This window comes from Salinimicrobium sp. WS361 (assembly GCF_050750585.1).
In the GTDB taxonomy this organism is placed as follows: Bacteria; Bacteroidota; Bacteroidia; order Flavobacteriales; family Flavobacteriaceae; genus Salinimicrobium.
Genome location: NZ_JBOJLM010000004.1, coordinates 57672 through 288357 on the forward strand (window position 1 = coordinate 57672; position 230686 = coordinate 288357).

Annotated in this window: 202 protein-coding genes, 4 tRNA genes and 2 pseudogenes (2 of these 208 only partly in view); 121 read left to right on the forward strand and 87 right to left on the reverse strand. The window is 41.6% G+C overall.

What is annotated here, in order from left to right; translation table 11 throughout:
• Both ACQ93I_RS05030 and ACQ93I_RS05035 read right to left on the reverse strand, forming a co-directional pair.
• Positions 1-2181, reverse strand: the 5' portion of a protein-coding gene (locus ACQ93I_RS05030; protein ID WP_431697461.1) for an ABC transporter permease/M1 family aminopeptidase. The gene continues 1425 nt to the left of window position 1, outside the view; 2181 of the gene's 3606 nt are visible here — the first part of the coding sequence; the start codon lies at positions 2179-2181; its stop codon lies beyond the left edge, outside the window.
• A gap of 2 nt (positions 2182-2183) precedes the next feature.
• Positions 2184-3059 carry an ABC transporter ATP-binding protein gene (locus ACQ93I_RS05035; RefSeq protein ID WP_431697462.1) on the reverse strand — a complete coding sequence of 292 codons (876 nt, stop codon included), beginning with the start codon at positions 3057-3059 and terminating at the stop codon, positions 2184-2186.
• Between the two features lie 384 nt (positions 3060-3443).
• On the opposite strand from ACQ93I_RS05035, the gene ACQ93I_RS05040 reads away from it, so the two are divergent.
• The 3 genes from ACQ93I_RS05040 (at position 3444) to ACQ93I_RS05050 (ending at position 9019) form a co-directional block, all read left to right on the forward strand.
• The gene (locus ACQ93I_RS05040) at positions 3444-4466 is read left to right on the forward strand and encodes a cytochrome-c peroxidase (RefSeq protein ID WP_431697463.1); all 1023 of its coding nucleotides are present in this window, start codon (positions 3444-3446) and stop codon (positions 4464-4466) included.
• Between the two features lie 844 nt (positions 4467-5310).
• Positions 5311-8352 (forward strand): histidine kinase dimerization/phosphoacceptor domain -containing protein, encoded by a 3042-nt coding sequence (locus ACQ93I_RS05045; RefSeq protein WP_431697464.1) that lies wholly within the window; start codon positions 5311-5313, stop codon positions 8350-8352.
• Positions 8345-9019: a LytR/AlgR family response regulator transcription factor gene (locus tag ACQ93I_RS05050; RefSeq protein WP_431697465.1), complete on the forward strand. Its 675-nt coding sequence runs from the start codon at positions 8345-8347 to the stop codon at positions 9017-9019. Before ACQ93I_RS05045 ends, ACQ93I_RS05050 begins: the two co-directional genes overlap by 8 nt.
• Before the next feature lie 165 nt (positions 9020-9184).
• Here the strand turns inward: ACQ93I_RS05050 and ACQ93I_RS05055 are convergent, their stop codons facing one another.
• Complete coding sequence (locus ACQ93I_RS05055; RefSeq protein ID WP_431697466.1) at positions 9185-9940, reverse strand: helix-turn-helix domain-containing protein; 756 nt, start codon at positions 9938-9940, stop codon at positions 9185-9187.
• Positions 9941-10254: 314 nt separating this feature from the next.
• On the opposite strand from ACQ93I_RS05055, the gene ACQ93I_RS05060 reads away from it, so the two are divergent.
• From ACQ93I_RS05060 to ACQ93I_RS05105, 10 genes are all read left to right on the forward strand, one after another.
• A complete protein-coding gene (locus ACQ93I_RS05060) occupies positions 10255-10650 on the forward strand; it encodes a molecular chaperone Tir (protein WP_431697467.1) in 396 nt (131 codons plus the stop codon).
• A gap of 12 nt (positions 10651-10662) precedes the next feature.
• Positions 10663-11379 (forward strand): PspA/IM30 family protein, encoded by a 717-nt coding sequence (locus ACQ93I_RS05065; protein ID WP_431697468.1) that lies wholly within the window; start codon positions 10663-10665, stop codon positions 11377-11379.
• 2 nt (positions 11380-11381) lie between these two features.
• Entirely contained in the window at positions 11382-12092 is a 711-nt protein-coding gene (locus tag ACQ93I_RS05070) for a hypothetical protein (protein ID WP_431697469.1), read from the forward strand.
• A gap of 12 nt (positions 12093-12104) precedes the next feature.
• Positions 12105-14183, forward strand: a complete 2079-nt coding sequence (locus ACQ93I_RS05075; RefSeq protein ID WP_431697470.1) for an SPFH domain-containing protein — start codon at positions 12105-12107, stop codon at positions 14181-14183.
• Positions 14184-14347: 164 nt separating this feature from the next.
• Positions 14348-19264 (forward strand): DNA repair ATPase, encoded by a 4917-nt coding sequence (locus ACQ93I_RS05080; RefSeq protein WP_431697471.1) that lies wholly within the window; start codon positions 14348-14350, stop codon positions 19262-19264.
• 596 nt (positions 19265-19860) lie between these two features.
• Entirely contained in the window at positions 19861-25656 is a 5796-nt protein-coding gene (locus ACQ93I_RS05085) for a DUF4011 domain-containing protein (RefSeq protein ID WP_431697472.1), read from the forward strand.
• A gap of 9 nt (positions 25657-25665) precedes the next feature.
• The gene (locus tag ACQ93I_RS05090; protein WP_431697473.1) at positions 25666-26502 is read left to right on the forward strand and encodes an ion transporter; all 837 of its coding nucleotides are present in this window, start codon (positions 25666-25668) and stop codon (positions 26500-26502) included.
• 464 nt (positions 26503-26966) lie between these two features.
• A complete protein-coding gene (locus ACQ93I_RS05095) occupies positions 26967-28259 on the forward strand; it encodes a phage integrase SAM-like domain-containing protein (RefSeq protein WP_431697474.1) in 1293 nt (430 codons plus the stop codon).
• A 168-nt stretch (positions 28260-28427) separates the two neighbouring features.
• Positions 28428-29132 (forward strand): 2'-5' RNA ligase family protein, encoded by a 705-nt coding sequence (locus ACQ93I_RS05100; protein WP_431697475.1) that lies wholly within the window; start codon positions 28428-28430, stop codon positions 29130-29132.
• A gap of 20 nt (positions 29133-29152) precedes the next feature.
• The gene (locus tag ACQ93I_RS05105; RefSeq protein WP_431697476.1) at positions 29153-29572 is read left to right on the forward strand and encodes a hypothetical protein; all 420 of its coding nucleotides are present in this window, start codon (positions 29153-29155) and stop codon (positions 29570-29572) included.
• A 146-nt stretch (positions 29573-29718) separates the two neighbouring features.
• Here the strand turns inward: ACQ93I_RS05105 and ACQ93I_RS05110 are convergent, their stop codons facing one another.
• Positions 29719-30630, reverse strand: a complete 912-nt coding sequence (locus ACQ93I_RS05110; RefSeq protein ID WP_431697477.1) for a helix-turn-helix domain-containing protein — start codon at positions 30628-30630, stop codon at positions 29719-29721.
• A 151-nt stretch (positions 30631-30781) separates the two neighbouring features.
• Here ACQ93I_RS05110 and ACQ93I_RS05115 point away from each other — a divergent pair, with 151 nt between their 5' ends.
• From ACQ93I_RS05115 to ACQ93I_RS05150, 8 genes are all read left to right on the forward strand, one after another.
• Positions 30782-31633 (forward strand): aldo/keto reductase, encoded by an 852-nt coding sequence (locus ACQ93I_RS05115; RefSeq protein WP_431697478.1) that lies wholly within the window; start codon positions 30782-30784, stop codon positions 31631-31633.
• A gap of 20 nt (positions 31634-31653) precedes the next feature.
• Complete coding sequence (locus ACQ93I_RS05120) at positions 31654-32838, forward strand: aldo/keto reductase (RefSeq protein ID WP_431697479.1); 1185 nt, start codon at positions 31654-31656, stop codon at positions 32836-32838.
• Positions 32839-32896: 58 nt separating this feature from the next.
• Positions 32897-34009 (forward strand): alpha/beta hydrolase, encoded by a 1113-nt coding sequence (locus ACQ93I_RS05125; RefSeq protein ID WP_431697480.1) that lies wholly within the window; start codon positions 32897-32899, stop codon positions 34007-34009.
• A gap of 95 nt (positions 34010-34104) precedes the next feature.
• Positions 34105-34566, forward strand: a complete 462-nt coding sequence (locus tag ACQ93I_RS05130; protein ID WP_431697481.1) for a nuclear transport factor 2 family protein — start codon at positions 34105-34107, stop codon at positions 34564-34566.
• A 20-nt stretch (positions 34567-34586) separates the two neighbouring features.
• Positions 34587-35222 carry a flavodoxin gene (locus ACQ93I_RS05135; protein WP_431697482.1) on the forward strand — a complete coding sequence of 212 codons (636 nt, stop codon included), beginning with the start codon at positions 34587-34589 and terminating at the stop codon, positions 35220-35222.
• A gap of 18 nt (positions 35223-35240) precedes the next feature.
• The gene (locus tag ACQ93I_RS05140) at positions 35241-35972 is read left to right on the forward strand and encodes a carboxymuconolactone decarboxylase family protein (protein WP_431697483.1); all 732 of its coding nucleotides are present in this window, start codon (positions 35241-35243) and stop codon (positions 35970-35972) included.
• Between the two features lie 23 nt (positions 35973-35995).
• On the forward strand, positions 35996-37081 hold the full coding sequence (locus ACQ93I_RS05145) for an alpha/beta hydrolase (protein WP_431697484.1): 1086 nt from the start codon (positions 35996-35998) through the stop codon (positions 37079-37081).
• Positions 37056-37532, forward strand: a complete 477-nt coding sequence (locus tag ACQ93I_RS05150) for a (R)-mandelonitrile lyase (protein ID WP_431697485.1) — start codon at positions 37056-37058, stop codon at positions 37530-37532. Before ACQ93I_RS05145 ends, ACQ93I_RS05150 begins: the two co-directional genes overlap by 26 nt.
• Before the next feature lie 194 nt (positions 37533-37726).
• On the opposite strand, the gene ACQ93I_RS05155 is transcribed toward ACQ93I_RS05150, so the two are convergent.
• Complete coding sequence (locus tag ACQ93I_RS05155) at positions 37727-38029, reverse strand: helix-turn-helix domain-containing protein (protein WP_131398078.1); 303 nt, start codon at positions 38027-38029, stop codon at positions 37727-37729.
• Between the two features lie 85 nt (positions 38030-38114).
• Between ACQ93I_RS05155 and ACQ93I_RS05160 the strand changes: the two genes are divergently transcribed.
• From ACQ93I_RS05160 to ACQ93I_RS05185, 6 genes are all read left to right on the forward strand, one after another.
• Complete coding sequence (locus tag ACQ93I_RS05160) at positions 38115-41336, forward strand: type ISP restriction/modification enzyme (protein WP_431697486.1); 3222 nt, start codon at positions 38115-38117, stop codon at positions 41334-41336.
• 378 nt (positions 41337-41714) lie between these two features.
• Positions 41715-42518 carry a hypothetical protein gene (locus tag ACQ93I_RS05165; RefSeq protein ID WP_431697487.1) on the forward strand — a complete coding sequence of 268 codons (804 nt, stop codon included), beginning with the start codon at positions 41715-41717 and terminating at the stop codon, positions 42516-42518.
• An 89-nt stretch (positions 42519-42607) separates the two neighbouring features.
• The gene (locus ACQ93I_RS05170) at positions 42608-42889 is read left to right on the forward strand and encodes a helix-turn-helix domain-containing protein (protein ID WP_431697489.1); all 282 of its coding nucleotides are present in this window, start codon (positions 42608-42610) and stop codon (positions 42887-42889) included.
• Between the two features lie 2 nt (positions 42890-42891).
• Positions 42892-44316 (forward strand): DUF5906 domain-containing protein, encoded by a 1425-nt coding sequence (locus ACQ93I_RS05175; protein ID WP_431697490.1) that lies wholly within the window; start codon positions 42892-42894, stop codon positions 44314-44316.
• A 335-nt stretch (positions 44317-44651) separates the two neighbouring features.
• Positions 44652-44804, forward strand: a complete 153-nt coding sequence (locus tag ACQ93I_RS05180) for a hypothetical protein (protein ID WP_431697491.1) — start codon at positions 44652-44654, stop codon at positions 44802-44804.
• A gap of 9 nt (positions 44805-44813) precedes the next feature.
• Positions 44814-45353, forward strand: a complete 540-nt coding sequence (locus ACQ93I_RS05185; RefSeq protein WP_431697492.1) for a GNAT family N-acetyltransferase — start codon at positions 44814-44816, stop codon at positions 45351-45353.
• 195 nt (positions 45354-45548) lie between these two features.
• On the opposite strand, the gene ACQ93I_RS05190 is transcribed toward ACQ93I_RS05185, so the two are convergent.
• A tRNA-Ile gene (locus ACQ93I_RS05190) sits at positions 45549-45622 on the reverse strand.
• An 81-nt stretch (positions 45623-45703) separates the two neighbouring features.
• Positions 45704-46153: a methylmalonyl-CoA epimerase gene (gene mce / locus ACQ93I_RS05195; RefSeq protein ID WP_431697493.1), complete on the reverse strand. Its 450-nt coding sequence runs from the start codon at positions 46151-46153 to the stop codon at positions 45704-45706.
• A 164-nt stretch (positions 46154-46317) separates the two neighbouring features.
• Between mce and rbfA the strand changes: the two genes are divergently transcribed.
• Both rbfA and ACQ93I_RS05205 read left to right on the forward strand, forming a co-directional pair.
• A complete protein-coding gene (gene rbfA / locus ACQ93I_RS05200) occupies positions 46318-46710 on the forward strand; it encodes a 30S ribosome-binding factor RbfA (protein WP_266069836.1) in 393 nt (130 codons plus the stop codon).
• A gap of 3 nt (positions 46711-46713) precedes the next feature.
• Positions 46714-47913 (forward strand): ABC transporter permease, encoded by a 1200-nt coding sequence (locus ACQ93I_RS05205; protein WP_431697494.1) that lies wholly within the window; start codon positions 46714-46716, stop codon positions 47911-47913.
• Between the two features lie 160 nt (positions 47914-48073).
• On the opposite strand, the pseudogene ACQ93I_RS05210 reads toward ACQ93I_RS05205, so the two are convergent.
• The 8 genes and pseudogenes from ACQ93I_RS05210 to ACQ93I_RS05245 form a co-directional block, all read right to left on the reverse strand.
• Positions 48074-48372: pseudogene (locus ACQ93I_RS05210) on the reverse strand (type II toxin-antitoxin system RelE/ParE family toxin).
• Entirely contained in the window at positions 48365-48616 is a 252-nt protein-coding gene (locus ACQ93I_RS05215; protein WP_431697496.1) for a type II toxin-antitoxin system ParD family antitoxin, read from the reverse strand. Before ACQ93I_RS05215 ends, ACQ93I_RS05210 begins: the two are co-directional and overlap by 8 nt.
• A gap of 138 nt (positions 48617-48754) precedes the next feature.
• On the reverse strand, positions 48755-49747 hold the full coding sequence (gene dusB, locus ACQ93I_RS05220; RefSeq protein ID WP_431697497.1) for a tRNA dihydrouridine synthase DusB: 993 nt from the start codon (positions 49745-49747) through the stop codon (positions 48755-48757).
• 350 nt (positions 49748-50097) lie between these two features.
• Entirely contained in the window at positions 50098-52512 is a 2415-nt protein-coding gene (locus ACQ93I_RS05225; protein ID WP_431697499.1) for an outer membrane beta-barrel protein, read from the reverse strand.
• A gap of 180 nt (positions 52513-52692) precedes the next feature.
• Complete coding sequence (locus tag ACQ93I_RS05230; RefSeq protein WP_431697500.1) at positions 52693-53382, reverse strand: LrgB family protein; 690 nt, start codon at positions 53380-53382, stop codon at positions 52693-52695.
• Entirely contained in the window at positions 53379-53756 is a 378-nt protein-coding gene (locus ACQ93I_RS05235; protein ID WP_431697501.1) for a CidA/LrgA family protein, read from the reverse strand. Before ACQ93I_RS05235 ends, ACQ93I_RS05230 begins: the two co-directional genes overlap by 4 nt.
• A 36-nt stretch (positions 53757-53792) precedes the next feature.
• Positions 53793-56726, reverse strand: a complete 2934-nt coding sequence (locus tag ACQ93I_RS05240) for a glycoside hydrolase family 3 N-terminal domain-containing protein (protein WP_431697502.1) — start codon at positions 56724-56726, stop codon at positions 53793-53795.
• A 37-nt stretch (positions 56727-56763) separates the two neighbouring features.
• The gene (locus ACQ93I_RS05245) at positions 56764-57936 is read right to left on the reverse strand and encodes an acyltransferase family protein (RefSeq protein WP_431697504.1); all 1173 of its coding nucleotides are present in this window, start codon (positions 57934-57936) and stop codon (positions 56764-56766) included.
• A gap of 199 nt (positions 57937-58135) precedes the next feature.
• Here ACQ93I_RS05245 and ACQ93I_RS05250 point away from each other — a divergent pair, with 199 nt between their 5' ends.
• The 6 genes from ACQ93I_RS05250 to ACQ93I_RS05275 are packed head-to-tail and all read left to right on the forward strand — an operon-like array spanning position 58136 to position 66718.
• Positions 58136-59389: an ROK family transcriptional regulator gene (locus tag ACQ93I_RS05250; protein WP_431697505.1), complete on the forward strand. Its 1254-nt coding sequence runs from the start codon at positions 58136-58138 to the stop codon at positions 59387-59389.
• 38 nt (positions 59390-59427) lie between these two features.
• On the forward strand, positions 59428-61347 hold the full coding sequence (gene nagB / locus ACQ93I_RS05255; protein WP_431697506.1) for a glucosamine-6-phosphate deaminase: 1920 nt from the start codon (positions 59428-59430) through the stop codon (positions 61345-61347).
• Position 61348: 1 nt separating this feature from the next.
• Positions 61349-62272, forward strand: a complete 924-nt coding sequence (locus tag ACQ93I_RS05260) for an N-acetylmuramoyl-L-alanine amidase (protein WP_431697507.1) — start codon at positions 61349-61351, stop codon at positions 62270-62272.
• Between the two features lie 3 nt (positions 62273-62275).
• The gene (locus ACQ93I_RS05265; protein WP_431697508.1) at positions 62276-64057 is read left to right on the forward strand and encodes an exo-beta-N-acetylmuramidase NamZ domain-containing protein; all 1782 of its coding nucleotides are present in this window, start codon (positions 62276-62278) and stop codon (positions 64055-64057) included.
• Between the two features lie 15 nt (positions 64058-64072).
• The gene (locus tag ACQ93I_RS05270) at positions 64073-65908 is read left to right on the forward strand and encodes a PQQ-binding-like beta-propeller repeat protein (RefSeq protein WP_431697509.1); all 1836 of its coding nucleotides are present in this window, start codon (positions 64073-64075) and stop codon (positions 65906-65908) included.
• Between the two features lie 3 nt (positions 65909-65911).
• The gene (locus ACQ93I_RS05275) at positions 65912-66718 is read left to right on the forward strand and encodes an endonuclease/exonuclease/phosphatase family protein (RefSeq protein ID WP_431697511.1); all 807 of its coding nucleotides are present in this window, start codon (positions 65912-65914) and stop codon (positions 66716-66718) included.
• A 121-nt stretch (positions 66719-66839) separates the two neighbouring features.
• Here ACQ93I_RS05275 and ACQ93I_RS05280 read toward each other — a convergent pair whose 3' ends face one another.
• The 14 genes from ACQ93I_RS05280 to ACQ93I_RS05345 all read right to left on the reverse strand — a co-directional run bounded on the left by ACQ93I_RS05280 (position 66840) and on the right by ACQ93I_RS05345 (position 86730).
• Positions 66840-67745 carry a serine hydrolase gene (locus tag ACQ93I_RS05280; protein WP_431697512.1) on the reverse strand — a complete coding sequence of 302 codons (906 nt, stop codon included), beginning with the start codon at positions 67743-67745 and terminating at the stop codon, positions 66840-66842.
• A gap of 97 nt (positions 67746-67842) precedes the next feature.
• Positions 67843-69069: a C40 family peptidase gene (locus ACQ93I_RS05285; protein ID WP_266069819.1), complete on the reverse strand. Its 1227-nt coding sequence runs from the start codon at positions 69067-69069 to the stop codon at positions 67843-67845.
• A gap of 59 nt (positions 69070-69128) precedes the next feature.
• Complete coding sequence (locus tag ACQ93I_RS05290) at positions 69129-70109, reverse strand: aldo/keto reductase (RefSeq protein ID WP_266069818.1); 981 nt, start codon at positions 70107-70109, stop codon at positions 69129-69131.
• Positions 70106-71137, reverse strand: a complete 1032-nt coding sequence (locus tag ACQ93I_RS05295; protein ID WP_266069817.1) for a dipeptide epimerase — start codon at positions 71135-71137, stop codon at positions 70106-70108. Before ACQ93I_RS05295 ends, ACQ93I_RS05290 begins: the two co-directional genes overlap by 4 nt.
• A gap of 4 nt (positions 71138-71141) precedes the next feature.
• The gene (locus tag ACQ93I_RS05300; RefSeq protein ID WP_266069816.1) at positions 71142-72950 is read right to left on the reverse strand and encodes a glycoside hydrolase family 9 protein; all 1809 of its coding nucleotides are present in this window, start codon (positions 72948-72950) and stop codon (positions 71142-71144) included.
• Positions 72951-72978: 28 nt separating this feature from the next.
• Entirely contained in the window at positions 72979-74418 is a 1440-nt protein-coding gene (locus ACQ93I_RS05305) for a sodium:solute symporter (protein ID WP_266069815.1), read from the reverse strand.
• A 23-nt stretch (positions 74419-74441) separates the two neighbouring features.
• Positions 74442-76100, reverse strand: coding sequence for a glycoside hydrolase family 10 protein (locus ACQ93I_RS05310; protein ID WP_266069814.1), 1659 nt, complete (start codon positions 76098-76100; stop codon positions 74442-74444).
• 110 nt (positions 76101-76210) lie between these two features.
• Complete coding sequence (locus ACQ93I_RS05315) at positions 76211-77959, reverse strand: RagB/SusD family nutrient uptake outer membrane protein (protein WP_266069812.1); 1749 nt, start codon at positions 77957-77959, stop codon at positions 76211-76213.
• 18 nt (positions 77960-77977) lie between these two features.
• Positions 77978-81199, reverse strand: a complete 3222-nt coding sequence (locus ACQ93I_RS05320) for a SusC/RagA family TonB-linked outer membrane protein (RefSeq protein ID WP_431697513.1) — start codon at positions 81197-81199, stop codon at positions 77978-77980.
• A 159-nt stretch (positions 81200-81358) separates the two neighbouring features.
• On the reverse strand, positions 81359-82177 hold the full coding sequence (gene murQ / locus ACQ93I_RS05325) for an N-acetylmuramic acid 6-phosphate etherase (protein WP_431697515.1): 819 nt from the start codon (positions 82175-82177) through the stop codon (positions 81359-81361).
• An 8-nt stretch (positions 82178-82185) separates the two neighbouring features.
• Positions 82186-83787, reverse strand: a complete 1602-nt coding sequence (locus ACQ93I_RS05330) for a beta-N-acetylhexosaminidase (protein ID WP_431697517.1) — start codon at positions 83785-83787, stop codon at positions 82186-82188.
• Between the two features lie 39 nt (positions 83788-83826).
• Entirely contained in the window at positions 83827-84591 is a 765-nt protein-coding gene (locus ACQ93I_RS05335; protein WP_431697518.1) for a creatininase family protein, read from the reverse strand.
• On the reverse strand, positions 84588-85853 hold the full coding sequence (locus ACQ93I_RS05340) for a sugar MFS transporter (protein ID WP_431697519.1): 1266 nt from the start codon (positions 85851-85853) through the stop codon (positions 84588-84590). Before ACQ93I_RS05340 ends, ACQ93I_RS05335 begins: the two co-directional genes overlap by 4 nt.
• A gap of 31 nt (positions 85854-85884) precedes the next feature.
• On the reverse strand, positions 85885-86730 hold the full coding sequence (locus ACQ93I_RS05345) for an ROK family protein (RefSeq protein WP_431697520.1): 846 nt from the start codon (positions 86728-86730) through the stop codon (positions 85885-85887).
• A 291-nt stretch (positions 86731-87021) separates the two neighbouring features.
• Here ACQ93I_RS05345 and lepA point away from each other — a divergent pair, with 291 nt between their 5' ends.
• The 3 genes from lepA to ACQ93I_RS05360 all read left to right on the forward strand — a co-directional run bounded on the left by lepA (position 87022) and on the right by ACQ93I_RS05360 (position 90226).
• The gene (lepA, locus tag ACQ93I_RS05350; protein WP_266069801.1) at positions 87022-88818 is read left to right on the forward strand and encodes a translation elongation factor 4; all 1797 of its coding nucleotides are present in this window, start codon (positions 87022-87024) and stop codon (positions 88816-88818) included.
• Positions 88819-89028: 210 nt separating this feature from the next.
• A complete protein-coding gene (locus ACQ93I_RS05355; protein WP_431697656.1) occupies positions 89029-89355 on the forward strand; it encodes a four helix bundle protein in 327 nt (108 codons plus the stop codon).
• 112 nt (positions 89356-89467) lie between these two features.
• A complete protein-coding gene (locus ACQ93I_RS05360; protein WP_431697521.1) occupies positions 89468-90226 on the forward strand; it encodes a YebC/PmpR family DNA-binding transcriptional regulator in 759 nt (252 codons plus the stop codon).
• Here the strand turns inward: ACQ93I_RS05360 and ACQ93I_RS05365 are convergent.
• The gene (locus tag ACQ93I_RS05365; RefSeq protein WP_431697522.1) at positions 90223-92103 is read right to left on the reverse strand and encodes a cation:proton antiporter; all 1881 of its coding nucleotides are present in this window, start codon (positions 92101-92103) and stop codon (positions 90223-90225) included. The two genes, ACQ93I_RS05360 and ACQ93I_RS05365, sit on opposite strands and share 4 nt — an antisense overlap.
• A gap of 101 nt (positions 92104-92204) precedes the next feature.
• Positions 92205-94232: a cation:proton antiporter gene (locus ACQ93I_RS05370; protein ID WP_431697523.1), complete on the reverse strand. Its 2028-nt coding sequence runs from the start codon at positions 94230-94232 to the stop codon at positions 92205-92207.
• A 160-nt stretch (positions 94233-94392) separates the two neighbouring features.
• Here ACQ93I_RS05370 and ACQ93I_RS05375 point away from each other — a divergent pair, with 160 nt between their 5' ends.
• From ACQ93I_RS05375 to ACQ93I_RS05400, 6 genes are all read left to right on the forward strand, one after another.
• Complete coding sequence (locus tag ACQ93I_RS05375; RefSeq protein WP_431697524.1) at positions 94393-96177, forward strand: cation:proton antiporter; 1785 nt, start codon at positions 94393-94395, stop codon at positions 96175-96177.
• Between the two features lie 35 nt (positions 96178-96212).
• Positions 96213-97073 (forward strand): MBL fold metallo-hydrolase, encoded by an 861-nt coding sequence (locus tag ACQ93I_RS05380; protein ID WP_431697525.1) that lies wholly within the window; start codon positions 96213-96215, stop codon positions 97071-97073.
• 6 nt (positions 97074-97079) lie between these two features.
• Entirely contained in the window at positions 97080-98759 is a 1680-nt protein-coding gene (locus tag ACQ93I_RS05385) for a S8 family serine peptidase (protein ID WP_431697526.1), read from the forward strand.
• A gap of 6 nt (positions 98760-98765) precedes the next feature.
• On the forward strand, positions 98766-100598 hold the full coding sequence (locus ACQ93I_RS05390; RefSeq protein ID WP_431697527.1) for a M1 family metallopeptidase: 1833 nt from the start codon (positions 98766-98768) through the stop codon (positions 100596-100598).
• Positions 100599-101045: 447 nt separating this feature from the next.
• Complete coding sequence (gene rnpA / locus ACQ93I_RS05395) at positions 101046-101444, forward strand: ribonuclease P protein component (protein WP_345599692.1); 399 nt, start codon at positions 101046-101048, stop codon at positions 101442-101444.
• On the forward strand, positions 101425-103059 hold the full coding sequence (locus ACQ93I_RS05400) for a S41 family peptidase (RefSeq protein ID WP_431697528.1): 1635 nt from the start codon (positions 101425-101427) through the stop codon (positions 103057-103059). Before rnpA ends, ACQ93I_RS05400 begins: the two co-directional genes overlap by 20 nt.
• On the opposite strand, the gene ACQ93I_RS05405 is transcribed toward ACQ93I_RS05400, so the two are convergent.
• From ACQ93I_RS05405 to ACQ93I_RS05415, 3 genes are all read right to left on the reverse strand, one after another.
• Positions 103056-103496 (reverse strand): GNAT family N-acetyltransferase, encoded by a 441-nt coding sequence (locus tag ACQ93I_RS05405; protein WP_431697529.1) that lies wholly within the window; start codon positions 103494-103496, stop codon positions 103056-103058. The genes ACQ93I_RS05400 and ACQ93I_RS05405 overlap by 4 nt on opposite strands.
• The gene (gene rpiB, locus ACQ93I_RS05410) at positions 103496-103927 is read right to left on the reverse strand and encodes a ribose 5-phosphate isomerase B (protein WP_266070167.1); all 432 of its coding nucleotides are present in this window, start codon (positions 103925-103927) and stop codon (positions 103496-103498) included. Before rpiB ends, ACQ93I_RS05405 begins: the two co-directional genes overlap by 1 nt.
• A 521-nt stretch (positions 103928-104448) precedes the next feature.
• Positions 104449-104691 carry a DUF2007 domain-containing protein gene (locus ACQ93I_RS05415; RefSeq protein ID WP_431697531.1) on the reverse strand — a complete coding sequence of 81 codons (243 nt, stop codon included), beginning with the start codon at positions 104689-104691 and terminating at the stop codon, positions 104449-104451.
• A gap of 369 nt (positions 104692-105060) precedes the next feature.
• Here ACQ93I_RS05415 and rnr point away from each other — a divergent pair, with 369 nt between their 5' ends.
• The 3 genes from rnr to ACQ93I_RS05430 are packed head-to-tail and all read left to right on the forward strand — an operon-like array spanning position 105061 to position 108689.
• The gene (gene rnr / locus ACQ93I_RS05420) at positions 105061-107268 is read left to right on the forward strand and encodes a ribonuclease R (RefSeq protein WP_431697532.1); all 2208 of its coding nucleotides are present in this window, start codon (positions 105061-105063) and stop codon (positions 107266-107268) included.
• A complete protein-coding gene (locus ACQ93I_RS05425) occupies positions 107246-107935 on the forward strand; it encodes a head GIN domain-containing protein (protein ID WP_431697534.1) in 690 nt (229 codons plus the stop codon). Before rnr ends, ACQ93I_RS05425 begins: the two co-directional genes overlap by 23 nt.
• Positions 107936-107975: 40 nt before the next feature.
• The gene (locus tag ACQ93I_RS05430) at positions 107976-108689 is read left to right on the forward strand and encodes a LysE family translocator (protein WP_431697535.1); all 714 of its coding nucleotides are present in this window, start codon (positions 107976-107978) and stop codon (positions 108687-108689) included.
• 717 nt (positions 108690-109406) lie between these two features.
• On the opposite strand, the gene ACQ93I_RS05435 is transcribed toward ACQ93I_RS05430, so the two are convergent.
• Positions 109407-109480, reverse strand: a tRNA-Cys gene (locus tag ACQ93I_RS05435).
• 82 nt (positions 109481-109562) lie between these two features.
• A complete protein-coding gene (folB, locus tag ACQ93I_RS05440; protein WP_423820292.1) occupies positions 109563-109919 on the reverse strand; it encodes a dihydroneopterin aldolase in 357 nt (118 codons plus the stop codon).
• 108 nt (positions 109920-110027) lie between these two features.
• Between folB and ACQ93I_RS05445 the strand changes: the two genes are divergently transcribed.
• The 4 genes from ACQ93I_RS05445 (at position 110028) to ACQ93I_RS05460 (ending at position 112914) form a co-directional block, all read left to right on the forward strand.
• Positions 110028-111710, forward strand: coding sequence for a glutamine--tRNA ligase/YqeY domain fusion protein (locus ACQ93I_RS05445; RefSeq protein ID WP_431697536.1), 1683 nt, complete (start codon positions 110028-110030; stop codon positions 111708-111710).
• Between the two features lie 127 nt (positions 111711-111837).
• On the forward strand, positions 111838-112251 hold the full coding sequence (locus ACQ93I_RS05450; protein ID WP_431697537.1) for a YtxH domain-containing protein: 414 nt from the start codon (positions 111838-111840) through the stop codon (positions 112249-112251).
• Between the two features lie 5 nt (positions 112252-112256).
• A complete protein-coding gene (locus tag ACQ93I_RS05455; protein ID WP_431697538.1) occupies positions 112257-112703 on the forward strand; it encodes a phage holin family protein in 447 nt (148 codons plus the stop codon).
• A complete protein-coding gene (locus tag ACQ93I_RS05460; RefSeq protein WP_266070175.1) occupies positions 112690-112914 on the forward strand; it encodes a DUF6327 family protein in 225 nt (74 codons plus the stop codon). Before ACQ93I_RS05455 ends, ACQ93I_RS05460 begins: the two co-directional genes overlap by 14 nt.
• On the opposite strand, the gene ACQ93I_RS05465 is transcribed toward ACQ93I_RS05460, so the two are convergent.
• Positions 112915-113934 carry an SPFH domain-containing protein gene (locus ACQ93I_RS05465; protein ID WP_431697539.1) on the reverse strand — a complete coding sequence of 340 codons (1020 nt, stop codon included), beginning with the start codon at positions 113932-113934 and terminating at the stop codon, positions 112915-112917.
• 74 nt (positions 113935-114008) lie between these two features.
• Here ACQ93I_RS05465 and ACQ93I_RS05470 point away from each other — a divergent pair, with 74 nt between their 5' ends.
• Complete coding sequence (locus ACQ93I_RS05470; RefSeq protein ID WP_431697540.1) at positions 114009-114689, forward strand: outer membrane beta-barrel protein; 681 nt, start codon at positions 114009-114011, stop codon at positions 114687-114689.
• 76 nt (positions 114690-114765) lie between these two features.
• On the opposite strand, the gene gltX is transcribed toward ACQ93I_RS05470, so the two are convergent.
• The gene (gene gltX, locus ACQ93I_RS05475) at positions 114766-116289 is read right to left on the reverse strand and encodes a glutamate--tRNA ligase (protein WP_431697541.1); all 1524 of its coding nucleotides are present in this window, start codon (positions 116287-116289) and stop codon (positions 114766-114768) included.
• Between the two features lie 126 nt (positions 116290-116415).
• Between gltX and ACQ93I_RS05480 the strand changes: the two genes are divergently transcribed.
• From ACQ93I_RS05480 to ACQ93I_RS05500, 5 genes are all read left to right on the forward strand, one after another.
• Positions 116416-119658, forward strand: a complete 3243-nt coding sequence (locus ACQ93I_RS05480) for a hypothetical protein (RefSeq protein ID WP_431697542.1) — start codon at positions 116416-116418, stop codon at positions 119656-119658.
• Entirely contained in the window at positions 119651-120070 is a 420-nt protein-coding gene (ybeY, locus tag ACQ93I_RS05485; RefSeq protein WP_431697657.1) for an rRNA maturation RNase YbeY, read from the forward strand. The genes ACQ93I_RS05480 and ybeY overlap by 8 nt, the downstream gene beginning before the upstream one ends.
• Before the next feature lie 10 nt (positions 120071-120080).
• On the forward strand, positions 120081-121952 hold the full coding sequence (mnmG, locus tag ACQ93I_RS05490; protein ID WP_431697543.1) for a tRNA uridine-5-carboxymethylaminomethyl(34) synthesis enzyme MnmG: 1872 nt from the start codon (positions 120081-120083) through the stop codon (positions 121950-121952).
• Between the two features lie 40 nt (positions 121953-121992).
• Positions 121993-122850, forward strand: coding sequence for a class I SAM-dependent methyltransferase (locus ACQ93I_RS05495; RefSeq protein WP_431697544.1), 858 nt, complete (start codon positions 121993-121995; stop codon positions 122848-122850).
• A 228-nt stretch (positions 122851-123078) separates the two neighbouring features.
• Positions 123079-123615, forward strand: coding sequence for an OmpH family outer membrane protein (locus tag ACQ93I_RS05500; protein ID WP_431697546.1), 537 nt, complete (start codon positions 123079-123081; stop codon positions 123613-123615).
• 47 nt (positions 123616-123662) lie between these two features.
• Here ACQ93I_RS05500 and ACQ93I_RS05505 read toward each other — a convergent pair whose 3' ends face one another.
• Complete coding sequence (locus ACQ93I_RS05505) at positions 123663-124061, reverse strand: DoxX family protein (RefSeq protein ID WP_431697547.1); 399 nt, start codon at positions 124059-124061, stop codon at positions 123663-123665.
• Positions 124062-124067: 6 nt separating this feature from the next.
• Positions 124068-125216, reverse strand: coding sequence for an ATP-binding protein (locus ACQ93I_RS05510; protein WP_431697548.1), 1149 nt, complete (start codon positions 125214-125216; stop codon positions 124068-124070).
• A gap of 70 nt (positions 125217-125286) precedes the next feature.
• Here ACQ93I_RS05510 and ACQ93I_RS05515 point away from each other — a divergent pair, with 70 nt between their 5' ends.
• The 3 genes from ACQ93I_RS05515 to ACQ93I_RS05525 are packed head-to-tail and all read left to right on the forward strand — an operon-like array spanning position 125287 to position 129095.
• Positions 125287-126471 carry a phosphoglycerate kinase gene (locus tag ACQ93I_RS05515; protein ID WP_431697549.1) on the forward strand — a complete coding sequence of 395 codons (1185 nt, stop codon included), beginning with the start codon at positions 125287-125289 and terminating at the stop codon, positions 126469-126471.
• Between the two features lie 55 nt (positions 126472-126526).
• Positions 126527-128098 (forward strand): LysM peptidoglycan-binding domain-containing protein, encoded by a 1572-nt coding sequence (locus tag ACQ93I_RS05520; RefSeq protein WP_431697550.1) that lies wholly within the window; start codon positions 126527-126529, stop codon positions 128096-128098.
• A gap of 22 nt (positions 128099-128120) precedes the next feature.
• Positions 128121-129095, forward strand: a complete 975-nt coding sequence (locus tag ACQ93I_RS05525) for a DUF4837 family protein (RefSeq protein WP_431697552.1) — start codon at positions 128121-128123, stop codon at positions 129093-129095.
• A gap of 63 nt (positions 129096-129158) precedes the next feature.
• On the opposite strand, the gene tatA is transcribed toward ACQ93I_RS05525, so the two are convergent.
• Complete coding sequence (tatA, locus tag ACQ93I_RS05530; RefSeq protein ID WP_431697553.1) at positions 129159-129356, reverse strand: twin-arginine translocase TatA/TatE family subunit; 198 nt, start codon at positions 129354-129356, stop codon at positions 129159-129161.
• A gap of 110 nt (positions 129357-129466) precedes the next feature.
• Here tatA and ACQ93I_RS05535 point away from each other — a divergent pair, with 110 nt between their 5' ends.
• From ACQ93I_RS05535 to rfbD, 7 genes are read left to right on the forward strand one after another with little or no spacing between them, the layout of a single operon-like run.
• A complete protein-coding gene (locus ACQ93I_RS05535) occupies positions 129467-130336 on the forward strand; it encodes a M23 family metallopeptidase (RefSeq protein WP_431697554.1) in 870 nt (289 codons plus the stop codon).
• 5 nt (positions 130337-130341) lie between these two features.
• Positions 130342-131844, forward strand: a complete 1503-nt coding sequence (locus tag ACQ93I_RS05540; RefSeq protein WP_431697555.1) for a GH3 auxin-responsive promoter family protein — start codon at positions 130342-130344, stop codon at positions 131842-131844.
• A gap of 3 nt (positions 131845-131847) precedes the next feature.
• Positions 131848-133584: a DUF6909 family protein gene (locus ACQ93I_RS05545; protein WP_431697556.1), complete on the forward strand. Its 1737-nt coding sequence runs from the start codon at positions 131848-131850 to the stop codon at positions 133582-133584.
• Positions 133585-134604, forward strand: coding sequence for a dTDP-glucose 4,6-dehydratase (gene rfbB, locus ACQ93I_RS05550; RefSeq protein WP_431697557.1), 1020 nt, complete (start codon positions 133585-133587; stop codon positions 134602-134604).
• Complete coding sequence (rfbA, locus tag ACQ93I_RS05555; protein ID WP_431697558.1) at positions 134601-135458, forward strand: glucose-1-phosphate thymidylyltransferase RfbA; 858 nt, start codon at positions 134601-134603, stop codon at positions 135456-135458. The genes rfbB and rfbA overlap by 4 nt, the downstream gene beginning before the upstream one ends.
• A gap of 1 nt (position 135459) precedes the next feature.
• The gene (rfbC, locus tag ACQ93I_RS05560) at positions 135460-136008 is read left to right on the forward strand and encodes a dTDP-4-dehydrorhamnose 3,5-epimerase (RefSeq protein WP_431697559.1); all 549 of its coding nucleotides are present in this window, start codon (positions 135460-135462) and stop codon (positions 136006-136008) included.
• The gene (rfbD, locus tag ACQ93I_RS05565; RefSeq protein WP_431697560.1) at positions 136005-136847 is read left to right on the forward strand and encodes a dTDP-4-dehydrorhamnose reductase; all 843 of its coding nucleotides are present in this window, start codon (positions 136005-136007) and stop codon (positions 136845-136847) included. The genes rfbC and rfbD overlap by 4 nt, the downstream gene beginning before the upstream one ends.
• Here the strand turns inward: rfbD and ACQ93I_RS05570 are convergent.
• Positions 136835-137494, reverse strand: coding sequence for an SRPBCC family protein (locus ACQ93I_RS05570; RefSeq protein WP_431697561.1), 660 nt, complete (start codon positions 137492-137494; stop codon positions 136835-136837). The genes rfbD and ACQ93I_RS05570 overlap by 13 nt on opposite strands.
• 175 nt (positions 137495-137669) lie before the next feature.
• On the opposite strand from ACQ93I_RS05570, the gene ACQ93I_RS05575 reads away from it, so the two are divergent.
• Entirely contained in the window at positions 137670-138659 is a 990-nt protein-coding gene (locus ACQ93I_RS05575; protein WP_431697562.1) for a UDP-glucuronic acid decarboxylase family protein, read from the forward strand.
• A 63-nt stretch (positions 138660-138722) separates the two neighbouring features.
• On the forward strand, positions 138723-139502 hold the full coding sequence (locus tag ACQ93I_RS05580; protein ID WP_431697563.1) for a glycosyltransferase family 2 protein: 780 nt from the start codon (positions 138723-138725) through the stop codon (positions 139500-139502).
• Here the strand turns inward: ACQ93I_RS05580 and ACQ93I_RS05585 are convergent.
• On the reverse strand, positions 139491-140798 hold the full coding sequence (locus tag ACQ93I_RS05585; protein WP_431697564.1) for a phenylacetate--CoA ligase family protein: 1308 nt from the start codon (positions 140796-140798) through the stop codon (positions 139491-139493). The genes ACQ93I_RS05580 and ACQ93I_RS05585 overlap by 12 nt on opposite strands.
• A gap of 90 nt (positions 140799-140888) precedes the next feature.
• Here ACQ93I_RS05585 and purD point away from each other — a divergent pair, with 90 nt between their 5' ends.
• Positions 140889-142160 carry a phosphoribosylamine--glycine ligase gene (purD, locus tag ACQ93I_RS05590; protein ID WP_431697565.1) on the forward strand — a complete coding sequence of 424 codons (1272 nt, stop codon included), beginning with the start codon at positions 140889-140891 and terminating at the stop codon, positions 142158-142160.
• On the opposite strand, the gene ACQ93I_RS05595 is transcribed toward purD, so the two are convergent.
• Positions 142157-142387, reverse strand: a complete 231-nt coding sequence (locus ACQ93I_RS05595) for a DUF6341 family protein (RefSeq protein ID WP_431697566.1) — start codon at positions 142385-142387, stop codon at positions 142157-142159. The two genes, purD and ACQ93I_RS05595, sit on opposite strands and share 4 nt — an antisense overlap.
• A gap of 40 nt (positions 142388-142427) precedes the next feature.
• Here ACQ93I_RS05595 and ACQ93I_RS05600 point away from each other — a divergent pair, with 40 nt between their 5' ends.
• The 3 genes from ACQ93I_RS05600 (at position 142428) to ACQ93I_RS05610 (ending at position 145119) form a co-directional block, all read left to right on the forward strand.
• Positions 142428-143348, forward strand: a complete 921-nt coding sequence (locus tag ACQ93I_RS05600) for a DUF6427 family protein (protein ID WP_431697567.1) — start codon at positions 142428-142430, stop codon at positions 143346-143348.
• Positions 143349-143460: 112 nt separating this feature from the next.
• Positions 143461-144072 (forward strand): DUF4254 domain-containing protein, encoded by a 612-nt coding sequence (locus ACQ93I_RS05605; RefSeq protein WP_431697568.1) that lies wholly within the window; start codon positions 143461-143463, stop codon positions 144070-144072.
• 9 nt (positions 144073-144081) lie between these two features.
• Complete coding sequence (locus ACQ93I_RS05610; protein ID WP_431697569.1) at positions 144082-145119, forward strand: glycosyltransferase family 9 protein; 1038 nt, start codon at positions 144082-144084, stop codon at positions 145117-145119.
• Between the two features lie 152 nt (positions 145120-145271).
• Here ACQ93I_RS05610 and ACQ93I_RS05615 read toward each other — a convergent pair whose 3' ends face one another.
• Positions 145272-146324 carry a 2Fe-2S iron-sulfur cluster-binding protein gene (locus tag ACQ93I_RS05615; protein ID WP_431697570.1) on the reverse strand — a complete coding sequence of 351 codons (1053 nt, stop codon included), beginning with the start codon at positions 146322-146324 and terminating at the stop codon, positions 145272-145274.
• Between the two features lie 93 nt (positions 146325-146417).
• Here ACQ93I_RS05615 and ACQ93I_RS05620 point away from each other — a divergent pair, with 93 nt between their 5' ends.
• The 21 genes from ACQ93I_RS05620 to ACQ93I_RS05720 all read left to right on the forward strand — a co-directional run bounded on the left by ACQ93I_RS05620 (position 146418) and on the right by ACQ93I_RS05720 (position 166128).
• Complete coding sequence (locus ACQ93I_RS05620; protein WP_431697571.1) at positions 146418-147902, forward strand: DUF5687 family protein; 1485 nt, start codon at positions 146418-146420, stop codon at positions 147900-147902.
• A 1-nt stretch (position 147903) separates the two neighbouring features.
• The gene (locus tag ACQ93I_RS05625) at positions 147904-148653 is read left to right on the forward strand and encodes an ABC transporter ATP-binding protein (RefSeq protein ID WP_431697659.1); all 750 of its coding nucleotides are present in this window, start codon (positions 147904-147906) and stop codon (positions 148651-148653) included.
• A 37-nt stretch (positions 148654-148690) separates the two neighbouring features.
• Entirely contained in the window at positions 148691-149572 is an 882-nt protein-coding gene (locus ACQ93I_RS05630) for a CPBP family intramembrane glutamic endopeptidase (RefSeq protein WP_431697572.1), read from the forward strand.
• 161 nt (positions 149573-149733) lie between these two features.
• Positions 149734-152265 (forward strand): tetratricopeptide repeat protein, encoded by a 2532-nt coding sequence (locus tag ACQ93I_RS05635; RefSeq protein ID WP_431697573.1) that lies wholly within the window; start codon positions 149734-149736, stop codon positions 152263-152265.
• A complete protein-coding gene (locus ACQ93I_RS05640) occupies positions 152265-152678 on the forward strand; it encodes a bactofilin family protein (RefSeq protein WP_431697574.1) in 414 nt (137 codons plus the stop codon). Before ACQ93I_RS05635 ends, ACQ93I_RS05640 begins: the two co-directional genes overlap by 1 nt.
• Complete coding sequence (locus ACQ93I_RS05645) at positions 152638-152868, forward strand: AtpZ/AtpI family protein (protein ID WP_431697575.1); 231 nt, start codon at positions 152638-152640, stop codon at positions 152866-152868. The genes ACQ93I_RS05640 and ACQ93I_RS05645 overlap by 41 nt, the downstream gene beginning before the upstream one ends.
• Positions 152865-153269 carry a hypothetical protein gene (locus tag ACQ93I_RS05650; protein WP_431697576.1) on the forward strand — a complete coding sequence of 135 codons (405 nt, stop codon included), beginning with the start codon at positions 152865-152867 and terminating at the stop codon, positions 153267-153269. The genes ACQ93I_RS05645 and ACQ93I_RS05650 overlap by 4 nt, the downstream gene beginning before the upstream one ends.
• 106 nt (positions 153270-153375) lie before the next feature.
• The gene (atpB, locus tag ACQ93I_RS05655; protein ID WP_431697577.1) at positions 153376-154488 is read left to right on the forward strand and encodes a F0F1 ATP synthase subunit A; all 1113 of its coding nucleotides are present in this window, start codon (positions 153376-153378) and stop codon (positions 154486-154488) included.
• 43 nt (positions 154489-154531) lie between these two features.
• Positions 154532-154729: an ATP synthase F0 subunit C gene (atpE, locus tag ACQ93I_RS05660; RefSeq protein ID WP_029036344.1), complete on the forward strand. Its 198-nt coding sequence runs from the start codon at positions 154532-154534 to the stop codon at positions 154727-154729.
• Positions 154730-154818: 89 nt separating this feature from the next.
• Positions 154819-155319 carry a F0F1 ATP synthase subunit B gene (locus tag ACQ93I_RS05665; protein ID WP_431697578.1) on the forward strand — a complete coding sequence of 167 codons (501 nt, stop codon included), beginning with the start codon at positions 154819-154821 and terminating at the stop codon, positions 155317-155319.
• Positions 155320-155323: 4 nt separating this feature from the next.
• Positions 155324-155878, forward strand: a complete 555-nt coding sequence (gene atpH, locus ACQ93I_RS05670; RefSeq protein ID WP_431697579.1) for an ATP synthase F1 subunit delta — start codon at positions 155324-155326, stop codon at positions 155876-155878.
• 44 nt (positions 155879-155922) lie between these two features.
• Entirely contained in the window at positions 155923-157503 is a 1581-nt protein-coding gene (gene atpA, locus ACQ93I_RS05675; protein ID WP_431697580.1) for a F0F1 ATP synthase subunit alpha, read from the forward strand.
• Between the two features lie 31 nt (positions 157504-157534).
• On the forward strand, positions 157535-157873 hold the full coding sequence (locus ACQ93I_RS05680; protein ID WP_431697581.1) for a four helix bundle protein: 339 nt from the start codon (positions 157535-157537) through the stop codon (positions 157871-157873).
• Between the two features lie 30 nt (positions 157874-157903).
• Positions 157904-158764, forward strand: a complete 861-nt coding sequence (gene atpG / locus ACQ93I_RS05685) for an ATP synthase F1 subunit gamma (RefSeq protein ID WP_431697582.1) — start codon at positions 157904-157906, stop codon at positions 158762-158764.
• Positions 158765-159097: 333 nt separating this feature from the next.
• Complete coding sequence (locus ACQ93I_RS05690; RefSeq protein ID WP_431697584.1) at positions 159098-159604, forward strand: hypothetical protein; 507 nt, start codon at positions 159098-159100, stop codon at positions 159602-159604.
• A gap of 35 nt (positions 159605-159639) precedes the next feature.
• Positions 159640-161094, forward strand: a complete 1455-nt coding sequence (locus ACQ93I_RS05695) for an oligosaccharide flippase family protein (RefSeq protein WP_431697585.1) — start codon at positions 159640-159642, stop codon at positions 161092-161094.
• A 32-nt stretch (positions 161095-161126) separates the two neighbouring features.
• On the forward strand, positions 161127-161558 hold the full coding sequence (gene dut / locus ACQ93I_RS05700; RefSeq protein ID WP_266070132.1) for a dUTP diphosphatase: 432 nt from the start codon (positions 161127-161129) through the stop codon (positions 161556-161558).
• 168 nt (positions 161559-161726) lie between these two features.
• On the forward strand, positions 161727-162737 hold the full coding sequence (locus ACQ93I_RS05705; protein WP_431697587.1) for a sugar phosphate nucleotidyltransferase: 1011 nt from the start codon (positions 161727-161729) through the stop codon (positions 162735-162737).
• Positions 162738-162760: 23 nt separating this feature from the next.
• Entirely contained in the window at positions 162761-164119 is a 1359-nt protein-coding gene (locus tag ACQ93I_RS05710) for a tetratricopeptide repeat protein (RefSeq protein ID WP_431697588.1), read from the forward strand.
• A gap of 6 nt (positions 164120-164125) precedes the next feature.
• Positions 164126-164908, forward strand: coding sequence for a DUF4292 domain-containing protein (locus ACQ93I_RS05715; protein ID WP_431697589.1), 783 nt, complete (start codon positions 164126-164128; stop codon positions 164906-164908).
• Positions 164905-166128 (forward strand): murein hydrolase activator EnvC family protein, encoded by a 1224-nt coding sequence (locus ACQ93I_RS05720; protein ID WP_431697590.1) that lies wholly within the window; start codon positions 164905-164907, stop codon positions 166126-166128. The genes ACQ93I_RS05715 and ACQ93I_RS05720 overlap by 4 nt, the downstream gene beginning before the upstream one ends.
• A 281-nt stretch (positions 166129-166409) precedes the next feature.
• On the opposite strand, the gene ACQ93I_RS05725 is transcribed toward ACQ93I_RS05720, so the two are convergent.
• A complete protein-coding gene (locus ACQ93I_RS05725) occupies positions 166410-166925 on the reverse strand; it encodes an acyl-CoA thioesterase (protein ID WP_431697591.1) in 516 nt (171 codons plus the stop codon).
• A 215-nt stretch (positions 166926-167140) separates the two neighbouring features.
• Positions 167141-168070 carry an SPOR domain-containing protein gene (locus ACQ93I_RS05730; RefSeq protein WP_431697592.1) on the reverse strand — a complete coding sequence of 310 codons (930 nt, stop codon included), beginning with the start codon at positions 168068-168070 and terminating at the stop codon, positions 167141-167143.
• Between the two features lie 95 nt (positions 168071-168165).
• Between ACQ93I_RS05730 and dprA the strand changes: the two genes are divergently transcribed.
• Positions 168166-169266, forward strand: a complete 1101-nt coding sequence (dprA, locus tag ACQ93I_RS05735) for a DNA-processing protein DprA (protein ID WP_431697593.1) — start codon at positions 168166-168168, stop codon at positions 169264-169266.
• Here the strand turns inward: dprA and trpS are convergent.
• On the reverse strand, positions 169263-170231 hold the full coding sequence (trpS, locus tag ACQ93I_RS05740; protein WP_431697594.1) for a tryptophan--tRNA ligase: 969 nt from the start codon (positions 170229-170231) through the stop codon (positions 169263-169265). The genes dprA and trpS overlap by 4 nt on opposite strands.
• A 75-nt stretch (positions 170232-170306) precedes the next feature.
• On the opposite strand from trpS, the gene ACQ93I_RS05745 reads away from it, so the two are divergent.
• Positions 170307-171050 carry a lysophospholipid acyltransferase family protein gene (locus tag ACQ93I_RS05745; RefSeq protein WP_431697595.1) on the forward strand — a complete coding sequence of 248 codons (744 nt, stop codon included), beginning with the start codon at positions 170307-170309 and terminating at the stop codon, positions 171048-171050.
• On the opposite strand, the gene ACQ93I_RS05750 is transcribed toward ACQ93I_RS05745, so the two are convergent.
• The 4 genes from ACQ93I_RS05750 to recA all read right to left on the reverse strand — a co-directional run bounded on the left by ACQ93I_RS05750 (position 171047) and on the right by recA (position 174320).
• The gene (locus ACQ93I_RS05750; protein WP_431697596.1) at positions 171047-172345 is read right to left on the reverse strand and encodes a hypothetical protein; all 1299 of its coding nucleotides are present in this window, start codon (positions 172343-172345) and stop codon (positions 171047-171049) included. The genes ACQ93I_RS05745 and ACQ93I_RS05750 overlap by 4 nt on opposite strands.
• Positions 172345-172887 (reverse strand): RNA polymerase sigma factor, encoded by a 543-nt coding sequence (locus ACQ93I_RS05755; protein WP_266070121.1) that lies wholly within the window; start codon positions 172885-172887, stop codon positions 172345-172347. The genes ACQ93I_RS05750 and ACQ93I_RS05755 overlap by 1 nt, the downstream gene beginning before the upstream one ends.
• Positions 172888-172897: 10 nt before the next feature.
• Complete coding sequence (locus tag ACQ93I_RS05760) at positions 172898-173200, reverse strand: hypothetical protein (RefSeq protein WP_431697597.1); 303 nt, start codon at positions 173198-173200, stop codon at positions 172898-172900.
• A 106-nt stretch (positions 173201-173306) separates the two neighbouring features.
• Positions 173307-174320: a recombinase RecA gene (gene recA, locus ACQ93I_RS05765; RefSeq protein ID WP_431697598.1), complete on the reverse strand. Its 1014-nt coding sequence runs from the start codon at positions 174318-174320 to the stop codon at positions 173307-173309.
• A 362-nt stretch (positions 174321-174682) separates the two neighbouring features.
• On the opposite strand from recA, the gene ACQ93I_RS05770 reads away from it, so the two are divergent.
• The 6 genes from ACQ93I_RS05770 to ACQ93I_RS05795 all read left to right on the forward strand — a co-directional run bounded on the left by ACQ93I_RS05770 (position 174683) and on the right by ACQ93I_RS05795 (position 181339).
• Positions 174683-175714, forward strand: coding sequence for a rhodanese-related sulfurtransferase (locus ACQ93I_RS05770; protein WP_431697599.1), 1032 nt, complete (start codon positions 174683-174685; stop codon positions 175712-175714).
• A gap of 119 nt (positions 175715-175833) precedes the next feature.
• A complete protein-coding gene (locus ACQ93I_RS05775) occupies positions 175834-176988 on the forward strand; it encodes a PSP1 domain-containing protein (protein WP_431697600.1) in 1155 nt (384 codons plus the stop codon).
• Positions 176981-177478: a gliding motility lipoprotein GldH gene (locus ACQ93I_RS05780; RefSeq protein ID WP_431697601.1), complete on the forward strand. Its 498-nt coding sequence runs from the start codon at positions 176981-176983 to the stop codon at positions 177476-177478. The genes ACQ93I_RS05775 and ACQ93I_RS05780 overlap by 8 nt, the downstream gene beginning before the upstream one ends.
• A 3-nt stretch (positions 177479-177481) precedes the next feature.
• A complete protein-coding gene (locus tag ACQ93I_RS05785) occupies positions 177482-179827 on the forward strand; it encodes a penicillin-binding protein 1A (RefSeq protein WP_431697602.1) in 2346 nt (781 codons plus the stop codon).
• Positions 179828-179923: 96 nt separating this feature from the next.
• Positions 179924-180631, forward strand: a complete 708-nt coding sequence (locus ACQ93I_RS05790; protein WP_431697603.1) for a CoA transferase subunit A — start codon at positions 179924-179926, stop codon at positions 180629-180631.
• Between the two features lie 54 nt (positions 180632-180685).
• Positions 180686-181339: a CoA transferase subunit B gene (locus tag ACQ93I_RS05795; RefSeq protein ID WP_266070112.1), complete on the forward strand. Its 654-nt coding sequence runs from the start codon at positions 180686-180688 to the stop codon at positions 181337-181339.
• Positions 181340-181448: 109 nt separating this feature from the next.
• On the opposite strand, the gene ACQ93I_RS05800 is transcribed toward ACQ93I_RS05795, so the two are convergent.
• The 6 genes from ACQ93I_RS05800 to ACQ93I_RS05825 all read right to left on the reverse strand — a co-directional run bounded on the left by ACQ93I_RS05800 (position 181449) and on the right by ACQ93I_RS05825 (position 186349).
• Complete coding sequence (locus ACQ93I_RS05800) at positions 181449-181811, reverse strand: DUF6616 family protein (RefSeq protein ID WP_431697604.1); 363 nt, start codon at positions 181809-181811, stop codon at positions 181449-181451.
• A gap of 113 nt (positions 181812-181924) precedes the next feature.
• Entirely contained in the window at positions 181925-182647 is a 723-nt protein-coding gene (locus tag ACQ93I_RS05805) for a 3'-5' exonuclease (protein ID WP_431697605.1), read from the reverse strand.
• Positions 182601-183785 carry a serine hydrolase domain-containing protein gene (locus ACQ93I_RS05810; RefSeq protein ID WP_431697606.1) on the reverse strand — a complete coding sequence of 395 codons (1185 nt, stop codon included), beginning with the start codon at positions 183783-183785 and terminating at the stop codon, positions 182601-182603. The genes ACQ93I_RS05805 and ACQ93I_RS05810 overlap by 47 nt, the downstream gene beginning before the upstream one ends.
• A complete protein-coding gene (locus ACQ93I_RS05815; RefSeq protein ID WP_431697607.1) occupies positions 183782-184258 on the reverse strand; it encodes a methylated-DNA--[protein]-cysteine S-methyltransferase in 477 nt (158 codons plus the stop codon). Before ACQ93I_RS05815 ends, ACQ93I_RS05810 begins: the two co-directional genes overlap by 4 nt.
• Positions 184251-185342 (reverse strand): CNNM domain-containing protein, encoded by a 1092-nt coding sequence (locus tag ACQ93I_RS05820; RefSeq protein WP_431697608.1) that lies wholly within the window; start codon positions 185340-185342, stop codon positions 184251-184253. The genes ACQ93I_RS05815 and ACQ93I_RS05820 overlap by 8 nt, the downstream gene beginning before the upstream one ends.
• 26 nt (positions 185343-185368) lie before the next feature.
• The gene (locus tag ACQ93I_RS05825; RefSeq protein ID WP_431697609.1) at positions 185369-186349 is read right to left on the reverse strand and encodes a lipoate--protein ligase; all 981 of its coding nucleotides are present in this window, start codon (positions 186347-186349) and stop codon (positions 185369-185371) included.
• Between the two features lie 150 nt (positions 186350-186499).
• On the opposite strand from ACQ93I_RS05825, the gene ACQ93I_RS05830 reads away from it, so the two are divergent.
• Entirely contained in the window at positions 186500-188671 is a 2172-nt protein-coding gene (locus ACQ93I_RS05830) for a DPP IV N-terminal domain-containing protein (protein WP_431697610.1), read from the forward strand.
• Positions 188672-188769: 98 nt separating this feature from the next.
• Here ACQ93I_RS05830 and ACQ93I_RS05835 read toward each other — a convergent pair whose 3' ends face one another.
• The 20 genes from ACQ93I_RS05835 to hemA form a co-directional block, all read right to left on the reverse strand.
• Positions 188770-189564, reverse strand: coding sequence for a TIGR04290 family methyltransferase (locus tag ACQ93I_RS05835; RefSeq protein WP_431697612.1), 795 nt, complete (start codon positions 189562-189564; stop codon positions 188770-188772).
• Positions 189565-189566: 2 nt separating this feature from the next.
• On the reverse strand, positions 189567-190643 hold the full coding sequence (locus tag ACQ93I_RS05840) for a CgeB family protein (RefSeq protein WP_431697613.1): 1077 nt from the start codon (positions 190641-190643) through the stop codon (positions 189567-189569).
• A 12-nt stretch (positions 190644-190655) separates the two neighbouring features.
• On the reverse strand, positions 190656-191759 hold the full coding sequence (locus ACQ93I_RS05845) for a CgeB family protein (RefSeq protein ID WP_431697615.1): 1104 nt from the start codon (positions 191757-191759) through the stop codon (positions 190656-190658).
• A complete protein-coding gene (locus ACQ93I_RS05850; RefSeq protein ID WP_431697616.1) occupies positions 191756-192892 on the reverse strand; it encodes a CgeB family protein in 1137 nt (378 codons plus the stop codon). The genes ACQ93I_RS05845 and ACQ93I_RS05850 overlap by 4 nt, the downstream gene beginning before the upstream one ends.
• Entirely contained in the window at positions 192889-193995 is a 1107-nt protein-coding gene (locus ACQ93I_RS05855) for a glycosyltransferase family 4 protein (RefSeq protein WP_431697618.1), read from the reverse strand. The genes ACQ93I_RS05850 and ACQ93I_RS05855 overlap by 4 nt, the downstream gene beginning before the upstream one ends.
• Positions 193985-194998, reverse strand: coding sequence for a Gfo/Idh/MocA family protein (locus ACQ93I_RS05860; RefSeq protein ID WP_431697619.1), 1014 nt, complete (start codon positions 194996-194998; stop codon positions 193985-193987). Before ACQ93I_RS05860 ends, ACQ93I_RS05855 begins: the two co-directional genes overlap by 11 nt.
• Before the next feature lie 2 nt (positions 194999-195000).
• A complete protein-coding gene (locus tag ACQ93I_RS05865) occupies positions 195001-196008 on the reverse strand; it encodes an MDR/zinc-dependent alcohol dehydrogenase-like family protein (RefSeq protein WP_431697620.1) in 1008 nt (335 codons plus the stop codon).
• Entirely contained in the window at positions 196005-198035 is a 2031-nt protein-coding gene (locus ACQ93I_RS05870) for a GDP-mannose 4,6-dehydratase (RefSeq protein ID WP_431697621.1), read from the reverse strand. The genes ACQ93I_RS05865 and ACQ93I_RS05870 overlap by 4 nt, the downstream gene beginning before the upstream one ends.
• Positions 198036-198045: 10 nt before the next feature.
• Positions 198046-199164, reverse strand: coding sequence for an NAD-dependent epimerase/dehydratase family protein (locus ACQ93I_RS05875; RefSeq protein ID WP_431697622.1), 1119 nt, complete (start codon positions 199162-199164; stop codon positions 198046-198048).
• Positions 199165-199182: 18 nt separating this feature from the next.
• Positions 199183-199890 (reverse strand): SDR family oxidoreductase, encoded by a 708-nt coding sequence (locus tag ACQ93I_RS05880; RefSeq protein WP_431697623.1) that lies wholly within the window; start codon positions 199888-199890, stop codon positions 199183-199185.
• A 350-nt stretch (positions 199891-200240) separates the two neighbouring features.
• Positions 200241-200720 (reverse strand): hypothetical protein, encoded by a 480-nt coding sequence (locus ACQ93I_RS05885; RefSeq protein WP_431697624.1) that lies wholly within the window; start codon positions 200718-200720, stop codon positions 200241-200243.
• Positions 200721-200785: 65 nt separating this feature from the next.
• Positions 200786-201133, reverse strand: a complete 348-nt coding sequence (locus ACQ93I_RS05890) for a hypothetical protein (protein WP_431697625.1) — start codon at positions 201131-201133, stop codon at positions 200786-200788.
• 28 nt (positions 201134-201161) lie between these two features.
• Positions 201162-202127 carry a porphobilinogen synthase gene (hemB, locus tag ACQ93I_RS05895; protein ID WP_431697626.1) on the reverse strand — a complete coding sequence of 322 codons (966 nt, stop codon included), beginning with the start codon at positions 202125-202127 and terminating at the stop codon, positions 201162-201164.
• A gap of 37 nt (positions 202128-202164) precedes the next feature.
• Positions 202165-202626: an IS200/IS605 family transposase gene (tnpA, locus tag ACQ93I_RS05900; RefSeq protein ID WP_431697627.1), complete on the reverse strand. Its 462-nt coding sequence runs from the start codon at positions 202624-202626 to the stop codon at positions 202165-202167.
• Between the two features lie 325 nt (positions 202627-202951).
• Positions 202952-203854: an oxygen-dependent coproporphyrinogen oxidase gene (hemF, locus tag ACQ93I_RS05905; RefSeq protein WP_431697629.1), complete on the reverse strand. Its 903-nt coding sequence runs from the start codon at positions 203852-203854 to the stop codon at positions 202952-202954.
• Positions 203855-203862: 8 nt separating this feature from the next.
• Positions 203863-204351 carry a DUF6973 domain-containing protein gene (locus ACQ93I_RS05910; protein WP_431697630.1) on the reverse strand — a complete coding sequence of 163 codons (489 nt, stop codon included), beginning with the start codon at positions 204349-204351 and terminating at the stop codon, positions 203863-203865.
• Positions 204352-204353: 2 nt separating this feature from the next.
• Complete coding sequence (hemE, locus tag ACQ93I_RS05915) at positions 204354-205382, reverse strand: uroporphyrinogen decarboxylase (RefSeq protein ID WP_431697631.1); 1029 nt, start codon at positions 205380-205382, stop codon at positions 204354-204356.
• Between the two features lie 19 nt (positions 205383-205401).
• Positions 205402-206115, reverse strand: a complete 714-nt coding sequence (locus ACQ93I_RS05920) for a uroporphyrinogen-III synthase (protein ID WP_431697632.1) — start codon at positions 206113-206115, stop codon at positions 205402-205404.
• A gap of 27 nt (positions 206116-206142) precedes the next feature.
• A complete protein-coding gene (gene hemC / locus ACQ93I_RS05925) occupies positions 206143-207069 on the reverse strand; it encodes a hydroxymethylbilane synthase (protein WP_431697633.1) in 927 nt (308 codons plus the stop codon).
• Complete coding sequence (gene hemA / locus ACQ93I_RS05930; RefSeq protein WP_431697660.1) at positions 207066-208325, reverse strand: glutamyl-tRNA reductase; 1260 nt, start codon at positions 208323-208325, stop codon at positions 207066-207068. Before hemA ends, hemC begins: the two co-directional genes overlap by 4 nt.
• Before the next feature lie 210 nt (positions 208326-208535).
• On the opposite strand from hemA, the gene ACQ93I_RS05935 reads away from it, so the two are divergent.
• The 8 genes from ACQ93I_RS05935 to ACQ93I_RS05970 all read left to right on the forward strand — a co-directional run bounded on the left by ACQ93I_RS05935 (position 208536) and on the right by ACQ93I_RS05970 (position 215118).
• Positions 208536-209426, forward strand: a complete 891-nt coding sequence (locus ACQ93I_RS05935; protein ID WP_431697634.1) for a helix-turn-helix transcriptional regulator — start codon at positions 208536-208538, stop codon at positions 209424-209426.
• A 94-nt stretch (positions 209427-209520) separates the two neighbouring features.
• Positions 209521-210552, forward strand: a complete 1032-nt coding sequence (hemH, locus tag ACQ93I_RS05940) for a ferrochelatase (RefSeq protein WP_431697635.1) — start codon at positions 209521-209523, stop codon at positions 210550-210552.
• A gap of 55 nt (positions 210553-210607) precedes the next feature.
• Positions 210608-210886, forward strand: a complete 279-nt coding sequence (locus tag ACQ93I_RS05945; protein ID WP_431697636.1) for a hypothetical protein — start codon at positions 210608-210610, stop codon at positions 210884-210886.
• A complete protein-coding gene (locus ACQ93I_RS05950; protein WP_431697637.1) occupies positions 210876-211169 on the forward strand; it encodes a type II toxin-antitoxin system RelE/ParE family toxin in 294 nt (97 codons plus the stop codon). Before ACQ93I_RS05945 ends, ACQ93I_RS05950 begins: the two co-directional genes overlap by 11 nt.
• Before the next feature lies 1 nt (position 211170).
• Entirely contained in the window at positions 211171-211719 is a 549-nt protein-coding gene (locus tag ACQ93I_RS05955; RefSeq protein WP_431697638.1) for a CopD family protein, read from the forward strand.
• A gap of 84 nt (positions 211720-211803) precedes the next feature.
• Complete coding sequence (locus ACQ93I_RS05960; RefSeq protein WP_266070862.1) at positions 211804-213213, forward strand: sensor histidine kinase; 1410 nt, start codon at positions 211804-211806, stop codon at positions 213211-213213.
• Between the two features lie 6 nt (positions 213214-213219).
• Positions 213220-214002 carry an enoyl-CoA hydratase/isomerase family protein gene (locus ACQ93I_RS05965; protein ID WP_431697639.1) on the forward strand — a complete coding sequence of 261 codons (783 nt, stop codon included), beginning with the start codon at positions 213220-213222 and terminating at the stop codon, positions 214000-214002.
• A gap of 42 nt (positions 214003-214044) precedes the next feature.
• A complete protein-coding gene (locus ACQ93I_RS05970) occupies positions 214045-215118 on the forward strand; it encodes a PA0069 family radical SAM protein (protein ID WP_431697640.1) in 1074 nt (357 codons plus the stop codon).
• On the opposite strand, the gene ACQ93I_RS05975 is transcribed toward ACQ93I_RS05970, so the two are convergent.
• The 3 genes from ACQ93I_RS05975 to ACQ93I_RS05985 form a co-directional block, all read right to left on the reverse strand.
• Positions 215115-215783, reverse strand: a complete 669-nt coding sequence (locus ACQ93I_RS05975; protein ID WP_431697641.1) for an HD domain-containing protein — start codon at positions 215781-215783, stop codon at positions 215115-215117. The genes ACQ93I_RS05970 and ACQ93I_RS05975 overlap by 4 nt on opposite strands.
• 21 nt (positions 215784-215804) lie before the next feature.
• Positions 215805-216545, reverse strand: a complete 741-nt coding sequence (locus tag ACQ93I_RS05980) for a lysophospholipid acyltransferase family protein (RefSeq protein ID WP_431697642.1) — start codon at positions 216543-216545, stop codon at positions 215805-215807.
• 171 nt (positions 216546-216716) lie between these two features.
• On the reverse strand, positions 216717-217127 hold the full coding sequence (locus ACQ93I_RS05985) for a BrxA/BrxB family bacilliredoxin (protein ID WP_431697643.1): 411 nt from the start codon (positions 217125-217127) through the stop codon (positions 216717-216719).
• 147 nt (positions 217128-217274) lie between these two features.
• Here ACQ93I_RS05985 and ACQ93I_RS05990 point away from each other — a divergent pair, with 147 nt between their 5' ends.
• Positions 217275-218000, forward strand: a complete 726-nt coding sequence (locus ACQ93I_RS05990; RefSeq protein ID WP_431697644.1) for a TerB family tellurite resistance protein — start codon at positions 217275-217277, stop codon at positions 217998-218000.
• Positions 218001-218004: 4 nt separating this feature from the next.
• Here the strand turns inward: ACQ93I_RS05990 and ACQ93I_RS05995 are convergent, their stop codons facing one another.
• Complete coding sequence (locus ACQ93I_RS05995; protein ID WP_431697645.1) at positions 218005-220293, reverse strand: TonB-dependent receptor; 2289 nt, start codon at positions 220291-220293, stop codon at positions 218005-218007.
• A gap of 102 nt (positions 220294-220395) precedes the next feature.
• On the opposite strand from ACQ93I_RS05995, the gene ACQ93I_RS06000 reads away from it, so the two are divergent.
• Positions 220396-221055: a metal-dependent transcriptional regulator gene (locus ACQ93I_RS06000; RefSeq protein ID WP_431697661.1), complete on the forward strand. Its 660-nt coding sequence runs from the start codon at positions 220396-220398 to the stop codon at positions 221053-221055.
• The gene (locus ACQ93I_RS06005; RefSeq protein WP_431697647.1) at positions 221055-221876 is read left to right on the forward strand and encodes a ZIP family metal transporter; all 822 of its coding nucleotides are present in this window, start codon (positions 221055-221057) and stop codon (positions 221874-221876) included. Before ACQ93I_RS06000 ends, ACQ93I_RS06005 begins: the two co-directional genes overlap by 1 nt.
• Positions 221877-222135: 259 nt before the next feature.
• On the opposite strand, the gene ACQ93I_RS06010 is transcribed toward ACQ93I_RS06005, so the two are convergent.
• The 4 genes from ACQ93I_RS06010 to ACQ93I_RS06025 form a co-directional block, all read right to left on the reverse strand.
• Positions 222136-222288 carry a hypothetical protein gene (locus tag ACQ93I_RS06010; protein ID WP_266070834.1) on the reverse strand — a complete coding sequence of 51 codons (153 nt, stop codon included), beginning with the start codon at positions 222286-222288 and terminating at the stop codon, positions 222136-222138.
• A gap of 4 nt (positions 222289-222292) precedes the next feature.
• On the reverse strand, positions 222293-224392 hold the full coding sequence (gene feoB, locus ACQ93I_RS06015) for a ferrous iron transport protein B (RefSeq protein ID WP_431697648.1): 2100 nt from the start codon (positions 224390-224392) through the stop codon (positions 222293-222295).
• 2 nt (positions 224393-224394) lie between these two features.
• Positions 224395-224625 carry a FeoA family protein gene (locus ACQ93I_RS06020; protein ID WP_265165116.1) on the reverse strand — a complete coding sequence of 77 codons (231 nt, stop codon included), beginning with the start codon at positions 224623-224625 and terminating at the stop codon, positions 224395-224397.
• Positions 224626-224721: 96 nt separating this feature from the next.
• Positions 224722-225408 (reverse strand): SCO family protein, encoded by a 687-nt coding sequence (locus ACQ93I_RS06025; RefSeq protein ID WP_431697649.1) that lies wholly within the window; start codon positions 225406-225408, stop codon positions 224722-224724.
• Between the two features lie 153 nt (positions 225409-225561).
• On the opposite strand from ACQ93I_RS06025, the gene rseP reads away from it, so the two are divergent.
• The gene (rseP, locus tag ACQ93I_RS06030) at positions 225562-226929 is read left to right on the forward strand and encodes an RIP metalloprotease RseP (protein WP_431697650.1); all 1368 of its coding nucleotides are present in this window, start codon (positions 225562-225564) and stop codon (positions 226927-226929) included.
• A gap of 112 nt (positions 226930-227041) precedes the next feature.
• Complete coding sequence (locus ACQ93I_RS06035) at positions 227042-228502, forward strand: bifunctional metallophosphatase/5'-nucleotidase (RefSeq protein ID WP_431697651.1); 1461 nt, start codon at positions 227042-227044, stop codon at positions 228500-228502.
• 24 nt (positions 228503-228526) lie between these two features.
• Here ACQ93I_RS06035 and ACQ93I_RS06040 read toward each other — a convergent pair whose 3' ends face one another.
• Positions 228527-228895 (reverse strand): DMT family protein, encoded by a 369-nt coding sequence (locus ACQ93I_RS06040; protein ID WP_431697652.1) that lies wholly within the window; start codon positions 228893-228895, stop codon positions 228527-228529.
• Between the two features lie 161 nt (positions 228896-229056).
• Between ACQ93I_RS06040 and ACQ93I_RS06045 the strand changes: the two genes are divergently transcribed.
• The 5 genes and pseudogenes from ACQ93I_RS06045 to ACQ93I_RS06065 all read left to right on the forward strand — a co-directional run.
• Positions 229057-229130: transfer RNA gene (locus ACQ93I_RS06045), tRNA-Asn, on the forward strand.
• Between the two features lie 47 nt (positions 229131-229177).
• A tRNA-Asn gene (locus ACQ93I_RS06050) sits at positions 229178-229251 on the forward strand.
• A gap of 166 nt (positions 229252-229417) precedes the next feature.
• Positions 229418-229678 (forward strand): hypothetical protein, encoded by a 261-nt coding sequence (locus ACQ93I_RS06055; RefSeq protein WP_431697654.1) that lies wholly within the window; start codon positions 229418-229420, stop codon positions 229676-229678.
• Positions 229679-229712: 34 nt separating this feature from the next.
• Positions 229713-229949: a hypothetical protein gene (locus tag ACQ93I_RS06060; RefSeq protein WP_431697655.1), complete on the forward strand. Its 237-nt coding sequence runs from the start codon at positions 229713-229715 to the stop codon at positions 229947-229949.
• A gap of 384 nt (positions 229950-230333) precedes the next feature.
• A pseudogene (locus ACQ93I_RS06065) lies at positions 230334-230686 on the forward strand (hypothetical protein); its annotated part runs 1176 nt beyond the window's last position; the annotation flags it as partial.

Genomic DNA, 230686 nt, shown 5'->3' on the forward strand with positions numbered 1-230686 from the left:
GTTTAAAACTGCTGTTTCTGAACTTGCAGAGAATCCATGCGTACTGGCTCTTGTTTCGATGACTAATGATGCTGTGTCTCCTGGCTGCAGGCTTGTTGGCAGTTCGTAGATAAACATCCTGTATTCATCATCTTCTAAAAACGGTTTAAGTTCTGTGCCGTTATACACCACCTTCATAATCTTTGTATCTGCTATTGGGAATTTCACTTCCATCAAAAGCGTATCAATAGGTGTATCAAAGTTATTAATGACCTCAAATTCTCCTTTGGCCGCTATACTTCGGTCTTCAGGAAAAATATCAATAAAGGCCTTTAGATCAACAACCTGGACATGGGGTTGGTCGATATATTTCCCATATTTTTTCTCGGCTTCAGCATTAAGCTTTTCGCTGTAATTGCCATCTTCCAGTTGATTTAAGACTTTTAAATTGTAATAGCTATAAGCACCTACAGAAACGAATAGGAATACAAAGAACAGCATTAAGCTCAGGGTCTTTCCGTTTAACCGCTGCTTTGCCAGGTGCAATCTTTCTTTAGGGGAAGAAATGAAACCGCGATTCCAGAAAAGAATGCCAATAGTCGCAAAAATACAGGTGATCGAAATCCAATAGATATTCAGCCAGGATTGCCCATATAAATAATGTCCGAAGCCATTCAAATCACTGAGAAAAGAATAAGGAGTACCCCCAAAATTCAATAAGGGATTTGAGGATTTAAACACTAAACCTATTAGGATAGGTAAGCCAACGTAAATCATAATGACTAAAAAATGTCCTAAAAACTTGTTGTTGACCAGAACATGTATGAAAAATGCCAACAGCACAGTCATAAGATAGCTTGGAAAGATCGTCATAAAGTTATAGGTCAAATACATACCCAACTCAAAATTGAAATAACCATTAAAGCTTTGATACAAAAGGCCAACTACAACATTGAGTAGGGTTAGCACAAGGGCAACACCAATTAAAGAGATAATCTTAGAAAGGTATAAGGTGATATTGCTAACCGGTAGAGCATCGTAAAATTCAAAAGTTTTGTTCTTTCTGGTTCTATGCACAGCTTCGCCCGCATAAATAATTAAAATAATTACAGAGAATAAGGATATTCCACCTGAGATTTGTGCCACCATATATCGTGTTAACGGTAAGGATGGCGTTCCATAAATCTGGTTGGACTGGTAGGTTACAAAACCTGCGACAATGATCCCGATAACGATCAAGATCACAAAAACAGTTTCTTTTACAATAGATAAAAATTCAATCTTACTTAGGGATAACAGGTTTTCTCTTCGGGCTCTGGAATTGAACTGCTGTAAAACTTCAGGAATAAAAGTGGAAGGCACATAAGCTACTTTTGATTCTTTGGCCGATTTCTTTTTTGATGAAGTTAAAAAGCCTTTGTAAGAGAATTTAAATAAGGTGAAGAAGAAAATCAGTAAAGCGATACCCAGCCATAACAACCTGTTTAAGGCAAATTTGCCTGAAAGTGATAATTGGGTGTTATTCAATTCATCTACAGTCCAATACTTTGTAATGTAACCATGAGCGGTCTCCCCAAATGGATCAACGTAAACACTTAACCACTCGGTATCTAAACCGGAGAGTAATTGCCCTGAAGCAATGGTTAAGATAAAAATAACAATTCCTCCTAAATATAAAATTGACATGCGTTTGAAAAAGGTCATCAAACAAAAGAACAGGCTTCCTATAAAAAAAGAATTGATCGTTAAGAGATGTAGAAAAGGCAAGGCATAAGAGACTATATTAAAAGAAGTATAGGTTCCGTAATCTGGTCGGTTTAACAAGGCGCCAAGCCCAAACCCAATCATCGCCCCTATCACCGCTCCAATATTCATAAGGGTTACAATGGCATAACTTCCAAAAAAGCGTCCCAGGATGTAGTTCTTTTCTGAAACAGGAAAGGTAAAATAGGTCTGTGCGGTTTTATGCTCCTCATCGCGATACACGGGCACCCCCATTATAGCGGCATAAAAAAACAGACTCATAATACTCATTACGCCTAAGATTCCCACAATAGCGTTTGGACTATTGGTGTACTGAGCCGTGTTTGAATCTTCAAAAACGCTCAATAAAAGCGGAATAAGGAACATTATAAATATATAAATGTAGGTTGCCGGTCGTCTCAGCCTGTATTTGAGTTCAAATAAGAAAATCTCCTTCATAATTACACAGTTTGAGGTTGGTTGATGCTATAGAAGTAGAAATCTTCCAGATTATTATTTACTCTTTCAAAACCGTCACCGGGATGAACATCAGAAAATACATTTACGTTCATATTTCCACTTCGTAGATAGGATGAAAGCACGTGATATTCTGATTCATATTTTTCAATTTCATTCTTATCAATTCTTTTCCGGTATACCTTCTCGTTTAGAGAGTCAGATAGCTCCTGCGGGTGACCCTGTACCACTACCTCTCCCTGGTTAAAAACTGCCATATTGGTGCATAAATTCACCACATCATCTACAATATGAGTGGAGAGAATTACTACTGCATCTTCCCCTAATTCACTTAACAGATTATGAAAACGGTTACGCTCCAAAGGATCTAAACCAGCTGTAGGTTCATCCACAATAATTAATTTCGGGTTTCCTATTAAGGCCTGGGCGATCCCAAAACGTTGACGCATCCCGCCAGAGTAATCACCTAAATTCCTTTTTCTGAAGTTATACAGGTTCACCTTATTTAAAAGGTCGGCCACGTAGGCTTTCCGATCTTTGGCGCTGTGAATCCCTTTAATTTTGGCAATATGGTTGAGCATCATTTCTGCAGATACTTTTGGGTACACGCCGAAATCCTGAGGTAAATACCCTAATACTTTTCGCAATTCTTCAGGTTGGTCAAAAACATCAATCCCATCAAACTCAATGCTGCCACTATCGGCAATTTGTAAGGTTGCTATTGTACGCATCAAATTTGATTTACCCGCACCATTGGGGCCTAAAAGACCAAACATTCCTTTATGAATTTCAAGGTTTACGTTATTTAAAGCCTGGGTTCCGTTAGGGTAGGTTTTGTTCAGATTTTGGATAGAAAGCATAGTTTTTGTTTAAAGAATTTCAAATATGTATGTATTAGTGGCCTAAGAGGATAGATTGTTACATGGGAAGCTTTTTTTATATAGAATCTGCAATCTAAAAGTTTCACTTATCCACGATAGTAAACTGGTAGAAGCATGATATAAAACCAGATTTATCCCGACGTTTGAAAGAGGTGCCAAAAATGGCATTTTTGAGAGGTGATTTTAAAGCAGGTAGATCAGGACCTTCAATTTTAGCATGGAACCGGATTATTTAAAGTTCGAGGGAAAAGAAGTTTTTTTTTCAGAAGAAATCTACTCAAAAGCTTCAATAATTGATTTTTGTCATTGTTTTCTCTATTAAATCTTTCTTATTTTTAGTTCCTGACCGCTAATTCTATAAATATGAAACGTGTTCTACTCCTGTTGTCGCTATTTGTGATAATTTCCTGCAAAAATAAAAATGAGAATACCGAAACTGACTTTTCCGATGAAGGTTACGAGCTGCTGACTGATGCAAGCATCTATTTCCAACCCTTATCTTCGGTAGAAATGGAAGAACCCGACTCTAATGCAGTAAAACTCGGGAAACATTTATTTTATGACACCCGTTTGTCGGGAGAGGGAAATATCAGCTGTAATTCCTGTCACAACCTGAACACTTATGGAGTAGACAACCAGCAATTCTCTCCAGGGGATGTTGAAGGAACCTTCGGAAACCGAAATTCCCCCACGGTGCTTTACGCAGCTTTACACAAAATGCAATTTTGGGATGGCCGTGCACAAACTGTAGAAGAACAGGCAGCAGGCCCAATTTTAAACCCTATTGAACACAACATCAAAGAGGAAGAACAGCTGGTGAATAGGTTGAAAGAAGTCGAGCTATACCAGGATTTGTTTACCAAAGCTTATGGCGAGGAAGGAATTACTTTTGAAAATGCCCTTAAGGCCATTGGTGCTTTTGAACGTACCCTGATGCCAAAAAGCCGGTTTGACTCCTATCTCGAAGGAGATCATTCAGCCCTTACCGAAAGAGAAAAAAGCGGACTCAAAAGCTTTATCAATGCCGGTTGTATAACCTGCCACAGTGGAGTTGCCATGGGCGGACAAATGTTCCAGAAATTTGGTTTGTACGAAGACTACTGGAAATACACCGAATCTGAAACCGTTGATCTGGGGCTCTATGAAATAAGTCAGGATGAAATGGACAAGTATTTCTTCAAAGTTCCCGGTTTGCGCAATATTGAACATACCTATCCATATTTCCACGACGGCTCTGTAGAAGATCTTAATAAAGCAGTAGAGATCATGGTAGAACTGCAAACCGCCAACGATCTTTCTGAAACAGAGATTGAAGATATTGTGGCCTTCTTAAAGAGCCTGTCAGCCGATGTTCGGGACGAGGCAAAACAAAACCCCTTTGAGTAAACAAGAGTTAATCGGGAGAGGTTTATAAGCCTTTATACTTCCGTAGAAAATTGATTAACAGCGAGAAATAAAAGGAAATGTATTTAAATTGATCATTGTGGGAAAGCTCCTTTTTTAAGAGGTGCAAAAAATGCCATTTTTGAGAGGTGGTTTAGAAGATAGTAGCATCTAATAGAATCAGAACCAAAAAGTAGAATTGAGAACATCATGGAGCAAAAAAAACCTTTCAGCGAACTGAAAGGTTGTAAAACTAATCCGATAAAATGTTTTTTGATTAGACCTAAATATTTCTCCCCCCCAGAAAAAATAAATTAGATAATATCCATTATCGAATTAACTCCGTATAATAATCAAATGATCTCACCCCCATCATTTATTAACTATTCTATTAAACTCATGTTTTAGCGATTTTTCGTGCTTGGTATAATTTATTGAATTTATTTGCTCCTCTATAATAGCCCTCTCCTTCCATGAGAGAGAGGTTTTGTTTGGGTGATTTTGGCTCATCCTATACATATCCATTCATTGCCTGAGATTTTTTCTCTTCACACTCATCAAAATGTAGAGTCTTGCGCTTTCACGGTCTAAAGTATAAAAGAAGCTGGGGTGTCAAAAAAAAATGTCGTGAACTGCCACTTTTTTGTCGTGAACGGATACTTTTAATAAAATTAACATGATAAAACTCATGGTTCTATCGCACAGGATGAATTATCTTAAATAAAAGACCATTTATAAGCTGAATTTCATTTTGTTTACATTTAACAATTAGGTGTATGTTATTATTAACCTTTTGAGAGGTTAAACAGGAATATTACGGCCCGCTTTCTTATCCTAAATTCAACATTTGAAAAAATTACTTTTTATACTTTTCATAGGATACAGTATGTCGCTCTGGTCTCAGCAGGAAGATACTGTATTGACTTCCAAAAGCACGTTCTCCTCTTCAGATGGTTATTTGATTTCAAAGCCTTATCATTCTATCTACGATACGACCGGCTGGCTGTGGATCCTGGGAGAGAACAAACTTTCAAACGAATATATTTTTGGAGAGCGCGAAATAATTATTCAGCGGTTTGATGGAGCCAATTTTTTCACCCTGAAATTACCTGGCACCTTTAATAAGAAAATTGAAAAAGGGCACTTCTTTAAACATAAGTCTAACGGGCTGTACCTAAAATTATATTATAAGGCTGCGCGGGCAGAATTATTTTATATCAACACAGAATCCTTAGAAATCAAGGCCGTCAAAGAATATAATGACTTAAACAAAAAAAATTTATTTTCTGAAGCTTACACTACCGGAGATTTGACACGTCTTGTCCTTACATCAAAAGATAAATTTTATAGTGCCGCACTTGATAAATTAAGTTTAACTTTTATTGATTCCGTAGCCTTTGACAAACCAGTTGCTGAACCGATTTTAGCTGCTCCCATCACCACAAATGATTTTACACTGATTAAGTTATTATTAGAAAAAGAGGGGCATTTCCTGAATAAGGAAGGAAAATTCACACAGAAGATATCCGAAGATAATTTTGAAGCTGCTGATGGGACTCATTTTTTTCCGGAGGTCATACATCCCACTTTTAAAGTTAATAACGCCTTTTACGTAAACCTGGACAACTATAAGAATGCCTTTAAATTCAATAAAGCGCTCAATAAATTCATAGAAACACCAAATACCGGTAACCTATTTATCAAAAATGCAGCACTGGAATTTTCACCAGATTTCAAACACGCGTTTTCAACCGAGAGCTTCAGTGACTATACAGCAATTGAGATGTATCGTTTCACAAATTTTAAAAATGAGCTACTCTCGAGAATTGAAATAAAGAATTCTTCTGAAACCGCTTATAAGGAAATTGGAAAAGACCTGGTAGTTCTCAATGGAAATACCTTAGAATCCTATTCTTTTATCAATAGCAAAATCAGAACTTTTTTGAAAGATAAAAGCGTACGAACCATCAGTAAACTGAAGGAGAATAATTATATCGTAGCAACAGAGACCGGTGGTATTTACAGTGTCGATATTAAAAACAATACCGAAGAACGAATTAAAATCCTGGATGATACTACCGCGTTGGCAATAAATTACTCCCGGGGTTTTCTAGTTGAAGGAGATAACATTTTATTAATTGGAGACGCTAATAATCTTTACACTCTGGATTCAGATTATAAGGTGATTCAGAATAAAACGGTGAAATTTCCTGGTGAACAAATCATTAAAATAAAAGACACCCTGTTTACTGCAGATCATAGAGGTGTTATTTTTAAATACAGTATTAACGGCAATAGATTGACCGAAGTTGCAAATACAGGTGATATACAAATAAAAGAGTTTACTACAGATGGCACCACACTTTATGCAACTTCCTCTAAGGGGATTTTTGAATACGGAAATGGCATTTTTGAAACCTACGAATTTGAAAATGTGGAAACAGATCATTTGCTTTCAATAAACTACCTGGAAGACTACGGGATCCTGATTTCTACAAAATATGGGGGAATTTACAGGTTTGATACTACGACAAAAAAATTAAAACCCTTTTACGAAGGTTCGTTAAATACCTCAATTATGGGTATGGTTGCAGATGACACCGGAACTTTGTGGTTAAATACCTATTCAGGGATTATTTCTTTAGACCCATCATTAAAAAAGATCGTTAGATATACTGCAAAAGACGGCGTTTATGAAATTAAAGGTAATATGTTCAGCACCTACAAAGATGAGCAGGATGGTAGTATTTTAATGGGAAGTTATAAAGGTCTTAGCTATTTTAAGCCTGAGGAACTGGTTGAAAATAATATAAATGTACAACCACAATTTACTTCAATTTCATTTTTTAATTCAGAGAACAATCATTGGGAAGTTAATACCTCCCCCGGCTTTTTAAATAACACCAACGAAATTGTATTGCCTTCAGAATACAGAAGGTTTTCGGCAACACTATCTGTATTTGGACAGATGAACCCCCAGGATATTAAGTACCAGTATCGCTTATTGGGGAACGGAAATACCTCAGAATGGTTCACCAACTATTCCGGTAAAGAGATTCTATACGCAAACTTGTCAGCCGGAACTTATAATTTGCAGGTGGAAGCCTATAATGCTTCTAATCAAAAAATAGGAGGAAGAATTACTCTAAAAGTAATTTCGAAAGAAGTGTTTTATAAAACCTGGTGGTTTATTTTACTGCTCCTGTTATTGGTTTCTATTTCTGTTCTATACCTTTTTAATCAGTATAAAGAAAAACAGATCTTATTTTCAAAAAATAAAATTGCTGTAAATGAAGCCAAAATCAAAAATGTTATGATGTTGGAAATCCATCACAGGATTAAAAATAATCTTCAAATTGTTTCCGGATTGTTGGGCCTGCAAATTGTAAACAGCAAGAATGAGGAATTAAAAGAAAAATTACAGGATAGCCAAAGCAGGATAGAGTCTATCGCCGGTATTCACAATCTATTATATAATTCAAGCAAGCAGAATCTAATTCCTGTTAAAGAAAATATTGAAAATTGTATAGACTATTACAAAAGGCTTTTTCCTATAAATGCCACCTATCATTTAGACATAGACGCCTCTATTTTAGATATCGATCAAGCTACCCCCTTTTCACTTTTACTGAATGAATTGATCAATAATTCCTACAAACACGCTTTCACAAAAACAGAATATCCAGAGATTTACATACATTTTGAAAAGCAGGGTAAGAAGTATGTCTTTGAATATTTTGACAATGGTAGTTTTAAAAATGAAAAGAGTCCAAAACAGGCTATGGGTAGGAAAATCATAGAAATGATGAATAAGCAATTAAAAGGAGATTTAAAGATTGAGAATTCTACCAGTTTTAAATTAATTTTACTTTTCCCAACTCATGAGTAGTATAAAAATTTACATTTTAGAAGACGAAATAATCACCCAGGAGCTCCTAAAACAGACGCTGGAAGATCTGGATTTTACTATTTGTGGGATGGCAACAAATGCAGAAACTGCGCTCGCAGAGATCGCCTTATTAAAACCAGATATTGCCATTTTAGACATTAGGGTTGAAGGCTCCCATACCGGGGTTTGGCTGGGGAATCAATTAAATATACCGCTCATCTATTTGACTGCTTTTAATGATGTAGAGACTATCAAAAAAGCAATTGCTACAAAACCCACCAGCTATTTAGTAAAACCCTTTAATAACAAGGACCTTTTTATTGCTGTGGAACTGGCTGTGAGTAAAATACAAACAAAAGCGCAAATTATTGTAAAGGATAGAGATAAAAAGGTCATCCTGTCAGAAGAGCAAATCCTGTTTGCAAAAAAAGAAGATCAATATCTCATGCTTTATTTAGAAAATTCTGAAAAATTGATCCGTTCCAGTATTAAAGAGTTTTTAGCGCAGGTGAATTCTTCTTCCTTTTTACAAGTGCACCGTTCTTATATCATCAATAAAAATTGTGTTACTGCCTTTAATACCAAAGAGATCACCATTGGCAACAAAAGTATTCCCATCTCAAAAAGATACGCGAAAGAAGTTTTAGGAGAAATCTCTCCTTCTTGATGTCTTTACCCTGTTGAATTCCAGTAAAATTAGATCTATCACTTCTTACGTCATGAAGAATGAAGCAAAGTTTAAATGTTAGGTTTGGAAGTGGCTGAAAGGAACTTCGGAAGATATACACCAGGTAAAGAATACACCTTCAAGATTAGCAAATGAAATTCCACCTCATCTGGAATCCCTCATCTTTACAAACTCTCTTTCTAAAAAGAGCAATTTTTCTTCAATGCCATCACTAAATTCAGGCAGGCGGTGATAAAATGCATAGCGCACTTGCCAAAGTTCTTTCACTTCCTTTTTTAAAAAGCTCATCTCCTCTACATTTTTATGTTCTGCCCGAAGAATGAATTTATCCTTGGTGATATATAATTTCCGCAGGATAAGTTGATTTTCGGCAACCACGAGAACTAAACAACCGTTGTCAATTTGTGCGTAATCTTTTGGCGGCACAAATTCCCCTATAACAACATCTTTGGGAAAGAGCCCTTTATCATTACTGCTCATTTCCAGGTTATCTACCGTGTAACCGCGGTATTTTTTCTCTTTGCTTACCGGTAGTTGCAGGCAGGGCAGGCTTTTTATAAAATCCTCTTTATTATAATAGGAAACATAGTCATTACTACAAGTAGGTGTAATACATGGAACTGTAGCAAAACGTTCCCGCACTATTTCTTCCTGATCTGTAATAAGGTTGCCCTGAAACTTCAGTAATTTATTTACAGTAAGCTCTTTCATGAGCAGGTCGTCCAGGGGGATGCTAAAATGGTTAGCAATCTTAATAATTGTATCGATCTTAGGCTCACTCCGCTCTTCCTCGTAAGCCCCTAATGTTGCACGTTTTAAGTCGAACAGCTCAGCGAATGATTGTTGACTTAGAGACTTTACACTGCGTATCTTTCGAATGTTCTTACCAAAAAAGGACATAATTTTGCTAATTTTATTTGCAACTTCCAATTTTTATTGTACATTGCTCTAACAATATTAGCAAAAAGCTTTTATTCCTGCTAATATTATGAGGATTACTTTCTGATTTCTTCTATCGCCCGGGCACTAAAAAGCATAGGAAACAGGAAAAAATCTTCAACTAAAACCAATCATTAACCAATTAAAACCAGCAAATTATGGCCGCATTAATCATTTTTCTGTTAGTACACCTAATTAATCTTTTTTGTGCCCTCTTTTAGAGTTTTTTTGTAATATTAACTTTTAGAAAATTTTAACAATCTAACCATCAGTCAATGAAAAATCACTTTAGTATTACCAGGGATTTTTTACTGGAACTTAACTTTAACATTAGCCGTGAAGATCCAGAAAACAGCATCATGGTAGTTCAGAAAGAGAACCACGGAATCAGGAATCTTATTCTTGGAGTAGCTCCTCCTATTTTGATCATAGAACAATTTATTTTCAGGATCAATAACCAGTCGGAGAAGATCTTTAGGAACCTGCTTCAGAAGAACAGAGATATTATTCACGGAGCCTTTGTCCTGGATGAAAGTGGCGAAAAAGTCATCTTCAGAGATACCCTGCAAATTGAGAACATGGATATCAACGAGCTGGAAGGCAGTTTAAACTCTCTTAGCCTGTTAATGAGTGAATACTCAGACCACATTATTGAATTTTCAAAATACTAAAACCATAATATCATGAATATATTTAGACGTTTATTTAAAATAGGTCAGGCTGAAACAAACTCGGCTATTGACAACATGGAAGATCCCATTAAAATGACCGAGCAGGGCATCAGGGATATGAAAGAAGATCTTGACAAGAGCCTGGAGGCCCTGGCACAGGTAAAAGCTTTGGCCATTCGTGCTAAAAATGACCAGGAAGAATACCAGGATAAGGCCGAAGAATATCAAAAAAAGGCAATTATCATCCTTAAAAAAGGACACAGTAAAGAGATGGATACTTCCGAAGCAGATCGTCTTGCAAAAGAGGCACTTGTTCAAAAGGAAGCTGCAGAACAGCAGGTGGAGCGCGCCAAAGAGGAGTCGGCCAAATTCGACAATAACGTGGCACAGCTGCAAAAAACGATTCAAACTATTAAGAGCAACATCAGCAACTGGGAGAATGAGCTTAAAACGTTGAAAGCTCGTGTAAAAGTAAGCAAAGCCACCAGCAGCCTTAACAAACAAATGGCCGAACTCGACAGCACCGGAACCGTTTCTATGCTGGAACGAATGAAGGAAAAAGTGGCACAGGACGAAGCCCTTGCAGAAGCTTATGGAGACATTGCAAACGCTTCAAAATCTATAGACGACGAGATTGATAAAGCAGCCGATACTTCAAAAGCAAAGGCCGATGACGATCTTGAAAAACTTAAAGAGCAATTAGGTCTTAACGCCTCCAAAGAATCCTAATCTTGGCAAATCTTTTCAATATATTATTTTCTGAGGTCAACCTGGTACTTACCATTCTTCTTATTGTGTTACTCCTCTACTGGGTGTTCACAATGATAGGGGGACTCGACTATGATGTCGATTTTGATGTGGAGGTTGACCTTGATCCGGCTATTGATGCAGGGACTGGTATGGATGGCGGCAATATGGATTTTCAGGATCTTTCGAATGCCGAAGTAAACCAAGAGGACGTTGTAGGCAAGCGCAGGCGACCATTAAAATGGTGGCAGGTTTTTCTTATCTACTTCAATTTTGTAGGCCTTCCGTTCATGTTCACCTTCACCTGCTGGATCTTTATCTGGTGGTTTATGACAGTGCTCACTACTGCAGTAACCCACTCGTATGACAACTACTTCGGGTTTTCCATTATGCTCATCGCTCTTTTTCCGGCGCTTATCGTCAACAAGATTTTCACCACTCCTTTTAAAGGTTTCTTTAAGAACCTGAACAAAGATGGCGATGCACCTATAGATTACCTGGGCCGAAAAGGGCTTTTACTTTCCTCTATATCTGAAGATAAAATGGGCAATGCCGAAGTTAAAGTTGATGGAAGCACCATGTCCATCTACGTCAAATCACTCACAGGAGAGCCGCTGGTTTACGGAAGCAGCGTGCTCATCATTAAAAGGTCACCAGACCATAATTATTACCTCGTTCAAACCTATAACGACTAAAACATTAAATCAATGGAATCAATTTTACAAATTATCGGGCTGGGAATAGGAGTTCTTCTCTTCCTCGTCGTAGTCTATTTCGCGATAATCGCGATGTTTTATAAAAAAGTCCCACAGGGGCAGGCGCTCATCAGGACCGGTTTTGGCGGTACGCAGGTGGCAACCGACAAAGGATTATACGTAGTGCCTGTTTTCCATAAAGTGGAGATCATGGATGTCTCTGTAAAGAAAATCCAGATAGAACGTATCGCTCACGAAGGACTCATCTGTAAAGACAATATGCGTGCAGATATTAAAGTTGCTTTTTTCGTGCGTGTCAATAATGATGTGGAGTACATCAAGAAAGTAGCTCAAACAATTGGCGTTGCCAGAGCTTCCAGAATTGAGACCCTGGAAGACCTTTTTGAAGCGAAATTCTCTGAAGCTTTAAAAACAGTAGGTAAGAAATTCGAATTTATTGAATTGTATGAGGCCCGTCGGGAATTTAGAGATGAGATCGTAAACATCATCGGCACAGATCTAAATGGCTATACGCTGGAGGATTGTGCTATCGACTTCCTGGAACAGACCTCCATTAAAGAACTAAAACCAGATAATATCCTTGATGCAGAAGGGATTAAAAAAATTACCGAACTAACTGCAGCTCAAAGCATCAAGGCCAACCTTATTAAAAGAGATGAGGAAAAAACCATTCGCAAACAGGACGTGGAAGCACGTGAAGCAATCCTGGAACTGGATAAACAATTAGCTGAAAAAGAAGAGCAGCAAAAACGTGAGATTGCAAACATCAAGTCCAGGGAAGAGGCCGAAACCTTAAAAGTTGCTGAAGAAGAACGTCTTAAATCTGAAACTGCACGAATCGCTACCCAGGAAAAAGTCAAAGTGGCTGAAGAAAATATGGAGCGTCAAATTTTGGTTGCCCTTAAAAACAAGCAGCGTACAGATGCCGTAGAAACTGAACGTGTTGAAAAAGACCGATTACTGGAAGCTACAGAGCGAGAGCGAGTAGTAACCCTTGCACAAATAGAGAAAGAAAAAGTAGTTGAGGTTGAGAAGAAAAACATTCAGGACGTAATCCGCGACAGGGTGATGCTGGAAAAAGGTGTGGTCGAAGAGCAGGAAAATATGAAAGATATCCAGGCTTTCAAAACTGCCGATCGTGATAAGCAGGTGAAGATCACTATTGCTGAAGCTACTGCACAGGAAGATCTTATTAAGACTATTAAGTCTGCCGAGGCACAAAAAGAAGCTGCAAAACAAAGAGCCGAAGAGATCAACATCGAAGCACTTGCTCATAAAGAAGCCAGTGAGAAACAGGCGCAAGCAAGAAAAATCCTTGCTGAAGCCCAGGCGAAAGAAGAAGCCACAGTGGGAATGTCTGAAGCACAGGTAATGCACGCAAAAGCCGATGCCAACGAGCGGCAGGGACTTGTGGAAGCAAATATCATCGAGAAAAAAGCAAAAGCCGAAGCTGCAGGAATCGAAGCCAAAGCCGAAGCCAAACGCAAAGATGGACTTGCCGAAGCAGCAGTGATCAAGGAAAAAGCACTTTCAGATGCTGCCGGAATCGAGGAGAAAGCAAATGCAATGAAAAAACTGGACGGCGTTGGCAGAGACCACGAAGAGTTCAAACTTCGTTTGGATAAAGACCTTCAGGTGGATCTTGCCCACATCAACATCCACAAAGATATAGCAGATGCGCAAGCCAAGGTTCTTGGAGACGCTCTTAAAGCAGCAAAAATTGATATTGTTGGAGGAGAAACTATGTTCTTCGATCAAATTGTGGGACAAATTACAAGAGGTAAAGGTATTGACCGACTGGTAGAGAACAGTATCAACATTCAGGATGTGAAACAGGCAGTTCTGGGTGATGGCGATGACAAAGCCAACGGAAATCTGCTTGAAAAGATCAAGCTGTTTACCGATAAGTATGGTATCTCTTCCGAAGATATTAAGAACATCACAGTTGCCAACCTGTTACTGGATCTTAAGACCAAGGTCAAGGGATCTAACGAGCAATCTACCTTAAGTGATTTGCTTAAAATGGCTACAGATCTTGGTATTTCAGATAAGACTATAGATAAGATCTAAGATTAACAGCGCCCTGTATCACTGCAGGGCGTTGTATTTAAACCGGTGCAGAGAGGTGCTTCGGGAACTTCATTATCATATTCAAAAGCAAAATTTTCTTTGAAATCAGGATAAGAAAATGTTTGCTGGACATTTCGTGAGACAGAATAAGCAGATATCCAAAAATGGCAGTACAGGAACAAAATAAAAATACACAGACTCTGGATGGAGGAACCTATGAGGTAATTCAGAATAGGCTACAAAAACAGAAAAAGGACCTGCAGGAGCGTTTACAAAAACTAGATACAGATCGGAAAAAGGTATTTGGCTCCCTGGAGACAAAATTGATCTCCAACGACCGTATCAATACAGAGAACAACTGTGTTGCACGAGATATTGTGTCCCTGGGAAATACCTGTCTCCTCGGATATAATGTACATTTTGGTCTGCGTACAGAGATCACGTTATCTGATGTGTTCAGCATTTATGAATTTAAAAATAATAAGCTCGAGCCAAAGACACTGGAGATTTTGGAAGACGATCAGTTTATTTCAGATTTTGCTAACCTCTACAAGTATTACCGAAACACCATTTTCTCCAAGTTCGCAATTATTGGGAATTACCTGCATATGGTTTTTCAGCTAAGTGACAGCGCAACAGATATCAAGACTTTTAAGTGGCTCATTAAGGAAGAATCCATACAATATGTGGACAATCGCAGTGACCACGAATATAAGTTCCAGCCCCAGCATGAGTTCAAGTGGCAGGAAGTGACACGAGATATGCACCGCTATGGCGCCCATTCTCACGTCTCCATTCTTGACAGGGTGTTTGTAGAAACCATTGGTGGCGATTTAACCATTAAAATCGAAAATAACACCGAAGATGGAAAGGGTATTCTTACAGAGCCTGTGGAGCACAGGGACCAGACGCTTGATGATGGCCAGTATCGCTTTGCAGCAGTTGGAAATTTAATTGCGCTGGAGATAAAACCTTTCCAGGAGTCTCCGCGATATTTCGTGTACAACCATAAACTGCGGGAAGTAAAAAAGATTGATAGTATAAAAGAATCCTGTATTCTTCTTCCCGATGACCAGGGGATCATTTTCCCAAATGGATATTACCTCCAAACCGGAGAGTACAAGGTTTTTGCCAACAGCATTCCCGATGTGAAATTTGAACAGCGGATCCCTTCTCCCAACGGAGAGAACTTTATGTATGTTTTCTATTCTCCTGAAGAAGGTTTGCACAACCTGATGTCCTACAACATCATCACCCAGGAAATCCAGACTCCTATCATATGTAGCGGATTCACCCTGCTGAAAAACGGAGAGCTATGTTACTTCAGGAAAGAAGAAGAACAAACCCGGCACCACGTGATACAGATTTGGCAAACCCCATTTTTAAAAGGGGATTATATGCCTTCCCAGCACGAAGATACGCTGCTGTACAAGATTGGGAACAAAGATATTGTTCGGGCAATGGCCGAGGTTCACAGCCTTATCATTCTACTGAATAAGGAAGACAACTACGACGGATTGTATCTGGACATCGCAAACGCCTCCAAAGATGTTCTGGATTCCTACTACTGGTTACCCGAAAAAGAATCACAGCAGCTTAATATTCCACTTTCAGAAATAAACAAGGCCGCCAATGCTGCAATAGATGAATTTCAGAAGGTAGTGCAGCTCAAAAAGAACGCGACAGATCAAACGAAAAATATCTCTGAAAGAGCCGATGCACTCTTCGGAAAGATAAAAAGTTCTTCGTTCAAATCCATTAACGACTTTGTAGCTCTGTTAACCGACCTTCGGAAATTGCGCGGGGAAGTGATCAGCCTTAGGGAGATTCGTTACCTCGACGAAGACTTCATCCAAAACCTGGAAAACAAGATAGCCGAACATACTCAGAAACTTTCAGAACGTTGTGTTCAGTTCCTGCTGGATGAAAAAGCGCTCCAACCCTATCACAACAGCGTTGGCGAAAAAGAGGCTGCTCTGGAAGGAATAAACAAGGTAGTAGAGGTTAAGAAACTTGAAGAGGAAGTCAACCAGCTCGCAACCGATCTTGAGATGTTGATCGATATTGTTTCCAATCTTGAAATAGAAGACACGTCGCATTCTACCAGGATCATTCACAATATTTCCCTGATCTTCTCCACTATCAATAAACTGAAGGCTGCGCTTCGGAATAAAAAGAAAAATCTGGGAAGTGCAGAGGCTCATGCTGATTTTGCTGCGCAGTTAAAACTAATTGACCAAAGCATTATCAATTATCTCGATATTGCTAACACTCCAGAAAAGTGTGATGAATACCAGACAAAGCTCTCCATTCAGCTTGAAGAACTGGAGGGCAGGTTTACAGACTTTGAAGAGTTTATTGAGCTCGTTCTTGAAAAACGGGAAGAGGTAAATTCGGCCTTTGAAGCCAGGAAGAACGCCCTGCTTGAAAGGCGAAATAAAAAGGCACTTGCCCTGCAAAATGCTTCTGAAAGAATACTGAAAGGAGCCCGGTCTAAAGTGCAAACTTTTAGAACTGCAGCCGAGATACAGGGATATTTCGCTTCCGATCTTATGATCAACAAGGTGCGGGATATCATTAAGCAGCTGAAAGAGCTGGATGATGTTGGGAAAGCTGAAGAAATTGAGACCAGTTTGAAATCGGCGCGGGAAAATGCCCTTCGAAAACTGAAGGATAAGCTGGATCTTTACGAGGACGGTGATAACGTAATCAGGCTGGGGAAACATAAATTCGGAGTAAACAAACAGCCCCTCGATCTTACCATTGTATTGAAAAATGGCATTCCTTACTATCATTTGACCGGCACCGATTTTTATCAGGAATTGAAGGATGAAACGCTTTTAAACTCCAGAAAACAATGGGAGCAGGAATTTGTTTCCGAAAACCAGAAAGTCTACCGTTCTTCTTACCTGGCCTATAAGATGTTCAAAAAACTGCCTCTGGAACAACTTTTAAAGGCCGGAGACGATGAGCTTATAAAGATCGTGCAACAGGAAAGCAGCAGTGATTATTCCGAAGGCTATATAAAAGGCGTACATGATGTAGATGCCGCAAAGATCCTGAAGGTTTTAGTACATAAGCATCATGAACTGGGTTTATTACGCTTTCCCCCACAAATACGGGCCTTTGCACAGTACTTCTGGAACAGTCTGCCTGGAAATGTAAAACAAGAGCTGGATAAAACAATAAAAGCATCCGGTGAAGTTCTCAGCATATTCCCTGATGCCCGCGAGTATGATTTTGTAATTGAGAATCTGGCGCAGCACATTTCAAAATTTGCTGAGGAAAGTGGCATTTTTGACACTTCTTTCGTCGGGGAAATAGCCGCCTATATATTTGAAGAACTTCAGAATGATGATGAGTTTGAACGCAGCAGTGTAGCAAACAACCTGAAGGAAAATTTTCTAAAAGCCTTAAAAGATCAGCAGGCAGATCTGCGGTTCAAAAAGAGTTATGACTCTACAGAATGTTATGAGGATAAAATACGCCTAATCAGGCAATGGGTTTCAGCTTATATCAATAGCAATTCTAAACCTGAGAAACCCGGCACAATTGAGTTCACGAGCTATATTGATGAAGTGGTTTGCCGCATTTTGTTTGAAGACGAATCTATTCAGAAAACCAAATCGGTTTCTCCTGTAGTGACCATTGAAGACCTGGCAGGGGATCATCCATCCCTACAAAAAGGGGTTTTTCTATTCCATTATCACAGTTTTGTTTCCCGACTGGAGCAATTTATTACTGAGGATATTCCTGCTTTTAATGCCTTTAGAAATGCAAAACAGGAGCTGACAAAGCAACTGAAAGAAGATTTAAAACTGGAAGAGTTTAAGCCCAGGGTACTCACTTCTTTTGTCAGGAATAAGCTCATTGACCAGGTATACTTCCCCTTGTTTGGAGACAACCTTGCAAAGCAGCTGGGAACAGTGGGAGACAATACGCGAACAGACCGTAACGGAATGCTTTTGCTAATCTCACCTCCGGGATATGGTAAAACGACGCTAATGGAATACATTGCAGATCGCCTGGGACTGGTGTTTATGCGTATCAATGGACCTGCGATTGGTCATGATGTGACTTCGGTAGATCCCGCATCGGCTACAAATTCCGGAGCACGGGAGGAGTTAAAAAAGCTGAATTTGGCTTTTGAAATGGGCAATAACGTGATGCTTTACCTGGATGATATTCAGCATTGCAATCCCGAATTTCTTCAAAAATTCATTTCCCTTTCCGATGGTACCCGAAAAATTGAAGGGATCTTTAATGGAAAGTCCAAAACCTATGACCTTCGCGGAAAGAAATTCTGCGTGATCATGGCTGGTAATCCATATACCGAAACCGGCGATAAGTTCAGGATTCCCGATATGCTGGCGAACCGTGCTGACATTTATAACCTGGGAGACATTATTGGAGATACAGAACATTTGTTTAAGCTCAGTTTAATTGAGAATTCCCTTACTTCAAACCCTCTCCTGCAGCAGCTTAGCAGCACCAATTTTGATGATGTTTACACTTTGCTTGACCGTATCGAAAACAATAATCAGGAAGCACAGCTCCAGGGAAACCATAGCAGCCAGGAAGTACAGGAATATACTTCTGTCTTAGAAAAGGTCATTAGTATTCGTAACGCTGTGTTAAAGGTAAACGCCGCTTACATAAAAAGCGCAGCAATGGAAGATGAATACAGGATCGAACCTGTTTTTAAACTCCAGGGATCTTACCGGGATATGAACAAACTGGTAAGCAAAGTCGTCCCTATTATGAATGAGAAGGAACTGCAAAGACTGGTGCTTTCCCATTATGAAAGCGAGTCTCAAACCCTTACTTCTTCTGCAGAAGCAAACCTGCTAAAGTTCCAGGAACTGGTAGATGCTCTAAAACCTGAAGATAAACTGCGATGGAACAACATCAGGGAAACATTTGTAAAGAACAACAAACTCAAAGGCTTTGGGGACAAAAACAATATGGCGCAGGTACTTTCACAAATGATGCAATTCTCAGAAAACCTCGAGGGAATTAAAAAAGTGCTGGAGCGGGGAATTGAAAACGGACTGGAGCGACCGGAATTGCCGCAGATGTAACATACCACTTATTTAAAGAAAGTGGTAAACATATGAACGATCCGACCATCAGACTTTTAGTCAGCTGTACAAAAACCAAAAAGGTCTGCTCAATAGCAAGTATTTATGTAGTTCAAGCTAATTAACTTGTTAGAGCTTAAAACATATTAGACTTTGATTCTTCTGGTACAAGTAATCACCTGTAAGAGCTTGTTCTGTCATACCCTAAAAGTCTCTGAAGACAAAAGAAAAAATATCTTTTTAGCAAGCAAATTTGTGTGAGAGCGACCAGTACCTCCTTTACTAAAAACATGATAAGATATTTTTTTAATTCTCATCAAATTATTAATAATTTTTGAATATTTTTAAAGACTGCCGCTGCAGAGTCAATATTATCCCTACCCAAGAAAAACAGTTGCAGCTGTTAGAAAACCCATCATTATGAACAAAGGGCTAGGGCTTAAAGCACATTCACTATTGCTAGAACCGCATTTGGTAACCAAGCGGTTGAGAGCAGTCTCTTCATTTATTTCCCCTCCTTACCAATTATCCTTTGAATCGATTCCGCTTAACCTTTTAGGAGATGAATATTTAATTAATACCAACTGTAAAAAACTATGAACATTCAACTGGAACTCTTAGCTAGAGAGCGAATGAACCTCGCCCTCTTACAGAACCGCATCCCTCTCATTCAAAAGTTACAGATTGGTAACGATACTGAAGAACATTTAGAAAATCTGAAACTAAAGATAAAGTCAGATCCAGAAGGCGTTTTGAGTGGGGAAATTGTAATTTCCTCAATTCCTCCCGGTGAAATATTTATTGTGGAAAATCCAGTAATAAGTCACTCCTGGGACTACTTTAAAAACGTAAATGAAAAAATCCGGGGAAGATTTTTGGTTGATTTACAGGACACAGAGGGTACTATTATATCACAGACCTTTCAGGATTTAGAAATCGAGCCAGAGAGTGTTTGGTTAGGGCAACAGGCGCCACTTGAACTTCTGGTGAGTCACATAATGCCAAATAGCGACATCGTTCAGCGAATCAATCGAAAGGCTGCGGATTTTCTTAAGGAATTGACGGGAAATTCTGCTTTGAGTGGTTATCAAAGTAAAGATCGTGAACGGATATATCAAACAGCTCAGGCAATATATCAGGCTATTCGAGAAGAAAACATCACCTATTCAGAGGCTCCCGCCAGTTTTGAAGATACAGGTCAAAAAATTCGTACGCCAGAACAGATCCTTAAACACTCAATGGCTAATTGTTTGGATATTTCTCTTCTTTACGCTGCTTGTTTAGAACAGGCGGGGATTCATTCATTAATATTTATAATCCATGGGCACGCTTATGCGGGTTTTTGGTTGGAAGATAAATTTCTACCGCGACCTTTGGAGGAAGATGCTCAGTTTTTCAGGAAAAGGATTGAACTGGATGAAATGGCAGCTATAGAAATCACTAGCGCCACAGCTGATTCTCATATTGGTTTTTCTCAATTAGAGAGTTTGGGTAAAGACCACTTTAAAAATGGGGAGAACTTTATTTGTGGTATAGACGTGACTCATTGCCGGCGGCACGCCAGAATTCATCCCCTAAATGATTCAGTATCGTTAGCTAATAAGGCAACGGAGAAAAGAGAGCTAAGAAAGGAAGAAACGGAATTGGAGACCCGAAGCTTTAAAGAATTTGAATTACCTGAAAATATCGAGGCTCGCGAGAAAGAGCTCGATAAGTGGAAAGACAAACTTCTGGACCTTAGCTTCCGTAATCGCCTTTTGAACTTTCGCCCTAATAAAGGAACTGTGGAAATCCTTTGTCATAGCCCGAATGAAATTGAGGATATACTTGCTGATGGTGCAGCTTTCGAAATATTGCCTGAACCAAGACAAAGTTCTTTGAACCTCCAACGGACCGATCAAGAAGAGATTCTAACAGACCAGATAACCTTAAACTTTGAAAGAAAAAAGCTGTTAACTAAACTATCTGAGACCAAATTTCAGACAGTACTGAACAGTCTTTATCGTTCGGTTGTGAATGCAGAAGAAGAAACTGGGGCTAATACATTGTTCCTTGCTTTAGGTATCCTTTCCTGGAAGGAGACTGATCGAAGTCAGACAGAGAGAAGATCTCCACTCCTCTTGCTTCCCGTTAACCTCAAGAAAAAAACAGTTGGAGGTAAATTTTCCCTGTCACTCCGCGACGATGATACCGTGTTGAACCATACTCTTCTTCAAAAACTAAAAAGAGATTTTGATTTAGAGTTCCCTGGTTTGGATCCTCTTCCTGAAGACGAATCTGGAGTAAATGTTCAATTGATTTTTGACATTATTAGAAAAATAATTCGTGACAGACGTGGATGGGAAGTTAAAGAAGAAGTATGGCTCAGTGAATTTTCTTTTCAGAAGTACCTCATGTGGAAAGAACTGGATAATCACTATGAGGATATGCTCAAAAGCCCTGTGATTCGCACGATAATGACTTCAGAAGCCCCCGATGAAATACCAGAATTCGTTTCAGAAGATAAGGTGGAAGAGCTACTTCATCCTAAGGATCTGTATTGCCCTCTGTCAGCAGACTCATCCCAAATGGCTGCAGTGCTATCAGCGGCTGAAGGCAACAGTTTTGTACTCCAGGGGCCTCCCGGCACGGGAAAATCTCAGACCATAGCTAACATGATATCTCACTGCATTGGAATTGGAAAACGAGTACTCTTTGTTTCCGAAAAGAAAGTTGCATTAGAAGTGGTCTACAGGCGCTTACAAGAAATTGGTATTGGTCCTTTTTGTCTGGAACTTCATTCTAAAAAATCAGAAAAGAAGGAAGTTGTAAAAAGCTTCTACAATGCTCTGGAATTTAATTCCGAGTCCCTTAATGGCGAATGGGACCAGGTTTCAGAAGAATTAAAAACCTCTAGGGACGGATTAAATAACTACTTCCGGGAACTTCATGAAGTAAGTCCTTCAGGTATTTCAGCATATAAAGCTTTTGGTTTGGCTTCAAGAAATCCCGATATGCCGAAGGTAGATCTTAAATTCGAAAGTTTTCTGAAATTCCCTCTAGCTATGCTTAGAGAACTCGTTTCAAAATTAAAAAACTGGGAGGAATTTGCAGGAAGTCTAACAAATGAAGAATATTTAGCTTGGGCCACAGTTCAAAAAAAGGAATGGAATAGCAGAACCGAAGATGTAGTAATTCAATTGATGAACAAAATCAAATCCCTGATTGAGGAGCTTGAAAAAATCAGTGGGGACGCCAATAGTAAGCTCCCGCTCAATCCAAAATGGAAAATTGTCGACTGGTTAGCCTTGGGTGATTTTGTAAATAAGCTATTGGCTACACCTGAAATTACATCTGGGTTCCTCAACCAAAGAGATTTCTCACAATATCAGTCAGAATTCTATGAGAATTTAGAACACTTAAAAAATCAAGCGGAAATCAGGCAAAAGTTGGAGAAGGTGTTTCAGGCAAAAGTGTTTCAGGAGAATTTTTATGAGCTGAAGCAGCAACTACAGGAAACTCAGGATGGTTTTTTCCTTATCAAGTTTTTTAAGAAGCTAAAGTTTAAAGGAAGAGTCAAAATTCTATTGAAAGATAAATTAGAACCTCTGGACAATTATAATCAGTACTTTGAAGCTGGAATAAGATATCAGGAAGGATTAATAAAAGAGGAAAAGGCTTCCCGCTTCGTAAAAGAAGCAATAGGTGAGGATTACCAGCTGACAAAAGATGAGAAATTTCGAAAAGCCATGGCCTGGGCAGAAGATGTGAATAAAGATCTTTTAGCCCTCTACTCTTCAGATTTTGAAACAGCTGCTTCAGCTAAGACTTTCATTGTCAACTTGGTTGAAAATAGGTCCTTAGCCCTGGCGGAATCAAGCGAAATAAAAAAAGAATTTGATCAAAAGCACGAATTTTTAACTGACCTCAGATCAAATCTAAATTTGCTGAAGGACGAACTGGAGCTAAAATCTGGATTTGCTGAAGTAAAAGCGACTGAACTAGCACAAAAACTTAAAGCTATTCAAAACTCTTTTTCACTGTTCAGAGATATTACCACAATGAATGTTTTGAAGTCTGAACTTTCTGTAGCAGGTTTAGATCCGCTTTTTGAAGCTGTGGATAAAGCAGAGATCTCAAAATCAAAAATCTACGAGGTTTTCAATTATAACTTTCATCGTCAATGGCTACAAGAAAAAAATGACGATTCTGATACACTAAATAATACAACAGGTCTTCAACTCAATAAATTAGATTCTGATTTTAAAAATCTGGACATCAAATACAGAACTTACACTAAAAAGGCTCTCTCAGGTAAAATATCTGCTGACAAACCCAGAATGGGGAATCTGATTTTACCCGATTCGCCGGTGGGTCTTATTGTGAAGGAAAATAAGAAGAGTAGGCGGCATCTTCCTATTCGGAAGTTCCTGGATTCGATTGATTCAGTAGCTAAAAGCCTCAAGCCTTGCTACCTCATGAGTCCGATGTCCGTGAGTCAGTATCTACCCGTTTCCCCAGATTTTGACATAGTCATTTTTGATGAAGCCTCACAAATACCACCTTGGGATGCTATAGGGGCCTTATCTAGAGGAAAACAGGCAATAATAGTCGGAGACACAAAACAATTGCCACCAACGGCTTTCTTTAGCATGAAATCAGAAGATGATTCAGATGAAAAGATAGACTGTGAAAGCGTTCTTGAAATGTTTGGCAGTATATACCCAGAGATGCTTCTGAAGTGGCATTATCGAAGTCGCTCTGAGAGTCTTATCAGTTTTTCAAATCATCACATTTATGATAATAGGCTTCACACCTTTCCCGCTAGTGATACTGAAGATGACAAAGTTTCTTTAAAGGTAGTAAATGGTAAGAATGCTTTTTATGATAAAGGGAAATCCAAGACAAATGGCGGGGAAGCTAATGCTGTAGTTGATGAAATATTTAGCCGTTTAAAAGAAGAAGAGAGCACCGGCTCTATTGGAGTTGTTACTTTCAGCTCAGTTCAGGCGAACCTCATCAGCGATTTAATCGATGCGCGTCTGCAGAAGGAGCCACAATTTGAAAGTTTTTTCGACGCCAATAATCCTGAATATATCTTTGTTAAGAACCTCGAAAATGTGCAGGGAGATGAAAGAGATTTGATCTTATTCTCTGTAGGCTACGGTAAAGACAGTCTTGGAAAAATAAGTCGAAATTTTGGTCCATTAAATAATTCAGGAGGTGAACGTCGTTTAAATGTCGCAGTGACTCGAGCCAGAAATGAAGTAAAAATATTTTCAAACTTTCACCCACGGGAGCTTGATGTTAGCACAAGCAGCTCAGAAGGACTACGTCTCCTAAAGGAATATTTGCTATATGCACAGGAAGGCCATAAAGCTCTTCTTCGACAACAATCCTTCAACATTGAAGATGAGTTTGGTTCTCTTTTTGAAAAAGAGGTTACTGTTGCACTCAGAAACAAGGGCTGGAATGTGCGAACACAGATTGGAGTTGGTGGATATCGTGTAGATTTAGGAATAGTACATCCAGAGTATCATGGACGTTTCTTGGCAGGTATAGAATGTGATGGTGCACGTTACCACTCTGCCAAATCAGCCAGGGACAGAGATATTCTAAGGCAGATGGTGTTAGAAGGGCTGGGCTGGACAATTTTAAGGATTTGGTCAACTGATTGGTGGTACGATAGCGGCAAATGTATAGATAAGCTACATCAAGAATTAGAAGCTTTGTTAGTTGCTCCTAGAGAGGCCATTAAAGAAGTCTTTAAAGAAATAGACACTTCCGAATTTATTGCGGGAGATAAAGAATCTGAGCAACAGGAAGAGGAGATTAATGTACTTCAGGAAAATTTACCGCCAGTCAAAAACTCTTCATTATTTGACCCTACAGTGATAGATCTAACTCCTGTGGGTGAATTTTTTGAGAATCCTACCTTAGTAAGTGGCCAGGTGAAGGATTTTGTTCAATCCTTGGCACCTGTTTCCAGAGAAGAATGTTTTTCTACAATATCCCGCTCCTGGGGATTTACACGAAGAGGAAATAGAATAGACCTACTTTTAGAAACTTGCTCTAGAAATATCCATCGAACTAAATCCAATGGTCAGGTATTCTTCTGGAATTCTCCAGATGATGTTGGATCGGTTGAGGCTCTTCGATTGCCACCAGATGGTCAGCAGAGACACCCCTCCACTATTGCACCAGAAGAACTTCTACATGGGTTTTTGCCTTTACTTCAAAGCAATATTGAGATTCCAAAAGATGTGCTTTACAAGGAGGTGGCAAAAATGCTTGGCTTCAGCAGGATCACAAAAGAGAATACAAAACACATGGAGCCCGCCTTGGAATTGCTGAAAAAAAAACAGACAATAAGTATTGAGAACGATGTTGTTCTCTTTCAAAAACAAAATTAATCCTGAAAAGTGAAGAAAGTAGGGCAGATCTTGTACGGTCATGAAACTTTCCCAAAAGGATTGAAAAAGAGTGTGCATAAAATCATGAGCATTTCGAAACGTCAGGGCAATTTTAGTTGGTATTTTGATGTGTTTATAATAAGCTTAATACTTTTGAATATCCTTGCTTTAGTGTTGGAATCCCTCATACCAATAAAGCAACAGTATCATGAGCAATTCGTTCTTTTTGAAACTTTTTCTGTTCTCATTTTCACCCTGGAATATGTTTTACGAGTATGGTCTGCCAATGTAAATCCGAAGTACTCCCGATCTGTAATAGGTAATTTTAAATATGCCTGTACTCCACTTGCTGTAATCGATCTTTTAGCTATTCTGCCTTTTTATCTACCATTCCTAGGGATTGACCTAAGACTTCTAAGGATGTTTAGAATATTTAGAGTGTTCAGATTATTTAAAATTGCTCGCTACTTGACAGCCCTAGAACTAATGGAGCGAGTACTGATAAAGAAAAAAGAGGAACTTATGGTTTCCTTGATCTTTACGGTTTTTCTTCTTTTGTTGGCTTCAACACTTATGTACTACATAGAAAATGAAGCCCAACCAGAGCATTTTTCCAGTATTCCAGAAACGATGTGGTGGGGCATAGCTACTCTGACCACTGTAGGATATGGTGATATGTATCCCGTGACAGGTTTAGGACAGTTTTTAGGTGGCATAATTGCCATTATAGGGATTGGGTTATTTGCTCTACCCACAGGAATATTAGCAGCAGGATTTTCAGAGGAAGTATCTCAGAAAGCAAAAGAAGAAGGAGCTTGTCCCAACTGCGGAAGTTTTAATAGATAAACCTTTAAGTTCATAGCCGTATACAATTGAAGAGGAGACAGAATACTCTGAGCTAAAATATTTTAGCATACTTTTAAAATCCAAAACGGAATCGATTCTTTCTTTTATTCTTACTGATAACATGACAAACTTTGAATTCAAGAAAACTCTTATGCAAAATTAGAACCGAATTTTACAATTAAATTACCCCTCTCTCCGCCCCCTAGAATAAAAAAAGCCCCACAAACGTACTGTTTATAGGGATTTACAAGCATTATAAGTGGTCCCACCTGAACCACACAACCACAAAAATAAAAATTTAAAAAAATCCCCAAACACGGCTATAACATCAGTAAAAACGCGGTACAATCGCATTTTTGCCTAATATTATTTTCGATTTAGATTGAGGCCGTTTGCATTTATTTGCGCTTAACCGTACAACTATCGTACAAATAATTTACATTTGGCTTTACAAAATATCTGACATGGCAAGCGTAAATTTCCTCTACCGTTCTACTAAACCTAAAGCCTTTCTAAACCTGAGATTGCTCTTCAGAATTACTGATGAAAAATTTCCCAAAGGTTATAGAGATTTCTCACTTGGAGGAAAAACAAAGCTGGAGATATCGAGACAATATTGGGAAAAAGAACATCTGCAAATACGATTCAAAAGAACCAATGATATTGACGAACTAAACAGGATCCAGGAGCTCAAGGAAAAACAGAATTCTATTAACCAGGAGCTGAATAAAATTGAAGCTCATATTTTGCAATCCTTTAATTCTACCGATCCTGAAAAAATCTCTAAAGAATGGCTTCAAAAAACCATTAATGATTACTATAATCCTAAAAAAGTAAAGGAGAAGCCAGAAGACCTTATCTCTTACGTGAAAGTCTATATCGAGGAAAGAAAAGAGCATGTTAGTCCGGCAACTGTAAAGAAGTCAAACGTAATTAAGCAAATGCTGGTAAAATTCCAGAACAGCTTGGATCAGACTATCTTGTTGAAAGATATTGATCTGGATTTTAAGAGAGATTTTGAAGCTTATATGCTCGAAGAGGGATATGCCTATAATACAATCGCAAGAGCTATCAAATTCACTAAAACGGTGGCACGTCATGCCTATAGCCAAGGGTTAGAAACCAGTCGGCAATTAGACAGGATCAAAACAAAAACTAAGGAATCAGAAAAAATATATCTCACTTTTGAGGAGTTGGAAAAAATCAAGAAAAAGAGCTTTACGAAAGAGCACCAGGAGACTGCCAGGGACTGGTTAATAATTTCATGCTTTACCGGGCAGAGAATTTCCGACTTTATGCGGTTTACTAAGGATATGATTAGGAAAAAAGATGATAAATTTTTGCTCGAATTCACTCAGAAGAAAACAGGTAAAATTATGACCATCCCTTTGCTCAAACAGGTCCGGGAGATCCTGGATAAAAGGAATGGCGAGTTTCCAAGGCCTTTACCTGATCCAAAGTACAACGAGTACATTAAAGACGTATGTAAAAAAGCTGGTTTAAAAGAAGAGGTTTGGGGCAGCAAAAAAGTAGAAGTTGCCGAAAAACAATTCAGAAAAAAAACTGACTACTACGAAAAATGGAAGCTGGTTTCAAGTCATATCGGTAGAAGAAGCTTTGCAACTAACTATTATGGGGAAGTTCCTCTTTCTCACCTAAAAACTATTACTGGTCACCATACAGAGCGTAATTTCATGGCCTACTTAGGAAAAGGAGATGAAGAAAAGGCAATTGATGCTTTGAAGTATTTTGATTAGTTCATTGAAGGTCGTTTAGATTAAACCTGTTGTTATTCCACCGCAGGAAGTGATAAAAAGCTAAATTACTGACACATAATAGCGCATGAACCGCCAATGAAAAATAACGGCGTATATGCGCAGACGTTGTGCAGCATTGTTTTAAAAAATATTTGAAGAAGAAGAAAAATGAATCTGACTGAACATTACAAAGAACTTTATGAAAGTTCAATCAGAAAAATCGAAAATGGAGATTATGTAACCGACTCCCTAATTGATTCTCCAGTTGATAAAAGATTCGGAATAACTTTACTTATCAGACCGCCTAAAGAAGTTAAAGATGAAATTGAGTCATTCTTAGAAGAATTAAAACAAATAGATTCTTCCCAGTACTATTATCCAAATGCAGACATTCATATCACTGTGATGTCAATTATTTCGTGTTATGAAGGTTTTCGAATAGATCAAATTTCGGTTACTGACTATTCCAATTTGATACAGCAGAGTTTAAAAGGAATGGATAAATTTGAAATAAAATTCCAGGGAATTACAGCTTCTGATTCAGGAATAATGATTCAAGGATTTCCAGAAAATGAGATGTTGAACAATATGAGAAACAATTTGAGAGCAAAATTTAAAAATTCAAATCTGGAGCAATCTATTGACAGAAGATATACAATTCAGACTGCACACGCTACAACAGTTAGATTTAGAAAAGAACTTCAAAATATCAAAGCATTTTTAGCTGAAATCGAGAAATTTAAAAACTATGATTTTGGAAGTTTTGAGGTAAAAGAATTTGAATTGGTTTTCAACGATTGGTATCAAAGAGAACAAAACTCGCTACTGTTAGGGAAATTTGAACTACAGCAACATTCCACCACAACGAACTGAGTCAAAAAACCACTTTCAAAATGACATTATTTGTAGACAAAATAATAGAAAATGATCTTGGAGGTTACACAACGGACCTCAAAAAAGCTGAATACATTTTGGCTGTACATAGATTATCATTCGAAAAAATCTTAAGCCAGACTTCAAGAACCATTAAAATTCCGTCAGGAGGATTTATAAGTGGCAGGTATGTGGTAATGTTTAATTTTTCCTGGGATTTAAATCATGTGAATTTTGGGTTCATTAATTATCAAATAGATTTAGATAAGCATTTTAATGTTTTTGCCGACTGTATGTCTCCTAAATCAGTGGCGGGATTCCATCAATTCAAAGAAAGAATTAAACAAAAAGGACAGTCTGAATTAAACGAAACTCAATTGTCCGATAACGATTCAGATTTTGTTTTAGCTTACGGGGAGTATATCGAAAACCGGAGTTAGTCAATAATTGAACTATTGGTGATAGAATGATATATTAATTGTCCTTTTGAGGGAATTGGCCAGCTCGTCTTCTCTTATTAAGCCTTTACCATCCTCTAAAGCTTTTCTTTAAGACTGCGTTTGCTGCATTTACATTTCCTTAAAAGTTAAATCACCATTCTGTACTCCTTCGGGGTTTGTCCAACTCTTTGTTTGAAGAGTCGGGTGAAATGTTGCGGATATTTAAAACCGAGCTCATAAGCGATTTCGTTTACAGTCTTACTGTGGTCAAACATTCGGTTTTTTGAAATTTCGATGATCTTATTCTGCACATATTCCTGGGCAGATTTTCCCGTTTCCTTTTTTATTAGGTCACCAAAATAATTTGGGGATAAATGCAGTGCATCTGCAAAATAAGCAACCGAGGGTAAACCATTGCTCTGAGGCAATTCAGATTTAAAATACCCATTTAGCAGTTCTTCAAATTTCTCGATTGTACCCTGATTGGCATTATCCCTGGTCAAAAATTGTCGATCGTAAAAACGCTCACAGTGATTTAAAAATAATTCAATTGTAGAGGTGATTAATTTTTTGCTGTGCTTATCTACTCCTTGCTGTAGTTCATCTTTTATTCTGGTAAAGTAATCCAGAACTATTTTTCTTTCTTTTTCTGAGAGATGAAGAGCTTCGTTCAAGTTATAACTGAAAAATCCGTACTCCTGTATTTTCTTTGCAAGAGAGGTTCCGGCAAGCAGATCTGAATGAAAAACCAAACCATGGCCGATAGGTTGGTACATTTCTCCACTATTTTCAATTTCCATTACCTGGCCAGGAGATACGAAAACCAGAGTTCCCTCCTGGTAGTCATAATAATTACGGCCATATTTAAGGTCACCGCATTTCACTTCCTTTAGAAACACGCAATACAAGCCGTAATTTATCTTGATAGTCTTCGCACCGCCCCAAGAACGACGGTCTGCTTTTGAAAAATCAATGATGTTTACCAACGGGTGTAGCGTTTCATGATTGTTCAGCTTGTTGTATTCATCTACCGTGTCAAATTGAAAAAATCCTTCCATATCCTCTACTTGTATTTTGTACAAAATTACACAATTGTCTTTTGCTTTTTAAGTAACTCATAATCAATCAGTAATATTGGTAGAAAAAGCGGTAATCTGTATAAATCAGGTCGATTTAATTAATAGAACTTTGTACAACAAAAAATTAGCCATGAAAACAATAAGATTAAATAATGATGTCGAAATGCCCATCCTTGGATTCGGAGTATTTCAAATACCGGATCCAGAGGAGTGTGAAAAAGGTGTTTTTGAAGCCATAGAAGCTGGATACCGTCTTATCGATACAGCTGAAGCTTATCAAAACGAGAAGGCTGTTGGTAAAGCTATAAAGAGAAGCAATGTGCCACGGGAAGAGCTCTTCATTACTACAAAAGTTTGGGTACAAAACGCCGGTTATGAAAATACCAAAAAAGCATTTCAAAAATCCTTGGACCGGCTGCAGTTAGATTACCTGGATCTATACTTGATCCATCAGCCATACGGGGATGTTTACGGCTCATGGAGAGCTATGGAAGAATTGTACAAAGAAGGAAAGATTAAAGCTATTGGAGTGAGTAATTTCCAGCCTGACCGACTAATGGATCTTATAATTCACAACAAGGTAAAACCCGCCGTGAATCAGATAGAAACCCATCCGTTTACTCAACAAATTGAAACGCATGAGTTCCTTGAGGAGAACGATGTTCAACACCAGGCCTGGGGATCTTTCGCCGAAGGCAAGAATGACCTTTTTAAAAATGAATTACTGGTTTCCATTGGTAAGAAGTACAACAAATCTGTTGCCCAGGTTGTACTAAAATGGCTGGCTCAAAGAGGTATTGTTGCTCTTTCAAAATCAGTTCATAAAAATCGTATTCAAGAGAATTTCAATAGCCTCGATTTTGACCTAACTGCCGAGGATATGGAAGCCATTACAAGCCTGGATCAAAAGCAAAGCCTATTCTTTGACCATCGCGATCCTGCAATGGTAAAATGGTTAGGCACAACCAAAATAGAAGAATAACTCAATAAATACCGGTAATCATGGAGAATAACAAATCAAATAATTCGGGGAGTAGAAACAGTGTAAACAGACGTAAATTTTTAGGCAGCTCAGCCATTGCCGGACTCGGACTTGCCTTGAACCCTTTTTCTGTGTCAGCCAGTAGCATAAGTGGAGTTGTGGACAAGCGTGAAGGTGAAATCTTTCCCGGAGCGACCCATAACCGCCGGATGCTTGGAAAACTTGAAGTTTCCTCTCTTGGTTTGGGAGGATTACCTGTTGTCGGTTTTTATACCGGAGGAGTTCGGGAACAGAGTCAGGTCAATAAAATCTACCGGGAAGCCTATGATAATGGGGTAACTTTTTTTGATACTGCTGAAGTATACGGACCTCTTATTAATGAACGCCAAGTAGGAGAAGCGGTAGCCCCTTTTAGAAAAGATGTTGTCATAGCTACAAAATTTGGATTCAATGTAAACCCGGAATCGGGAGAAAGACGAGGCTTAGACAGTCGGCCCCAAAGCATTCGCAGAACTGTGGATGGTATGCTCCAAAGGTTACAAACGGATTACATAGACCTCTTGTATCAACATCGTGTAGATCCGGAGGTCCCTATAGAGGAAGTTGCAGGAGCCATTCAGGACTTGATGAAGGAAGGAAAGGTTTTACATTGGGGGCTTTCTGAGCCTGGCTTAAAAACAATTCGAAGAGCTCATGCAGTACAACCTTTGTCTGCAATTCAAAATGAGTATTCCCCCTGGAGCCGTGATCCTGAAGCCGAAGTTCTACCTCTCTGCGAAGAATTAAATATCGGTTTTGTTCCATGGTGTCCGCTGGGTTATGGTTTCTTTGCCGATGCGATCAACGAGAACACCCGGTTTTCTGAAGGTGATTTTCGCGCCATACTTCCCCGCACCACGCCTGAAAATATTCCTCAAAATTTGGAAATGCTTTATTATATTGAGGATTGGGGTCTTAGAAAAAATGCCACTGCCCCTCAGATAACCTTAGCGTGGCTACAAGCTCAAAAACCATGGATAGTGCCAATACCAGGAACGTCAAAATCTGTCCACTTAAGAGAAAACCTAAGGGCAAATGATATTTCCTTTACTGTAGAAGAGCTTGAGGAATTTAATCAGGGTCTTGCAGCCATTGAGATTGCGGGTGCACGAAATGCACCACCGGTCATGGCCGGAATGGGTGTAGAAGCCCCACCTAAACAATAAATTTCAGTGATCTTAATAATAAATCACATTCTGATCCTGAAAATCTGAATCTTATTCTATGAAAAAATTAATATCGAATACCTATTTCTGGTCTGTTATCATTGGCGTTTCTATTGTTGTAGGAGGTTGTACATCACCACCAGAAAATGAAGAGGTAAATGCATTGATGATCAGGGAGCAAGGCAGTTTTTTTGTCGGTGGTACAGTCAAAAGAAGTTCTGGTTCATTTGACCCTATTGAGGATGGCGCTTTTAATCCCGCAAATCAGGATACAACAGGACAAACTTTACATGGAGATCACGCTTTTGTTTTTTACCAGGTACCACTGGAACCGCGAGAACATCCGCTGGTTTTCTGGCATGGGTTTGGTCAATCGATGAAAACTTGGCAAACCACACCTGATGGTCGTGAGGGTTTTCAAAGCATTTTTTTACGCCACCACTATCCAGTTTATCTCATTGATCAACCCAGACGTGGAGCGGCTGGAAGAAGTACAGAACCCACTACAATTACAGCAGCTACAGATGATCAACTTTGGTTTGGGATCTTTAGGTTAGGCTTGGGAACAGAATTCTATGAAGGGGTACAATTCTCCAAAGACCCTGAAGCTCTGGATCAATTTTTCCGTCAAATGACGCCAGATACTGGTCCATTAGATATTCAGGTTAATATTGATGCAGTCTCGGCATTATTTAATAGGATTGGCCCCGGTGTCCTGGTAACACATTCCCATAGTGGTGGTCAAGGGTGGCTTACTGCATTAGAGAACGAGAACATTAAGGGTATTGCTTCATATGAACCTGGAAGTAATTTTGTTTTTCCGGAAGGTGAGGTGCCTGAGCCTATCCAATACATGGGTGGCCAGCTTAGCGCAAGGGCAGTATCAATGTCAGAGTTTAAACGTCTCACTGAAATACCCATCATCATCTATTTTGGTGATTTTATTCCTGAGGAATCAGTAAATAATCCTGGAAAGGAACAGTGGAGAGCAGCTCTTGCTATGGCCAGAAAATGGGCAGAAATAGTAAACAATTATGGAGGCGATGTTACTGTTGTTCCCTTTCCTGAAATAGGTCTGGAAGGAAACACTCATTTTCCAATGTCTGACTTAAATAATCAGAAAGTAGCAGATCACCTTTTAAATTGGTTAGAGGAAAAAGGCTTGAATTGAAAAATACTGTAGTTGAAATCTACGAGCACCGAATTAAAATTAGGACAGGGAAAAGTTCTGTTTCTATAGAACCTAAATAACTTAAAATATAAAACATGAATCTATACAGGTTTTTATCAGCCATAATTTTTATTCTCATTTCTTTCCAGGCAGCAATTCAAGAGGAGATTTTACAAAGGAATTCTGAAAATGAAATCATTAAACTTTCTCAGGACAAATGGGAGTGGATGGCGAACAGGGAGGTTGAGAAGCTGAAAGATCTGTTTCATGAAAAATCTCAGTTCGTACATATGGGCGGCAGCTGGGGCAAGGAGCGTGAGGTTGAAATCATTAGATCAGGCGGTATTCACTACAAAAATGCCGAGATTCATAATGTTTCTGTAGATGTTATGGGGAATATTGCAATTCTTCTAAACCGTATTACTCTGCTTGCGGTAGTTGGAGGAAATGAAGTTACTAATCCATTTGTGGTTACAGAAGTATATAAAAAGGAAAATGGTAACTGGAAGCTGGCCAACATGTCTTTTGTAAGGCAACTAACAAGACCTGAAGAATAATTTCAGCACTAAAACTTTTTATGATGAGAATTAAACTTTTATCTGCCTTTGTATTCTTTATGTGTCTCAACGTTTCCTGTAATGGCAAATCTACAGCTGTACCTCAAGAAGTAGCTCCACCTATCGAACAGGATTCCTCCAAAATTCTGATCGTTTATTTATCCCGGACGAATAACACTGAAGCAGTAGCTGAAATGATCCAGGATTTTGTGGGTGGTGACAAGGTGGAACTTCAATTAGAAGATCCGTATCCTGAAAATTACCGGGAAATTGTTGACCAGGTAGACAGAGAGAATGAAACGGGATATTTGCCTCCTCTTAAGACTGAAATTGAAAATATACAGGAGTACGATACAGTATTTCTCGGCTTTCCCACCTGGGATATGCAACTGCCTCCTCCCATGAAAAGTTTTTTAAACAAGTATGATTTAGGTGGCAAAACAGTGATTCCGTTTAATACCAATGGTGGGTATGGAATTGGAAGCAGCTTTAACACTGTAGAAACCTTATGTCAGGATTGTAACATCCTGGAAGGTTATTCTACCAAAGGCGGAGTGGAGAGAGACGAAATCTACTTTGTAATGGAAGGTGAGAAACGCAGAGATGTACAGGCAGAGATAGAGAAATGGTTGCAAAGAATCGGTGTGACCCAATAAACTAAAAATTGAAGGAAAATGACTTTTAAAAATATGATTACCGGAATACTTCTCAGCTTGCTATGCGTGAGTTATAGTGCAAATGCACAACCGGAAGAGGGAACTAAAAAAGAATTAACCCAGAAGCAACAAGGTCTTATTTCTATTGCAGCCTATACTGCCCAAGGTGATCTGATTAATTTAGAATCTGCCCTTAATCAAGGATTAGACGCAGGCTTAACGGTAAATGAAATCAAAGAAGCCCTTATCCATCTTTATGCTTATGCGGGATTTCCACGCAGTATCCGTGGTCTGCAAACATTCATGAGTGTCCTGGAAGAACGAAAGGCCAGGGGCATCAAGGATGAACAGGGACCCGAAGCCTCCCCAATTTCAGAGGAGCCAAGCAAATACGAACGTGGAAAAGCCGTGCTCGAAGAATTGATCCAGGCTCCGCTGGATGGGCCTCATACGGGCTATGCGGCCTTTGCCCCTACAATAGAAGTTTTCCTAAAAGAGCATTTGTTCGCCGATTTATTTGAACGCGATGTACTTACTTTTGCGCAACGGGAATTGGTTACCATCTCTGTCCTTAGCAGCATCGGAAAAGTGGAACCTATGCTCAATAGCCATTTCAATATTTGCCTTAATCTGGGTTTAACGCCGGGGCAATTGTTGCACTTCACAAAAATTATTGGTTCCACTATAGGTGAAAAAGAAGCAAATGCAGCTGAATCTGTTTTGAATGAAGTGTTAGAAGAGAGAAAATAATATGCCCAAAGAAAACTTAGAAAATGAAAAAAATAGTAGCAATATTCATGCTTGCAATGTCCATAGTTACAATAAATACTACCAATGCTCAATCTTCAAAAGCAAATAAAAACCCTTATACCCTGGTTTATGCGGGAGCAATTACAGAAAATGTAGAGGGGGAGGTAAACATCCATCCAGTAAATTATAAGATTAAGAATATCGAAATAGCTGCCAATGTTTACACACCTGCAAATTATGATCCTGCAAATAAATATCCGGCAATAGTTGTTGCGCATCCTAACGGAGGGGTAAAAGAACAGGTAGCAGGATTGTATGCACAACGATTAGCAGAGCAAGGTTATATTACTATTGCAGCAGATGCAGCTTATCAGGGTGCAAGTGGCGGAACTCCTCGAAATATTGATAAACCAGCACATCGTATTGAAGATATTCACGCAATGGCAGATTACATTACCCAATATGAAGGTGTCGACAAAGACAATGTAGGATTGTTGGGAATTTGTGGTGGTGGAGGTTATTCCTTAAAAGCTGCCCAGGCGGATAAAAGGTTTAAAGCAGTAGCCACTCTAAGTATGTTCAATTCTGGAGAGGTAAGACGGAACGGATTTATGAAATCCCAAGTTTCTACAATTCAGGAGAGATTAAAGGAAGCTTCAGATGCCCGCGCATTAGAAGCTGCCGGAGGTGAAGTACGCTACGCTGCTGATTTAGAGTGTTCCGATGAAATGGCAGACAAAATGCCGTTTGATTTATATCGTGAAGGCCACTATTACTACCACAGAACCCATGCGCACCCCAATTCTACATTCAGGTATACGATGAGCAGTTTGATAGATTTAATGACATTTGATGCCACTACTAATATGGACCTGATCAATCAGCCCTTACTAATGATCGCCGGAAGCAATGCCGATACGTATTATATGACAGATGATGCCTTTAATAAAGCCAGTAATGCAAAAAACAAAGAGTTATTTCTAATTGATGGAGCTACTCATATTGAGACTTACTGGAAACCAGAATACGTATCGGAAGCGGTAAATAAACTAACCGATTTCTTCGGTAATAACCTAAGAACAAATGACAGCAAAGAGAATAAAATTTAAAGTGAAATTGGCTTTGATAGCCCTTGTTATAATTTCCTGCAACCAGCCTGGAGATAATCGTATTACAGAAGATCCATTCCCGAAAGGTGACAAGATAAACAGCGAAAATTTCACCGGTACTGTTTATGTAAATATGCTTGCGCCAAACGATACTATTCATAATATTTCTATGGGCAATGTCACTTTTGAACCCGGAGCGAGATCAAACTGGCACTACCATCCCGGAGGCCAGGTATTAATTATTACTCACGGAAAAGGCCATTATCAGGAAGAGGGAAAGCAGGTCCAGATCATCAAGGCAGGCGAAGTAATAAAATGTCCACCCAATGTAAAACATTGGCATGGGGCATCACCAGGAGAATCAATGACTCATACAGCAATTAGTACCAATATTGATCAGGGGGGTGTGGTTTGGCTGAGTGCAGTATCTAATGAAGAATATAATCCCTGAGAATTGCCTATTTTCCCGTTGAACATATAGCCCACCAATATGAAGAATTTTTATTCTGCATGAACAGACTTTATCCCAATACAACATAGACGCATCAGCTAAGACCACGATAGTTCCTTAGAAATATCACCAATTAAATTTTTAATTTCCATACCTGCATTTCCTGCATTTCTTGCATTCGGAATCTTAAAAATCTATCTCCTATCCCGGGCAGATCTATTTGAGTTCAATAAGGTTTCTTCAATATCCGATTGCCTGTGCCGCACCCTGGTTCCTATCTTATAGGGTTTCAGAATGCCTAATTTTCCCCATTCATGGCACGTTGGCAAGGAAATCCCCAACAGATCTGATACATCTTTTCGGCTCAACCATACTTCAGGTTCTTTAGGAGTGAACTGTTTAGAAAATTCTGCAAGGAGCTTTTCCACCCCTTCAAGAATTTCTTTTTTAAATTCCTCCGGGTCTACTTCGTAAAATTGAATGGCTTGTTTTTTCATTTTTTAGCATCCAATTTACGGTTTCCCCTCCTTTCCTTTAACAGAATATTAATAGATTTACAGTTAGGACCAAACCAACCTCAGAATGACCATAGCCGAATACCTCTCTCACCTCAATAGACTTTATCTTACCGGCCACGCAAGAGAACACTCCTACCGCGGAGATCTTCAAACCTTATTATCAACTCTTTTACCAGATATCCTGGTGACCAATGAACCGGCCCGGGTAAGTTGTGGCGCTCCAGACTATATGCTCTCAAGGAAAGGCGTACCTGTAGGTTATGTGGAAGCAAAGGATATAGGGGTGGATTTAGATTCTAAAGGTCTAAAGGAACAATTCGAAAGGTATAAATCAGGTCTAACCAATCTTATAATTACCGACTATCTCAATTTCAGGTTTTACAGGGAAGGAGAATTTGTAACTGAAATATCCATTGGCAGTCTGGAAGATGGTGAAATCAAACCTTTACCAGGCAATTTCGAACATTTTACGCACCTCATTTCTGATTTTGCTTTAGTTGTCACTCAAAGCATTAAGTCCCCTACCCGACTGGCAAAAATGATGGCGGGGAAAGCAAGATTAATGGCCGATGTCATTGAAAAGTCTTTGGATAGTGATGATGAGCAGGAAAAAAGGTCAAATCTGAAGTCCCAGATGATCTCTTTTCAGCAAATGCTCATACACGATATTACAAACAGGTCCTTTGCCGATATTTATTCCCAGACTATTGCCTACGGGATGTTTGCAGCACGCTATCATGATCCTACGCTGCCAACTTTTTCCCGAATGGAAGCCGCTCAGCTTATCCCAAAGAGTAACCCGTTTCTGCGGAAGCTGTTCCAGGATATTGCCGGTTTTGACCTGGACGATAGACTTGTTTGGATCGTTGAGGAATTGGTGAGCATTTTCCTGGCCTCAGATGTTTCAAAGATCATGAAGAACTTCGGAAAAAGCACCAAGCAAGACGATCCTGTAGTTCACTTTTACGAAACCTTTTTAGGAGAATATAATCCTGCACTTCGAAAAGCCCGCGGAGTGTGGTACACGCCGCAACCGGTGGTTAATTTCATTGTTCGGGCCGTTGATGATATCCTGAAGGACGAATTTGGTCTCCCTCAAGGTTTGGCCGACACCAGCAAAACCAAAGTCACCGTAAAGGTTCCCACCCATGACAAACGTTATGCCGGCGGAATGCGGGATTATGAGCAGGAAGTGCATAAAGTGCAGATCCTTGATCCTGCCACCGGAACCGGAACTTTCCTGGCCGAAGTTGTGCGGCAGATCCACAAAAAATTTGAAGGCCAACAGGGAATTTGGACCCGGTATGCCACCGAACATTTGATCCCTCGTTTAAACGGCTTTGAATTGCTAATGGCGAGCTACGCTATGGCCCATCTCAAAATGGATATGTTGCTTACGGAAACAGGCTATAAGCCTACAGATGATCAGCGCTTCAGGATCTTTTTGACCAATTCCCTTGAAGAAGCTCACCCGGACACAGGAACTCTTTTTAGTTCTTGGCTCTCCGATGAAGCCGACCAAGCAAATGCTGTAAAACGAGATACTCCTGTGATGTGCGTGATAGGGAACCCACCTTATGCTATTAGCAGCTCAAACAAGGGAGAATGGGTTCAAAAACTACTGGAGGATTATAAGAAAAACTTGAATGAACGTAAGATAAATTTAGACGATGATTATATAAAGTTCATCCGATACGGTCAGTATTTTATTGATAAAAATGGAGAAGGAATACTCGCATATATTTCTAATAACAGTTTTATTGACGGCCTAACTCACCGTCAGATGAGGAAACACCTTTTGAAAAGCTTTAGCAAGATTTATGTTTTGGACTTGCATGGAAATTCGAATAGAAAAGAAACAGCGCCAGACGGCAGCAAAGACGAAAATGTTTTTGATATCATGCAGGGTGTTTCCATTAATCTGTTCATCAAGAAACGCGGAGTACCAAACCAGGAAGATGGGGTAGTTAAACATTTTGATTTATGGGGGAAAAGAGATTTTAAGTATAACTTTTTATCCGAGAATTCAATAAATACTATTTCTTGGAATTTATTGCAAGTAAAAGAACCTTATTTATTTTTTGTCCCTAAAGATTTTGAAGCAGAAATTCAGTATGAAAAAGGTTTTAGTGTCAAGGATCTAATGGAAGGAATTTCCGGTATTGAAACTAAAAGAGATCATTTCGCCATGGATTTCAACGAAAAGATATTAAAAAATAGAATAGATGATTTTGTTGTTAACGATTATACTGATTCTGAACGGAAAAGAAAATTTGACTTAAGGGATAATGAGTGGGTAGTCAAAGAAGCGGTCCAAACTTTACGTCAAGATCAAAAGTGGAGAGATAACTTTGTTAAGTGCTTGTATCGCCCTTTTGATCATCGCTGCATCATTTACAGCCCGGTAATTCTTTCAAGAGATAGGGGCACCTTAATGGCAGGAATGAATAGGGAGAATTATGGTTTAATCATTCCCCGCCAAACAAAGGAACATTTTGGAGCTTTGATAACAAACACTGTCAGCACACACAAAATAGTAACTGTTTACGACAGAAGTTTTCTTTTCCCTCTTTACCTATATCCAGAAAATTCCGAACAATATACGACTGAAAATGGACCACAATCCAGAATTGCAAACCTAAATCAGAAAATAATAGATAAAATAGGTGAAGGTATTAATCACGCTTTTCTCCCGGATGAAAACCTGGTCTGCGATTTAGAAGCCGGTTTGGATGGTACTTTTTCACCATTAGATATTCTTGACTACATATATGCAGTTCTACATTCTCCGGAATACCGGGAAAAATACAAGGAATTCCTAAAAATAGAATTTCCGAGGGTGCCTTATCCGCAGAATGCCGACCAATTTTGGAAGCTTGTCGAGCTGGGCGGGCAGATACGAAAACTGCATTTATTGGAAAGCCCGCTATTGGAGAAGCGAATTACTGGTTATCCTGAAGATGGTGACAACATAATCACCCGCAAGATCACCAAAACCAGCCCCGGCTATGAACCGGATTCAGAAACCCACGGTAAAGTTTGGATTAATGACCAGCAATATTTTGACAATGTTCCTTTAATTGCTTGGGAATTCTACATCGGCGGCTATCAACCTGCTCAAAAATGGCTAAAAGACCGCAAAGGCCGGGAATTAAGCTTTGAGGACATCCTGCATTACCAGAAAATGATCGTCGCGCTAACCGAGACTAATAGGCTGATGAAAGAGATTGATGAAGTGGGGGTTTTGGGCGACGAAACAAAGGTGGAGTTCAGCGAAAAATCTTAATGCTCCATTCCTGATCCTTCCAATTTTGTTCCATCATTGGTTTGGAACAGAATAGCAGCATAAACTTCCGGTTTTCAAGCGCTACGGTTGCAACGGCTACTGGAAAGAAACAACTGTTGATTTTCAACATATTACATAAAAAGCCGGCTGTATGATCAACCGTAGCAACCGTGAATCAACAGTAAAATCAACCGTGCAGTTGCAACCGGTGCAACCGTGAATTCAATGGGGGCGGTTGCAGCGGTTGCAACCGTGGCAAAGTTTTTTATCAGATGAGATTTCAACAGATTTTTTGGTCCTAAAAGAATAATAGAAATTAAAGACGTGCTTTGCTACAATTAATACGAAAATTAACTTTGTAGTCAAAAACCGGAGCTTATGAGATATTACCAACATAGAGATTATCTCGACATGATAATGATTGGATTTTTTTACCACTACGACTATTTGGTTCCATACCTACAACGAGAACAAATAAAGGCAGAAAAAGATCAGATTGAATTCAGCGAATTTATTGGAAGGACAATAACAGTACTTAAGGATTTTCGAGGGGAGCTTTATCGATTAAGAGATCAAAAAAAGGAAGAATTAGAGGCAAAGAAAAATGGAGAAAATGATAAGATTATAGAGGAACAGATTAATAATATTCAAATTACAGAAAATGTTTTCCTGCCTTTAGAAAATTATACAGATGGTAAATTTCCCGGTTATTTAGGTTTTTGGCATATCGATTGGTTTGGCCGTGCTATTGATCAAGCTTTTAATTTTTATTCGATTGAGAAGGAAGATGATGATCCTGCCAAACCGATCCAATATTTCCTATGTAGCGAAAGCGAAACTGAGGACGTCGACGAAAAAGAATCTAAAACAGCACCTAAGTTGAACCCTTATCCTGAAGTTTTCCGATCTTTAGAAAGTTACTTACTTTTCCAGAGGCTTTACACCAGTAACAAAAACAGCAGAACTCTCCTGGCCGACTTCAGTTTTATCTACAGGAGAATGTACCAAGATGGACTTTTACAGGATCATCAAACACCAGAAGTATTTCGACGATGGTTAGCTAATGAACCTTTTGAAATAGTTCTGGATAATTATCTTAAAACTCTCGACAACTGTAATACTAAGGATAAAGAAGACAGATATGATGACGCAAAAACTTTAGTGCGAAATCAAATCAACTAAATGACCGTATAGTAAACTCTACAAAAACGTGCCGTTAACTATACGGCGCTCTGATGACTTTTGGCCTATCAATCTAAATCAAAAGTCAAATGGAAAACATTTTTTTACAAGGCACCACCACAGGTAAGCTGGTGGACCTAATTTCACAGAACATTGATCGCAAGCTTGAAGCGTTCAGAAAAGATTTAACTAACGAGCAGGCCAATGATGAACTTCTTACCCGAGAAGAAGCATGCCAATTCCTAAAAATTAATTCTTCAACCTTGTGGGCGTGGACGAATAAAGGAAAAGTTACTGCTTACGGCATTGCCAATCGCCGCTATTACAAGAGGAGTGAGCTTTTAGACAGTTTAAAAGCTTTAAAAAAGTAGCGATGGAAGATCTGAATCATACCGCTAAGAGGGAAGGAAAAAAGTTTTGGTCGGAATTTTATAATCACCGTTATAGCCGGAACGAATACCAACTAAACGAGCCTGAATTACGCACTTTTTTACAGGATGAAGGCTTCCGAATATTCAAGAATAATGTCATAAGGCTTGCGGGAAACATTTCCGAAAAGATTTCACCAGAAGATATATTTCTCCATTGCCTGAAGTTTATTGAAAGCTTTGGTGATCCTGAACTGGAAGCGATATTCTTGAAAAGGGGGGAAACCTTACTTTTAAAAAGTAGAGCTATAATTTTGGGGCTATCCCAGTGTGAAATACCTCCCCTTAGAGATAGCGAAAATTTAAGCTATAAATGTTATAAAAATGGCATAGTAGTCGTAGAAAAGGATCAAGATTTTAAAATTATACCTTATGAGGACGCGCCAGGGTTTGTTTGGGAAAACTTAATAATTAAGCGCGATTTTAAATTAGTTTCTGAAGAACAACTTGGAAAAGGAGATTTTTCAAATTTTGTCGAAAATGTCACCAATAATGAAGAACATTTTGATTCTGTCTGCTCGGCATTAGGATATCTACTTCATGGGCATAAGGATCAGCGTAAACCTATTGCCATACTCATTAATGATGAAAATATTATTGATGAAGGAAAGCCTGAGGGAGGTTCCGGTAAAGGGCTATTGGTAAAAGGATTATCTAAAATAGTCGAAAAAGCATCTTATAATGGCAAGAATGCTGATTTTACTAAGGACAAGTTTGCATATCAAAATGTTCGAGATACAACTCAAATATTGTTTATAGATGATGTACCCAGAAATTTTAATTTTGAAGCTTTATTTAGTGCTTTAACAGACGATTTACCCGTAGAAAAAAAGCATCAGCAGACAATTGTACTTCCTTTTGAAGAAAGTCCCAAATTCGTTATTACAACGAATTATACCATCAACGGTAACAGTTCGAGTTACAAAAGAAGGAGATTTGATATTTTTCTAAATAACTTTTATAATGCAGAACACACGCCCACAGATGACTTCGGAAAGGAGTTTTTTCATGGCTGGTCAGAAAACGAGTGGCAGCTTTTCGACTACTTTATGATGACCTGCTTAAGGCTCTACTTAGCTCTTGGCCTTAGAAGATATGACGATAGAACCTGGGCCCTTAAAATGCTCAAAAATGAGACTTCTGCTGATTTTGTAGAGTTAATGGACGAACAGTTCAGTGAAAAAATGATTCAATATGATTACGCTTCGGTACGGCAAAATCTGATAATGAGATATGGGGAAAAATATTACTTCCTGAACAAGGATTACAAAACAATTGTTGATTGGGTTTCCAGGTACGCTTCCTTTAACGGTTTAATATTTAAAAAAGGACGCAAAACAAAAGGAATAAGCTTTACCTTCAAGTTATAAACTGGTAAGGAGAATGTAGAAGATGTAGGTAATTTCAAAATAATAAGTAGTAGAAAACAACTTGTATTTTAAAAGAACTTGTAAAGTTTTACATCTTATACACCTAAACTTTCCGAGTTAACTAACCACAGGCATGCAACATGCTGCAGTTTGGAAAAAAATGTAAAATTGTAACAATAGATTCTAAGACTTTTAAGCTCGATGCCGTGGATTAGATCCTACTAAAAATTCGAGGATAATTAAAATTTACTTAAGGTCATCAAAATAATCACTTGTTATTTATACATTTGCACTGTTATTGTATGTTACATAACATAGAATTAAAACCGTTAATTATGGCAAAACCTATTAAAGAAACTCCAGTACTATACGGTCGGGATGCTAAAAGGTTTGTTAATGAAAACAAAGAAGTTAAAAAAATCTCCCCCGAGGAAAAAAGCAAGATCCGTGAAAACTACAATATGTTGAGGAGTATTGCTTCTTTCTAAAAGTTAGCATTGGATTTAAAAGATTTCAAGTTAGACAGGCTTAAACCTGACACTATTATAAAGCCGTTTTGCTGTGGAGACACAGATTTAGACGGCTTTCTTTTTGATGATGCTCAAAATTACCTTAAAGAGCTAATGGCGGTAACCTATCTGCTTCATAATGATGATGTCACGTTAGCTTATTTTAATCTTCTCAATGACAAAATTGCTTACACCGATGTCGATAAAAATATTGACCTCTTCCAAAAAAGAATAGGTAGATTCCTTCCAATAGAAAAAGGTGGATTCCGAAGCTATCCAGCAGTCAAAATAGGTCGTCTGGCAGTTCATCAAGACTACCAGGGGAATAAAATTGGGCATCAAATCTTGGACTTTATAAAAAATAACTTTGTAGACAATAATAAAACTGGCTGTAAATTTATTACAGTTGATGCATACAAAAAGTCCACCCGCTTCTATGAACAGAATGGGTTTCAATTTCTTTCCAGTCGGGATGCAAGGTCCGATACACGCTTGATGTACTTTAATCTTGAGTCCATAAGCGACTAAATCTTTTTAAAAAGATATTTTCTAAATTCATTTAAGGATTATCGCTAAGGCTTTAAAGCTAAAAATCCCTATTTATAAGAAGTTTTGAGAATAATATTAAAGAAATGTATGGATCTACCATACATAAATCGTACAATTCAATAATAAAAAAAACCGTAACACCTTGATTTACATCTGTATTACGGTTTTTTTATGTGGTCCCACCTGGGCTCGAACCAGGGACCACCTGATTATGAGTCAGGTGCTCTAACCAGCTGAGCTATAGGACCGGCTCATTGGTGTTATGAGGGCGCAAATTTAGATATTTGTTCAATACTTAACAAGCATTTCAAAAAGATATTTTCAGGAATTTACAAATCCTCCCACACCTCGTCGCCAATGGGAATGTGCTCCTCTCCAACTTTGATCTCTTCGCACAACTCAACCAGCACACCATTAGCCGATTTTGGATGTAAAAAAGCCACCAGCTTATTGTCGGCACCTTTCTTTGGGCGTTTGGAGATGAGCTCAAAACCTTCTGCTTTGAGGCGTTTCATTTCAGCCTTGATATCGTCTACCTCAAAGGCGATGTGGTGAATACCTTCCCCTCGCTTTGCCAGGAATTTTGCCACAGCACTGTCTTCAGAAGTGGCGGCCAACAGTTCAATTTTACTCTCTCCAGTCTTGAAAAAAGAAGTTTCCACCCCTTCACTCTTCACTTTTTCAGATTTGTAACTTTCAGTCTGCAGCAGTTTCGCGTAAAGTTCATTAGCGGCTTGCAGGTCTTTTACTGCTATTCCTATGTGTTCAATCTTTTTCATTTTTCAGTTTCAATAGTTTTTAAAAGTAAATTTCCGAAGCTACATGAGTCGCTCCGGAAGTTTTGAGTTTTAAATATAAAAAGTCGGGAGCGTTTAGGAGCAAAAACCTAAAGCTATTAACGCAGATTTTAAGATTTGAGCACTAAATGTGCTATTTTTGTGCCATGGAAACGAACAGACAGAAAAAAATAGGAGGCGTATTACAGCAAGATCTTGCCGATGTGCTGCAGTCTCACTTGAGGGATGCGGGAAGAACAGGAATTTTAATCTCTGTTTCGAAGGTGAAGGTCACCACAGATCTTTCGCAGGCAAAGGCTTACCTGAGCATATTCCCGGCAAAGAACGCGCAGGATATCTTGAAGGAACTCAACCTGCTAAAGCCAAAACTTAAACACGAACTGGCACTGCGCACCAAGAATCAGCTGCGACGTATGCCCAACCTCGAATTTTTTATTGATGATTCCCTCGATTATATTGAGAACATCGAAAAATCGATAAAAGGCGAGAACAATCCTATTGAACAGCCTGATTTGCTTTCGAAGCGAAAAAAATCTTAGCGCTTGAAGTTCCCCTTTTACATAGCCCGCAGGTACTTGTTCTCAAAAAGCAGCAACAATGCCATCAACATCATTACCCTCATTGCGGCTATAGGGGTTTTTGCAGGGGCTTTTGCCCTCTTTATCGTACTTTCGGGCTTTACGGGCCTCAAAGACTTCAGCCTTTCTTTTTCTAACGAATACGATCCCGATCTCAAGGTGCTTGCGGCAACGGGAAAAACGTTTAATTTTTCTTCGGAAGAAAAACAGGAGCTGGAAAATATCGGCGGAATTTCCACTTTTTCAGAAGTAATTGAAGAAAGGGTATTCCTTGATTTTAAGTCGAAGAATAAAACAGCCTACATCAAAGGTGTAGATGAGAATTTCCTGAAGGTGAACAAACTGGACAGTGCCGTAGGTATGGGAGGCTGGTTTCATCCTGAAGAAGCCCAGGTGGTGATTGGTAACACCATTTCTCACGAGCTCAACCTTGGCACCTTTGATTATATGAGCCTGCTGGAGATCATGGTGCCACGCCCCGGCAAAGGGCAGGTGCTTGATCCTACCACCGCCTTTAATTCAAAACGAGCAGTAGTATCGGGTATTTACAGCATCAACGAAGAACTGGATGGCAAATATGTGTTTGCTTCTATTGGCCTGGCGAGAGAGCTGCTTGACCTGAAACCTGACGAGATCACCGGACTCGAACTTAAACTAACCCCCAATGCCAATCCCGAAACTGTAAAATCGGCTGTACAGGCAGTTCTTAATGACGATGTTGAAATTAAGAACAGGGCGCAACTCAACGATGCCCTCTACAAAATGCTGAATACCGAAAACCTGGCCGTATACCTCATTTTCACCCTGGTTTTGATCATTGCGCTTTTTAATGTGGTGGGTTCTATTATCATGGTGATTTTAGACAAAAGAGAGAATATAAAGACGTTACACAGCCTTGGGGCCACGCCGGGACAAATCAAGAATATTTTCTTTACCCAGGGCGTATTTATGACACTTTTGGGAGGTAGCCTAGGCCTGCTTTTCTCTATTGCCGTGGTCTTTTTACAACTACAGTATGACCTGGTGATGATCACGCCCACCCTGCCTTATCCTGTAGCCATCACGTGGCAAAATATAGTGGTAGTGATGCTCACCATTACTGCGCTGGGCACTATGGCTTCTTATATTGCGGCAAGCCGAAGCAAAAAAGCTCTGGGCGCATAGAGATGGAAACTAAATAATAAAAGGGTATCTCAGTTTTATCTTGATGATAAGCTCATATCATTCCTGCAAGAAATATCTTCTGAAAATGCCATTTTTGATACCTTAGCAGCAGCTGGCCTTAAACGAACTGGTAGCCGGAAAACCTCTTTTATATATCGGGTTACTCCTGAATCCTGGTTTTAAGATCCATTCGTCCATGTAATATTCTTAGAATTTCAATTTTTTCTTCCTCAAGGCAGCGATAAAAGATTATATGTTCCCTCCATTTCATTCCGCGAAGATTTGGTAAAATGAGGTCATATACCTTTCCTAAATCCGGTAATTAGCCACCTCATTAAAACCTTTAAGGAGCACGTGGTAATATTCATCTGCCTGTTTTTCTGACCAATTCTCACAAGTGTATCTCCAAATGCTATTAAGATCTTCAACAGCTTTTTTAGTGAGATAATACTTAGCCATTCACTTTTCGGAATGATTTTAAAGACTGCAAATTCTTTTGAGCATCAAAATCATGATCATAGCCACTGTCGATTCCCTCCTGAATAGCATTCTTTAGAAGAATTGCTTTAGTTTCTTCATTTTCCAGAAGTCTCAACCCTGCCCGTATAACCTCACTAACATTTTTATAGCGCCCGGCAGAAACCTGTTCCTGAACAAAGTCATCAAAATAATTTCCAAGTGAAATAGAAGTGTTCTTGCTCATATTTTTTAATCCAAATGTAAAGTATTAAAGTACCAAAAATTGGTAACAAACAAAAACAAATTCACATTTCCATAATAGGATAAGAGCAAAAATCAATGTTAAAAAATGCCATTTTTGACACCTTAGCAACAGCTGACTTTAAACGAACTGGTAGCCAGAAAATTCCTTTTCCACTTCATCGAAGGCAGCAAATACATCGGCGGCATCATCGCTGGTCACCATCTTTTGGCGGTAGTCCTTGAAGTGCGGAATTCCTTTAAAGTAATTGGTATAGTGTCTTCTGGTTTCAAAAACACCCAGCTTCTCCCCTTTCCAGTCAATTGCCATTTGCAGGTGGCGGCGGGCAGCATCAAGACGCTCTTCCATGGTAGGAGGCGCAAGGTGTTCTCCGGTTTTGAAGAAATGTTTTACTTCTTTAAAGAACCAGGGATAGCCAATGCTGGCCCGGCCAATCATCGCACCATCCAATCCATATTTGTCGCGCATCTCTACAGCTCTTTCGGGCGTGTCTACGTCGCCGTTACCAAAGATTGGAATATGCATACGCGGATTGTTCTTTACTTCGGAAATAGGCCTCCAATCGGCTTCTCCCTTGTACATCTGCACCCGGGTGCGGCCGTGAATTGATATTGCGCTGGCGCCTACATCCTGAAGTCTTTCAGCGACTTCCACAATCTTGATGGAATCGGCATCCCAGCCGAGTCGGGTTTTTACAGTTATGGGTAGGTTGGTATGTTTTACCATAGCCTCGGTAAGAGAGACCATCAATGGAATATCTTTTAGGATCCCTGCACCGGCACCTTTTGAAACTACCTTTTTGACAGGGCAGCCAAAGTTAATATCGATAATATCGGGACCAGACTTCTCCACAATCTCAACCGATTGCAGCATGGATTCCAGGTTGGCTCCAAAGATCTGAATGCCCACAGGTCTTTCTTTTTCGTAGATATCAAGCTTCATAACGCTCTTTGCGGCATCACGAATAAGCCCTTCCGAAGAAATGAATTCGGTATACACCACATCGGCGCCCTGTTCCTTGCACAATGCCCGAAACGGCGGATCGCTCACATCTTCCATTGGTGCTAACAACAATGGAAATTCTCCTACATCTATGTTTCCTATTTTCGCCAAAACAACTGTTTTTCAGGCTGCAAAAATAATGAAATTTATTTAGTGGATAGTCTTTAGTCGATAGACGGTAGAAGGCTCATTTTTAAACAAAACTCATTAAAGCTATGAACAGGGCCAGGAAGAAATTCACCCATTCGTCCTTTTTCTTTTTAAATATAAATCTGATTAGAATTTGGTACCTGAATTTATCTTTTTCAAAACACTTCTAACTTCGTCCTTCTAAAATCGTACTTCAATTGTTTCCCGCTGATATCGCAGATTTCCGCAGAAAAAGACTTTTCTGATATGGCTATAAAATTCATCCGGGTCACCAGCACATTATTCAATATACCTTATACAATATACATTTTTTAGATCCTGTCTCTTTCAGCTGCTTCTATAGCTCTTTGGTTATCGCTGAGCCTGAAGTTTCCGAAGTTATATTTGAATCCTACACGTATATAGCGGGTTTCTGGTCTTGGATAGTAGCCGTTGTCCTGGTTGAGATATCGTGATTTAAGCCAGGTATTGGTCTCATCAAGCAGGTCTTCTACATTCACGCTAACCTCAGCGCGATTGTTCCACAGGGTTTTGCGAAGCCCCAGGGAAAGCGTGGTCATTGGATCCATTTTATAGGAGCCGCTAAGCCAATCGGATATATAAGTAAGACTTAATTCTCCTGTGAGCGTACCGTCTTTAGAAATAATAATATTGTTGTAGAGGCTTCCGTAGAAACCATCTATCTTTAAAGTCACCGGCACATCACCGCTTTCAATAGCTACAAAAGTACGTTCCTCGTTAAAGAGGGAAACGTAAGCGTATGCATACCACCAATTAGCAACAGAACGCCCGTGAGTAATGTCAATTCCTACAGATTTACTCTCCAGTAAATTCATACTCACCCTGCGAATAAGCATTTGCTCATTGTCCTGAAAGCTGAGGGTTTGGGGAGTTTCCCCGCTATCCCTATAATAAAGATCGAAGAAATACTCATTTTTGAGGGCATAGCTCAGGGTAAAGTTATTGCTAATGGAAGCCTCCAGATTTGGATTACCCGAGTTATAATCAAATTCTGTAAGATAGTATCTAAACGGGTTCAGGCTTTCGTACCTGGGCCGCTGAATCCTTCGGCTGTAGTCAAAGGTAAGGCTGTGATTATCACTAAAGCTGTGCTGCAGGTAAAACGTGGGGAACAATTCAAAATACTCCCGGGTGTCGATCTGCTCCATTGATCTCGAATCTCCAGTACGATCTGTATATTCCCCTCTCAAACCACCTTTGACACTCCACTTCTCCCAGTCTTTTGCCAGAGAGAAATATGCAGCATAAATATTTTCATCGTAGAGAAAATTATCTGACTGATCTTCGTCAAATAAATAAGTCCCGGTCTCGGGAGCCATACGGAAGTAGTCTATCCCGCTTTCAGAAGTAATAACGGAAGCTTTTATTCCGCTTTCAAAGCTGGTACTGCCTATGGGCGTGATAAAATCCAGCTGACCTGTAAAAATTTCGATTCCCTGTTGCGCTTCAGTAGTAAAAGCGTAATTGGAAGTAGTAGCATCAAGATCTACAATACTTGTATTTATTCCCTGTTCCCTGTCCTGATCATAGCGGGTATAATGTGCTTTTGCAGAAACCTGCGCACCGGGTTTGTCTAATAAATGTTTAAATTCAAGATCAAGCGCCACATTAGAAACATCCTCCTCAAGTTCACTTTTGGTAATGAGGTTTTCTACTTCCTCATTCGTTTCATAGACCCTGGTAAAAACATTGTTATTAAATGTCTCATTGGGTGAATACGTAAGACTGGAAGAGAAATTAAGAATGTTGTTATCATCAAAATTATAGTCGAGCAGTATGTTCGCATTATGAGCATTTGACTGCGTAGTGCGATCAAAATTAGTTTCCCAGCGGTTTACGATATTGTCAGCTCCATCTCGAAAGTTGATGTAGCTATCGTCCTCTTTATATTCCTTGCGGGTAGAGTTGGTGTAATTTCCGAAGAGATTGAGTTTATCAGTTTTATAATAATGGCTGGTCCCGACCTGGAATTTAGGATAGATCGCCTGCGTCCATGCCCCGTTAATATTTCCTTTATAACCCGGTGCAATACTTTTGGTGGTGACAATGTTAAGAATAGCACCTCCTTCGGCATCATATCGAGATGGTGGCGTGGTGATTACCTCAATAGATTTGATATTTTCTGCTGAATAATTTTCGAGCAGGGTTTGTAATTCGGAAGCGGTTAGTTGCACCTTTCGGTCGTTGATATAAACCTGCACGCTCTGATTTCTCACCATGAGAGAATTGCCAGAGAGGATCACCCCGGGTGTCTTTTTTAAAATATCCCAGGAACTACCTGTTGAAAGTGTAGTATTCTCCACGCTAAAAACCAGGCGGTCAACTTCTCTTTTTACTGAAGGATTCTTATAATTTATGGAGACTTCGTTAAGTGTAGCGGTGTTCTCCTTCAGGGTAATGTCGCCTAATTGCTTATTACCCGTGACCTCAATATGTTGTAACAGGTCTTCAAATCCAACAAAACTTATTTTAAGCAGGTAATTATCTTCCGCTACAGATTTAAGAGAGAAGCGCCCATCTTCTGAAGAGACGGCTCCCCGATATACAGTTGTAGAATCTTGAGCATTAAATAATATTACATTAGCAAAAGCAACAGGTTCCCCCGAAGCATCGAGAGTGCGACCTTCAACAGAATGCTGGCTTAAAGCCGAAAAAGAACAGAAAAATAAGAACAGGCACAGTGGGAGGCTGTATAATTTGGTCATGCAATTTGATGGTTAGTGCTTGATAAAGTTAACAAAATCAAACAAATATAGCATATATGCGCTAAGAACAAAATATTTTTGCTGCTGCTGTTGCATGGGCTAACTTCTCTTTACTCAAGTTGTTGTGCCTCTGAAAAAATTATGTGCTATTGATAGAAGCTCTCAAGAATTTAAGGGGAACTAGAGTAGTAAGTGTAAGATAACAGGAGTGACTATTGCAGTCACTATACCATTGAGACACATGGCAATTCCGCTATAGACGCCGGGAATTTTTCCTTCCTCAATCGCCCGGGCAGTGCCTATTCCATGAGCTGCCGTGCCAAGCGCCGCACCTATTGCTCTTTGATTGGTAATACCCATTTTGTTTAAAAAGTACAGACCAAATACGTTTCCAAAAACCCCTACCGCTATTACGATGCCTGCAGTAATATCGGGGATTCCTCCTACGTTCTTGGTGATTTCTATGGCAATAGGTGTGGTAACAGATTTGGAGGCCAAAGACTGGATCAAAAACATCGGCATTTCAAGGAGAAGCAGGAAGACAACAATACTTACTACACCGCAAATTCCTCCAATGACCACAGCAATGGTAAGCAACCTGAGATCCTTCCGCAGCTCTTCATACTTCTCGTAAAAAAAAGCACCTAAAGCAACTACTGCCGGACCTAGAAAATAAGTCAGAATTTTTCCTCCCTTGTTATAAGCCTCAAAAGGAATATCGAAAATCTTAAGAAATACTATTATTCCCACAATAGCAAGAAGAACAGGATTAAGAAATGCTATTTTAAATCTCTTTATTCTTCCGGCTAAAGCATAAAAAACCAAGGTTATCCCGATGCCAAAAATAGCCCACAGAAAAGAGAAGTTCATTTTCCCGTTTTTTGAAGAATTATGGCTGTAACATATAAAGTTAGCAGGGTACTGGCAATTACAGCAATTGAAAGGGGCAGCCAGTATGATTTTATCATATCAAAATAAACCATCAAACCCACCCCGTAAGGAATAAAGAACACCACCAGAAACTCTATGAGTTTATCTGCTGCCGGTTTGATTGCGCTCAAGGGCGCCCATTTGTATTTAAGCGCCACAAAAAGCAGCACCATCCCTATTATATTTCCCCCAACAGGCAGAGCAAAAAGATAACTTATCAACTCTCCCATGAGCAGAAAAAGCAAAATAAAAAAGAATGCTTTAAGTCTCGCCCAGGAGAAAAGATCTTTAAGGTAGTTCAGTATTTTATACAATCTTACATATTAAGAAATCACAGGTCTCAAAAATAGCTATTTTTTGATGGCATCATAAAGCACCTGATGGATTTCTGTACGGGTATTTAGGCTGTATAATCTATGATTATCGCGGGTAGGATGCACACGGTTAGAAAGAAATATATACAGTAAATCTACTTCAGGATCCATCCACACCATAATACCTGTAAAACCGGTATGGCCAAAGCTGGCTGCCGATGCATCCTGCGCAGTGTTCCTGCTCTCTCCCTGCTCGTTGTAATGTGGCTTATCAAAACCCAGGGCCCTGTGATTATCTTTATTAGGAAAGGTGGTTTCTGTAAATTTCTGAAGCGTTTGCTCCTCTAAATATTGTTTACCCCCATAATTCCCGCCATTAAGATACATCTGTAACAGCTTTGCAAGGTCATTGGAATTGGCAAACAATCCGGCGTGGCCAGACACTCCCCCCAGCATTATAGCACCTTCATCGTGTACCGTGCCGTGAATGGGTTGCTGCCTGAATAAAAAGTCATTTTCTGTAGGCACAATCCTGTAAAGTGGCAACTGCGGATTAAAACCTACCGTAGTAGCTCCTAAAGGATTATAGAAGTTCTCCTGAAGAAAATCAGTAAAAGACAATTCGGTTCGACTTTCCACCACTCGTGGCGCAAGGATAAAGAAGAAATCTGAATACACATACTCCTTCTTTTCACGTAAAGGAGAATTGCGTATTGCTTTTACGATCTTGTTTGGGTAATTCTTGTGCAGGTACATTCCTTCCTTAATTTTTATGGGATAATCTTCAGAAGGTATTTTCTTAAAGGTCTTTCTCTTGTAACTGCCATTCTTTCTAAAAGTGTCTTTCCAGAAAGGGATCCAGGGTTGAAATCTCGCCTGGTGCGTTAAGATGTCATAAAACGGAATATCTGCCTTATTAGATCTTCGGAAAGATGGAAGATGATCGGCCAGTGTGCCATCCAATTTGAATTTCCCCTGCTCATACAATTCCATTAGCGCAGCCATTGAAGTTGAAATTTTTGTTACGGAAGCGAGATCATAAACATCATCCTTTTTTACGGTAACAGTATCAGAATAAGTATGGGTACCGTAAGCCTTGTGAAATATAACTTTTTGATCTTTCGCCACCAGAATCTGTGCTCCAGGAGTTGCTTTCATCTCCATGGCCAGGTTCATAAGCGAATCAATTCTTGTTTTTAAAATTTCTGAATCCATTCCTGCGGCTTCAGGAAGAGTATAACTAAACCGGATACCTCCTTCTACCTCCAGGCCGTCTCCGCCTTTAAATTTTTTCCCCACACTCACCGGAAGCTTTCCGTTAGCACCAAGTCCGCCAAAGATAAGCTGTGCTGCCACCTCCTGGGTTTCCTCACTATCCTGATAAGCAACTACCAGGCCTGCAGCATCTTCAATTCCGTCAATTTTATTGAGTACGTATGGGTTCTTAAAAAAGGCAAAAATCGAGTTATCTTTTGAAGCCAATTCTTTTATGAGTTGCAACACATCTTCATTAAGTCGCAGGTTATTCCTCGGAAATTTGCTGAAGTCGTGAATTCCTGAAATTACCACATCGTAATTCTGAAGCTGGTCCTTCAGGGTTTGCACCATTAATTCTGAAGCGTCTGCCGGCAGATTAAAATGCGTAATTCCGGCATAAAGGTCAAGGGTTTCCTGGAAAACCGTTCTTTCCATAGTACCAAAAGAAACAGAAGCTATTCTCAAAGATTCCAGCTCCTGTACCGGGATAACATTGTTAGTATTTTTAAGAACAGTTAGCGAAGCCTCTGCCAGTTTTCGCTTAAGGTAAACTGCCTTTGGCGTGTTTATCTCTTCTAATATATTTTTTACTTCTACAGGTTCATAGTTATTGAGCCCCACCCACTGCTTAACTGCCAAAATCTTTCTTGCACGCGAATCAATTTCCTTTTGGGAAATAAGTCCCTGATTAACGGCTTTCCGAATTTCTGAAATAGCTTTTGAAACTTCCACAGTAAATTCCAAAAGATCATTCCCTGCAAGGATAGCATCTTTGTCTACAATCCCAGGTTCATTGCCTTCGGTCACACCTTTCATGTTCATCGCATCGGTAACGATGAGGCCTTCAAAGCCCAGTTCCTCCTTTAAAAGGCCAGTAATGATAGGCTTAGATAAAGTAGAAGGAACCCCCGTAGAATCAAGCGCTGGGATGTTTAAATGCGCTACCATAACCCCGCCTATCCCCGCTTTCATAACCTCTTTAAATGGATACAGCTCTAAAGAATCAAGTCTTACCACCGGGTGGTTAATTTGCGGAAGCGAATAATGAGAATCTGTATCTGTATCTCCATGACCCGGAAAATGCTTCGCTGTGGGGAGCAGTTTTGCATCCTGCATCCCCTGCATATAGGCAGTAGCTTTTCGCGCCACATTGTATTTGTCTTCCCCAAAAGATCGATAATTAATTACCGGATTATTCGGATTGTTATTCACATCTACCACAGGTGCAAAATTGAGGTGCAGCCCTGTTCTTTTTATTTGCCTGCCCACTTCGGTGCCCAACTCGTAAATCAGGTCTTCCTCCTGAACCGCGCCCAAAGCCATTTGGAAAGGATAACTAATGGTACTATCAAGACGCATGCCCAGACCCCATTCGCCATCTATAGCTCCCAAAAGTGGCACTGTTGACACTTCCTGATATTCATTCATCAGCTTCACCTGACTCTCAGGATCTCCCTGGAAAAATATGAGTCCGCCAATCTTTTGTTCGTTGATAAGTTTAAGAATTTCCTGCTTATGGTCTTCGCCACGATTGGAATATGCCGCTACCATAATAAGTTGAGCAATGCGTTCATCTGGCGACAGCGTTGTCATCACAGAATCTACCCATTTGCTGTTTGTATATTTCAGAAATGGAGGTTTAGTGTTTTGAGCCTTTAGAGAAAGGTTGAACAAAAGGGCTACGACTAAGAGAAAGGGGGAAATTTTTGACATTTTTGAGGTTCTATCTTTAAAAATATGGTGCGTGAAATTACACCTTGATATAAATTCGTTTTTTATCCATCCAGTAGCCCATGAGCCACATGAGCAGCATATAACAAACGGCAAAAAGCAGCGATGCATTATATGCTCCCAGCCAGCTAAGGAAAAAGTTATTATAAATCCAGCCTTTCATGGAAGCGCCATTGATCCAGATGACGCTCATAAGCATCACAAAGACCCCTGACATTACAAAAATGAATAAAGGGTTTTTACCAAAGACTTCAAAGAAGTAGGTCCAGGATTTTAGCTTTACCACTTCAATAATCCAAATAAGGAATCCAATAAGTACAAGACCCCAGCCAATGGTAAGAACCACATAAGAGCTGGTCCAGATTGGCTTATTGATTGGAAACACCAGGTCCCATACCTCTCCCAAAATAACGAAAGCTATACCGGCTGCTACCAATTTCCATACTGTGGTAAAATTATTTCCAGATTTCTGAATAAAAATGCCGGCAACATATCCTGCAATAACATTAACTATAGCGGGCAAAGTGCTCAAAAGTCCTTCAGGATCGAATGGAAGACCAAAGCCACTATATAGATTTTCAGGAGAAAAGATCAATAAATCAAATTTAAACGCTGCATTACCTTCTTTGGAATAAGGGTTCCCGGCATCACCAAAATAATACATGATCCACCAATATAATAGGAGAATGCCAGCACTTATAATTATTGAACCTTTCAGTTTAAAATATTTTACGATTAGGGATCCAAAAAGGTAACAAAGAGCAATTCGCTGTAAGACTCCCATGATACGCATTTCGGAAAGATCCTTTAAAACCAGCTCTCCACCCGACCGGTAAACAAAGGGGAAGGCGCTTAGAAAAAGACCTATAACGAAGATTTTAATGGTCCTTCTAAATACCTTTTTTAGAAATACAGAATCAGGTTGCGCATCAAATTTGCGCATACTAAAGCTCATGGCATTACCCACCACGAACAAAAAGCTGGGAAAAACTAAATCTGTAATTGTGAATCCATGCCAGGCAGCATGTTTAAAAGGAGCGTAAATGGTGCTCCAGCTTCCGGGGGTATTTACCAGCACCATGAGTGCAACAGTTAGACCCCTTAATACATCTAGTGCCAAAAATCTTTGGCCGCGGTTGGGTTTAAAAATAGTTTTTTCTTCCCCAGACTTTGTTATATTAAGGCTTTCCATAAGTGGGTTTAACCATTATTTACACCTACTTCTTCAGAAGTTTTGTAAATAATGTGGATTTAATCTCAGCATAAAAATATAAATTTTTATTAAATAAAATAACTTTTATAAAAATTTTGATTAAGTTCTTTGGTTGTAACCTCTTTTTATTCTACTTTTAATTTTCAATCATCCTGCTTAAAGCAGCTTCTAAAATTCTATGAAAATCGACGAACTTTTTATTAAAAGCGAAGAGCTAACCAGTAACGTAGAGCGAAAAAAACACCTTCAGAAAATAAAGATCTTAAAGAATCTCTATTTTGAAGGCCCAAAAACCAACACCGAGATCTGTGAGCAATTCAATATTAGCTCACCAACATCTATAAGACTTCTCAATCAACTTATAGATGAAGGTTGGGTAAAGAAAAGCGGTAGAGGAAAATCTGCAGGTGGGCGTAAGCCCGATCTTTACAAACTTGAAGGCAATAGCTTTTATGTAATGGGAATTCAACTGGAAAGATCCAGGCTCAAAATTGCCATTTTTGACAACCACAATAAGAAAGTAGCCGATTTTAAAGATCTATTTGAGCTGGAGAGCGGGGAAGGATTAGTTGAACATATTTTTGAGGAAGCCAATAAACTTATAAAAACTGCGGGCATAGACATAGACAAGCTCCTGGGAATAGGAATAAGTATGCCGGGACTGGTATCTTCAAAAGAAGGAAGGAATTTCACTTATTTCATCAAAGAAGAGGAATCTGAATCTCTTGAAAACATCCTGGAGCGCAAATTCAACAAGCCTATCTTTATTCTGAATGATGCAAAAAGTGCCTGTGTGGCTGAATCCAATTTTGGAATGGCCACTAATCGCGAGAATGTCCTTGTGATTTCTATGGACTGGGGGATTGGCCTTGGAGTCATTATTGACGGGAAGGTCTATCAGGGTTCGTCGGGTTTTGCCGGTGAATTTGGACATATACCCTTGATCGATGACGGACAGTTGTGCCACTGTGGTAAAAGAGGTTGTTTGGAAACCGTAGCTTCGGGCCTGGCTTTAACGAGAATGGCACAGGAAGGAATAAGAGCCGGAGAAAGTACCAGTTTAAACCTGCTTTCTCAAGAAGACCTAAAGAATCTACAGCCCGAAAAGATCATTGAAGCTGCCAATATGGGAGATCAATTTTCAATAAATATACTTTCAAAAGTGGGGATCAACCTGGGAAAAGGCCTGGCTATTCTCATTCAGCTCTTCAACCCCGAACTCATCATTCTTGAAGGCAAATTTGCTAAGGCCAGCCAATTCATTACAATTCCTATTCAACAATCTATAAATACTTATTGTATGGCGCAATTGAGAGAAAAAACTCAAATCTCTCTTTCTAACCTGGGTGAAGATTCGGTTCTCCTGGGGTCGGTGGCCACAGTGATGGAAAATATTTTTGGCAACCAGATCAGCCTTATAAACAATCATTAAACTGAAATATCATATTACATTATACCTCTACAAATACTATGGCAAGATTAAATCTTCTTGAAGAAACACGTTTTGAAAAAGTTCCCGTTAGTGTCTATGACAATGCACATATTGCCTCCCTTAAAGTTGCCGATCGCATTACCAACCTGATAAAAAGAAAACAGGATCGGGGAGAAATGGCTGTATTAGGCCTGGCAACGGGAGCTACTCCGGTACAGGTTTATGAAGAACTGGTGCGCCGTCACAAGGAAGACGGCCTTAGTTTCCAAAATGTCATCACCTTTAACCTTGACGAGTACTACCCCATGAATCCTGAGTCACGGCAGAGTTACGTGACTTTTATGAAAGAAAATCTCTTTGATCATATTGATATCAAAAAGGAGAACATCCATATTCCTGATGGTACACTTGAAAAAGAAGAGATTGCAGATTTCTGTATTGCGTATGAGAACCAGATAGAAGCACTGGGAGGGTTAGACTTACAAATACTGGGGATAGGTAGAACCGGGCATATAGGTTTCAACGAACCAGGATCGGCCCCTAACTCCGGAACAAGACTTGTAACGCTTGACGATCTTACCAGACGGGATGCATCGCGGGATTTTGGAGGAAAAGAAAATGTTCCTACCAAAGCCATCACGATGGGAATTGGAACCATTTTTAAGGCCAAGGAGATCATCCTTATGGCCTGGAACAGGAAAAAAGCTTCTATCATTAAAAAGGCAGTAGAAGGAGAAATTTCAGGCGACGTTCCTGCCACTTACCTGCAGCTTTCAGAAAATACTGAGTTTGTCCTCGATCATGATGCCGCTGCCGAACTAACCCGTTTCAATACTCCGTGGCTGGTAAAAGACTGTAGCTGGGATGATGATCTTATTCGTAAAGCAGTCATCTGGCTTTCGGCTGAAGTCAATAAACCCATTCTGAAGTTGACCGATGAAGATTATAACACTCATGGAATGGCGCAGTTGGCTACAGAAAAAGGGCCGGCCTATAACATAAATATCAACGTTTTTAATCAGCTGCAGCACACTATTACGGGATGGCCGGGTGGAAAACCCAATGCCGACGATTCACAGCGTCCCGAAAGAGCTGAACCTGCTCAAAAACGCTCCCTTATTTTCTCCCCTCATCCAGATGATGATGTGATCTCTATGGGAGGAACTTTTATTAGACTGGTAGATCAGGGACATGATGTGCACGTGGCTTATCAAACCTCTGGCAATACTGCCGTTTGGGACACCGACGTTTTGCGTTATGTGGAATTTGCGATTGACTTCAACAAAAGTATTGGAGAAGACAGCAGCAAACTGGAAAAGATCTACGATGAAATGCGGAATTTCCTTAAGACCAAACAGCCAAACCAATTAGACCTTCCTGAAATAAGGGATGTAAAAGGATTTATAAGAAAGACAGAAGCTATCGCAGGAGCGCGTTATGCAGGATTGCAAGATGACAATATCCATTTTATGGCACTACCATTCTATGAAACCGGAAAAACGGTGAAAAACCCTCCCACAGATGAAGATGTGAGAATTACCATGGACTTGCTGAAGAAAGTAAAGCCACACCAGGTTTTTGCAGCAGGAGATTTTGCCGATCCACACGGCACCCACCTGGTATGTTTTAATATTGTGGTAGAAGCCTTAAAGCGACTAAAAGAAACTGAAGACTGGATCAAAGATACCTGGCTATGGTTGTACCGTGGTGCATGGCATGAATTTGAAACTCATGAAGTTCAAATGGCAGTTCCTTTATCACCTCAGGAAGTGCAAAGAAAACGCGATGCGATTTTCCAGCACCAGTCACAAAAAGACCGTCCTGTATTCCCGGGAGATGACGAAAGAGAATTCTGGCAAAGAGCAGAAGATAGAAATCGTGAAACAGCAAAGGCTTACCACAAGTTAGGCCTTGCAAATTACGAAGCCATGGAAGCCTTTGTCAAGTGGCAGTTTTAAGATGAGAAAAAATCATTTAATCTGGGTTGGTACCCTCCTGTTATCCCTACTAATAGGTTGCGGTACCAACCCTTATTCAAAAACCAACCGCGCACATAAAAAGCAGGCCCGGGAATATGCACGGAATTTAAAAACATTTCCGCAGCAACATTCAGATGACACACTGCTGGATTATGGCCCCTATCCTGTTGGCACTACGAATTTTAGTCTGCGAAAACCAAATTACGTGATCATTCATCACACCGCACAAAATTCTGTTGATCATACCTTAAAAACCTTTACCCTTCGCCGCACTTCTGTAAGTTCTCATTACGTTATTGGTCGTGACGGCAAAATTTACCAAATGCTCAACGATTTCTACCGCGGGTGGCATGCTGGCGCAGGGAAATGGGGTAATGATACAGATCTTAACTCCTCCTCTATTGGTATAGAACTAGATAATAATGGCTTTGAACCCTTTGCCGATGCTCAAATTGAAAGCCTTATAGAGTTATTGAGTGTTCTTAAAGAAAGACACAACATACCCACACCAAATTTTATTGGTCACGCAGATATTGCCCCCGGCAGAAAAGTAGATCCAAACCCTAATTTTCCTTGGGAGAAATTGGCTAAAAAAGGTTTTGGCTACTGGTATGATGATATTGAGGTGGAACCAAAAGTAATTGGAGATAGCCTTGTACCGGGAAATAAGATCAGGGAGATTGATCTTAATGGAAGTGAAATTGCGCAAGAAGGTAAAGAAACAGATTCCCTTCACCTAACAATAGATCCAAAACTCGCCCTGCGGGTAATTGGTTATGATGTTAGTGATTTAGATGCAGCTATTCAATCTTTTAAGATCCATTTTATTCAAAAGGACATCAATTCTGAATTAACAGACGAGGACCTTAAGATCCTTTATAATCTTTATCAAAAATACTTTTAAAAAATGCGATTTCAAGCTCTCTTTTTTGCCTTAGTGGTTCAACTCCTTATTAGTAACTCTGCCACGGCGCAAATAGAGGTAGAAGGTATAGACATTATAACCCGAAAGGAATGGCAGGCCAACCCTCCAAAAATGGAAGTTATCCGGCACATTCCCCGTATGATCACTATTCACCACACGGGCACATTTCAGAATAAAGATCGCAGTACTTCAGAAAAGCTACAGGCCCTTCAGAAGTTTTCCTACAGTGAAGGAGCTTTGGGGGACGGAACACCTAAAAAGCCGTGGCCCGATGTGCCATACCACTTTTACATTGGTGTTGATGGCAGTGTAGCTGAAGGAAGGGAGCTTGAGTATCAGGGAGATTCCAATACCAATTATAACCTCAACGGCCATGCATTGGTTGTAGTAGAGGGAAATTTCAACCAGGAAAAGATCAACGACAAACAAGTAGAGAACCTCGAAAAACTTGTACTGGCTATAGCTGAGAAATATAAAATCCCTGCAGAAGCTATTTCAGGACACAAAGATCAGGCAGAGACTACCTGCCCGGGCACAGACCTCTACCGGCTGTTGCCTGCGCTTAGAAAAAAGGTGGAGGACTTACACAATCCCCGGGTAAAAATTGGGGCCGAGCAACTTTTTTCTCCGGCCTTTGCTCACCTGGTAAAAGGAAAAAGAGTGGGGCTGGTTACAAATCATACCGGATTATTACCTGATGGCACTCACCTTATCGACTTGTTGAATGACCATCCAGATGTTGAATTAAATATACTCTTTGGCCCCGAGCATGGATTGAGAGGTGAAGAAGATACTCATGTTGCCAATGGTACAGACAACAAAACAGGACTCCCTATTATTTCTCTCTACGGAAAAACACGGAAACCCACTCCCGAAATGCTAGAGCAGGTAGATGTGGTTGTATTTGATATTCAGGATATAGGAGCCCGATATTATACCTATATTAAAACTATGCTCCTGGTACAGGAAGCAGCTGCCGAAAATGACAAATCTTTCATTGTTCTTGACCGTCCCAATGCTATTTCCGCCACTTATGTTTATGGGCCGGTGGGCAAAGCACTTGATGCGGAAAAAGGTATAGGTGTTATTCCTGTTACTCACGGAATGACGATAGGAGAACTCGCCATGATGTACAATGGTGAAAGGGAAGAAAAAGGTTTAAAAAAGGCAAATTTAACAGTGGTTCCCCTTCAGAATTATAAAAGGAATCAGTGGTATGACGAAACAGGATTACCGTGGGTAAAGCCTTCTCCCAATATGCTCATGCTGCAAACAGCAGTAGTCTATCCCGCTACCTGCCTCCTTGAAGGCACAGAATATTCTGAAGCGCGTGGTACTCTCTATCCATTTGAACGTATTGGGGCACCATGGGTAAAAGGCCGGGAATTAGCCGATCAATTGAACAGTTATAAATTAAAAGGTGTTGATTTTCGCCCCGTCATGTTTATGCCCGACAGTATTGTTGACGGAATTAAGATCTATCCTCCAAAGTTTCTGGGAGAGCAGGTAAATGGGGTGGAAATGCTCGTAACAGATCGTGACATTTTTAAATCGACCGAAGCCGGCGTCTATATTCTGCATGCTCTAAAAACCCTTTATCCTGAAAAAATGGCGTGGCGGCAACCTCGTCTCGACGGACTTTTAGGAACTTCTGAAGTGCGTGAGATGCTCGACGCAGGAAATTCACCTGAAGAAATTATTGCGAAATGGAAAAATGGCCTGGAAAGCTTCAGGCAAAAAAGAGCACAATACCTACTGTACTAACTTTAAACTACTGGAATGAAAAAGATCTTCTTCGGAATTCTATTCTTCTTCAACCTTTGCCTGCAAGCGCAGGAATTTAAATTCGCTTTTGTAACCGATACCCATATTGGCTCCCCAAATGGCGTGGCTGAAGAAGACCTGCAAAGAACAGTGGAAGACATCAACAGCCTTGAAGGCCTGGATTTCGTCCTGCTCACCGGTGATATTACCGAAATGGGAACCGATGATGAAATTGAACTTGCTAAAAGTATTATAGATAAGCTGGAAATTCCATGGTACATCCTGCCCGGAAATCATGACACCGGCTGGTCAGAATCGGGGGGCGTGAGCTTTATCCGCGAATTTGGATATGACAAATTTGTGTTTGAACATGAAGGTTACAAGATCATTGGCTGTGCCTCGGGGCCTTACGTGAGAATGTCTGACGGGCACATCCCCAGAGATGCAATTGTTTGGCTGGACAAAGTGCTTGAGGAGACTCCCAAAGATCAACCTATCATCTTCGTTAACCATTATCCTTTAGACAACAGCCTTGACAACTGGTATGAAGCAACAGACCGGTTGAAGAATTATAACACCCAATTCTCCATTTGCGGCCACGGTCATAGAAACATAGCGTTGGACTTTGAAAGTATTCCCGGTACCATGGGACGTTCAAACTTACGTGCAAAACAGGAAGTGGGCGGATATAACATTGTAGAAATAACTTTTGAAAATGCCATTTTTAGAGAGCGTACTCCCGGAGGCGAAACTGCTGATGCATGGCGGGAAATTCCCCTTGGAAATAGAGATTTTCAAAATGAGAACGTCTATGAAAGACCTTCTTATGCCGTGAATGATTCTTTCCCACAGGTTCAAAAGAAATGGGAGTACCATTCAGATGCTAATGTGATTTCCACTCCGGCATATATCGATGGAATGGTGATCTTCGGAAACAGCACCGGTAAAGTAGAAGCACTTTCTGAAGCAACAGGAAAAACCGTGTGGAGCTTTGAGACTGAGGGCGGAATATTCTCTTCTCCTGCCATATTTCGTAATACAGTGATCTTTGGATCTGGCGACGGAAATATTTATTCCCTCAAAGCGGCTTCAGGAAAACTTAATTGGAAAACAAAAACAGAACATTCAGTTTTAGGTTCGCCTATTGTTGAAGACGATGTTGTGTATATAGGTGGAAGTGATGGAAAATTCCGTGCGCTAAATGCTAAAACAGGTGCCGAAAAATGGGTTTTTGAAGGCCTGAATGGCCCTGTTGTTTCCACGCCTCTTATCTACGAAGACCAGGTGATCTTTGGTGCCTGGGACAAGAATCTTTACGCGCTTAATAAAGAAACCGGAACCCTCAATTGGAAATGGAACAATGATTCTCCAAACCGTATGTTTTCCCCTGCTATGGTTATTCCAGTAGCACAAGACGGAGTGGTGTATATTGTGGCTCCAGACAGGTATCTTTCTGCAATTGATGCAAATTCAGGAGAAACGCTTTGGAGAACCAATGAAGCTACAGTAAGAGAATCCCTGGGAATTTCTAAAGATGGAAAACGCCTTTTTGGAAAGACTATGAATGATGATGTGGTGATCTTTGCTACTGAAAAAGAGGAACCAAAAATGCTTAAAAGGATCAATGCCAAATTTGGCTATGATCACGTGCCTTCCATGCTTTTTGAACAGGATGGGCAGATCATATTTGGTACCAGAAATGGCGTGGTATACAGCCTCAATCCCTCAACCGAAGCAATAAACTGGAAGTATAAGATCGACCATTCCATGGTCAATACCATTAGGATTATAAACAAAAAATCCCTGATCGCTTCTACAATGGATGGAAAAGTGGTGCTTCTAAACTGGTAGTAAATGAGATTTCCGGCAGGTTATTTAATTCTATCACTCTTTCTACTCTTCCCCAGTCCCGGAAGAACTCAGGAAAATATTCAGGAGAGAACCATTATTAGAGTTCTCTCCTACAATATTTTACACGGAGCAACCACAAAAAGAAACAATGATCTCGATGTGGTTGCTAAAGTGATCAATGAACTACAGCCGGATATTATTGCCCTGCAGGAAGTAGATTTCAGGACCAACAGAGTCGAGAAGCGGGATATTAATACTGAACTGGCACTAAAAACAGGAATGTCTTCCATTTTTGCCAAAGCAGTGGATTTTGACGGCGGAGAATACGGACAGTCTCTGTTTTACCGCGGGACATTCCTCGAAACCGGGAAAATAGCGCTACCAGGTGCTCCTGATAAAGAACCAAGAATCGCTGTTGCCGCAAACATGGTGTTGGGAAGCAGAGACACCATCAGGATCATTGGAACTCATTTAGATCATGTAGAAAACAGCCCTGACCGGATAGCACAGGCAAAAAAGATCAACTCAATTCTCAAAAATGACAAATTTCCAATCCTTTTAGCCGGTGATCTAAATGATATTCCCGGGAGTGAGACCATCAACATCTTTGAAGAAAGGTGGACGTCAACTTATGACAAAGCAGCTCCAGAATTTACTTTCCCTTCCCACGCACCTGAAAGAAAGATCGATTATATCATGTTTTATCCTGTAAAGCGGTGGAAGGTACTTGAGAAAAAAGTAGTTTGTGATGAAATCGCGTCAGATCATTGTGCCTACCTGGTAGTGCTGGAGTTATTGCCGCAGAAATAGAGAGACCGAGGATTCGAAAATCATTTGAATAGCCCATGGCTTCAGCTATGGGTAAAGAAAACAACCATCCTCAGGGCTTTAGCCCAATATTCCCTAATACTGGATCATTGTTCCCTGATCATTACTTTACATAGGTACCATATTCACTGGCACTCCCAATCCTCCAATAATAGTTGAACAGAATCTTTGACACTTCTTCCATCACCTCTTCTGCTTCCCCTTTAACCTTATGACTTTCCATCATGGCAACGGCATAAGGCCGCTGTTCCAATAGAACAATCGCCCATTCTGTGGAAACTCCGTCAATAAATCCGGGTTTGAAAGCTATTGAAGTGCTTTCGGGGATTCCGGCAGCGAGCCGGCTGTCTTCCCTGCCGGTCGTTTTCAGGATTTCGATGATCTCCTTCGAAACTTCAGGATTAATAAATTTACCGTTGTATAACAGCTGAAGGATTTTTGCAGCCTCTTCAGGTGTTGCCAAGTTTTCCTCGCCTCTTGCAGAAGCCGCAGAATTCATCATTTTTCGCTGTAGAAGGGTGTTGTTTACTCCAAGGCTTTTCAGCGTGCTATTGACCTCTGAAATGCCTACCAGGTCTATTAATGCATTGGTGGCAGAGTTATCACTTAGGGCGATCATTAAAATTCCGAGGTTTTTAATGCTTAAAGGTGCAGGATCTTCAAGATGTTTCAGGATCCCGGTACCGCCTACAAGATTTTCTGACTTTACAGGCAAAGGATCGGAAAGGGAAAATTCACCTTCATTGGCCTGTTTAAAGACTTCCATAAGGATCGGAATTTTTATGGAGCTGGCTTGAGGAAACTGAACATCAGGATTCCAGCTGATCTTCTCTCCAGAAGTAAGATCAATGGCTACCATACCCGAAATAGCTGGAGAGCTGTTGAAGATCTCCTCGAGCTGCTTTTCTGTTTTCTGCTTCAGCATTTGCCGGGTATTCTCCTGGGCAAACATACATACAGAGGTGAAACCAAATAAAATTGCAAGGAGGTAAGAATTCAATTGCTTCATTTTTATCTAATTAATTTTATTACTTAAAAACTTTCCGTGGCAATTTTCCCCAACGGCTTACAATAAAAAAGCGGCCTGAAAAGCCGCTTTTTTAGAGTTATTTTTTGAAGTCTGTATTATCTTCTGTAAAAAGATCGCTCTGCGCGAGATAGATGATCTTTTCATCATTGGTGCCAAGAACTCTCTTGGTGCGCAGATATCGGTTGTAGTTGTATTCATCAAAATCGGTAGCGGTGGTATCAAAATTACTGATATGCACTTCGCCCATTGAATGGATGAATTTGTTATCTCCAATCCACATTCCTACGTGGATGATCCTTTCTGAAGTAGTATCTGTAGCTTTTCTTCCGAAGTAAAGCAGGTCTCCTGCCTTAAGATTCTCAAAGTTCTTCACCGAATCAATCTCCTGCCCTGCCACAATTTGCTGGGACGCATCGCGGGGTAAGACCATTCCGTTAAGAAAGAAAATGGTTTTGGTGTAGCCGCTGCAATCTACTCCTTTTGGAGAAGTTCCCCCCCACAGATAAGGCACACCCATCATATCTCTTGCTGTTGCGATTAGGTTTTCACCCGTAGGTTCTAAAGTGGTAAGCCATTGCTCATAAGCCTGGGCTTCCTCCTTTTTTACAAAAGCTGTTTTTTCATTTGGGTATTTCACCTCGTAAAATCCTCTATTTTCCCCTACAAGCTCCAGAACATTTCCTGCAACGAGATCTGAAATCACCTGTGAGTCTTCATTAGGCTTTTCATACGAAGATCCTGCAGTGTGCAGATAGATGAGCTTTTCGGTAGCTTTCCATTCGCTCAATTCTTGTGGGGTCATGGGAGTGATTCCGCCGTAATCTACCCAGGCAAGGTAGCCTTCAGGGGTTTGAATATAATACCAGCCACCATCTTTTTTGTAGACTTTTACCGGCATTCCCATAGTAGCCTGCGTAACTAATTCCGCAGAATGTGTAGGCTTTGAGCGGAGATTGGCTACAGAGATCTTCACCACCCCTTCTGTCTTTCCTTCTAAATCGGCTGAAGGCAACAGGGCTATACTGTCATTATAAGCTATTTTTTGAGCGTCCAATTTTTGCTTTAAGGTAGAAACTGCTTCAGGCATGTTGGATTCTCCTTTTAGTACATATACATCTCCCTCCTGCCTGGCTTCTATGTCGAAAAGCGCTACGCGGGAATCAGGTGCATATTCATCTTTAACCTCGGCTATATATTGATCTGCTTCATTTTCTTCGGAAGTTGAAGATTCCCTGTCTTTGCAGGAGTAAAGAGAGACCGAAAGCAGAAGTGCCAAAAAGGTGAAATTTCTAATTGATTTCATAAGTTTAAATTTTATTCATTTCCATTATAACTATTAAATGCTTCTTTCGCGATACACGGTTATCCCTGCTGAATGATCTTCTCCATCAATGAATCTAAATCAGCATTTTTGATCATTTGCAAATCCTCTTCCTGAAGTTGTGTAATGCCCCTGGTGTTCTTTTCTGCCTGCTCTGCTGTTCTTATTCCGGGAATTACTGTAGAGATTTCTGAATGGCTTAGTATAAAGCTCATGGCAAGTTCAGTCTTGGTGAGGCCGTACTTTTCACATAGGGGCAAAATATCTTTCATCCCTTTTTTATAAGCGTCGATCACTTCCAGAGTAAGCCTTTTATTCCTGTGATCATTTTTGGGGAATTCTGCGCCTGTATCAAACTTTCCGGTAAGCAGGCCAAACTGCAAAGGCATGCGTGCAATGATCCCATAGCCTGCTTCAGAAGCCTTTTTTGTTAGCGGCAGGGCTTTTTGGTTGATCATATTTAAAACCAATTGAAAACCGCTGCCCAGCTTATTCTCCATCAAATATTCTGCCTCAGGGTTTGGTTCATAAGTATTAAGGGACAATCCCCAATACCTGATCTTTCCTTGTTTTTGCAACATTTGCATGGCTTCAGTACATTCACCATCCTGTAAATTAGAAAGCCCGGCACTATGCAATTGATAATAATCTATAGTCTCCCGCCTAAGCCTTTTTAAACTGGCTTCACAAGCTTTTATAATGTGATCTTTAGAATAATCTGTTCCAAACTGGCCACTGCGGGCAACATTTCCGGCTTTTGAAGCAATAATTACTTCTTCCCGGTTACCCAGAGTTTTACCAATCAATTCTTCGGAATGGCCCAACCCATAGATGTCGGCCGTATCAAAGAAATTAATTCCTCTGTCAAGAGCCTTAAAAATGGCATTTTTGGAGGTCTGGTCATCTGCTTCTCCCCAACCTATGGCTGTATCTCCAACCATGGCGCCACCCCCTATTGCCCAGGCTCCAAAACCTACTTCACTAACATAAAGATCTGTATTTCCAAATTGACGCAGCTTCATAAGCTCAGTTTTAGATTCTCGTAGAGTTCTACCCCGGTGCCATTCCTGTCGGGAAAATGGGTTTTGCCATCATAAACTTTTACACCGTGGGCAATGTCATTTTTGATAAGCATTCCGCCATCCATATCCACATAATCCAGTAAAGGTAGTAAATGGCCAATTGCCGAAATTCCCACAGTAGATTCTGTCATGCAGCCCACCATGATCTTTAGTCCTAAAGCTCTCCCGCGGGCTATCATACGCCGGGCTGGCGTTAAGCCGCCACACTTGGTGAGTTTAATGTTGATCCCGTGAAAGTAACGGGCGCACTTATCTACATCGGCTTCAGTAATACAGCTTTCGTCGGCAATAACAGGTAAAACTGACTTTTCATAAACTTCAGCCATGCCTTTCTCATCTTTAGCCGGAAGTGGTTGTTCCAGGAACTCCACCCCAAGATCCTTCAGCAAAACTGAATTTTCAATGGCTTGTGCAGCAGTCCAGGCGGCATTGGCATCTACCCTAAAAATGGCATCCGTATGCTTCCGAAGCTCTTTTACAAGCTCCACATCATGGTCGGTCCCCAATTTGATCTTATAAAGCGGCCACGGAAATTCCTGAATCTTCTGCACCATTTTTTCCGCAGTATCGATCCCAATAGTATAATTGGAAAGCGGAATATTCTCAAGAGAGAGCCCCCACATCTTATAAAGCGGCAAATTATTCCTTTTTCCATGCAGGTCGTGCATTGCGATATCGAGCGCACATTGCGCAAAGGAATTGTCTTTAAGAAAAGGTGCTGTGATCTCCCACAGTGCTTCAGGCGATTTATGTAAGTTCTCTAAAATGACATTTTCGAGAGACAATATTTTCTTGGCCATGCCTTCGACAGTAACGCCGTAATAGGAGGTTGCCGCAGCCTCTCCATAGCCTGTGTATTTCCCGTCGCTTAGCTCCACGATGAGCGTTGGCTGAAAATCCCTCGAGGTATGACTTATCCTAAAGGTGTTCTTAAGCTCCAGATTATAAGCATGAGTCTTTAAATACATCTCGTTACTCCTTTTGTGGCTCCCCAAAATAAGCCATCATAAAAATAGCTCCTGCAGTTCCATCCATAGTGGGTTCATTGGTAGAATAATCTCCAAAATCATCATGGTAAACTACAAAATCATTTTGAAAATGGCTGAATTCGTCGGGTTCTGCAAGGTGGAGCCCGGTTAAACTATTATAAACCGAAGCATAGACAGGTCCATCTACCAATCCTCCCGGAACTTCTTTTTTGGTAAGAAACCAGACGCTGGTATGCACATCTTCGGGATATTCGCCGGTTTCAGGAATATTCATGAACATGGAGGTGCCCCAGGGATTTCTTCCTAAAAGCCAGTCGCGTTGTGCCAGCATAAAATCGTGGTACTGACTATCTCCAGTCATTTTCTCGTACAGGATAATTTGTGTGGTAAGTGCTACCGCCAGATTGTTGGAGCACCAGATAAAAGGCACACCTATCTGGAAGGCATTTTTGGCACCTCTTTCCAGCGCATGCTCAATTCCGGTACGGTAGTATCCTGCCAGTTCATTTTTTGTTTCTTGATCTACATGCTCATAAAGGGCAAAATGACCAACATTGATAAATGGATAATAACGATAATGTTCAGCATCCTCTTTGTCTGTCCAAGAAACCGTATTGGCTAAGCGTGCATAACGTTTGGCGTCTTCTAAAAATTCCTGATCTTCGGTGTTTTTGAAGAGTTCGGCCGCACCCCATTCCATATCATCTGCCCAGGTATCTTCATTGTACCGATAAGGGGAGCCATAAGAATTTCCCTGTTGGTACCCTTCCTGCTCTTTTCCCATCGCATATAGTTCCAAGGCTGCATTTTCACATTTTTGGGCGAACACAGGATCATTGAGTTCTTCTCTCCAAATTCTGGCAGCAATGGCCATGGCAGCAGCCGATCTACCGGCTAAATTTGCTATTCCTGTAGCTTTGCTTTTATGTTCTCTTAGACCTTGTGGTTTTCCATTTGCAAAGTAGGCCACACGATAACTGTTGGGGCCCCAGCCATAATCTGAAGAATCTTTATCGGGCCACTTCATCCCCAGGTGATCGCGATCGTCGGCGACCTGGTGAAAAAGCATATCGGGGCCGGCATGCATTTTATGGATCCAGTCCAGCCCCCATTTGGCTTCATCAAGCACATCGGGGATTCCGTTTGGCTGCTCCTGCCCCAGTTCATTTACTTTATCACCAAATTTATCGGGGGCCAGTTCATAAGCTTTCAGCATCCTGGCGGTAGCATTGCTGGACGTAATAAGGTATTTTAACTGATCGCCTGCATCATGCCAGCCGCCGCTAACATCTACAAAAGTAGAATCGGGCATGGGACCGTACATGGTCCTGCCATCACGCTGATGACAAACCATCTCAAGAAATGGATTGTAACCGCAGCGCTGCTGTCTCATAAACCCAATGAGATCTTCATGGTAATCTTTATAAGAATGCTCCCGCCCAATCCCAAAACTTTTGGAACGGTTATTATTAACTTTAATAAAATATTTCCCGGGAGTTTTTACTTCAGAAAAATCAAGGCTGTAGTAATGAGAAAATGTTCCCCAGGCTTTTACTTCTGAAGGAACTATTTTTCCGCGGAAAATTTTCTTGCCTGTTTCGGCATCATAAAGATTGAAGTTACCTTTCACTGAAGCTTCAGAAAAAGCAATAGCCACTTTTGTATCTGCTGTGAGATAACCCGCCTGGTTAACCCTAATAAATATACTGTCATCCTTTATTTTCGAAGCAAATGAAACTGAAGAAATGAATAACAGAAGGCTAACAATTGTCAATGATTTTATTGGTCTCATTTTTTCACATTTTAAGGATGTTATGAGTTTAAGTACGCTTCTTTAAAAGGAATAGTCCAAAACAGGTTATGGCCGCATTGACCAGCAAGATTTCAAAACCAAATTTATATCCATTAAACCAGGCCGTAGAATTTACATCGAGCAGGACCGAAAGTAACGGGGCAGCAATACAAACCAAAGGCACAAATTTATCCTTCACTTTTACTTTGGTGAGCAAACCGAAGGTAAATAACCCGAGGAGCGGACCATAAGTAAATCCTGCTACTTTAAATACTGAGTTTACAACACTACTGTCGTTCACCTCATTGAAAGCGACAATTACACAGAACATGAGGAGTGTAAAGCCAATATGCACCAATAGCCTTGTCTTTTTCTGATTTTCCTGCTTACGTTTGGGAATGTCTAAAATATCAACACAAAAGGAGGTGGTTAGCGCCGTTAATGCAGAATCGGCACTGGAAAAAGCTGCAGCCACAATACCAAGAAGGAAAACAATACCTGCAAGAACTCCAAAGTGATTAAGTGCTAACATTGGGTACAAATCATCTGTACTCTGTGGGATCTCAAGCCCCTGATCTAATGCAAATTTGTAAAGCAATACTCCGAGTGCGAGGAACAGTACTGTAGAAAAGAAGAAGGTAAGAGAGAACCAAAAGATGTTCTTTTGAGCATCGGAGGTTTTTTCAATAGTCAAATTCTTTTGCATCACATTTTGATCCAACCCATTCATGGCGATGGTGATAAATATCCCGGCGAGAAAGGTTTTAAAGAAATTACGATCAGACTTCCAGTTCCAGTCAAAAATGGTTGACATATCGCTGTTTGACACCACATCTATAACCCTTGCAGGCCCCAGGTTCATCTGGTCCATGATCATATAAATACTGATGAGAACTGCCAGAAGTAAAAAGGTGGTTTGCAGGGTATCTGTCCACACAATAGTCTTTATCCCTCCTCTAAAAGTGTAAAGCCATATAAGGGTGATCGTGACAAAGACCGTAACATAAAAAGGAATACCAAAGGCGTCAAAAAAGGCAATTTGGAGCACCAGTGCTGCCAGGAATAATCTAAATGAAGCGCCAATTGTTTGGGAGATCAAAAAGAAGCCAGAGCCTGTGAGATAGGAGTTTTGTCCAAACCTGTCCTGTAAATACTGATAAATGGAAACCAGCCGAAGCCTATAAAAAAGCGGAATTAAAACAAGAGCAATGATGGCATAGCCCACCATATTTCCCATTACAAATTGCAGGTATGTCCATCCAGAATTTCCAACTTCCCCGGGAACCGAAATAAAAGTAACCCCAGATAAAGATGCTCCTACCATTCCAAAAGCTACAAGGAACCATGGGGATTGCCTATTGGCGGTAAAGAAGGTAGAATTATCGGCTTTTTGAGAGGTGAAATGACTAATTGCCATCAACAGCAGGAAGTATCCCAAAATGATACCAAAGACCAGGAGGGGTGTCATAGGTTTGAATTAATGTTTATAAATTACAATTTCTTGTTTAGGAGAATTTCCTGAAAAGCACTTTCATTGCCTGTGCGATCAATAGTAGTTACGGCAACAGCCTCTAAAAAGACCTTTTCTCCATTCTTCCTTTCAACATACTGGCTAAATTTAGTTTCATTAGTATTGCGGTCAAAAATCTTGTAGCTCCAGGTATCTCCATACTTAAAATAAACAACATACTTAAAACCATCTTCAGCATTGACGGGAGGTACCCAGGTAATTTTAATTGACTGGCCTTCAGTAACTGGTACAACAACAGGACTTTCGGGTGCTGTATTGTCTAACCACGGGCTGGCAGGAACCAGTGCCGGCTTTTTATATGGCCCTTCAGAAATGCTTTTTAGAAGCTCCGGATGTTTTACAAGAGGACCAATGCTCCAGTGCACTACTCCCGGATTTTTGGGCATCATTCCCCGGGTGATCATGATCTGATTGATAGTTTCATCAATATTTTTCTCATCTCCTCCAAGACCTACATTAATGCCAGGCCACAGGTGACGTTCTTCAAAGTTTTGGCTACCCCACCATCCCAGGAGAACAGGAAAACTTTGGCCTTCGGTATTTATCTTCCAGTACAACTGAGGCGTGTAGTAATCTACCCAGCCTTTATTAAGCCATAGTTTTGCGTCGGCATAAAGCTCATCGTATTGATCATAGCCTGTTACAGATTTTGGGTATCCGGGTCTCCAGATGCCGAAGGGGCTCAATCCGAATTTTACGGCCGGTTTTTCAGCTTTTATTTTTTTATAAAGGTTTTCTATAAAATCGTTTACGTGATATCTTCTCCAGTCTCCTCTTGTCAATTTTCCACCTGTATTTTGATAGGCTGTCCAACTCTTGTCATCGGGAAAATCTTCTCCGTTATTATATGAATCATACGGATAGAAATAATCATCAAAATGGATTCCGTCGAGATCATATCTCTTGATAAGATCCATTACAACGGCTGTTGAACGTTGTTTGGTTCCTTCTTGTGCAGGATCCATCCACCACATTCCGTTCTTAAGCTTTACCACAAGCTCAGGATTAGTTTTTACTACTGACTCTTCACTGATCTCTTTGGAAGAATGATGTGCACGATAAGGGTTAAGCCATGCGTGTAATTCCAGCCCGCGATCATGAGCGGCCTCTATCCAAAAATGAAGCGGATCATAAAAAGGTTCAGGTGCCTGTCCCTGCTTTCCTGTAAGGTAATAAGACCAGGGTTCTAATTCACTCTCGTAAAGAGCATCTGCCTGCGGGCGAACCTGAAAGATCACCGCGTTAAAATTGTTCTTTTTAAGCATGTCAAGCAAGGCAATAGCTTCCCTTTGCTGCTCTGTAACACTCAACCCAGGTTTGCTGGGCCAGTTAATATTGGCCACAGTGGCCACCCAGGCAGCACGGAATTCCCTATCGGCCTGTGGATGATTGACAGGTTCTTCAATAATCTCTTCAACAACTGCAACGGTGTCTTTTACCGGAAGTGGTGTAGGAATTTCTTGTGGTTCAGCAGGTGCTTCGGGCCTTTCAGGTTGGGGTACTTGTGCTACTTCCGAAGGTTCTTTGGGAGTAGGTGTTGTAGATTTTTGGGTTTTACAAGCCTGCAACAACAAAAGTATGCTGCAAAAAAGAATAAAAGAGGTTTTAATTCGTGTCATGATTGAGGTGTAAGGGATAAGATAGACTACGCAAAAAAATATAAAAAATTGCCCCCCAGGTTTTCACCAAAGGGGGCTAATTTATCTGAAATACCAGGATGGTTAATTAACTACCAGCCAGGGTTTTGTTCCAGTTCAACCCCTTGATCTGCATAAAGCTTAATTTGATCTAACGGTAAAGGTCTTAGGTACACTCTTGGATCATCAAAAGGTCTTTGAACCTCTGGTGAAGATGCAGGCACAATATAGCCTTTGGTTGCACTCGCAGGTAACCTGTTACCTTCAACATCGGCTAAATGAATTGCAGAAAGATCTGCATCAGGATTCTGGGCCTGAAGCACCTCTTTATCAATCCATGCACCCATGTTGATAGGGTAATTCTCTATAGTATCTACATAGTTGTATTTACCCCAACGTCTAAGGTCATCATTTCTAAAGCCTTCCATCATGAGCTCTACTCTTCGCTCTCTACGAATTTCCCATATAATAGCAGGGACACTTGGATCCCTATCGGGATCGTCGTAGGTTTGACCATTCACTGCGGGCATATCACCAGCGAGTTGTAAAGCAGGTAGATCAACTTCTGGCCTGGCACGTAGTACATTGATCGACTTATCAAGATCGGCCTGAGTAAGTGCAGGTCCTCCAAGAGTGGCTAATTCGGCTGCAGCTTCAGCATAATTGATCAAAACTTCTCCATAACGAATGATGGGAGCATCGGTTGGGTTAAGGTTGGAACTGCCTACAGGATCTTCGGCAATCTCTTCATTGAGAAATTTATGTACTGCCACACCAGATGTTGAATACCTGGAACTGGTTTGATTTACTCTTAGTTCATAAGGAACAAAAGTTTCAGACATTCTTCCGTCCCTGTTTGCGAATAACTCATCTACCCCATGATCTCCTTCATAAAGCGGAGAGAGTTCTACCGGAAGCCCATCTTCAGCTAAATAAGTATCGAGAGCATCCTTGGAAGGCCCGGTTTGAGGCTCTTTATTGTTATAACTATTAAGAGCATGAGTAAGTATTCCCTCTTCATATTCCCTGTATAGGATCACTTCTGGATTACCGGAAAGATCGAGAGAATTGAAAACAGATCTATAATCTCCCAGAGAGAATTTCCCGCTTTGAATAACTTCATTCGCAGCCCATTTTGCAGCTTCTAAATATTCTGCAGCTCTTTCGGTATCACCGTTATTGTATTTTTGCCACGTTCCTTCAAAAAGGAATATTCTGGACATAAAAGCTAAAACAACGTTTCGATTGACCATTTGGCCTTCATTCTTCACATCTTCTCTTACGTTTTCTGCAGCATATCTAAAATCTTCCAGAACTTTATCCATAACGAAACCACGAGAGTCACGAGGACGGTAAAGGTTTTCAACATCATTTTCGGCGATCTCTTCTTCGTACCATGGCACATCACCAAAACGACTAACAAGATCATGGTATTCAAGTGCTCTAAAGAAACGACCTATCCCTGTCCAGTGAGCGTTGGCTTCTTCATCCATATCGGCTAATTGAAGCCTGTCGATAAATATGTTTGCCTTACGCACCCATCCAAAATCCCATCCTCCACCTGAAGCAGGTGCAACTCTGGTAAATTGTGCGGGTGCCGCAGGGGCAAAATCATCGTTTAAAACTTCTCCTGAAAAGTAATCTCCCCAGGTGTAGCCAGAGCCATACCCTACAAAATACGCAGGGTAAAAGCCATAAGCAAAAGTCTCTACATTTTCTTCTGAAGTCCAGTAGCCGGGATCTTCAAACTGGTTTGTGGGCGGCACATCCAGAAAATCTTTTTCACAGCCTATAATTCCAAGGGCCAGAAAAAGCATTAAATATAATTTCGTAGTCTTCATACTTCTTTTAATTTTTTATTATATGGACGCTTGAATTCCAAAAGAAAGGTTTCTACGGAAGGGGTACACCCGTCCAAAAGTATTTGGATCATTAAGACCAGCACTTGTGTAATCTACTTCCGGATCTAATGGCATGTCTAAATTATCCCATTCAAAGAGGTTTTCTCCACTAAAATAAACCCTGAATTTATTCATGCCTAAACTCTCTGTAATATTGCCCGGAAGCGAATATCCTACAGTAAGGTTCTTCATTCTAAGATATGACATATCCTGAAGGTAACGACTTTGAGGCATAAAGTTCCTTATTGTATTTGACTGAGACTGGTCTGTTGGCTTTGGATAGAATGCATTGGTATTCTCAGGGGTCCAATAATCCAATTGGTGTGCATACCAACCTTCGTTGTAACGGTAACCAGGAATTACAACAGGCCCGTTTGCCCACATTTCTCTTTTTCCAACTCCCTGCATAAATACGCTAAGATCAAACCCTTTCCAATCTGCAGCAATTCTGAAACCATACTGCCAGCGAGGAGTAGAATTCCCAATAACTTTCATGTCTCCCGAATCACCCACAGTTTCAGTTCCATAGTTAATCACACCATCCCCATTAAGGTCACGGTATTTTACGTCACCTGGGCCATACTGGAACCAGCTATTCTCGTAAAGTTCCTGTGAAGGGATTCCTGCTACAGGAGTACCATCGGCATTAAAGTCGCTTTCCTGGTATAATCTATCAGTTTCATATCCCCATATTTCTCCAAGCATCTTTCCTTCATAATTGTTATAAATTCTCATGGTCGAATTGGCAAACTTAGTGATCTCTTCCTCGTAATCTGTCAAAGTTGCTGTCGCACTAATATTCAAGCCATTATCAAAGGAATGTTTAAAGTCGGCTGCAATTTCAAAACCGGTAGTTGTTAACTCTCCATAGTTCCTTTTTGGAGCTCCTGTTCCAAAAGAATTTGGAAGGGTAACACCAGCACTGTGCATATCGCTAACCACTCTTTCATACCAGTCAAAACTTAACCCTAGCCTGTTCTGGAAAAATCTTGCATCAACTCCAAGATCAAGGGTTGTCACAGTTTCCCAGGTTAAACTGGCAGGTTGCGCAGGAGGTGTCCCTACAGTAACACGATCGGCACCATCAATAACCCATCCTGAATTGGAAGGATTCATTATTCGGTAAATACTACCAAGTGATGCATTAGGATTCCCCAAAGATCCCCATGAACCTCTCAATTTCAGGAAAGACAGGTATGGCTTACTAAAGTCCATATAATCTTCTTCAGAAAGTACGTAACCTGCCGAGAAAGATGGAAAGAATGCCCACTTTTTATCTGCTGACAAAAGAGAAGCTCCATCATAACGTCCATTTACTTCCAGTAAGAATTTATCTTGAAATGAATAGTTTATTCTTCCGAAGAAACCAAGATTTTTCCATTTGTTCCTGGCACCATCAACAAATTGATCACCAGTCGCCAAATCTAATTCCCCTTTGTCTGGGTCAATAAGGTTTCTTCTTTCGGAAGAATGATACCAATACTCGTACTCTTCGTAATCTCCCCCCGCAATTATCTTAATGTCATGATCTTCTCCCAATAACTTATTGTATGTGGCAAAAGCTTTTGCTGTATTTCGGTTACTCCAGTCAGAAGCGTATTCCACTCTGTTGTAGGACGCACTACTATATGGTTCATACACAAGGTTTGAACCTGTAGACCAGAAATTATAAGCTGAAAGTACACCACCAACTCTATGTTCATGGCCTTCGTTACGGTCATGAGTATAATCAAAATCAATAGAAAGATCTTCAATAGGAGTCAATGTTCCTCCCAGTGTTATCCTTGTCATATTATCTGTATACTCATTCATATTTGCCTGCTCTACTTCAGAAATATGATTTCTGAACGGATGCCCTTCATAAGTACCGTAAGGATATACAGCCGGCCACCTGGTAACATAATACCATGGATCATATGTGGCACTTGAAAAGTAGAAAGGCTGTGTAGTTAAAGAACTGTTATATTGAATGTTTGCTCGTGTAGAGACCCAATCGGTAATAGAAGAGTTAACACTAAGATTAATGTTATACCTCTGGTATTCATCGGGATTTGTTTTTAAAACCCCTACCTGGTCAAGGTATCCAAGCCCCAGATAATAGTTTGTATTTTCACTACCACCTGATACAGAAAGATCATGTTTTTGTTGCGGAGACCATTCTTTCACAAACAGATCCATCGCATCCCAGGAACGATAGAAGAATAAACGACCATCCCTAATCTCGAAGTCACGGCCAAGCACCATTTCAGGTCCTAAATCCTGACCACCATACTGCTGTTCCCACTCTCTCATTTTTTGCACTCCAAGGTCGTCAAAGTACATACCAACAGTACCAAAAGAAGGAAGATCTGGGATTCTCCTTCTCACAGCTGCAAGAGCCATTTCGGCACCGTCAGCTGCCGGTGCGATCTCTGGTATGGTCGTAGGAGTTTGCCAGCTAAAGTTGTTCGAATATGAAATTGTTGGAGCTGTATTTCTTTGTCCTTTTTTAGTAGTGATAAGAATAACACCCCAGGTACCACGGGCACCATATATAGAGGTTGAAGCTGCATCCTTAAGTACAGAAATGTTTTCAATATCCTGTGGGTTGATCATTTGAAGGTTTGGCACCTCCACGTTATCCACAAGAATAAGAGGTTCAGCTCCTCCATCAGTTCCAAGGGTTCCCACATTACCACGAAGTTTGATCATTGGATTATCCCCAATTTGTCCACTTGGTGCACTAATTGTGAGACCAGGAGTCGTTCCCTGTAAACCACGGGCCACATCGGTAATAGGCCTTGCTTCAAGGACTTCGGTATCTACTGTAGATACGGCCCCTGTAAGGTTCGCTCTTTTCTGAACACCATATCCAACAACAACAACCTCTTGCAGGTCCTGCACATCACTGGTCATTGTTACCTGAACAATGTCTCTTCCGTTCACCGGAATCTCCTGGGTTTCGAATCCTACATAGGAAAAAACCAATACGGGATTAGCCCCGGTCACGTTAAGAGAGTATTCCCCGTCAAAATTGGTGGTTGTACCCACTGAGGTCCCTTTTTGATAAACCGACGCTCCTGGAATTGGCATTCCAGATTCATCGAGTACTTGTCCTGAAATCTCTATTTCCTGCGCAAACGATTTCGTCAAAACGCCTAAAATAAAAAAGACAAGAAGCAGATGTAATTTTCTTCTCATGATTAAATTTAGATTAAATGATCAATAGTTGGTCTTATAAAAAGTTGGAGCAAGATAAATCAAATTATATTACAATAAAAACTTTTGTTAAAATAAATAACTTATCTCGTCCATACTTTTATAAAATTTTTATTAAAGTTTAAGGAAAGTGAGAATATATCAATTTTTAGATTCAAAATTCCTTAAAACGTTTCGAACACTTTTATATTTTTCCAGAAGCTTTGCCGCTTCCTCTTCTTCAATTTTAAGCTCTTCCATAATCATCTTTATACCACGGTTAACAAGTTTTTTGTTGGACAACTGCATATCCACCATTTTGTTACCTTTCACTCTCCCCATTTTTATGAGGCTGCTGGTAGAGATCATATTGAGCACTAACTTTTGAGCAGTACCTGCTTTCATCCTGGTACTGCCGGTAACAAACTCGGGCCCTACCACTACTTCAACAGGAAATTCTACTGCTGCAGCTAAAGGGCTGCTATCGTTGCAGGTAATACATCCCGTCGCTATTCCTTCTTCCCTGGCTCTTTTAACCCCGCCTATGACGTAAGGCGTAGTTCCTGAAGCTGCTATGCCCACGAGCACATCCTTTTTGGTAATATGAAATTTTTCCAGATCCTTCCAGGCCTGCTCCAGGTCATCTTCTGCATTTTCAACAGCATGTCTTAGGGCATGGTCACCCCCTGCTATTAATCCTATCACCCAATCTTCAGAAACTCCAAAGGTTGGTGGGCATTCAGAAGCATCCAGTACACCCAATCTTCCGCTGGTTCCTGCTCCTATATAGAAGAGCCTTCCACCTTCCTGCATCCGGGCAACGATAACATCCACCAATTCTTCAATAGCCGGTAATTGCTCTTCAATTGCCTGAGGTACAGTTTTATCTTCCTTATTGATATTGGTGAGTAATTCTTGCGTACTCATATTCTCAAGATGATCATAGTTAGATGATCTCTCGGTTGTTGGTTTATTTTCCATACTGTATTTTATTTCGAAATGTAATTGATATTAGAGAAGACTCCCGGGATGGCTTTTTCTGAACCCCAATCTACACCCGGAGTTCTATAGAAGTTGATGTTCAAAGCCCTTAATCGATCCCCGTGTTTTCCAAGCCGTGTAGTAAATTCCTGATAATCTCTTTTATCTCCGCTAGTCCAGCCTACTTCTGCCGCTGCAATAGCGCGGGGCCAGAATCTATTGTCCATCATTTCGTCGCTCAGTACAAACTCGCTCCAAACGGCTGCCTCAACTCCAATCACGTTTTCATGGTCTTTTATGAAACTATAAGTATCTTCAAGGCTAACCCCGTCTTTCTTGCACCAGTTATTGGTATTCTCCTGTCCTGTGATATTTGCATGATCAAGATAAAGCTGTGTACATAAGGAGTGGATTACTTTGATATCTTTTACTACGCTTTCAACTTTCCCATGCCATCTCTGGCTAATAAGATTGGAACTCACCTCTGCCTGGGTAACTTCTTCCCAGCCAATAGTTGTTTTCCCATGTGATTGTACAATAGAATCTGCCTTTACAACAAACTCTTTATATCTTGGATCTTTAATCTCATCTCCACCAATGTGAATCCACGGTCCTTTAGTGATTTCGGCCATTTCTTCAATCACATCGGCAACAAACTCATAGATCTCCGGCTTCTCAAGACAGAATTTACTCCAGCCTACATTGTAATCTTCAAAAATAGCTGGCGGAATTGCCCTTTTTGGGGTTAAATTTGAATATTCATCACAGTTTAATTCGGGGTAGGCCAGTAAAGCAGCGTATATATGCCCCGGCATATCTATTTCAGGGATTATGATAATATTTCTTGCAAGAGCATAATCCTGCAGCTCTTTGTACTCCTCTTGTGTTAAGAAACCTGATCTTCCTCTGCGTACAGAGCTTTTCCCACCTACCTCAGTAAGTTTCGGCCAGCCCTTAATTTCTATCCTCCAGCCTTGATCATCAGAAAGGTGCAGGTGCAAACGGTTCATCTTGTAAAGCGCCATTCTGTCAACGTGCCGCTTTAAATAATCCAGATCAAAGAAACTTCTGGCGACATCTACCATGGTTCCTCTCCATCCAAATTCTGGCTTGTCTTCAATAGAAGTATGTCTAAGCGCCACCTGGCCTTTTAAGTCCTCACTCTCAATTTTGGCTGGGAACATTTGGCGCAGCGTCTGAATTCCGTAGAAAAGTCCGGCTTTTGAAGCAGCCTTCAGCAGAACGCCTTCTTCGGAAATTGTCAGTAGATAGCCTTCTTCTCCTAATGAAGAATTTAAGGAACTGTCCTGTTCAATTTTCCAGTTTCCGCAGTTATCGGAAGCATTAGTAGAAACTGAAAAACCTGCTTTGGTAAGCAAGGTTTCAAGCCACTGAGAAGCCTCCTTTCCTTCCCCGGAATAGCAAATGGTATTTTGTTCAGGAATCACATAGGCTTTATCTTCCCAGCTCACCTGTGCAGGCAACGGGATAATGGCAGGAATTTCGGGAATGGCAGCAGTTTGCGGGGCTTTTAAAGTTTCTGTTCCTCCACAAGAATTAAGGACGGCAGCAAAAAGTAAGAAACCAAGGCCTCTAAAAAGGTATTTCATAATGACATTTTTGTAGGGTTATAATTTTCGACCGGGTTTTTATTCCTCGTACCGATCCTCATTTTTTATTGTATTCATTTCAAGTAAAAGATCAGCAACTTGCTGAGTTACGGCATCAAAAAACCGCTTTCCTTTTTCTGCGGAAGCTTTCTTCGGATTTCCTATACCAGTATCTGCCGACACCATGTGCCACTTTCTTTCACTCCAGGCCCAGCCCTCTTTAATGGCGGTTAATTTCGACCTTTTTTCCTCTCCCGTTCCGGCTTCTTCAAGCGGAAGCACAAGTTCGGGCTTTAAATGCAGCATTAAACTTGTTTCCATTTCATCGGCGTGGTCTCCGGCTTCTTCAAAGAACTCCTTCCGGTCTACCGTCTGAAAAAAACTTGTGGTCACAAGTAGCATTTTTGGATACTTTGCTCCCACTTCCCTTAAAAGGGCTTTAAAATTATTTCCGCCGTGACCGTTTAACAACAGTAGTTTCTTGATTCCACTTCTGTTAAGCACTTCTATAAGATCATTAAGGATGGCCAGCTGTGTACTTGGGTATAAATTCATACAAAGCTCAACTTCTGTCTGCCCGGTATTCACCCCAAATGGAATATTTGGCAACACGAGCACCTTCCCTCCTGCTCTCCATGCTTTTTTAGCAGCTTCGGCAGCAATGGCCTCTATCTGATAATTATCTGTAGCATAAGGCAGGTGAAAATTGTGAGCTTCAGTAGCGCCCCAGGTGAGCACAGCCACCTCAGTTTTTTGCTCTTTTATAGCTTTCCAGTTGGTTTCTGCCAGAATGTAAGGTCTCATGCCTTTCTAATTTTGTGTCCTGCAATTGCATAGTAAAGAATGAACAAATAAAGTGGTACCGCTATCCAATATGCAGATTGTTTGTCCATTGCTTCTGCCAAACCGCCATAAGCAAGAGGAATAATAGCACCGCCGGCAATTCCCATTACAAGCAGGGATGAAACGGCTTTTGTAAGTTTCCCTACATCTGCCAGTGCCAAAGGCCATATTGCGGGCCACATTAAAGAATTTGCTAATCCCAGTAGCGCGATAAAAGCTACCGACATAAAGCCAGAGGTGGAAATTGCACCCACAGTGAACACTATTCCCAGAATAGCGCAAACTTTCAATGCATTTTCCTGTTTTATATACTTCGGAATAGCCACGATTCCTATAAGATAACCAATAATCATGGCAGCCATAGTTCCTGTAGTAAAGCCTTTAGCTGTTTCAAAATCAAATCCCTGGAAAATTCCGTAGTCAATGATGGTATCAACAGCGATAACTTCAACACCCACATATATAAAAAGCGTAATCACACCCAATATGGCGTGCGGATAGTCGGTAATCTTCTTAGAATTTTTCTGAAGAGCGTTAGCATCGTCTTCATCTTCGGCCTCAACTTCAGGAAGACTTGATTTATAAACCCAGAGCGCCAAAGCGAGCAACACGATGATAATACCAATATAAGGAGGAATTACACGAAGTGCCATTGCATCTAGGGCAGCTTCATCTGTAGTTCCGGCAAGTACTTCAGCTTTATCGAGCTGAAGGAAAACTCCAATGAGAATTGGCGCTATGGCACCTGCAAGCTTGTTACAAATTCCCATGATGCTAATTCGTTTTGCAGCACTCTCTGCCGGCCCAACAATAGTTACATAAGGATTTACTGCCGTTTGAAGAATTGCCAGTCCTCCACCCATCACGAACAAGCCCAGTAAAAAGACCAGGTAAGTTCGGCTCATTGCCGCCGGAATGAACAGTACGGCTCCAAGGGCCATTACTCCCAAAGCTACCGACATTCCTTTTTTGAATCCGAAATGATTAAGGGTCCTGGTAGAGATAGGTGCCATGACCACATAAGCGATGTAAAAAGCAAAGGTCACAAAGTAAGCCTGAAAGGTGGTGAGCTCACAAGCAATCTTGAGATATGGAATCAAAAGAGCATTTAACCAGGTAACAAATCCAAAAATAAAGAAGAGTGCCCCAATAATGATTATTGAACGGGTGGCGCCGGAATCGTTAGCAGCTGCCGAGGTTTTGTTTTGAGTAGTTTTAGCCATAGGGAATTAAAATTAGTAGTAGTCAAGATTTTTAGGGTGCTTCAGCCAAAATTAATGCTGCAGCCCCCAAAAGGGCAATATTTAAAGTGTCTGAAGGTTTTACAAGCAGTTGCTCCCTCACCTTCTTAAAAGGAAAACTGTCTATTGTGGTTTGAAGCCCGGCTTCAAAAAATGGAAAAGCTTTACTTATAGATCCTCCCAGTAATACAGCTTGTGGCGAAAGAACATTTAAAATGAGCTTTATAGCATTACCAAGATGTGTCCCAAATTCTTCAAAAAGCAACAGGGCATCTTTATCTCCCGCCTGTGCCTTTTTAAAAGCCTCGTTTCCGGAAATGCCATGTGCTTTAAAAAATTTTCCGCTACAATAATCTTCCACTGTACCGTCGAGATAAGAAATACCGCCTATTTCCCCTGCACTTGAATATGCTCCGGAATACAATTGGTCGTGAATGATAATTCCGCAGCCAAATCCTGATCCCAACGTGACACCAACCATATTTTTAAAGGGTTTCCCCTCGCCAAACATTTTTTCGCCCATAGCGAAAACGTTTGCATCATTGGTCACACGAACGGGTTTATTGAAACGGCGCTCTAAAAAGTCTTTTAGGTGTACTTCTTTTAGAGAAGGGATGTTCAACAGATCGAAAAGAATGCCGTTCTGCTCATCGACCAGTCCCGGTACCCCTATACCTATTCCGTAGAAATCATTTCCGGCGACCTCTATGATTCCGGCGGAAAGTTCATCTAAAATTTGCTGTTTTGAAGCCGTTGAGGAGGTTGGGAAATCAGCTTCTTTAATTACCTGTGCATTTTGAACGACACCAATCCTGGTTTTAGTCGCTCCTATATCAATACCTATTGTTCTGTAATTCATTGGAATTTATTACCGGCTATAGCCGCAATGAGTTCTTCCCGCCAAGCCTTAACAAGGAATTTTCCTTTAATTATGAAGGGAAGCTCTACAAAGAAGCTTTTTATTTTTAAAATATGCAAATACTTTTATAAAAAATTTATAAAAGTTATGCACAGAAAACCTGCTTCATAAATGCCATTTTTGACACCCCGGTTGTCAGATAATTTTTCTTTCCAGCCTTTAAAAAAACTATATTTGTATCTTTTAAACAGAAAGGTTCTCTGCGAAGGAAAACTTTGTTGAAATTGATATATGAAGAACATTCGGAATTTTTGCATTATAGCCCATATTGACCACGGAAAAAGCACGCTGGCCGATCGCTTATTGGATTCCACAGGATCTGTTACCGACAGGGAGAAGCAGGAGCAGCTGTTAGACAGTATGGATTTGGAGAGAGAAAGAGGAATTACCATTAAGAGCCATGCGATCCAAATGGATTACACCTATAAGGGCGAACAGTATATTCTCAACCTTATTGACACTCCCGGCCACGTAGATTTCTCTTATGAAGTTTCACGGTCTATCGCTGCCTGTGAAGGAGCTTTACTGGTAGTTGACGCAGCACAGAGCATACAGGCACAAACAATTTCAAACCTGTACCTCGCGCTTGAAAATGACCTGGAGATTATCCCTGTGTTGAACAAGGTAGACCTGCCAAGTGCAAATCCTGAAGAAGTAACCGATGATATTGTAGACCTTTTAGGATGTGACCCATCTGATATTATTCCTGCCAGTGCAAAGACCGGACTTGGAATTACAGAAATTCTAGCCGCGATCATTGAACGTATTCCGCCACCTTCCGGAAAGGTAGATGCCCCTTTAAGAGCTTTGATATTTGATTCAGTTTATAACCCTTTCCGCGGTGTTGAAACTTATTTCCGTGTAATTAATGGTTCTATTAAAAAGGGACAGAACATCAAGTTTGTCGCCACCAATAAAGATTATTTTGCCGATGAAGTAGGTACTTTAAGACTGAAACAGTTTCCAAGACAGGAGATCAAGACCGGAGATGTAGGTTACCTCATCACCGGGATAAAAGAAGCTAAAGAAGTAAAGGTAGGGGACACCATCACCGATGCAAAAAACCCTACCACTGAAGCAGTACCGGGATTTGAAGACGTTAAACCTATGGTTTTCGCAGGTATATACCCTGTAGACACCGAAGATTATGAAGACCTTCGGGCTTCTATGGAAAAACTTCAGCTCAACGATGCTTCCCTGGTTTTCACACCCGAAAGTTCTGCAGCACTGGGATTTGGTTTCCGATGCGGTTTCCTCGGAATGCTTCACCTGGAGATCATTCAGGAGCGTTTAGAGCGGGAATTTGACATGACTGTGATTACCACAGTTCCAAACGTTTCCTACCACGCATATACTCATAAGAACAGAGACCAGGTGATCCTGGTGAACAACCCGTCCGATCTTCCCGAACCTTCCAGTCTGGACAGGGTGGAAGAACCTTTTATTAAAGCTACCATCATTACAAAAGCCGATTTTGTTGGGCCTGTGATGTCCTTGTGTATCGAAAAACGCGGACAGATTACCAATCAAACCTATCTGACTACAGATCGTGTGGAACTGTCTTTTGACATGCCGCTGGCAGAGATCGTATTTGACTTCTATGACAGGTTAAAAACAGTTTCTAAAGGTTATGCTTCTTTTGATTATTCTCCAATAGGTATGAGAGCTTCCAAGCTTGTGAAGGTTGACGTATTACTCAACGGTAACGTAGTTGATGCACTTTCGGCTCTCTTGCACGTTGACAATGCTTATGATATTGGAAAGAAAATGTGTGAAAAGCTGAAGGAATTAATTCCAAGGCAACAGTTTGACATTCCTATTCAGGCAGCTATTGGGGCCAAGATCATTGCCCGTGAAACTGTAAAAGCACTTAGAAAAGACGTTACCGCAAAATGTTATGGAGGAGATATTTCCCGAAAAAGGAAACTTCTTGAAAAGCAGAAAAAAGGTAAGAAAAGAATGCGCCAGGTTGGAAACGTAGAAATTCCACAAGAAGCTTTTATGGCAGTGCTTAAGTTGAACGATTAGAATCGTTTAACTTAAGTTAGTAGACTCTAGTTGGTAGACGGTAGTAAAATTGGTAAAGAAATATTACTAATAATACAACTGCCTATTATTTTAGTCTTGTCTTTATGAGTCTTTTAAAGCTGTAGGTTATTAATTTTATGATCCTTAGATACATTAAATTAAGAATTTATGCTATTCAAATTTGAAGACTTAAAAGTTTATTAGAAATCCCTGGATTTCATTGACCATGTCTATAAAATAACTGTCCAGTATCCTCAAGAGGAGCGTTACGGATTAACTTCCCAATTCAGGAGAGCTTCAACTTCTATAGCTTTAAACATAGCCGAAGGCTCCGGCAGTACAGATAAGGATTTCAACAAATATCTTCGTACGGCTTATAACTCCTTAAAAGAATGTGTAGTTTGCTCTACTGTCGCCTTTAGACAGGAATTTATCAGTAAAGAAGTTTATGAGAACCTGAGAAAAGAACTGGTAGAGATTTCAAAAATGATTGCTGGGCTTAGAAAATATCTCAACCGCGACAACCCAGAACATTGATACTAGCCTGTGATATTTGAGCCCGGACACAAATTTTATAAATTTGTAGATCTCTAATCCGAAACGGTAGATATTTCTACAGACTACCGTCTAATGACTAAAGACTAATTGAATGGCCGGACATAGCAAATGGGCGAATATTAAACACCGCAAAGGAGCCCAGGATAAAAAACGAGCAAAACAATTCACTCGTGCGATCAAGGAAATCAGCGTAGCTGTTAAAGAAGGTGGAGGACCCGATCCTGAAGCCAATCCCGCACTTCGTAATGCAATTTCTAATGCCAAGGGAGTCAATATGCCTAAAGACACTATTGAGCGTGCTATAAAGAAGGCAAGTGGGGCAGAGGCCGACAATTTCGAACTTGTAACCTTTGAAGGCTATGGCCCCCATGGGATCGCCTTCTTTATTGAATGTACTACAGACAATACAAATCGTACTGTGGCTTCGGTAAGGTCGATCTTTTCTAAGAATGGAGGCAGCCTTGGCACCAACGGTTCCCTGGAGTTCCTTTTTGACAGGAAAGGTGTCTTCAGCATTGACCGCAAGTCTATAACCTCAAGCATGGAAGAATTCGAACTGGAACTCATAGAGGGAGGAGCCACCACCATAGAAAAAGAAGAGGATCTAATTTATGTATATACAGATTTTACCGATTTTGGTGCCATGAATGCCAAACTGGAAGAGTTAGGCGTGGAGCCAAAAAATGCAGGGCTCCAACGCATACCCCTAAATTCCGTAGAACTACCCGTAAAGGAAGCTGCTAAAATTATTGAACTTACTGAAAAATTTGAAGAAGATGACGATGTTCAGGACGTCTACCACAACCTCGAATTAACCGATGAGCTTCTGGAGAAGATCAATAAAGATTAGTTTTCACTTTCAAGTTTTTCTACTGTTTCTTCGTAGTTCTCTTCCTGTTCTTCTTCTTCCTTCTTGATCTTCTTACCTAGATAAACCAGTTGGTATCCGCTGCTAATTTCCACTTCTGAACTGTGAGATGGGATAATCCTTAATTCGCCGGTATCGGTCTTTACAAAAAGCGGAATAATGTCAGGATCGGTTTTAGATATTTCCAGTAAACCTTCATAATGCGCCCTGCTGTTGAGTACTACCTCATGAATGGTGGGATAGCTTCTGGCTACTTCAGTTAATTTAATATAATCATCGGTGTGAGAAAACAATCCTTCGGAAGGATTTGTCTCCGGATCATTCATTTCATCCGAAGAAATAAGCCTGAAAGAGCCTTTTTCCCCATACTGGTTGGTAAATTTGTTTATCGCAGTTTTATTGATGTCACTGTTACCGGTCATAGCCATGAGGTAACCTACATCATTGAGCTCAACATTGTTGAAAAGATCGTCTTCATAAACACTACCTGCAATAGCATCAAGGCCAAGATCCTTCGCCTTCATAATGTTATCACCATTGTTATCCATCAGCACCACATGCCGATTATTGTCTTGCAGGTATTTACCAATAAGCCTTGAAACAGAAGATGCGCCAATAATGAGGATTCCCTCTGCATCTTTTACAAATACTCCAACTAGTTTAGCAAAAATTCGTGCCGTGGTGGCATTGAGCAGTACAGAAAGTAATACAACCATAAAGACCAGCGGAGTGATATATTCGGCTCCCGGAACTCCTTCCCTGGCCAGTTTAAGCCCGAAAAGGGAAGCAATACCTGCCGCTACAATACCACGGGGCCCCACCCAGCTGATAAAGGCAATCTCATTGGCTTTAAGATTAGAACCGAGGGAACTCAGAATTACCCCAATAGGCCGCACAATGAACACCACTACCCCAAACAACATAGCCGCTTTCCAGTTGTAAATGAGTAACAGGTCAGAGATTTCGATGTTTGCTGCAAGAAGAATAAAGAGGATCGAAATGAGCAGTACGCTCAGAGACTCTTTAAAATAAAGCAGTTCCTTGATGTTTGGCAGGTTTTTGTTACCCATCACCATTCCCATGACCACTACTGCTAAAAGTCCGCTCTCATGGGCAAAAGTATCGGCAAGTACAAATACCCCAAGTACCGTGGCCAGGGTGAAAACATTAAGCAGGTAATGAGGTATTACGTTCCGTTTTATGAGCAGGGCCAGGATATGTGCGAAGGTGAAACCAAAGGTGAAACCAAATAGAATGATCTTCCCGAATTCTGTAAGCGCTGTAATGGTAAAATCCTGCCCACCTTCAACGCGAATAAATTCGTACATCAAAACGGCAATTAAGGCACCAATAGGATCTATCAAAATTCCTTCCCATTTCAGGATGGAAGAAACATGAGTTTTAAGAGGAATATTCCGAAGAATAGGTGCAATAACCGTAGGTCCTGTAACTATAATAAGGGACGAAAACAGGAAAGATATTTGCCACGAGAACCCGTAAATAAAATGTGCTGCAAGCCCGGCTCCAAAAAAGGTGACCACAACCCCCACACTTATAAGCTTCACGATAACGGGACCAATATTGCCCACCTCGCCACGCCTTAGGGTAAGACCTCCTTCAAAAAGAATGACCGCAATAGCCAGAGAAACGAAATAAAATAAGCTCTCCCCGGGAAATACACCTTCTTCCCCATTCCAAATAGGCTCGAGCCACTTTGTTCCGTCATGGGAAATTAAAGTGGAAAAAGGTCCCACAAAAAGGCCTATAAGGATAAGCGGGAGAATTGCCGGTGTCTTTGTTTTCCAGGCAACCCACTGCGCCAGTATTCCCAGGATAACTAAGCCTGCTAGTTCTAACATATGTTATTTACTTTTGTATGGAAATTAGCCATAAAGTTAACTTTTTATGCGTTAACTGCAGAATCTCTAGATTTCAGTACGCCTTGTTTCTTCGGAAGAAGCTAAGGAAAAATAATAATACGGCTCTTGTCAAAGAAATATTTCTCAAGCTTGGCAGGAATACCCCTTAGTACATTCTGAAAGGATTTTGAACCCTTTCTGGCCGAGACCAGCACCACAATATCCTCTTCCTGCATGTCTCTGCCCAAAATGAGAAAATCGTTCCACTCCTTGAAGATCTTAAAGGTCACAGGAGAATCGCTCTTCATTTTTTTAAACTGCTCTAAAATTGCCCTTTTTGACACCTCGTTGCAATAGATCACCACCGGAACACTAAGCTCTTTAGAGAGCACTTCGATCTTTCTTACCCACAAAGAGAAACCTTCTTCCTCTTCGGCAAGTGCCGGTACAACTAAAAACAATCGTTTATGGGTGGCAAGTGGCCTGCTAAAGTGAGTAATAAAGGAAGTTTTATTGTTCGCATCAATAATGCGCTCCATCTTTTTGCCGATAAGTTTATCGATAAGCCCTTTTTCTGAAGGCCATCCAAAAATGACAAGATCGGCAATGATTTCCCTTGCCTTTCTGGCAATTCCCTGCGCAACATTGTGATCTATGGTAGCATGTATGGTAACTTCAGCTTCGGCGGCAGAGGCCTGTGAAACGAAATCTTCAAGTTTGTTGGTAGCACGGGCAATATTAATTTCTGCTTCGGCATTATTTGGCACTACCGAGAGTATAGAAATGGGATTGGGAGACGTCTTATCCTTGATCAGGATTGCGAACTCAAGCAACTTGTCAAAATTCAGAATATTGGCAATAGGCAGTAAGATGGTTTCATTTTTAAAAGCTTCGGCGTTTTTTACCTCTTTTGAGAGGTCTTTATCAGATTCAGCTTTTAGTTTACCTGCCGCCCTTTGTGTGGCAAGGGTGGCAACTATAGAGGTAGCCAGGATGAGGATAATTGTCCCGTTTAAAATATTTTCATCTATGATCCCTGCGTTGAAACCTACAATGATCACGGCAAGGGTCGCCGCAGCATGCCCGCTGCTCAACCCGAAAATAACCTTTCGCTGTGCGGCCGAATATTTGAAAGTGAGTTGGGTGAGGAAGGAAGCAAGCCACTTTCCTAAAACAGCTACTACCGTTAAGGTTCCTGCCACCAATAGCGCCATTGGCCCACTAAAGATCACACTGATATCTACCAGCATCCCTACACTTATCAGGAAAAAAGGAATGAACAGGGAATTCCCAATAAATTCTACCCTGTTCATAAGTGCCGAAGAATGGGGGATTAGCCTGTTAAGGGACAACCCTGCAAGAAAGGCTCCTATAATGGGTTCCACTCCCGCCAGTTCGGCTAGAAACGCCGATATAAACACGACAGTAAGCACAAATATGTAGTGGGAATGCTTTTCATTTTCCATGCTTGTAAAGAACCATTTGGCTATTCTGGGGACAAGAAAGAACATAATGACCGAAAAAATTGCGAGAGAGATTCCCAGGCGTTGCCAAAATGCAGCATTGAGGGTGCCTTCATGGTTTTCCATAATTACTGCAAGTACAATGAGTACCGCAGTATCTGTAAGTATAGTTCCACCCACAGTGATCGCCACGGCTTCGTTCTTTGATACCTTCAGCTTACTCACTATGGGATATGTGAGCAGGGTGTGGGTAGCAAACATACTGGCAGTTAAAAAACTGGCGTTGAAATCGTAATTCAGAAGAAAATAACAAACAGGGAAGCCTATTCCCAGGGGAATGCTAAACGTGAAAAATCCGAAGAGAAAACTTTTATTCCGGTTCGCTTTAAACTGGTTCATGTCGAGTTCCAGGCCCGCAATAAACATGATGTAAAGCAATCCTATGGTAGAAAATAGATCTATAGCAGCACTTTGTTCCAGGATTCCGGCACCATATGGGCCAATAACAATCCCTGAAACAATCAGGATGATGATCCCGGGAATATTCAGGCGCCGCAATACAATGGGAGAAATGAGGATTATAAGCAGGATAAGCGAAAAAACCAGCACCGGATTGGATAGCGGCAATTCAAATTCATGTTTCAGTAACTCGAGGAATTCTTTCATATATTTCCAGTAAAGGATTTAAAAGTAGTAGATATTGTCACTCTTAAAATAAAATTCCTGCAAAAAATGCTATTTTTAAGTGATTTTTGACAGAATCGATCAGCTTCACTGTTGTGAAGCTTCCTTTTATTGAGTTAAACCCACACTAAAATATCGGCTTATGGAAGAATTCAATATTTTCAATCTACTTATAATCCTCGCCGGAGCATGGGTGGGTGGTGCCGCTGCAAAAAAACTGGGCTATCCTGCCATTCTAGGAGAACTGGTGATAGGAATTATTTTAGGTCCGGCAGTTTTAGGAATGCTCGAAACCTCCGAAATGATAAGCATCCTGGCCGAAGTTGGAATTATCCTGCTCATGGTATATATTGGGATGGAGATCAACTTTAGGGATCTTGGAAAAGCATCCTGGCCGGGACTCCTGGCAGCTATTGGAGGCTTTGTTGTACCCTTTGGCCTTGGCTATTACACCATCATCCTCTTTGACGGAACTCAAATGGCTGCCCTCTTCGTAGCCATTGCCGTAGGTGTGACCTCGCTGGCAACCAAAAGCCGTATCCTGGTAGACCTGAAGCTACTCAACACCCGTATTGCCTATGTTTTGATGGCTGGAGCCTTAATCTCAGATACGCTCGCCCTCATCATTTTCGCAGGTCTAATGAGTTTTGTAGATGTAGGGAATATTGATGCTCTTGGCCTCATATGGGTAGCAGGTAAGGCTATTTTGTTCTTCATATTTACTGCTGTGGGAGGAATCTATCTTCTGCCTCTTTTGGGAAAAACTCTTAGCCGTGCTAAGATTAAAGACCGTACCCTGCATTTTACCCTTATTTTAATCATCGTGTTTGGTTTTGCCGAACTTGCCGAACTTGCAGGCCTTCACAGCATTCTTGGAGCGTTTATGGCCGGGCTTTTCATTAGGGACGGAGTTTTTAACAGGCAAATTTCCAAAGAGATCAATGACATATTTCACGATGTATCCATCGGGTTTTTAGCACCTATATTTTTTGTTTCCGCCGGATTTAACGTTACGCTGGACATTTTTCAAACCGACCTTTGGATGCTTATCGCAGTAACTTTAGTAGCCATGATTGGAAAAATTGGAGGAACTGCTTTGTTCTACCTGCCCAGTGGCTACGGATGGCGCGAAGGTCTTACTGTAGGAACCGGAATGAACGGAAGGGGCGCAGTTGAAATTATTATTGCGGGTATTGGACTTGAAATGGGTATCATTTCTGCTGAAATCTTTTCTATCCTGGTTTTCATGGCCATTTTTACTACCCTCACAGTTCCGGTCTTCCTTACCTGGACCACAAAATGGCTTAAAAATCGGGGGGAACTTATCCATCAGGAATCCAGGAAAGGCTTTCTTATCCTGGGTGCAAATCCGTTGGGAATACATCTGGCTAAGCACCTCGCAAAAGAGAACGATGTTACTCTTGTAGATTCTAACCGCGACATGGTAGAACTGGCAAAAAATGAAGGTTTAAATGCCATTTTTGGAAACATTCTGAAAGAAGAGACTATGGAACAGGCCCATGCCATAGACAAAGGCACTTTTATTGCGCTCACCGCCAACAGTGAGATCAATCTACTGGCAGCACAACTGGCCAATGATTCCTTCTATATTCCGAAGAAGATTGTGCTCATGGATCCAAAAGAATCTGGTGCGGGCGTAGATCTTCTTGACAGGATAGACGCTTCGTCAATGTTTGCCGCAAAGACAAAACTTGATCCGTGGACATATAAATTGAGTAGCAACAGTGCAGCAGAGCATGAAATTCTTATAGAAGAGGAAATGTCTACCCGGCAATGGATTAAAGAACAAAAAAAGCAGCAAAAAGATTTTCTGCCTATTTTAATTATTAATCCCGAAGGCCAGAAGCGACCTTTCCACTTCCACGACACCATAAGTCCCGGTGAAAAAATAATATATTTACAGTGAATTTATTCAGGAACCCTAAAATCACCTAAAAATTCATGAAAATATATCCTATTGAAGCCGGTAATTTTAAGCTGGATGGAGGTGCCATGTTTGGTGTGGTACCAAAATCTATCTGGAATAAAACCAATCCGGCAGATTCAAATAACATGATCGATATTGCCGCCACCTGTCTGCTCATTGAAGATGGTGACCGGCTTATACTTATCGATACCGGGATGGGAGATAAGCAAAATGAGAAATTCTTTGGCTACTACTATCTCTGGGGAGATGACAGCATTGATAAATCCCTGAAGAAACAGGGGTTTACAAGAGATGATGTCACCGATGTTTTTATGACGCACCTGCACTTTGACCATTGCGGCGGTAGCATACAATGGAATAAAGACCGTAGCGGTTATGAACCGGCATTCAAAAATGCCACTTTCTGGACCAATAAAGAACACTGGCAGTGGGCAACCCAGCCCAACGCCCGGGAGAAAGCTTCTTTTCTGAAGGAGAACATACTTCCCATGGAAGAAAGCGGCCAGTTGAAATTCATTGAAAGACAGGGAGGAGCATATCAGGAAAATTCTGAACTCGATTTTGGAATTCTTTTTGTAGATGGTCATACCGATAAGCAGATGATCCCCCACATTAAGTACCAGGGAAAAACGCTGGTATTTACGGCCGATCTTTTGCCAACCGCGGGTCACATTCCATTGCCTTTTGTTATGGGATATGATACCAGGCCTTTACTTACGCTTCCTGAAAAGAAGACATTCCTGGAAACGGCTGCCAAAGAAGATTTCTATCTTTTTCTGGAACACGATGCCCATAACAAGGTGATAAAAGTAAAAGAAACCGAAAAAGGAGTACGATTAGACGAAGTATATACATTTAACGAAATATTTAATTAGAAAATTATGAAGATCCCAATTTACAGGCCTTTTCTGGCAGCCGGAATGGCCGCTATTCTGGCAGCATGTGGCAGCTCGGCTCCCGCAATTGTTTCTACGCCTATTGAAAATATTGATGAAACACCGCTAAAAGTTTCTGAACTTACAGACGTTGAACTAAAAGGCTGGGGTGGAGCCGATCTTGTTTCTGATACCATTCCCGGTATGAGCGTGCAAAAAGCTTACAGCGAGATCATCAAGAACAACAAAGGCAAAAAAGTCATTGTAGCAGTTATTGACAGTGGTGTTGATATAGAACATGAAGATCTTGACGGGGTGATTTGGACCAATGAAGACGAAAAACCCAACAACAATCGCGATGACGATAATAACGGTTATGTTGACGACATTCACGGCTGGAACTTTCTTGGTGATGCAGTAGAAGAAAATCTTGAATATACCCGGATCTACAAAAAGCTGAAATCTAAGTACAGCAGCATACCTGCAGGTGCTGTAAAGCCCGAAAATCAGGAAGAATTTGAGCTTTATCAGCGTGCAAAAGCCGAGTATGATAAAGAATACAACGAGACGCTTGGCATGAAGAACCAGTACGAAGGTATTGTGCAACAGCTAAAAGTATCTCATGAGGCTGTATCGGCCAAAATTGGCAAAGAAGATTACACTTTGGAGGAGTTGAGAAATATGGAAGCAACTTCCGAAGAAATGCAGCAGTACAAAGGCTTCTTGAGCCAGGTAATGAGCAATGTTGAAGGTACTATCCCAGATGCTATTTCACAGCTGCAGGAGGCTATCGACTACTTTGACGGCAGGCTTTCTTCTCACTTTAATCTCGACCTTAATGCCCGTGCCGCGGTAGGGGACGATGTTGATGATATTACAGATACCGACTACGGAAATGCAAATGTGATGGGACCAACACCCGATAAAGAAGATCTTAAACACGGTACCCACGTGGCAGGTATTATTGCTGCTGAAAGAGACAATAAAGTAGGTCTTAACGGGGTTGCCAACAATGTAGAGATCATGGTACTTAGAGCAGTGCCTGATGGAGACGAGTATGACAAAGATATTGCCCTTGCCATTCGCTATGCTGTAGATAACGGTGCCAGCATTATCAACACCAGCTTCGGAAAATATTTCTCTACCCACCCACAATGGGTAAGAGATGCTATAAAGTATGCCGATGATAATGATGTACTTATTGTGAACGCCGCCGGAAATGAAGGATTAAACCTTGACCAGAATGCGGTATATCCAAACGATCAGGATCCTGAAAATCCAAGTGAGATCGCAGATAACTTTCTTACTGTAGGAGCTCTTAATTATGAATATGGCTCTGGCCTAATTGCAGGTTTCTCTAACTACGGGAAGACCAATGTTGATGTGTTTGCACCAGGAACAAAGATCTGGTCTACTACCCCAAACAACGAGTATGAGTACCTACAGGGAACTTCTATGGCAGCACCTGCAGTAGCCGGCGTTGCAGCTGTGATACGCTCTTTCTATCCAAAATTATCAGATGAGCAGGTTAAAAGAGTGATCATGGAAAGTGGCCTTACCAGCAACGCCACTGTAATTATTGGCGGAGACCCATCAAATACAATGAAATTCAATCAATTATCTACTTCAGGAAAAATGGTTAACCTTTATAACGCCCTTATCCTGGCCGATAAATTATCAAAATAAGCACGAATGAAGAAAGGAATATTGACACTGGCATTTTTATCATGCCTGGCAGTAACTGCCCAGAATAGTACCTCTTACTGGCAACAGGAAGCCAATTACAAGATGAATGTTGACATGAATGTTGACAACTTCCAGTACACCGGGGAGCAGGATCTCGAATATACCAACAACTCTCCCGATACGCTAAAAAGGGTATTTTATCACCTGTTTTATAACGCTTTTCAACCGGGAAGTGAAATGGATATCCGTTCGCGAACCATCGCAGATCCAGATCCTCGCGTAGGAGCCAGAATTGCGAATTTAACTCCTGCACAACAGGGTTACCTGCGTGTAAACACCCTTACCATGAATGGGAAGTCTCTTCAGTTTGAAGAGGTGGGAACAGTTTTGGAAGTAGAACTCGACGAACCTGTTTTACCTGGGGAAACCGTGAATTTCTCACTAAAGTTTGCGGGGCAGGTACCCGAACAAATCCGCAGGGCCGGGAGGAACAGTAGTGAAGGAGTAGCATTATCAATGGTGCAATGGTTCCCTAAAATGGCCGAATATGACTTTGAAGGATGGCATGCCGATCCTTATATTGGCCGTGAGTGGCATGGGGTATGGGGAGACTATGATGTAAAGATCAATATTGATAAAGACTACATTCTTGGTGCTTCAGGAATCCTTCAAAATGCCAATGAAATTGGCTATGGCTACCAGGACGAAGGTGTAAAAGTAAAGAGAAAAAAAGCTGATAAACTCACCTGGCATTTCGTTGCTGAAGATGTGCTCGATTTTGCCTGGGCTGCCGATCCTGAATATATTCATGACAAAAGAACGGCTGCCGAAGGTACGGTGCTGCACTTCCTTTATAAAAATAAACCTGAAATTAAGGAGAACTGGAAGAACCTGCAGTCAAAGACCGAAGAACTCCTTTTGTACTTTAATGAGCACATAGGGCCTTACCCATGGCCACAGTATTCTGTGATCCAGGGAGGAGATGGCGGAATGGAATATGCCATGCTTACTCTTATCACCGGTGAAAGGAATTTTGGAAGCCTTGTGGGCGTGACCGCTCACGAACTTGCCCACGCCTGGTTCCAGCACCTGCTGGCTACTAACGAGAGCAAGCACGAATGGATGGATGAAGGCTTTACAAGCTACATTTCTGATCTTGCCATGAACGAAGTAATGGACCAGAACCAGGAAAATCCTTTTGAAGGTTCTTACAGAAGCTATACCCGTTTGGCAACTTCGGGCGCAGAGCAGCCACAAACCACGCATGCCGACAGGTATACTTACAACGCAGCCTACGGTGCAACGGCCTATTCAAAAGGCTCAGTTTTTCTTTCGCAGTTAGGTTACATTATTGGTGAAGAAAACCTTCAGAAGACTTTAAAAAGCTACTACGATGAGTGGAAATTCAAACATCCAACACCCAATGACTTTATTAGGGTAGCCGAAAAGGTTTCGGGTGCAGAGCTCGATTGGTATTTAACCGACTGGACGCGTACTACAAACGTTATTGACTACGCCATTCAGGCGGTAGAAGAGGAAGGTGATCAAACCAGGGTTGTGCTCATTAGAAATGGCGAAATGCCAATGCCTGTTGAGCTCAAAGTGACCTATAACGACGGTACTTCCGAAGAGATCTATATTCCATTACAGATGATGCGTTGGGAAAAAACCGGATTTGATGAAAATCAGACAAAAGAAGACTGGGCGTGGGCTTATCCTACCTATTCTTTTATGCTGAACAAGCCAAAATCGGATGTTGCTTCTATTGAGATCGATGCCAGCCAAATGATGGCCGATGTGAATAGGAACAACAATGTTTACCCTAAACCACAACAATAAGAGGTTCCAAAAATGGCATTTTTGAGAGGTATTTCAGCAGCTGAATAAAATGCTATTCTGAATAAAAGATGAATTAAAATATCTGATTTTCAGAAATAATTAAAACCTGAAATTTTCAGGTTGATCAAAAAGAGGCTTTAAACGGCCTCTTTTTTATTTTATAAGTTTAGACCATGAGATTCTTTGTTAAATACTTAGTTATAAAGTTTATTGTCCGGGGAAAGAGTCAAGATCGCTTCATTGCAAGAACGAGGAGCCAGGCCTTTACCCAACCAACTAATAAATAACGATATTCTATTTCATAAATAAAGTTCCTATATATTCAGAAACTAAAAACCACCCTTCTATACCTTTAAATAAACTGAATTATTGGTGAATTCGTGGCCTTAGCTCCTGTTTGATATATTTAATCGGACAACATTGATTTATAAATGATAATTTTACCTCATGGATGAAAGCTTCGGAAAGAAGGAAAAATTAAAGAGCAAAGTTCTTATTGATAAACTTTTTGCTGAAGGCCAAACGGTCAAAAAATATCCCTTGCTTTTGGTGTACACCCGGCTTCAAAACCCTTCAGAAAAAGTAAATAAGGTAGGGGTTTCAGTTTCTAAGAGAAACTTTAAACGCGCGGTTGACAGAATCAAAATTAAGCGGCTCATGCGAGAGGTTTTTAGAAAAAATAAGTATCTTGTTACCAGTAATTTAGCCCAAAATTATGCTGTAATGTTGATCTATACCGGGCGCGAAATATGGAGTTATGCCGATTTATCGCGCAACGGCGAAGAACTTCTGAAAAGATTTGTGGCGCAGGAAAAAATGAAGGAACATGAAAAAGACCCTCTCTAAAATAGCATTTTTTGCAGCCCTTCCGGTGCTGTTATTTACAACAGTAAGTTATAAATCAGATTTCTTTGAGATCGCCAAACAGCTCGAGATCTTCACCACGCTGTTCAAAGAACTCAACATGAATTATGTTGATGAGACTAATCCTGCAGAATTGATGGATACCGCCATAAATGCAATGCTTGAAGATCTTGATCCTTATACCCATTACTGGAATGAACAGGAAGTGCAGGCGGCCAAGATAGACAACGCTGGCGAATACACCGGCATAGGTGCCACAGTAGGCATAAAAGCCGATAAAATTGTCATTTTAGAGCCCTATAAAGATTATCCTGCCGATAAAGCCGGTTTAAAAGCCGGAGATGAAATAATAAAGATTGGGAATATTTCTGTTGAAAATTTTAGCGAAGATGCGGGAGAATTGCTCAAAGGTGCGCCAAATTCTCAGGTAGAACTCACTTTTATTCGCCAGGGAGAAACCAAAACTACCACCCTTACCCGTGGAGCTGTTGAGATCAAAGCTGTACCCTTTTACGAACTGCTGGAAGATAAGACCGGGTACATTGTGCTTTCTCAGTTTAACCGCAACGCTTCGGCCGAAACTGTGAACGCCTTAAAAGATTTAAAAGAGCAGGGGGCAGAAAAGATCATTCTTGACCTGCGTGGAAATCCCGGCGGATTACTTTCTGAAGCTATTAATGTGACCAACATTTTTGTACCACAGGGAGAGTTGATCACCAGTACAAAATCGGCAGTTGAAAAGTATAATCAGACGTTTTCAACAAACAAAAAAGCTATAGATCCGGAGATTCCCCTGGCGGTATTGATCAACGGTCGCAGTGCTTCTGCCAGTGAGATTGTTGCAGGTGCTTTGCAGGATTTAGACAGGGCGGTGGTCATTGGAGCCCGCAGCTTTGGTAAAGGCCTTGTACAGCGACCTAAAGACCTCACTTACGGCACTCAACTTAAGGTTACAATCTCAAGATATTACACGCCCAGCGGCCGCTGCATACAGGCGCTCGATTACCGTCACCGCGACGAAGAAGGAAATGCAGTGCGTTATTCGGAAAAAGATTACAACGAATTCAAAACACGAAATGGAAGAAAAGTCTATGACGGCGGCGGAATTTCACCCGATATTAAACTGGAAACTTCGGAATTTAGCGATGTCACCAATGCATTGCTCTTCGAAAATGCCATTTTTGACTACGCAACAAACTACTATTACACCCATAATTTGAATTCTCCTGAAGACTTCAGCTTTACAGAAAAAGATTATTCAGATTTTAAAGAGTATCTAAATACAGTGGGATTTGAATACCAAACAGTTACAGAAGAAGAACTGCAGGATGTTATTGATGCTGCCCAAAAAGAAGGTTATCAACAAGATCTTTCAACAGCGTTGAAAAGTATAGAAGAGGCAATTTCAACTTCGAAGGAACAGGCTCTAAACAACAAAAAAGCTGAGATTATGAGCCTTATTTCAGAAGAGATTATCAAGCGGTATTTCTACAAAGAAGGGCTTTATGAATACTATGTGAAGAAAAATCCTGAAATCCTGAAGGCAAAGGAAATTCTTCAGGATAAAGCTCAATATCAGAACATTCTAAAAGGTTAATTCTTTATCATGCCTATATGAGGGATGCCATCTTCAAGATATCCTTCCCCTGTTTGTTGAAACCCGTGACTTTCGTAGAATTTAGTTAGATAAGTTTGAGCAGATAATTTAATTTTTTCGGTGCTGTATTGCTCTTCAATAGCTTTTATAGAAGCTGTGAGGATTTGGTGAGCATAGTTTTTTCCACGATGAGTTTCTTTGACCAGCACACGGCCTATCGCAGCCTCTTCAAAGTAAATTCCGGGGGCAAAGAGTCGGGTGTAGGCTACGAGATCTTTTCCGTCAAAGCCCAGCACATGCAGGGCTTTTTGATCTTTTCCATCAATATCCTGGTAAACACAATTTTGTTCCACCACAAAAACTTCAGACCTAAGTTGCAGGATTTGATACAACTCATGAATACTAAGGTCTTCAAAAGTGGCAATTTTTAACTCCATTATTTACAGGCAATCTTTTCTACACGTCGGCTGTGACGGCCACCTTCAAATTCGGTATCAAGAAACACCTGCACCATCTCAACAGCCTGTTCTTTTGAAGTATATCGCGCAGGGATACTAAGTATATTCGCGTTGTTGTGTTCTCTTGCCAGGGCAGCGATCTCTTTGATCCAGCAAAGCGCCGAACGAACCGACTGATGCTTGTTTGCAGTCATATTGGCCCCATTACCGCTCCCACAGATGATGATCCCAAAATCAACCGTTTTATTCTCCACATCCTGGGCTACCGGATGAACAAAATCGGGATAATCTACACTTTCTTCAGAATCGGTACCGTGATTGATCACTTCAATATTTCTTGATTTCAGGTAATCAACAACAGCGGTTTTATATGTAGTACCGGCGTGGTCATTTCCAATAGATATTTTCATAAGAGGCAGGTTTGATGAGCCACAAAGGTAAAAATTTGAGTTATCAACTTCTATTTTAGCGTTTGTTAATTAAATGTTACAAGATCTTTAAAACTAAGCCTTTATAAAAGTTCATAATTTGTTTATAAATGGAGACGAAAAAATCAAAACGAAATTTGGATTGTTCAGCTAAAAATCGAATATGAAAGAATTACCGAGACATGGAAATTTTAAACTCACTTTTTTCCGGGAAGTTTTCAGCAGTCAAAATTCACTTCTGAACATCAGATTAAGGGAAAGTTATTAAATGTTTAAATTCACATTTCATTATGAACAGTTGTTAAGAAAAAGTAAAATTTCAGTAGTAATCAGGAGCTTACCTGTAGCTGCTGCTGTTCATAACTTGTTACCTCACTACTGCAGACCACAAATCCAAAAAACTTCAGAAAAAGTTATTGTACATATCAACAGACTATAATACTCCATCATTTTAATTTTTTAAAAAAGAAAGAAAATATAAATAGTATTATAACTGTTGACAACTAAACGATCTTTAGTGGAGCAGGATCCTGATTAAACCTGTCGATGATCTCCCTGGCGCGATCTACGTCGAGTGGGTGGACCTTGAGTTTAATTCCGCCCAGGGCGGTCGAGTATAAAGGGAAGACGTCAAGCATAGTGTCATTTTGAAAGAAATGTTCAATACCTTCCTGCTGGAGAAGTAACTTGAGAATAGCGTATTCGTGGCGATAGGTAAAGATCGCAAGAGTGATGAAATTGGTCATAGCAAAGTCCTTGCTATTAAGATATTACTTTCTAGTGGAGAGTGGAAGAAATTTTTCCAGGAAAAGAACCTGAAACCGGCGTATTTAATGTGCGGTTTATGGAGGCGACAAAAGTAAGAACACCAATCACGAAAATCAGGATAAAAACAACGGTTATTTTGGTTGATTTGTTCATTGAGCGATATTCTGGACACCAGGATTTGACATCAACAAAATTAATATAATTTTAAGATATCTTAGTTTTAAATGTTAATTTTTTCTTATCAATAGATTGTCTTATTGTGAATGATTCCTTGTTGTGAATTGAAATTACTATAAATTCAGGTAGATGTAAATTATAAGGCTTAATTTTATAGCTTAAATTTTGAAATGAGTAAAAAGAAATACAAAAATAATAAGAGTACCAGCCTCGAAAGTTCAACCCAAAGAATTTTGGGTATTATGCGAAAGGAATCGGGGAAGGATTTTAACTATAAACAAATAGCAGCAAAACTGGGTGTAGATGATGCTTCCAGCAGGAATAAGATCATTCGATCTTTATCTCAGTTAGCTGCCAAGAAAAAAATTGAAGAGGTAGACAGAGGCCGTTATCGCATTAACAGCGATGTTGACCGCTACCGTGGCATTCTTGACATGACTGCTAAAGGCAGTGGTTATGTGGTGGTAGAGGAGCTGAATGAAGATGTTTTTATCCCTTCAAATAATATCAATAAAGCTTTTGACGGTGACGAAGTTGAGATCTATGTCTACAAACGTCGCCGCAACAAGAAATCTGAAGGAGAGATCACTGCGATCGTTAACCGGAAGAAAACAAGATTTGTTGGAGTTTTACAACTTCAGGATAACTTCGGATTTGTTGCCATACAGGATGGAAAAATGTACACCGATATTTTTGTTCAGAAGAATAAAATTGGTGAAGCAAAGAACGGTGATAAGGTAGTGGTTGAAATGGAAGAATGGCCAGAAAAAGCCGATTCTCCTTTTGGTCATGTAGTTCAGGTTCTTGGAAAACCGGGAGAACATCATACCGAAATTCATTCGATACTTGCACAATACGGGCTTCCGCATGAATTTCCGCAAGAAGTGGAAGATTTTGCCCAGGGGATAGATACCAGCATTCAGGAAGATGAGATAAAGAAAAGAAGGGATATGCGTGAAGTTCTTACTTTCACTATTGACCCTAAAGATGCAAAAGATTTTGATGATGCCCTTAGTTTCCAACAATTAGAGAATGGCAACTACGAGATAGGGATCCACATTGCCGATGTATCTCACTACGTGCAGCCGGGAACCATACTCGATGAAGAAGCTTTTAACCGTGCAACTTCGGTGTATCTGGTTGACAGGGTAGTACCCATGTTACCTGAAATCTTATCTAATAATGCCTGTTCGTTGCGACCAAATGAAGAAAAATATACTTTTTCGGCCGTTTTTGAATTGACCGATAAAGGTGTGGTCAAAGATCAGTGGTTTGGAAGGACTGTAACTTATTCAGATGCGCGATTTGCCTATGAAGAGGCACAGTACATCATTGAAACTACCGGGGGTGATATTCCTGCTGAAATTTCTATTACAGGAGAAAGCTATAGAACCGATGATGCCATAGTTTCGGCCGTTCTTAAAATGAACCAGATCGCCGAGGTGATGCGCAAAAAGAGAATGGGAGACGGTGCAATCTCTTTTGATAAAGTAGAGGTGAAATTTGAACTTGATGAGAAAAATGAACCTATTGGTGTTTTCTTTAAAACTTCTAAAGAAGCCAATAAACTCATTGAGGAATTCATGTTGCTGGCCAATAAAAAAGTGGCTGAATTCATTGGAAAGCAAAAACCGAAGAAGACTTTTGTTTACCGTTGCCATGATGAACCCGATGATGATAAACTTGCAGCCTTACAGTCACTGGTGAGCAAATTTGGACATAAGCTCAACCTTAAAGATCAAAAACAAATATCGCAGTCCCTTAATAATCTGCTGCAAGATGTACAGGGAACCAAGGAGCAAAACCTTGTAGACACCCTTACTATTAGAACCATGAGTAAGGCCTATTACAGCACCGAGAATATTGGGCACTACGGGCTTGCCTTTAGTCACTACTCTCATTTTACTTCGCCAATTAGGAGGTATCCAGATGTAATGGCCCACAGGTTGCTCCAACACTATCTTGAGGATGGTAAGTCTGCACCCGAAGAAGAATACGAATCCAAGTGCCAGCACAGCAGTAACATGGAAGGTCTGGCAACCAGTGCAGAGCGAGATTCCATCAAGTACATGCAAATAAAATTCATGCAAGATCACAATGATGAGGAGTTCCTGGGCGTTATTTCAGGAGTTACCGAGTGGGGGATCTATGTTGAAATCATGTCTAATAAATGTGAGGGCATGGTGAGACTGCGTGATATCAGGGAAGATCATTTTGATTTCGATCAGGAGCAATACGCTATTATTGGCCGAAATACAAAGAAGGTTTACCAGTTAGGTGACGAAGTATATGTTACGGTTAAAAATGCCGATCTTGTAAAAAGGCATTTGGACTTTAATTTAATTGGAACCAAAGATGAAGTTGAAAAGCAAGACTAAAACAGGAATTCTATTGCCATTTTTTATGGTTTTCTTTAGCATGTCTCTCCTGGCGCAGGATGTAAAGGAGAAGCTGGGGAATTTTGCTGAAGTAAAAACATTCAATGCCGTAGAAGTGGAGATCATTCCTGCTGCCAAAAATGAAATTGTCATTACCGGCCACAGCAAGAATGATGTGAAGTTTGAGATCGTTGAAGACAGGCTGGAAATCCGCCTTTCTTTAGACAATATCTGGTCTAAGAACAATACTAAAATTAAGCTTTACACCAAAGACCTAAGCACTGTAGATGCAAATGAAGGTTCGCTGGTAACGGTTTCAGGGGAAATAAAAGGGCGGGAGCTCACCTTCCGAAGCCAGGAAGCAGCCGATATTCAGGCGGCACAGGTAATTGCTCAAAAAGTCAATGTAAAATCGATTTCTGGCGGAAAAGTTACGCTTGATGGCAAGGCGAAAGAACAGGTTGTGGAGATTAATACCGGGGGGCATTACTACGGAAGGGATCTGCGTACCCAAAGCACCGAAGTTAAAGCCGGTACTGCCGGTAGAGCCGAAGTTCATGCATCAGATTATGTGAAGGCTACAGCCAAACTTGGCGGCACTGTAGAGATATTTGGAAACCCTGCTGAAGTAGATAAAAAAACCAGCCTGGGCGGAAAAATTTTATAAGTGAAGTAAAGTTCTATCTTTGTGAAACTAAAAGATTTGAATGTTTCAGGATATATTGGCTGCAATACCTTTAGGCTTTTTTCTTGCTTTTTTACTGGGACCGGTATTTTTCGTACTCCTGGAAACTGCAGCTATTAAAGGCTTTAGAGCGGCAATCTCATTCGATTTGGGAGTGATTTGTGCCGATATGATCTTTCTGCTAATCGCTTATTTAAGTACCACAAAACTATTGAACCGGATCAAAGATGATCCGGCTCTTTTTATTTTTGGGGGTGGCATTCTAGTCACTTATGGCATAATTCAGTTTGTTCAAAACCGCAGGGTGCTTGAGCACGAAGAAGTCCCCGAGATACAAAAACTCAATAAAAGGGATTACCTGGGTCTTGCTGCAAAAGGCTTTCTGCTCAACTTTATTAATATTGGCGTCCTTGGGTTTTGGTTGGGGCTTATCATCATTTTTGGGCCGCAAATGGAAATGGAAACCGACCGAATGGTCGTTTTTTTCAGCTCCATTTTAGGAACCTATTTCATTATTGACATTTTCAAGATCCTTGCTGCCAAAAAGCTCAACCGCAAGCTCACACCCAATCGTATCTACAACGTTAAGAAGGTAATCAGCATTATTCTGGTGATTTTCGGGGTATTTTTAATCGCCCAGGGCCTTGTTCCAGATGAACTAACGCAACTTCAGGATCAAATTGACAGCATCACCCCAGAATCTGGTGCATATATCGAATACTTCGAGCAGGAGTAGCAAATCCACATCTGGAATTTTGTTTAAGAGATTAAAAGGCTTCAAAAATGCCATTTTTGGGAGGTAATATTTCTGAAACTTCCGGCTTTGGCAATCAAATTTGAATAGAGTAATAAATATTTCTTCGGAAGTAGATTAATATGCATTTTGAATTCCTTCCGAAGTAAAATATGCCATTAACTTTCAGAAATAGTCGATTTATCTAGTTCTTCCAACTGAAGATTTTTGAACTTTCGAAGAAACTTCAGAATTAGAGGAAATTAGAGGTTCCTTTTTATCGCCGGAGTTTTATAAGGTGTCAAAAATGGCATTTGGAAGATGATTTTTTCTCTGAAAGATCACATATTCAAAATGACATTTTTGAGAGGTAATGCCTGGCAAATTGCAACCATTAAGCTTCCAAAGAAGCAAACTAACGCAATTTTAGATTTGAACACAAAAAAAGCCTCTTAAAAAAGGAGCTTTTTTGGAGGCATCGCTCGTCCCGAATCGTCGGGAGAACCGCTGTACGTCACTGTAATATTTATTTTCACTTCATCCCTTTTAAGTAGAATTTTGAACACAAAAAAAAACCCTTAAAAAAGGAGCTTTTTTGGAGGCATCGAACGTCCCGAATCATCGGGAGAACCGCTGTACGTCACTAATATTTATTTTCAATTCTGTTCTTTAAAGTAGAATTTTGAATAAAAAAAAAGCTCCTTGAAAAAGGAGCTTTTTTGGAGGCATCGAGCGGATTCGAACCGCTGTACAAGCTTTTGCAGAGCTCTGCCTAGCCACTCGGCCACGATGCCGTTTTATTTACGGAAGGCAAATGTAATAAAAATTCTTTTTTCAGGCCTATGCTTTTGGTAGGCTTTGAAAATTATTGGCAAATTATCGGCTTTTACTCCTTCTTACCGTTACCATAGCGACATTTCCGCCTATTGGAGGATTGATTTTTGAAACATCTACCCTCACTTTTTGAACAATGAGCAGCTCGTTGAGAACCCGGTTGATGATCCTTTCGGCTACTGTTTCCAATAACTTTGAACGAATGGCCATTTCTTCCTTCACGATCTTGTTAAGGTGAACGTAATCTATGGTGTCTTTAAGGGCATCGGTTTTGGCCGAAAGAGACAGGTCACCGTTAACTTTAAGATCTACCCTGTAATCACTGCCTATTTGGCCTTCTTCTTCGAGACAACCGTGATAGGCGAAAACTTTAATATTTCTGAGTTTTATACTTCCCAAAACTTTATTTTTTGCGAAGATAGCAACAATTAAGAAGACAGCGGTACAGCAGCGGAATTGATGTTTATTTTCTGTAATTTTGTTCCCCTTAAAGTTGAACTGTAAACTATGGCTGAAGAAAAAAGATCGCTCAATTTCATTGAGCAAATCATAGAAGAAGATCTAAAGAACGATTATAAAAAGGAAGATCTGCAATTCAGGTTTCCGCCCGAACCCAATGGTTATCTTCATATTGGCCACGCTTCGTCCATTTGCCTCAATTTTGGGCTGGGAGAGAAGTACAATGCGCCTGTGAACCTAAGGTTTGATGATACAAACCCCATCAAAGAAGAGCAGGAGTATGTAGATGCCATTAAGCGTGATGTGGAGTGGCTTGGTTTTGAATGGGCAAAAGAATGTTATGCTTCCGATTATTTTCAACAGCTGTATGACTGGGCGGTAAGCATGATAAAGTCTGGGGATGCCTATGTTGACAGTCAAACTTCTGAAGCTATTGCTGAACAAAAAGGAACACCTACCCAACCCGGAAAGAACAGCCCCTACCGCGATCGTTCGGTAGAGGAGAACCTGGAGCTTTTTCAGAAGATGAAAGACGGGGAGACCAAAGAGGGCGAGCATGTGCTTAGGGCAAAGATTGATATGGCAGCCAAAAATATGCTGATGCGCGACCCTGTGATGTACCGTACGTTGCACCGCAAGCACCACCGCACCGGCAATGCCTGGATGATCTACCCAATGTACGACTGGGCTCACGGGCAAAGCGATTTTATAGAATCGGTTTCTCACTCTTTTTGTACGCTTGAGTTTTTACCGCACCGTGAACTTTATAACTGGTTCCTTGAAAAGGTGAGTTCTTCAGAAGATTTTAAACCTAAGCAGCGCGAATTTGCCCGTCGTAACCTGAGTCATACCATTGTGAGTAAGCGAAAACTGCTGCACCTGGTAGAGAAAGGGATCGTGAAATCATGGGATGACCCAAGAATGCCCACTATTTCAGGTCTTAGAAGAAGAGGTTATACTCCCGGGTCTATCCGCAAGTTTGCAGAGACCATAGGGATTGCAAAAAGGGAGAACATCATTGATGTTTCCCTGCTTGAATTCTGTATAAGGGAAGATCTCAACAAGACTGCCCCTCGTGTTATGGCTGTGCTTGATCCTGTAAAACTGGTTATCACCAACTATCCTGAAGGGGAGGAAGAGTGGCTGGAAGCCGAAAATAATCCTGAAGATGAGACTGCAGGTTCAAGACAAGTTCCATTTTCAAGAGAATTATATATAGAACAGGAAGATTTCAAGGAAGAAGCTAACCGGAAGTTCTTCAGGCTTACGCTTGGAAAAGAAGTGAGGCTTAAGAATGCATATATCATCAAAGGGGAAAGCGTTGTAAAGAATGATGCCGGAGAAATTGTGGAAATTCACTGTACTTACGACCCTCAAAGCCGAAGCGGAAGCGGTACCGAAGAATCTATGCGCAAAGTAAAGGGAACGCTGCACTGGGTATCGGCCAAACATGCGGTTAAAGCTGAAGTGAGGCTTTATGACAGGTTATTTAACGTGGAATCTCCAGATGCCGATAAAGACAAAGATTTCCTTGATTTTCTCAATCCAGAATCTCTTGAAACCATTACTGCTTATCTTGAACCCAGCCTAAGTGATGTGGAACCAGGAGACAGGTTTCAGTTCCAAAGGTTAGGATATTTTAACGTAGATAAAGAGAGTACCAAAGAGGCACCTGTGTTCAACCGTACGGTAACCTTGAGGGATTCATGGGGTGGCAAAAATGGCAATTAGAAGAGGTATCTCTCCAATTAAGAATATTTTAGCATTGGATTTTGGATATTAACCGGTTATTAACAGCGCTACAGCTCACATTAAAGTATATTTGGTTGTAGTATTAATCTTAATAATCAACAATATCATGGCAAAATCAGGAAGTACATTTTTAGCATTGCTAACAGGGGCAGCAATTGGAGCCGGCCTTGGAATGTTATATGCGCCTGAAAGTGGAGAGGAAACCAGGAGAAAGCTTGGGGAGAATGCAAGAAAAACGCAGGATGATTTAAACAAGCGATATCGTGAGACCTCTTCAAATCTCAGTCAGAAAGCCAAAAAAGCTAAATCAGATTTTGAGCAGAGACTGGATGAAACCCTGTCTTCTGCCAGCTATAAAGCAGATGAGATCCTTGGCAGCCTTGAATCAAAGCTTGATGAACTGAAAAGGCAGAATGCCAAATTTCAGAAAGATCGCAAAGGTGGAGGAGATGATAAAGCTAACATTGAAGAAAGCGTAGCTTCCAAAGGAGATAAGAATATAGGTAATGCTGCAGTCTAGGCTTTATGGCATTTGGAAGAATATCTAATAACCTTCAACAATTAAAAGAGAATATCAGGGCTTTTGCACATAGCAGTGCAGAGTACTACAAACTTGACCTCTTTAATAAAAGTATGCAGGGAGCTATTGCCGCCATTAAAGGCGCTGCAATAGCTCTTTTTGCGCTCTTTTTTGTCTTATTTCTTTCTATTGCCGTTGCTGTTGCACTTAGTAACTGGATAGATTCCCCCAGCAGTGGGTTCTTCATTGTGGCCGGCATTTACCTTTTACTGATACTTTTCTTTGTTTTCTTCGGAAGTAAAGTGCTTATGAAGGCCATCTTACCGGGAGCTTCAAAAAAGTTCTTCCAGGAGCCTGAAAAGAAGCCTGAGCATAAAGAACATCATGAGTTTACTCCTCAGAAAGACTTCGAAACCGACGAAATCATAATTAAGGACAATGAGAGAGTATAAAAATTTCAAAGAAATAGACCGGGATCTTAAACTTTTGAAGCTCCAAAAGGAGATTGATAAGGAGAAAGTTCTTTTGAGCTATAATCAAACAAAAGAAAGTCTCTCTCCCAAACGGATTTTAAAGGACGCTGCCGACAGTGTGCTCAAGAACCGCTATGTGCTCAAAGGCGCTACCTCGGTGCTGGGCTTTATTGGAGATAAGTTCAAATAACTACTCCTGAGGCGTATCCTCTTCATCCTGATCTTCAACAGGTGGTTGTGGAGGAAGTTCTCTTTTCTTACGCTCCTCTTTCTCTTTTCGTTTCTTCTCTTTTAACGCATTTCCCTTTTTCATGGCTTCTCCAATTTGATTGGAAGCAGTGAATGAGGCAATCATGTTATTTAGCATATCACTTCCGGCTTGTGGAGAATTAGGCAGGAGGATAAGGTTACTCTGGGTTTCTTCACCTAAAGACTGGAGAGTATCGTAATGCTGGGTAACCACAATAAGGGCTGAGGCTTCCTGGGAGTTGATACCAACGTTATTTAAAACATCCACACTTTCTTCAAGACCACGGGCAATTTCACGTCGCTGGTCAGCTATTCCCTGTCCCTGTAAGCGTTTACTTTCGGCTTCGGCACGGGCCTTGGCAACAATTTTGATCCTTTCGGCTTCAGCTTCATATTCCGCAGCAACTTTTTCCCTTTCCGAAGCATTGATACGGTTCATAGCAGCTTTTACCTGTATATCGGGATCAATATCTGTCACTAATGTTTTAATGATGTCATAACCATATTCTTCCATAGCCTCGTTAAGCTCCCGTTTTACAGCAATAGCGATATCGTCCTTGCGCTCAAAAACGTCATCTAGCTTCATTTTTGGCACTTCTGCACGCACCACATCAAACACATAAGAGGTGATTTGTTCATGTGAGTTTTCAAGTTTGTAAAAGGCATCATAAATGCGGGAAATCATTACCTGGAACTGTACAGAGATCTTAAGCTTTACAAAAACATCATCTTTGGTTTTGGTCTCTACAAGAACATCAAGTTGCTGCACTTTTAGATTTATTCGGCCAGCGATCTGATCAATTACCGGAACTTTGAAATGTAGTCCGCTGCTGCTTACTCGCTGAAATTTTCCGAAGCGTTCAATGGCCGCAGCAGTCTGTTGTTTAACGGTAAATATTCCCGAAAAAAGAATAATTAATGCGAAGACAATAAAGACTGCAGATAAGATGGTGGATATCATGGCTGTAAGATTATTTTAACGAAAGATATAAAAATATTCTCCTACATTAGCCGTTCATTTCTCAAATCATACCTATGGATCTTAAAAAAGTTATTCTTTTAATGGGAATCTTATGTTTTACCCTAAGTAGTCAGGCACAACGAAAGCTTTGGGATGGCGAGTACAACAGGTTGGGCCTGCAGGGCGGTGTTAATCATTTAAATATTACGACCGATGAGCTGGAGGTGACTTCTAAGACCAGTTGGACAGCAGGTTTTACAACCCGCGCTTCCTTTTATAACAACTGGCAATTCGTTTATGGTATAAATTTTTACGATTTTAGAGTAGACATTGATGGTCGCAAAAAAATTGAAGCAACCTCTGAAGAATCCCCTATAGAATACAATATGATTGGGGTGCAGGGGAATTTCTTCGCAAGTTACAAGTTGATTGACCACTATTTAAGTATTGAAGCGGGGCCGGTAGTGCAGGTGAATGGCAAAATGGAGGCCAGGCAGGACAAGGAACTATATTATGTAGGTGATTATGATATCACTGCCACCGATCTTGAAGATGTGTCTACCTTTAATTTTAACCTGGCAGTAGGATTAAGTGGGGGATGGGAATCTCTTAAGTTGTGGGCGCAATATCAATATGGCCTGAACAACTTCCTGAAAGGTCTTAACGATGAGAACCTGCAGGAGACAGATGCTTCGGTTCCTTCTTTTAAAGGAAATATGAGCATAATTGCAGGAGGCATCACTTTCTATCTCTAGATAAAAACATAAAGCATTAAAAAAGCCATTTTTGAGACCTCTCAAAAATGGCTTTTTTGTTAGATAATTTTGAAAGCTAGAACTGTTGCTTTGCTTTTTGTAAACGGGCAATTGTTTCTTCTTTTCCAATAGCAGCTGCGATATCAAAAACATCTGGCCCCTGCATGGCGCCTACCAGAGAGATCCTGAAGGGCTGCATTACTTTTCCGAAGCCAATTCCCTCGGAAGTGATCCAGGATTTTACCCTGTCCTGTACATTTCCGGCTGAAAAATCTTCAGTATTTTCCAATATCTCTATAACCTGCTCCAGGATTTGTGGCGTATCTTCTTTCCAGGCCTTTTTTACCGCCTTCTCATCATAGTTCTCAGGCGCAGTGAAGAAGTAGCTACCCTGGTTCCAGAAATCGCTTAAAAAGGTGGTTCTTTCCTTTAAAAGTGCCACAATGTGCTGTGCATATTCGGGAGTTGTGGAGATATCTTTTGTTTTTAGAAGATCCACAAGTGCGGCTGCGATTTGTTCATTTCCGGTTTCCTGCATATAGTGATGTTGAAACCACTTTGTTTTTTCGGGATCAAACTTAGAGCCACCTTTAGAAACGTGTTCCAGGCTAAAGGCCTGTATCAATTCTTCAAGGCTGTAGATCTCTTTTTCTGTTCCGCCACCGGCATTCCAGCCTAAAAGGGCCAGCATATTTACAACAGCTTCTGGATAATATCCTTCTTCGCGATACCCGCTCGAGATATCACGCGATTTTGGATCTTTCCATTCCAGCGGAAATACCGGAAAGCCTAATTTATCCCCGTCTCGCTTGCTCAATTTCCCTTTGCCCTGTGGCTTTAAAATAAGCGGCAGGTGGGCAAATTTTGGAGCTGTCCATCCAAATGCGTGGTAAAGTAACACGTGCAGGGCAAGAGATGGCAACCATTCTTCTCCCCGAATTACGTGCGTGATCTTCATTAAATGATCATCAACAATATTGGCGAGGTGATATGTAGGCATCCCGTCGCTCTTAAAAAGAACCTTGTCATCAAGGATCTTGGTTTCAATAGACATTTCTCCCCGAATCTCATCTTTTAGCTGTAAAGTTTCATTTTCGGGAGATTTAAAGCGAATCACGTAAGGTTCCCCGGCTTCAATTTTTTGTTTTACTTCAGCTTCAGGCAGGGCGAGAGAATTTTTCAGTTTTTCCCTGTTATGCCAGTTGTAGATAAAAGTCTTTCCCTGGGCTTCGTGATCTTCCCGGTGCTTATCGAGTTCTTCCGCAGTATCAAAAGCGTAATATGCATTTCCCGAAGCTAAAAGCTTTTCAGCATATTCACGGTAGAGGTGTTTTCGGTCACTCTGGCGGTAGGGTCCGGCATCTTTTTCCTTTCCGGGGCCTTCATCAAAGGGGATGTTGCACCAGTTGAGGGATTCTATGATGTAATCTTCGGCGCCTTCAACATACCTGGCCTGGTCTGTATCTTCAATACGAAGAATGAAATCTCCGCCGTGTTTTTTAGCAAACAGGTAGTTGAAAAGTGCAGTTCTTACTCCTCCTATGTGTAGCGGCCCCGTGGGACTTGGTGCAAAACGCACTCTTACTTTTTCTGTAGACATAAAGCTGGTTTTATTGTACAAAGATAAAGGATTCTTTAGGTTCTCGAAATGGCACTGTAAATGTGAGAGTTTGTTATAATTATCTAATTAATTGTAATTTTAGAAGATTCAAAAAAGGGGAGGAGCATGGACAATTTTGAGATCTTAAGACAAAAGCTGGAGGCCTTTATAAGGAAGTTCTATCTCAACGAACTTTTAAAGGGTTTCATCTTTTTTGTTGCCATTGGCCTGCTCTACTTTTTGGCCACCCTTTTTATAGAACACCTGTTTTGGTTAAATCCTACAGGCCGCAGTGTGTTGTTCTGGAGTTTTATTGGTGTAGAAATCTTTCTCTTCGGAAGGTTTATCGTTTATCCATTACTAAAGCTCTTCAGAATTTCTCGCGGAATTGGTTATACTGAAGCTTCGAGCATAATTGGGAAATATTTTCCTGAAGTGAATGACAAGCTGCTCAACCTTCTTCAGCTTAGTAAAAATGACCAGAAGAGCGATCTCATAATGGCATCTATAGATCAAAAGGCGCGGCAGTTAAAGCCGGTTCCTTTCACCATGGCGATCAATTTTAAGAAGAACCTGCCGTATTTAAAATTCGCTGCAATTCCGTTTATCATTATTCTTTTGGTCGTGCTTTCGGGGAGAACTGAAGTTTTCTCGGGGAGTTACGAAAGGGTGGTACATTACAAAACTGCCTACCAGCCACCGGCGCCATTTTCTTTTCAGCTTCACAATGAACAATTACAAATTCGGGAGAATGAGCCACTCACCATCAGGGTGAGTACAAGTGGCAGGATGGTGCCGCAAGATGTTTCCGTGAACTATGATGGGCAAAACTATTTTATGAAACGCGTTTCTCCCGGCACTTTTGAATACACTTTTGAGCCGGCGCAGGAATCCTTCACTTTTAACTTGTCGGCAAATGAAGTGAGGTCGGCGAATTATAAGGTCGGAGTTGTAGAGGTGCCAAAAATGCGGAATTTGAAGATGATTCTTAAATATCCTCCACATACCGGGCTGGGGGAGGAGATTGTTGAGGGTACCGGAAATGCCACCGTTCCCGAAGGTACTTTGGTGAATTGGGAGGTGGAGACTTCGGCTACCAGCGTGGTAGAAATGGCATTTCAGGAAAGTCTTTACCAATTTCAAAAGAACGGACAGGTTTTTCAGTTGCAAAAGCAAATACGAAATTCTGTTGACTACAATATAAGTACTTCGAATGCGCAGGTTCAGAATTTTGAGAAACTTGCTTATGAAATTGAAAGTGTAAAGGATGAATTTCCGCAACTTCAGCTGGAACATCAAATTGATTCTCTAAATCCCGATCTGCAATATTTCTTCGGAAAATTCTCTGATGATTACGGTATTTCCGAAGTGAACATGGTTATTCAGGAAACAGAGGTGCCAAAAATGGCAAAAAAGCTGCGGCTTCCTCACGGTAAGGGAAATGTGGGAGAGTTTGTTAGTGTATTTCCTGATACTCTGGATCTTGAAGAGGGTAAATCTTATCAATTTTACTTCGAAGTAGTTGATAATGATGTACTTAATGGCTATAAAAGCACAAAAAGCCGACTTTTTAGCTATCGTAAGAAAACTGACAGTGAAGAAAAGCAGGAAAGACTTCAGGAACAACGAGAGGCTATTGAGGGAATAGATGGTTCGCTTGAGAAGATGAAGCTTTCAGAAAAAGAATTAAATGAGTTGTCGCGGCTTGAAAAAGAAAAGCAGGAGCTAAATTACAATGACCGGCAAAAGCTCGAGAATTTCCTGGAAAGGCAAAAACAGCAGAACCGCCTGATGGAAAATTTTACCGAAAAACTTAAAAGAAATCTTCAGGAAGAAGTTGCTCCGCAAAATGAGAACCTTAAAGAAGAACTTGAGGAACGTCTTTCAAACAGGAAAGAGGAGCTTGAAAAGAATGAGGAATTGCTGGAGGAACTGGAGAAGTATTCAGAAAAGATCCAGAAGGAAGGTTTACAGGAGAAACTGGAGGAGCTGTCAAAAAATTCCCGGAACCAGGAACGCAGTCTTGAACAGTTACTTGAATTAACGAAGAAATATTACGTGCAGGAAAAATCGGCACGTATCGCCGAGGAGTTAGATGAACTGGCTACAGAGCAGGAGGCGTTGTCGCAAAAGGAGAACGGGAATAATAAAGCTGCACAGGATTCGCTTTCAAAAGAAACACAAGAACTGTTCGAGGAAATGTCGCAGTTACAAAAGGAGAACCAGGATTTGAAAAAGCCGCTGGAATTACCCGAGAATAAGGAGGAGCAGGAGGATGTAAAAGAGACCCAGAAAAAGGCGGAAGAGGCACTTGAAAAACAGGATAAGGGAGCGGCGAAAAAGGAACAGAAAAAGGCTGCAGAGCAACTGCGACAAATGAGCCAAAAGATGCAGCAACAAATGCAGCAGGGACAGATGCAGCAAATGCAGGAAGATGTTGCCATGCTAAGGCAGATCCTTGATAACCTGGTTACTTTTTCTTTTGGCCAGGAAGACCTTATGGAAGATTTCAAAAAAGCGGGCATGGACAATGCTTCTTTTCCCGGGAGAATACGGCGGCAGGATTTACTCAGGGAAAATTTTAAACATGTTGATGATAGTTTATATGCCTTGGCTTTGCGTAATGAGATGATTAGCGAACCTATTACCAAAAAACTTATTGATGTAGATTACAGTCTTGATCAAACCCTGGACAGGCTTGCCCAAAATGATATAAGAAGAGGATTGAGCAGTCAGCAGTACGTGGTTACCGGAGCTAACGATCTGGCCTATTTATTAAGCGATATTTTGAGGAATATGGAAGATATGCTGCAGTCTTCCCCTTCAAATGGAGAAGGGCAGGGAGAGCAGCTTCAGGATATTATACAGAAGCAGAAACAACTCAATGGTGAAATGAATGAACAGCTTGAGAAAGGGAAAGAGAAGAAAACCGGGAAGCAAGGGGAAGGTGGTGAAGAAGAAGGTGGAGAATTGTTCAGGATCTTTAAGGAGCAGCAAATGCTTAGAAAGGCACTGGAAGAACAGTTGAGAAAAGAAGGAAATAAGGGAGCCGGAAACTCAGTAAAAAAAGAGATGGAGCAAATTGAGAAGCAGCTTTTGGAAAAAGGTTTTAGTGAAGATATTTTACAAAGAATGCAGCAATTGGAACATAAATTGCAGCAATTGGAACGTGCAAAACTTCAGCAGAATAAGAAACCCGAAAGGGAATCTACCACTGGTAAGGATGAGCTTATTAATGAGACTAAGGCGCTAAGGGAAAGGGCCAAAGAATATTTTAATGCGACTGAAATTTTAAACCGACAAAGCTTACCTTTGCGCCCCGTTTATAAACTGAAAGTAAAAGAATATTTTGAACGACGAGATAATTAATTTTTATTCTGAAAACACCTTCGAACTGAAGGGGATTTCAGACCACGAGAATTGGATCAAAAGAGTGATTGCATCAGAAGGGAAAAAGACTGGAGAGATCAGTTTTATTTTCTGTGATGATGACTACCTGCTCGACATAAACCAGCAGTATCTCGATCATGATACTTTCACCGACATTATTAGTTTTGACACTTCTGTTGGGAACATTCTCAATGGTGATATTTTTATAAGCACTCAAAGGGTAGAGGAGAATGCAGCAGAATATAATGTTGCTTTCAGCGAGGAGCTTCAAAGAGTAATTATTCACGGTATACTGCACCTGTGCGGATACAAGGATAAATCTCAGGATGAAGCGCAGTTAATGCGACGAAAAGAAGAGGAAAAAATGCAAATGTTCCACGTGGAACAATAGAGAAGAATTTATGTTTCAGGAAAGATATGATGTTATTGTTGTAGGAGCCGGTCATGCCGGAAGTGAGGCCGCAGCGGCCGCAGCCAATATGGATTGCAGCACACTTTTAGTGACCATGAACCTGCAAAACATCGCACAAATGAGTTGTAATCCTGCAATGGGTGGGATTGCAAAAGGTCAAATAGTTCGGGAAATTGATGCACTTGGTGGCTATAGCGGATTGGTGAGTGATACCAGTGCCATTCAGTTTAAGATGCTCAATAAATCTAAAGGACCTGCTATGTGGAGTCCGCGGGTGCAAAGCGACCGGATGATGTTTGCCGAACATTGGCGACTTAGGCTGGAAGCAACAGCTAATCTCGATTTCTATCAGGAAATGGTTTCTGGGCTTATCATTGAAGGTGATAAAGTAGTGGGTGTAAAAACCTCTTTAGGAATAGTGATTAAAGCGAAGAGTGTTATTCTTACAAACGGTACTTTTTTAAACGGTCTTATTCATATTGGTGAAAAACAATTTGGAGGAGGAAGAGCAGGGGAAAGAGCTGCTACCGGAATTACCGAAGAATTGGTTCAGCTGGGTTTTGAGGCCGGAAGAATGAAAACCGGAACACCTCCACGTGTTGATGGAAGATCTTTAGATTATTCAAAAATGACTGAGCAGCCTGGCGATGATGTACCTGCTAAATTCTCTTACCTTGACGAAACAAAACCTCTCACAAAACAGAGATCCTGTTACATGTCTTACACCTCTCCCGAGGTGCATAATCTTTTAAAGGAAGGCTTTGATCGTTCCCCAATGTTTAACGGTCGAATTAAAAGCATTGGTCCGCGATACTGTCCTTCAATTGAAGATAAGATCAATCGTTTTGCTGATAAAGACAGGCATCAGCTTTTTATAGAACCTGAAGGTTGGAATACGGTAGAAATGTATATCAACGGATTTTCTACTTCGCTACCCGAAGATGTGCAGTTTAAAGCTTTGCGTTCGGTCGCCGGATTTGAAAATGTGAAATTCTTTAGACCGGGTTATGCTATCGAATACGATTATTTCCCGCCCACGCAGTTAAAACATACCCTGGAAACCAAACTGGTTAGCGGACTTTATTTCGCCGGACAAATCAATGGAACTACAGGTTATGAAGAAGCCGGATCTCAGGGCTTGATGGCAGGTATTAATGCGGCTTTAAAAGTGCAGGAAAAAGAAGAGTTTATCCTGCAACGCAGCGAAGCTTATATTGGAGTTCTTATTGATGATCTTATCACAAAAGGAACAGAAGAGCCCTATAGAATGTTTACTTCAAGAGCCGAATATCGTACGCTGTTGAGACAGGATAATGCAGATTTCAGGCTTACAGAAAAGTCGTTTGATATTGGTCTTGCTTCTGAAAAAAGATTGCGGAAGATGGAGGAGAAGAAATCCAAATCTTATGCTTTTGTTGAATTTCTGAAGGAAACCAGTGTTGCTCCTGAAGAAGCAAATGTGGTGCTTGAGAATAATAATTCGGCTCCCATGAAGCAAAGCGATAAGATCTTTAAAGTTTTCTCCAGGCCGAATATTGACATGCAGAATATCCGAACTTTTAGTGGAGTAGAGGAGTATATTCAGGAAAATGACCTGAATGAGGAAGTACTTGAGCAAACCGAAATTCAGGTGAAATATTCGGGGTATATTGAGAAGGAGAAGAACAATGCAGATAAACTTCACAGGCTCGAAGGGATTAAAATTCCTAATGACTTTGATTACTCCAGGATCAAATCTATGTCTTATGAAGCACGTGAAAAGCTGAAGAAGGTGAAGCCAACATCGGTGTCACAGGCTTCAAGAATTAGTGGGGTGAGCCCGAATGATATTTCTGTTTTACTGGTATACATGGGTCGATAAAATTAATCGTTCCACGTGGAACATCTTCTAAATTCATTCAATGTTACCACTCGAATTTTCTGAACAACCTGTACTTGTATGTAAAGATCATACTGTAAGCGGAGAATTTTTTGAGTTGAGGAAGGCAAAAGGCCTGGATCTTTTGGCCACCTTTCCACAGCCAAATTTAGAGCGTTTGCCCGATTATTATAAAAGCGAATCTTACATCTCCCATACCGATTCAAAAAAGGGATTTTTTGATAAGATTTACCAGCGGGTAAAAAACCTGATGCTCTCCAGGAAATTAAACTGGATAGCACAGGAGAAAACGGGCACGGTAAAAATTCTTGATGTTGGTGCGGGGACGGGAGATTTTCTTTTGGCTGCAAAAAAAAGGGGATGGAAAGTTTTTGGAGCAGAACCAAATTCTGGAGCACGGGCTCTGGCTTCAAAAAAAGGAGTGGAGCTGGAAGAAAAAACCCGCGAATTTTCTTCAGGTAGTTTTGATGTAATTACCCTGTGGCATGTCCTGGAGCATGTGCCTAATCTTGAAGAGCAGATTGAGGAGTTATATCGATTATTAAAACCCGACGGACTTCTTGTAATCGCAGTACCGAATTTTAAAAGTGACGATGCGCAGAAATATAAAGAGCACTGGGCGGCTTATGATGTGCCAAGGCATCTTTACCATTTCTCACCTTCAGCAATAGAGAAGATTTTTAATTCATCAGGTTTTTTACTTACCTCTCAAAAAGGGCTTTTTTTCGATTCGTTTTATGTAAGCCTACTTTCAGAAAAATATGCTTCAGGTGCTTCAAATATGCTAAAAGCGGTTTGGAAGGGCGCAATTTCAAATTTTAAAGCTAAATCTTCTGGAAACTATTCTTCAGTGGCCTACTTCTTCAGAAAAAACAACTAAAATGCATTTTAAAGCGATTTAAGCGACTTTTTTAGTAGAGGAGGTGTTGCGATTGTATTTTTAAAGATGAAGCTTATTTTCGCCTCTTTAAAAAGCCTTTTTTAATAGTTTTTTTAAATTTTAACTTCAGATATTATTAAATTTCCTTATCGCATCAGAATTTTGGCTTTTTCAGTAAGGAATGGAAATGCTTTCTTACTTTTGCTGCGAAACTAAACAATCTTAAAAATGAAAAAATTATTTTTGGTCCTTTCAATGGGGGCTATATTTACCAGCTGTAATAACCAGAAAACTGCTTATGTTGATACTACTGTTCTAATTCAGGAGTATTCAGAAATGAAAGAGGTGGAAGCCGATTTTAGCCAGAGGTCTGAAAGTTTAAAAAGAGAACTTGATTCGGCTGCACAAGGATTTCAGCAGGAAGTTATGGCGTTTAGAGATAACGCAGCAACCATGTCTGAAGCCGAAAGACAGGCTGCGCAGGATGAGTTGATGAGAAAGCAGCAAATGCTTCAGCAGCAACAGCAAATGAGAAGTGGGCAGCTAAGACAGGAAGGAGATCAGGTTATTGATTCACTTATTACCAAGGTGAAAGATTTTGTAAAGGTATATGGTGAAGAAAATGATTATACTTACATCTTTGGATCAAACGAATCGGCTAATATTATGTATGCCGAGGAAGGGCTTGATATCACTCAGGAGATCCTTAAAGAACTTAACGAAAACAGGGGAGTAACAGAGCAAGATGCTGTAGTTACCCAATAAACCTCTTGTTGTAATATTTAAAAAGGGTTCCACGTGGAGCCCTTTTTTTATGCAGTAATGAGAAAAATTCCGAAGATTATGACCATAAAGTATCCCACAATTGTAAAGGCGCCTGCATAATCGTTTGCCACCCGTTGGCCGAATAAGAGCATTAATAGCGTGATTGCGGCAAGACTGAAGGCCCATAAGGCAAGACTGGGGTCGTTATTTGCATACAAAGTAAAGATTCCTGCTAAGGCTGCGAAGCCTACGATAATTTCCAGGACCAGGATGATGCCCAGTAGCAGGGAAACCATACCTCCCATAAATGTACCTTTAAAGTGCCCGGTAAGCCATTCATAATTGCCACTCCAGTTGAACAATTTATCAAGACCCGATTGTAAAAAGGTGATGATGGTAAAGATAAGTATCAAATATACCGGGATGTTCGGGATGAAATTGTCCATAATAAACTAGTTTTTATGAATGAGTCGGGTGAGTTTTATAGAAAGGTCGGTGAGGATGATCTTGGCATTTCCGTTTCTTTCTATGTGGTACATGGCATCCTCGAGTTCTTTTGAGATCCCTGTAATGTTGTTTCCGGTGATGAAAGGAGCAAATTTCTCTAATTTGAATCCGCTGGTTTGCGGTTCCATAAAAACGAGATCTTTTGCTTTATAATTGTACATGAGCGCCTGCCTGAAGAAATCCATACAAAAGATAAGGAATTTCTTTTGCACTTCCCTTCCTGTTCCTGCTATCATTTCGCTCCAGGCGAGTAGATCGGCGAGGGCAGTTTTGTCTCCCTTGGCTTTAAAAGCAGTTCTCACCCACGATATGAACCACTCTTCAAACTGTTCGTCACCCGAATGCTGTTTGAGTATGTGAAGGGCGTTATTGTAATTTCCATTAGCCCTGTGAGAAATAGTCAATGCTTTAGCACGATCACACTGTTCCCTTTGTACAAGACCTTCGGCAATAACTGCTTCATTAAGAGGTGGAAAATGCAAAATTTGACATCGGGACCTAATAGTTTGGATGATGCTCTCTTCTTCTTCAGTAATAAGCAGAAAAAGAGTTTTTTGAGGCGGTTCTTCTATAAGCTTCAGCAGTTTGTTGGCACAACTGTCATTCATCTTCTCGGCCATCCATATGATCATGACCTTATAGCCACCTTCATATGATTTAAGCGAGAGTGATTTTACGATATCCTGCGCCTCATCTACGCCTATTTTTCCCTGTTTATTCTCAATTCCCAGCTTCTGGTACCAGTCAAAAAGGTTTCCGAAGGGTTCCTGTTGTACAAATTGCCGCCATTCTTCTGTAAAATGAGAAGAAACAGCATTTTTCTTTACCTTGTCATTGTTGGCTACGGGGTAGGCAAAATGGAGATCGGGATGTGCCAGCCTGTTCATTTTCAGGTTACAGGATTCATTTCCGGTATTATTCTCGGCACCGGTGTTTTGGCACAATATGTATTGTGCATAGGCAATGGCCATGGGGAGAGTTCCACTCCCCGAAGCACCTACAAATAACTGGGCATGAGGAATCCGGTTGTTATCTACCGTTGTGGTGAGGTGATTCTTTATGTGTGGAAGGCCTAAAACTTCAGAAAATAGCATAAGCAAAGATATAATTTCTTCACACTTTTATATCTTAGAGAATTATTTAATTTAAGCTAAAATCAGCTGTATGAAAACCATTAATGATTATAATTTTAAGGATAAAAAAGCCCTGATAAGGGTCGATTTCAACGTTCCACTTAACGAGCAACAGGAAGTTGGTGACACCAGTCGTATTGAAGGTGCAAAACCAACCGTAGATAAAATTTTGAAAGATGGCGGCAGCGCCATTCTAATGTCTCACCTTGGTCGTCCAAATGGTGTTGATAAAAAGAATTCCCTGCAGCACATTGTGAAGAAAGTTTCAGAAATTCTTGGTGTAGAGGTGAAGTTTGTAGATGAATGTGTAGGCGAAAAGGCACAGCAGGCTGCAAAAGATCTTAAACCGGGAGAAGTACTGCTACTGGAGAACCTTAGATTTCATGCTGAAGAAGAAAAGGGAGACGAAGAATTCGCTAAGAAATTATCTACCCTTGGAGACATTTATGTAAATGATGCCTTTGGAACAGCACACCGTGCTCACGCTTCTACTACTATCGTGGCTAATTATTTTGAAGATAAATGTGTTGGTGCCCTGCTGGGTAAGGAGATAGACAGTCTTGAAAAGGTATTGGGTAGTTCAGAAAAGCCTGTAACTGCAGTTTTGGGTGGAGCCAAAGTATCTACCAAGATCACAGTTATTGAAAATATACTCGACAAAATTGACCACCTGATTATTGGCGGCGGAATGACTTATACTTTCACCAAAGCAAAGGGTGGTACTATTGGAGATTCTTTGGTTGAGAATGACAAGCTTGAACTGGCGCTGGAGATCCTTAGAAAAGCTGAAGAAAAGGGAGTGAAAATCCATTTACCTGTTGATGCGGTAATAGCCGATTCTTTTTCGGAAGAAGCCGATACCAAAATAGTTTCGGTTGATGAAATTCCTGATGGATGGATGGGACTTGACATAGGCCCTGACACAGTGAAGAAGTACGGAGAGGTTCTTGAGGAGTCTAAAACTATCTTGTGGAACGGCCCAATGGGAGTTTTTGAAATGCAGCCATTTGCAAAAGGAACTATTGCTGTGGGTGAGCATATTGCCGCAGCTACCAGGAAAGGAGCTTTCTCACTTGTAGGTGGAGGTGACTCTGTTGCTGCAGTGAAACAATTTGGTCTTGAAGACCAGGTAAGCTACGTTTCTACCGGTGGTGGAGCCATGCTAGAAATGCTGGAAGGAAAAAGTTTACCGGGAATTGAAGCGTTAAAAAAATAAAGAGGTACGATAATTGAAGGAAAAAAGTACTGTTTTTTTGAGAAATGACTTTAGGATGAAACAAATTTTGCCATTTTTAATGCTACTCATGTCTGTAGCTGCTTTTGCCCAGGACAAAAAAGAAGGGAAAAAGGATGTGGATGGACAGGAGAACAAAGAAACGGGCGATACCATAAGGCTTCCCGAACAGGACTTCTTCCTTTTACTAGATAGTGATGATGTAGACCTTGCCAATAAGGTACCGGTGCATAAGATCATCAAAGACTCTCTTATATTTGCCCTTTTAGACGACCCCGGAGCAGCCACTATAGATTCTCTATGGCAGCAGGAGTTGTTCGAATCCAGTTTATATATGGATTTGAAAGATTCTCTTCTAAACCAGGAATACAATGAAGTAGTTTTTGATGATCTTCCCACCGATACTTTAAAGTTAAGGCTGCAAAAGCTAAATGCTAAAACCCCTTTTAACGTTGAATACAACCCTTTGCTTGAGAATGTGATAAAATCATACCTCAAGAGAAATAAGAAGGGAATGGAGCGGTTAATGGCTTTAAGCACCTATTATTTTCCCCTTTTTGAGCAGAAGCTGGACCTGTACAATATCCCGCTGGAAATTAAATATCTGGCCATTGTTGAATCTGCCCTTAATCCTCGTGCGAGATCACGCGTGGGTGCAACAGGGCTGTGGCAGTTTATGTTCGCAACAGGAAAAATGCACGGGCTTGATGTGAGCTCCTATGTAGATGAGCGAATGGACCCAATTATGTCCACCGAAGCTGCTGCTGAATATCTTTCCACACTTTACCGGGTTTTTGAAGACTGGGATCTGGTTCTGGCTTCCTATAATTCAGGGCCGGGAAATGTATCCAAGGCCATCAGGCGTAGTGGAGGTTCTACCAATTACTGGAATCTTCGGCCTTATCTTCCACGTGAAACAGCAGGGTATGTGCCCGCTTTTCTGGCCACTATGTATATTTTTGAATATGCCGAAGAACATGGTTTTCAGCCTCCTCACCCAAGAACCACCTATTTTGAGACCGATACTATTCACCCCCGGAAAATGCTCACTTTTGAGCAGATTTCCCAGGTGACAGGGGTGGAAAAGGAAATGTTGCAGTTCCTCAATCCAAGTTATAAACTTGATGTTATTCCCTTTGTGGAAGATGAGAAATACAGCCTGCGCCTGCCCAGAAACAGGACCGGACTTTTTGTGAACAATGAGGAAGCAATCTATGGCTATACACAGGCGCTTGAAGAAAAGAAAGAAGAAGCACTACCACAACTCATTCAACCCGAATCTACAGTGAGATACCGGGTGCGACGGGGTGATTACCTCGGGAAGATTGCCGAGAGATACGGGGTAGGGGTAAGCCAGATCAAGCAGTGGAACAACTTAAGGAGCAATAACCTTAGAATAGGCCAAAGACTGCTTATTTACCCACGGAAAAATTCGGCTACAGCCGAAAATTCCTCTTCCTCCAGAATATATACTGTAAAACACGGGGATTCTCTTTGGAGCATTTCAAAGAAATTTCCTGGGGTTACTGTAAAACAAATAAAGAGCCTGAATAATATGAACAGCAACCGGTTGAAACCCGGAATGAAATTAAAACTCTCAGACGGGTAGTAGTCCCGCTTAAATTCGATCTATGAAAAATTTTTTCGCTTTTTTTTCCGTTCTTTTTGTTTTAACCGGATGTGGTAATGGTAAAGAAGATCCTGTAGTGATTGCCAGTTCCTCCGGAAAGATCAACAATCTCACAGTGGTCATGGAAAACGACCTGTGGACGGGTGAGGTTGGAGAGGCTGTACGGCGTTATCTTGCTGCCCCGGTAGATGGGTTGCCGCAAGAAGAGCCATTATTCTCCTTAAGCCAGATGCCACCTGAAGCTTACCAGGGCTTTGCGAGGAAAAACAGGATATTTTTACATATTCAGAAAGGGCAGGAGCCTGCAATAAAAATGGCCGATGACGCCTATGCAAGGCCACAAAAAGGCATCCTTATCACGGGGGAGAATAATGAGCAAATCATTTCCCTAATTGAAGAAAATGCTGAAAAGATCATTTCAACCTTTAAAAAAACAGAACTTGCCGAGCAGCAGCGCCGCATCAAGAAATCCCTTAAAAGTGATGAAAAGCTTGAAGAGCAGCTTGGTGTTTCTTTAAAATTCCCAACGGCATACCGTTATGCCAAGGAAACTGATGATTTTTTCTGGATCAGAAAAGATATTCCTACCGGCAGTATGGAAATTCTCGTGTATGAAGTTCCCAGGCATGTAATCGAGAAAGATACCAACATAGTGGGCAACATTATTGAGATGCGTGATTCTATAGGAAAAGTACATATCCCTGGAAGAGTGGATAATAGTTACATGGTAACTGAGTCGGCATATGCTCCCTATCTTTTTGAATCTCAAATTGACGGAAAATTTGCGTGGGAGTCTAAAGGGATCTGGGAAGTAAAAGGAGATTTTATGGGAGGCCCTTTTATTAATTACGCTGTTCTGGATGAAGAAAATGACAGGTACGTAATTTTAGAAGGATTTGCGTTTTCACCATCGGCCCAAAAGAGGGAAAATATGATGGAGCTTGAGGCCATCCTCAAATCGGCAGAGATAAAATAACCAATAAGGTAGAAAATAAAAAACCCAACGTAAGTTGGGTTTTTTATTCTATTGAAAGAAAAATTATAATCTCTTTTTGTCCTCTTCGGGTTTGCTGGCAGGAGTATCATCTTTTGAAGCGTCTTTAAATTCTTTAATTCCGCTACCCAATCCTCTCATCAGTTCAGGGATCTTTCTTCCTCCAAACAACAACAACACAACGATCACAATTAATATGATTTGTGGTGCTCCAATCTGCAATGGTATAAAAACTGCACTCATAATAATCAATTTAATGTTGCAAAGTTAGTAATAAAACTTTAATCCATTTGTTTATGAGGGTATAAAACCTCTGTAAATATCTTTATATATCTTTGCCTAAGGCATTAAATATGACAAAGAACACCGAACATAAAAGAAATTTCAGGCAAAAGCTCCTGCATAAATACCGGCTTGTTATTCTCAATGAAGACACTTTTGAAGAAAAACTGTCTTTTAAACTTACCCGCCTTAATGTGTTTGTGGTAGCAACCCTTTCAGCAATTCTGCTAATTGCGGGCACAACAGTGCTTATTGCCTTTACCGGGCTAAGAGAGTACATTCCAGGGTATTCGTCAACCGAACTGCAACAAAGAGCTTTGCATCTTGCCTATAAAACTGATTCCCTCCAGACTGTGGTGGAATTAAATAACCAATACCTGGCATCTATAAAACGCGTACTCTCTGGAGATGTTAAACCTGCGGAGTTCAACAGAGATTCGCTAATGGAAGCTCACCGGTTAAGCGCAGATGAGGTAGACTTAAAACCTTCAAAGGAAGATAGCCTGCTCCGGGAAACAGTAGTGCAGGAAGACAAGTATAATTTTCTTGAGACCGCTACCAGCCGTGCCAACTACGCATTATTTCCGCCTCTAAAAGGGCCTTTTTCAGAAGGATATAATATTAAGGATAAACATTTTGGGGTAGACATTGTAGCGTCACATAACGCTCCTGTAAAAGCTGTAGCCGATGGTACTGTCATTTTTTCGGGATGGACTGCAGAGACAGGGAACGTCATTATTATAGAACACAGCTATGGTCTTATCTCTATTTACAAACACAACTCTTCACTCACTAAAGAGCAGGGAGACAGGGTGCTTAAAGGAGAAGTGGTGGCAACAGCAGGTTCTACGGGTGAGTATTCTACCGGCCCGCACCTGCATTTTGAACTCTGGAGCGAAGGACGCCCTGTAAACCCCACAGATTTTATAGATTTTGAATAAAAGGTATGTCAGTAAAATCAATTGCAGCTAAAATATTCGCAGCTTACATTCGGCGCCAAATCAATTCCTGGGCAACTAAACCAGTAGAGACCCAAAAAAGGGTTTTTGAGCAGCTCTTAAAAAAGGCGGCGGATACCGAATTTGGAAAAGATCACGGATTTAAGAACATCTCCAGCTACCGCGAGTATGCCGCTCGTGTGCCTGTAAGAGATTATGAAGAGCTAAAACCTTATGTAGAAAAGGTGGTTGCGGGCGAGAAAGATATTCTTTGGCCGGGCAAACCTATCTACTTTGCCAAGACCTCGGGTACTACCAGTGGGGCGAAATATATTCCGTTGACTAAAGAATCTATGCCCACACATATAGATGCAGCACGAAATGCCATTTTGTGCTACATCAATGATACCGGGAAAGCCGATTTTGTAGATGGAAAAATGATCTTTCTCCAGGGGAGCCCCGAACTTGATGAGAAAAACGGTGTGAAACTGGGCAGGCTCTCCGGAATTGCAGCACATTATGTTCCAGGTTACCTGCAACGCAACAGAATGCCTTCCTGGGAGACAAATACTATTGAAGACTGGGAAACAAAGGTGGAAGCTATAGTAGGTGAAACTGTAAAGGAAGATATGACCGTTATTAGCGGGATTCCTTCCTGGGTACAAATGTATTTTGAAAGACTACAGGCACGCACAGGAAAGAAGGTGGGAGATATCTTCCCTAATTTCAACCTTTTCATTTACGGCGGTGTCAACTTTGAACCTTACCGTGCAAAATTTGAAAGTCTGATTGGCCGAAGGGTGGACAGTATTGAACTTTTTCCTGCTTCAGAAGGCTTTTTTGCATATCAGGACAGGCAGGATGAAAAAGGTATGTTACTACTACTTGATTCAGGCATCTTCTATGAGTTTATTAAGGCTGATGAATTCTATTCTGAAAATCCGCGGCGATATACCATTGGGGAAGTGGAGCTGGGAATTAACTACGTGATGATCATTTCTACTACTGCAGGGTTGTGGGCGTACAATCTGGGTGATACCATTCAGTTCACCTCTCTCGCGCCTTACAGGGTGATAGTTTCAGGGAGGATTAAGCATTTTATTTCGGCTTTTGGAGAGCACGTTATTGCCAAGGAAGTGGAGCAGGCCATGCAGGAAGCCACGGCAGGCACAGGTATCCAGATCACCGAGTTCACCGTGGCACCACAAATCACTCCCGAAGGAGATCAACTGCCGTACCACGAATGGTTTATTGAATTTGAGGAAGAACCCAAAGATTTAGGTACTTTTGCAGTAGCATTAGATAAATCTCTTCAGCAGCAAAACTCCTATTATCTGGATTTGATAGAAGGCAAGATCCTTCAGCAATTAAAAATCAACCCCGTTCCCACAAATGGCTTTCAGCATTATATGAAGTCCATTGGAAAACTGGGCGGGCAAAACAAACTACCAAGACTATCTAACGATCGTAAGATTGCCGAAGTTTTGGAAAATATAAAAAACAGCAAATAAATTATGGGTAATTTAAAATTACAGGGACGTACAAGAGCACAGGAAAGCTCCAACGCTATAGAACGCATGTATATTACTATGCGTCACCTCTTTAACAGGGGGTTCTATAAGCCCATGGGAGTTTCGGGGGAAACCCTGCGCGAAGCTCTTTTAATTCTTCGTCCCGAAATATATGGCTCTGTAGCCGAAGAAAAAGTTGAGCTTAACGGACTTCTGTACGTCATGGACAGGCTTCCGCTTGGCCTTGAAGAATGTCGCTTCATCAACCTCACCAGCGATGAAGGTTACGGTAATTCTCACTTTAAACCTATCGTTCCTCCAAAAAGGCGCAGAAACTGCTACAGGATCGATGAGGAGCAAATGAATATTGAGATCACCCGCGGGCGTTCAGAAATTTATGATATTCTTACTCACCTCACTTTCCTTTTTATCGAATCTCACAAGATCATGAGACGGGTGCTTATTGATGAAGAAGGAGAAGTATCGCGTGACTGGCAAAAGCTGGAGGTTGCGGTGACTCAAAAGGAACCTTTAACCCAGGCGCAGCGTGAAGTTGCACTTACTCACACGGCTAATATTCTTGGCCGTACCTTTAGGGAAGTGACCACTATTTATCCCCTTTTTAGCACCTCAACCAGTCCCGAGAGATTTTTGCATATCATTTATTACCTGGGGAAACTGGCGTTAGATGAAATGCTCAACAACAACAAACGTATCGTGACCTTTAGCCCTGTGCTTAGAGAACGCCTGGGACATCACATTCACGGGGAAATTTGGGCAAATAAGGTAAAGGAAGTTCTCCTGGAGAAAAACCTGATGAACCGTCCTTTGCACATTATAAGTGCAAACATGCACAGCGTGATGAATACGCTTTATGCTTCGGAAGCTTTAAAACCTGAGCTCAAGAAAAAATCCCTCTTCGGAATCTATGAAGATCTTAGTAACAATGCCAATGGGCAGCTAAGAATGAAAGTGATGAAAAATGCTGTTGCTGAAGGAATGGTCTTTATTGAAGATACCAGTGGTGCCAACATTGATGTACAGGTTTTTGATAGCGCCAGGATGTCGTTGGTAGATCCAAAATTCAAGAATGGTAGTAAGGTAAAGGATGAAGATAAGCCGGTGATCATGGTTATGGATTACGCTTTTGGAGAGCAGGCTTACGAAACCATGGATGAAATGCTGAAGCCTTACCAGTCCGAACACGGTAATATTCACCTGAATGTAGCCTCAATCTCTATCATGGGGAAAGCCGGAATTCTTGTAGGGGGTAAGGGTGATATCATGATCCCAACCGCACACCTTTTTGAAGGTACAGCTGATAATTATCCTTTTCACAATGAACTTTCCAAAGAAGACCTTGAAGGGCAAGGAATCCACGTGTGCGATGGTTCTATGATCACTGTTTTAGGAACTTCCCTTCAAAACAAAGACATCCTAAAGTTTTTCCACGAATCTACATGGAACGTAGTGGGGCTGGAGATGGAAGGTGCGCATTACCAAAAGGCTGTACAGGCTGCGGCAAGGTTAAGAAAAAACATCAGTGAAGATGTTAAGGTAAGATATGCTTATTATGCATCAGATAACCCGCTGGAAACAGGAAGTACTTTGGCTTCAGGCGGACTTGGAACTACCGGCGTAAAACCGACCTATCTTATTACTGAAAAAATACTGGAACAAATTTTCGAAGTTCCGAAGGTATCCGAAAAAGAGAAAGAACCTAAAAAAGAGAAAGCATAAATGAACGATAAACAATACACTCTGGTTACAGGTGGAGCCGGTTTTATAGGTTCCAATTATATCAATCTTTTTATTCAGGATAAAGATACTCACATAGTCAACCTAGATCTGCTCACCTATGCCGGAAGTCTCGACAACCTGGAAGTAGACGGGCAGGAGAATTATACTTTCGTAAAAGGGGATATTAGAGACAAGGAGCTGGTAAAAAATCTCTTCGAAAAATACCATTTTTCGAGGGTGATAAATTTTGCAGCCGAATCTCATGTAGATAATTCTATTCTGAATCCTGCGGCCTTCGTTGAAACAAACATCAATGGAACCTTCAACCTTTTGCAAACTGCCTATAATCTTTGGATGGATGGCCCATTTGAACTGAAGGAAGAGTACAGCGACGCTAAATTCCTTCACGTATCAACCGATGAGGTCTATGGCACATTGGGAGCTGAAGGATTGTTTACAGAAGAAACTCCGTATGCGCCAAATAGTCCGTATTCGGCTTCAAAAGCAGCTTCAGATTTTTTGGTTCGCAGTTATTTCCATACCTATGGAATGCCTGTTTTAACAACCAACTGCTCTAATAATTACGGACCTCATCAACACGATGAAAAACTGATTCCTACTATTATTCGAACAGCCCTAAAAGAAGAACCTATTCCCATTTATGGAGACGGCAAGAATGTGAGGGACTGGTTATACGTTTTAGATCATTGCAAAGGCATCAACCTGGTACTCAAAAATGGCAAATTTGGAGAGACTTATAATATTGGTGGCCGCAATGAACGGGAGAACATTTACATTGCCCAGAAGATTTCTGAAATTCTTGATAAACTGGTTCCTCGTGAAAACGGCGAAAGTTACACCCAGCTAATCACTTTTGTGAAAGACAGGCCGGGGCACGACCAGCGTTATGCTATAGATGCTACAAAACTTGAATCACAACTGGGTTGGAAAGCCGATGAGAACTTTGAATCGGGTATAGAAAAAACGGTACGTTGGTACCTGGAAAAATACAGGGCATGAAAGGCATAATACTGGCAGGAGGATCGGGAACAAGACTTCACCCTTTAACGCTTGCGGTGAGCAAGCAGTTAATGCCGGTGTATGATAAGCCTATGATCTATTATCCGCTCTCCACTTTGATGATGGCAGGAATTAGGGAGATCCTCATAATTTCCACTCCCAAAGATCTGCCTTTGTTCAGGGAGCTGTTGGGAGATGGAAGCCGGTATGGATGCGAATTTCAATACGCAGTGCAGGATGAGCCGAGGGGACTTGCCGAAGCCTTTATCATTGGAGCCGATTTTATTGGTAATGATAAAGTCGCTCTTATTCTGGGAGATAATATTTTTTATGGTTCGGGACTTGATAAACTGCTGCAAAGCAATAGTGATCCCAATGGCGGAATGATCTTCGCCTATCACGTGCATGACCCAAATCGCTATGGGGTTGTTGATTTTGACGAGACAGGAAAAGTAATTTCTATTGAAGAAAAACCCGTTTCTCCCAGGTCAAATTTTGCGGTTCCGGGAATTTATTTCTACGATAATGAAGTGGTAGAGATCGCCAGGGGCATAAAACCTTCAGGAAGGGCAGAACTTGAGATCACCGACGTGAACAACAATTACCTCAAAAAAGGGAAGTTACAGGTGAGCATTCTGGATAAAGGTACGGCCTGGCTCGATACCGGCACCTTTGATTCCCTGATGAAAGCTTCACAATTTGTGCAGGTCATTGAAGAACGACAGGGATTGAAGATAGGGGCAATAGAAGAAACCGCCTATAATATGGGCTATATAGATAAACAGCAGCTGCATAAGCTGGCCCAGCCTCTTTTAAAAAGCGGGTACGGTGAATACCTTTTACAATTAGATTAATATGTTAGAAATTGAACAGACTCCTTTAAAAGATTGTTTTTTGCTGAAACCTACAGTTTTTCGCGATCACCGCGGCACGTTTCTGGAAAGCTTCAGCCAAAGGAGATTTGAAGAGGTAACAGGCCTGGAAATGGAGTTTGTGCAGGACAATCAATCATCTTCCAAAAAAGGTGTTTTGAGAGGCCTTCATTTTCAGAAGGGAAAATATGCGCAGTCAAAATTGGTGAGAACAGTGGTGGGGAAGGTACTGGATGTTGTAGTAGACCTTCGCCCTGATTCTCCAACATACAAAAAGTCATTTAAAGCAGTTCTAAGCGACGAAAACCACCATCAGCTCTTTGTGCCTGCCGGTTTTGCCCACGGCTTTCTCACGCTGTCTGAAATGTCGGTTTTTGCATATAAATGTGATCAGTATTTTAATAAGGAAGCAGATGCTGGGGTTTATTACAACGATCCTGCTTTCAACATTGATTGGGAGTTCCCCCAGGATAAACTTATTCTTTCAGAAAAAGATGCTAATCTTCCAACTTTTGAAGAATTGGGCCTATGAAGATTTTAATTACCGGTGCAGGAGGACAGTTGGGAAAATGCTTTAAAGAGGCTTCCCTCAAATACCCGAACCTCAATTTTACTTTCACAACCTCCAGCGATCTCGATCTTTCACAATTTGCAGTTGTGGGAGCCTTTATGCGCAGGGAAAAGTTTGACATCTGCATGAATTGTGCTGCCTACACAAACGTGGAGCAGGCAGAGAAGGAGCAGGAAATGGCTTATCTAGTTAATGCGGAAAGTGTGAGAAATTTGGCAAGAGACTGTGAGGAAACCGGCTGTACCCTTATCCATATTTCTACAGATTATGTCTTTAATGGAAAGAAAGATTCTCCATATATTGAAGAAGACGCCACAGATCCCCTGAATGTTTACGGGGCATCAAAGTTGCTGGGTGAGCAGTACATTCAGGAGGCTATAAACCGGTATCTCATTTTCAGGACTTCATGGCTGTATTCGGAAATTGGAAAGAATTTTTTCAGCACAATAAAACAAAAGGCCCAGGCAGGCGAAACATTAAACATTACAACTTCCCAAAAAGGAACACCAACTAATGCTCATGATCTGGCAACTTTTATCCTGAATATCATCGCCGAAAAAAAGATAAAATTTGGATTATATCATTACAGCAATCTGGGAGAGGCTACCTGGTTTGACTTTGCTAAAGAAATTCTTGAGATAACCGGTTCCGATGCAGAGTTGATTGAAAACAATGACTACCAGACATTAGCCGTGAGGCCGTCTTACAGTGTACTGAATAAAGAAAAGGTACAACAGGTCTTTGACCTGCCTATTCTTCACTGGAAGGAGAGCTTAAAGAAGCTCTATCAAAAGTTGTAATCTCTCTCAATAAACCATTTAAAGTGGCGTACATCCTCTTCAACCATATCTTCAAAGACAGGGTTTAAAAGACGGGCCGCACTTTCTCCGGGTATACCACCAGGGGCGTGATAGGAGATCACAATGTGTAGCTCTGTTCCTTCCCCCGCATCGCGAAATTCTACTTTTCCGGCATTTTCAATAGATGAACCCGGTAAAGATTGCCAGCCCAGCAGTTCAAAAGGTCTTTCCTTTACAATTTCACTTTTCCACCTTAGCGTACCAACATGTCCCGGTAAATGGGCTTCCCAAACCGAAATACTGTCGTTTAGACTTTCCACACTTTCAAGGTGCTCCATGAACAGCGGAAGGTTTTCAAGGTTCCGCCAAAAGTTATAGACTTCTTCCCGGGGTTTATCCACTACTAAACTCAGCTGAATATTTACATTACGACTGCGATTGTCGGGTTTGGTTTTTCCAATGGCGTTATACAGAAAACAATTTCCCGAGATCCCCCTGTATAGCAGGTAACCGGCAATAACAGCTTCAATGCCGCTTTTCTTTTCCTTTCCCAATGCATCATAAAGAAAATAGGCTCCTGCCAGGAAAGAAGCCCCTCTTTCGGCATCGCTTACATTGGTGTTGAGGTGTCGTAATAAATTTCTCATAGGTGGTAATTTTCTGTTGTTAGCCTAATTTACTCATATTGCGGGCAATGCTTAGTTTCAGTTTTGCTTAAATTGGGTTAAATTATTCTTAAATACAACATTAACTGCTGCTGCTGTACCTTCAGGAACAGCTGTATCCCTTAAATTTTATTACTTTCGAGGGTAAAACCAACCAATGAAGAAAAGAATCCTCATCACCGGGGCTGCAGGATTTCTGGGATCCCACCTGTGTGATAAATTTATAAATGAAGGTTACCATGTGATTGGAATGGACAATCTTATCACAGGTGACAAAAGAAATATAGAACACCTTTTTAAGCTGGAGAATTTTGAGTTTTACCATCATGATGTGACCACTTTTGTGCATGTACCGGGAGATCTGGACTATATTTTGCATTTTGCATCTCCTGCCAGTCCCATAGATTACCTTAAGATCCCTATCCAAACCCTAAAAGTGGGCTCTTTGGGAACTCATAACCTTTTAGGGCTCGCCATGGTGAAAAAGGCGAGGATCCTTATTGCTTCTACTTCGGAAGTTTACGGAGACCCGCTGGTACATCCTCAAACCGAAGAATACTACGGCAACGTGAACACTATTGGCCCCCGCGGCGTATATGATGAAGCTAAAAGATTTCAGGAATCTATTACCATGGCCTATCACCGTTTTCACGGACTCGAAACCAGGATAGTGCGAATCTTTAATACCTATGGGCCCAGAATGAGGTTAAACGACGGGCGTGTGATCCCTGCATTTATCGGACAGGCTTTGAGAGGGGAAGACCTTACCGTTTTTGGAGATGGTTCACAAACCAGGTCTTTTTGCTATGTAGATGACCAGGTAGAGGGAATATACAGGCTGTTGCTAAGTGACTATGCCTATCCCGTGAATATTGGAAATCCTCATGAGATCACAATTAAAGATTTTGCTGAAGAAATCATCAGGTTGACAGGAACAGATCAAAAGATCATATACAAACCTCTGCCCGAAGATGACCCCATGCAGCGGCAACCCGATATTTCTAAAGCTAAGGAGGTTCTGGGCTGGGAGCCCCAAGTTTCACGTAGCGAAGGGATGAGAAAGACCTACGAATATTTTAAAGATCTTAGTGAGGAAGAACTCTATAGAAGTGAACATAAAGACTTCTCAAAACATATCCGAAAATAGCATTTTTGAGGCCTTATGTTTTGGCTGTTCCGCAGGAATTTTTATAATGGCTAAAACCTGAAAATGATGAAAAAGTCTTTGGTTTCTGTCATTATGCCGGCCTATAACGCTGCCGGTTTTATTGCTGAAAGTATTCGCTCTGTACAGCAGCAAACCCATTCTAACTGGGAGTTGCTGGTGATTGACGACGCCTCGCATGATGCTACCTCAAAAATTACTGAAGGTTTCAAAGCCGAAGATGACCGCATTAAACTGCATGTACTGCCCACAAACCAGGGAGCCGGTTTCGCCCGAAATATTGGCATAAAAGCGGCTACAGGAGATTTCATCTCCTTTCTGGATGCCGACGACCTCTGGAAGCCCCAAAAGCTGGAAAAGCAGCTTAAACTAATGCAGGAGGAGCAAGTAAGGGTTTGCTATGGCAGCTATGAACTCATGAACGAAGACGGTGAAAGCATTAACAAACAAATAAAGGCACTCAAAACCCTCACTTTTTCAAAGCTCAAGAAAGCAAATTATATTGGCAACCTCACTGGAATCTATGATGCCCGATCACTGGGGAAGATCTATTGCCCGCTTATCAGGAAAAGACAGGATTGGGGCCTTTGGCTGTTAGCAGTGAGAAAAGCAGGTGGCGCCAAAGGAATTGAGGAACCGCTCGCCATCTACCGGGAACGCAGAGGCTCAATTTCCCAAAACAAAACGGAGATGCTTCAGTATAACTATAAGGTTTATAGGGAGGTGCTCAAATATTCTGCTGTAAAAAGCCTTTTTTGGATGGTATTGTTCCTGTGGGAGCAACTTTTTGTGAAACAGAAACAGAAAGTCTCCTTACACAAGTGATTCAAACTGCTTCAGCTTTCCTCTTTTGCTTCGGTCGAGCAGCAGTTTATGTTCAAAGCTGAGGTTTAACCCTTTTTCGAGATAAGTTTCCATAGCAGCTTCGATCTTTTTCTTTTGAGGCGGCTTTAATTCATCTTCAGAAACATAAATCACTTTAAAAGAGCCGGGAGCCGTTTGCTGCACAAAAAATTCTTTGATATTTCCGCTGTTTTCAATCACAGTTTTGGTGACGTAATAGAAAGTCAGGCCGGGTACTACTTTTCCACTCGGTAAAACGGCAACATCATTTGTCCTTCCTAAAAGTGTCTTCAAAATGCCCTTTTTGACACCTGAGTTTTCAGCAAGAGCGCCGCTGTCGCCAATGTCGTATCGAATAAAAGGATGCGCTTTGTTGTAGAGCGAGGTAATAATAATGCGTCCCTCTTCGCCCGGGGCTACGGCTTTGCCTGTCTCGTCCAGAATTTCCACAAAGAGGGTCTCACTGTTGAGTATCAATTCCCCTGCGGTATTCTGAAATGCCAGCAGCCCCAGTTCACTCGCGCCGTATTCATTGACAATTGGTACCCCAAAGGTCTCTTCCATAAGTTTCCTGTCTTCCTCAAACAACATTTCACTGGTGACAATACAAAGCCTCAGGCTGGGACAAATATTCTTTAGAACGAGGTTCTTTTTCTGAAGGAATTTAGCAAAGAGCAGAATAGAGCTGGTGTAGCCGTTTATGTATTCAAAAGGCCTTTTCTGAAACTTCAGCAGGAATTCTTCCATTTTTTTATCATTGAGATTGAAAATGGGAAACCGGTATCTCCTGCCAAAGTAATCTTTTAGCCGTTCTTTGAAATAGCCATACTGGTCAAAGGGAATTCCGTAGAAGCGGGCCTGTAAAGACTTGTCGAGGTCAATATTGTACCAGCGGTAACGGTCGTAAAATTCGGCCCACGAGAGGGCGTGGCAAAATTTGTCTTTGGCAAAAATGAAAGGATGGCCGCTGGAGCCGGAAGTCTTCCCCACATAGCTGTTCCCGGAGTTAAAACCTTTGCTGAAGCGTTGTTCAAGGGGCCGTTGCAGGTCTTTCTTCTGCATTACCGGCACCTCTTCCCAGGTGTTGAATTCGCTGCTTCCGAAGAAATCCCGGTAAAATTGATTGTGCTTTAAATGGTGTTCAACAATTTCTCTTTTTCTTTCCCCGATATAGGTTTTATATTCTTCCTCCGGAATATTCCGGATCTCTTCCAGGACTTTTTTAGCCTTCTTTATGGGAAAACGGTTGAGTTGTAAGGAGAGGCTGAACCAGTTCAAAGTTGAAATTAAAATTGTTTTTTACGCCAATTAGTTAGCGCTTCAATTTACAAACAATTATTTTTGAGCCAAGAAAGAAAACACACACCTATGAATATTCTCATCCTTGGTTCAGGAGGCCGCGAACATACTTTCGCACATCTACTATCTCAAAGCAGTCACTGCGATAAACTCTTTATAGCGCCAGGTAACGCCGGTACCTCAGCTATAGCTACAAATGTAGCTTTGAGTGTCAATGATTTTGAAGCTGTAAAAGAGCTGGTGCTAAGGGAAAAAATTGAGATGATGGTGGTGGGTCCAGAAGATCCCCTGGTTAATGGTATCGTTGATTTTTTCAGGCAGGATGAGCAATTGAAGCAGGTAGCGGTAATTGGTCCGTCAAAAAGAGGTGCTTTGCTGGAAGGAAGTAAAGAGAGAGCCAAGGAGTTTATGGCCATGCACAACATTCCTACCGCGGCATATGAGAGCTTTACTAAAGATAGTCTTGCCGCCGGAAAGGAATTTCTTACCACCCTCAAGCCGCCGTACGTGCTAAAAGCCGATGGTCTTGCTGCCGGAAAAGGTGTCCTGATCCTGAATTCTCTTGAAGAAGCACAGAATGAGCTGGAAAATATGCTCACCCAAAATAAATTTGGATCTGCCGGAAATACCGTGGTGATCGAAGAATTCCTTGACGGGATTGAACTCAGTGTTTTTGTACTTACCGATGGTAAAAATTATAAGATCCTGCCAACAGCAAAGGATTATAAGCGTATTGGCGAAGGAGACACAGGCCTAAATACCGGCGGAATGGGTGCAATTTCCCCTGTTCCTTTTGCCGATGAGGTCTTTATGCAGAAGGTTGAAGAGAGAATTGTAAAACCGACTATTGCCGGGCTTGAAGCCGAAGATATTGACTATAAAGGTTTCGTTTTTATTGGTCTTATTAAAGTTGGAGAAGAGCCTTATGTGATTGAATACAATGTAAGAATGGGTGATCCCGAAACAGAGGTTGTATTACCCAGGGTAGAGTCTGATCTTGTTGAGGTGTTTCAGAAAATTTCTGAAGGAAAACTGAGCGAAATTGAGCTTAAGGTGAAGAAAGAAGCTGCAGCAACTTTAATGCTGGTGTCTGGCGGATACCCTGAAGATTACGAAAAGGGAAAAGAAATTACCGGTCTTGATGCCATCGACGGATCAATCGTTTTTCACGCAGGAACTGTAGAAAAAGATGGAAAGGTTTTAACCAATGGTGGCCGTGTTATCGCTATCACCTCTTTTGGAAAAGATTTCCAGGAGGCCATAAAAAAATCTTATCAAAATGCCGAAAAACTTCATTTTGATAAGATATATTTTAGGAAGGATATAGGTTTTGACCTCTAGCCCAGGAAAGAATGTGCGCTGGTTTCGCGCTTTTCCTCGTTACGGTCGTTGAATTTCTTTAGCTGCAACATCCAGTAAATAAAAGCTGCTGCCGCAATTAACATAAAGATCCAGTTTACAGCGTTTGCCAACCACCAGCTATCCAGTTCTAAATTGGCAAGCTCGTTGAACGGTGCGAACAGGTAATCTTCAAAAATGGTCTGTATCCCCTCGAAAAAATCCTTCATAGTAGCTATATTTAACTCCACAAAAATATAAAAAACCCTAATGCTAACAAGCTTTTTTAGCAATTCAAGGCCTATTAACTTCATTGTAGTGGCCGTGTACATCTTTATTTTTTATCTTTTTGCTAACCTGCAGGCACTGTTTTCGGCGCCTTTTTGGGTCATTTGGCAGGAGGTAGGAATGTTCCTGATACTGGTGCTGAGTGTTTTTATTCTCAATTTTATTTCGGGAAGAAATGAGCTTACGGGGCGAAACGCCTATAAAAGTATTTTGTTTGCAGGTTTTCTTTGCATGTTTAGCGCTGCATTGCAAAACAATGATGTTATAATAGCAAATTTATTTCTACTCCTTGCGCTGCGCCGCATCCTGTCTCTTAAATCGCAGCGGGAAACAGTGAAAAAGATCTTTGATGCAACTTTCTGGATAGGGGTAGCATCGCTGTTTTATTTTTGGAGCATTCTTTTCTTATTCGTGGTCTACTTCGGCCTGCTGGTACATGTGGGGCACAGGTTTAAAAACTGGCTGGTGCCGGTGGCGGCCCTGCTGGCACTGCTCTCCATTGTTACAAGTGCAGATCTTTTAATTACCGACACCTTCTACACCCTGGCCGACTGGATCCAGGCAATTAACCTCGATTTTGAGCAATATCAAAATTTGTCCCTTCTCATTCCTGCGGCTTTTCTCTTTGCGCTTACGCTGTGGTCATCTTTTTTCTATGTTCTAATTATTCAAAAGGCCAGTGCCAACGCCAAATCTTCCCTGTTCATAATTTTACTTTGTGCCGGGGTGGCTTTAACAGTTGGGGTTCTGGCACCTACCAAAAATGGCAGTGAATTGATGTTTTTCTTTGCGCCATTAGCAATTGTGGTAACCAATTACTTTCAAAGTATGAAAGACCAGTGGTTCAAAGAAATGTTGTTTATAACCATAATCCTGCTGCCTGTGCTGCTTCTGCTGCTGTAACAAAGCTTCAGAAGATTGAAAATGACCCTGCAAAAAAGCTAAAAATCCGGTACCTTTGCCAGAATTGTTAATCGGTGGTTTTTCTTCCGAAGAACCTCTAAAATTTCAGCATATGTTTTCAGATAAAGCAAATAAGATCTTTCAGGAAGTAATAGAGAAGTATCATGAGATAAACACGGTAGGGCAGGAGTTTCACAACCCTTACAACGAGAAGGAACAGCTCCTGGAGCACCTTTTGTACCGCAAGTGCTGGATTGATACCGTACAATGGCATTATGAAGATATTATTCGCGATCCAAACATTGATCCTGTTGCAGCGCTTAAGCTAAAAAGGCAAATTGATGCCTCAAACCAGGATCGTACCGATATGGTGGAATACCTTGACAGTTATTTTCTTGACAAGTATAAAGAAGTGGAGCCAAAAGAGGATGCGACGATCAATTCTGAAAGCCCTGCCTGGGCTATTGACAGGCTTTCTATCCTGGCGCTCAAGATCTATCACATGAACGAAGAGGCCAATCGCGTTGATGCCGGGCAGGAACACATGATTAAATGCCAGGCAAAGCTCGATGTGTTGCTGGAGCAGCGTGTAGACCTTTCTACGGCAATCAATCAGTTACTCGGCGATATCGCCAGTGGTGATAAATACATGAAGGTGTACAGGCAAATGAAGATGTACAACGATGATGATCTTAACCCTGTTTTAAGAGGGGCTAAAAAATAGCATTTTTGGATGGAAAGACCGCACCACATTTTAGTTATACGTCTCTCGGCCATGGGAGATGTGGCTATGATGGTACCGGTTCTCAAAGCTTTTACTGAAAAATATCCCGATGTTAAGCTCACCCTGCTTACCCGACGGTTTTTCGCCCCCATGTTTAAAGATCTTCGGAATGTTCAGATTTTTGAAGCTGAAGTAAAAGGAAGACACAAAGGCATCTTTGGACTCAAAAAGCTTTCTTCAGAATTGCTCGACCTGAAAATTGATGCCGTTGCCGACCTTCACAATGTACTGCGGTCTAATATTCTGAAGTTATTTTTTAAGCTGAAGGGAATCCCGGTACGCCAGCTGGACAAAGGCCGGAAGGAAAAAAAAGCCCTCACCCGAAGCAATAACAAGATCTTTGAACAACTGAAGGCAACCCATGAGCGGTATACTGAGGTTTTTGATAAACTTGGCTACCCCATAGAGATCAATTCTGTGCAGGTACTGCAAAAGCAGGAAGTGACGGAGAATTTAAGCGCTATTACAGGGGAAAAGGATAAGAACTGGATAGGAATTGCACCTTTTGCCCAGCATGCTTCCAAGGCTTATCCCGAAGATCTCATGAAAGAGGTTTTACTGAAGCTTCAAAAAGGGCAAAATTTGAGGATATTTTTGTTCGGGGGAGGTAAAGAAGAAACCGCAAAACTGGCCGCGTGGGAGAAAGAATTTCCCAATGCTGTTTCAGTAGCCGGGAAGTTATCTTTTGAAGAGGAGCTTTCTCTTATCTCAAACCTTGATCTTATGCTGGCTATGGACAGCGGTAACGGACACCTCGCAGCCAATTTTGGAGTGCCGGTGATCACTATTTGGGGGCTCACTCATCCCTACACAGGATTCGCCCCTTTCCGTCAACCCGAAACAAACTCCCTGCTGCCCGATCTTCAGAAATACCCTGCTATTCCCACTTCCATCTACGGAAAAGACATTCCGCAAGGATATGAAGAGGTGATGAGGAGCATTCCGCCGCAAAAGGTAGTGGAAAAGATAAATGAAATATTGAACTGATATTTGAAAGCTTAAGCACCAAATTTTTTCAAATTCCAGATTTAAAATACCAAAAAGGGGTTCCAAAAATGTCATTTTTGGAACCCCTTTTTTTAAAGTGAGAAGTCTCTCACATCTAAAATCTAAAATCTCCCCTTTCGGGGGTCGGGGGGCTAGACATCATCATAATCCACTTTCAAGGTGCTTGAAGTGGGGTGTGCCTGGCAGGTTAGCACAAGGCCTTCTTCGATCTCGCTATCTACTAAAATGGAATTTTTTTCCATTTCGGCGGTTCCTTCTACAATTCGCGCAACGCAGCTGCTGCAAATTCCGCCCTGGCAGGAGTAGGGCACATCAATATCATTGTCTAGCGCCATTTGTAAAACAGTCTTATTCTTGGGCATACTCAAGGTCACCTCCTCCTCATCAACTTTTATGGTGAGTTGGGTTTCTCCTTCAAGATTAGATTTTATTTCTCCTTCAACTTCAGTATTAAAGAGTTCAAATAGAACCTGCTCTTTTGTGATGTTGTTCTTCAGGAGGACTTCAGAAACTTTATTGATCATCTCTTCAGGCCCACAAAGATAGAAGCGGGTAAAAGTGGTATCCTTAAACTTGTTTTTCAGCACATAATTCACCGTGCCTTCATCAATCCTTCCGTAGTGGCAGTTTTCTTCATTACACCTGCTGTAAACAAACTCGATAAAAAGCCTGTCTGGGTGCGCTGCCTGTAGCTCCAGTAATTCTTTAAAAAAGATGGTTTCGTCTGGAGTACGGTTACCGTATACAAGTACAAAACGGCTGTGTTTCTCTTGCTGTAGTACTGTTTTTAGAATAGACAATACAGGAGTTATCCCGCTCCCGGCTGCAAAAGCTGCATAGGTGTGGGGATGGCCGTCCTGTACCGGTTCAAAGATAAATTTACCTTCGGGAGGATGCACATCCAGTACATCTCCGGCTTTTAATTTGTTATTGGCCAGTACAGAGAAAGTTCCGCTTTTTACCTCTTTTACAGTAACCTTAAAGGTGTCGTCTGTAGGCGGAGTACAAAGGGAATAGGCTCTACGAACTTCCTTTCCTTCTATAGTGGTTTTTAATGTAACGTATTGTCCTGCTTTAAAGGAAAATTCGGTTTTTAATTCCTGTGGTATTTCAAATTCGAGACTCACTGCCTCTGCTGTTTCCCTGATTATATTTTTAATCTTTAACGGAAAGAATTTGCTCATTTTTTGGGTATTTGCCGACAAAAATACAAAGTATGAGAATTTATTTCTGTAACAAAATCGTAAATTTCATTACTTGTAAGGTAAAGTAATACAATGTATCAAAGGTTTATTTCTCTTCAATGGAAGGCTTTTTACCGCTCGGCCAGCTTTGGCAGGAGTATGGGGCTCAAGATATTCATGGCCTTTATCGCGATTTATTTCTCACTGGTGTTCCTCACCCTGGGGATTGGCCTGTACCCTTTGCTCAAGGAAGCTTTCCCGGAACAGGAGCCACTGCAAATCGTTAATAGGTTTCTACTGGTCTATCTCGCACTGGAACTGCTAATGCGTTTTATGCTGCAAACGCTTCCGGTAATGACCATAAAACCTTTGCTGTCCTTACCCATTCTCAAGTCTAAGGTGGTAAATTACGTGTTATTCCGCTCCCTGTTCTCTTTTTTCAACTTTTTGCCGCTATTGTTATTTGTTCCGTTTGCGGTTTTTACAGGATATAAGATGGAATATCCGGTTCTTTCCATAACGGCCTGGGCGGTGGCTGTAATTGGACTTATCTTATGCATAAATTATCTCAATTTTCTTCTGAAAAAAAAGTTTGCAGATGATCTCAAGGCACTGCTTCCTTATCTTATAATCGCTCTTGCTCTTTATGGCCTTGAAAGATTTGATATTTTTAGTATAACTGAAGTTTTTGCGAGCGGATTAAACTATGTGCTCGAAATGCCATTTTTGGCACTCCTGCCACTACTGCTTGCCTTTGCTCTTTTTAAATGGAACCAGAAGGTTCTTAAAAGCCGGTTTTACCTTGATGAATCGCTTAAGGCCAAAGTAACCGAAGCAAAGTCACAGGATTTTGCGTGGCTTCGCCGCTTTGGAGGTATAGCACCTTTCCTTCAGCTTGACCTTAAGCTAATTTGGCGCAATAAGAGGCCCAAAACCCTCATCTTTATATCGTTGCTCATCATGGGCTACGGCATGATCTTTTATCCGCAGGACACCTACCAGGATTTGCCTTCGGTATTCGTTTTTGTCGGCATCTTTATGACGGGGATCTTTATGATCAACTTCGGGCAGTTCATTCCTGCCTGGGATTCATCGTATTATTCTATGATGATGGCGCAAAATATTCCGCTTAAGCAATACCTCAATGCCAAGGCAGCACTTATCATCTTCAGCATTGTGATCTTAACAATATTAACTACCCCTTATGTCTTTTTCGGGTATAAAATATTGATTATCAATATAGTTTGTGCTATTTATAATATTGGGATCAATGTGCCGGTACTTTTATTTGCCGGATCTTTTAACAGAAAAAGAATAGACCTTGAAAAAAGCCCTTTTATGAACTACCAGGGAACAGGAGCAGCGCAATGGCTGGTTGGCCTGCCCTTACTTATTATGCCCATACTCATATTTTGGGTGCTGAATAAATTCGTTTCCTTTGAAGTTGCCACCATAGTTTTGGCAGCTTTAGGATTGCTGGGCATAATATTTAAAAAAGCCATAATGGAACAAATAACCGAGGCTTACAGAAAAAATAAATATGCCATGATCAATGGCTTTAAACAAACAGGAGAATAAGATGATAACAGCTACAAATCTTACAAAAGTTTACAGCGGTACAAAGGTACTTGATGTTGAACATCTGGAAATCCCAAAAGGACAAAGCTTTGGCTTGGTGGGAAATAACGGAGCCGGAAAAACCACATTTTTCAGCCTTTTACTTGACCTTATTCAGCCAACTACCGGGAGTATTTTTAATAATGACATCACGGTAAGCCAAAGCGAGGCCTGGAAACCCTTCACCTCTTCTTTTATTGATGAGAGCTTTCTTATTGGCTACCTCACCCCCGAAGAATACTTCTATTTTGTAGGGGAACTTCGCAATCGCAATAAAGCCGATGTTGCTGCTTTTCTGCAGAATTTTGACGAATTTTTCAACGGAGAGATTCTTGGCAGGAAAAAATACTTGCGAGACCTGTCAAAGGGAAATCAAAAGAAGGTAGGTATTGTTGCCGCTTTAATTGGTGATCCTGAAGTGGTGATTCTAGATGAGCCTTTTGCAAACCTCGATCCAAGTACACAGATACGCCTTAAGGCGCTAATCAAGAAATTAACGGCAGGTTCTGAGATGACGGTTTTGATCTCCAGCCATGATCTTATTCATGTGACCGAGGTGTGCGAACGTATTGTAGTTCTCGACAAAGGGCATGTGGTGAATGATATTAAAACTTCGGAAGCTACCCTCAAAGAGCTGGAGCAATATTTTGCCGGGGCAGCGGTGCAGGTAGATGAGGAGCAACAGGAAAATTCTTTTAAAACTGAAGTTTAATAAACTACAATTTTCCCATGTGTCTTAGCAGCATTTCATGAGAGATATTGATTTCATATTTACGGGATGGGCGAGAATATTACTATTCCTGTTGCCTTACCTGGCTATACTCGGCATTTTTCAATTGATAGGTTTGGCAGTAGCCGGCAGTTCTGTTTATGATACTGTTTCGAGCCTGAGTTCTGAACAGGATCTAATTACTTCCTTTTTTTGCCTTTTAGGCACTTTCCTGGTGCTCTGGATATTTATGAAATACCTTGATAAGGAGAAATTCGTGCAGTTAGGTTTTCAGACAAAAGGTCGACTTGCCGATTTCGGTACGGGAACATTGGTGGGATTTATTACTATGTTCTCCGGATTTTTAATACTGATGGGAATAGGAGAAATAAGTTATTCCGGAGTGAATTTCGATATTTCTGAATTGTTGATATCAATATTGTTCTTCCTCGTCATTGCAGTTGTAGAAGAAACTTTAGTGAGAGGATATGTGCTTAAGAATTTGATGCTTTCAACCAATAAATATGTAGCGCTCATTATTTCTTCTGTTATTTTTTCTTTGATGCATGGGGCCAACCCAAATATGAGCCTTTTTAGTTTCATTGACCTTTTTTTTGCAGGGATGATCCTGGGAGTTTCTTACCTGTACACCAGGAATTTGTGGTTTCCTATTGGTTTGCACTTTGGATGGAACCTTTTCCAAACTCACTTTGGGTTCAATGTGAGTGGCCTGGATGTATACTCCTTAATTGAGATTAATTACACTTCAGCTAATTTGTTCAACGGCGGGGAATTTGGGTTTGAAGGTTCTGTGTTTTCTGTGGCTGCGCAGCTTCTTATTTTTGCAGGTGTTGTAAATTATTACCACAGGCCGTCTGGAATTTATCACCTGCAAAGTCTGCTTTTATGGAGCAGGAAATAAATGATTACTGTCTTTAAAGATATTTATTTAATGCCTAAGATTTAGAAGTCTGTATCTTTGTTTTAATGGCATAACATCCCGGTTTTTTTTCGCTATTTTTACCCGCCACAATAATAATTACAGCAGTTATAAGTTATTGCTAATAAGAACGATCACTTGATTTGAAATTAACTATAAAGGTTACTGCCATTTTTTTCCTGTTGGTTGCCTTAACAGGTTGCTCGAGAAAGAAGAACACTTTCCTGAACCGTAACTGGCATGCCGTTACAGCCGAATACAACACACTCTATAACGGGAATCTCGCTCTTGATCTTGGTATTGAGGCACTTAATGAGAGCTATAGGGACAACTACTGGCAGATTCTTCCGGTAGAACGAATGGAAATTCGTGATGAGGTTATGGCTCCCGGAGAAACCTTAAACCCAAACTTTCTTGTAGCTGAAGAAAAAGCGGTGAAAGCAATTCAACGGCATTCCATGTTGATTGAAGGATCTGAGAATAATCCGCAGATAGATGAGGCCTATCTGTTATTGGGAAAAGCCCGGTACTATGATCAGCGCTTTGTACCTGCGCTGGAAGCATTTAATTACATTCTTCATAAATATCCTCTTAGCAATACCATCAATGAAGCGCGGATTTGGAGAGAAAAGACCCATATGCGGCTGGAGTTTGATGAACTTGCCATAAAGAACCTTAAGAAGATACTTGACAATGAAAAACTTGAGGAAGCTAACCGTGCCGAAGCTTCGGCAATGCTGGCCCAGGCGTATATCAACATCAAAGCTCCCGACAGTGCTGTAGCTTATCTTGAACGTGCTGCCGAAATAACTGATTTTAAAGATAAAGAAGGTCGCTATTGGTATATTACAGGGCAGTTATATGATGTGCTGGGCAAAAGCGACAGGGCTTCTTACGCTTTTGACCAGGTAGTTGACCTGAACAGGAAAATACCCCGCATATACCTGGTCAATGCCATGATTAGGCAAATTGAGTACAGCAATGCAACAGCCCAGGATAAGGCTGTGATACTGGAGGAGCTCAATTCCATGGCAAGAGATCGCGAAAACAGGCCGTATCTTGATAAGATCTATTTCCAGCTGGCTGAATTTCATTATCAGCAGGATTCCGTAGCATTGGCCATAGATTACTACAATCGCTCCCTTCGTACTCCTTCAGGCAATACCTACCTGCAGTCTTTAGACTATCAAACGCTGGGAAATATTAATTTTGATGCCGCCCAATTTGAGGTTGCCGGCGCCTACTACGACAGTACGCTCACAATGCTGCCAAATAATAGCAGGGAATACCGCCTCATAAAGAGAAAGAGAGACAATCTTGACGATGTGATCTATTATGAGAAAATGGCTCAGAACGCCGATAGTATTTTACATTTGGCCTCTCTAACCAAAGAAGAACAACTCGACTACTTTACCCAATACACCACTCAATTGCGAGAAGCGGCTGTTGATGCAGTAGAACAACCTGAACAACAACAGGCTGCTCAGGAATTTTTTGAGACTAAACGCCCTTCAATGCCCGGTGTGCCAAATCCCGGATCTTCTTTTTACTTCTATAACCCTACTGTGGTTGCCTTCGGAAAACAGGAGTTTTTCAGGTTGTGGGGTGACAGGGAACTTGCCGATAACTGGCGTACCCGCAGAATAAGCGGAGGGGGAGAAGACCTTGCGACTGAAGGTGTGAACGATCTAATTGATAATGATCCAAAATTCGATCCACAGAGTTATATCAGTAAAATTCCACAGGATGTGGCGGTATTAGACAGTCTTAAAAAGGATCTCAATTTTGCCAGTTATCAACTCGGATTGATCTATAGGGAAAAATTCAGTGAAAATGCGTTGGCGGCCGATAGACTGGAATTTGTATTGGCAAATCAGCCCGAGGAAAGATTGGTGTTGCCTGCAAAATACAATCTCTACAAAATTTACTCAGACCTGGGAATGCCCGGAAAAGCACAATCTCTTAAGACTGAAATTCTGATGACTTACCCCGATTCACGGTATGCGGCAATACTTTCAAATCCTGAAAGCCTTTTACAGGATGAAAATAACCCCACAGCAATTTATGAAGAACTGTATGCCAGATATGAAGATCAAAAATATGACTCTGTCATTGTAAAAAGTAACCGTTTAATTGAACAGTTTGCAGGCGATGAAATTGTACCAAAACTGGAGCTTCTAAAAGCGATGGCCGAAGGCAGGCTTTATGGATTTGAGGCTTACAAAGAAAGTCTCAATTATGTAGCACTTAACTACCCGCAAACTGTTGAGGGTAAAAAAGCACAGGAAATTATCGACAGGGCATTACCTACCATGGCAGCAGCTGAATTTATGCCTCAAAACTCTGGCAATTCCTTCAAGTTAATATTTCCGGTTAATAGGGAAGAAAAAAAGGATTTTGACAGCCTGCAACAGCCTCTTGTAGATGCCCTTCAGGAATTTGGATATTCGGGAGAGGTTTCACGGGACGTTTATAATTCAAATCAGGATTTTATAGTAGTACATGGATTCTCTTCAGCAGCAGCAGCTAATTTATTTGCGCAACGGCTTGAAGAGGAAGATAAGTATGCTATTGACGAAAAATCTTTCTATATTTCGACCCCAAATTACCGGATCGTGCAGATCCATAAGAATATAGAAAATTATTTAGAGACTTTAAATTCCCCCTCACCCTAATGTTTAAGCAGGAAAAAGCAAAGCAGGTAAAAGAAAACAGCAAGGAACAAAACAAGATTTCCCAGGGCACAAAAATTACCGGAAACATTGAAGCTAAAGGCTGTTTTCGAATTGATGGGCATGTGGAAGGAACGGTCAAAACCCCCGGAAAAGTAGTTATTGGCAAAGATGGTTCTGTAACAGGAGAGTTGAGTTGCGAAAATGCCGATATTGAAGGAAAATTCAACGGGAAACTGAAAATTACAGGCACCTTAAGTTTAAGAAGTACTGCAGTTATAGATGGGGAAGCCGTAGTTGCGAGGCTGGCCGTAGAGCCGGGCGCAACATTTAATGCCACCTGTACCATGCGTGGCGGCGTGAAAGCGATTCGCAATGAAAGAGGAGAAAGACAAGAACAAGAACAGTCAGCTTAAAAACTGGGCGGTATTTACCGGGATTGCTTTTCAAATGGGTGCCACAATTTTTTTGTGTGCATGGATAGGGAAAAAGCTGGATGAAAGATACCCCATGGAAAAGAACTGGTTTACTATAGGCTTTGTACTTTTTGGCCTGGTAGCTTCAGTTTATGTCGTTTTAAAACAGCTCAAACGCTACAACAATTGAATCCTCTTATTTTTAAAGATCTTTTCAGGTTTGTCCTCCTTCTTTTTCTTGTTGCGGGATTGAGCTATGGGGTCCATTATTTTGTTGTCACTTCCTATTTTTCGCAGCAAACTCTGGAGCTTGTAAATTTTGCTTATAAGTTTAATGTGGGCATCACACTGCTTTTTACCTCTACCATTATTTTAGCCAGCTCACATCTCAAAGAGCAACTCGGATTTATATTTCTTATTAGTGGTATGGTGAAGCTGGGAATTTTTTATTTCCTCATCAAGACTTCAGGATTTGACCTGGACAAATCTGTCTTTTTACATTTTTTTGTTCCTTATGCGCTTTCTGTGGTGGTGGAAATTATCTATATCGCAAAAATCCTCAACCGAACTAACTTCTCGAAAGACAGATAATTAGGGCGAGTACAGGGCAAAAAAACAATTACGAAACATAGGCTGTGTTTTTTTATATAATTATGTACATTTGCAGCCAAATTAAAGGACTGTAATTCACCCGAAAATGCAAAAGGAAAACGTTGCGAAGTTTTTATTAGCCTGTCTTTTAATGTTTGTGAGTATTAGTTCACAGGCATTTACTGCAAAAGAGCCCCAGGAAGGGGGCGATGCAAAGGTCAATACCGAAGAAGAAATTAAGGATTATATTGATCATCACCTTGCAGATTCTCATTATGTAAATTTCTTTTCTGACGGAGAAACCGGCGCACATTATGGTTTTTCGCTTCCTGTGATCCTTTGGGATGATGGGGTGAAGGTTTTTTCTTCAGGAAAATTCCATCATGGAGAAGACCTTGCTGTAATTGATGGTCAGCATTACCGTCTTTATCATTCTAAGATCTATAAAACAGATGCCGAGGGTACTATCACCTATGGTGAGAATGGATTTCCTTCAAATGAACGTCCGCTTGATTTCTCTATAACCAAGAATGTACTTTATATGTTGGTTGTGAGTATTCTAATGCTTCTTGTATTTGGAGGTTTGGCGCGACAGTATAAGAATCGTAAGGTTCCAAAAGGTTCAGGAAGAGTGCTTGAGCCTCTTGTATTATATGTGCGTGATGAGATCGCAAAACCCAACATTGGCAAGAACTATAGAAAATATACCGGATTCCTCTTAACGGTTTTCTTTTTTATCTGGATCCTAAACCTTTTGGGGATGACGCCACTTGGTGTGAACGTGACCGGGAATATCGCGGTGACTATGGCTTTGGCGTTGATCACATTCTTTATTGTACAGTTCAGCGGAAATAAGGATTACTGGAAACACATTTTTTGGATGCCGGGAGTACCTGTTCCAATGAAGATTATCCTTGCGCCAATTGAGGTACTGGGGATGTTTACAAAGCCTTTTGCGCTCATGATACGTCTTTTTGCAAACATGACTGCAGGTCACGTAATTATCATGACCTTGCTTGGGTTGATTGTGGTATTCCAGAACTGGATCGCAGGACCTGCTTTCTTTGGGTTCACTATTTTCATTTCTATCATTGAATTACTGGTAGCTTTTCTACAGGCATATATCTTCACCCTGCTTAGCGCCCTTTACATAGGGATGGCTGTTGAAGAGCATGATGATCATCACCCTGCCGACAACGAAGATATTCCCGTAGTATAATATAAACACATTTAAGAGTAAGTTTAATTTTTAATAAGTAAGTATGGAAGCCTTAAATTTAGATTTGATTGGAGCTGGTTTAATTATTATTGGAGCTGGTTTTGGTCTTGGTAAGATTGGTAGCGCTGCAATGGAAGGAATTGCACGTCAGCCAGAAGCTGCCGGTAAAATCCAAACTGCAATGATTATCATCGCTGCACTTTTGGAAGGTGTTGCTTTTGCTGCTCTTTTTGCAGTGTAATCAATCAGAAAGAACTTCAGGCTTTGCAGCGGTTGGCTGCAAGGCTTGAATTATTTAAAAATTAAACAATAGAAGAAATAAGATAGAATATGGAAAAGTTAGTCAACGATTTTTCTTTTGGTTTGTTTTTCTGGCAGATCATTATCCTTGTTGTGCTGGTCCTTTTGCTGAAAAAATTTGCGTGGAAACCAATTTTAGATGCACTTAATGCGAGAGAGCAGGGCATACAGGATGCGTTAGATTCGGCTGAAAATGCGCGTAAGGAAATGCAAAACCTTCAGGCCGATAACGAGAAGTTATTGCAGGAAGCCCGTTTGGAGCGTGATGCTATGATCAAAGAGGCAAGAGAGATCAAAGAAAAAATGATTTCTGAAGCTAAAGAAGATGCTCAGAAAGAAGGGGAGAAAATGATCCAGCAGGCAAAGGCGACTATTCAGAATGAGAAGAATTCAGCTCTGGCCGATATCAAGAATCAGGTGGCTACCCTATCTGTTCAAATTGCCGAGAAAATGGTAAGAGAAGAGCTTTCTTCCAAAGGCAAACAGGAAAAGCTGGTAGAAGACATGCTTGATGATGTTACCTTAAACTAAGAAGATGCAGGGAAGTAGAGCAGCAGCGAGATATGCCAAAGCCCTTTTGAGCCTGGCGCAAGACAAAAATGTTACCGGAGAGGTAAACGCCGATATGGTTCTTATTAGTAAGACTATAAAGGATAGTGAAGAGCTTCAGGCCTTTTTGAAGAGTCCTGTGGTGAAAAATACCATGAAGAAAAATGCCCTTTTAGAGATCTTTAAATCTGTGAATGGCGTTACTTCAGGATTATTTGAGATCCTTATAGAGAACAATCGTTTGAACATCCTTCCTTTGGTTGCATCAAGTTATGAGCGTCTTTATGACGAGATGAACGGAGTACAGGTAGCGAAGGTTACAACGGCTATTCCGCTTACTCCAGCACTTGAAGCAAAGATTCAGCAAAAAGTAAAGGAACTAACGGGAAATGAGGCTAAGATTGAGAACATTGTTGATGAGAGTATCATTGGCGGGTTTATCTTAAGAGTGGGTGACATTCAGTATAACGGAAGTGTGAAGTCACAGCTTACAGGTCTCAAAAGAGAATTACAGAACAATACATACGTAGCAAAAATTTAATTAAAACCGCTGCGCCTGGGCGTAGCATTTTATTCTAAATAATTATGGCAGAAATTAATCCGGCTGAAGTATCAGCAATATTAAAGAAACAGCTTTCCGGGTTTGAGGCTAAGGCTTCCCTTGACGAAGTTGGTACTGTTCTCAATATTGGGGATGGTATCGCTAACGTCTATGGACTTTCCAATGCACAATACGGGGAGTTAGTTGAATTTGAAGGCGGATTGGAAGGAATTGTACTTAACCTTGAAGAAGACAATGTTGGGGTAGTACTATTAGGTCCATACAAACAGGTAAAAGAAGGAGCAACCGTTAAGAGAACTCAGCGTATTGCTTCTATCAATGTGGGAGAAGGAATTGTTGGACGTGTTGTAGACACGCTTGGGCAGCCTATCGATGGAAAAGGACCAATACAGGGTGAGACATTCCAAATGCCATTAGAGCGTAAGGCACCGGGGGTAATTTACCGTCAGCCGGTAACCGAGCCGCTTCAAACAGGAATCAAGTCTATCGATGCCATGGTACCAATTGGTCGTGGACAGCGGGAGCTTGTAATTGGTGACCGTCAAACTGGTAAGACAACAGTGGTTATCGATACTATCCTAAACCAAAAAGAATTTTACGATGCAGGGGAACCTGTTTATTGTATATATGTTGCTGTAGGGCAAAAAGCCTCTACTGTAGCAGGTATTGCCAAGACTCTTGAAGATAAAGGAGCTCTTGCCTATACCACTATCGTAGCTGCAAACGCATCAGATCCTGCTCCTATGCAGGTTTATGCTCCATTTGCAGGTGCTGCGATTGGTGAGTATTTTAGAGATACAGGCCGTCCTGCATTGATCGTTTATGATGATCTTTCAAAGCAGGCTGTTGCTTACCGTGAGGTATCTTTGCTTCTAAGACGTCCACCGGGGCGTGAGGCATATCCTGGAGACGTTTTCTTCCTTCACTCAAGATTGCTTGAGCGTGCTGCAAAAGTGATTGCTGATGATAGTATCGCGAAGAACATGAACGATCTTCCTGATGTTTTGAAAGACAAAGTAAAAGGTGGAGGATCGCTTACCGCACTTCCGCTCATTGAGACACAGGCGGGTGACGTTTCGGCGTATATCCCAACCAACGTGATCTCGATTACCGATGGACAGATCTTCTTAACATCCGATCTTTTCAACTCTGGGGTGCGTCCTGCGATTAACGTAGGTATCTCTGTATCTCGTGTAGGTGGTGCCGCGCAGATCAAGTCGATGAAGAAAGTTGCCGGTACACTTAAGCTTGACCAGGCACAGTTCCGTGAATTGGAAGCATTTGCCAAATTCGGGTCTGACCTTGATCCTGCAACATTAAATGTGATCGAAAAAGGTAAGCGTAACGTGGAGATCCTTAAACAGGCCGAGAACAACCCTTATCCTGTAGAGAACCAAATCGCTATCATCTTTGCCGGTTCCAAGAACCTGTTGAGAAACGTTCCTGTAGAGAAAGTAAAAGAATTTGAAAAAGATTACCTGGAATATCTTGATGCCAAGCACAGAGATGTACTTGATCAACTAAAAGCAGGTAAATATACAGATGAAATCACCGACACGCTTACAAACGTAGCTAAGGAGATTTCAGCTAAATATAAAAAGTAGTATGCAAGTGCAGAGTTAAGAGTCTTGAGTTATGAGCAAATTGGAAAATAGCCCGGTTCGGATTAAAAGTTTCCAGTTTGCTTGTGACATCGTTCTCTTCACCCGGTCCTTGAAAAAACGAAATGAATTTGAGCTGGCTTCCCAGCTTTTAGAAAGTGGAACTAGTATTGGAGCCAATGTTAGGGAAGCACAAAGGGGAGTAAGCACAAAAGATTTTAAAAACAAATTCGGTATTGCTTTAAAAGAGGCCGATGAAACCAAATATTGGTTAGAGCTAATAGAGGCAACTTCGGATATTGATTGCAAAATTTTAATTGCTAAGTGTGAAGAGTTGATAAGAATTATAGTTTCAATAATAAAAAACTCATAACTCTCAACTCCTAACTCATAACTAAAAAGAATGGCCAATTTAAAAGAATTAAGAAGCAGGATAACTTCGGTGTCTTCAACCATGCAGATCACCAGTGCCATGAAAATGGTATCGGCTGCAAAGTTGAGCAAGGCGCAGGATGCCATAACCGCTATGCGTCCTTATTCAGAAAAACTTTCTGAACTACTTCAATCTCTCAGCGCGACGCTAGACAGTGACAAATCGAGCAAATACGCCGAGCAACGTGAGGTGAACAAGGTGCTTATGGTAGCAATTTCCTCGAATCGTGGATTGGCAGGTGCTTTTAATTCCAATATCGTAAAAGCATCAAAATATGTTGCAAATCGTGATTACAGCGATAAGAGCGTAGAATTCTACAGCATAGGAAAGAAGGCAAATGATATTCAGAAAAAGACCCACAACATCTACAAAACCGAGACGGCTATTTATGACGACCTTAGTTTTGAGAATGCTGAAGCTCTTGCCAAAGAATTAATGACCCTTTTTGTAGAAGGCCAGTTCGACCGAATCGTTTTGGTGTACAACCAGTTTATAAATGCCGCTACGCAAGACGTGCAGGTAGAACAGTTTTTACCTATCGTACCTGTTGAAAAAGATGAAAATGTGACCTTAGATTACATTTTTGAACCTTCAAAAGAGGAGATCGTGATGGAACTTATTCCAAAATCTCTTAAAATGCAGGTCTACAAAGCCCTGCGTGACTCTTTTGCTTCAGAACACGGTGCTCGTATGACCGCAATGCACAAGGCTACAGATAATGCTCAGGAACTTAGAGATTCCCTTAAGTTATCTTACAACAAAGCAAGACAGGCTTCTATCACCAACGAAATTCTTGAAATTGTTGGTGGAGCTGAAGCTTTGAATAAATAAAGATTCAGCTGGCGACAATTGGACGTAGCGATAGCGAAGTCAAATTAGCCAATCCTGAATCTTTGAATAAATAAAGATTCAGCTGGCGACAATTGGACGTAGCGATAGCGAAGTCAAATTAGCCAATCCTGAATCTTTAAATAAATAAAGATTCAGCCGGCGACATTTCGACGTAGCGATAGCGAAGTCAAATTAGCCAAAACTGAAGCTTTGAATAAATATATAGCTGAATTTCAGATTTTTATAACTCCATGTCGACAGGCATGGAGTTTTTTGTTTTTAATTGGTACTAAAATTGAAGTACTATCGCCAGAACACTAAACAATTCGCACCATGAAACCATTTTTTTTCTCTTTTTCGGCACTTTTAATTCTTATGAGCTTTAGTAACTGTGCGAATGGCAAACAATTGCAGGAGGAGCCGCCCAAAGCTGTGGGAGAAGCTTTTTACACTACCTGGACAGGTGGCGTGAGGGGCGCAGGTTCAGGATTTAATCTGTTCATTCCGGTGGCGGCAAATTCAGAGATTAAGATGGATACCGTTTACTTCCGCGGAAAAAAAAGTATACTTGAAATAGAGCCTTCCAACCCCGACCTTTACGTCGCACGCTTTGAAAATTCCGGCGCAACGAAGGACTTTGTTATGCATAAAGATCCAAAAAAGGAGTTTGGTAACGAAGTTCCAAAAATGATTGAAAAAATACCTTTCGAACTTGCCGAAGGTGAGGCAGTAGTGCACTATACCCGGAAAGGAAAGGAGAAATTCTTCAGGATAAAAAATATTCAGAAAAAAGACAGCGGGGAAGTGCGTCTAAAAAACCCTAAAAACATTCAGCATTAATAGTACATTTGTGAGGAATTCTCAAGCAAAAACTATTGGCGCTCTTTCAGAAGCTATTTAAACAAACCGTCGTTTATGGTGTTGCTACAGTGGTACCCAGGATGCTATCATTCCTGTTGTTGCCGCTGTATTCTGCTTACCTTCCTACCGAAGGTTTTGGAGAAGTAGCTATAGTCTTTTCCTGGATGGCAGTGTTTAACGTGCTGCTCGCTTATGGGATGGAAACCTCATTTTTCAGGTTTTTTCATCAGGAAGAATTCCGTAAAGAGGTCACAGCCACCTCTGCACTTTCATTAATAGGTTCTACCTGCATATTTCTACTGCTGGGTTTCCTCTTTATGGAAGAAATTTCCTTTGCTACGGCCATTGCCTCTCATTACGTGCTCTACGTGATCCTGATTTTGGCACTCGATGCTCTGGCGACCATACCTTTTGCCTGGCTTAGAGCCACCGAAAGGCCAGGTGTTTTTGCTGCAATCAAGATTGGAAATGTCGCGGTAAACCTCGGGCTCAATATCTTTTTCATTGTCTATTTGCCAGAATTAGCATCCAAAAATGCCATTTTTGAGACCCTGTACATCCCCAATTTCGAAATTGCCTATATTTTCATTGCCAATCTTGTTGCCAGTGGGCTAACGCTCCTGGTCATGTTGCCATTTTATTTTAAACTGCCATATACTTTTAACAGCAGTCTTTGGAAAAAAATGCTCAACTACGGCACCCCAATTTTAATTGCGGGGATAGGTTTTGTCATTAATGAAGTGTTTGATAAGATCCTGCTCGGCTGGCTGTTGCCTCAGGATATTGCAAAGTCTGAAGTTGGTGCCTATGCTGCCTGTTACCGGCTTGCCCTGTTTATGACCCTTTTTGCCACGGCTTTCAGGTTGGGGATAGAACCGTTTTTCTTTAGCCATGCCAAAGAAAAGAATGCGCCACAAACCTACGCCACAATCACCAAATATTTTGTCATTTTTGGCGCCCTCATCCTGGTGCTGGTCACCATTTTTTCTGACCTTTTAAAATTGCTGCTCATTAGAGATTCCTCATACTGGGACGCCATGGTGGTGGTACCAATGATCCTGGCCGCCAACTTTTTCCTGGGTATTTACCACAATCTTTCGGTTTGGTATAAGGTGAGCGACCGCACAAAATTTGCCGGCTATATCTCCCTTTTTGGAGCCGCAGTCACATTGATACTTAACTTCTGGCTTATTCCGTATTACAGTTATGTGGGGTCGGCCGTTGCGACCATGGTGGCCTATGGCAGCATGATGTTGCTCTCTTTTTACTTCGGAAGAAAATATTATCCCATTCCTTATGACCTGAAGCGAATTGGTGGCTACCTGCTCATTTCCCTCGCTTTTTCGGGGATCTATTTCTACCTTTTTAGAAATAATTATTACTTCGGAAGTATATTAATCCTTATCTTTTTTGCCCTTATTTATTACGCTGAAAAGGATCAGTTAAAACAGCTTTTGAAGAAGTCATAATTTGAACTGCTTCCGAAGAAAACTAACAAAGCATGAACGTAAAGATAATCAACAAATCAAAGCACGAATTACCGGCCTATGAAACCGGATCATCTGCAGGAATGGACCTGCGGGCCAATATTTCTGAACCTGTTACCCTGGCACCCCTAGCCCGGGCTATTGTCAAAACAGGGCTTTTCATTGAACTTCCAGTAGGCCACGAAGCCCAGGTGCGCCCACGCAGCGGGTTGGCTGCCAAAAAAGGCATTACGGTACTAAATTCTCCCGGCACAATTGACGCCGATTATCGGGGGGAAATTGGGGTGATCCTGGTGAACCTTTCTAATGAAGAATTCACGATAAACGATGGGGAGCGCATTGCACAGATGGTGATCTCCCGTCACGAACACATCACCTGGAAAGAAGTTGACACCCTCGAAGAAACATCACGTGGCAGCGGCGGCTTCGGAAGCACAGGGGTCTAGTACGCAGTGCTCCGTGTTCAGTAGGCAGTTTTGATCAGTAAATAATTAACAGTGATCAGGATCTCAAAAGCTGTGCAAGGAACAACAAACAATAAATCAAGAACAAATTCATTAGTAAGTAAGAATCTTAACCTAAGATCTCACTACTCACTACTCAATACTAAAAAAATGAAAATCATAGTTCCCATGGCGGGTCGCGGGTCGCGGCTTCGTCCACATACCTTAACAGTTCCAAAACCTTTAATTCCCATTGCCGGTAAACCCATTGTTCACAGGCTGGTTGAAGATATCGCAAAAGTTCTCGATGAAAAGATCGATGAAATTGCCTTTATCATTGGAGAAGATTTTGGTGAAAAAGTTGAAACCGACTTAAAGAAAATTGCAGAGACCCTGGGCGCAAAGGGCACCATTTACTATCAGGATAAACCTCTTGGCACCGGGCACGCTATTATGTGTGCCAAAGATTCTTTAGAAGGCCCCGCAGTGATTGCTTATGCCGATACACTTTTTAAAGCCGATTTTACGTTAGATAAAGAAGCCGATGCGGTGATATGGGTAAAACAGGTAGAAAATCCTTCAGCATACGGCGTAGTGCAGTTAAACGAGAAGCGGGAGATCACTGATCTTGTTGAAAAACCTTCAGAATATGTGTCAGACCTTGCTGTAATCGGAATTTATTACTTCAAGGATGTAGCGGTTCTTAAGAACGAACTGCAGGGAGTGCTTGATAATAACATTATTCGCGGTGGGGAGTACCAGATCAATGACGGGATAGAGGCGATGAAGCAGAAAGGCGCGAGATTCGTTCCGGGGAAGGTTGATGAATGGATGGATTGTGGTAACAAGCAGGTGACTGTAGAGACCAACACCAGGATGCTTAAATTCCTTCAGGAAGATGGGGAAAAGCTGGTAGCTTCAAACGTAGAAATAGAAAATTCAGAAATTATTGAACCCTGCTTCATTGGTGAGAACGTGGTGCTCAAAAATGCCAAAATAGGTCCCAATGTTTCTATTGGAAACGGAACTAAAATAAGCAACTCGACCATTAAAAACAGTTTGATCCAAACCTTTGCTGAAGTAGAGAATGCAGATCTCAATAACGCCATGATAGGTAATTTTGCCAGGTTCAATGGTGAATTTACCGAAATTAGTATCGGTGATTACTCTGTGCTGGAGTAGCGCTTTGCAGCATTAAAAAATGCATGAAAAAAAGGCTTTACATAATACCATTTTTGACCCTGCTACAGCTGGGTAGTATTTCCTATGCACAGGAGAAACCGGTGGTAGAAATGGCCCAGGATGACCTGGGAAATGTAACAGATGCCTTTCAGGAGCATTTTTTTGAGGCGCTAAAGCAAAAGGCAATAGAAAACCATGAAAAGGCGATAGATGAGCTGGTGCAAAGTCTGGCGTTAAAGCCCGATGAACCTGTAGTGTATCTTGAGCTGGGTAAAAACTATAATGCGCTGGGCCAATATTCCCAGGCTGCGGTGTATCTGGAAAAAGGTCGAAAAGCAGTGCCTGAAAATGAGGGAATGCTCGCGGAGCTTTACACCACTTACTTCGAGGGCAGGGAATTCAAAAAGGCACTGCCGGTGGTAAGAGATCTGGCCCGGTTGAATACTGCTTTTTCAGAAGACCTGGTGAACCTGTACATTCAGACTGAAAAATACGATGCGGCCCTTGGGCTTCTCGATTCGCTCGACCAGGTAAAAGGTTCCAGCACCTACCGGGAAAGTTTGAGGCGGCAGGTTTATGCCCGTACCAACAACGTGGAGGCGCAGATAAGCGATTTAGAGGAAAATATTGAAGAGAACCCTAAAAACGAGCAGGATTATCTCAACCTGATCTTTGTTTACAGCGAAAACGGGCAGGAAGAAGAAGCTTTTGCAACTGCAAGGGAACTGTTGGAAATAAATCCTGGTTCCCAGCTCGTGCACCTTGCCCTTTACAAATTCTATATTGCCGATAATAAAGCTGAAAAGGCCGTCAACTCAATGGAAATTCTGCTTAACAGTGACCAGATAGATGAAGTCACAAAGTATCAGGCGCTCAATGATTTTTTAATTTATGTGACCGAAAATCCTTCTTTGGAAGAAGATTTGATACAACTGGTAGAGACTTTTTCAGAAAAAGAAAATAACCTGAAGGTCTATAAGCAACTTGGCACTTTCTTCATTGAAAAAGGAAAGAAGGAGCTGGCATTAAATTATTTTAAAACTGCTCTTGAAAATGACATGGATGATTTTAATTTGTATCGAAATGTCATAAAACTGGAGGCTGAAAAAGGGCATTTTGAAGAGGTGAAATTACTCACTGAAAAAGGTCTTGAAATTTTTCCCACCCAGGCGTGGTTGTTTCTCATGCAGGGAAATGCTCTTAACGGCTTGAAGGAATATCAAAAAGCAGAAGAAATGCTTCTTACAGGCCTGGATTACCTCATTGATGATGCCGAAACTGAACGGGAATTTCACCGTCAACTCGCTATAACATATAAAGGCCTTAACAAAGCTGAAAAAGCTGCAGAAGCTCTAAAAAAAGCTGAAAAATTAGAAAATTAATACTGAATGACCTGTAAACAATTAATTCCCGTAGTTCTTATTTCCTTAATCCTGTTCTCATCCTGCGGCGGCGCCCGTAAAGCAAAAATGGGGACTGTAGCCCCCGAAGATGCTGCTGTTGCTGCTGTTGTTGACCAGCACTACAACAGAGAAGTTGACTTCAATACCCTGCAGGGCAGGCTTAGTCTCGATTACCAGACAGAAGAGCGAAGCCAGAGCGTTACAGTGAATTTCAGGATGAAAAAGAATGATACCATCTGGATGAGCGGGCAGTTGCTGGGCATTCCGCTGGCTAAGGTTTTGATCACTCCAAATTCGGTGCAGTTCTATGAGAAAATCACAAAGACTTATTTTGATGGAGATTTCAGCCTATTAAGTGACCTGCTGGGAACTCCGCTGGATTATGAAAAGGTTCAGAATCTTTTATTGGGCCAAACCATTTATGACCTTAGGGAAGAAAGGTATAAATTGACGGAATCTTCAAGAGGCTACCAGTTGCAACCTGAACAGGAAAATTTCCTGAAGCGAATGTTCCTTCTTGACGCCGGAAACTTTAAGGCCCTGGCACAACAACTGGGGCAGGAGCAGGGCAACAGGAGCGTAACTGTTACTTACCCGGAATATCAAAAGATTGACCGGCAGCTTTTCCCGTTGCAAATCAAGATAATAGCTACAGAAGGCACCCAAAATACCCGTATAGATATGACCTTTAGAAACATTGAGTTCAATGTTCCTGTTTCTTTTCCTTTTTCAATACCTTCGGGCTACGAAGAAATTAGCATAGAATGAAGATAAAGGTTCTATTACGGCATGTCTTTTTTGCAGGATTTTTATTGTCAAGCCTTCACGGCTTTTCTCAGGAAAACAAGCGGGAAGAGCTGGAGCAACGAAGGCTGGATTTGCAGCATGAGATCAAAAGGATCAATTCTTTACGGACTTCAAACCTAAAGAAAGAAAAATCTATACTCACCGAGGTGGAAGACCTCGATCAACAAATTCGCAGTACCGAAAAGTTGATTCGGGTGACGAATCAACAGGCCAATTTACTTACACGAGAGATCAATACCAACCAAAACCGGATTGGCACTCTTCGTAAAGAACTCGAGCAGCTTAAGGAGGATTATAGTAAAATGATCCGGAAATCCTATAAGAGTAAGTCGCAACAAAGCAGAATTATGTTCCTGCTTTCTTCGGAAAACTTTCTGCAGGCCTACAAGAGGCTTCAGTACATGAAGCAATATGCCAATTACCGGCATCAGCAGGGAGAAGAGATCCAGCTGCGCACCGAAGAACTTCAAAAGCTCAACCAAAGCCTGGCAGAACAAAAGAAGACAAAGGACAGGCTAATTGTTGAAAACCGAAAGACCCGTGCATTGCTGGAAGACAGTAGAAAAGAACAGCAGTCCCTAATTGCTGAAGTTCGTAAAAAAGAAGGTCAGTTTGCTTCTCAACTCAAAAAGAAACAGCAGGAAATAAATGCGATAGACCGGGAGATAGAGAGAATTATCGAGGAAGCCATTGCAGCAAACAACAAGGCAGAAGGTTCTACTTCGAGAAGTGTCTTTAAACTTACTCCCGAGGCCAAAGCTCTTGCTGCCGATTTTGAAAAGAACAAAGGTAAACTTCCATGGCCGGTAAGAACAGGTACTGTGGTGCTCCGTTTTGGAACCCAACCTCACCCTATTGTAAAGACCGCTACCATGAACAGTAACGGTGTGAGAATAGCGACAGATCCTAACTCAAAGGCCAGGGCTGTTTTTGGCGGCACGGTAAGTGAAATTATTGCCGTTAAAGGATCCAGCCTCATGGTTATGGTAAGACACGGAGATTATATCACCATTTACAACCACCTTGATTCTGTTGATGTGCGCAAGGGTCAGCAGGTGGCACTTGGCCAGGATCTTGGAAGTATCGCAATTAACAAGACCGACGGTAGAACAACGCTGTACTTTGTAATGTACAAGAACAACCAAAAGCTTAACCCCGAAGAGTGGGTCTACCAGATGTAGATTTTATTAGAGAATAGGATCAAAAAGCAAGAGTCAAGTTTGCAGTGATCAGTGTTCAGTTTTGGAAAATAAGAGCCAGGAGCCAGGAACCAAGACTAATTATGGGAATATAGAGCTATAAAGAAGACATCTACAAGCTCCGGAGGAGCGGTATATTTATAGTTATAGAGAGATAAGAATCCTTAAGTTGAGCTCCGGAGGAGCGACATATTTCATGAGCTAAAGCCTGAATATAAAATAGTGGCCGGTTTTCAGCACGGATTTTACATCCGAACCACCTTCTAAGAATTTACGAATAATGCCTTAAGTTCTGTAGCTTCTCCAGGTTTCATTTTCCCTGCCAGCACAAGGCTTAGTTGTTTACGTCTCAAAGCGGCTTCAAAACGTTGCTTTTCCAGTTCAGTTTCAGGTTCCAATGGAGGGACGGCTACAGGATGTCCTGTTTCATCTACAGCCACAAAGGTATAAATAGCCTCATTGGCTTTGCTGCGATGGCCGCTTTCGCGATCTTCTACCCACACATCTATATAGATTTCCATAGAAGATTTAAAGGCTCTTGAAACCTTTGCTTCCACAGTTACGACACTTCCCAGAGGCACAGCTTTGTTGAAAGCCACATGGTTCACAGAGGCAGTAACCACAATTCTGCGGCTATGGCGTCTTGCGGCGATGCTGGCTGCACGATCCATCCGCGCAAGCAATTCCCCTCCAAAAAGGTTGTTTAAGGGGTTGGTTTCGCTTGGTAAAACAAGGTCTGTAAGAGTGGTTTTAGAATCTTCTGGAGTTCTGGCTTGCATTTTTTAAAATTTTCGGCAAAGTTAACATGCTTTATTCTAAATGCCGTTAAGCTGATATTAAAAAAAGATCAGCTGGCAGCAAGTAGTTTGCAGTCTCTTTTTTAGAATTAGAGTTGAATAATCCAAATAGAAACTGCGCTCTTTAGATTTGCACTTTCAAAAAGAGAACTTTTCTCTGATTATGATGTTTGGATTTTGGTAATTGTAACAGGAAGTTACAGCTCCTCAACAAGTAACCACGCGCCAGGATTGTTCTTTTTCACCCGGTAAAGCTCATTGGTAGCTTCCCTGCGGGTTTCATGACTACTGGAGATCACCTGGTGCAGGCCAAATCTATTTTCACCAATTTGGCGGGCTTTGAATCCCTGGGCTTTAAGTTCCTCTACAGCTTTGGCAGCATTTTCGGCTTCTCTAAAGGCTCCGGTTACTATATGATAGTTTCCGGTTTGTTTAGAGACTTTTAAAGTAACAGCAGGAAGCGGATTGTCAATTATAAAAGTGGCTTGCTGAATTTTGTTTTCCAGCTGAGAAGCGGCTTTTTGTTGTTCGGCAATATTGTGCTCATTTACCTGATCACTGTAAATATTCAGGCCGGCAGCTCCACTAAGTCCAATAGCAACAAGACCTACAGCGGCATATTTTAACCAGCGGTTTGCCCTTCTTTCAGGCGTAAATGCGACAGGTGCTTTTTCTTCAATTTCCTGTGCCTGTTGTTTGTACACTTCACGGGAAACAGCATTTCTCTTAAAGGAATCAAGGCCAAATGCTTCTTTCATGAAGTTCATCTGGGCAGCAGGTTCAAATTGTAGTTTCTCTCCTTCAGTTATAGAAAAAGAACCTACATTCTGAAAATTCACTGTCTTGTTCTTTTCCAGAACAAGCTCCAAATCCTGTACAAATTGCTCTATCTGTTCAAGAGCATTATTGTACGATACCTTTTCAGCTTCCATAATATAATTAGCCAACAGGCCATCATTCTTAACGAGCTGGCGGTTAAAAGAAACTGTTTTTCTGGGAGGAAAAAATTCCCCGCTAGAAGGATGAATGCCTGCGGAATGTTGTTGCGTAATAAAAGCACCAAACCCCGGAAGGATTACACATTCATATCGGTATAGAAGATCGTGGATGTAATTTGCTATTGCCATTGAAACAAATGTAAAGATTTTTATTTTCTGAAAAAACAGGCTATCTATATTTTATTAACAATTTTTTCTGCTACTTTTCAGGCTTTAATTTGGCTATGAAAGATTCTGATTTACAGTATGTTTTGGCTCTGCAGCACGTTCCAAATCTGGGAGATGTTTCAGCCAAAAAACTCATCCGCCACACTGGATCTGCCGAGGCTGTTTTTAAGGAAAAAAAGGCCGCTTTGCTCAAAATTGACGGGATAGGAAATACCAAGCTCAGCTACCTTTTTTCATCTGAAAATCTTAAAGCTGCCGAAAAAGAGCTGGAATTTATTTTACGCAACAAAGTTAAAACACTTTACTACGAGAACAGCGATTACCCCGAAAGATTAAAACACTGCCTTGACGGACCTATCCTGCTTTTTGAAAGAGGAAATATTCAACTTGTCAACAGGAAGATTCTTAGTATAGTGGGTACGCGTAAGGCAACTACCCACGGAATCTCTTTTTGTGAAAGGTTCATAGAAGAGCTCGCGCCCCTTAATCCGGTGATCGTTTCAGGTTTTGCTTACGGAATAGACATTGCGGCACAACGGGCAGCCATTAAACACAATCTACAAACCGTTGGCTGTCTTGCCCACGGGCTAAATAATATGTACCCTGCGGTTCATCAAAAGTATGTGGCCGGAGTAGAAAACAACGGTGGTTTTTTAACCGATTTCTGGAGTACAGATACCTTTGACCGGAATAATTTCTTGAAGAGAAACCGCATTATCGCCGGAATGAGCGAGGCTACTGTGGTCATTGAAAGCGCCGAAAAAGGCGGATCTCTGGTCACTGCCGATATTGCAAACTCTTATAGCCGGGAAGTTTTTGCAGTTCCCGGCAGGCCTACCGATCTTCAAAGCAAAGGCTGTAATATGCTTATCAAATCTCAGCAGGCCCACGTAATGACCAGTGCGGCTGATCTCATTTATATGCTCAACTGGCATCCTCAAACCCCTGTAAAAGCTGTTCAAAAACAGCTTTTTGTAGAGCTGGAAGAAGATGAGCAGGCTCTCTACGGCTACTTAAAAGACAGGGGAAAAGAACAGCTCGATCTTATCGCGCTCAACTGCAGTATCCCAACCTTTAAAGCAGCTACACTTTTGCTCAATATGGAACTCAAAGGCGTGGTAAAGCCTTTGCCAGGTAAACTTTTTGAGGCGGTTTAGTAACCTAATTTTTGTCTTACCCGTATCAATACATCATCGGCTACCTTTCGGGCTTTTTCTGCACCTACAGCAAGAGCTTCTTCCACTTTGTCCGGGTTCTGCATGTAGAAATTGTACTGGGCACGTTCCTTTTCAAATCGGGTGATCAACAGGTCGTAAAGTGCCTGTTTGGCATGCCCGTATCCAAAACCTCCTGCTTCATATTTCTTCTTCATCTCGGCAGTCTCTTCTTTAGATGCTACCAGTTTGTAGATGTTGAATACATTGTCAGATTCGGTGTCTTTGGGTTCTTCAAGGGGAGTACTATCGGTTTGTATCGCCATGATTTGCTTCCGAAGCTGCTTATCGGGTAAAAACAGGTTGATGATATTGCCTTTAGATTTGCTCATCTTTTCCCCATCGGTACCGGGTACGTACATTGTTTCTTCAGAAACGCGTGCATCGGGCATTACAAAAGTGTCTCCCATTTTTGCATGAAATCTCGAAGCCACATCCCTGGTCATTTCCAGGTGTTGTAGTTGATCTTTCCCTACCGGAACAATTTCAGCATCATACAAAAGAATATCTGCTGCCATTAAAATAGGATAATCGAATAATCCGGCATTAACATCTTCCAGTCTGTCGGCTTTATCTTTAAAAGAGTGAGCCAGGGTGAGGCGTTGGTATGGGAAAAAGCAGTTGAGGTACCAGGTGAGTTCTGTAACCTGTGGGATATCGCTCTGCCTGTAAAAAACAGTTTTCTCAACATCAAGACCAAAAGCCAGCCAGGTAGCTGCGGTAGAGAGGGTATTCTCCCTTAACACCTTTGGGTCTTTAATCTGTGTTAAAGTATGCAGGTTTGCTATAAATAAAAATGAATCGTTCTTTGGGTCGTTGGCCATTTCCACGGCGGGAATAATAGCTCCTAAGATGTTCCCCAGGTGAGGAGTACCGGTACTCTGTACTCCGGTGAGAATTCTAGACATCGGCTTTCTGTATTTTTATACAAAGGTATCTTTTTTAGAGAAGACGTTCAATTCAATTCATTACTTTTGGCCGTTATGCATATACTTAGGTCTTTCCTGGTTGTCTTGTGGAGAATATGGTTCTATATCCTTATGGCCATTCCCATCATTGTTTTTTTTCCGTTTTTACTTTTGTTTACCTCCAGGACGAGGTTTTATCCGCAGTTCTTTATGATTGCGCGCTGGTGGGCTTACTTTATTTTATACGGAATGGGTTTCTTCCCTAAAATAAAGCGGGAACGAAAACTTGTGAAAGGGGAAAGTTATATGCTGGTTGCCAATCATACCTCAATGACCGATATTATGCTCATGCTGGTGGCTGTTAAGAATCCGTTCGTTTTCGTCGGAAAAAAAGAGCTCGCAAAAATTCCCCTTTTTGGATATTTTTATAAACGTACCTGTATTCTTGTTGACCGCCAGAATCAAAGAAGCCGAAAGGAAGTTTTTGACAGCGCACAACGCCGATTGAATAACGGCACAAGTATTTGCATCTTTCCTGAAGGTGGCGTGCCCGATGATACCTGTGTTCTTCTCGACAACTTTAAAGATGGCGCTTTCCGCCTGGCTATAGACCACCAGATTCCCATAGTTCCTATTGTATTTTACGACAATAAAAAACGCTTTCCTTACATTTTCACTAAGGGTAGCCCGGGTAAAATGCGCGTAAAGATCAAAGAATTTATCCCTACAAAAGGTCTTGTGCAGCAAAATAAAAAGGAAGTTCGGGAGCAGACGAGGGAGGTGATCCTGCAGGAACTAAAATCTGGTAGACTTTCTTAAAATTTATAGCTGAAACCTGTGTACACGCCCATGAAATAAGGCTGTACATCTCCATTGGGCTGGTCAAAAGTTTTTAGCTGATACTTCAGCATAGGTTCCAGGTTGAGTTTGAATTTTTCTGAAAGCTTGTAATCCAGCCCCAAACCAATATTGGCGCTAAAACTCACTTCATTTAGGTTATTGGCTTTTCCGGTCGCCGTAGTGTTGCCTGTGCTAAGGGTAACTTCATTATCTTCCAGGATTAGCGTACTTCCACCCCCAATAAGATTCACCTCAAACTTATTTTTCCACAGGTTGATCTCAACTTCTATGGGAACTTCAATATATCCTATTTTCTGGCTTAGATTACCCTGGGTGAATATCCCGGCCTGGGTACGGTTGGTGCTGCTGGTTCGGTTATTCGTAAAACTGCCGGAAACCATCTTCATATCAGAATCTTTGACTTTTACCAGGGAAGTATTTCTTACAGAATAGATTCCGGTGGCCGACTGGTATCCAATGCCATTTGCGCTATAACCAAGATCTACACGGCTAACGCCCGATCTTACCTTTATTCTATCGCTAAGCTCCATAGCCAGCCTCACCCCATAGGAATAAGTGATTTCTGCCTGCCTGCTATCGTTATAACCCACCTCAAGAGGGTTCGCGGTTCCCATTTTGCCGTAATAAATGGGGCTGGCATGGGTAGAGACTTCAAAGTGGTTCTTTTCCTGGGTGCTGGCTACTTCTGTTTCTTCAGGAGTTTTCACGGCATCAAAGATTGAAGGTCTTAAATCTTCAGGTTTCGAATCTTCGGAAGCTGTTTTTTCCTGCTGAAGTGGTATAGAGACAACAGCCAGAGGGGTGTCAAAAATGGCATTTTTGGAACTTATTTCTGAAGCTGTTTCTTCAGCGGTTCTCATATTTTCTTCTGAAGCTTTCTTGTTAGCAACAGGTTTAGAATTGCGGGTTAATACTTCAGAAGGACTCGCTATAGCAGCCGTGCTTTCTTCCGAAGTAATAGGTATAACCGGAATTATTGGTGAAAGCGCCCTATTCATTACAGGTGCTTCTGTCTCTTCACCGGCTACAGATGTAGAATTTTTTACGGGCAATATCCAGTCTCCAATCATAAAAAAGAAGGCCAGTATGGCGGCCACACCGGCATAGCGATACCAAAGCGGTATTACGCGCCGGCGTTTTTGCTTTTCCTGAAGTTTGGCTTCAATATTTTTCCACACGGCATCGCTGGGCGCTGCTTCAAAATCGCGAAACTTCTCCTGATAGAGCCGGTCTATGTACTTCTTTTCTTTCATTATACAGATCGGGCGGCTGTTTTATAGAGACTGCTTTCTATTTTCTCTTTCAGGATCACTCTGGCCCTTGCAAGATTCGATTTTGAGGTTCCGGTAGAAATATTTAGCATTTCAGCAATTTCTTTATGGGAGAAACCATCGAGTACATAGAGATTGAAGACCTGCCGGTAACGATCTGGCAACTGCTGTATGATCTCCAGTAAGTAATCAACGGAAACTTCATCCTCTTCTACTTCAATTTCTGGATCTTTGTGAAAATCATCTCTAATGATCTCAAAGACTGTTTGTTTTCTATATTTCTGAAGGGCGGTGTTGATCACGATCCTCTTCATCCATCCTTCAAAAGAACCTTTATTTTTATACTGGGGCATGCTTTTAAAGATCATCAAAAATGCGTCCTGCAGGTTGTCTTCTGCCTGTTGATAGGTTGATGAGTACTTAAGGCAAACCGGGAACAATTTATGTGCAAACATCTTATAAAGCTGCTCCTGCGCCTTTATGTCCTGCTTTTTGCATTTTTGTATGAGTTGCTTAATGCCCAATATTTCAATATTAAGTGCTGTTGAAAAATTCCGTCGGCATAGTTGCCCACTGGTAGTTCTCCGGGGCTTTTTGTGGAGCTTCAGGAGACCTAAATATAGGAATTTCAGCCGGTTCTGCAACAAAGTGTATTACCGTCTCAATATTTTTTAGTCTTGTAAAATAAACAGGGGGGGATGGTTTTGTAAAAAAGGAAGATCGGGAATCGTGAGAGGTTCCCGGTCTTCCGGAGGAATTAGCCTTTAAAATTTCCCTCTTTAGTATGCCGTTTTCACAGTAGGTGTCGCAGTCATAGATCTGGGAATGATTTTTCATAACGGCATTGGCTGGTTGGGGTCTCTGTTTAAGAGATGCACAAATTGCCAAATGGTTGCGCCTAAAAAGAGAAAATCCCGAAAAAATTCGGGATTTTAAGAGTTTTTTATGCTTTTGCCACTGTCATGGCTTCTTTTATTCTGGTTTCCAGCTCTTCCATTAGATCTGGATTATCCTTTAGCAGGGTTTTTACTGCATCCCGGCCCTGGCCCAGTTTGGTGTCTTCATAGCTAAACCACGAACCACTCTTTTTAATGATCTCGTAATCTACACCTATGTCAATAATCTCACCAATTTTAGAAACTCCTTCGCCATACATGATGTCAAACTCGGCAGTTTTAAAAGGTGGAGCTACTTTGTTCTTAACAACTTTAACCCTGGTTTTGTTCCCCTGCACTTCGCTGTTACTATCCTTGATTTGGGTAGATCTGCGAATGTCAAGACGAATTGAGGCGTAGAATTTCAGCGCGTTACCACCGGTAGTGGTCTCTGGGTTTCCAAACATTACCCCAATCTTCTCCCTTAGCTGGTTGATGAAGATCACGGTACAATGGGTCTTGCTAATAGAAGCTGTAAGCTTTCTTAGCGCCTGGGACATAAGACGGGCGTGTAATCCCATTTTTGAATCTCCCATTTCCCCTTCAATCTCGCTCTTAGGTGTTAAAGCAGCAACAGAATCAATTACGATAATATCTATAGCTCCCGAGCGAATCAGGTTATCGGCAATTTCAAGAGCCTGCTCCCCGTTGTCGGGCTGCGAAATGATCAGGTTATCAAGATCAATTCCCAGTTTTTCAGCATAAAAGCGATCAAAAGCATGTTCAGCATCAATAAATGCAGCAATACCTCCTGCTTTTTGTGCCTCGGCTATGGCGTGTAAAGTAAGGGTTGTTTTTCCTGAAGACTCAGGCCCGTAAATTTCTATAACTCTTCCGCGGGGATATCCTCCAACTCCAAGGGCAAGGTCAAGCCCTAAAGACCCACTGCGTATCACATCTACATCTACGACGCTCTGGTCACTCATCTTCATTACTGTACCCTTACCATAGGTTTTATCCATCTTGTCAAGGGTGAGTTTGAGGGCTTTTAATTTAGCTTCTCTTTCTTTCTCGTTGCTCATTTAATTCGGCTTCTTTTATATGATATTGCTGCTAAAATACTATAAGTTTTTATATGTGCTAAATTTAATACGCAACCTTTTCTGCTTTTGTGCATCTATTAAATAAACCAACTATCAACATATGAAATTTTTAAAACGGAATATTATTCTAAGTATTTCCGGTAGCCTGGCAGTAGTTAGTCTTAGCTGCAGCTGCCGGGTGGACGGTGGCTAACGTTATTCTTATTTTTAGTTGAAGAATTAAAAGTATTAATAACGAATTAGCCGTTCGAAAAAAATGCCCCGATATCACATCCGGGCATTTTTTCATTTAAACCCTTATCTTTGCGCAAAATTCTTTAACCTTAAATCGTTAGTATAGCATGCAACTGTACAATAAATTAAGCGCTAAAGAAAGGGAAGCACTACTTGAGGAGGCTGGCGAAGACCGGCTTACGCTCTCTTTCTATCAATATGCCAAAATTGGAAATCCGGAGCTTTTCCGGAACCATCTCTTTATCGCCTGGGATCAAATGGAAGTCCTGGGAAGAATCTATGTGGCCCATGAGGGTATTAATGCCCAGCTCTCTGTTCCCGCTAAGAACTTCGGAAAGTTTAAGGATTTTCTCGACGGAATCTACTTCCTCGAGAACGTGCGTCTTAATATCGCCATTGAACACGATATTAAATCTTTCCTGAAGCTGAAGGTCAAAGTTCGTGACAAGATCCTTGCAGATGGGCTAAACGACGCAAGCTTTGATGTTACCAACAAAGGGGTGCACGTGGATGCGAAAAAATTCAATGAACTCATAGATGATCCAAACACCATTCTTGTGGACATGCGAAATCATTACGAGAGTGAGATTGGGCATTTCCAGGGAGCCATGACCCCCGATGTGGATACTTTTAGGGACAGTCTTGATATCATTGAAAAAGATATTCAGGATCACAAGGAAGATAAAAACCTTGTGATGTACTGTACAGGTGGTATTCGCTGTGAAAAAGCCAGCGCCTATTACAAGCACAAAGGTTTTAAAAAGGTGTACCAACTGGAAGGCGGAATTATAGAATACGCCCGGCAGGTACAAAACCTGAAACTGGAGAATAAGTTCCTGGGTAAGAACTTTGTTTTTGACCATAGAAGAGGGGAGCGTATTAGTGAAGACGTGGTTTCTAACTGTCATCAATGCGGGAAACCCTGTGATACTCATGTGAACTGTGCCAATGAGGCCTGTCACCTCCTGTTTATTCAGTGTGAGGAGTGTGCAGAGAAAATGAGTAGCTGCTGTTCTACAGACTGCCAGAACATTGCGGCATTGCCCTATGAAGAGCAGAAGGCATTGAGAAAAGGCAAGGGGAACAGTAACAAGATCTTCAAAAAAGGCCGTTCTGAAGTACTTAAGTACAAGAACTGACAATTAGTTTCTCAAGAGTGCGTTCCATAAATAATGGTATATTTACCTCAATAGTTTTTAATAAGATTCAATCCGGAAAGGGGATAATTTCCTGTCTCCAGGATTTCAATATATAGATTATGGGATGTAACAGTTGCTCGACCGGCAAAGACGGTCAGCCTAAAGGATGTAAGAACAACGGTACCTGCGGGACCGATAGCTGTAATAAGCTCTCGGTGTTCGACTGGTTATCGAATATGGCCCTTCCCCAGGGAATGGAGCCTTTCAATATAGTGGAAGTACGTTTTAAGAACGGACGGAAACACTTTTTTAAGAACTCAGATAATTTGAGCCTTAGCATTGGTGATGTTGTAGCCACCGAGGCTGCTCCCGGCCATGACGTAGGGGTGGTCGCTCTTGTGGGCGAGCTTGTGCGCGTACAGATGAAGAAGAAAAAGGTGCGGCAAGACAGCAGTGAAGTGCTAAAGGTGTATAGAAAAGCTACACAGCGGGATATTGATATTTGGCAGGAAGCCAGGGAGCGGGAGGACAAAATGAAAGTCCGTGCCCGTGAGATTGCCATTCGCTTAAACCTTCAAATGAAGATAAGCGATATCGAGTTTCAGGGTGACGCTTCAAAAGCTACTTTTTATTATACTGCTGAAGAAAGGGTTGATTTTAGACAACTTATTAAAGAATTTGCACGCGAATTCAACACCAGGATTGAGATGAGGCAGATAGGCTTCAGGCAGGAAGCCTCCCGTTTAGGCGGAATTGGTTCCTGCGGAAGGGAATTGTGCTGCTCTACCTGGCTTACCGACTTCCGAAGTGTAAATACTTCTGCAGCGAGATATCAACAACTTTCACTTAATCCGCAGAAACTGGCAGGACAATGTGGAAAGCTGAAGTGCTGTCTTAATTATGAGCTTGATACCTATCTTGATGCATTAAAGGATTTTCCGAAGTCTGAAATAAAACTGTACACCAAAAAAGGTACTGCAGTATGTCAAAAAATTGACATTTTTAAAGGTTTCCTGTGGTATGCTTATGAGGGTGACTGGAGCAACTGGCATACGCTTACGGTAGAACAGGCAAACAAGATCATTGCAGCAAATTCTAAAAAGGAATCTGTTGGTAGTCTTGAAGAATATGCTGTAGAACTGCAGCAGGAAGAGAAACCCGATTATCACAATGTGGTGGGGCAGGATAGCCTTACGCGTTTTGATTCTAAAGGAACAGGGAAGAAAAAGCGCAAGAGCAAACGCAAAAAGAGAAAACCGAAGAAGGATGATTAAAAGATCAGTTTTTTTGCTCTTTTTGGGACTTTTATTTTTTACATCCTGCGATAAAAAACGGGTTTTTGACAGGTATGAATCCATATCCAACGGGGAATGGCAAAGAGATTCTCTTGTAGAGATTCGCTTTGAAGCCCCCGATACGCTTAAAGATTACAATCTTTTTATCAACCTCAGGAATAATTCAAAGTACAATTTCAACAATATCTATTTAATTACCGAGTTAAACTTCCCAAATGGAAAGGTGATAAGCGATACCCTTCAATATGAGATGGCTGCGCCGTCTGGAGAATGGCTTGGCACGGGCTTTGGTGATGTAAAGGAAAGCAAGCTTTGGTATAAGGAGAACTTCAGGTTTACCGAATCTGGTGAATATCTGGTGACTGTACAGCAGGCCATGCGCAGGCGTGACAGCATAGAAGGAATTAAAAAACTTGAAGGAATAACAGAGGTTGGTTTTAGAATAGAAGACATTAAACAACAACAATAATAGATGGCAAAAACATCTGGGAAAGCAAATCAGGAAGCGGCTAAAAAAAGAAATTACAGTCGCTATAAAACCTGGTTCTGGTCAATTTTCGCATTGGGAATTTGTGCTGTAGTACTCCTTTTTCTGCTGGCAAGCTGGGGAGTGTTTGGATCTATGCCCACTTTTGAAGAACTTGAAAACCCCGAGACAAATCTCGCTACCGAGATCTTTTCTTCAGACGGGGAAACATTGGGTAAATATTACAACGAGAACCGTACTCCCATAAAATATGAAGATCTGCCTCAACATCTGGTAGAAGCACTTATTGCTACAGAAGATGAACGGTTTTATGAACATTCGGGCATAGATGCCCGTGGTACGGTGCGTGCTGCTGTTTTCCTAGGGAAAAGAGGAGGAGCCAGTACTATCACCCAGCAGTTGGCAAAACTTTTGTTTACTGAAAATGCTTCCAGAAATCCGGCTGCAAGGGTACTTCAGAAGTTTAAAGAGTGGATCATTGCAACCAGGTTAGAACGACAGTACACTAAAGAAGAGATCATCACCATGTATCTCAATAAATACGACTTCCTCTACCAGGCAGTCGGGGTGCGATCGGCGGCTAAGATCTACTTTGATAAGGAGCCTAAAGACCTTAATGTAGAAGAATCTGCAGTGCTGGTAGCCATGCTTAAAAACCCTATTTTGTACAACCCTCAAAAAGAGCAGTTTAAAGAGAACTCTTTAGAGCGTCGCAATGTGGTACTCAGCCAAATGGAGGCAAATGATTATATCACAGAAGCTGAAGAAGATTCTTTACAACAACTTCCGTTAAATATTAAATTTTCCCCGCAGGGTCATGATGAGGGAGTGGCTACTTATTTTAGAGTATACCTTCAGGGTTTCATGAAAGAATGGATCGAAGAGAATCCAAAACCCGATGGCGGTGAATACAACATCTACCGCGACGGATTGAAGATCTACACCAGTATTGACAGCCGTATGCAGGAGTATGCCGAAGAAGCAGTGCAAATGCATATTGCAAATCTGCAAAAAGAATTCGACAGGCAGAACAGGAACAACAAAACGGCACCTTTTAGGGATATCTCTAAAGAAGAGATCGAAAAAGTTATTTCTGATGCTATGCGGCGTAGTGAACGCTGGAGAATATTAAAAGACCAGGGCCTGTCAAAAGAAGAGATCATCAAATCTTTTGACACTCCTACTCAAATGGAAGTATTTTCATGGAAGGGGAATATAGATACCACTATGACCCCGCGCGATTCCATTTTTTACTACAAGTCTTTCTTCCAGGCAGGGATGATGTCTATGACACCTCAAACCGGGGAAGTTAAAGCCTGGGTGGGTGGAACAAATTTTAAGCATTTCAAGTACGATCACGTAAAACAGGGAAAGAGACAGGTAGGATCTACCTTTAAGCCTTTTGTTTATGCAACCGCAATAGACCAGCTGCACCTTTCGCCCTGTGATACGCTGCCAAAGAGCCTTCACACTATTGAAGCAGGCAAACACGGCAATCAAAATGACTGGACCCCAAGAAACAGTGGTGGTAAAGCCGATGATTATATTGGTATGGTAAGCCTCAAAAAAGGCCTGGCAGAATCAATTAATACGGTAACGGCAAGATTGATTGACCGTACAGGACCCAAGCCGGTGATTGATTTGGTTGAAAAACTGGGGATTGATACTGAAAATATTCCTGAAGTTCCTTCCATTGCCCTGGGAACAGCCGATCTTAGTGTGTTCGAGATGGTTTCGGCCTATAGTACCTTTGTCAATGAAGGCGTTTATGTGAAGCCGGTGATCGTGACACGAATTGAAGATAAAAACAGAACCATTCTTTATCAGCATGTGCCCGAAACCCGCGATGTAATTAGCAAAGAAACCGCTTATGTTACTGTGAACCTGCTTGAAGGGGTTACCCAATATGGTTCGGGAACAAGGTTGAGAGGTGACTGGGCAGTTAACGATCCGTATTACAAAAGTGTGGTCACAGGATATCCCTACAACTTCAACAGGGAAGAAATTCCTATTGCAGGAAAAACCGGAACTACTCAAAATCAAAGTGACGGCTGGTTTATTGGGATGGTACCAAACCTCGCCACCGGTGTATGGGTGGGGGCTGAAGACAGGTCGGTGCATTTTCCATCTATAAGGTACGGCCAGGGTGCCGCAATGGCATTGCCAATATGGGGGACTTACATGAAGAAGGTTTATAATGATAAAGAGCTGAATGTGGCAAAAGGTCCTTTCCCGAAACCCGACGTTGTTACCATTAGAACCGATTGTAGCACTTATGGTGTTGATGAAAGTGACGAAGAAGATCGACTCCCCGATGAATTGGATTTTTAATATATAGCGTATTTATTACGAAAAATTTAGTGGAGGGCCCTTCATATTACGAAGGGCCCTTATTTTTTTGTATTTTTCGGAATAAAACCATCAACAATGATCAATAAAACTGTACAGAATGTTACTGAAGCACTTGAGGGGGTTCATGATGGAATGACTTTTATGCTGGGAGGATTCGGATTAAGTGGAATTCCCGAAAATGCCATTTCTGAACTTGTTCGTCTCAACCTTAAGAAGCTCACCTGTATTTCCAATAATGCCGGGGTCGACGACTTTGGTCTTGGCCTGCTGCTTCAGAAGAAACAGATCGATAAAATGATCTCTTCTTACGTGGGGGAGAACGCCGAATTTGAGCGACAAATGTTAAGTGGAGAGCTTGAAGTAGAGCTTACACCGCAGGGAACGCTGGCAGCCAAATGCCAGGCAGCACAGCAGGGCTTTCCTGCCATCTACACTCCTGCAGGTTACGGTACCGAAGTTGCCATGGGCAAGGAAACACGGGAATTTGACGGAAAAATGTACGTACTTGAAGAAGCTTATAAAGCCGATTTTGCTTTCGTAAAAGCATGGAAGGGAGATAGGGCCGGAAACCTCATATTTAAAGGTACAGCCCGTAATTTCAACCCTGTGATGTGTGGTGCCGCAGCAGTGACGGTGGTCGAAGTTGAAGAGCTGGTAGAACCCGGGGAACTCGACCCTAACCAAATCCACATTCCCGGAATATTTGTACAAAGGATCTTCCAGGGAAAAGATTATGAGAAGCGAATTGAACAGCGAACAGTAAGAAAAAAAGGATCACTTTAAGCCCCCTTTAGGGGGTTTGGGGGCTCAAATCTTCAAATTTTCAAATTGAATAAAATGTTAGATAAAAACGGAATTGCAAAAAGAATAGCACAGGAAGTAAAAGACGGCTACTACGTCAACCTGGGAATTGGGATTCCTACTTTGGTAGCCAATTTTGTGCGTGATGATATAGAGGTAGAGTTTCAAAGTGAAAACGGAATTCTGGGCATGGGACCTTTTCCTTTTGAAGGTGAAGAAGACCCCGATCTTATCAACGCCGGGAAACAAACCATCACTGCCTTACCCGGCGCCAGTTATTTTGACTCGGCTATGAGCTTTGGGATGATACGCGGTCAGCATGTAGATCTCACTATCCTTGGAGCCATGGAAGTGGCCGAGAACGGGGACATTGCCAACTGGAAGATTCCGGGGAAAATGGTGAAAGGAATGGGCGGTGCCATGGATCTTGTTGCCAGTGCCGAAAATATTATTGTAGCCATGATGCATACCAATCGCGCAGGGGAATCAAAGCTGCTGAAAAAATGTTCCCTGCCTCTCACGGGCGTAGGCTGTGTTACCAAAATTGTAACTAACCTTGCAGTGATCGAGGTGACCGGGAAAGGATTTAAGCTGCTCGAAAGAGCACCGGGAGTGAGTGTAGAGGAAATTCAGAAGGCAACCGAAGGGACTTTAATAGTCGAAGGAGAAATTCCGGAGATGAAATTATAAAAGAAACAGACCTGCAAGTTTTCAAAACCTTGCAGGTCTGTTTTTTCTGGTAAAATATACTTCATTCAGACCTACAAGGTCTAAAAAAGACCTTGCAGGTCACTTGAATTTAATCCAAAATAGAAGTCGAATGTTTTTCAAGATTCACAAGAAAATCCATAGCTTCATTTAAAGAAAGCAGCTTTCCGCGGGTGTTAACCTGGCTAAAATATTTATGCCAGTGGGCTTCTTCAATTCCGTCTTCAAACTGTTCCACGGCTTCAAGATTTGGCAGTTTCCAAATTGCAAAATAGCGATAGTCACTTCGGTAAGGGGTATGCTCATCATTCATGGCCCAGCCCACATTTTCAACACCACCACGGCTCATTTCATCAATGGCGCCTTTCACTTTATTCATATAAGCGCGACGATCTTCTTTAGAAAGATCCATCCAGTCTTTGGTTACATTCCATTGTTCTACGTATAAATACATAACAGGTTCGTTAGATTAAACATTCCGTAAGGAGTCTCAAAAATGCCATTTTTGAGACTCTCTATTTTAAATATACTAAAACTTTGACAGGCAGCAGGATAAATAACAGTTCCTTAAGGAATCTCCACGTGCATAATTTCGTCGCTTTCAAGAAGCGGCTCCTGCCTTAGCCTAAGTATTACCTGCGCAATGGCCACCACATCTCTCTCGCAATAAGAAACGATCCTGTTTAGGTCACCTTCTTCATAAAACACCTTGCATACCTGGCTGCCGTCAATATCTTCTTTGGGAGAAGGTATTCCCAGTACATTACAAAGAAGTTTTAGCGAGGTGTAGTGCTTGTGATCTCCAAATTTCCACAATTCGAGGGTATCTAAATGTGGTACTTCCCACGGCTTTTTTCCAAAGAGGTTAAGTTTGTTGGGCAGTTCAATATTGTGAATAAGCATTCTCCGGGCAATGTAAGGGAAATCGAATTCTTTCCCGTTATGGGCGCAGAGCAGGTGTTGGGGTCGGCCAAAATGCCCTTCTATAAGGCCTTTAAAGGCTGTTAGCAGCTCTTTTTCCCCTCCACAGAAGGTTGTTATCCTAAAAGTTCTTTTCTCTCCCTGAAAAGCGAAATATCCTACCGAGATACAAACAATCTTTCCAAATTCGGCCCAGATACCGGCCCGGTCGTAAAACTCTTCGGGAGAAAATTCTTCTTTGCGCTGGTATTGAGATTTTGCTTCCCATAACTTCTGTTTTTCTTCAGAAAGTTCGGCAAAAGTGGCATTTTCGGGAACTGTTTCAATGTCTAGGAACAGCAGGTTGCGCAGCGCTATTTTCTTGATCATGAGCTTCAAGGGTGTTTAACACCTCCTCAAGATAAAAATAAAAATCATTGGGATGTTCTTTATCTTCAGGAACTTCTCCGCCTTCGTGCCCCAATCTTACTATGATGATATTTTTCTTCGGAAGTACGATCACATACTGCCCCAGTATTCCGCGGAAGTAAAACACTTCCTGCCCTTTAAATTCCTCCAGCCAAATACCCAGCCCGTAATGCGGATAATCCTTCAGTTGCGGCCGAATTGATTCTGCCACATAAACCGAATCCAGCAGTTGTTTCCCGTTCCATTTTCCGAAGTTATTGTAAAGCTTTCCGAAGCGGGCAAAATCGCGTGCATTTGAAGCGATACAGCAATAGGCTTTTTCCATGCCGCTTTCTTCGCTGTCCAGCTGCCAAAGTGCGTAAGTCTCCATGCCCATGGGTTTCCAGTAGCTTTCACTCAGGTATTCAGAAACATTTTTTCCCGTTGCTTTCTCCAAAACCATAGCAAGCAGCAGCGTATTCCCGCTCAGGTATTTAAAGTCCTTTCCGGGTTCTTCTACCACTTCAAGATCCATAACGATTTCCCTGATATTGTCATCAAGATAAGCTCTAATGGTCATTGAAAATGGATTGTAATAATCTTCATCCCAGTTCAAACCTGATGACATCGACACAAGATGGCGCAACTTGAGCCTTTCATCAAACTGCGGAAAAAAGTCGGCTACGGGTTGATCAAGATTTTTGATATGACCCTCAAAAATGGCTTTTCCAAGCATTGCTGCCACCAGGCTTTTTGCGACCGAAAAAGAGTTGGTGTGGGAGAGCGGCCCGTATTCTTCGGAATATCTTTCGTACAGGATGCTGTCATTTTTTATGATCAAAAAAGCAATGGTTTCGGCGGCTTCATTCTTCTCCTGAAGTTCTTTTGAAAGATCAAATTGGTTGTAATTCTTGTGCTGCGGCCAGGGTTGGGGCGTTCCGGCTTCTATTTTACGGTTGTCAAAGAATTTGTGATCATCAATGTGGGCGGTAAGATGCCCCTGCAAATAAGTAGACTGAATGCCTTTGAAGATATAATCAAAATTGAACAGGTAGATAAGGCCAACGACAAGCGCCAGGAAAAGAAGGGTTCCAAAAATGCCTTTTTTGACACCTCTCATAGCGCAAGGCTTTGTTGTTTAACCGGCTGTTCGTGATCCAGCAACCACTTTTTTCGCCACAGTCCGCCGGCATATCCTGTGAGCGAGCCGTCGCTGCCAATTACTCTATGGCAGGGAACCAGGATCCACAGCGGGTTCTTTCCATTTGCTGCTGCCACCGCTCTTATCGCCAACGGGTCGCCCAGTTCTTTCGCCAGCTCCATATAAGAAGCAGTTTTGCCATACGGGATGTTTTGGAGGGCCTGCCATACTTTCTTCTGAAAATCTGTGCCTTCAGGATTGAGTTTCAGGTTAAATTCCTTGAGTTCACCCGAAAAATACTGCTGAAGCTGCTCTTTCGCCTCCTGAAGAAATGGCGTAGAAACTGAAGTAGTTTCGGGTATTTCTTCGGTGAGATAAAGCTTTGAGATCCCATGGGCATCCCCTTCAAAAATTGCATTTCCGAGCGGCGTTTTTACCGAAGCTTTATTCATTGCTCTTTTCGTTGATATCGGACTGGTCCTGTTTTAAGAGACCCAGCTTCCTGGCTCTTTTTTCCCAGTTCTCGCGGGCCAGTACCTGCATATCCTGTACGTTGTCACTCTCGTCCATGATCTCCAGCCCCATGAGGGTTTCAATAATGTCTTCCATGGTAACCAGGCCAATAGTGTTACCATAGTGATCTACCACCATGGCGAGATGTGTTCTCTCCTGTATAAAACGATTGAATAACTGCGGAATTGGCGTATCTTCAGAAGTCATGGGGATGTTCCTCTTTAAAGTGCTAAGAGGCTCGGGCCCTTTTTGATCTACCATTTCTTCAAGGATATCATCTTTTAAGACAAATCCTGTAATGTTATTCTGCCTCTTGTCATACAACGGAATACGCGAAAACTTCAAATTTCGATGCTCCCTGTGAAAATCTTCTATACTTCTGTTTTCATCTTCGGTCACGGCAACAGAGAAAGGGGTCATCACGTCTTTGGCCTTCACTTTTTTGAACAGGAGCATGTTCTTGATCACAGTGGTTTCCTGCTCTTCAAAAACACCTTCTTCTTCGGCTACATCGGTAATTGCAATAAATTCTTCCCGACTCATGGAAGACACGTGTGCCGATTTCCCAATAAGTTTTGTAGTGAGCATCATAAGCCACAGCATCCCTGTATATTTCAGTGGTAAAATGAACGCTTTAAGAGATTTCGCAGTAAAATTCCCAAGGTTCTTCCAGTAGGTGGCACCAATGGTTTTCGGAATTATTTCAGAAACAATTAAAATTGCAAGGGTCATTATAGCCGAAACTATTCCCACAGCGTTACCGCCGTCGCCATATACCTTCTCTGCCTGTACCCCCACAAGAATTGCCCCTACTGTGTGAGCTATTGTATTGATGGTGAGAATTGCGATTAAAGGCTTGTCAACGTCTTGTTTGAGTTTGGTAAGGGTGCGGGCGTAACCTTTGCCCTCTCTCAGTTTTATCTTGAGAAATGAGGGTGTAAAGCTTAGAAAAGCAGCCTCCAGGATTGAACACATGAAGGAAAAGAAAATAGCAAGGACCGCATATAAAATAAGTAATTCCATTCAGGTTGTTTAAGTTACTAATAGGTTTAAAACATGATTGCTACGAGATCATCTTCGGTGATCTTATTGAAGTATTCACTAAAATCAAACTGAGATAATTTTTCACGAATCATCTTTTCTTCGTGCCTGGTATTTTCCAGAGCCTCTTCAATAGGGCCTATATCACGAATATGGAAAAAATCGCCGGTAATCTTCACCTTTTGAATGATCCCGTTGGTCACGTTCATATTCATCTCTACAGTGCCACCCGGGGTGCGGGCGCCCTGCTTAAAGTTATAGTCGGGCGAGTAGCCAAAATTCCATTCCCAGGTGCTGTACTTCTCATCCCTTATCTTCTGGATTGCAGCCAAATCTTCATCGGTAAATTCGTAAAGACGCGCATCTTCGAAGTTGTGGATAATGTAATCCATGATCTTATTCGTGAACTCATCAAGGCTAATCTTTTCGGGGAGGTGATCACTAATATTGGTCACGCGATTGGGAACCGATTTTACGCCTCTGTCCTTGTATTTTAAAGGGTTGATCTTAAGCGCCCCGCTCACATCTGTCATTTCTGAAGAAAAGAGCAGCGTACCGTGATGCAGCACCTTGTTCTTAAAAACGTGCTCGGCATTGCCCGAAAATTTTTTCCCCTCAATGGTGAGGTCATTACGGCCTTCAAATTTTGCGTTCACTCCCAGTTCCTTGAGCACCGCAATGATTGGCCGCGTGTAACGTTCAAAATCTATCATTTCATAATTCTCACCCGTGCGGGTAAACGAGAAGTTGAGGTTGCCCAGGTCGTGGTACACTGCACCGCCGCCAGAGAGCCGCCTCACCACTTTTATCCCTCTTTCTTTTACATAGTCGTGGTTGATCTCTGCCTGGGTGTTCTGGTGTTTGCCTACAATGATCGCATTATCATTGCGCCACAGCATAAAACAGTCTTCTTTGATGTGTTTAAAAATATACTCATCTGTAGCTATATTGAAGTAAGGGTCTGTAGAATGATGTTTTATACAAAGCATGTTGTGATAGTATTTCTTCAAAAATAAGAAAGCTGAGACGGAAACTTCCCAAAAGTGAATTAATTCTGCACTTTTTGACAGGTAAACGTGTGTATTTTTTACAAAAACTACTTTGTGTATCTTGTCCCTGAAGTTTTCTAAAATAAAATCATGAAGAAAATCCCATTTTTGAGCAGCCTGTTTTTGCTGACGTTTTTAAGCACTTTTGCCCAACAGCCTGTCAAACAAGTTACGGCTGAAGATTACGCGCAGGCAACAAAATTCCTTCGTTTTAATACCAATGATCTGGTTTACCGGAGTAATGTAAGGCCAACCTGGCTTGATGATGGCCGCTTCTGGTATAGGATTAATACTTCGGAAGGAACCGAATATGTACTGGTAGATCCTTCTTCAGGACAAAAAAAGATTGCTTCTTCTTTAACCGAATTGCTTCCGAAGAAAGAGGAAAAGAGAACAACGCCCGAAGTTTCACGAAATGAGATCCTCTCGCCCGATGCCAAGAAGGTGGTCTACATCAAAGACTGGAACCTGTGGCTGCGCAATCTCGAAACCGGGGAAGAAAAACAACTCACCAAAGACGGGATAGAAAACTTTGGTTACGCTACAGATAATGCCGGGTGGAGAAAGAGTGACAGGCCTATTGTGCTCTGGTCGCCCGATTCTAAAAAGCTTGCCACCTATAGGCAGGATCAAAGGCACATTAGCGATATGTACCTGGTGGAGACAAAGGTTGGTGCACCAAACCTGCAAAAGTGGAAATACCCGCTGCCCGAAGATGAAGAGGTGATCAAGATACATCGTGTGATCGTGGAGGTAGATGACCCCAAGGTGATTGAACTGCAAACAGAGCCCGATGCGCGCCGCGGAACCTTATGTGATGATATTTCCTGCAGTGGTGCTTTCGACGATAATTATTGGAATGAAGATGCTACAAAACTTGCGTTTGTTTCTACTTCCCGCGACCATAAAGAGGCCAAACTGCAATTAGCCGATGCTGCTACCGGCGAGGTAAAAGAAATTTTTACTGAAACTGTAGAAACTCAGTATGAATCGGGGCAGGGCAGCATCAACTGGAAGTATTTGCCAAAGAGCAACGAGATCATCTGGTATTCTGAAAGGGATAATTGGGGGCACCTGTATTTGTACGACCTCAATACCGGTAAACTGAAGCAGCAAATTACCAAAGGAGATTTTGTGGTGACCCGGCTGCTTCATGTAGATGAGAAAAATCGTGTGCTTTACTTCGAGGCCAATGGTAAGGAAGCAGGGCGCGACCCCTATTTTTCACATTTGTACCGGGTAGATTTCAGCGGAAAAAACCTGCAACTCCTAACCCCCGAAAATGCCAATCACAACATTTATTTTTCTCCAGATCACGAATATTTTGTTGATAGTTATTCCACGCCAACCACGCCACCTGTTGCGGTGCTTCGGAATAAAAAGGGAAAGAAAATTGCCATTTTAGAGGAGTCAGATATTTCCCGATTAAAGGAAATCGGTTGGAAAGCGCCCGAACCCGTTACGGTAAAGTCGGCAGATGGGCAGTGGGATCTTTACGGCCTCATGTTCACGCCCACTCATCTTGATGAAAACAAAAAGTATCCGGTGGTGAATTATGTTTACCCTGGGCCGCAGGGAGGTAGTGTGGGAAGCCGAAATTTCTCGGCCGCACGCAGCGATCATCAGGCGCTGGCCGAACTTGGGTTTGTGGTGATCCTCATTGACGGTTCGTGTAATCCGGGTCGTTCCAAAGCTTTTCACGATGCCTGTTACGGAGATATTTCAGGAAACACCTTAGAAGATCAAAAAGCCGGAATTAGACAACTGGCTCAAAAATATCCTTTTATAGATGCCGAGAATGTTGGGATCTGGGGGCATTCGGGAGGTGGTTTTGCCGCCGCTGCAGCAATGTTTCGCCATCCCGAATTTTATTCGGTAGGAATTGCTGAGTCTGGTAACCACGATAACCGCAATTACGAAGATGACTGGGGAGAGAGGTATATTGGCTTAATGACCAAAAGCCCCGATGGCAAAGATAATTATGATGCGCAGGCCAACCAGAACTACGCCGAAAACCTGCAGGGAAAGCTTCTGCTGGCCCACGGCGGATTAGATGACAATGTGCCGCCTTACAATACTTACCTGGTTGTTGACGCGCTTATAGATGCAAATAAGGATTTTGATCTTATTATTTTCCCCAATGCCCGCCATGGGTTTGGAGAAGATTCTTACTACATGATGCGTCGCCGCTGGGATTATTTTGTGGAGCACCTGCTTGGAGCCACTCCACCCGAAAATTTTGTTATCGAACCTAAACGCTAAAACATAGAGACCTGTGAGGTTTTAAAAACCTCACAGGTCTTCTTTTTTAAAACTCATAGTTTCTTTTTGCTTCGGAGCCGTAATTTATTACGGCTTTACTACTTCTTGGTTTTTTTATCTATCTCTTCTTTCCAGTCTTTACCCACTGCCGAGAGATATTCAGAATAATTCCAGGTGTCGAGGCTGGAGTGCAGCGAGGCATCTTTTTTAGCCACGTAGGTTTCATCTTCGGGCATGGCGGTTACTTTGAGTCCGCAGCTTTGCAGCATCGAGATAATGCCCTGGTGGTTTGGAGCCCACCAGTTAGTGGGGTCTCCCGCAAGTTTATGTTCAATAAATGCCATTTTTGGCCAGGCATCTTCTTTCATGATCTCCCGTTTATGAAATTCCACATCTTCGGGCACTTGCATTTCTTCCTGCCCGGGCAGGGAAAGCGTTTGGAAGACCATCATTTTTTTCACTTTTTGAGATAAAATGTCAAGGGCCAGCATAGGGTAGCGCAAATGGTAAAAAACGCCCATAAACCAGATGAGGTCAAACTTTTCTTCGGAATGGGCAAGGTCATACACCTGCATTTGTTTAAACCTGATCTTATCGTCAAGGCCAAATTTTTTTGCTGCCCATTTTGCCTGCTTCAGGTAATGTTCATCAAGATCTATGGCCAGCACATCGGCCCCGCGTTTTGCCAGTTCCAGCGAGTAAAACCCGGCATTGCAGCCAATGTCAAGTACTTTCCAGCCTTCAAGATCCTGCGGAATACTCTCTTTGATCTTTTCCCATTTAAAACCGGGAAAATCTCCCAGAAAATGATTGGGAGCCGTTTGAGTACCATCGGGTAAATGGATATTATGGAACCAGGGTTCGAGTTCTTTTACTTCAGTTTGCGTAGACATATTTAAACTTTTTCTGAAGGCTGGTGTACCTCCTTCACATAATTTATCAATTCTTTTGCTCTCGCCCGTGCAGTGTGAGATTTCAGTACTTTTTGCCTGGCGTTTTCGCCAATCTCCTTTCTCTGTGATTCCAAAGTATTTCTGAAATATTCCTCTACTTCGTCGCTGCTTCGGGCAATGAGGATCTCGGTGCCCTGATCAAAAATGCTGTGGATGCCATCCCAGTAATCTGAAATTATCGGCACACCACATGCTGCAGCTTCAAACAGCCGCACGCTGGGGGAATAACCTGCTTTTATCATATCCTGCCGGGTGACATTCAGGGTAAATTCCTGCGAGTTGTAGAACTTACGGTGTTCAGCAGGAGGGAGGTGGTCAATGCGCTCTACATTTTTAGACCACTCATAATCTTCGGGATATTGCGGCCCTGCAACCACAAATTTTTCCGAAAAAAAGTTAGCGGCAGGTTTGTTGAGCAATTCTTCTACTGTAGGTTGCCGGTCATCGCTGTAAGTTCCAAGGTATCCCAGCTTAAAGTCTTTTGGTTGATCTTCGGGGTAATAAAGATCGGGGTCTACCGAACAATATAACGCTCTCGCCATAGGAGAACCATAGTGATCTTCGAGATGCTTCAAAATTGGACCTCCCGAAAATGACAAATAAAGATCATATTTTGGAATGATATTGGGGTCGAGATATTCGTAGTCTTTCCTTTCCAGTTTGGCCAAAGTTACGGGCGTATCAATATCGTAAAAAGCTGTAACGCCGTTGGCAGTTTCTATGGCCCAGTTGCCCACTTCTACCCCTTGCTGCACATAAGAACCTACTATGACCACATCGGCTTCGGCAACTTCTTTTTTATAGTCGGTTTTTAGCTCTTCATTGGTTTTATAGAGGCCTACCTTACAAAAATCGGGTGCAGGCATATCGCGGTGGGGCGAATACCAGGGTACATCTTTCTCGAGGAACAGTATGTCATGCCCCAGCGCCTTTAGTTCTTTGAGAAGCGCACGATAGGTGGTGGCGTGCCCGTTTCCCCATGATGAAGTGACCGAAAGTCCTATAATAACAAATTTCATTGGTTGGTGTTTTTATTCAACGGGTTTGGTTTCGGCTTTTAATTTTTCAGAAATAACCGATTCCAGCAATTCGGCCCTATGCTCGTAGGTGTGGGCAGAGAGAACTTTTTTATATGCTGCATCGCCTATTTGTTTAGCTTTTTCTGAAGTAAGGCCCGCAAGGATCATTTCTACCTCTTCCCCGCTGTTGGCCACCAGGATCTCTTTCCCGGGTTCAAAGAAGGTCTCAATCCCTTTCCAGTAATCTGTTATTAAACAGGCACCGGCACCGGCAGCTTCAAAGACGCGGGTGGCAGGAGAGAAGCCGTATTTGGCCATACTGTCACGGCTTATATTTAAAACTGCTTTTGGGGTGCAGTTAAAGGCGTTGTGATCTTTGGTATAAACATGCCCCAGATATTTTATGTTTTTGGGCATGGATTTATCGCCCCAGCCGCTGCCGCCAAGAAGGAATTTTTCTTCGGAAAGATTTTGTGCCGGTTTGATAAAGAATTCTTCTACCCGCTTTTCACGGTCGGGAAGACGGTTGCCCAAAAAGGCCAAGGTACCATCAAATTCTTTTTGTGGTTCTACGGGAAAATGGGTGTCGGTATCCAGAGCGTTGTAGATAGGAATACATCTCTTTGCTCCATTGCGCTCGTAAGCGTCTATTACCGGCTGCCCGCCACCATAGGTGAGTACAAAGTCATACCTGGGAACAAGGGCATTGAAAGGATCTGAAGGGTCAGATTCTATCCTGTCTAGCGTGGCAGGGGCGTCAACATCCCAAAAAATGATGAGGTTGTCATCTTTCTTCAGCTGTACTACGGCATCTTCAAGAAAATCATCAAATGCGCCAACGCCACTGGCTTTTATGATGACATCGGCTTCCGAAGCTTCCCTTAGCAGCGCCTGCAGGCTCACTTTATCTTCAGGATATACCACCACTTTACACCATTCGGGGTCTTCTATATCCCGGTGCTTCTGGCGTTCGTAAATCTCGGGTTCGTAAAATGTCACTTCGTGCCCCATTTTATGTAGCGCCTTAACAATGCCCCGGTAGTAAGTTGCGGCACCGTTCCAGTAAGCCGATACGATACTGGAGCCAAAAAAGGCAATTTTCAGGTCTCTTTTCATGCTTCCATGGTTTTGTGGTGAATGGGAAAGATCTTGTCTTTGGGCATACCTATTTCCTGTAAGATACCTTCTAAAGTATTTACTCTATGGGCACAGGTATGATTCTCGAGGATGGTTTTTCTTCCATTGTCGGAAAGGCTTTTCGCCAGGTGCGGACTCTTAAGTACCTCGGCAAGTTTGTAGCCCATATCATTTCCGTCTTTTGCGATCAAATAATCTTCGCCGGGAGTGAAGAGATCTTCGGCATCATTCCAGGGAGAGCAAATAAGCGGGATTCCGCAGGATAACGCTTCAAACGGCCTGATTGTAGGTATTCCCGGCAACATTTCAACATAAGGCCGTCGCGGCACATGTACCGTAACCTTGTATTTGGCAAAAACCTCGGGCACCTTGTAGTTTGGCAGGTAACCCCCATATTCAATCCCGGCATCGGCCAGGGCTTTTTGAGCTTTTTCAGGATAGCGCACGCCATAGACCTTTGCTTTCAGCTTCAACTCTTTAATGGGTTTTATGAGGAATTCCATAAGTTCTTCGGTGCGTTCACCGTCACCCCAGTTACCAATCCACACCAGGTCGCCTTCTTTTTCTTCATCGCGGTTGGGGCTAAAGAAATCGGCGTCGGCTGCTTCATGCCAGGTCCATACCTTGTCTACCCAATTCTTTTCTTCGTAGATCTTCTTAATCACATCTCCAAAGACGAGAGCCCCGTCAAAGTGCGAAAAATCGAATTTCTTCATTTCCTCTTCAGCCGAAACTGCCCGGTGATGGGTATCGTGAAATAGCAATTTGAAATTGAATTTTTCCTTTTGCCGGCCTATTTCAGCAATAAGGTTGGGCTCATTCCACTCGTGAACGATCACAAGGTCGGCGTTGCTCAATATGTTTTGATAGTTCAGTTTTTTCTCGGGATTGTAGAACTGCGGGTTGAGCGACGGATAATACTGCCTGAACTCATCAAGCTGCTCGGCCCCATGATCCTTCAGCAGGTTTTGCAGGCTCCAGCCACCTTCGGGTTCATAGACATCAACGTCGTGCCCTCGTTTTTGTAGTTCCTTGACAATTCCGCGTAAAAAATGCGCATTCCCGTGATTCCAGTCGGAGTAGAGGGAATGGTAAAACATCACTATTTTCATAGACTCATTAATTTGTATTCTTTTTCAAGTATTTCGCGATACAGGTCGTTATAGGCGGCCCCCATTTTTTCTGCGGAATACTGTTTTGCCCGTTCTCTTGCTTTTGCTGAAAGTTGTTCTAAAAATTCAGGACTTTCCAGTAGCCGAACAATGGTTTTTTCAGCTTCTTCTTCGTTTTCGGGGTCAAAGAACAAGGCACTACCATCCCATAACTCCTGAAGCGTGTCGAGGTTGCTCAACACCAGTGCACATTCATTGCCCGCAGCCTCAAGAATAGCAAGGCCAAAGGGTTCATAGCGGGTAGGGCTCACAAAGATGCTGGCGCGCTGCATCCAGTGCTGCACTTCTTCGGGGGTTAATTTTCCGAGGAATTTGACATTTTCGAGCTTGCATTTTTTCCCTGTATCCGGGTGAATTGCTGCACCGGCAACGTATACCGGCCATGGCAGTCTTTCGGCGATGTTTGAAAGCAAAGGCAGATTTTTAGCTTCATCCCACATCCTGCCCATGCACAAAATGAATTTTTCTTTTGGCGCTTTTACTTCCGAAGGAACAACTCTTCCGTTACTTATAACTTTAGATTTTGAACTGAACTGATGGATCTCCTTCGCCTTTTCAAGAATAGCTTTTGTAGGAGCAACTACCATGTTCGAATCCTCAAGTGATTCTTTTACAGTTTGTGTGTAATGGTCCCATTCATGAGGTGCTTTTATGCCTTTAACTGCCTGCCACCAGGTTTGCACACAGGAGTGGAACACCGTTACTACCGGCGCAGTCCATTCTTTTTCTACCTGGGCGTAGTTGTTGAGGTGAACAATATCGGGTTGTATGGTTTGATAAATACAGTTGATCCATTTTCGAGATTGCTCCACGTCTTCCCAGGGATCTTCCATCCATTCGAGCTTAAAGTCGCTCTTGTAAAAAGTGACGTTGGAGATCGCCTCGGCTTCCACCTGTTGTGCCGGTGATGGCCAGGCGCCCATAGCCACCAGGTGTACCTGCACATCATACTGCGCCAGGGCCCGGCATAGCTCCAGGGAATACACCCATACGCCGCCTACCGTATCGGTAGTCATTAGAATCTTCATTTGCTTATCTTCCATAAATTCGGTCTATTACCTGGGCTGTTTTTATAAATTGAGTGGCAGTTTTCTCGTCAAAAGTGTCATTTTCGAGAAGGTTTTCTATCCATACCACTCCGGCGCGGCCACTCCACTCATCGGGTGGTGTTACAAGAGTTTCGGTTTGGGTGCCGTGATATTTTTCGGCTTTAAAATCATAGAAAGAGCCGTTGATATTTTTAAAGGAAGCACCTCCTTTTGTACCGTAGAAAGTGGCTTCTATGATCGCATCCTTTCCGGCAGAAACATGCCAGGAACATTCGAGGTTTATTGCCTGATCTTTTTCTGAAGTCATTGCAACACTTGCAAAATCTTCTACATGTTCTTCAAAAGAAGTGAGTTTTTGTCCTTTGTGGTACAACCGGCTCTGCACGTCTTTGATCTCAGGGAAATCAAGGCTCCACAGGGCGAGATCTACCAGGTGGATACCAAGATCCATCACGCAGCCTCCGCCCGATCTTTTAATGTCGTAGAACCATTCCTTATCTGGCCCGTAGGCATTGTGAAAGGTGAGATCTACGGCAAAGATGTCTCCTATTTCCCCTTTTTGGATGGTATCGTAAACCGCTTTAAAGGCTTTGGTGTAACGGTAGGAAAGATCTACAGAAAGCAGCTTATTTGCCTCGCGAGAGGCTGCGACCACCTGTTCTACTTCTTCGGCGGTACGGCCAAGCGGCTTCTGGCAAAAAACAGCTTTTCCAGCTTTCAATGCTTCCATACTTTGTTGAGCATGCATAGCACTTGGGGTGGCAATAACAATTCCGTCGAGATCTTTTTCAGCAAAAAGTGCTTCAGAAGAGGTCTTTAAAATGGCATTTTTGGCACTCTTTTGTGCAGCATCGCAATTTTCAGAATCGGGTTCAGTGATCACAGCTGCTTTTGCGCCGGTGTTATTGAGAATAGCTTCCATCCGGTTGCGGCCTATCCAGCCTACGCCAAGGAAACCTAATGATAATTCTTTTTTGGTGGGTTGAGTTGCGATCATTCTTAGTTGACAATTAGAGCTTTTATAAATCCGTCTGGCCTTTGGGTTAAATGTTCATAGGCTTTTTCCATTTCTTCAAGAGAGAATTTGTGGGTAAACAGCGGGAAAGGATCCATTTTCCCGTCTTCCACGGCTTTTATGGCATTTTTGATCCCTTTTATGTATTGCTGCGGATCTCTCTCGTGGGCACTTATCATATCTATGCCGCGCCAGTTGAGCATTTGCACGTTTACGCTGCGCATCCCGTCCTGATGGAAGCCGGCAACGATGAGTTTTCCCCTTTCGCCTGTAAGTTCTATGGAGAGGTTAAGCGGCCATTCCTTTCCTGTACATTCTATCACCCGCTCACAAAAGTTCTCTCCTGTTAACTCCTTTACTTTTTCGATGATCTTGTAATGATCATCCATCTCGATCAAATGATCGGCCCCTGCTTTTTTGGCGGCTTCCAGGGAGAATGCTCTTCTGGAAACAGCAATAACTTCGGCCCCTGCTGATTTGGCCAGTTGAATGAGCAGCAGTCCTAAAAATCCGCTCCCAACTATAGCTACTTTTTGCCCTTTTTGGATATCGCTGCGTTCAAAGATGTTCATGGCGCAGCCAAGAGGTTCTCCGGGGAAAGGTTTCCCCTCTAAAGAAGCAGGCAGTTTTACTGTGCTTTCTTCTTTTGCTATATCGTGCGTGGCATAGGCATTATAGGTGAGGGCAGTTACCCTGTCGCCCTTTTTAAATTTTGTCACTCCTTCTCCCACGGCATCTATCACACCCCAGCCTTCGTGTCCCGGTTCTCCCGGAGTTACGGGATAGTTGAACCAGTCGCGGCCTTCCCACACCGGAATATTGGAGGCGCAAACGCCGCTTCCTTCCAGCTTTATTCGTACTTCTCCCTGGCCGGGTTCGGCTTCTATTTGTTCAACATCAACTTTTTGAGGGGCTTGTAAAACTGCGGCTTTTGCAGTTGCAGTGTTTTCTTCTACAGGTGCTTTTTCCTGTACGGCCTGCGGTGAACTCATATAGCGATTTCTTTTGTGGAGTTTAAATTTTGAGGTAATTGGATATTGCGGTTTTCACAAAGCCACCTTACGAGGTGTTCAACACCTTTTTCTACTGTATATTTAGGCTCCCAGCCTGTGGCTTCTTTGAATTTGCTGGTGTTTGAAACATAGTAGAACTGGTCTCCCGTACGCCAGTCTTCAAAGCTAACGTTCATTTCTTTACCTGCTTTTTCTTTAATGGTATCAACAATCTCCAGTAGACTCACTGTATTTTGAGGTCCGCCGCCGATATTGAAAACCTGCCCCGCCAGTTTATCGATGTTCTTGTGGGCCAGCATAAAGGCATCAATCAGGTCTTCTACAAAGAGAATGTCCCGCACCTGCTTACCATTTCCGTAGATGGTTATGGGTTTATCTTCAAGAGCACTTATTAAGAAATGTGCTACCCAGCCCTGGTCTTCGGTACCAAACTGGTGTGGGCCGTAGATGCAACTCATTCTGAATACAGCCGTTTTTAGGCCGTAGGTTCTCGAATAATCAAGAATATACTGATCTGCAGCTCCTTTTGAGCAGCCATAAGGGCTATGGAAGTCCAGCGGGATCTTTTCATTGATCCCATATTCTTTAATTTTTGAATCGGCAGGATAGAACCTGGTTTCATTTTCAACCATTTCTACATCCTGAAGATTTCCATAAACCTTGTTGGTAGAAGTAAAGATCAATGACGGCTGATGTTCACTCTTTCTTATGGCTTCCAGAAGATGGAAGGTGCCGTTGAGGTTTACGTTAAAATCGTGAATAGGATTGGTGACCGATGATGTCACAGCAACCTGTGCGCAGAGATGGAAAACTTCGGAAGCGTGGTTTACACATTCTTGTAGTATTCGCGTTTCATTAATGTCTGAGATTTGAATAATGAGCTTATCTCCATATTCCTTCTGAAGCCATTGAAGATTCTCTTCAACCCCATCGCGAAATAGGCTATCATAGATCATCACCTTTTTTCCTTCAGAAAGGAATCTTGAAGCGAGATTAGTGCCAATAAAACCGGCACCTCCGGTTATCAGGGTATATTTCTCATCGGTTTTTACCCTGTACTGTTTCTGAATATAATCCTGATGTTTTACCTGTTCAAGACCATTTTTCTCGAGGAGTTTGTACAGCAGCTTTTTGGTTCCGTCAGTCTTTTTTAATCCGAAGTGGTATTCCCTCTCATCAAGGTGGAAACCGCCAACGGTGGAATTTACGGGGTCGAGATCTTTTAAAGAATACCAGTAGATCCTGTCGGCATCGGCATTGAGAACATTTTTAAATTCCTGGTATTGCTTTACTTCATCATTTTGCCAGGTGGAGAAACCGGCTTCAGAGATCCAGATCTCTTTACTGTACCCAAATTTCTCCATCACTTCTTTTATGCACTTGATATTGACATCCCAGCCTTTCCACTGTTGGTCAAAAACATGAGGGAAACCATGAATTCCCACAGCATCTATATGATCAAGCACTTTCTGCTCAATCATCATCTGCATCCAGTTAGGGTCAATGGGACTCATCCCTCCAAGCAGGGTCTTTTTTCCCCTTTTTTGAGCCCAATGTGCCGCCATACCTATCATGGTAGAGAACTTGTTCCAGGAGTAATCAAGGGTAAAATCGTATTCCACCTTATTATTTGGCTCGTTCCACAGTTCAACCCATTCAAAATATTCCCCATAGCGGGTGATCATAGTATCTATAAAATCAGCGTAGGCTTTAAGGTCTTTAGGCGGTGCCGAGGTCTTCGGCATTTCACCAATTGAAGGCGGCGTATAAAGGAAGCAAGGCAGTATCTCTACGTGTGGAGCAAGTTCGGCAAATAGCCAGTCGTACCATTCCTCTGTACCTTCTACATACCAGTCGGCCCACGAAATTCCTGTGCGTAAATGCTTAATTCCGAGTTTTTTGAAATCTTCTATCGCGGCTTTCACTTCCTCGTGTTCACCTGGTCTAAACCATTCCAGAATGCCGAGTGAAGGAGTATTATTATTTAAATTCTTCTTTACTTTCATCGCTATTCTTTTACACGGTTAAACCTCTGGAAGACAATTCGCTGCTTGCTTTGCTCACATTATCTGTGGCTATTTGGGTTTTGAGCCATTCGGCAAGTTCAAATAATCCGTCTTCAAATTTCACTTCGGGAGTAAATCCCAGTTTCTCTCTTGTTTTGGTATTGTCTGCAAAGCAGTGTCTTATATCGCCAACCCGGTATTTTCCGGTGACTTCAGCTTTAATATTTTCTTTACCCATTACACCTGCAAGTTTATCTGCAATCTCAAGGATGCTGTACTGGTTACCGCTGCCCACGTTAAATACCTCTCCATCGGCTTCTGGTTTTTCCATAGCCAGGCGAATGGCACGGGCTACATCTTTTACATGAATGAAATCACGCTTTTGTTTACCATCTTCAAAGATCATTGGCGGATTGTCATTAAGCAGGCGGGAAGCAAAAATTGCAAGTACACCGGTATAAGGGTTAGACAGCGCCTGGCGGGTTCCATAGACATTAAAGAACCGCAACGCTGTGGTGGGTATGTTATAAGCTTTGCCGGTAATAAGACTCAGCCGTTCCTGATCATATTTTGAGAGGGCGTAAACGGAAGAAAGATTGGGAATTTTAGACTCGGGAGTTGGTACAGGTTTGAGTTCTTTCCCATTACTGTCATACATTTCCCACTGTCCTTTTTTAAGGTCGGCAAGTTTGCGTTCACAGTCCATCCTTTTCTCCCCGGCCTCATCGAGGTAAAGGCCTTCCCCATAAATGCTCATGCTTGATGCAGTAACTAATTTTTCCACCGGGTTGTCCATCAAAGCCTCCATAAGTACTGCCGTGCCCACGTTATTAACATCGGTGTAGTCCTTGATTTGGTACATGCTTTGTCCTACCCCTACCATCGCTGCAAGATGTACCACGGCATCTACGCCTTCAAGAGCCTTTTTAACAGCCGCTTTATCGCGCATATCTCCTATTTGCAGTTCTACATTCGGGTTGAGGTAATCGGGCCGGGTAGCATTTTCTCCATGCACCTGTTCAGACAGGTTGTCCAGTGCCCTCACTGTATATCCCTCATTCAAGAGCTCATCTGCAAGGTGAGACCCTATAAATCCTGCTCCTCCGGTTATTAATATTTTCTTCTGCATTTGGTGGGTTTTGATTGGTTAGAAGTTTTGTAATAATGGTCTGGTGGTGATTTTATTTATGCTGGTTCCCTTTTTCTTATTGAGCGCATACCACACGTCTTCTGCGATTTCCTGCGGATGTATGGCACCCATACCCATCTCTTCTACTGAACTGTTTCCTGAGATCTCATGTTCAAAAAAGGAGGTATCTACTATGCCGGGGCTTACTACCGTAACATTAATGTGCGGAAGGGTTTCCAGCCTTAAAGTTTCAGCTATTACTTCCAGCGCCGATTTTGAAGCTGCATATATTCCTCCATAGGCGTGAGGCTGGTTGGCCGCAACTGAAGAAATGAATACCACATTCCCATTTTCTTTAGAGATCATGTTGGGGGTAAATGCCCGTATGCACCTAAGAGGGCCCAGTAGGTTTGTCTCCAGTACTGCCTTCCATTTTTCGGGGTCTCCTTCAGAAAGTTTTTCTTTGATACCCTGTCCTGCATTTATGATGAGATAATCGGGATGGCCTACATTCTCTGTGGTCCAGGCATAAAGTTCATCAATATCTTCAGCCTTTCTTACATCGCATTGGCGAAACTGGATGTTTTCTTCCTGAAGCTTATCTTCAGCCAGGTCGGCTACAATCACTCTTACCCCTTCTTTACTCAGCTTTTGGGCTATTGCTTTGCCAATGCCACTACTTCCACCCGTAACAAGTGCTATTTTGGAAGTAGTTTTTTGGTTCATTTAGTTGAGTTTATTTCAGTTTATATAAGAAAAACTTTTAGTTATTTTTTCCGGCAGAAGTACAGAAGGGGGAGGTGTGTTCTGCGGAAAAAAAAGGGCTGAGTTTCCTCACCGCCCGATATTTTCAAAGGTACATGAGGAGCCTGTGAAATTTTACTAAAACAAACCTAAAACATTCTTAAACCCCTATATTTCACTGGACTTTCAAGCCAGGATCAGCAGCCGTGGGAAGGGGTGAATACGTCAGATATTTCTTAATAACGGTAATAGCAGTCACGGTTGAAGAAGCTGTAAAAAAAAGAACAGGAGCTTTTTCGGCTCCTGTTCTTTTAATTCAGTTCAAATATTTTTTATGACTTACAATACTTCTGAAGAGTTTTTTGCCATTTTATAGCCCTGTCCAGGCGATTATTTTTCTCGGTAACCGGATCTTCTTCCTCGGCATAGAAAATAAGCCTTTTGTCTTCGTTGCTTTTGCTTTTCAGCAGGAGAGAGATCTCTCTTATCTTATCGAGAGCCTGAGTGTTTTTCTCATCTTCATCGATCTTGACGATCTCAATCTTCATCAGGTCTTTAAGATCGATTTCCTGTAGATCGGCCTTTTCAGCAGATCTCAAAAGGAGGAACTTTCCGGCAGTTTTATCAAGACCTATTGACAAACCATGAGTATTCTCGGTTTCATCAAGATTGTAGCCTTTCTTACTTGCCAAAAATGCCATTTTTTTAGCTCGTTTTTTCTCTTTGTGTGACTGGTTGTAAACGAGGTAACCAACGGGAGCTATGAATAAGATTAGTAGTCCCAAACCCATTAGGGTGGATGCTGTATCCATTTTTATATAATTTATTGTGAACGATTTATTTTGTTATCCTGATATTTTGCAAAAAAGGATGACGTTCACAAGAAAAAATGTTTGGGAAAAAGCTGAATTTTTAAATCCTTTCGTAAATCTCTATTAAAGCTGAAATAAGATGCCCCAGATGGATTTTCGCAAAGGCTAAAAGAATTAAATCCTAAAGAAGAAATGGCGGGCCAGGGGTTTTGCTGAAGCTCGGGAAGCTCCTGGAACAAATTCTCCCTATAGGCCACTGAAAGTGGATTGGCAGCAGCTAATTTTTCGGAAGAAGACGATTGTTCTTCATGTACTTCAGAAAAATTAAAAGCATATCCTGATCCCCCTCCAATGCTAAAAAAAGCAAGGAAGAGGACCAGTAGTTTTATTCCTATTTTAGGCTGCTGCTGCACAAGCCAAAGTTACTCAAAAAGTAGACCGTTATAAAAGTTTGACAGCATCTTTAGCAAAATAACTTGCAATCATTTGTGCACCGGCTCTTTTAATAGCTGTGAGCTGTTCGAGCATAACGGCATCATGATCAAGCCAGCCTTTTTCGGCCGCTGCTTTGAGCATCGAGTACTCTCCGCTCACCTGGTAAACCGCAACGGGTACATTTACGGTATTTTTGATCTCCCGCACAATATCCAGGTAGCACAGGCCGGGTTTTACCATCACCATGTCGGCGCCTTCCTCAATATCCTGAAGCGTTTCCTTAATGGCTTCCTCTCTGTTGGCAGGATCCATCTGGTAAGTTTTTTTGTCTCCAAATCCCGGTGCCGAATCGAGGGCATCGCGAAACGGACCATAAAAAGCTGAAGCGTACTTGGCACTGTAGCTTAAAATCCCTGCGTTGAAATGCTTTTCCTGCTCCAAAAGTTCTCTGATGGCCTTTATTCTGCCGTCCATCATATCACTTGGCGCAACGAAATCGGCACCTGCCTGCACATGTGAAAGTGACATTTTTGCAAGGATTTCTTTTGTTGGGTCGTTCAGGATTTGCCCGTTTTCTACAATCCCGTCATGGCCGTAAGAAGAGTAGGGGTCAAGAGCGACATCGGTCATCACCAGCATTTCGGGTACGGCGTCTTTGATGGTCTTCACTGCCCGTTGCATTAGGCCATCCTTATTTAAAGCTTCAGTTCCTTTATTATCCTTGAGGTTGTCGGGGACTTTTACAAAGATGAGTACCGATTTTAAGCCAAGATTCCAGAGTTCTTTTACTTCTTTTTCCAGGAGGTCAAGGCTGTACCTAAAGTAATTAGGCATTGATGCAATTTCTTCCTTTATATTTTTTCCCTCCACAACAAAAAGAGGAACTATAAAATCATTTGGAGTAAGTGAAGTTTCCCTCACAAGGCCTCTTATTACTTCATTTGTTCTAAGTCTGCGGTTTCTTATTAACATGATATGAGATTCGGTTGTTACTGTTTAATTTGTATTATTATTCCGGTGCTTTAAAAAGGTATTGCGGCTTATAGTCGACATCATATTTCTTCAGGAAATTCTCATACTCGTCCTGGAAGGTACTTTTTTTATGATGTTCCTTCTGATTTTCAATGTAAGTAATTGCCGATGTCAATTGGGAATGGCCAAGACTGAAAGCACCAAAGCCCTGTTGCCATTCAAATTTGCCGTTTATCCAGCCTTTTTCATTAATGAAACGGGATGAATTTGATTTAATATCCCGAATAAGACCTGATAGAGACAAGTCGGGTTTGATTCCAATTAAAAGGTGAAGATGGTCTGGCATTCCATTAATTCGTAGCAACTTTTGACCTTTATTTTTGATTATACCTGTAATATAGGAATAGAGTTCGTCATCCCAATTTTTGGAAATCAGGCTATGTCGACCTTTGACAGCGAAAATAACATGAATGTATATTTTGGAATAAGTATCGGCCATTGTTATGCCGCTCCTCTGGAGCTTTTTTGATTTTAATGAATCTAATCTATAAATATTTCGCTCCTCTGGAGCTCAGATTCTCCCTCTCGAATTTAAAATCTCTAAATCTTAGTAGAGCTTTAGATTAAATAATATTTCTAAGAACATAAACACCATCAACATTCCGGAGCAATTTTATGCTGGGAAAATCTGTTTTTACTGCTCCTTGAGAGTAATTTTGATCCTTCCATAGATTAAAATCTACTCAAGAATTTAAGCCTCGGAGAGGTGATATATTTTTAGTAATAAAAGCATCTCGTATTATGAGCTCCAGAGGAGCGACATATCAGGTCCACGATCTTGGATGACGAAGCACCTCTACAAGTTTTTCTTCCTCGCTTCCGGGTTCGGGATGATGGTCATATACCCACTGTACATGCGGAGGTAGGCTCATCAATATACTTTCTATTCGTCCGTTGGTTTTTAATCCGAAGAGCGTGCCTTTATCATGCACCAGGTTGAATTCTACATAACGGCCCCGTCTTATCTCCTGCCAGTTACGCTGATTGGGGGTGAAAGAGAGGCTTTTCCTTTTTTCAACAATGGGAAGATAAGCCTCCAGGAAACTGTCCCCAACATCGGTTACAAAATTATACCATTCTTCGCTACTCTTTTCTTCAGAAGGCCTTAAATAATCAAAGAATAATCCGCCAATTCCCCTGGCTTCATCCCGGTGGGAGTTCCAGAAATAGTTGTCGCACTTTTCCTTGAATTCAGAATAAAAAGTGGCATCATGCCGGTCACAGGCAGTTTTACACACCTTGTGAAAATGTTGGGCATCCTCTTCAAAAAGATAATAAGGAGTAAGATCCTGTCCGCCGCCAAACCAACTATCAACCGTATTTCCATCTTTGTCATACATTTCAAAATAGCGCCAGTTTGCATGTACGGTTGGAACCATTGGGTTTTTGGGATGTAGCACGAGGCTTATTCCGCAGGCAAAGAAGTTGACATCGCCCACTCCAAAATGTTGCTGCATGGCAGGGGCGAGTGGTCCAAAAACTTTGGAGATGTTCACTCCGCCTTTTTCAAATACATTTCCATCTTCAATGACCCGGGTGCGGCCACCACCGCCTTCTTCCCGGTGCCAAAGATCTTCTTTGAAAATTGCTTTTCCATCAATGGCTTCAAGATTGGCCGTGATACGATCTTGCAGGTCCTGTATATATGCGTAAAATTTCTCCTTCATCTTTAGGGTTAAACTTCTTCTATGAATACCAGTTTATAATTCTCTTCTTCAACTTCTCTAAGGCTTGTAACCCTTACTGCTTCGGTCATCATTTTTTGTAACACAGGTACAATTTTTTCCTTTTCTTCAGAATTACTTCTGAATAACTGCCTGCCAATCCTGTTGTTGTGAAGGTCCATTGCTTTGGCAAGACCTTCATTTGGTGAAAGCCGTTCATGGAGATCGGTGATCATTTTACTCCAGTGGGTAGCCTCCTCCAATGATCCGGCTGCGTTAACACAGTACGCGCATATAAGGTAGTTCCAGAGTGCATGGCGAAAGGCATTGGTCCTGTTGTTTTCATGATGTAGCTTTCCATACAACTGGTTACAGGTCTTTATCGTTTTATTAGTAGCCCTGTAAGTGGGAATAAGGTAAACAGGGTGTTTTAAAAAGACCTTTACAAGAATAACCAGCTCTCTAAACCTAAGGCTTGTTATTCTTTTACCTACTACCACTTTTACGAAATTTTATACTCCTTCACAGCTTCTACAAAAGCGATGGCATTTTCAACAGGGATATCGGGTAAAATCCCGTGGCCAAGATTTACCACGTACCTGTCTTTTCCAAATTGGTTGATCATGTCGTGTACCATCTGTTTTATTTGAGCAGGTGGCGAATAAAGCCTACTCGGGTCAAAATTTCCCTGCAGGGTGATTTCGCCTCCCGTTAGTTTTCTTGCCATTTCCGGGGAACAGGTCCAGTCTACGCCAAGCGCAGAAGCGCCCGATTTCGCCATACTATCAAGAGCAAACCAACAGCCTTTTCCAAAGGCGATCACCGGGATCTCCGTTTTTAGAGCATCAATGATCTGCTGAATATATTTCCATGAAAATTCCTGATAATCTTTGGGAGAGAGCATCCCGCCCCAGGAATCAAAGATCTGCACTGCATCAACACCGGCCTCCACTTTTGCTTTCATATAAGCGATCGTAGTGTTAGTGATTTTCTGAAGCAGGGTATGGGCTGCCTGCGGATTGGTAAAACAGAATTTCTTTGCAATATCAAAGTTTTTGGAACCCTGTCCCTGTACTGCATAACACAGAATCGTCCAGGGAGAACCTGCAAAACCAATTAACGGCACCTCGTCATTGAGCTCCTTCTTGGTCATTTTGATGGCCTCCATAACATAACCCAAAGTTTCATGAACATCGGGTACAATCACTTTTTCAACATCAGCCGTTGTCCTCACTGGATTGGGAAGCCATGGGCCCAGTCCCGGTTTCATTTGTACCTCAATGTTCATCGCCTGTGGCACCACCAAAATGTCACTGAACAAAATAGCGGCATCGGTACCTACCTGGTGTATGGGCATTACAGTAATTTCTGTAGCCAGTTCGGGGGTGCGGCAGCGGGTAAAGAAATCGTACTTATCCTTGAGCTTCATAAAATCGGGCAGATACCTTCCTGCCTGGCGCATCATCCATACCGGTGGTCGCTCTACAGTTTCACCTTTTAAAGCTCGAAGAAAAAGATCGTTTTTTATCATTTTTGAATAGTTTGTTCTGTTATTTAAAAGTCTTCACCACCTGTACAATGACATTTTCAATAGTCGGCGTGCTGGCGATGACCACATTTTTTGTAAAATTCTTTGCTTCGGAAGCTGTTGTTGTTCCAATACAAAAAGCTATGCTGTGTTTTAAATTATTACTTGCACAGTAACTTCGCACTGCGCTGGGGCTAAAAAACAGCACTCCCTCAAAGATACGATCTATTTTTTTTGGTACCGAAAGGGTGTCGTATACTTCTATTTCGGTGAGTGTTACCCCTGCCGATCTTAATCGCTCCGGAAGCTCGGCATGCCTCTTTTTTCCGCAGAAAAACAGGAAATTTTCTTTGCTGTGGCTCTCAATTATTTCTGAAGCCAAAAGGGCTCCGTAATTTGCCATTTTTGACACCCTGAAGCCATGCTGTCTTAGAAAAGCTTCAGTTTTTTCACCTACACAAAAGATATTTTTCTGCTGAATTTCCCTCATCCGAGAATGCTGAAGTATTGCTCTTACCGAATTCTTGCTCGTGAAAATGACATTTTCGGGAAGGGTTTTTATTTCAAACTCTAAAGGTTCTATTGAAATAAAATCAGTTTCTACCAGGCCTATTCCTTTATTTAAAAGCAGTTCTCTCTGGCCCAAAGTCAGTTTTTTTGTAGAAAGTACGCTAATGTCCGCTCTCTCTTTAGAAAGTGATTTCTTACTCCCGTGACTTTCTTCTTTACTAAACAAAAGACTTTATGATTGGTGGCCAAAAAGTTAGCCCTTGGTGTTGTTTACCTCTTCCTTGATCTTGCGCATAAGCACATCACCGCCGGCGCTTAATACTTCTTCGGCACATTTACGACCGAAACCTTCGTGCTGAGAAACCGGAATTTCTTTTTCTACCCCAATTCTCTCCTGCCCGTCAAGGCTGAAAAGTGCAGCTTTAAAATGTACCGTCCCGTCATGAATGGTTGCGAGTGCGCCTATAGGGGCAGTACAACCACCTTCCAGCACTCGTAAGAATTCTCTTTCAACATGCACGCAAACTGCTGTGGATTCATGGTTTAAAGCAGCAAGAGTTTTTCTGCAAAACTCATCATCTTCCTTTGCTACCACCAGCATGGCTCCCTGTGCGGGTGCGGGGATCATCCACTTGAGATCTAAGTAAGCCTCGGGGGTTAAATTTATACGTTCAAGGCCTGCCGCTGCAAACACAGCACCATTCCAGGTACTGTCTTCCAGTTTTTGAAGCCGGGTATTAACATTGCCACGCAAATCTACGATCTCGTGGTTAGGATATTTATGTAACCATTGTGCCTGGCGTCGCAGGCTTCCGGTAGCAATAATACCTTCGTCGTCATTGAGGAAATCGGTTCCTTTATGAACTAAAATGTCGTGTGTATTTGCCCTTTTTAAGACCGCAGCCTCTACAATGCCCTGAGGGAGTGCAGTAGGAACATCTTTCATAGAATGCACGGCGATGTCTATTTGATCTGTGATCATGGCGACATCGAGAGTTTTAGTAAAAATACCGGTAATGCCAAATTCGTAAAGGGGCTTATCCAGCACCAGGTCTCCCTGAGATTTTACCGGAACCAGTTTGGTTTCGTGGCCCAGCTTTTCGAGCGCATTCTTAACAGCATTTGCCTGCCACAGCGCCAGTTCGCTGTCACGCGTACCTATACGAATCACCCTGCTCATCTCTTGGTGGTTTCTTCAAGTTGAAAAACCTTTTGGATCAACTCCAGGCTTTCATCGGTAGTATTCGAATCGCCTTTTAAGTGATTGGCAAATTGGTTCATGATCTTCTGAATGATACGATCTCCTAGTACTTCGGCCTGCCGTTCATTAAAGTTTTCAATCTTTTTGCGTTGAAAATCTACTTCGGCATCTTTCATCGTCCGCAGTTTCTTTTTCAGAGCTTTTATGGTAGGGGCAAATTTTCGGGTTTCAAGCCATGAGTTGAAGTCGGCTTCCATTTCAGTAATGATCTCATGAGCCTGGGGAATGGCGGCCTTTCTTCTTTCAAGGGTTTCATCGGTCATCTGTGAAAGGTGATCGAGGTGAATAAGAGAGACACCCGGAAGTTCTTCTACATCAGTAGAAACATTTTTGGGGATAGAAAGGTCTAAAATCAAAAGGTCTTTCTTGTTAAAGATAAGATCTTTGGTAATGGTGGGATTTTGTGCTCCTGTAGCCACTATCAATACATCTGCCTGCCTAATTTCGGCTTGAAGATCGGCGTAATCTTTAACAGTCAGATCAAATTTTCCGGCTACTTTTTCTGCCTTGTTTTTGGTCCTGTTTATAAGGGTGATTTGGTGGTTCTTCGTATGTTTTACAAGGTTCTCGCAAGTATTGCGGCCAATTTTTCCTGTGCCAAACAGCAGGATGTTAAGTTCGGAAGGATTTTCGAAATTCTTCAGAATATATTGCACTGAAGCAAAACTTACTGAAGTAGCTCCCGAAGATATTCCTGTTTCATTCTTAATGCGTTTGCTTGCCTGGATCACGGCATTTACCAGCCGTTCTAAAAATGGATTTGAGACTCCGATATCCTTTGAATCTATAAATGCCGATTTTATTTGGCTAATTATTTCAAAGTCTCCCAATATTTGGCTGTCCAGACCGGTACCCACTCTAAACATATGAGAAATGGCATCTTTGTTTTTGTAAACATAAGCCACTTTCTCAAATTCTTCAACGGTACCGTGGGTATGCTCACATAACAACTTGATCAATTGAAACGGGTGCTGTGCAAAACCGTAAATTTCGGTCCTGTTACAGGTGGAGGTAACAATGAGTCCGTCGATACCTTCAGCCTTTGCCTGCTCAAGCAAATTCTTCTTTCCGGTTTCGTCCAGGCTAAAGTGGCCTCTTACTTCTGCATCGGCTTTTTTGTAGCTAAGACCAATGGTATAAAAATGTTTTCCTCTAGAAATATTGTAATCTTCCATGTACCTGAATAGCATTCTAACGGGCAAATTTAAGCTAAGCTTAAAGTAAAAAACAACGCTCAAAGTACATTTTTTGTCGCTGCACGTGATTTTGTCACGAAAACTGATTAAAATCATTTATTTCGGCTATTTTTACCTGTGAAATATGGAAATGCAGTCTTTTAGTTTAGAACGTTTCTAAATAGAAGCTGCTAAAAAACCGATTTTGTCATGCAGGAAAATGTCGCTCAAAGTACCTTTGAAAAAACCCGTCTTGAAGAAGGTTTTTACTTGCTCAGGTTTCAAAATCCGTCAAAGGAGCGGGTAAAGATTCAGCGGAATATCAACAGCAATTTTATACAGTTTCACTTTTCAGGAAAAGGAGAAGGAAGGTTCTTTTTTAACAATGGGAACTACAAGATCCCGCTGCTTGAAGAGAATGCGTTGCTGCTGTACAACCCCAAAAGAGACCTGCCAATAGATTTAGAACTACAGGGCGGGAGCTGGGTGATCTCTATTGTTATTTCCCTGAAGAAATTTCATGCCCTCTTTTCTGAAGATGCCGGTTACGTGAGTTTTCTCAGCCTTGAGAATCGCGATAAGCAATATTATAAAGACAGCCCGCTCACGCCGGGTATGGTGATTGTTTTAAACCAAATTGCCAATTACAATGTGGTGCCCAGTATCAAAAACCTCTATTTTAAGGCGAAAGCTTATGAATTGCTGAGCCTCTATTTCAACAGGTCTGAAGAACCTAATGTAGAGCAATGTCCTTTTTTAAGTGACGAAGAAAATGTGCTTAAAATTAGAAAGGCAAAAGAAATTATTATTGCCAACATGGCCGAGCCACCTTCGTTACAGGAGCTTTCACGGGAAATTGGCTTAAGCCTTAAAAAATTAAAAGAAGGCTTTAAACAAATCTACGGTGATTCGGTTTTCAGTTTTCTTTTTGATTACAAAATGGAATCGGCCAGAAAATTGCTTGATTCGGGCGAATTTAATGTGAATGAGGTAGGTTTAAAAGTAGGATACAGCACATCAAGCCATTTTATCGCAGCTTTTAAAAAGAAATTCGGGACTACCCCAAAAAAATATCTCATGTCGCTTTCTTCGGAAGCTTAAACTATAAGTTTCTTCAATAGAACTATTTTTTTAGAGCTTTTCTGAAGCTTTTTAGCCGAATTTAATAATCGTATTTTTGCTTCAAATTTAACAGATGAGTAAAGGAGTATTATTGGTGAACCTGGGTTCCCCCGACAGTACAGATCCGGAAGATGTAAAGAAATATCTGGATGAATTCCTTATGGATGAAAGGGTAATTGATGTTCCTTATTGGGCACGCACCCTCCTGGTACGCGGAATTATCCTGAATACCAGGCCCAAGAAATCGGCTGAAGCTTATAAAAGAATATGGTGGGAGGAAGGGTCTCCATTAATTGTACTTTCTGAAAGACTTCAGGAGAAAGTTGATGAACTTACCTCTGTGCCAATTGCACTGGCCATGCGTTATGGGAAGCCTTCTATAAAAGCGGGTCTCGAAGAGCTGCATGAAAAAGGGGTAGATGAGGTATTGATCTTTCCATTGTATCCGCAGTTTGCCATGGCTACTACCGAAACCATCCTGGTGCTGGCAGAAGAGCTTCGGAAAAAGCATTTTCCGCAGATGCAGTTTACTTCAGTTCCTGCTTTTTACAATCACGATGATTACATTCGTGTGCTAAGCACAAGTATTTCAGAATCTTTAAAAGGGGTAGATTTTGATCATCTTTTGTTTTCTTACCACGGGGTTCCAAAAAGGCATATTAGAAAGAGCGATATCACTAACTCGCATTGCAAGATTGATGGCAGTTGTTGCCAGACGCCTTCGGCAGCACATCAATTCTGCTATCGTCACCAGTGTTATGAGACCACAAAGCTGGTAGCCGAACACCTGGGGCTCGAAAAGGGCAAATATTCAGTGTCATTTCAGTCCAGGCTTGGGTTTGATCCCTGGTTACAGCCGTATACCGACCGTACTATTGAGAGAAAAGGCCTTGAGGGCGTGAAAAACCTTGCTATTGTATGTCCTGCCTTTGTTTCCGATTGTTTGGAGACGCTGGAGGAGATCGCTATGGAAGGAAAAGAGATCTTTGAGGAAGCCGGGGGCGAGAAATTCACCACGGTGCCCTGTTTAAACGATCGCGAGGACTGGGTGAAAGTTTTGGCCCGCTGGATTGATGAGTGGGCGCACCAGAATGTAACCGTATAATGCCATTTTTGACACCTTAGCTTTAGAACGGGCTTTTCATTATCTTTGATATACTATGGAAAAGGATAAGCTAAAATTAGAACTTCTGGAAAAGATAATCGCCTGTGAGAATGAGGTTATTTTAAAAAAGGTAGAAGAATTACTCTTTGGAGTTTCTGAAGCCGGTGAAGAGTATCGCCTGGATGCATATACAGAACTTTCTGAAGAATTAAGTATTTCTGCCGAACAGGAGGAGGAGTTGATGAGGAGGTACGAAGATCATCTTCAAAGCAGTGGTAAATCTTATACGTGGGAAGAAGTCAAAAAGAATCTTAACGATTCTTATGAATTATAATGTGAAATTCCGGGAGGAGGCTCAGCGAGATTTGTTCAAAGCATACTCATGGTATGAAGATCAAAAAAAAGGTTTAGGAGATGAATTTACTTCTGAAGTTGAAAACGCCACAGAATATTTGAAGACAAATCCTGAAGCTTTTCAACTAAAAAGGAAGGGGTTTAGAGAAATTGGCTTAAAAAAATTTCCATTTGTGATGATTTACAGGTTGACAGGCACTTTGGTGCTCATCTTTGCCATCTTCCACACACACCTCAACCCCAATAAAAAACCTTCAGCATAAATTGGAATATTACAACTACATCAAGTCCCTGCATCTCATTTTTGTGATCACCTGGTTCGCCGGACTTTTTTATATTCCGCGGCTCTTTATTTACCACATCGAAGCCCTTGATAAGCCCGAACCTGAAAACAGCATTTTAAGCGATCAATTAAAGATCATGACCAGGAGGTTGTGGTACATCATTACCTGGCCCTCGGCTGTACTCGCTACTTTGTTTGCAGTATGGCTGCTTATCCTGGTGCCAGACTGGCTCCAAATGCCCTGGATGCACGTAAAACTTGCTTTTGTGTTGCTTCTTTTTGCCTATCATGCTAAAACTCATCATATCTTTAAACAACTGCAAAGCGATAAGACCACCTGGACTTCCAACCAAATGAGGCTCTGGAATGAAGGATCAACGCTTATCCTGTTTGCGGTAGTATTTCTTGTTATTCTTAAAGATGCGTTTAACTGGATCTTTGGCTTAATAGGTATCTTTTTACTTGCTGCAATGTTAATGCTGGGAGTGAAAATGTATAAACGCATACGCACCAGAAAACAGGATCATTAGAACGGTTCAATTATTGTTGCGTATTTTGGCATTTTAAAATCATCTTTTTTGAAGTTTTCTTTAAGAACCCGAATATTCCTGTCTATGATTGTGCTGGTGCTACTGGCGTCAATCCTTATTGGAGGAATAACCGTACTGCAGTACAAGCAGGAAGCCCAGGATTATCATAAAGAGAGGCTTGAACGCAAAGAAGAGGCAATAAGGGAGCACATCAAGTTCGTGGTAGAAAGTACCACTTATGAGGTAAGTGAAGAAAATCTCTATCTTATTTTAAAGGAACGGGACAAGATCCATGAGATTTCCCAGGTGCACAATATGCCAATTAATATCTACAGTCTTGAGGGAGATCTCATATTAAAATCAAACCAGTCTTTTTTTCCCGACACCACCGATCTTCGTCTGAGCAATAGTGTACTTGAGCAGCTCGAATCATCATCGAGAAAGAGGATCATTCGGCAGACTGTCAAAAATGACAAAAGATTTCAGTCTTCTTACACTTATATTACCGACAATAAATTCCGGCCCCTCGCCATTCTCAATCTTCCATATCTCGAAGATGATTACTTCATCACCCGCGACCTTAGAAACTTCCTTGTAAAACTTACCGAGGTGTACTTGTTTATGCTGGTGCTGGCAATTTTGCTGGCTTACTTCCTTTCAAAATACATTACGCGCAGTTTAAAAACAGTTTCAGAAAGGATACATCAAACCCGGCTCGACAAGAAGAACCAAAAGATCGAGATTGGCAATGTAAGCGAAGAGATCTATACGCTCGTGGCGGCATATAATTCGATGATCGACGAGTTGGAAGAAAGCGCAGCCAAACTGGCTACCAGCGAGCGTGAGCAGGCCTGGCGCGAGATGGCAAAGCAGGTGGCGCACGAGATCAAGAATCCGCTTACGCCCATGCGTTTAAGCGTGCAAAGCTTCCAGAGAAAATTTGATCCCAATGACCCTCAAATGCAGCAAAAGGTAGACGAGTTCAGCGATACTTTGATCACGCAAATTGATACCATGAGCTCCATTGCTTCGGCCTTTTCAAATTTTGCCAAGATGCCGGCGCAGCAAAATGAGACGCTAAATGTTCCAAAAATAGTAAAACTGGCACTCGATATTTTCAATGAAGATTACATCCTTTTTTCTTCGGAAAAAGAAGAAATAGTGGCCAAGTTTGATCGTACTCAGCTTATTCGGGTAGTGACCAACCTTGTGAAAAATGCGGTACAGGCTGTAGAAAAAGAGGAACATCCGGCGGTGCTGGTAACGGTGACCCAGGAAGAAGATCGTGCCTGCCTTATAGTGTCCGATAATGGGGTGGGAATTTCCGAAGAGAACAAAGAGAAGGTCTTTGAGCCCAAGTTCACCACAAAATCCAGCGGAATGGGTCTGGGCCTTGCCATGGTGAAAAATATTGTTGAAAGTTGTGGCGGAAGCATTGAGTTTTCGTCCAAATTAAATAAAGGCACTATCTTTAAGGTACATTTTCCAAAATAGTTAAATATGAACTTTGAAAATATTCTGTTCGAAGAGAACAACCACATTGGCTACATTACAATTAACCGGCCTAACAAGCTCAACGCCCTTAATAAAGCTACTATAGCCGAACTTAACGAGGCTTTTGAGTCGGCCAGGGAAGATCACGATATTAAGGTGATCATTCTCTCCGGAAGCGGGGAAAAGGCTTTTGTTGCCGGAGCTGATATTAGTGAATTTGCTGAATTTTCCCCAAAAGAAGGTCGGCGTCTTGCGGCTGAAGGTCAGGAGAAATTATTTGATGTGGTGGCAAACTTTCCGAAGCCAGTCATAGCAGCCGTTAACGGTTTTGCTTTGGGTGGCGGTCTTGAACTCGCCATGGCAGCACATTTTAGAATTGCCAGCGACAACGCTAAAATGGGATTACCCGAAGTTTCTTTGGGAGTGATTCCCGGTTATGGAGGTACACAAAGATTGCCGCAGCTTGTGGGCAAAGGCAGGGCGATGGAAATGATCATGACCGCAGGAATGATCGATGCACAACAGGCGCTGGATTATCAGCTTGTAAACTATGTTACCGCCCCCGAAGACCTTATTCCGCTTGCCGAAAAACTGGCCGGTAAGATCATGAACAATTCTATGGTGGCAATTTCGGCAGCTATACGGGCTGTAAATGCCAATTATGAAGTGGGGGTTAACGGATTTGAAGTTGAAATTGATGGCTTCGGAAGCTCATTTGGAACCGAAGATTTTAAAGAAGGAACTTCTGCTTTTCTCAATAAACGTAAAGCCAACTTTCCAGGAGAATAGGAAAATTTCCACATAAAAGGAAAATATCCTATTTTTGTTCCTATGGAGAGGAACGATTTTATAAAAGGTAGGGGAGCACAGGAGCAGGTAAAGAACAGGTTTGACGCTTTATCTTACGAGATGAGGGATGATTTCCTGAACTATTGTGCTGCTGAAGGGGAGGAGGCTACTTCTTCAAAAACCGCTTTTCTCGATACTTTTCCAAAAACTATAGTCAACAAAGTTACCAGCCCCGATGTGGGGCTGGAATTTTCTCTAAACCCATACCAGGGCTGCGAACACGGCTGTGTTTATTGCTATGCCCGCAATTCTCACGAATATTGGGGTTTTGGTGCCGGGCTCGATTTTGAACAAAAAATTCTGGTAAAGCGAAATGCCCCACAACTGCTGGAAGCGAAACTACGGAGTAAAAGCTGGAAAGCGGCTCCTATTGTGCTTTCGGGGAATACAGATTGTTATCAGCCTGTAGAGCGTAAACTGCAGATCACTAGGCAGCTGCTTCAAATTTTTTTGAAGTACAAGCACCCGGTAGGCATAATCACCAAAAATGCCCTTGTTCAAAGGGATCTGGACATTCTTCAGGAACTGGCAAAAGACAATTTGGTGCGGGTAAATTTGTCAATTACTTCTCTGGAAGAAAAAACCCGGCAACTGCTGGAACCGCGCACAGCCAGCATTAAAAAGCGGTTGCAGACACTGGAGTTGCTCAGTAATAAAGGGGTTCCGGTGAATGTGATGATGGCGCCCATTATTCCATCAATTAACAGCCATGAGATCCTGCCGCTGGTGAAAGAAATTTCAGAAAGGGGCGCTTGTGGGGTAGGCTATACCGTGGTTAGGCTTAATGGGGCTATTGGTGAGATCTTTGCCTCATGGATTCGAAAAGCCATGCCGGGAAAGGCAGAAAAAGTGCTGCATCAAATCTCTGAATGTCACGGCGGAAATCTCAACGACAGCCGCTTTGGAACCCGAATGAAGGGAGATGGAAACATCGCTGACCAGGTGGCGCAGCAATTTGCTATTGCCCGAAAGCTTTACCTAAAGGACAGGGAGCGCCCGGTTTTAAATTGCGATTTGCACGAGCAGTATAAAGATGGCCAGATGAAGCTGTTCTAAAAATGCCATTTTTGAGAGGGTAGTCCCCACTCCTTATAGAACTGTTCAAGAAACCCGACCATAAAATCATGACGTTCTTCGGCTAAATTTTTTCCCGTTTTTGTATTCATCCTGTCTTTAAGCAGGAAAAGTTTCTCGTAGAAATGATTTATTGTTGGTGCTGAAGAAGCTTTATATTCTTCTTTGGTCATATGTAGATTCGGTTTTACATCGGGATCAAAGATGGGTCGGCCTTTATGTCCGCCATAATTAAAGGTACGGGCAATTCCAATGGCACCAAGAGCGTCGAGGCGATCGGCATCCTGCACTACATCAAGTTCGGGAGAATGGAATTCCTGGGCTTCATTTCCTCCTTTAAAAGAGATCCATTTGATGATGTTCTCTACATGAAGAATATCATCTTCGGGCACCTGTTGTTCGTATAAAAACTGTCGCGCAATTCTGGGGCCTATAGTTTCATCGCCATTGTGAAACTTTGAATCGGCAATGTCGTGAAGCAGCGCCCCAAGGGCCACGATAAATCCATTCACATCTTCGGAAGCGGCAATAATTTTGGCATTTTTAAATACCCGTTCAATATGGAACCAGTCGTGGCCGCCTTCAGCATTTTTCAATTTTTCCTTAACGAAATCAACAGTGTTGGCAATGATCTGGTCTTTATCCATAGGGTGTTAAAAATGGCATTTTTAGATGATGTCGGCGGTAATGCTGCGTTCAACCTGGGCCACAAGGGCATCGGGAGTATCTGATTTTGCTGAAACCGGTTCGTGAACCTTAAGTTTGAGGTGAACGCCAATGCCCATGGGAAAACTTCCGTAGCGAAACAATTTCCAGCTGTTGTTGATGGTAATGGGCACAATAACGGCTTCAGGCATTTTCTTGATGAGCAGCTGCAAGCCCTGAACAGCAAATTTTTTGGGAGCTCCAGTGCGGCTGCGGGTTCCTTCAGGAAAAATAACTGCCGATCTATTATTCTGGTTGAGGTAATCGGCAAATTTGCTCATTTTCACTAAAGCCTCGCGGCCATTTTTTCGGTCTATGAGAAGGTTTCCGCCGTGACGAAGGTTATAAGAAATACTTGGAATTCCGTGGCCCAATTCTTTTTTGCTCACAAACTTTGGGTGGTGCTTCCTAAAATGCCAGATTATAGGCGGAATATCGTACATGCCCTGGTGGTTTGCCACGAAGATACAGGGCCTGTCTGTAGGCAGGTTATATTTATTCTCTATACTGAAGCGGGTGCCAAGAACATTGAGGCAGCGCAGCAAAAAGAAATTAAAGATGTCAACGCTCTTTTTGTGGGCCTGATATCTTCCCAGGTTAAAACATAACCATTGTATGAGGTGGAATACCAGCAGGTTGAGAAAAAATAAGGTGTAAAAAACTACCGAAAGCGGGTAGGAAAGGATCTTTTTGAAAGTTTTCATTTTCACTTGCTTGCAAAGGCTGCAATTTCTGCATTTAATTCCTGCCGTGCAAAACAGAAATGCATTAGTATGATTTGTTCTGCACTTATGCAGTGCTTCAGGTTATTGCATAAAAAAAGGTTGTCAAAAATGACATTTTTGACAACCTTAGAATATAAACTGTTGTTATTCTTAGCAGAACTCGTTGTAAGCTTCAGTAAGATTTTCAGCAATAAGTTCGGCAGGGCGACCTTCAATGTGATGGCGCTCCAGCATGTGCACCAATTCGCCATCTCTAAACAAAGCCATAGAAGGTGAAGATGGAGGGAACGGTACCATATAATCGCGGGCCTTTTCTGTAGCTTCACGGTCTACTCCTGCAAAAACAGTGACCAAATTGTCTGGTCTCTTGCTGTTTTGCAAGCTTATTCTTGCTGCAGGACGGGCATTTGCCGCCGCGCAACCGCAAACAGAATTCACCACCACCAGGGTAGTACCTTTTCTGGCAATTGCCTCATCAACCTGCTCTACTGTATGTAATTCTTCAAACCCAACACTGGTGAGATCCTCACGCATTGGCTTAACTAATTCCGGTGGATACATATATCAATTTTTTTTCGTTAAAACTAAAGACACAAAGATACCAAATAAAAGTAAGAGCATAAATTTTCGAAAGTTAAAGCCTCGCAAGCTGCTCTGCTAAAAGAAAGAAGTTGTAAAATGTTATCTTTGCAGCCCAAAAGTACCCTAATGATCAAATGGTTTGCCGCTTTTGTCGGTTTTATGTTTTATGGTATTCGTGGAGCCATCCTCGGATTTATTATAGGAAGCCTTATAGATGCTCTTACCAACCGCAAAGGCGGATTCAGGGTATCAAACGAAGAGGAGCGTGTAACCCCCGGAGATTTTGAACTTCATCTCTTAACCCTGTCGGCTATTGTAATCAAGGCTGACGGGCAGGTGAGCCAGAAAGAGATGGATTATGTGCGCAATTACTTTGTCCAGGCTTACGGAAAAGATCGTGCAAATGCTGTTTTTCGAACTTTTAATGATGTTGTAAAAGATCGCGAACTCGACGAGAGGCGCATTTCTGCATTTTTAGCAGCCCGTACCCAGTATGCTGCCCGCTTACAAATAGTTCACTTTTTGTTCAGCATAGCCAATGCCGACGGCAATGTGAGCCAGGCCGAAGCTGAAAAAATTAGGCAAATTGCCGGCCATTTGAGAATAGGAGCGAAAGATTTTGAAAGTCTTTACGCCATGTTCTTTAAGACTACCGATAATGCTTACAAAATTCTTGAGATCGATAAATCGGCTACCGATGCCGAGGTGAAAAAGGCCTTTAGAACAATGGCCAAGAAATATCACCCCGACAAGATTCAGCATATGGATGAAGCCTACATCAAGGGCGCCGAAGAAAAATTCCGTAAAGTGCAGGAAGCATATGAGCAAATACAGAAAGAAAGAGGCTTTTAATGTTCTACTGCAGCAGCCTGTTACCAATTTTTATTCCCACGAAAATAGTTCTGGGCCGGGTGGGGCCGTAGACGTAATTCGCATCCCGCTCAACTCCGCGGTCAAAATCCTGCTGGTATTCGTTGAAAATATTCTGAAGCCCTGCATTCAGTTCAAGCTGAAATTCTTCAGATAATTTAAAGATATATGCAGTTTTCAGGTTGATCTCCATAAAGTCTTCAGTTTTTTCAAGACGGTCATTTTCAATATAACCTGCAAGGTGAGGCACATACATGCTGCCTGTATAGACACCCGACATATTGTTTTGCCACTGCTTTACTGGCGCATAAGTGAGAATGAAATTTCCGTAGAGATCAGGAGATTTAAAGAAATTTCTGGCATTTTTAAGAGGTACAGAAGAATCATTACTAAACTGGACAGGAAAATCGTATTTGGATCTTTGGAGCGTGCCGCCCATTTGCAAGATCCAGTCTTCATTTGGAGCCACAACCACATCAAGATTTAGTCCGTAAACATTGGCCCCTTCGCCGTTGTTTTTCTCGAAAGTGATTTCAGAAATGCTCTCCAGGATAAACGGATCTTGTAGCCGGGTGTAAAAAGCTTCGAGCGTGAGCCGGTAATTGTCATCTAATGTGGTTTTGTTCCATTCTGCGGAAGCCAGGTAACTATGTGAGGTTTCTGACTGAAGATCATTGGCAAATGTGACCAGGCTCACTTCTCCTGCAGCGATCCTGGCGTGAATATCTTCAGTAAAAACCTGTGGCGCCCTAAAACCTTTGGCATAGCTGGCCCGGAATTGTAAATGTTCACTTTCAGAAAACAATAGATTTATTCGTGGGTTTAGCACCACATTTTCTTCGGCTGCGTTGTGAAAATCGGCACGCAGGCCGCCCAATACGGTGAGTTTGCCGGTCGCCTGCCATTCCTGTTGTGCGTAGATGCCAAGAATGTTCAGGTTTTGATTGATGTGCGCATTATAACCGGGCTTGCGGTCTCGCATGAGGTTGTTCTTGAATTCAAATCCAGTAGTGAAAGTGGCGAATGAGCCAAGGAAATTCTCCTGATCAAAAGAAAATTGTGTTCCCAGCAGGTAAGTGTTGTCCATGGAATTGCCGTAGCCCTTCAGGCTTTCTTCGGAAGTTTCTCCCTGGCCCCCATAAAAATTGTCATTTTTGGAAAGTTGGGTAGTAGCGTAAACAGAATATCTAATGTCCCTGCTCCTGGAAGAAGCCGCGTAAGTAAGCCCTCCTCCAAGCACTTCACTTGAAATCTGCTCGGTAATATCGGCTTCAAAAGGCTGAAGATGCAATTTATTACCGCCGCGCCGGAATTCGTGAATGGTATTAAAGTCAAGACTTATCCTGCTGCGGTCATTCGGTGTGTAAAATGATTTAAATCCGAAGGTTTTATTCTCAACGGCAGTAAGTTCGGTATAGCCGTCTTCATTATGATCATAAGGATTTCGATCCCTAAACATTCCGTAGGCATTGAGCCCGGCGTTGTAGTTTTCAGAAAGAACAGTAGTATTCATGGTAATAGCCCTGTCGCCGGCTTCGGCGTTAATGGCGGCAAGGTTTCCGGCTATTTCATAGTAATTTTCGGTAGGAACTTTAGTGATAATATTAATGGTGCCGGCAATGGCATTTGAGCCATAAAGTGCCGAGCCCCCGCCTCGCACCACTTCAATTCTTTCAATAGAATTGGCCGGGATTTGATCGAGGCCGTAAACGCCGTTAAGGGCACTAAAGACGGGGCGGCTGTCAATGAGGATCTGCGAATATGCCCCGTCAAGACCATTCATTCGCACCTGTGAAAAACCGCAGTTCTGGCAATTGGTTTCCATTCTTAGCCCTGGCTGAAAATTGAGTCCGTCACTAAGGCTGATAGACTGGGTAGCATTAAATTCTTTTTCAGAAGTTACAGAGACTATGACGGGTGCGGTATGTCTAAGCTGCCCGTTGCGGCTGGCTGAGATCACAACCTGGTCTAAACCGGTAACATCTTCCTGCAGGGAAAAACTCAGTTTTTGAGGGTCAGGGTTTAGTACATCAAGATGTTTTTGTACAGTCTTAAAGCCTATGGCCTGTAAGATAATTTCATGGTGACCTAAGGGAACTTTAATAAAGAATTCGCCCTTGTTGTTGGTCGTGGTGCCAATTGTGGTGCCTTCAAGATAAACATTAACGAGGGACACAGGGTCACCTTTATAGGTTATAAGGCCGGTGATTTCTGCAGTTTGACTGTAAAGGCTCAAGCAGGATAGAAAAAGGAGTAGGGAGAAAAGTGTTTTCATTAGTATGTTTTTGCAAATCTATAAACAATTTTTAGGTAAGCCTAAAAATTGTTTATGATGAATAAAAAATGTAATTTTGATACACGAAAAAACATCGCTTTTATGTTTAGTCTTTCTGAAGAGAATTATTTAAAAACCATTTTTCATCTTGAAAAAATTTACCCGGCCGGGGTGAGTACTAACGCATTGGCCGGGGAAATGGAGACAAAAGCTTCTTCGGTCACCGATATGCTGAAGAAACTCTCTGAGAAGAAACTGGTGAAATACCGAAAGTACCAGGGCGTGCAGCTGAGCGATAAAGGTCACAAGGCAGCCGTTGAAGTGATTCGGAAACACCGGCTGTGGGAGGTTTTTCTGGTGGAGAAACTAAACTTCAGCTGGGATGAGGTACACGATATTGCCGAACAGCTTGAACACATCAAATCTGAAAAACTCACTCATGAGCTGGACAAATTCCTGGAATTTCCGAAGAGAGATCCGCATGGAGATCCCATTCCCGATGCTGAAGGTAACTTCAGAATTTCCAATAAGGTGCTGTTAGCCGACCTTGAGGAAGGAGAATCAGGTATATGTGTAGGCGTAAAAGATTCCTCTACCGAATTCCTACAATACCTTGATAAAAATAATATTGCTCTTGGCAAATCGGTCACAGTTGTACACCGGGAAGCTTATGATGAGTCCCTGTTCATAAAGATCAATGATGAAGACCTGCATGTGTCTAAGAGCATTTCAAACAATTTATTTGTAAAACCTGTGGAGTAATGGATGGAATAATTGCATATTTTGAAACTTTAGATCCTGTGCTGGCGGCGTTTTTAGCCACTTTATTCACCTGGGGTCTCACTGCATTGGGAGCTTCTTTTGTCTTCTTCTTTAAAACAATGAATCGTGCCCTTTTTGATGGCATGTTGGGTTTTACAGGAGGAGTAATGGTAGCGGCAAGTTTTTGGAGCCTGCTGGCACCAGGTATTGAGATGAGTAAAGGCGAAGGCTTTGAAAAAGTAGTTCCCGCAGTGGTAGGTTTTGGCCTTGGAGCGCTATTCATTTTTGGAATGGACAAAGTGCTGCCCCACCTGCATGTAAATTTTAGAATGGCCGATAAGGAAGGGGTGAAAACCCCGTGGCACAAATCTGTACTGCTTACCCTAGCAATAACCCTGCACAACATTCCTGAAGGTCTTGCCATAGGGGTGCTGTTTGGTGGCGCTGCAATGGGTCTTGAAGGTGCCAGCATAGGTGGTGCGGTAGCTTTGGCAGTGGGCATTGGCTTGCAGAATTTCCCTGAAGGTTTTGCTGTAGCGACGCCGCTAAGAGGGCAGGGCATGAGCCGTTGGAAGAGCTGGAATTATGGGCAGCTTTCGGCTATTGTTGAGCCGGTGGCAGCGGTGCTGGGAGCCTGGGCAGTGATGACCTTTGAACCAATTTTGCCTTACGCCCTGTGTTTTGCAGCCGGTGCGATGATCTTTGTGGTGGTGGAAGAAGTAATACCCGAATCTCAACAAGACAGGTACACCGATATTGCTACCCTGGGGTTTATTGGCGGATTTATGGTGATGATGACCCTGGATGTTGGATTGAGCTAAAATGCTGATCCTGTCATTCTTTTTTTTGGTTGATAGGCAAAATTCTAGAGGTTATCGGCATCTTGCTCTATGAGGTTCAAATCATACGGGCAATTACAAGCTGGTGAATAATACGAAGAAGGTGTAATGATATGGGGCAGCAGGTTCGTGCCTACATTAATAAAGGCTTTCGAAAAACAGATCCTTCAGCTGAAACTGCTAGAGAGAATTTCCTTTAGATCTATTGTCTCAGGTTGCCTGCCACACTTCCGTAAAGCGATTAGTGACAGCTTCCGCAGCCGGTTCCACAGGCTTTATCAGCCTTTTTCTTGCCGCCAAAAATGAATTTCGGTTTGTATACAAATTTGGTGAACATGTAGCCAACAGCTATTGTGAAGGTGATAAAGACGAGTATTTCCTGTAGTAATTCCATAGTCTTATTTTAAAATTTGGAAGGCCAGTAAGGCTGCAACATAGGCTATCACAGTCATAGACACCAACTGTAGCACAGGCCATTTCCAGGTGTTGGTTTCTCTTTTTACAATTGCCAGCGTACTCATACACTGCATGGCAAAGGCATAGAATAACAGCAAACTCACACCGCTGGCAAAGGTGAAAAGCGGGCCTCCAAGTATTTGGTTGGTTTCTGATGCCATTCTGGACTTAATAGTTTCTTCTTCATCACTACCCACGCTGTAAATGGTTGCAAGAGTCCCCACGAATACTTCTCTTGCCGCAAAAGAACTCACAATAGCTATACCAATTTTCCAGTCGTACCCTAAAGGAGCAACCGCCGGTTCAATAGCTTTTCCAATGTTCCCAATGTATGAGTGCTGAAGCTTATATGAAGCGACTAATTCGTCAATCTCTTCTTCGGGCAGGTAGGTTTCACTGTATTTGGTTTCAACAATCTCCCTTGCATTGCTGAAGTTATCTCCCGGGCCATAACTTGCAAGCACCCATAAGATAATAGAGATTGCAAGGATGATCTTTCCGGCGCCTAACACAAAAGCTTTTGTTTTTTCCACTACATTAATTCCCACGTTCTTTAACAATGGCAATTTGTAGTTGGGCATTTCAATAACGAAGTAAGACTTACTTTTTATTTTGAGGAGCTTGTGCAATATCCAGGCCGATCCTATAGCCATTCCAAAACCAAGGAGGTATAGGAGCATGAGGGTTAACCCCTGAAGGTTGAATCCCATAAATGATTCATCGGGAATTACAAGGGCAATGATAATGAGGTAAACCGGAAGCCTGGCCGAACAGGTTGTAAATGGCACAACAAGAATGGTGATAAGCCTTTCTTTCCAGTCTTCAATATTTCGGGAGGCCATTACTGCAGGAATCGCACAGGCAGTTCCCGAAACCAGCGGCACAACACTTTTTCCACTAAGCCCAAAGCGGCGCATGGTCCTGTCCATTAGAAAGACTACCCTGCTCATATATCCGCTTTCTTCCAAAATGGAAATAAACAAAAACAGGAATGCGATTTGAGGAATGAATATAACGATACCGCCAAGACCGGGAATAATTCCTTCGGCTATAAGATCGGTGAACGGTCCCGGTGGCATTGCCGTTCTTGTGACTTCACTCAGCTTCGCAAAGGTCGCATCAATAAAATCCATTGGGTAGCTCGACCAGTCGTAAATAGCCTGGAAGATCAATAAAAGAATGGCAAAGAAGATCACATAACCCCAAACCTTGTGGGTTAAGACCCTGTCCATTTGTGCGCGCAGTCCCTTGGCAGCATTGACATCTACGGTCATCCCCTTTTTCAGGACGTTGTTGATAAACTGGTAGCGCAGTATAGTTTCCTTTTGCTGCATCCTCTTAAGCGTGCTTGCGTCTTTGGTAACGAAATCTTCTCTTAGAGGGGCGCTGTTCCTGTTTACATTTCCGAAGTTGACATCCTGGGTAATTACCAGCCAAAGCTTGTATAGCGACTGGTTAGGGAATGTGCTTTGCAACCTGTCAAAATACTCCGGGTCCATCCTGGAAGCGTTTAAACAGGGTTCTGTAGAAATATGCCGGTAATTGATAATGTGCTCTTTCAGCTCATCTATTCCGGTGCGTTTTCTTGCACTTACAAGAACAACTTTGGTCTTTAATTCTTTTTCAAGCAAAGGAATGTCCAGTGAAATTCCTTTGCGCTTCATCCTGTCGGCCATGTTGATGACCAGGATGGTTGGAATTTCCAGATCCTTGATCTGCGTGAAAAGCAGCAGGTTCCTTTTTAAATTCTCAACATCACTTACCACCACTGCAACATCGGGATAATCTTTATCATTTTTGTTGAGCAGCAGTTCAATCACCACATTTTCATCGAGCGAAGATGCATTAAGGCTGTAAGTTCCCGGGAGGTCTAGAATATGCGCTTTTACATTGCGGGATAGTTTGCTTACGCCTTCCTTCTTCTCTACCGTAATGCCGGGGTAATTTCCTACCTGCTGGTTAAGGCCGGTAAGCTGATTAAATACTGATGTTTTCCCTGTATTAGGATTGCCAATTAATGCAACATTCAATTGTTTGGCCATGACTACGGAAGAATTTCTATTTCGATGTGCATGGCGGTCTCTTTACGTATCGCCAGGTGACTGCCGTTTATGTTAAGATAAAGCGGATCCCGAAACGGGGCTGTTTGTACCAGAAGAACTTCATTCCCCGGAAGACAACCCATCTCCAGAAGTTTTAGCGGAATTAATTCTGCTGAAATTTCCTTGATGATGCCTCGCTGGCCACGCTTAAGATCGGCAATAGTGGTGATCAATGTTTATTTAGATTGATTTTAAACAAGGCAAAAATAAGGCAAAATCTACTATTAGAAAAACTTGCATCCACAAAAGAATTTTTAAATGCTGTTTTCCTAATCAGATTCGGCTTCGTTGTACTCATTTTTCAGTACCTCCACATCGTGCATAAGGTCTTCAATAGCAGTGGGATTTGTTCCGTCATAAAAGCCTCTAATCCTCTTTTCTTTATCTACCAGTACAAAATTTTCGGTATGTATCATGTCAAAAGCTCCGCCGTCACCGCTACTTTTTGCCGCCAGATAAGATTTTCGGGCCAGATCGTAAATTTCTTTTTTATCGCCGGTCACGAGATTCCATTTTTCATCTATCACGCCTTTTTCATCGGCATACTTTCTAAGAACCGGCACACTGTCATAATTTGGGATCACCGTGTGCGAAAGAAGAAGTACATCATCATCGTTTTTTAGCTTTTCCTGTATCTGCAGCATATGATCTGTCATGATAGGGCAAATCGTTTGGCAGGTGGTGAAGAAGAAATCGGCTATGTAGATCTTATTTTTATAAAAATCCTGCGTAATGGTGTCCCCGTTTTGGTTGTACAGCTTAAAATCCTGGATGGTGTGATATTTTCGTACTTCCTGCATGGTAGAATCTACCAGTTCATTGTTTACCATACTGGGCTGGTACACGGGTAATCTTTCTGTGGGTTTCAGGATGTTGTAAATGATGGTGATGATTATCGCCGACAGTACAAAAAGAAAGATTGCAAAGAATTTATATTTCGCAAAAAAGCTAAGCATAGCATTAATTTGAGTACAAAATTACAATTCTAAAATGGCATTTTTGAACCCTAACCTTCATAAAATGAACTCCTGCTAAACCACCTGAACTTTAAACTTTTGTGAGAACCTTTAAAAGGTTACTTTTGTGCGATTTTAATTTTGCCAGAAAATATGGACCCTTTTTTTATAAAAGCACTACAATTAATACTCAGTTTATCGCTGCTTATCGTTCTGCATGAGCTTGGACACTTTATTCCGGCGAAAATGTTTGGGATAAAAGTTGAAAAATTCTTCCTGTTCTTTGATGTCAAATTTGCCATTTTAAAGAAGAAAATCGGCGATACCGTGTACGGTATTGGATGGCTTCCGCTGGGAGGTTATGTGAAGATTGCCGGAATGATAGATGAGAGCATGGACAAGGAGCAAATGGCCCAACCGCCAAAGCCCTGGGAATTCCGAAGTAAACCGGCATGGCAGCGGCTAATTGTTATGGTTGGTGGGGTTACTGTCAATGTGGTCCTTGGTTTCTTTATCTATATGATGGTGGTTTTCACCTGGGGTAGCCCTTATATAGCACCTGAAGATATGCCCAACGGCTTTGCTGTAGATGATACCTTTAAAGAATTCGGTTTCCAGGATGGCGACCGCGTGCTGCAGGTAAATGGAGAAGACCTGAAGAATAGTATTGATATCAATAAATACCTCTTTTTGAGAGATGTTCAAAGCATTAGCGTTCTACACCAGAACGGGCAGGAAGAAACCATTTCGGTTCCCGAAGACATAGGTTCTCAAATGTTCGAGCAGGGTGTGATGCAGCCTTTCGTTCCCATGACCATCCCTGTGCTTGACACGGTAATTGCAGGTAGCCCTGCAGATAAGGCCGGTCTTAAAAAAGGTGACCGAATTATTGCCATTAATGATTTTGAAGTTGGTTACTGGCATGAAGTGACCCGCCAAATTGAAGCCAGCAAAGGAAAAGAGCTAAGACTGGTTTACAGCCGCAATGGTGAGTATGCAAGTATGGAAGTAGACGGCCAGACTGCGGGTGCCATAGACGGGCAACAGCAAAGTATAGCGATCACGCCCGATGAAGAAGGGAAAATTGGGGTTGCACCCGGTTCTTCAATCGAGGTGAGCAGAGAGCATTACTCATTTACCGAAAGTATATCTAAAGGTTTCGACCTTGCCTACTGGACCCTGCACGATTATGTGGCCCAGTTCAAGTACGTTTTTACCAAAAAAGGAGCCACCCAGGTAGGAGGTTTTGGCGCCATTGGCGGCCTGTTCCCCGATGCGTGGAACTGGCAGGCCTTCTGGATGACCACAGCCTTTATTTCTATCATCCTTGCGTTTATGAACATTTTGCCTATCCCGGCACTGGATGGTGGTCACGTGGTTTTCCTGATGTATGAAATGATCACCGGGAGAAAACCTAATGAAAAATTCATGGAATACGCACAACTGGTCGGTTTTGTCATCTTAATTGCCCTGGTCTTGTTTGCCAACGGGAATGACATCTATCGCTGGTTATTCGAATAATTTTAGCTAAAAATTTTTATGAGAGGCTGACTCAACAGTTCTATGATCGTCGCGCAGTAATGCGTAAAACGGTCGGCGGATTTTTGAGGCAGCCTCTTCAATTTTATCCTTTATGAAAACATCTTCATTTTCTTTTGCTCCGGAATACCTTCGGAAAATGACATTTTTGGCAGGTATTTTTGTGGTTCTTTCCTGCTCTTCAGATGATGCTGCTAATTCAGAAAATCCGGTGCCGCCTGAAGTAGAACCCGAAGCCGAAAGCATTGTGATCTACACCATTAATGATCCCCACGGAAAGATTCATAACTTCGGAAGGATAAAAGCCATCATCGATAAAGAAAAAGAAACAGAGTCGCAGGTGTTCTTTGTTTCGGGAGGAGATATTTTCTCAGGAAATCCTGTGGTAGATTACCACCCCGAAAAAGGATCTCCCATTGTAGATCTTATGGGTAAGGCCGGGATGGACGTCACTGCGCTGGGCAACCACGAGTTTGATTACGGGCAGGAAGTGCTTCAAAAGAGAATGCTCGAAGCCGGTTTCCCTTTCCTTTGTGCCAATATTGAAAGCAGTGATTCAGGTTTTACGCTTCCGCAGGGAAAAGTAATCCTTGAAAAAGATGGTTTTGAGATCGCATTTATAAGTGTGGTAGAAACTTCTTCGGCCGATAATAAACCGCTATCTCATCCGAAGAAATTGAAGGGACTCGAATTTACTGAAGGTGTAGATGCCATGCAGGCATATCGCAATGATTCCGAAGTAATGGCTGCCGATCTTGTGGTGGCGCTCACCCACTACGGCAGAGGCGGTGACAGGATGATTTTGGAGCAGCATGATTTTGTTGACCTGGTAGTTGGTGGTCACAATCATGCGGTATACAATGAGCAGGTAAAGGGGAGATACATGGTACAATCGGGTTCAGACCTTGAGCTGCTCACCAAATTGAACCTTAGTGTGAAAAATGGCGAGGTGACTTCGTATACTTATGAGCTTATCGATCTCAATAATGTAACTGAAACCGATGCTGCGATGGAAGAGTTGATCGCCTCATACAATAACAGGCCCGAATTCTTTGAAGAATTAGGCACCTCTTTGCAAGATCACGACAGGAATGAAACAGCCTGCTTCTACACCGATGCGTTACGCACTATCACCGGCGCCGATGTGGTTTTTCAAAATTATGGAGGGATAAGGGCCGGCCTTGACTACGGTAGCATCACCCCTTTTGATTTGTACACCATTGATCCATTTCAAAATGGCCTGGACTCGTTCAAGATGACTGTAGCACAGCTGGAGGGCTTCCTTAATGCATCTTATGCACCTTCTTTGGCGTATTCAGGGATAGTGATGGAATACAGGAATGGAAGGGTAGAGCTTGTCGCCGCCGATGGCAGCCTGCTTCCGGATGCTTCGGAAATTACTGTGGCCATGAATGACTATTTGTCTAATGTTTATGAGGAAGATTTTCAACAGCCCATCAGCACGTATGAAAAGACTACTGCGGAATATCTCATCGATTACCTGAAGCAGTACCAGTCTGAAATCAACTACGGCGACTGTAACCGCGGAATCTAGAGGTGCCAAAAATGGCATTTTTGGCTATCCTTTAAAAATGAAATATACAGCCAGGATCAGGAAAGCAAATCCTATAAGATGGTTGCTACTGAAGGTTTCATTTTTGAAGAAGATCACCGAAAAGACCACAAATACCACAAGAGTGATGACTTCCTGAAGCACTTTTAGCTGCACCAGGGAAAAAGGGCCGCCGGTACCGCTGAAGCCAATACGGTTTGCCGGTACCTGGAAACAGTATTCAAAAAAGGCGATGCCCCAGCTAATAACAATGAGCCCAAAAAGCCCCCATTTGGCTACGCCTTTCCATTCTCCAAACTTTAAATGCCCATACCAGGCAAGAGTCATAAAAGCGTTGGACAGGACCAGTAAAAGGATGGTAGTAAGTGATTTCATATTTAAAGTTTAGCAGCGCCAAAATTATTTAAAAAGCGAAGTACTTTCCCGAATTTAACACGGGAGAAAAAACTGTGATACGCCGCTCAATTTTTTCGCACTTTGTTTAGGGAAATAGATTTTTTAAATTATATTTGCAACCGCAAAAATGGTTGCGACAGTCCTCCTTAGCTCAGTTGGTTAGAGCATCTGACTGTTAATCAGAGGGTCCTTGGTTCGAGCCCAAGAGGAGGAGCAAAAAGCATCAGAAAGCTTTTTAAAAAAATCTGGACATATTGGAATTCCTCCTTAGCTCAGTTGGTTAGAGCATCTGACTGTTAATCAGAGGGTCCTTGGTTCGAGCCCAAGAGGAGGAGCAAAATGAAGCCTTTTGAGAAATCAAAAGGCTTTTTTTTTCATGGGTACAACATTTTTGATTCCTCAAATTTCTTCGACTAACAAGAAATTCAAGCGCAACAGCATTTAATCCTTCTTCTTTATTTATCTTTTAGTTATATTTAAAAGGCTGAAACAGACTCTGAAGTGGAGAAATTTATTCTAAATGCCGGAAAAACACTGGCCAAATGGAGGTCGGGAATAAATTATTTTTTAGAGGAGAAGGTGCAGAATAGTTCTACCAACCTTATTCTTTTTATCCTTTCCATTTTTACTGTATTTCTTCTAAGCTTCAGCCTTGTTTTCGGTCCAGGATCTATTACTGATAATTTCCCCTTTTTCCTGATCCTCTTCCTCGTAATGGTTTTGATCCTTATTTGGCTGGCCATTTTCTACGAATCAAAGTGATCGTCACAGTTTACAGATGGTTTCTACAAAAAAAATGCAGGTAAGATTTGAACTAATAAATCTCGATAAAGACTCACATACGCAATTTATCAGATTAATAAAAGGATTGCGGGTGAGAAAAAAAATCAATTTCACCATGGGCAACAAAAGTGGTGATTCCGCAAACCATCGTGTTCTTTTCGTCCTGTTCGATGAACTGGTAGTAGGAGGCGTTCAGGATCTTACCGGGGAGCGGAAACGCAACTTTTTCAATTTACTCATGGATTTGTGATAATCCCGGATGGTTAACTTGAGAATTATTCAGACCAATGAATGCTGCCTAACCAGCAGAACTTCTTTAGATAAGGCTGGAAAATGTAAGTCCGAAGTTGATATTTTTCAAATGTTAATTGGGAAATCAAAAATTCCTTTGGTCTGTTATTTCAGCTATTTATGCGTATCCAAATTAAATTTAGACACCTCTTTCCCGGTTAATTTTACCTCAAATCATCCTGCTTAACGTTTTTTTGCATTTCCTGTTAATGATTTCATAAGAGCTATAATTTAGTGAAATTAGAAAAAGGTTCTGTTTTAAGAATTTAAAATAATCCAATATTAATTGAAGCTAAGGTGAACTTTTAAGAGCCGCAGCAATTCCAAATCCGAAAAATCCAAAATGAGAAAATTGATTTTTACTTTAATAGTAATTTCTCTTGCATTTTCCGCTAATGCCCAGGTGGGTATTGGTACTTCTATGCCAAATGAATCAAGTCAATTGGAAATTGTGTCCAGTGACAAAGGAATTCTTATTCCGCAGGTGAGTCTTACCGGAATTACAGATGAGACCAGTATTAGTAATGGAAATGTAGAAAGTCTTTTGGTATTTAATACTACAGAAAATGCGGAGCTTACTCCTGGTTACTATTATTGGTTTAACAATAAATGGAACAGAATCTTTGTAAGTGATGATCAGTCTATTAATCCGGTGACTAGTCTAAAGGATAACAAAAACGGCACCTATACATATAT

Bases quoted from the DNA above. Each gene is read 5' to 3' on its own strand.
- ACQ93I_RS05035 (WP_431697462.1), bottom strand. From the start codon at position 3,059: ATGCTTTCTATCCAAAATCTGAACAAAACCTACCCTAACGGAACCCAG.
- ACQ93I_RS05040 (WP_431697463.1), top strand. From the start codon at position 3,444: ATGAAACGTGTTCTACTCCTGTTGTCGCTATTTGTGATAATTTCCTGC.
- ACQ93I_RS05050 (WP_431697465.1), top strand. From the start codon at position 8,345: ATGAGTAGTATAAAAATTTACATTTTAGAAGACGAAATAATCACCCAG.
- ACQ93I_RS05055 (WP_431697466.1), bottom strand. From the start codon at position 9,940: ATGTCCTTTTTTGGTAAGAACATTCGAAAGATACGCAGTGTAAAGTCT.
- ACQ93I_RS05060 (WP_431697467.1), top strand. From the start codon at position 10,255: ATGAAAAATCACTTTAGTATTACCAGGGATTTTTTACTGGAACTTAAC.
- ACQ93I_RS05065 (WP_431697468.1), top strand. From the start codon at position 10,663: ATGAATATATTTAGACGTTTATTTAAAATAGGTCAGGCTGAAACAAAC.
- ACQ93I_RS05075 (WP_431697470.1), top strand. From the start codon at position 12,105: ATGGAATCAATTTTACAAATTATCGGGCTGGGAATAGGAGTTCTTCTC.
- ACQ93I_RS05080 (WP_431697471.1), top strand. From the start codon at position 14,348: ATGGCAGTACAGGAACAAAATAAAAATACACAGACTCTGGATGGAGGA.
- ACQ93I_RS05085 (WP_431697472.1), top strand. From the start codon at position 19,861: ATGAACATTCAACTGGAACTCTTAGCTAGAGAGCGAATGAACCTCGCC.
- ACQ93I_RS05095 (WP_431697474.1), top strand. From the start codon at position 26,967: ATGGCAAGCGTAAATTTCCTCTACCGTTCTACTAAACCTAAAGCCTTT.
- ACQ93I_RS05100 (WP_431697475.1), top strand. From the start codon at position 28,428: ATGAATCTGACTGAACATTACAAAGAACTTTATGAAAGTTCAATCAGA.
- ACQ93I_RS05105 (WP_431697476.1), top strand. From the start codon at position 29,153: ATGACATTATTTGTAGACAAAATAATAGAAAATGATCTTGGAGGTTAC.
- ACQ93I_RS05110 (WP_431697477.1), bottom strand. From the start codon at position 30,630: ATGGAAGGATTTTTTCAATTTGACACGGTAGATGAATACAACAAGCTG.
- ACQ93I_RS05115 (WP_431697478.1), top strand. From the start codon at position 30,782: ATGAAAACAATAAGATTAAATAATGATGTCGAAATGCCCATCCTTGGA.
- ACQ93I_RS05120 (WP_431697479.1), top strand. From the start codon at position 31,654: ATGGAGAATAACAAATCAAATAATTCGGGGAGTAGAAACAGTGTAAAC.
- ACQ93I_RS05125 (WP_431697480.1), top strand. From the start codon at position 32,897: ATGAAAAAATTAATATCGAATACCTATTTCTGGTCTGTTATCATTGGC.
- ACQ93I_RS05130 (WP_431697481.1), top strand. From the start codon at position 34,105: ATGAATCTATACAGGTTTTTATCAGCCATAATTTTTATTCTCATTTCT.
- ACQ93I_RS05135 (WP_431697482.1), top strand. From the start codon at position 34,587: ATGATGAGAATTAAACTTTTATCTGCCTTTGTATTCTTTATGTGTCTC.
- ACQ93I_RS05140 (WP_431697483.1), top strand. From the start codon at position 35,241: ATGACTTTTAAAAATATGATTACCGGAATACTTCTCAGCTTGCTATGC.
- ACQ93I_RS05145 (WP_431697484.1), top strand. From the start codon at position 35,996: ATGAAAAAAATAGTAGCAATATTCATGCTTGCAATGTCCATAGTTACA.
- ACQ93I_RS05150 (WP_431697485.1), top strand. From the start codon at position 37,056: ATGACAGCAAAGAGAATAAAATTTAAAGTGAAATTGGCTTTGATAGCC.
- ACQ93I_RS05155 (WP_131398078.1), bottom strand. From the start codon at position 38,029: ATGAAAAAACAAGCCATTCAATTTTACGAAGTAGACCCGGAGGAATTT.
- ACQ93I_RS05160 (WP_431697486.1), top strand. From the start codon at position 38,115: ATGACCATAGCCGAATACCTCTCTCACCTCAATAGACTTTATCTTACC.
- ACQ93I_RS05165 (WP_431697487.1), top strand. From the start codon at position 41,715: ATGAGATATTACCAACATAGAGATTATCTCGACATGATAATGATTGGA.
- ACQ93I_RS05170 (WP_431697489.1), top strand. From the start codon at position 42,608: ATGGAAAACATTTTTTTACAAGGCACCACCACAGGTAAGCTGGTGGAC.
- ACQ93I_RS05175 (WP_431697490.1), top strand. From the start codon at position 42,892: ATGGAAGATCTGAATCATACCGCTAAGAGGGAAGGAAAAAAGTTTTGG.
- ACQ93I_RS05180 (WP_431697491.1), top strand. From the start codon at position 44,652: ATGGCAAAACCTATTAAAGAAACTCCAGTACTATACGGTCGGGATGCT.
- mce (WP_431697493.1), bottom strand. From the start codon at position 46,153: ATGAAAAAGATTGAACACATAGGAATAGCAGTAAAAGACCTGCAAGCC.
- rbfA (WP_266069836.1), top strand. From the start codon at position 46,318: ATGGAAACGAACAGACAGAAAAAAATAGGAGGCGTATTACAGCAAGAT.
- ACQ93I_RS05215 (WP_431697496.1), bottom strand. From the start codon at position 48,616: ATGAGCAAGAACACTTCTATTTCACTTGGAAATTATTTTGATGACTTT.
- ACQ93I_RS05225 (WP_431697499.1), bottom strand. From the start codon at position 52,512: ATGACCAAATTATACAGCCTCCCACTGTGCCTGTTCTTATTTTTCTGT.
- ACQ93I_RS05230 (WP_431697500.1), bottom strand. From the start codon at position 53,382: ATGAACTTCTCTTTTCTGTGGGCTATTTTTGGCATCGGGATAACCTTG.
- ACQ93I_RS05240 (WP_431697502.1), bottom strand. From the start codon at position 56,726: ATGTCAAAAATTTCCCCCTTTCTCTTAGTCGTAGCCCTTTTGTTCAAC.
- ACQ93I_RS05245 (WP_431697504.1), bottom strand. From the start codon at position 57,936: ATGGAAAGCCTTAATATAACAAAGTCTGGGGAAGAAAAAACTATTTTT.
- ACQ93I_RS05250 (WP_431697505.1), top strand. From the start codon at position 58,136: ATGAAAATCGACGAACTTTTTATTAAAAGCGAAGAGCTAACCAGTAAC.
- nagB (WP_431697506.1), top strand. From the start codon at position 59,428: ATGGCAAGATTAAATCTTCTTGAAGAAACACGTTTTGAAAAAGTTCCC.
- ACQ93I_RS05260 (WP_431697507.1), top strand. From the start codon at position 61,349: ATGAGAAAAAATCATTTAATCTGGGTTGGTACCCTCCTGTTATCCCTA.
- ACQ93I_RS05265 (WP_431697508.1), top strand. From the start codon at position 62,276: ATGCGATTTCAAGCTCTCTTTTTTGCCTTAGTGGTTCAACTCCTTATT.
- ACQ93I_RS05270 (WP_431697509.1), top strand. From the start codon at position 64,073: ATGAAAAAGATCTTCTTCGGAATTCTATTCTTCTTCAACCTTTGCCTG.
- ACQ93I_RS05275 (WP_431697511.1), top strand. From the start codon at position 65,912: ATGAGATTTCCGGCAGGTTATTTAATTCTATCACTCTTTCTACTCTTC.
- ACQ93I_RS05280 (WP_431697512.1), bottom strand. From the start codon at position 67,745: ATGAAGCAATTGAATTCTTACCTCCTTGCAATTTTATTTGGTTTCACC.
- ACQ93I_RS05285 (WP_266069819.1), bottom strand. From the start codon at position 69,069: ATGAAATCAATTAGAAATTTCACCTTTTTGGCACTTCTGCTTTCGGTC.
- ACQ93I_RS05290 (WP_266069818.1), bottom strand. From the start codon at position 70,109: ATGAAGCTGCGTCAATTTGGAAATACAGATCTTTATGTTAGTGAAGTA.
- ACQ93I_RS05295 (WP_266069817.1), bottom strand. From the start codon at position 71,137: ATGTATTTAAAGACTCATGCTTATAATCTGGAGCTTAAGAACACCTTT.
- ACQ93I_RS05300 (WP_266069816.1), bottom strand. From the start codon at position 72,950: ATGAGACCAATAAAATCATTGACAATTGTTAGCCTTCTGTTATTCATT.
- ACQ93I_RS05305 (WP_266069815.1), bottom strand. From the start codon at position 74,418: ATGACACCCCTCCTGGTCTTTGGTATCATTTTGGGATACTTCCTGCTG.
- ACQ93I_RS05310 (WP_266069814.1), bottom strand. From the start codon at position 76,100: ATGACACGAATTAAAACCTCTTTTATTCTTTTTTGCAGCATACTTTTG.
- ACQ93I_RS05315 (WP_266069812.1), bottom strand. From the start codon at position 77,959: ATGAAGACTACGAAATTATATTTAATGCTTTTTCTGGCCCTTGGAATT.
- ACQ93I_RS05320 (WP_431697513.1), bottom strand. From the start codon at position 81,199: ATGAGAAGAAAATTACATCTGCTTCTTGTCTTTTTTATTTTAGGCGTT.
- murQ (WP_431697515.1), bottom strand. From the start codon at position 82,177: ATGGAAAATAAACCAACAACCGAGAGATCATCTAACTATGATCATCTT.
- ACQ93I_RS05330 (WP_431697517.1), bottom strand. From the start codon at position 83,787: ATGAAATACCTTTTTAGAGGCCTTGGTTTCTTACTTTTTGCTGCCGTC.
- ACQ93I_RS05335 (WP_431697518.1), bottom strand. From the start codon at position 84,591: ATGAGACCTTACATTCTGGCAGAAACCAACTGGAAAGCTATAAAAGAG.
- ACQ93I_RS05340 (WP_431697519.1), bottom strand. From the start codon at position 85,853: ATGGCTAAAACTACTCAAAACAAAACCTCGGCAGCTGCTAACGATTCC.
- ACQ93I_RS05345 (WP_431697520.1), bottom strand. From the start codon at position 86,730: ATGAATTACAGAACAATAGGTATTGATATAGGAGCGACTAAAACCAGG.
- lepA (WP_266069801.1), top strand. From the start codon at position 87,022: ATGAAGAACATTCGGAATTTTTGCATTATAGCCCATATTGACCACGGA.
- ACQ93I_RS05360 (WP_431697521.1), top strand. From the start codon at position 89,468: ATGGCCGGACATAGCAAATGGGCGAATATTAAACACCGCAAAGGAGCC.
- ACQ93I_RS05365 (WP_431697522.1), bottom strand. From the start codon at position 92,103: ATGTTAGAACTAGCAGGCTTAGTTATCCTGGGAATACTGGCGCAGTGG.
- ACQ93I_RS05370 (WP_431697523.1), bottom strand. From the start codon at position 94,232: ATGAAAGAATTCCTCGAGTTACTGAAACATGAATTTGAATTGCCGCTA.
- ACQ93I_RS05375 (WP_431697524.1), top strand. From the start codon at position 94,393: ATGGAAGAATTCAATATTTTCAATCTACTTATAATCCTCGCCGGAGCA.
- ACQ93I_RS05380 (WP_431697525.1), top strand. From the start codon at position 96,213: ATGAAAATATATCCTATTGAAGCCGGTAATTTTAAGCTGGATGGAGGT.
- ACQ93I_RS05385 (WP_431697526.1), top strand. From the start codon at position 97,080: ATGAAGATCCCAATTTACAGGCCTTTTCTGGCAGCCGGAATGGCCGCT.
- ACQ93I_RS05390 (WP_431697527.1), top strand. From the start codon at position 98,766: ATGAAGAAAGGAATATTGACACTGGCATTTTTATCATGCCTGGCAGTA.
- rnpA (WP_345599692.1), top strand. From the start codon at position 101,046: ATGGATGAAAGCTTCGGAAAGAAGGAAAAATTAAAGAGCAAAGTTCTT.
- ACQ93I_RS05400 (WP_431697528.1), top strand. From the start codon at position 101,425: ATGAAAAAGACCCTCTCTAAAATAGCATTTTTTGCAGCCCTTCCGGTG.
- ACQ93I_RS05405 (WP_431697529.1), bottom strand. From the start codon at position 103,496: ATGGAGTTAAAAATTGCCACTTTTGAAGACCTTAGTATTCATGAGTTG.
- rpiB (WP_266070167.1), bottom strand. From the start codon at position 103,927: ATGAAAATATCTATTGGAAATGACCACGCCGGTACTACATATAAAACC.
- ACQ93I_RS05415 (WP_431697531.1), bottom strand. From the start codon at position 104,691: ATGACCAATTTCATCACTCTTGCGATCTTTACCTATCGCCACGAATAC.
- rnr (WP_431697532.1), top strand. From the start codon at position 105,061: ATGAGTAAAAAGAAATACAAAAATAATAAGAGTACCAGCCTCGAAAGT.
- ACQ93I_RS05425 (WP_431697534.1), top strand. From the start codon at position 107,246: ATGAAGTTGAAAAGCAAGACTAAAACAGGAATTCTATTGCCATTTTTT.
- ACQ93I_RS05430 (WP_431697535.1), top strand. From the start codon at position 107,976: ATGTTTCAGGATATATTGGCTGCAATACCTTTAGGCTTTTTTCTTGCT.
- ACQ93I_RS05445 (WP_431697536.1), top strand. From the start codon at position 110,028: ATGGCTGAAGAAAAAAGATCGCTCAATTTCATTGAGCAAATCATAGAA.
- ACQ93I_RS05450 (WP_431697537.1), top strand. From the start codon at position 111,838: ATGGCAAAATCAGGAAGTACATTTTTAGCATTGCTAACAGGGGCAGCA.
- ACQ93I_RS05455 (WP_431697538.1), top strand. From the start codon at position 112,257: ATGGCATTTGGAAGAATATCTAATAACCTTCAACAATTAAAAGAGAAT.
- ACQ93I_RS05460 (WP_266070175.1), top strand. From the start codon at position 112,690: ATGAGAGAGTATAAAAATTTCAAAGAAATAGACCGGGATCTTAAACTT.
- ACQ93I_RS05465 (WP_431697539.1), bottom strand. From the start codon at position 113,934: ATGATATCCACCATCTTATCTGCAGTCTTTATTGTCTTCGCATTAATT.
- ACQ93I_RS05470 (WP_431697540.1), top strand. From the start codon at position 114,009: ATGGATCTTAAAAAAGTTATTCTTTTAATGGGAATCTTATGTTTTACC.
- gltX (WP_431697541.1), bottom strand. From the start codon at position 116,289: ATGTCTACAGAAAAAGTAAGAGTGCGTTTTGCACCAAGTCCCACGGGG.
- ACQ93I_RS05480 (WP_431697542.1), top strand. From the start codon at position 116,416: ATGGACAATTTTGAGATCTTAAGACAAAAGCTGGAGGCCTTTATAAGG.
- mnmG (WP_431697543.1), top strand. From the start codon at position 120,081: ATGTTTCAGGAAAGATATGATGTTATTGTTGTAGGAGCCGGTCATGCC.
- ACQ93I_RS05495 (WP_431697544.1), top strand. From the start codon at position 121,993: ATGTTACCACTCGAATTTTCTGAACAACCTGTACTTGTATGTAAAGAT.
- ACQ93I_RS05500 (WP_431697546.1), top strand. From the start codon at position 123,079: ATGAAAAAATTATTTTTGGTCCTTTCAATGGGGGCTATATTTACCAGC.
- ACQ93I_RS05505 (WP_431697547.1), bottom strand. From the start codon at position 124,061: ATGGACAATTTCATCCCGAACATCCCGGTATATTTGATACTTATCTTT.
- ACQ93I_RS05510 (WP_431697548.1), bottom strand. From the start codon at position 125,216: ATGCTATTTTCTGAAGTTTTAGGCCTTCCACACATAAAGAATCACCTC.
- ACQ93I_RS05515 (WP_431697549.1), top strand. From the start codon at position 125,287: ATGAAAACCATTAATGATTATAATTTTAAGGATAAAAAAGCCCTGATA.
- ACQ93I_RS05520 (WP_431697550.1), top strand. From the start codon at position 126,527: ATGAAACAAATTTTGCCATTTTTAATGCTACTCATGTCTGTAGCTGCT.
- ACQ93I_RS05525 (WP_431697552.1), top strand. From the start codon at position 128,121: ATGAAAAATTTTTTCGCTTTTTTTTCCGTTCTTTTTGTTTTAACCGGA.
- tatA (WP_431697553.1), bottom strand. From the start codon at position 129,356: ATGAGTGCAGTTTTTATACCATTGCAGATTGGAGCACCACAAATCATA.
- ACQ93I_RS05535 (WP_431697554.1), top strand. From the start codon at position 129,467: ATGACAAAGAACACCGAACATAAAAGAAATTTCAGGCAAAAGCTCCTG.
- ACQ93I_RS05540 (WP_431697555.1), top strand. From the start codon at position 130,342: ATGTCAGTAAAATCAATTGCAGCTAAAATATTCGCAGCTTACATTCGG.
- ACQ93I_RS05545 (WP_431697556.1), top strand. From the start codon at position 131,848: ATGGGTAATTTAAAATTACAGGGACGTACAAGAGCACAGGAAAGCTCC.
- rfbB (WP_431697557.1), top strand. From the start codon at position 133,585: ATGAACGATAAACAATACACTCTGGTTACAGGTGGAGCCGGTTTTATA.
- rfbA (WP_431697558.1), top strand. From the start codon at position 134,601: ATGAAAGGCATAATACTGGCAGGAGGATCGGGAACAAGACTTCACCCT.
- rfbC (WP_431697559.1), top strand. From the start codon at position 135,460: ATGTTAGAAATTGAACAGACTCCTTTAAAAGATTGTTTTTTGCTGAAA.
- rfbD (WP_431697560.1), top strand. From the start codon at position 136,005: ATGAAGATTTTAATTACCGGTGCAGGAGGACAGTTGGGAAAATGCTTT.
- ACQ93I_RS05570 (WP_431697561.1), bottom strand. From the start codon at position 137,494: ATGAGAAATTTATTACGACACCTCAACACCAATGTAAGCGATGCCGAA.
- ACQ93I_RS05575 (WP_431697562.1), top strand. From the start codon at position 137,670: ATGAAGAAAAGAATCCTCATCACCGGGGCTGCAGGATTTCTGGGATCC.
- ACQ93I_RS05580 (WP_431697563.1), top strand. From the start codon at position 138,723: ATGATGAAAAAGTCTTTGGTTTCTGTCATTATGCCGGCCTATAACGCT.
- purD (WP_431697565.1), top strand. From the start codon at position 140,889: ATGAATATTCTCATCCTTGGTTCAGGAGGCCGCGAACATACTTTCGCA.
- ACQ93I_RS05595 (WP_431697566.1), bottom strand. From the start codon at position 142,387: ATGAAGGATTTTTTCGAGGGGATACAGACCATTTTTGAAGATTACCTG.
- ACQ93I_RS05600 (WP_431697567.1), top strand. From the start codon at position 142,428: ATGCTAACAAGCTTTTTTAGCAATTCAAGGCCTATTAACTTCATTGTA.
- ACQ93I_RS05605 (WP_431697568.1), top strand. From the start codon at position 143,461: ATGTTTTCAGATAAAGCAAATAAGATCTTTCAGGAAGTAATAGAGAAG.
- ACQ93I_RS05610 (WP_431697569.1), top strand. From the start codon at position 144,082: ATGGAAAGACCGCACCACATTTTAGTTATACGTCTCTCGGCCATGGGA.
- ACQ93I_RS05615 (WP_431697570.1), bottom strand. From the start codon at position 146,324: ATGAGCAAATTCTTTCCGTTAAAGATTAAAAATATAATCAGGGAAACA.
- ACQ93I_RS05620 (WP_431697571.1), top strand. From the start codon at position 146,418: ATGTATCAAAGGTTTATTTCTCTTCAATGGAAGGCTTTTTACCGCTCG.
- ACQ93I_RS05625 (WP_431697659.1), top strand. From the start codon at position 147,904: ATGATAACAGCTACAAATCTTACAAAAGTTTACAGCGGTACAAAGGTA.
- ACQ93I_RS05630 (WP_431697572.1), top strand. From the start codon at position 148,691: ATGAGAGATATTGATTTCATATTTACGGGATGGGCGAGAATATTACTA.
- ACQ93I_RS05640 (WP_431697574.1), top strand. From the start codon at position 152,265: ATGTTTAAGCAGGAAAAAGCAAAGCAGGTAAAAGAAAACAGCAAGGAA.
- ACQ93I_RS05645 (WP_431697575.1), top strand. From the start codon at position 152,638: ATGAAAGAGGAGAAAGACAAGAACAAGAACAGTCAGCTTAAAAACTGG.
- atpB (WP_431697577.1), top strand. From the start codon at position 153,376: ATGCAAAAGGAAAACGTTGCGAAGTTTTTATTAGCCTGTCTTTTAATG.
- atpE (WP_029036344.1), top strand. From the start codon at position 154,532: ATGGAAGCCTTAAATTTAGATTTGATTGGAGCTGGTTTAATTATTATT.
- ACQ93I_RS05665 (WP_431697578.1), top strand. From the start codon at position 154,819: ATGGAAAAGTTAGTCAACGATTTTTCTTTTGGTTTGTTTTTCTGGCAG.
- atpH (WP_431697579.1), top strand. From the start codon at position 155,324: ATGCAGGGAAGTAGAGCAGCAGCGAGATATGCCAAAGCCCTTTTGAGC.
- atpA (WP_431697580.1), top strand. From the start codon at position 155,923: ATGGCAGAAATTAATCCGGCTGAAGTATCAGCAATATTAAAGAAACAG.
- ACQ93I_RS05680 (WP_431697581.1), top strand. From the start codon at position 157,535: ATGAGCAAATTGGAAAATAGCCCGGTTCGGATTAAAAGTTTCCAGTTT.
- atpG (WP_431697582.1), top strand. From the start codon at position 157,904: ATGGCCAATTTAAAAGAATTAAGAAGCAGGATAACTTCGGTGTCTTCA.
- ACQ93I_RS05690 (WP_431697584.1), top strand. From the start codon at position 159,098: ATGAAACCATTTTTTTTCTCTTTTTCGGCACTTTTAATTCTTATGAGC.
- dut (WP_266070132.1), top strand. From the start codon at position 161,127: ATGAACGTAAAGATAATCAACAAATCAAAGCACGAATTACCGGCCTAT.
- ACQ93I_RS05705 (WP_431697587.1), top strand. From the start codon at position 161,727: ATGAAAATCATAGTTCCCATGGCGGGTCGCGGGTCGCGGCTTCGTCCA.
- ACQ93I_RS05710 (WP_431697588.1), top strand. From the start codon at position 162,761: ATGAAAAAAAGGCTTTACATAATACCATTTTTGACCCTGCTACAGCTG.
- ACQ93I_RS05715 (WP_431697589.1), top strand. From the start codon at position 164,126: ATGACCTGTAAACAATTAATTCCCGTAGTTCTTATTTCCTTAATCCTG.
- ACQ93I_RS05720 (WP_431697590.1), top strand. From the start codon at position 164,905: ATGAAGATAAAGGTTCTATTACGGCATGTCTTTTTTGCAGGATTTTTA.
- ACQ93I_RS05725 (WP_431697591.1), bottom strand. From the start codon at position 166,925: ATGCAAGCCAGAACTCCAGAAGATTCTAAAACCACTCTTACAGACCTT.
- ACQ93I_RS05730 (WP_431697592.1), bottom strand. From the start codon at position 168,070: ATGGCAATAGCAAATTACATCCACGATCTTCTATACCGATATGAATGT.
- dprA (WP_431697593.1), top strand. From the start codon at position 168,166: ATGAAAGATTCTGATTTACAGTATGTTTTGGCTCTGCAGCACGTTCCA.
- trpS (WP_431697594.1), bottom strand. From the start codon at position 170,231: ATGTCTAGAATTCTCACCGGAGTACAGAGTACCGGTACTCCTCACCTG.
- ACQ93I_RS05745 (WP_431697595.1), top strand. From the start codon at position 170,307: ATGCATATACTTAGGTCTTTCCTGGTTGTCTTGTGGAGAATATGGTTC.
- ACQ93I_RS05750 (WP_431697596.1), bottom strand. From the start codon at position 172,345: ATGAAAGAAAAGAAGTACATAGACCGGCTCTATCAGGAGAAGTTTCGC.
- ACQ93I_RS05760 (WP_431697597.1), bottom strand. From the start codon at position 173,200: ATGAAAAATCATTCCCAGATCTATGACTGCGACACCTACTGTGAAAAC.
- recA (WP_431697598.1), bottom strand. From the start codon at position 174,320: ATGAGCAACGAGAAAGAAAGAGAAGCTAAATTAAAAGCCCTCAAACTC.
- ACQ93I_RS05770 (WP_431697599.1), top strand. From the start codon at position 174,683: ATGCAACTGTACAATAAATTAAGCGCTAAAGAAAGGGAAGCACTACTT.
- ACQ93I_RS05775 (WP_431697600.1), top strand. From the start codon at position 175,834: ATGGGATGTAACAGTTGCTCGACCGGCAAAGACGGTCAGCCTAAAGGA.
- ACQ93I_RS05780 (WP_431697601.1), top strand. From the start codon at position 176,981: ATGATTAAAAGATCAGTTTTTTTGCTCTTTTTGGGACTTTTATTTTTT.
- ACQ93I_RS05785 (WP_431697602.1), top strand. From the start codon at position 177,482: ATGGCAAAAACATCTGGGAAAGCAAATCAGGAAGCGGCTAAAAAAAGA.
- ACQ93I_RS05790 (WP_431697603.1), top strand. From the start codon at position 179,924: ATGATCAATAAAACTGTACAGAATGTTACTGAAGCACTTGAGGGGGTT.
- ACQ93I_RS05795 (WP_266070112.1), top strand. From the start codon at position 180,686: ATGTTAGATAAAAACGGAATTGCAAAAAGAATAGCACAGGAAGTAAAA.
- ACQ93I_RS05800 (WP_431697604.1), bottom strand. From the start codon at position 181,811: ATGTATTTATACGTAGAACAATGGAATGTAACCAAAGACTGGATGGAT.
- ACQ93I_RS05805 (WP_431697605.1), bottom strand. From the start codon at position 182,647: ATGATCAAGAAAATAGCGCTGCGCAACCTGCTGTTCCTAGACATTGAA.
- ACQ93I_RS05810 (WP_431697606.1), bottom strand. From the start codon at position 183,785: ATGAGAGGTGTCAAAAAAGGCATTTTTGGAACCCTTCTTTTCCTGGCG.
- ACQ93I_RS05815 (WP_431697607.1), bottom strand. From the start codon at position 184,258: ATGAATAAAGCTTCGGTAAAAACGCCGCTCGGAAATGCAATTTTTGAA.
- ACQ93I_RS05820 (WP_431697608.1), bottom strand. From the start codon at position 185,342: ATGGAATTACTTATTTTATATGCGGTCCTTGCTATTTTCTTTTCCTTC.
- ACQ93I_RS05825 (WP_431697609.1), bottom strand. From the start codon at position 186,349: ATGCTTTGTATAAAACATCATTCTACAGACCCTTACTTCAATATAGCT.
- ACQ93I_RS05830 (WP_431697610.1), top strand. From the start codon at position 186,500: ATGAAGAAAATCCCATTTTTGAGCAGCCTGTTTTTGCTGACGTTTTTA.
- ACQ93I_RS05835 (WP_431697612.1), bottom strand. From the start codon at position 189,564: ATGTCTACGCAAACTGAAGTAAAAGAACTCGAACCCTGGTTCCATAAT.
- ACQ93I_RS05840 (WP_431697613.1), bottom strand. From the start codon at position 190,643: ATGAAATTTGTTATTATAGGACTTTCGGTCACTTCATCATGGGGAAAC.
- ACQ93I_RS05845 (WP_431697615.1), bottom strand. From the start codon at position 191,759: ATGAAAAGAGACCTGAAAATTGCCTTTTTTGGCTCCAGTATCGTATCG.
- ACQ93I_RS05850 (WP_431697616.1), bottom strand. From the start codon at position 192,892: ATGAAAATAGTGATGTTTTACCATTCCCTCTACTCCGACTGGAATCAC.
- ACQ93I_RS05855 (WP_431697618.1), bottom strand. From the start codon at position 193,995: ATGGAAGATAAGCAAATGAAGATTCTAATGACTACCGATACGGTAGGC.
- ACQ93I_RS05860 (WP_431697619.1), bottom strand. From the start codon at position 194,998: ATGATCGCAACTCAACCCACCAAAAAAGAATTATCATTAGGTTTCCTT.
- ACQ93I_RS05865 (WP_431697620.1), bottom strand. From the start codon at position 196,008: ATGAGTTCACCGCAGGCCGTACAGGAAAAAGCACCTGTAGAAGAAAAC.
- ACQ93I_RS05870 (WP_431697621.1), bottom strand. From the start codon at position 198,035: ATGAAAGTAAAGAAGAATTTAAATAATAATACTCCTTCACTCGGCATT.
- ACQ93I_RS05875 (WP_431697622.1), bottom strand. From the start codon at position 199,164: ATGCAGAAGAAAATATTAATAACCGGAGGAGCAGGATTTATAGGGTCT.
- ACQ93I_RS05880 (WP_431697623.1), bottom strand. From the start codon at position 199,890: ATGAACCAAAAAACTACTTCCAAAATAGCACTTGTTACGGGTGGAAGT.
- ACQ93I_RS05885 (WP_431697624.1), bottom strand. From the start codon at position 200,720: ATGGATACAGCATCCACCCTAATGGGTTTGGGACTACTAATCTTATTC.
- hemB (WP_431697626.1), bottom strand. From the start codon at position 202,127: ATGTTAATAAGAAACCGCAGACTTAGAACAAATGAAGTAATAAGAGGC.
- tnpA (WP_431697627.1), bottom strand. From the start codon at position 202,626: ATGGCCGATACTTATTCCAAAATATACATTCATGTTATTTTCGCTGTC.
- hemF (WP_431697629.1), bottom strand. From the start codon at position 203,854: ATGAAGGAGAAATTTTACGCATATATACAGGACCTGCAAGATCGTATC.
- hemE (WP_431697631.1), bottom strand. From the start codon at position 205,382: ATGATAAAAAACGATCTTTTTCTTCGAGCTTTAAAAGGTGAAACTGTA.
- hemC (WP_431697633.1), bottom strand. From the start codon at position 207,069: ATGAGCAGGGTGATTCGTATAGGTACGCGTGACAGCGAACTGGCGCTG.
- hemA (WP_431697660.1), bottom strand. From the start codon at position 208,325: ATGGAAGATTACAATATTTCTAGAGGAAAACATTTTTATACCATTGGT.
- ACQ93I_RS05935 (WP_431697634.1), top strand. From the start codon at position 208,536: ATGCAGGAAAATGTCGCTCAAAGTACCTTTGAAAAAACCCGTCTTGAA.
- hemH (WP_431697635.1), top strand. From the start codon at position 209,521: ATGAGTAAAGGAGTATTATTGGTGAACCTGGGTTCCCCCGACAGTACA.
- ACQ93I_RS05945 (WP_431697636.1), top strand. From the start codon at position 210,608: ATGGAAAAGGATAAGCTAAAATTAGAACTTCTGGAAAAGATAATCGCC.
- ACQ93I_RS05950 (WP_431697637.1), top strand. From the start codon at position 210,876: ATGAATTATAATGTGAAATTCCGGGAGGAGGCTCAGCGAGATTTGTTC.
- ACQ93I_RS05960 (WP_266070862.1), top strand. From the start codon at position 211,804: ATGATTGTGCTGGTGCTACTGGCGTCAATCCTTATTGGAGGAATAACC.
- ACQ93I_RS05965 (WP_431697639.1), top strand. From the start codon at position 213,220: ATGAACTTTGAAAATATTCTGTTCGAAGAGAACAACCACATTGGCTAC.
- ACQ93I_RS05970 (WP_431697640.1), top strand. From the start codon at position 214,045: ATGGAGAGGAACGATTTTATAAAAGGTAGGGGAGCACAGGAGCAGGTA.
- ACQ93I_RS05975 (WP_431697641.1), bottom strand. From the start codon at position 215,783: ATGGATAAAGACCAGATCATTGCCAACACTGTTGATTTCGTTAAGGAA.
- ACQ93I_RS05980 (WP_431697642.1), bottom strand. From the start codon at position 216,545: ATGAAAACTTTCAAAAAGATCCTTTCCTACCCGCTTTCGGTAGTTTTT.
- ACQ93I_RS05985 (WP_431697643.1), bottom strand. From the start codon at position 217,127: ATGTATCCACCGGAATTAGTTAAGCCAATGCGTGAGGATCTCACCAGT.
- ACQ93I_RS05990 (WP_431697644.1), top strand. From the start codon at position 217,275: ATGATCAAATGGTTTGCCGCTTTTGTCGGTTTTATGTTTTATGGTATT.
- ACQ93I_RS05995 (WP_431697645.1), bottom strand. From the start codon at position 220,293: ATGAAAACACTTTTCTCCCTACTCCTTTTTCTATCCTGCTTGAGCCTT.
- ACQ93I_RS06000 (WP_431697661.1), top strand. From the start codon at position 220,396: ATGTTTAGTCTTTCTGAAGAGAATTATTTAAAAACCATTTTTCATCTT.
- ACQ93I_RS06005 (WP_431697647.1), top strand. From the start codon at position 221,055: ATGGATGGAATAATTGCATATTTTGAAACTTTAGATCCTGTGCTGGCG.
- ACQ93I_RS06010 (WP_266070834.1), bottom strand. From the start codon at position 222,288: ATGGAATTACTACAGGAAATACTCGTCTTTATCACCTTCACAATAGCT.
- feoB (WP_431697648.1), bottom strand. From the start codon at position 224,392: ATGGCCAAACAATTGAATGTTGCATTAATTGGCAATCCTAATACAGGG.
- ACQ93I_RS06025 (WP_431697649.1), bottom strand. From the start codon at position 225,408: ATGCTTAGCTTTTTTGCGAAATATAAATTCTTTGCAATCTTTCTTTTT.
- rseP (WP_431697650.1), top strand. From the start codon at position 225,562: ATGGACCCTTTTTTTATAAAAGCACTACAATTAATACTCAGTTTATCG.
- ACQ93I_RS06035 (WP_431697651.1), top strand. From the start codon at position 227,042: ATGAAAACATCTTCATTTTCTTTTGCTCCGGAATACCTTCGGAAAATG.
- ACQ93I_RS06040 (WP_431697652.1), bottom strand. From the start codon at position 228,895: ATGAAATCACTTACTACCATCCTTTTACTGGTCCTGTCCAACGCTTTT.
- ACQ93I_RS06060 (WP_431697655.1), top strand. From the start codon at position 229,713: ATGCAGGTAAGATTTGAACTAATAAATCTCGATAAAGACTCACATACG.